The organism is Shewanella insulae (assembly GCF_009831655.1).
In the GTDB taxonomy this organism is placed as follows: domain Bacteria; phylum Pseudomonadota; class Gammaproteobacteria; order Enterobacterales; family Shewanellaceae; genus Shewanella; species Shewanella insulae.
In genome coordinates, this window is the sequence record NZ_WRPA01000001.1 from 403,701 (window position 1) to 634,386 (window position 230,686).

178 protein-coding genes, 12 tRNA genes, 1 pseudogene, 1 riboswitch and 1 other annotated feature (2 of these 193 only partly in view) are annotated in these 230,686 nt (G+C 53.0%); of the genes and pseudogenes, 103 read left to right on the forward strand and 88 right to left on the reverse strand.

From position 1 onward, the window contains the following. A protein-coding gene (locus GNT65_RS01785) for a riboflavin synthase subunit alpha (RefSeq protein ID WP_160793402.1) crosses the window boundary here: on the reverse strand, nt 1-454 show its 5' portion. Its footprint begins 158 nt before the window's first position; 454 of the gene's 612 nt are visible here — the first part of the coding sequence; its start codon is at nt 452-454; its stop codon lies off the left edge, out of view. Nucleotides 455-482: 28 nt separating this feature from the next. On the opposite strand from GNT65_RS01785, the gene GNT65_RS01790 reads away from it, so the two are divergent. The 3 genes from GNT65_RS01790 to GNT65_RS01800 all read left to right on the forward strand — a co-directional run bounded on the left by GNT65_RS01790 (nt 483) and on the right by GNT65_RS01800 (nt 2,276). Further along, nucleotides 483-1,856: an MATE family efflux transporter gene (locus tag GNT65_RS01790; RefSeq protein WP_160793403.1), complete on the forward strand. Its 1,374-nt coding sequence runs from the start codon at nt 483-485 to the stop codon at nt 1,854-1,856. A gap of 246 nt (nt 1,857-2,102) precedes the next feature. Further along, nucleotides 2,103-2,179, forward strand: a tRNA-Val gene (locus GNT65_RS01795). A gap of 20 nt (nt 2,180-2,199) precedes the next feature. Next, nucleotides 2,200-2,276: transfer RNA gene (locus GNT65_RS01800), tRNA-Val, on the forward strand. A gap of 80 nt (nt 2,277-2,356) precedes the next feature. On the opposite strand, the gene GNT65_RS01805 is transcribed toward GNT65_RS01800, so the two are convergent. Then, nucleotides 2,357-2,770 (reverse strand): DUF3718 domain-containing protein, encoded by a 414-nt coding sequence (locus GNT65_RS01805; protein WP_160793404.1) that lies wholly within the window; start codon nt 2,768-2,770, stop codon nt 2,357-2,359. Between the two features lie 289 nt (nt 2,771-3,059). Between GNT65_RS01805 and GNT65_RS01810 the strand changes: the two genes are divergently transcribed. Next, nucleotides 3,060-5,762: a bifunctional acetate--CoA ligase family protein/GNAT family N-acetyltransferase gene (locus GNT65_RS01810; RefSeq protein WP_160793405.1), complete on the forward strand. Its 2,703-nt coding sequence runs from the start codon at nt 3,060-3,062 to the stop codon at nt 5,760-5,762. 18 nt (nt 5,763-5,780) lie between these two features. Here the strand turns inward: GNT65_RS01810 and GNT65_RS01815 are convergent, their stop codons facing one another. From GNT65_RS01815 to GNT65_RS01830, 4 genes are all read right to left on the reverse strand, one after another. Continuing rightward, on the reverse strand, nt 5,781-6,809 hold the full coding sequence (locus tag GNT65_RS01815; protein ID WP_160793406.1) for a GGDEF domain-containing protein: 1,029 nt from the start codon (nt 6,807-6,809) through the stop codon (nt 5,781-5,783). 149 nt (nt 6,810-6,958) lie between these two features. Then, nucleotides 6,959-8,587 carry a phosphoethanolamine--lipid A transferase gene (locus GNT65_RS01820; RefSeq protein WP_160793407.1) on the reverse strand — a complete coding sequence of 543 codons (1,629 nt, stop codon included), beginning with the start codon at nt 8,585-8,587 and terminating at the stop codon, nt 6,959-6,961. A 349-nt stretch (nt 8,588-8,936) separates the two neighbouring features. Further along, complete coding sequence (locus tag GNT65_RS01825; protein WP_181006108.1) at nt 8,937-9,350, reverse strand: MarR family winged helix-turn-helix transcriptional regulator; 414 nt, start codon at nt 9,348-9,350, stop codon at nt 8,937-8,939. Between the two features lie 41 nt (nt 9,351-9,391). Next, a complete protein-coding gene (locus tag GNT65_RS01830) occupies nt 9,392-10,462 on the reverse strand; it encodes a cation diffusion facilitator family transporter (protein WP_160793408.1) in 1,071 nt (356 codons plus the stop codon). A gap of 328 nt (nt 10,463-10,790) precedes the next feature. Here GNT65_RS01830 and eco point away from each other — a divergent pair, with 328 nt between their 5' ends. Further along, the gene (gene eco, locus GNT65_RS01835) at nt 10,791-11,342 is read left to right on the forward strand and encodes a serine protease inhibitor ecotin (protein WP_420853491.1); all 552 of its coding nucleotides are present in this window, start codon (nt 10,791-10,793) and stop codon (nt 11,340-11,342) included. Between the two features lie 114 nt (nt 11,343-11,456). On the opposite strand, the gene GNT65_RS01840 is transcribed toward eco, so the two are convergent. The 4 genes from GNT65_RS01840 to zwf are packed head-to-tail and all read right to left on the reverse strand — an operon-like array spanning nt 11,457 to nt 16,139. Beyond that, entirely contained in the window at nt 11,457-12,098 is a 642-nt protein-coding gene (locus tag GNT65_RS01840) for a bifunctional 4-hydroxy-2-oxoglutarate aldolase/2-dehydro-3-deoxy-phosphogluconate aldolase (RefSeq protein WP_160793410.1), read from the reverse strand. Between the two features lie 21 nt (nt 12,099-12,119). Then, on the reverse strand, nt 12,120-13,946 hold the full coding sequence (gene edd / locus GNT65_RS01845; RefSeq protein ID WP_160793411.1) for a phosphogluconate dehydratase: 1,827 nt from the start codon (nt 13,944-13,946) through the stop codon (nt 12,120-12,122). Nucleotides 13,947-13,955: 9 nt separating this feature from the next. Continuing rightward, complete coding sequence (gene pgl, locus GNT65_RS01850) at nt 13,956-14,654, reverse strand: 6-phosphogluconolactonase (RefSeq protein ID WP_160793412.1); 699 nt, start codon at nt 14,652-14,654, stop codon at nt 13,956-13,958. Nucleotides 14,655-14,666: 12 nt separating this feature from the next. Further along, nucleotides 14,667-16,139: a glucose-6-phosphate dehydrogenase gene (gene zwf, locus GNT65_RS01855; protein WP_160793413.1), complete on the reverse strand. Its 1,473-nt coding sequence runs from the start codon at nt 16,137-16,139 to the stop codon at nt 14,667-14,669. A gap of 308 nt (nt 16,140-16,447) precedes the next feature. On the opposite strand from zwf, the gene GNT65_RS01860 reads away from it, so the two are divergent. After that, the gene (locus tag GNT65_RS01860; RefSeq protein ID WP_011865847.1) at nt 16,448-17,302 is read left to right on the forward strand and encodes a MurR/RpiR family transcriptional regulator; all 855 of its coding nucleotides are present in this window, start codon (nt 16,448-16,450) and stop codon (nt 17,300-17,302) included. A gap of 183 nt (nt 17,303-17,485) precedes the next feature. Then, nucleotides 17,486-18,925, forward strand: a complete 1,440-nt coding sequence (gene pyk, locus GNT65_RS01865; protein ID WP_160793414.1) for a pyruvate kinase — start codon at nt 17,486-17,488, stop codon at nt 18,923-18,925. Between the two features lie 113 nt (nt 18,926-19,038). Here pyk and GNT65_RS01870 read toward each other — a convergent pair whose 3' ends face one another. Both GNT65_RS01870 and psrA read right to left on the reverse strand, forming a co-directional pair. After that, the gene (locus tag GNT65_RS01870) at nt 19,039-21,315 is read right to left on the reverse strand and encodes an acyl-CoA dehydrogenase (protein WP_160793415.1); all 2,277 of its coding nucleotides are present in this window, start codon (nt 21,313-21,315) and stop codon (nt 19,039-19,041) included. Between the two features lie 8 nt (nt 21,316-21,323). Next, nucleotides 21,324-21,962, reverse strand: coding sequence for a TetR family transcriptional repressor PsrA (gene psrA, locus GNT65_RS01875; RefSeq protein WP_160793416.1), 639 nt, complete (start codon nt 21,960-21,962; stop codon nt 21,324-21,326). A gap of 219 nt (nt 21,963-22,181) precedes the next feature. Between psrA and GNT65_RS01880 the strand changes: the two genes are divergently transcribed. After that, a complete protein-coding gene (locus tag GNT65_RS01880; protein WP_160793417.1) occupies nt 22,182-24,065 on the forward strand; it encodes a M2 family metallopeptidase in 1,884 nt (627 codons plus the stop codon). A gap of 172 nt (nt 24,066-24,237) precedes the next feature. Here GNT65_RS01880 and smrA read toward each other — a convergent pair whose 3' ends face one another. After that, nucleotides 24,238-24,828 carry a DNA endonuclease SmrA gene (smrA, locus tag GNT65_RS01885; RefSeq protein WP_160793418.1) on the reverse strand — a complete coding sequence of 197 codons (591 nt, stop codon included), beginning with the start codon at nt 24,826-24,828 and terminating at the stop codon, nt 24,238-24,240. A 375-nt stretch (nt 24,829-25,203) separates the two neighbouring features. Here smrA and GNT65_RS01890 point away from each other — a divergent pair, with 375 nt between their 5' ends. Together GNT65_RS01890 and GNT65_RS01895 are read left to right on the forward strand one after the other, a co-directional pair. Continuing rightward, complete coding sequence (locus GNT65_RS01890; RefSeq protein WP_160793419.1) at nt 25,204-25,767, forward strand: YybH family protein; 564 nt, start codon at nt 25,204-25,206, stop codon at nt 25,765-25,767. Next, on the forward strand, nt 25,760-26,239 hold the full coding sequence (locus GNT65_RS01895) for a YchJ family protein (protein ID WP_160793420.1): 480 nt from the start codon (nt 25,760-25,762) through the stop codon (nt 26,237-26,239). Before GNT65_RS01890 ends, GNT65_RS01895 begins: the two co-directional genes overlap by 8 nt. 85 nt (nt 26,240-26,324) lie before the next feature. Here the strand turns inward: GNT65_RS01895 and GNT65_RS01900 are convergent, their stop codons facing one another. The 3 genes from GNT65_RS01900 to GNT65_RS01910 all read right to left on the reverse strand — a co-directional run bounded on the left by GNT65_RS01900 (nt 26,325) and on the right by GNT65_RS01910 (nt 29,541). Further along, nucleotides 26,325-28,529: a sensor domain-containing phosphodiesterase gene (locus GNT65_RS01900; protein WP_160793421.1), complete on the reverse strand. Its 2,205-nt coding sequence runs from the start codon at nt 28,527-28,529 to the stop codon at nt 26,325-26,327. 162 nt (nt 28,530-28,691) lie between these two features. Further along, a complete protein-coding gene (locus GNT65_RS01905) occupies nt 28,692-28,979 on the reverse strand; it encodes a DUF406 family protein (RefSeq protein ID WP_160793422.1) in 288 nt (95 codons plus the stop codon). A 73-nt stretch (nt 28,980-29,052) separates the two neighbouring features. Then, the gene (locus GNT65_RS01910) at nt 29,053-29,541 is read right to left on the reverse strand and encodes a VC2046/SO_2500 family protein (protein ID WP_160793423.1); all 489 of its coding nucleotides are present in this window, start codon (nt 29,539-29,541) and stop codon (nt 29,053-29,055) included. Between the two features lie 125 nt (nt 29,542-29,666). Here GNT65_RS01910 and GNT65_RS01915 point away from each other — a divergent pair. The 4 genes from GNT65_RS01915 (at nt 29,667) to GNT65_RS01930 (ending at nt 31,389) form a co-directional block, all read left to right on the forward strand. Further along, nucleotides 29,667-29,751, forward strand: a tRNA-Tyr gene (locus GNT65_RS01915). 31 nt (nt 29,752-29,782) lie between these two features. Next, nucleotides 29,783-29,867 (forward strand) — tRNA-Tyr (locus GNT65_RS01920). Nucleotides 29,868-29,902: 35 nt separating this feature from the next. Further along, nucleotides 29,903-29,987 (forward strand) — tRNA-Tyr (locus tag GNT65_RS01925). 340 nt (nt 29,988-30,327) lie between these two features. Then, complete coding sequence (locus tag GNT65_RS01930; RefSeq protein WP_160793424.1) at nt 30,328-31,389, forward strand: PLP-dependent cysteine synthase family protein; 1,062 nt, start codon at nt 30,328-30,330, stop codon at nt 31,387-31,389. A 111-nt stretch (nt 31,390-31,500) separates the two neighbouring features. On the opposite strand, the gene queE is transcribed toward GNT65_RS01930, so the two are convergent. After that, nucleotides 31,501-32,169, reverse strand: coding sequence for a 7-carboxy-7-deazaguanine synthase QueE (gene queE / locus GNT65_RS01935; protein ID WP_160793640.1), 669 nt, complete (start codon nt 32,167-32,169; stop codon nt 31,501-31,503). Nucleotides 32,170-32,353: 184 nt separating this feature from the next. On the opposite strand from queE, the gene queC reads away from it, so the two are divergent. Together queC and rrtA are read left to right on the forward strand one after the other, a co-directional pair. Beyond that, complete coding sequence (gene queC / locus GNT65_RS01940; protein WP_160793425.1) at nt 32,354-33,037, forward strand: 7-cyano-7-deazaguanine synthase QueC; 684 nt, start codon at nt 32,354-32,356, stop codon at nt 33,035-33,037. Then, nucleotides 33,031-33,615 (forward strand): rhombosortase, encoded by a 585-nt coding sequence (gene rrtA / locus GNT65_RS01945; RefSeq protein ID WP_160793426.1) that lies wholly within the window; start codon nt 33,031-33,033, stop codon nt 33,613-33,615. The genes queC and rrtA overlap by 7 nt, the downstream gene beginning before the upstream one ends. 133 nt (nt 33,616-33,748) lie before the next feature. Here rrtA and uvrB read toward each other — a convergent pair whose 3' ends face one another. Beyond that, nucleotides 33,749-35,767, reverse strand: coding sequence for an excinuclease ABC subunit UvrB (uvrB, locus tag GNT65_RS01950; protein ID WP_160793427.1), 2,019 nt, complete (start codon nt 35,765-35,767; stop codon nt 33,749-33,751). A gap of 743 nt (nt 35,768-36,510) precedes the next feature. On the opposite strand from uvrB, the gene GNT65_RS01955 reads away from it, so the two are divergent. The 14 genes from GNT65_RS01955 (at nt 36,511) to gloA (ending at nt 46,759) form a co-directional block, all read left to right on the forward strand. Then, nucleotides 36,511-36,586, forward strand: a tRNA-Asn gene (locus GNT65_RS01955). A 42-nt stretch (nt 36,587-36,628) separates the two neighbouring features. Continuing rightward, nucleotides 36,629-36,704: transfer RNA gene (locus GNT65_RS01960), tRNA-Asn, on the forward strand. Nucleotides 36,705-36,733: 29 nt separating this feature from the next. Further along, nucleotides 36,734-36,809: transfer RNA gene (locus tag GNT65_RS01965), tRNA-Asn, on the forward strand. A 24-nt stretch (nt 36,810-36,833) separates the two neighbouring features. Continuing rightward, nucleotides 36,834-36,909, forward strand: a tRNA-Asn gene (locus tag GNT65_RS01970). 26 nt (nt 36,910-36,935) lie between these two features. Continuing rightward, a tRNA-Asn gene (locus GNT65_RS01975) sits at nt 36,936-37,011 on the forward strand. A gap of 113 nt (nt 37,012-37,124) precedes the next feature. Then, a complete protein-coding gene (locus GNT65_RS01980) occupies nt 37,125-39,053 on the forward strand; it encodes an EAL domain-containing protein (protein ID WP_160793428.1) in 1,929 nt (642 codons plus the stop codon). 83 nt (nt 39,054-39,136) lie between these two features. After that, nucleotides 39,137-39,715, forward strand: a complete 579-nt coding sequence (gene rsxA, locus GNT65_RS01985) for an electron transport complex subunit RsxA (RefSeq protein ID WP_160793429.1) — start codon at nt 39,137-39,139, stop codon at nt 39,713-39,715. A 2-nt stretch (nt 39,716-39,717) separates the two neighbouring features. Further along, nucleotides 39,718-40,287: an electron transport complex subunit RsxB gene (gene rsxB, locus GNT65_RS01990; RefSeq protein WP_144204256.1), complete on the forward strand. Its 570-nt coding sequence runs from the start codon at nt 39,718-39,720 to the stop codon at nt 40,285-40,287. After that, nucleotides 40,281-42,902 carry an electron transport complex subunit RsxC gene (rsxC, locus tag GNT65_RS01995; protein WP_160793430.1) on the forward strand — a complete coding sequence of 874 codons (2,622 nt, stop codon included), beginning with the start codon at nt 40,281-40,283 and terminating at the stop codon, nt 42,900-42,902. Before rsxB ends, rsxC begins: the two co-directional genes overlap by 7 nt. Before the next feature lie 2 nt (nt 42,903-42,904). Further along, complete coding sequence (rsxD, locus tag GNT65_RS02000) at nt 42,905-43,957, forward strand: electron transport complex subunit RsxD (protein WP_160793431.1); 1,053 nt, start codon at nt 42,905-42,907, stop codon at nt 43,955-43,957. 20 nt (nt 43,958-43,977) lie between these two features. Beyond that, nucleotides 43,978-44,616 (forward strand): electron transport complex subunit RsxG, encoded by a 639-nt coding sequence (gene rsxG / locus GNT65_RS02005; RefSeq protein WP_160793432.1) that lies wholly within the window; start codon nt 43,978-43,980, stop codon nt 44,614-44,616. Continuing rightward, the gene (locus GNT65_RS02010; protein WP_160793433.1) at nt 44,609-45,307 is read left to right on the forward strand and encodes an electron transport complex subunit E; all 699 of its coding nucleotides are present in this window, start codon (nt 44,609-44,611) and stop codon (nt 45,305-45,307) included. The genes rsxG and GNT65_RS02010 overlap by 8 nt, the downstream gene beginning before the upstream one ends. A 3-nt stretch (nt 45,308-45,310) precedes the next feature. Then, on the forward strand, nt 45,311-45,952 hold the full coding sequence (gene nth / locus GNT65_RS02015; RefSeq protein WP_160793434.1) for an endonuclease III: 642 nt from the start codon (nt 45,311-45,313) through the stop codon (nt 45,950-45,952). A gap of 396 nt (nt 45,953-46,348) precedes the next feature. Further along, nucleotides 46,349-46,759 (forward strand): lactoylglutathione lyase, encoded by a 411-nt coding sequence (gene gloA, locus GNT65_RS02020; RefSeq protein WP_160793435.1) that lies wholly within the window; start codon nt 46,349-46,351, stop codon nt 46,757-46,759. Between the two features lie 57 nt (nt 46,760-46,816). On the opposite strand, the gene GNT65_RS02025 is transcribed toward gloA, so the two are convergent. From GNT65_RS02025 to GNT65_RS02055, 7 genes are all read right to left on the reverse strand, one after another. Next, nucleotides 46,817-49,327 carry a TonB-dependent receptor plug domain-containing protein gene (locus GNT65_RS02025; protein WP_160793436.1) on the reverse strand — a complete coding sequence of 837 codons (2,511 nt, stop codon included), beginning with the start codon at nt 49,325-49,327 and terminating at the stop codon, nt 46,817-46,819. A gap of 1,080 nt (nt 49,328-50,407) precedes the next feature. Then, the gene (gene ruvB / locus GNT65_RS02030) at nt 50,408-51,421 is read right to left on the reverse strand and encodes a Holliday junction branch migration DNA helicase RuvB (RefSeq protein ID WP_160793437.1); all 1,014 of its coding nucleotides are present in this window, start codon (nt 51,419-51,421) and stop codon (nt 50,408-50,410) included. Nucleotides 51,422-51,439: 18 nt separating this feature from the next. After that, the gene (gene ruvA / locus GNT65_RS02035; RefSeq protein ID WP_160793438.1) at nt 51,440-52,057 is read right to left on the reverse strand and encodes a Holliday junction branch migration protein RuvA; all 618 of its coding nucleotides are present in this window, start codon (nt 52,055-52,057) and stop codon (nt 51,440-51,442) included. After that, nucleotides 52,054-52,575, reverse strand: a complete 522-nt coding sequence (gene ruvC, locus GNT65_RS02040; protein WP_160793439.1) for a crossover junction endodeoxyribonuclease RuvC — start codon at nt 52,573-52,575, stop codon at nt 52,054-52,056. Before ruvC ends, ruvA begins: the two co-directional genes overlap by 4 nt. 7 nt (nt 52,576-52,582) lie before the next feature. Then, complete coding sequence (locus GNT65_RS02045) at nt 52,583-53,329, reverse strand: YebC/PmpR family DNA-binding transcriptional regulator (protein ID WP_041511163.1); 747 nt, start codon at nt 53,327-53,329, stop codon at nt 52,583-52,585. Between the two features lie 70 nt (nt 53,330-53,399). Next, nucleotides 53,400-55,178, reverse strand: a complete 1,779-nt coding sequence (gene aspS, locus GNT65_RS02050) for an aspartate--tRNA ligase (RefSeq protein ID WP_160793440.1) — start codon at nt 55,176-55,178, stop codon at nt 53,400-53,402. Between the two features lie 169 nt (nt 55,179-55,347). Then, complete coding sequence (locus tag GNT65_RS02055) at nt 55,348-58,104, reverse strand: transporter substrate-binding domain-containing protein (protein WP_338091754.1); 2,757 nt, start codon at nt 58,102-58,104, stop codon at nt 55,348-55,350. 414 nt (nt 58,105-58,518) lie between these two features. Between GNT65_RS02055 and cmoA the strand changes: the two genes are divergently transcribed. From cmoA to GNT65_RS02095, 8 genes are read left to right on the forward strand one after another with little or no spacing between them, the layout of a single operon-like run. Then, complete coding sequence (gene cmoA, locus GNT65_RS02060) at nt 58,519-59,250, forward strand: carboxy-S-adenosyl-L-methionine synthase CmoA (protein WP_160793442.1); 732 nt, start codon at nt 58,519-58,521, stop codon at nt 59,248-59,250. Beyond that, a complete protein-coding gene (gene cmoB / locus GNT65_RS02065) occupies nt 59,247-60,239 on the forward strand; it encodes a tRNA 5-methoxyuridine(34)/uridine 5-oxyacetic acid(34) synthase CmoB (RefSeq protein WP_160793443.1) in 993 nt (330 codons plus the stop codon). Before cmoA ends, cmoB begins: the two co-directional genes overlap by 4 nt. Before the next feature lie 24 nt (nt 60,240-60,263). Then, the gene (locus tag GNT65_RS02070) at nt 60,264-61,001 is read left to right on the forward strand and encodes an ATP-dependent zinc protease family protein (RefSeq protein ID WP_160793444.1); all 738 of its coding nucleotides are present in this window, start codon (nt 60,264-60,266) and stop codon (nt 60,999-61,001) included. 15 nt (nt 61,002-61,016) lie between these two features. After that, nucleotides 61,017-62,522 (forward strand): UUP1 family membrane protein, encoded by a 1,506-nt coding sequence (locus GNT65_RS02075; RefSeq protein ID WP_160793445.1) that lies wholly within the window; start codon nt 61,017-61,019, stop codon nt 62,520-62,522. A 2-nt stretch (nt 62,523-62,524) separates the two neighbouring features. Further along, the gene (locus GNT65_RS02080; RefSeq protein ID WP_160793446.1) at nt 62,525-63,481 is read left to right on the forward strand and encodes an alpha-L-glutamate ligase-like protein; all 957 of its coding nucleotides are present in this window, start codon (nt 62,525-62,527) and stop codon (nt 63,479-63,481) included. After that, complete coding sequence (locus tag GNT65_RS02085) at nt 63,444-65,114, forward strand: hypothetical protein (protein WP_160793447.1); 1,671 nt, start codon at nt 63,444-63,446, stop codon at nt 65,112-65,114. The genes GNT65_RS02080 and GNT65_RS02085 overlap by 38 nt, the downstream gene beginning before the upstream one ends. Next, the gene (locus GNT65_RS02090) at nt 65,089-66,225 is read left to right on the forward strand and encodes a DUF3541 domain-containing protein (RefSeq protein ID WP_160793448.1); all 1,137 of its coding nucleotides are present in this window, start codon (nt 65,089-65,091) and stop codon (nt 66,223-66,225) included. The genes GNT65_RS02085 and GNT65_RS02090 overlap by 26 nt, the downstream gene beginning before the upstream one ends. A 15-nt stretch (nt 66,226-66,240) precedes the next feature. Then, on the forward strand, nt 66,241-67,146 hold the full coding sequence (locus GNT65_RS02095) for a LysR family transcriptional regulator (protein ID WP_160793449.1): 906 nt from the start codon (nt 66,241-66,243) through the stop codon (nt 67,144-67,146). Here the strand turns inward: GNT65_RS02095 and GNT65_RS20720 are convergent. From GNT65_RS20720 to GNT65_RS02140, 9 genes are all read right to left on the reverse strand, one after another. Further along, nucleotides 67,129-68,211 carry a putative metalloprotease CJM1_0395 family protein gene (locus GNT65_RS20720; RefSeq protein ID WP_420853487.1) on the reverse strand — a complete coding sequence of 361 codons (1,083 nt, stop codon included), beginning with the start codon at nt 68,209-68,211 and terminating at the stop codon, nt 67,129-67,131. The genes GNT65_RS02095 and GNT65_RS20720 overlap by 18 nt on opposite strands. 259 nt (nt 68,212-68,470) lie before the next feature. Beyond that, a complete protein-coding gene (locus GNT65_RS02105; RefSeq protein ID WP_160793451.1) occupies nt 68,471-68,740 on the reverse strand; it encodes a chemotaxis protein in 270 nt (89 codons plus the stop codon). A 102-nt stretch (nt 68,741-68,842) separates the two neighbouring features. Next, on the reverse strand, nt 68,843-69,961 hold the full coding sequence (thiH, locus tag GNT65_RS02110) for a 2-iminoacetate synthase ThiH (RefSeq protein ID WP_160793452.1): 1,119 nt from the start codon (nt 69,959-69,961) through the stop codon (nt 68,843-68,845). A 4-nt stretch (nt 69,962-69,965) separates the two neighbouring features. Continuing rightward, nucleotides 69,966-70,739: a thiazole synthase gene (locus GNT65_RS02115; RefSeq protein WP_160793453.1), complete on the reverse strand. Its 774-nt coding sequence runs from the start codon at nt 70,737-70,739 to the stop codon at nt 69,966-69,968. A gap of 1 nt (nt 70,740) precedes the next feature. Next, on the reverse strand, nt 70,741-70,950 hold the full coding sequence (thiS, locus tag GNT65_RS02120) for a sulfur carrier protein ThiS (protein ID WP_160793454.1): 210 nt from the start codon (nt 70,948-70,950) through the stop codon (nt 70,741-70,743). Beyond that, on the reverse strand, nt 70,943-71,791 hold the full coding sequence (locus GNT65_RS02125; RefSeq protein WP_160793455.1) for a HesA/MoeB/ThiF family protein: 849 nt from the start codon (nt 71,789-71,791) through the stop codon (nt 70,943-70,945). The genes thiS and GNT65_RS02125 overlap by 8 nt, the downstream gene beginning before the upstream one ends. Further along, a complete protein-coding gene (locus GNT65_RS02130; RefSeq protein WP_160793456.1) occupies nt 71,778-73,544 on the reverse strand; it encodes a bifunctional hydroxymethylpyrimidine kinase/phosphomethylpyrimidine kinase in 1,767 nt (588 codons plus the stop codon). The genes GNT65_RS02125 and GNT65_RS02130 overlap by 14 nt, the downstream gene beginning before the upstream one ends. Nucleotides 73,545-73,546: 2 nt before the next feature. Beyond that, nucleotides 73,547-75,583, reverse strand: coding sequence for a phosphomethylpyrimidine synthase ThiC (gene thiC, locus GNT65_RS02135; RefSeq protein ID WP_160793457.1), 2,037 nt, complete (start codon nt 75,581-75,583; stop codon nt 73,547-73,549). A 179-nt stretch (nt 75,584-75,762) separates the two neighbouring features. Further along, nucleotides 75,763-75,861: riboswitch (TPP riboswitch) on the reverse strand. Between the two features lie 146 nt (nt 75,862-76,007). Then, on the reverse strand, nt 76,008-77,171 hold the full coding sequence (locus GNT65_RS02140) for a hypothetical protein (protein ID WP_160793458.1): 1,164 nt from the start codon (nt 77,169-77,171) through the stop codon (nt 76,008-76,010). Between the two features lie 265 nt (nt 77,172-77,436). Between GNT65_RS02140 and trhA the strand changes: the two genes are divergently transcribed. Further along, entirely contained in the window at nt 77,437-78,117 is a 681-nt protein-coding gene (gene trhA, locus GNT65_RS02145; RefSeq protein ID WP_160793641.1) for a PAQR family membrane homeostasis protein TrhA, read from the forward strand. Here the strand turns inward: trhA and GNT65_RS02150 are convergent. The 5 genes from GNT65_RS02150 to def form a co-directional block, all read right to left on the reverse strand. Further along, nucleotides 78,103-78,630, reverse strand: a complete 528-nt coding sequence (locus GNT65_RS02150; RefSeq protein ID WP_160793459.1) for a DTW domain-containing protein — start codon at nt 78,628-78,630, stop codon at nt 78,103-78,105. The genes trhA and GNT65_RS02150 overlap by 15 nt on opposite strands. A 160-nt stretch (nt 78,631-78,790) precedes the next feature. Next, entirely contained in the window at nt 78,791-81,967 is a 3,177-nt protein-coding gene (locus GNT65_RS02155) for an error-prone DNA polymerase (RefSeq protein WP_160793460.1), read from the reverse strand. Further along, a complete protein-coding gene (locus GNT65_RS02160) occupies nt 81,967-83,763 on the reverse strand; it encodes a Y-family DNA polymerase (protein ID WP_160793461.1) in 1,797 nt (598 codons plus the stop codon). The genes GNT65_RS02155 and GNT65_RS02160 overlap by 1 nt, the downstream gene beginning before the upstream one ends. Further along, entirely contained in the window at nt 83,764-84,576 is an 813-nt protein-coding gene (gene imuA / locus GNT65_RS02165) for a translesion DNA synthesis-associated protein ImuA (RefSeq protein ID WP_160793462.1), read from the reverse strand. Nucleotides 84,577-84,957: 381 nt separating this feature from the next. Beyond that, the gene (gene def / locus GNT65_RS02170; RefSeq protein WP_160793463.1) at nt 84,958-85,449 is read right to left on the reverse strand and encodes a peptide deformylase; all 492 of its coding nucleotides are present in this window, start codon (nt 85,447-85,449) and stop codon (nt 84,958-84,960) included. A gap of 180 nt (nt 85,450-85,629) precedes the next feature. Here def and GNT65_RS02175 point away from each other — a divergent pair, with 180 nt between their 5' ends. The 3 genes from GNT65_RS02175 (at nt 85,630) to GNT65_RS02185 (ending at nt 88,756) form a co-directional block, all read left to right on the forward strand. Next, nucleotides 85,630-87,354: an MFS transporter gene (locus tag GNT65_RS02175; protein WP_160793464.1), complete on the forward strand. Its 1,725-nt coding sequence runs from the start codon at nt 85,630-85,632 to the stop codon at nt 87,352-87,354. 260 nt (nt 87,355-87,614) lie between these two features. Continuing rightward, a complete protein-coding gene (locus GNT65_RS02180; RefSeq protein WP_181006131.1) occupies nt 87,615-87,941 on the forward strand; it encodes an MGMT family protein in 327 nt (108 codons plus the stop codon). 47 nt (nt 87,942-87,988) lie between these two features. After that, nucleotides 87,989-88,756 (forward strand): DUF3108 domain-containing protein, encoded by a 768-nt coding sequence (locus GNT65_RS02185; RefSeq protein WP_244952077.1) that lies wholly within the window; start codon nt 87,989-87,991, stop codon nt 88,754-88,756. A 143-nt stretch (nt 88,757-88,899) separates the two neighbouring features. Here the strand turns inward: GNT65_RS02185 and GNT65_RS02190 are convergent, their stop codons facing one another. Further along, entirely contained in the window at nt 88,900-89,685 is a 786-nt protein-coding gene (locus GNT65_RS02190; protein WP_160793466.1) for a class II glutamine amidotransferase, read from the reverse strand. Between the two features lie 240 nt (nt 89,686-89,925). Between GNT65_RS02190 and fadE the strand changes: the two genes are divergently transcribed. After that, a complete protein-coding gene (gene fadE, locus GNT65_RS02195) occupies nt 89,926-92,373 on the forward strand; it encodes an acyl-CoA dehydrogenase FadE (RefSeq protein WP_160793467.1) in 2,448 nt (815 codons plus the stop codon). 119 nt (nt 92,374-92,492) lie between these two features. On the opposite strand, the gene GNT65_RS02200 is transcribed toward fadE, so the two are convergent. From GNT65_RS02200 to dnaQ, 5 genes are all read right to left on the reverse strand, one after another. Then, nucleotides 92,493-94,379: a cation:proton antiporter gene (locus GNT65_RS02200; RefSeq protein ID WP_160793468.1), complete on the reverse strand. Its 1,887-nt coding sequence runs from the start codon at nt 94,377-94,379 to the stop codon at nt 92,493-92,495. A 422-nt stretch (nt 94,380-94,801) separates the two neighbouring features. Continuing rightward, nucleotides 94,802-94,878, reverse strand: a tRNA-Asp gene (locus GNT65_RS02205). A gap of 49 nt (nt 94,879-94,927) precedes the next feature. Further along, nucleotides 94,928-95,004 (reverse strand) — tRNA-Asp (locus tag GNT65_RS02210). A gap of 117 nt (nt 95,005-95,121) precedes the next feature. Then, nucleotides 95,122-96,444, reverse strand: a complete 1,323-nt coding sequence (locus GNT65_RS02215; protein WP_160793469.1) for a TIGR03503 family protein — start codon at nt 96,442-96,444, stop codon at nt 95,122-95,124. 10 nt (nt 96,445-96,454) lie between these two features. Next, complete coding sequence (dnaQ, locus tag GNT65_RS02220) at nt 96,455-97,183, reverse strand: DNA polymerase III subunit epsilon (RefSeq protein WP_160793470.1); 729 nt, start codon at nt 97,181-97,183, stop codon at nt 96,455-96,457. A 68-nt stretch (nt 97,184-97,251) separates the two neighbouring features. On the opposite strand from dnaQ, the gene rnhA reads away from it, so the two are divergent. Further along, nucleotides 97,252-97,728 (forward strand): ribonuclease HI, encoded by a 477-nt coding sequence (gene rnhA / locus GNT65_RS02225; RefSeq protein WP_160793471.1) that lies wholly within the window; start codon nt 97,252-97,254, stop codon nt 97,726-97,728. A gap of 57 nt (nt 97,729-97,785) precedes the next feature. Here rnhA and GNT65_RS02230 read toward each other — a convergent pair whose 3' ends face one another. Then, a complete protein-coding gene (locus GNT65_RS02230; protein WP_160793472.1) occupies nt 97,786-98,493 on the reverse strand; it encodes a methyltransferase domain-containing protein in 708 nt (235 codons plus the stop codon). Between the two features lie 137 nt (nt 98,494-98,630). Here GNT65_RS02230 and gloB point away from each other — a divergent pair, with 137 nt between their 5' ends. Further along, nucleotides 98,631-99,410, forward strand: coding sequence for a hydroxyacylglutathione hydrolase (gloB, locus tag GNT65_RS02235; RefSeq protein ID WP_160793473.1), 780 nt, complete (start codon nt 98,631-98,633; stop codon nt 99,408-99,410). Nucleotides 99,411-99,509: 99 nt separating this feature from the next. Next, nucleotides 99,510-101,045, forward strand: a complete 1,536-nt coding sequence (locus tag GNT65_RS02240) for a LysM peptidoglycan-binding domain-containing protein (protein WP_160793474.1) — start codon at nt 99,510-99,512, stop codon at nt 101,043-101,045. Between the two features lie 172 nt (nt 101,046-101,217). Here GNT65_RS02240 and GNT65_RS02245 read toward each other — a convergent pair whose 3' ends face one another. Together GNT65_RS02245 and GNT65_RS02250 are read right to left on the reverse strand one after the other, a co-directional pair. Beyond that, on the reverse strand, nt 101,218-103,062 hold the full coding sequence (locus GNT65_RS02245; RefSeq protein WP_160793475.1) for an AsmA family protein: 1,845 nt from the start codon (nt 103,060-103,062) through the stop codon (nt 101,218-101,220). Between the two features lie 37 nt (nt 103,063-103,099). Further along, the gene (locus GNT65_RS02250) at nt 103,100-103,594 is read right to left on the reverse strand and encodes a putative 4-hydroxy-4-methyl-2-oxoglutarate aldolase (protein WP_160793476.1); all 495 of its coding nucleotides are present in this window, start codon (nt 103,592-103,594) and stop codon (nt 103,100-103,102) included. Between the two features lie 209 nt (nt 103,595-103,803). Between GNT65_RS02250 and GNT65_RS02255 the strand changes: the two genes are divergently transcribed. Next, nucleotides 103,804-104,118 (forward strand): hypothetical protein, encoded by a 315-nt coding sequence (locus GNT65_RS02255; protein WP_160793477.1) that lies wholly within the window; start codon nt 103,804-103,806, stop codon nt 104,116-104,118. 36 nt (nt 104,119-104,154) lie between these two features. Here GNT65_RS02255 and GNT65_RS02260 read toward each other — a convergent pair whose 3' ends face one another. Then, nucleotides 104,155-105,801: a methyl-accepting chemotaxis protein gene (locus GNT65_RS02260; protein ID WP_160793478.1), complete on the reverse strand. Its 1,647-nt coding sequence runs from the start codon at nt 105,799-105,801 to the stop codon at nt 104,155-104,157. Nucleotides 105,802-106,024: 223 nt separating this feature from the next. On the opposite strand from GNT65_RS02260, the gene GNT65_RS02265 reads away from it, so the two are divergent. Beyond that, nucleotides 106,025-107,005 carry an ABC transporter substrate-binding protein gene (locus tag GNT65_RS02265; protein WP_160793479.1) on the forward strand — a complete coding sequence of 327 codons (981 nt, stop codon included), beginning with the start codon at nt 106,025-106,027 and terminating at the stop codon, nt 107,003-107,005. Nucleotides 107,006-107,019: 14 nt separating this feature from the next. Beyond that, the gene (locus GNT65_RS02270; RefSeq protein WP_160793480.1) at nt 107,020-108,348 is read left to right on the forward strand and encodes a sensor domain-containing diguanylate cyclase; all 1,329 of its coding nucleotides are present in this window, start codon (nt 107,020-107,022) and stop codon (nt 108,346-108,348) included. 21 nt (nt 108,349-108,369) lie between these two features. Here GNT65_RS02270 and msrQ read toward each other — a convergent pair whose 3' ends face one another. Both msrQ and msrP read right to left on the reverse strand, forming a co-directional pair. After that, a complete protein-coding gene (msrQ, locus tag GNT65_RS02275; protein WP_160793481.1) occupies nt 108,370-108,987 on the reverse strand; it encodes a protein-methionine-sulfoxide reductase heme-binding subunit MsrQ in 618 nt (205 codons plus the stop codon). Between the two features lie 38 nt (nt 108,988-109,025). Then, nucleotides 109,026-110,039, reverse strand: coding sequence for a protein-methionine-sulfoxide reductase catalytic subunit MsrP (gene msrP, locus GNT65_RS02280; RefSeq protein WP_160793482.1), 1,014 nt, complete (start codon nt 110,037-110,039; stop codon nt 109,026-109,028). 190 nt (nt 110,040-110,229) lie between these two features. Here msrP and rmuC point away from each other — a divergent pair, with 190 nt between their 5' ends. From rmuC to GNT65_RS02335, 11 genes are all read left to right on the forward strand, one after another. Continuing rightward, complete coding sequence (gene rmuC / locus GNT65_RS02285) at nt 110,230-111,720, forward strand: DNA recombination protein RmuC (RefSeq protein ID WP_160793483.1); 1,491 nt, start codon at nt 110,230-110,232, stop codon at nt 111,718-111,720. An 88-nt stretch (nt 111,721-111,808) separates the two neighbouring features. Then, a complete protein-coding gene (locus GNT65_RS02290; protein ID WP_160793484.1) occupies nt 111,809-113,746 on the forward strand; it encodes a transglycosylase SLT domain-containing protein in 1,938 nt (645 codons plus the stop codon). Nucleotides 113,747-113,873: 127 nt separating this feature from the next. Further along, entirely contained in the window at nt 113,874-114,596 is a 723-nt protein-coding gene (locus tag GNT65_RS02295; protein WP_160793485.1) for an EAL domain-containing protein, read from the forward strand. A gap of 109 nt (nt 114,597-114,705) precedes the next feature. Next, nucleotides 114,706-115,617 carry an AAA family ATPase gene (locus GNT65_RS02300; protein WP_160793486.1) on the forward strand — a complete coding sequence of 304 codons (912 nt, stop codon included), beginning with the start codon at nt 114,706-114,708 and terminating at the stop codon, nt 115,615-115,617. 27 nt (nt 115,618-115,644) lie between these two features. Beyond that, on the forward strand, nt 115,645-116,625 hold the full coding sequence (locus GNT65_RS02305; RefSeq protein WP_338091756.1) for a DUF58 domain-containing protein: 981 nt from the start codon (nt 115,645-115,647) through the stop codon (nt 116,623-116,625). Continuing rightward, nucleotides 116,615-118,660, forward strand: a complete 2,046-nt coding sequence (locus tag GNT65_RS02310; protein WP_160793488.1) for a transglutaminase TgpA family protein — start codon at nt 116,615-116,617, stop codon at nt 118,658-118,660. Before GNT65_RS02305 ends, GNT65_RS02310 begins: the two co-directional genes overlap by 11 nt. A 216-nt stretch (nt 118,661-118,876) precedes the next feature. Beyond that, nucleotides 118,877-122,488 carry an exodeoxyribonuclease V subunit gamma gene (gene recC, locus GNT65_RS02315; RefSeq protein WP_160793489.1) on the forward strand — a complete coding sequence of 1,204 codons (3,612 nt, stop codon included), beginning with the start codon at nt 118,877-118,879 and terminating at the stop codon, nt 122,486-122,488. A 1-nt stretch (nt 122,489) separates the two neighbouring features. Next, nucleotides 122,490-126,137 carry an exodeoxyribonuclease V subunit beta gene (gene recB / locus GNT65_RS02320; RefSeq protein WP_160793490.1) on the forward strand — a complete coding sequence of 1,216 codons (3,648 nt, stop codon included), beginning with the start codon at nt 122,490-122,492 and terminating at the stop codon, nt 126,135-126,137. Further along, the gene (gene recD, locus GNT65_RS02325; RefSeq protein ID WP_160793491.1) at nt 126,134-128,152 is read left to right on the forward strand and encodes an exodeoxyribonuclease V subunit alpha; all 2,019 of its coding nucleotides are present in this window, start codon (nt 126,134-126,136) and stop codon (nt 128,150-128,152) included. The genes recB and recD overlap by 4 nt, the downstream gene beginning before the upstream one ends. Next, nucleotides 128,149-129,087, forward strand: a complete 939-nt coding sequence (locus GNT65_RS02330) for a hypothetical protein (protein WP_160793492.1) — start codon at nt 128,149-128,151, stop codon at nt 129,085-129,087. The genes recD and GNT65_RS02330 overlap by 4 nt, the downstream gene beginning before the upstream one ends. A gap of 141 nt (nt 129,088-129,228) precedes the next feature. After that, on the forward strand, nt 129,229-130,233 hold the full coding sequence (locus GNT65_RS02335; protein ID WP_160793493.1) for a D-alanine--D-alanine ligase: 1,005 nt from the start codon (nt 129,229-129,231) through the stop codon (nt 130,231-130,233). Nucleotides 130,234-130,323: 90 nt separating this feature from the next. Here the strand turns inward: GNT65_RS02335 and GNT65_RS02340 are convergent, their stop codons facing one another. The 3 genes from GNT65_RS02340 to GNT65_RS02350 all read right to left on the reverse strand — a co-directional run bounded on the left by GNT65_RS02340 (nt 130,324) and on the right by GNT65_RS02350 (nt 134,072). Continuing rightward, a complete protein-coding gene (locus GNT65_RS02340; RefSeq protein WP_160793494.1) occupies nt 130,324-130,761 on the reverse strand; it encodes an Hsp20 family protein in 438 nt (145 codons plus the stop codon). Between the two features lie 333 nt (nt 130,762-131,094). Beyond that, entirely contained in the window at nt 131,095-132,801 is a 1,707-nt protein-coding gene (gene ushA, locus GNT65_RS02345; RefSeq protein ID WP_160793495.1) for a bifunctional UDP-sugar hydrolase/5'-nucleotidase UshA, read from the reverse strand. 596 nt (nt 132,802-133,397) lie between these two features. Further along, a complete protein-coding gene (locus GNT65_RS02350) occupies nt 133,398-134,072 on the reverse strand; it encodes an alpha/beta hydrolase (RefSeq protein WP_160793496.1) in 675 nt (224 codons plus the stop codon). Nucleotides 134,073-134,252: 180 nt separating this feature from the next. Here GNT65_RS02350 and GNT65_RS02355 point away from each other — a divergent pair, with 180 nt between their 5' ends. Continuing rightward, nucleotides 134,253-135,260, forward strand: a complete 1,008-nt coding sequence (locus tag GNT65_RS02355) for a glutathione S-transferase family protein (protein WP_160793497.1) — start codon at nt 134,253-134,255, stop codon at nt 135,258-135,260. Between the two features lie 101 nt (nt 135,261-135,361). Here GNT65_RS02355 and GNT65_RS02360 read toward each other — a convergent pair whose 3' ends face one another. The 4 genes from GNT65_RS02360 to GNT65_RS02375 all read right to left on the reverse strand — a co-directional run bounded on the left by GNT65_RS02360 (nt 135,362) and on the right by GNT65_RS02375 (nt 138,558). Next, on the reverse strand, nt 135,362-135,586 hold the full coding sequence (locus GNT65_RS02360; RefSeq protein WP_160793498.1) for a DUF3389 family protein: 225 nt from the start codon (nt 135,584-135,586) through the stop codon (nt 135,362-135,364). Nucleotides 135,587-135,822: 236 nt separating this feature from the next. Further along, the gene (locus GNT65_RS02365; protein ID WP_160793499.1) at nt 135,823-136,305 is read right to left on the reverse strand and encodes an FKBP-type peptidyl-prolyl cis-trans isomerase; all 483 of its coding nucleotides are present in this window, start codon (nt 136,303-136,305) and stop codon (nt 135,823-135,825) included. A gap of 74 nt (nt 136,306-136,379) precedes the next feature. After that, nucleotides 136,380-137,252, reverse strand: coding sequence for a WYL domain-containing protein (locus GNT65_RS02370; RefSeq protein ID WP_160793500.1), 873 nt, complete (start codon nt 137,250-137,252; stop codon nt 136,380-136,382). Nucleotides 137,253-137,370: 118 nt separating this feature from the next. Further along, nucleotides 137,371-138,558, reverse strand: a complete 1,188-nt coding sequence (locus GNT65_RS02375; RefSeq protein ID WP_160793501.1) for a lytic murein transglycosylase — start codon at nt 138,556-138,558, stop codon at nt 137,371-137,373. Between the two features lie 255 nt (nt 138,559-138,813). Here GNT65_RS02375 and GNT65_RS02380 point away from each other — a divergent pair, with 255 nt between their 5' ends. Next, complete coding sequence (locus GNT65_RS02380; RefSeq protein WP_160793502.1) at nt 138,814-139,173, forward strand: DUF2750 domain-containing protein; 360 nt, start codon at nt 138,814-138,816, stop codon at nt 139,171-139,173. A 45-nt stretch (nt 139,174-139,218) separates the two neighbouring features. Beyond that, nucleotides 139,219-139,872, forward strand: a complete 654-nt coding sequence (locus tag GNT65_RS02385; RefSeq protein ID WP_160793503.1) for a hypothetical protein — start codon at nt 139,219-139,221, stop codon at nt 139,870-139,872. Between the two features lie 45 nt (nt 139,873-139,917). Here GNT65_RS02385 and GNT65_RS02390 read toward each other — a convergent pair whose 3' ends face one another. After that, nucleotides 139,918-140,871 carry a chemotaxis protein CheV gene (locus tag GNT65_RS02390; RefSeq protein ID WP_160793504.1) on the reverse strand — a complete coding sequence of 318 codons (954 nt, stop codon included), beginning with the start codon at nt 140,869-140,871 and terminating at the stop codon, nt 139,918-139,920. A gap of 110 nt (nt 140,872-140,981) precedes the next feature. Beyond that, a complete protein-coding gene (locus GNT65_RS02395) occupies nt 140,982-142,595 on the reverse strand; it encodes a mechanosensitive ion channel family protein (RefSeq protein ID WP_160793505.1) in 1,614 nt (537 codons plus the stop codon). A 492-nt stretch (nt 142,596-143,087) separates the two neighbouring features. Here GNT65_RS02395 and GNT65_RS20495 point away from each other — a divergent pair, with 492 nt between their 5' ends. Next, nucleotides 143,088-143,261, forward strand: a complete 174-nt coding sequence (locus tag GNT65_RS20495) for a hypothetical protein (RefSeq protein WP_011865944.1) — start codon at nt 143,088-143,090, stop codon at nt 143,259-143,261. Nucleotides 143,262-143,564: 303 nt separating this feature from the next. Here the strand turns inward: GNT65_RS20495 and GNT65_RS02400 are convergent, their stop codons facing one another. After that, nucleotides 143,565-144,506 (reverse strand): 1-aminocyclopropane-1-carboxylate deaminase/D-cysteine desulfhydrase, encoded by a 942-nt coding sequence (locus GNT65_RS02400; protein WP_160793506.1) that lies wholly within the window; start codon nt 144,504-144,506, stop codon nt 143,565-143,567. A 230-nt stretch (nt 144,507-144,736) separates the two neighbouring features. Here GNT65_RS02400 and GNT65_RS02405 point away from each other — a divergent pair, with 230 nt between their 5' ends. After that, the gene (locus tag GNT65_RS02405) at nt 144,737-145,144 is read left to right on the forward strand and encodes a YccF domain-containing protein (RefSeq protein WP_160793507.1); all 408 of its coding nucleotides are present in this window, start codon (nt 144,737-144,739) and stop codon (nt 145,142-145,144) included. Between the two features lie 64 nt (nt 145,145-145,208). On the opposite strand, the gene GNT65_RS02410 is transcribed toward GNT65_RS02405, so the two are convergent. Continuing rightward, on the reverse strand, nt 145,209-145,919 hold the full coding sequence (locus GNT65_RS02410) for a substrate-binding periplasmic protein (protein WP_160793642.1): 711 nt from the start codon (nt 145,917-145,919) through the stop codon (nt 145,209-145,211). Nucleotides 145,920-146,133: 214 nt separating this feature from the next. Here GNT65_RS02410 and GNT65_RS02415 point away from each other — a divergent pair, with 214 nt between their 5' ends. Then, entirely contained in the window at nt 146,134-146,361 is a 228-nt protein-coding gene (locus tag GNT65_RS02415; protein WP_160793508.1) for a PGPGW domain-containing protein, read from the forward strand. A 47-nt stretch (nt 146,362-146,408) separates the two neighbouring features. Here the strand turns inward: GNT65_RS02415 and GNT65_RS02420 are convergent, their stop codons facing one another. Next, a complete protein-coding gene (locus GNT65_RS02420) occupies nt 146,409-146,792 on the reverse strand; it encodes a DUF6508 domain-containing protein (protein ID WP_160793509.1) in 384 nt (127 codons plus the stop codon). 211 nt (nt 146,793-147,003) lie between these two features. Between GNT65_RS02420 and GNT65_RS02425 the strand changes: the two genes are divergently transcribed. Next, entirely contained in the window at nt 147,004-147,363 is a 360-nt protein-coding gene (locus GNT65_RS02425; protein ID WP_160793510.1) for a hypothetical protein, read from the forward strand. Between the two features lie 124 nt (nt 147,364-147,487). Here the strand turns inward: GNT65_RS02425 and GNT65_RS02430 are convergent, their stop codons facing one another. After that, entirely contained in the window at nt 147,488-148,393 is a 906-nt protein-coding gene (locus tag GNT65_RS02430; protein WP_160793511.1) for a LysR family transcriptional regulator, read from the reverse strand. A gap of 154 nt (nt 148,394-148,547) precedes the next feature. On the opposite strand from GNT65_RS02430, the gene GNT65_RS02435 reads away from it, so the two are divergent. The 3 genes from GNT65_RS02435 to GNT65_RS02445 all read left to right on the forward strand — a co-directional run bounded on the left by GNT65_RS02435 (nt 148,548) and on the right by GNT65_RS02445 (nt 151,582). After that, entirely contained in the window at nt 148,548-149,708 is a 1,161-nt protein-coding gene (locus GNT65_RS02435; protein ID WP_160793512.1) for a homogentisate 1,2-dioxygenase, read from the forward strand. 90 nt (nt 149,709-149,798) lie between these two features. After that, nucleotides 149,799-150,839: a 4-hydroxyphenylpyruvate dioxygenase gene (gene hppD / locus GNT65_RS02440; RefSeq protein WP_160793513.1), complete on the forward strand. Its 1,041-nt coding sequence runs from the start codon at nt 149,799-149,801 to the stop codon at nt 150,837-150,839. 125 nt (nt 150,840-150,964) lie between these two features. Further along, the gene (locus GNT65_RS02445; RefSeq protein ID WP_160793514.1) at nt 150,965-151,582 is read left to right on the forward strand and encodes a LysE family translocator; all 618 of its coding nucleotides are present in this window, start codon (nt 150,965-150,967) and stop codon (nt 151,580-151,582) included. Nucleotides 151,583-151,593: 11 nt separating this feature from the next. On the opposite strand, the gene GNT65_RS02450 is transcribed toward GNT65_RS02445, so the two are convergent. Then, entirely contained in the window at nt 151,594-152,937 is a 1,344-nt protein-coding gene (locus GNT65_RS02450; RefSeq protein ID WP_160793515.1) for a GNAT family N-acetyltransferase, read from the reverse strand. A 100-nt stretch (nt 152,938-153,037) separates the two neighbouring features. Between GNT65_RS02450 and ggt the strand changes: the two genes are divergently transcribed. Next, nucleotides 153,038-154,768: a gamma-glutamyltransferase gene (gene ggt / locus GNT65_RS02455; RefSeq protein WP_420853489.1), complete on the forward strand. Its 1,731-nt coding sequence runs from the start codon at nt 153,038-153,040 to the stop codon at nt 154,766-154,768. Nucleotides 154,769-154,865: 97 nt separating this feature from the next. On the opposite strand, the gene GNT65_RS02460 is transcribed toward ggt, so the two are convergent. Then, entirely contained in the window at nt 154,866-156,437 is a 1,572-nt protein-coding gene (locus tag GNT65_RS02460) for a methyl-accepting chemotaxis protein (RefSeq protein ID WP_160793516.1), read from the reverse strand. Nucleotides 156,438-156,557: 120 nt separating this feature from the next. Continuing rightward, entirely contained in the window at nt 156,558-158,243 is a 1,686-nt protein-coding gene (locus tag GNT65_RS02465; RefSeq protein WP_160793644.1) for a dipeptidase, read from the reverse strand. Nucleotides 158,244-158,506: 263 nt separating this feature from the next. On the opposite strand from GNT65_RS02465, the gene GNT65_RS02470 reads away from it, so the two are divergent. The 3 genes from GNT65_RS02470 to GNT65_RS02480 all read left to right on the forward strand — a co-directional run bounded on the left by GNT65_RS02470 (nt 158,507) and on the right by GNT65_RS02480 (nt 163,806). Then, complete coding sequence (locus tag GNT65_RS02470; RefSeq protein ID WP_160793517.1) at nt 158,507-160,687, forward strand: M3 family metallopeptidase; 2,181 nt, start codon at nt 158,507-158,509, stop codon at nt 160,685-160,687. Between the two features lie 314 nt (nt 160,688-161,001). Next, complete coding sequence (locus GNT65_RS02475; RefSeq protein ID WP_160793518.1) at nt 161,002-163,080, forward strand: bifunctional 2',3'-cyclic-nucleotide 2'-phosphodiesterase/3'-nucleotidase; 2,079 nt, start codon at nt 161,002-161,004, stop codon at nt 163,078-163,080. Nucleotides 163,081-163,203: 123 nt separating this feature from the next. Further along, on the forward strand, nt 163,204-163,806 hold the full coding sequence (locus tag GNT65_RS02480; RefSeq protein ID WP_160793519.1) for a DUF938 domain-containing protein: 603 nt from the start codon (nt 163,204-163,206) through the stop codon (nt 163,804-163,806). Between the two features lie 111 nt (nt 163,807-163,917). On the opposite strand, the gene GNT65_RS02485 is transcribed toward GNT65_RS02480, so the two are convergent. Further along, nucleotides 163,918-165,708: an acyl-CoA dehydrogenase C-terminal domain-containing protein gene (locus GNT65_RS02485; protein WP_160793520.1), complete on the reverse strand. Its 1,791-nt coding sequence runs from the start codon at nt 165,706-165,708 to the stop codon at nt 163,918-163,920. A 251-nt stretch (nt 165,709-165,959) separates the two neighbouring features. On the opposite strand from GNT65_RS02485, the gene GNT65_RS02490 reads away from it, so the two are divergent. From GNT65_RS02490 to GNT65_RS02505, 4 genes are all read left to right on the forward strand, one after another. Further along, entirely contained in the window at nt 165,960-166,814 is an 855-nt protein-coding gene (locus GNT65_RS02490) for a D-hexose-6-phosphate mutarotase (protein ID WP_160793521.1), read from the forward strand. A 186-nt stretch (nt 166,815-167,000) separates the two neighbouring features. After that, the gene (locus tag GNT65_RS02495; protein WP_160793522.1) at nt 167,001-170,894 is read left to right on the forward strand and encodes an intermembrane phospholipid transport YdbH family protein; all 3,894 of its coding nucleotides are present in this window, start codon (nt 167,001-167,003) and stop codon (nt 170,892-170,894) included. A gap of 144 nt (nt 170,895-171,038) precedes the next feature. Continuing rightward, a complete protein-coding gene (locus tag GNT65_RS02500) occupies nt 171,039-171,182 on the forward strand; it encodes a YnbE family lipoprotein (RefSeq protein WP_160290154.1) in 144 nt (47 codons plus the stop codon). A 23-nt stretch (nt 171,183-171,205) separates the two neighbouring features. Continuing rightward, nucleotides 171,206-171,526 carry a YdbL family probable chaperone protein gene (locus GNT65_RS02505; RefSeq protein WP_160793524.1) on the forward strand — a complete coding sequence of 107 codons (321 nt, stop codon included), beginning with the start codon at nt 171,206-171,208 and terminating at the stop codon, nt 171,524-171,526. 114 nt (nt 171,527-171,640) lie between these two features. Here GNT65_RS02505 and GNT65_RS02510 read toward each other — a convergent pair whose 3' ends face one another. From GNT65_RS02510 to GNT65_RS02520, 3 genes are all read right to left on the reverse strand, one after another. Next, nucleotides 171,641-172,570: a universal stress protein gene (locus GNT65_RS02510; RefSeq protein WP_160793525.1), complete on the reverse strand. Its 930-nt coding sequence runs from the start codon at nt 172,568-172,570 to the stop codon at nt 171,641-171,643. Nucleotides 172,571-172,852: 282 nt separating this feature from the next. Further along, the gene (locus GNT65_RS02515; protein ID WP_160793526.1) at nt 172,853-175,681 is read right to left on the reverse strand and encodes an ExeM/NucH family extracellular endonuclease; all 2,829 of its coding nucleotides are present in this window, start codon (nt 175,679-175,681) and stop codon (nt 172,853-172,855) included. Between the two features lie 378 nt (nt 175,682-176,059). After that, nucleotides 176,060-177,067: an isoaspartyl peptidase/L-asparaginase family protein gene (locus tag GNT65_RS02520; RefSeq protein ID WP_181006136.1), complete on the reverse strand. Its 1,008-nt coding sequence runs from the start codon at nt 177,065-177,067 to the stop codon at nt 176,060-176,062. Between the two features lie 229 nt (nt 177,068-177,296). Here GNT65_RS02520 and GNT65_RS02525 point away from each other — a divergent pair, with 229 nt between their 5' ends. Together GNT65_RS02525 and tamB are read left to right on the forward strand one after the other, a co-directional pair. Continuing rightward, nucleotides 177,297-179,087 (forward strand): autotransporter assembly complex protein TamA, encoded by a 1,791-nt coding sequence (locus tag GNT65_RS02525; RefSeq protein WP_244952078.1) that lies wholly within the window; start codon nt 177,297-177,299, stop codon nt 179,085-179,087. 17 nt (nt 179,088-179,104) lie between these two features. Beyond that, a complete protein-coding gene (gene tamB / locus GNT65_RS02530; RefSeq protein ID WP_244952068.1) occupies nt 179,105-182,968 on the forward strand; it encodes an autotransporter assembly complex protein TamB in 3,864 nt (1,287 codons plus the stop codon). 80 nt (nt 182,969-183,048) lie between these two features. Here the strand turns inward: tamB and fadR are convergent, their stop codons facing one another. Continuing rightward, entirely contained in the window at nt 183,049-183,810 is a 762-nt protein-coding gene (gene fadR, locus GNT65_RS02535; protein ID WP_160793529.1) for a fatty acid metabolism transcriptional regulator FadR, read from the reverse strand. Nucleotides 183,811-184,108: 298 nt separating this feature from the next. Between fadR and nhaB the strand changes: the two genes are divergently transcribed. Further along, nucleotides 184,109-185,704, forward strand: coding sequence for a sodium/proton antiporter NhaB (nhaB, locus tag GNT65_RS02540; RefSeq protein ID WP_160793530.1), 1,596 nt, complete (start codon nt 184,109-184,111; stop codon nt 185,702-185,704). 87 nt (nt 185,705-185,791) lie between these two features. Then, entirely contained in the window at nt 185,792-186,307 is a 516-nt protein-coding gene (gene dsbB, locus GNT65_RS02545) for a disulfide bond formation protein DsbB (RefSeq protein ID WP_160793531.1), read from the forward strand. 461 nt (nt 186,308-186,768) lie between these two features. Here dsbB and GNT65_RS02550 read toward each other — a convergent pair. From GNT65_RS02550 to GNT65_RS02585, 8 genes and pseudogenes are all read right to left on the reverse strand, one after another. Next, nucleotides 186,769-187,119 (reverse strand): annotated as a pseudogene (locus GNT65_RS02550) (transposase); the annotation flags it as partial. A gap of 41 nt (nt 187,120-187,160) precedes the next feature. Further along, the gene (locus tag GNT65_RS02555; RefSeq protein WP_160793532.1) at nt 187,161-189,344 is read right to left on the reverse strand and encodes an ATP-binding cassette domain-containing protein; all 2,184 of its coding nucleotides are present in this window, start codon (nt 189,342-189,344) and stop codon (nt 187,161-187,163) included. A gap of 8 nt (nt 189,345-189,352) precedes the next feature. Continuing rightward, nucleotides 189,353-190,444: a ThiF family adenylyltransferase gene (locus GNT65_RS02560; protein WP_160793533.1), complete on the reverse strand. Its 1,092-nt coding sequence runs from the start codon at nt 190,442-190,444 to the stop codon at nt 189,353-189,355. Then, nucleotides 190,437-191,588 (reverse strand): ThiF family adenylyltransferase, encoded by a 1,152-nt coding sequence (locus GNT65_RS02565; RefSeq protein ID WP_160793534.1) that lies wholly within the window; start codon nt 191,586-191,588, stop codon nt 190,437-190,439. Before GNT65_RS02565 ends, GNT65_RS02560 begins: the two co-directional genes overlap by 8 nt. Before the next feature lie 31 nt (nt 191,589-191,619). Continuing rightward, a complete protein-coding gene (locus tag GNT65_RS02570) occupies nt 191,620-191,814 on the reverse strand; it encodes a hypothetical protein (protein ID WP_160793535.1) in 195 nt (64 codons plus the stop codon). Between the two features lie 1,238 nt (nt 191,815-193,052). Continuing rightward, entirely contained in the window at nt 193,053-193,493 is a 441-nt protein-coding gene (locus GNT65_RS02575; protein WP_160793536.1) for a YcgN family cysteine cluster protein, read from the reverse strand. Between the two features lie 86 nt (nt 193,494-193,579). After that, nucleotides 193,580-194,533, reverse strand: a complete 954-nt coding sequence (locus GNT65_RS02580) for a lytic murein transglycosylase (protein ID WP_244952069.1) — start codon at nt 194,531-194,533, stop codon at nt 193,580-193,582. 53 nt (nt 194,534-194,586) lie between these two features. Then, complete coding sequence (locus tag GNT65_RS02585; RefSeq protein ID WP_160793538.1) at nt 194,587-194,868, reverse strand: YcgL domain-containing protein; 282 nt, start codon at nt 194,866-194,868, stop codon at nt 194,587-194,589. A gap of 126 nt (nt 194,869-194,994) precedes the next feature. On the opposite strand from GNT65_RS02585, the gene minC reads away from it, so the two are divergent. The 3 genes from minC to minE are packed head-to-tail and all read left to right on the forward strand — an operon-like array spanning nt 194,995 to nt 196,757. Then, complete coding sequence (gene minC / locus GNT65_RS02590) at nt 194,995-195,660, forward strand: septum site-determining protein MinC (protein ID WP_160793539.1); 666 nt, start codon at nt 194,995-194,997, stop codon at nt 195,658-195,660. 24 nt (nt 195,661-195,684) lie between these two features. Beyond that, on the forward strand, nt 195,685-196,494 hold the full coding sequence (minD, locus tag GNT65_RS02595) for a septum site-determining protein MinD (protein WP_160793540.1): 810 nt from the start codon (nt 195,685-195,687) through the stop codon (nt 196,492-196,494). A gap of 2 nt (nt 196,495-196,496) precedes the next feature. Next, nucleotides 196,497-196,757, forward strand: coding sequence for a cell division topological specificity factor MinE (gene minE / locus GNT65_RS02600; protein ID WP_160793541.1), 261 nt, complete (start codon nt 196,497-196,499; stop codon nt 196,755-196,757). A 112-nt stretch (nt 196,758-196,869) separates the two neighbouring features. Here minE and rnd read toward each other — a convergent pair whose 3' ends face one another. From rnd to tsaB, 7 genes are all read right to left on the reverse strand, one after another. Continuing rightward, on the reverse strand, nt 196,870-197,976 hold the full coding sequence (gene rnd, locus GNT65_RS02605; protein WP_160793542.1) for a ribonuclease D: 1,107 nt from the start codon (nt 197,974-197,976) through the stop codon (nt 196,870-196,872). A 90-nt stretch (nt 197,977-198,066) separates the two neighbouring features. Further along, nucleotides 198,067-199,740 (reverse strand): long-chain-fatty-acid--CoA ligase FadD, encoded by a 1,674-nt coding sequence (gene fadD / locus GNT65_RS02610; RefSeq protein WP_160793543.1) that lies wholly within the window; start codon nt 199,738-199,740, stop codon nt 198,067-198,069. Between the two features lie 199 nt (nt 199,741-199,939). Then, a complete protein-coding gene (locus tag GNT65_RS02615; protein ID WP_160793544.1) occupies nt 199,940-200,884 on the reverse strand; it encodes an alpha/beta fold hydrolase in 945 nt (314 codons plus the stop codon). Then, nucleotides 200,881-201,636 (reverse strand): class I SAM-dependent methyltransferase, encoded by a 756-nt coding sequence (locus GNT65_RS02620; RefSeq protein ID WP_420853492.1) that lies wholly within the window; start codon nt 201,634-201,636, stop codon nt 200,881-200,883. Before GNT65_RS02620 ends, GNT65_RS02615 begins: the two co-directional genes overlap by 4 nt. A 181-nt stretch (nt 201,637-201,817) precedes the next feature. Continuing rightward, nucleotides 201,818-202,519, reverse strand: coding sequence for a M50 family metallopeptidase (locus GNT65_RS02625; protein WP_160793546.1), 702 nt, complete (start codon nt 202,517-202,519; stop codon nt 201,818-201,820). 105 nt (nt 202,520-202,624) lie between these two features. Then, nucleotides 202,625-202,966, reverse strand: a complete 342-nt coding sequence (locus GNT65_RS20500; RefSeq protein WP_181006110.1) for a hypothetical protein — start codon at nt 202,964-202,966, stop codon at nt 202,625-202,627. Nucleotides 202,967-203,031: 65 nt separating this feature from the next. After that, nucleotides 203,032-203,745 (reverse strand): tRNA (adenosine(37)-N6)-threonylcarbamoyltransferase complex dimerization subunit type 1 TsaB, encoded by a 714-nt coding sequence (gene tsaB / locus GNT65_RS02630; protein WP_160793547.1) that lies wholly within the window; start codon nt 203,743-203,745, stop codon nt 203,032-203,034. Between the two features lie 512 nt (nt 203,746-204,257). Between tsaB and GNT65_RS02635 the strand changes: the two genes are divergently transcribed. Then, nucleotides 204,258-205,181, forward strand: coding sequence for a DMT family transporter (locus GNT65_RS02635; RefSeq protein WP_338091758.1), 924 nt, complete (start codon nt 204,258-204,260; stop codon nt 205,179-205,181). 12 nt (nt 205,182-205,193) lie between these two features. Then, the gene (locus GNT65_RS02640; RefSeq protein ID WP_160793548.1) at nt 205,194-206,495 is read left to right on the forward strand and encodes an NAD(P)/FAD-dependent oxidoreductase; all 1,302 of its coding nucleotides are present in this window, start codon (nt 205,194-205,196) and stop codon (nt 206,493-206,495) included. A 42-nt stretch (nt 206,496-206,537) separates the two neighbouring features. On the opposite strand, the gene GNT65_RS02645 is transcribed toward GNT65_RS02640, so the two are convergent. Beyond that, the gene (locus GNT65_RS02645; RefSeq protein ID WP_160793549.1) at nt 206,538-208,463 is read right to left on the reverse strand and encodes a DNA repair helicase YoaA; all 1,926 of its coding nucleotides are present in this window, start codon (nt 208,461-208,463) and stop codon (nt 206,538-206,540) included. A gap of 296 nt (nt 208,464-208,759) precedes the next feature. Further along, nucleotides 208,760-208,880 (forward strand) — a sequence feature (His leader region). 68 nt (nt 208,881-208,948) lie between these two features. Here GNT65_RS02645 and hisG point away from each other — a divergent pair. The 16 genes from hisG to GNT65_RS02725 form a co-directional block, all read left to right on the forward strand. After that, the gene (gene hisG / locus GNT65_RS02650) at nt 208,949-209,848 is read left to right on the forward strand and encodes an ATP phosphoribosyltransferase (protein ID WP_160793550.1); all 900 of its coding nucleotides are present in this window, start codon (nt 208,949-208,951) and stop codon (nt 209,846-209,848) included. A 34-nt stretch (nt 209,849-209,882) separates the two neighbouring features. Then, nucleotides 209,883-211,184, forward strand: coding sequence for a histidinol dehydrogenase (hisD, locus tag GNT65_RS02655; RefSeq protein ID WP_160793647.1), 1,302 nt, complete (start codon nt 209,883-209,885; stop codon nt 211,182-211,184). Nucleotide 211,185: 1 nt separating this feature from the next. After that, nucleotides 211,186-212,271, forward strand: coding sequence for a histidinol-phosphate transaminase (hisC, locus tag GNT65_RS02660; RefSeq protein WP_160793551.1), 1,086 nt, complete (start codon nt 211,186-211,188; stop codon nt 212,269-212,271). Between the two features lie 59 nt (nt 212,272-212,330). Beyond that, on the forward strand, nt 212,331-213,401 hold the full coding sequence (gene hisB, locus GNT65_RS02665) for a bifunctional histidinol-phosphatase/imidazoleglycerol-phosphate dehydratase HisB (RefSeq protein WP_181006111.1): 1,071 nt from the start codon (nt 212,331-212,333) through the stop codon (nt 213,399-213,401). Further along, nucleotides 213,398-214,057, forward strand: a complete 660-nt coding sequence (gene hisH / locus GNT65_RS02670) for an imidazole glycerol phosphate synthase subunit HisH (protein WP_160793552.1) — start codon at nt 213,398-213,400, stop codon at nt 214,055-214,057. The genes hisB and hisH overlap by 4 nt, the downstream gene beginning before the upstream one ends. Beyond that, on the forward strand, nt 214,054-214,791 hold the full coding sequence (hisA, locus tag GNT65_RS02675; RefSeq protein ID WP_160793553.1) for a 1-(5-phosphoribosyl)-5-[(5-phosphoribosylamino)methylideneamino]imidazole-4-carboxamide isomerase: 738 nt from the start codon (nt 214,054-214,056) through the stop codon (nt 214,789-214,791). The genes hisH and hisA overlap by 4 nt, the downstream gene beginning before the upstream one ends. After that, nucleotides 214,773-215,546: an imidazole glycerol phosphate synthase subunit HisF gene (gene hisF, locus GNT65_RS02680; RefSeq protein ID WP_160793554.1), complete on the forward strand. Its 774-nt coding sequence runs from the start codon at nt 214,773-214,775 to the stop codon at nt 215,544-215,546. The genes hisA and hisF overlap by 19 nt, the downstream gene beginning before the upstream one ends. A 28-nt stretch (nt 215,547-215,574) precedes the next feature. Next, nucleotides 215,575-216,195 (forward strand): bifunctional phosphoribosyl-AMP cyclohydrolase/phosphoribosyl-ATP diphosphatase HisIE, encoded by a 621-nt coding sequence (gene hisIE / locus GNT65_RS02685; protein WP_160793555.1) that lies wholly within the window; start codon nt 215,575-215,577, stop codon nt 216,193-216,195. Nucleotides 216,196-216,621: 426 nt separating this feature from the next. Further along, nucleotides 216,622-217,686: a GGDEF domain-containing protein gene (locus tag GNT65_RS02690; RefSeq protein WP_160793556.1), complete on the forward strand. Its 1,065-nt coding sequence runs from the start codon at nt 216,622-216,624 to the stop codon at nt 217,684-217,686. 348 nt (nt 217,687-218,034) lie between these two features. Beyond that, complete coding sequence (locus GNT65_RS20725; protein ID WP_160793557.1) at nt 218,035-218,775, forward strand: response regulator; 741 nt, start codon at nt 218,035-218,037, stop codon at nt 218,773-218,775. Nucleotides 218,776-218,781: 6 nt separating this feature from the next. Beyond that, complete coding sequence (locus tag GNT65_RS02700) at nt 218,782-221,040, forward strand: tetratricopeptide repeat protein (protein ID WP_160793558.1); 2,259 nt, start codon at nt 218,782-218,784, stop codon at nt 221,038-221,040. 349 nt (nt 221,041-221,389) lie between these two features. Next, a complete protein-coding gene (locus GNT65_RS02705) occupies nt 221,390-223,207 on the forward strand; it encodes a S8 family serine peptidase (protein ID WP_160793559.1) in 1,818 nt (605 codons plus the stop codon). Nucleotides 223,208-223,559: 352 nt separating this feature from the next. Continuing rightward, nucleotides 223,560-227,048 carry a S8 family serine peptidase gene (locus tag GNT65_RS02710; RefSeq protein ID WP_160793560.1) on the forward strand — a complete coding sequence of 1,163 codons (3,489 nt, stop codon included), beginning with the start codon at nt 223,560-223,562 and terminating at the stop codon, nt 227,046-227,048. A 115-nt stretch (nt 227,049-227,163) separates the two neighbouring features. Continuing rightward, nucleotides 227,164-228,168, forward strand: a complete 1,005-nt coding sequence (locus GNT65_RS20730; protein WP_160793561.1) for a proprotein convertase P-domain-containing protein — start codon at nt 227,164-227,166, stop codon at nt 228,166-228,168. A gap of 251 nt (nt 228,169-228,419) precedes the next feature. After that, the gene (locus GNT65_RS02720; RefSeq protein WP_160793562.1) at nt 228,420-229,526 is read left to right on the forward strand and encodes a phosphoribosylaminoimidazolesuccinocarboxamide synthase; all 1,107 of its coding nucleotides are present in this window, start codon (nt 228,420-228,422) and stop codon (nt 229,524-229,526) included. Between the two features lie 718 nt (nt 229,527-230,244). Beyond that, nucleotides 230,245-230,686, forward strand: the beginning of a protein-coding gene (locus GNT65_RS02725) for a M3 family metallopeptidase (protein ID WP_160793563.1). The gene runs 1,721 nt beyond the window's last position; the window shows 442 of its 2,163 coding nt (coding positions 1-442); its start codon is at nt 230,245-230,247; its stop codon lies beyond the right edge, outside the window.

Here is a 230,686-nt window from a genome sequence, read left to right on the forward strand (position 1 = left end):
TCACCTCCCCAACAGTCAGACTACAACCATTCACGCCAACAAAGCCCTTATAGAGAATGTAATTCATCCATCTAGGCTCAACTTCCAGGCGAATGTCGAAATGAGATGCCGTGTGACTGACTTCTGCCACAGCAGCCTGGGTATGCACATGACCAGAAAGCACATGTCCACCTATCTCGCTGCCATAGGTCAGAGAGCGCTCAATATTAACCTTGCTACCCGCTGACAGACCGGCCAGATTGGTGACCCTCAATGTCTCTTCCATTACATCGAAAAACACCCTATCATCTGCCATCTCGGTAACGGTTAGACAGACACCGTTATTGGCGACACTTGCACCTCGTTGCAAGTTTTCCTTCAGGTGTGACGGCATCGCAATTTCGATTGTATTGAGACCATCTTTTTTATGAATAGCCACCACTTCACATGTGGCTTGAACAATACCTGTGAACATTTTTTACTCTCTGTATTAAGGCGTTTTCATGAATCAATTCGGCTTTCAAGCCAAAAAGCTCGTCCATCTCGCGTTGCCAGTACTGATCGCTCAGGTCACCCAAACCATGATGGGCTTTATCGATACCGTCATGGCCGGTCGCGTCAGTGCACTCGATATGGCCGCGGTAGCCATTGGCGGTAGCTTATGGTTGCCCGCGCTACTTTTTGTACAGGGGTTGCTCGTCGCCTTTACCCCCGTATTTGCCAGTCATCATGGCGCAGATAATCAAGGTGCCATCAGGCCCATGGCCTATCAGGCTGCCTATATTGCCATAATCGGCGCGGCTTTAGTGATAACCTTTCTGCTTTTTGCGCCCCAGATCTTTAAATTGATGGAACTCTCCCCCGAATTGGCAGAGCTAAGCATAGGTTACCTGCACGGGTTTGCCTGGGGCGTCCCCGCCTTCGTGCTCTATCAGGTATTACGTGGCTGCAGCGAGGGCATTTCATACACACTACCGACTATGGTGATAGGTTTTGTCGGCCTCGCGGTCAACATTCCGGCCAACTATATCTTTATCTATGGTCATCTAGGCGCGCCAGCACTAGGTGGTGCGGGCTGTGGCATCGCGACGGCCTTGGTGTTTTGGGCCATGCTGATTTCGATGGCTATCTATATGCAGTTACATCGACGTTTCGCCGCCATGACCCCCTTTGGTGCCTTTCACCTGCCGGATCTGACTATCATGCTAAAGATGACCAAGCATGGTATGCCCATCGCCATGGCACTGTTTTTCGAGGTAAGCCTGTTTGCCATCATAGCGCTCTTGCTGGCCCCCTTAGGCGCCGACGTCGTGGCGGGCCATCAGATCGCACTAAACTTTTCATCCATCGTCTTTATGCTCCCCCTCTCGATAGGCATAGCAGTATCAATACGGGTAGGCTACTACCTAGGACAAGATAAGGCGGAAGTGGCAAAACTGGTGACCAAGGTCGGCCTGGTTATCGCCTTTAGCCTGGCGGCTTGCACAGCAATATTCACCGTGGTATTTCGCACTCAGATCGCGCTACTCTATAACCAAAATCCAGAAGTCGTCGCCTTGGCCAGCAGCCTGATGTTCCTTGCCGCCCTGTATCAGCTGTCTGATTCGGTTCAGGTCGTTACTGCCGGCGCCCTGCGTGGTTATCACGATACGCGAAGTGCCTTCTATATCACCCTGATATCCTATTGGGCGATCGGCATGGTGCTCGGTTATCTGCTTGCCGAAACCGATTTATTGCTACCCGCCATGGGCGCCCACGGCTTCTGGATAGGCCTCATTGCCGGCCTGACCAGCGCAGCTATGCTGTTCGCCCTGAGGCTCAGGCATATTCAGAAGCACCCAAAGGCCACGGCACTTCTGGCTAGAGCCGCCCATTAATCACACAATGCTAGTGCAGTAACATAATCTGACAAGGTGATGTTTAAACCAATAATCATCACCTTGCCTTAGCCTGTCATGAAAACTTTTGTCGAATATAACAGCGCTTTGACGTTAAAAAGTTCAAGTTGTGCAGCAAATCGCCGCTTAATTGAAAATTTAAGATTTTTTGCTTGCAACTCACCGTCCATCCCTCGTAATATAGCGCTCGTTCGATGGCCGACAGGTCATCAAGCGTAAAGCAGTACAACCGTAGCTCAGTTGGTTAGAGCACCACCTTGACATGGTGGGGGTCGGTGGTTCGAATCCACTCGGTTGTACCATTTTTACAAGCAATAGCAGTACAACCGTAGCTCAGTTGGTTAGAGCACCACCTTGACATGGTGGGGGTCGGTGGTTCGAATCCACTCGGTTGTACCATCTTGTAAAAACGATACTTAGGCCAGCGAAAGCTGGTTTTTTTGTGCCTGCTTTCTACCTAACTAGCCGTTACTATCGCGTCACTTCGCGCTTACCATCACTATAATGGGGGCGCCAGACTCACTCTTCTGGGCAAGATCGATAATGCTCACCTTGGTCTTCACTCGATTGGCGATTGAAGAGTGACGTTCGAGAAACTGAAAGCTTTGCAATGCCTGATACTGGTGGGCAAACTGCGCCAAACTCAGGCCATTACAGGAAATACTGTTGACCCCGAAACGCATGTTATGGTCATAGTTAACCAGTTTACGCTTTAACGCCGAACTGTTATCACTACCCGCCGCGATACAGATCTTGGTTTCCGCACTGCTATCCTTAGCGACAAACTGATAGCGAGTCTCCTTGGTTAGATCGCCTGCTATCGCTTGGGCACTCAGCACCAAACCTAAGGCCGTAACGGCCATACCGATAGAAAAAAACGCCCCTGTTTTCATGTTAAACTCCTTGAGCCGTTAAGGAACACGGCACTGTGACGTTAGGATGTTACTGATTAGGCGAGGCGACGCCTATATTGACGCAAAAAGAACAGCCTCTCCAAATCAGCCCATCTCAAGTAAAGCCTAAAAGTGTCAGCAAGGTTGTTAACCCCTGATGTCAAAATGTTGCAAGCTGTGTAGTGACCGAGAGCTAACGTTTGGATAGGGCTTATCCTACTAAAATCCTAGAGAAAAAAAGTGCAACTGAGTTACACTGTCCCTTGGCGAGTGACAACAGGAGCCGGGAATGAGCCAGCGTACATTACACACCCTATTTAAACCTAAGTCGGTAGCCATCATAGGCGCCTCCAATGGCGCCAAGCGTGCCGGCAATGTAGTAATGCGCAACCTGCTATCAAGCGGGTTTTCCGGGCCTATCATGCCAGTGACCCCTAAGTACGATGCCGTAATGGGAGTCCTAGCCTATCCCAATATCGAAGCCCTGCCACTAAAGCCGGATCTTGCCATCATCTGCACCGCGGCCAGCCGCGTTCCGGCCATCGTCGAGCGGCTGGCCCAATTTGGCTGCAAAGTAGCTATCATCAATGCGTCAGGCATGGCGAATCAGCTCGATGAAGAGGGGCAAAACCTACTTACGCTGACCCGCGCCCATGCTAAGCGTTACGGCATGCGAATACTCGGCCCCAACAGTTTGGGGATGATGCTGCCTAACCTTGGGCTCAATGCCAGCCTGGCACACACCAGCGCCCTGCCCGGCAAAATCGCCTTCGTGTCACAATCTGCCGCCATCTGCACCACAGTGCTCGATTGGGCCAACAACAAGGGAATAGGCTTCTCTTCCTTCATCTCCCTGGGGGATGCGACCGATATCGATTTCGACGAGCTGCTGGACTTTCTCGGACGAGATTCTCGCACCACCGCCATCATGCTCTACATAGACTCGGTCAACGAGAAACGCCATTTCCTCTCCGCCGCCCGCGCTGCCGCGCGCAATAAACCCATCTTAGTGATCAAATCCGGGCGCAGCCTGGAGGGCACCACAGCCGCTAAACTCCATACAGGCGGCGAAGTGGGTAACGATGCGGTCTACGAGGCAGCGTTCAGGCGTGCAGGTATGTTGAGGGTCAACGACCTGGTGGAGCTGTTTGCCGCGGTTGAAACCCTGGCTCACTCGGCGCCCCTGCAAGGCGAGCGTTTGGCTATTCTTAGTAATGGCGGCGGCCCTGCCGTACTGGGTTTAGATCAACTTATTCTGGGTGGTGGTAAGCCTGCCACCTTGGACGATGATACCTTCGATAAGCTCAATGCCCTGTTGCCCGATACCTGGTCTGGGCAAAACCCTGTTGATATCGGCGGCGACGCCGATGCCAAGCGTTACACCCAGAGCCTGGATATCCTGATGAATGCCGATGTGGCCGATGCCATCTTGGTGCTACACTCTCCCTCGGCGCTCGGTGACAGCATAGAGATCGCCGACAGCATAGTAGAGCTCGTCTCCAAACATCCAAGGCGCCACAAGGTCAATGTGCTCACCAACTGGAGCGGTGAAGACTCGGCCTACCAGGCCCGTAAACACTTTAACCGAGCCGGGGTGCCCACCTATCGCACCCCTGAGGGCGCCGTAGGCGCCTTCATGCATATGGTGGAATACAGGCGTAACCAAAAATTGCTGCAGGAAGTGCCGCAATCTATCCCTGACAACATTCCGACTGATGCGCAGCTCGCTCGCTCATTGCTGCAACGCGCTATCGCCGATAACAAGCAGGTGATCGAGACCCACGAGGCAAGTGCCATCCTTAAGGCCTATGGGCTTAACACCATAGAGACACACTTTGCCGCCAGCGCCGAGCGCGCCGCCGAAATCGCCGAGCATATAGGCTATCCCGTTGCCCTTAAGGTGCAGTCGCCGGATATTCATCACAAATCCGATGTCCACGGCGTCATGCTTAACCTCACCTCTCATCAGGAGGTGTTGCAGGCCGCCGATGCCATGGTCGGACGGGTACACTCGCTCAATCAGGATGCCGATATACAGGGGCTCATAGTGCAGAAGATGGCGCTTACCGCAGGCACTCAAGAGATCCGTGTCGCCGTTACCCATGATCCCGTGTTCGGCCCGGCTATTCTGCTCGGCGAAGGCGGCTCCGAGTGGCAACCCACCACAGATGCCGCGGTAGCCCTGCCGCCACTGAACATGACGCTGGCCCGCTACATGGTGATCCAGGCGCTGAAGACCCACAAGCTAAAAGACAGGCATCTTCCCCTTGGGTTAGACATGAACGCCCTGTGTGTCATGCTGACTCAGATCTCACATCTGATCATAGATTGCCCCGAGATTGCGGGGTTAGATCTTAATCCCGTGTTATGCGCCGGCGAGCAGATCACCCTGCTAGATGTCAATATACAGCTCAACCCTAATGCCCAGGACAACCCTAACCGTCTGGCCATCTGTCCCTATCCTAAGGAGCTTGAGGAGCACGCGGTATTGAAGAACGGCCTTGAGATCATGCTAAGACCGATACTGCCGGAAGATGAGCCCAAACACCTGGCCTTCGACAATTCCCTCTCCGACGAGGACAGATATAAACGTTACTTCGGAGTGCGCTCTAAGATGACCCATGAAGAGATGGCGGTGCTTACCCAGATTGATTACGCCAGAGAGATGGCCTTTATCGCCACGACTAAAGGCGAGGATGACGATGACATCACCCTGGGTGCCGTCAGAGCCTCCATCGATCCCGACAACACTGAGGCCGAGTTCGCCATGGCGGTGCGCAGCGATCATCAGGGGATCGGCATAGGTAAGCTGCTACTGGAGAAATTGATCGCCTATTACAAGGCCAATGACACTGAGCTGCTCACCGGCTTTACCATGTTTGAAAACCGCAACATGGCAAGCCTGGCGAAGAAATTGGGCTTCAGCGTCACCTTCGATATGGAAGAGCACCTGATCAAGATGGATATGCCACTCAAGCCGAAACAAGAGTAAATCCTATATTGTTAACATTTAGTCTTTAACGCAGTTTCGCCCGGCCGACTTGGCCCTGTATAAGGCCTCATCGGCGCGGATCAGATAAGATTCTCTATCGTCGTCATGGCGTAACGTCGCAACCCCTATGGAGACGGTGATCGCCCCCAGGGAAAGCTTATTATCTTTACCTATACTCAAATGGCGCTCGGCAATGCGGGCGCGCAGCTGCTCTGCCACCACCATGGCCCCCGAATGTTCGGTATCAGGAAGCAAGATCACAAACTCCTCACCGCCGTAGCGCGCTACGAAGTCATCGCCTCTCACCCCCTGTTTTAAGGCCAAGGCGATATAGGCAAGCACCTTATCACCCACTAGGTGCCCATGAGTGTCGTTAAACTGTTTGAAGTTATCGATATCAATCAGCAACAAACTGCTCTGGCGTTGGCTGCGCCTGAAGCCTTGTATGTGGCCGAGCACTTCCTCGTCGAAGGCGCGGCGGTTGCTCAGGGAGGTGAGCTGATCTGTCATCACGGCGATATTAAGCTCCTGCATCTCAGCCTTTAACGCCGCGACCTCCTGATTCATCGTTTTAAGATTCGCTTCCATATCGCGATTGCTGCTCACCACCTGAGACACCTCTTCTGCCAAGGTATCGATCAGCTGCTCTAGGGTTTGAGGGTCGGGTTCCCTGCTTAGGTCTTGCTGAAAGCTGGTGAGGCTTAGGTTAAATTGCGCCGTCCCCTCGGTGACCTCAGATAGGCGGGTCATGAAATTGTTGATCAGGATCTGCGTCTCTATCTGCACATTCTCGATCACCTCCGGTGACTGCTCGCGAATAAAGCTGTTGTAGAGACCCGCGTTAACCTCGGCGGTGAAGGCTGCGCGACTCGCCACTAGGCTATCAATGGCCCGTTTAAGATCCAGATTAACGCCCCGAAAGTACTCATACCAAACGGCATAATTGTCCGGAGTAACGGGAATATTGAGTTCAGACATGCGAGGAACGGCATGACGTAAAATTTTAGCGGAAAGTTCAGTTTCGGTAAGTTGTTTAGCCAAATTCATAGAGGTTTACGCCATTGTTATTATTAGAGAAACAGTAACGCGCAAAGCGCCTTCATCTGGCTAACTGCATGAATGAAGACGCAAATCCCTACAATAACGAAAATATTTGACCTTACCAGTTCTTTTTGTTGTTTTTATGTTAAAAATCACTATTTAATCCGGCAGGTGGCAAAAAGATCCATCTCCTTGCGATAAACCTGGGTAGAGACATTCATCAAGCCGAGCAGGCTTGAGAAGAGGTTGTCGTGAGAGAAGCCTCCCCCGGCAGCATGGTCACGCAGACACTGTTTGTCGATAGCATTCTCCTTAGCAAATTCATCGGAGAGCCAGGCTAGCATAGGGATCTTGATCTGCTCTTCTGGCGCGATGGCATAGGGCGCACCATGAAGGTACATGCCACTCTCTCCAAGCGATTCACCATGATCGGATAGGTAAAGCATGGCGGTATCGGCGTTAGCCCCTTGTGCTTGAAGACGCGAGATCACCTGGGCAACAATATAATCTGAATACAAGATGGTATTGTCATAGGTATTGATCAACTCTTCGTCGCTACAGTTTTGAATGTCGCTACGCTGGCAATCGGGCTCAAACTTGCGATGGGCCTCGGGATAACGTAAGTAGTATGTTGGTCCGTGGGAGCCTATGATATGCAGCACGATCAGGGTATCTTGGCTAACACCTTGGGCAAGGCGCTTATCTAACTCGTTCAGCAATACCTGATCGTAGCAGTAGTGACCATCGCAAAGCTCGGGATCGCTGTTGAGATCGATATTGATGTGCTTCACTCGATCGCACACCCCTTTACAGCCGCTATCGTTATCCAACCACTCAAGCGAGATACCAGCATGGGAGAGTACGTCCATGGCGGTGTCCTGGGCCTTTGCCCGACGTGCATCATACTCTTCCCTATCCATGCTAGAGAACATACAAGGTAGAGACACCGCGGTTGCCGTGCCGCAAGACTCTGTGTCTCGAAAGGCAATCATCTCATAGGCCTTGGTATGGGCGTTGGTCGGCTTGTTATAGCCATAGTATTCATAGTTCTGCGCCCTGGCGGTCTCCCCGACGACTAAGACCACTAGATTTGGCTTGCCGTTCTTATCCTGAGTGAGGTTCTTGGCGTCTTGACCCTGCACCTTATATACCAGCGGCTCCTGGAAATAGTTAACCTTGACGTATTTGATCATAGAGCCGATAGCGTAGGTCGGCACTATGTAACGCTTCATCTGATCGTTGTTGCGGCCAAAGGCGACGTAATTTTGGTAATAAAAGAAGCCGATCACGGCGATGCCTGCAAGCATAGTCCCCATGAAGGCGAGCTTATGGGCTAACTCTCTGACGAAGGGCTTATAGGCGATATCAGCCTTATAGATCAACCAAGCTGGTAGCAGCCCTGTCAGGGTAAAGTTGAGCACCGAAGACCAGTTTAGGTAGGTTAACGCCTCGGCACTGTTGGTCTGCACCGTATTTTCGATCATGCCGTAATCGAACACTACGCCATACTGCAGCGCAGCAAAGAATACGCTGGAAGAGATCAGGGTAACGACAATAAAAAAGGGCTTTAGCAGGTATTTAACCGAAAAGAGCGAAAAGATGAAGCTCAACGCCAAGATAAGAAACAGGGGTATGGTGGCAATGAAAAGGTAGTTAACCTCGGCCTGTTTCTCTATTCCCTGTCTTACTATGCCAAACAGCGGAATGTTAAATACGAAGACATAAAATAAGCTGGTGATCAAGGTGAACTGATTTACCGATAGGCTTTTAACGCGTGACTGCACTGAGTGATCTCTCTTTCTATAACCGATTATGGACTTTTGATGGAGAAATCTAGCCGCTATTGAAAACGCCTAGATTCTCATCAACCACTGTTTTTGAGGTCATAGCTCAGAACGCAGTGGCGCAAAAATGTTGCGGAAAGTTTACCAATCAACAAGCGGCGCCACAAATGAAACTGCAATCACCCTGCCTAACCCTAGCCAAGACACCCTTGTTAATAACTATGGGTTAACAATCGTAACTTAATAACAAATAGTTAAAACTTAAGACCAACAGCTATGGGTTAATCGCTACACCTTAATGCATCCAAGTTTACATACTTAAAGTGAAAAAAGTGTTGAAACAGGCGTGTTAAAACTCCTGGTTCATTCGCTGAAAAAAACTCAGCAAGAGCTCACGCTCGCTATCGGAGAACTTAGCCGTTAGTTGGTCGGATAAACCATGGTGCAGTTGATCGTGCTCCCGATAGACAGCCTGACCCTGTTCGGTTAACCCCACCAGAATCGAGCGCCTATCATGCTGGTGGGCCTTGCGCGCCACCAACCCCGCCTGCTCCATCTTATCTATCTGCACCGTCAATGTGCCTGTGGTGATCCCCATCTTCTCCGCCAGTTCCTTCATGCGCATGTCGCCATTGCCGCCAAGAATTTCAACCGCATGGATCTGCGGCAAGGAGTGGCCAGCATCCTTGACAACGGCCATCTCCCAGGAGGAGAGCTTTTCATAAAATTCGACTATGGTGTGGCTCAATAGATCATTACTCATCTTTATTGCACAATTCCTTTTAAAGAGTTCGAAAGCTAAGCTTATTCTGCCCCTTGGCAAGCTGTTTGACGGCAAGTGATGAGTTCGACCGTCAGATGGTCGATACGTTCAAATTTCGCTAGCTTCTGCTTGAAATAATCCAGCTCCTTCGGCGCATGGCTAACGATAGAAACCATAGCCGCATAGTGATCGGCACTGACCCGCCACACATGAATATCGCTCACCTGATGGTCTGGTTCCGCCTCTATCTGCTCAACCATCTGTTTAACATACTTAGTATCGATACTGGCATCGAGCAGTATAGGACCGGTCTGCTTCATCAGTCCCCAGGCCCAACTGGTAATGATCACAGCGCCAACGACACCCATCACTGGGTCTAACCAGGTAAGACCCAGGTACTTACCAAACAACAAGGCGCCGATGGCGAGCAGTGAGGTCAAGGCATCGGCCATCACATGGAAATAGGCCGCGCGCAGGTTATGATCATGATGGCCTTTATCACCATGGGCATGCTCCTGATGGTCATGCTCTTTATGACTGTATTGGTGGCTATGGTCATGGCTGTGCTCATGGCTGTGCATATGGTCGTGCTTGTGACTATGATGATGCCCGTGACTGTGCTCATGGCCATGGTGATGGTGGTGATGTCCATGATGATCTTTTAGCAAGAAGACAGAGATAACATTAACGGTTAGGCCTATTACAGCAACAAAAATAGCCTCGTTGAAATGGATCTGCTCAGGATTAAACAGGCGACTTACCGATTCAACCACCATCAGCAAGGCCACAAGTCCAAGGGCAACGGCGCTGGTAAAGCCACCCAACACGCTAACCTTGCCAGTACCGAAGGCAAAATCAGGGCTATCGGCATGTTTCTTAGCGTAGTGATAGGCAAACAGAGTGATCAAGAATGCGGCGGCATGTGTCCCCATATGCCATCCGTCCGCGAGCAGTGCCATCGAACCATACAAGGTACCGGCCACGATCTCGGCGATCATAGTAAAAAGGGTCAGATACAAAACATAACGGGTATTTCGTTCGCCATCACGGTTTAAATTGGCAAACTGATGAGAGTGCTGCCAAGGGGCAAGGTGATCCTTAACATTGGACATGAGGGTTTCTCTATTGTTTTAAATGATTGGTCGTTGTTCATTTCGAAAGACAGGCAATGACATTAGGCGACTGAAACTCTAGCGCTATAGTAACCTCAGCAAATTACTTTGGCTTTCAAACAATCCGAATATTAACTATTTTGACTTTCAAAGTAAACGAATATAGCGAGATCGACATCAAACTCTAGCCTTCTTGTGACAACTAGTCTTGAAAATTAACTAAAAACAATAGATTAAAAAATAATTCTTTGCTTTTAACCCTTTTGCTCTATGCTAGCGTTTATACCGAATATCTGAGTTCAATTTAACGCTAGGAGTCTTCATGAAATTGCCATTGAACACCTATTCACGTGCCTTATTAATGAGTCTGGGAATGTCGCTAACGACTTTCTGTGCGCAGGCGACCAGTCCAACCAAACCGGAAAAACTCACCTTGCCTACAGCAGTAAGCTATTCGGTGGCAGACTATCAAGCCGATGAAGCAACTAAAATGTTTCCCGCGCCAACTGAGGGCCTGGTGCAACATATACTCACGCTACCTAAGCTGACAAATGAAGAGGACTATCGTTTAGAGATTGCAATAGGCCGTAGCGAAGAGGTCGACTGCAACAAACATGGTCTCTCAGGGGAAATAACCCAGCACACGGTAAAGGGATGGGGATACAATTATTATCAGGTCGATACTATCCGTCAGGGGCCTAGCACCATGATGGCCTGTTTCGATAAGGCCAAGAAAACCGCTTTCCTGACCCTGCCTGAGAAACTCACCTTAGCCTATGACAGCCGCCTGCCGAAAGTATTTTACCTGCCAGCAGGCGCCCAGCTAAGATACCGCATCTGGCAAGCCAGTGGCGATTACCACTACAGCGAAGCCAAATAACAGCCACAAGGCTTAACGTCTGTAGCTCATAATAGCTAGATACAAAAAACCTCTGCCTAGGCAGAGGTTTTTTATAGACTATAGGTAATAACTCGGTGTGATCACAAGTGGCAATTACAGACCGTTGATGGCCTCTTTACACAATTGGGTGATTCGTGCCCAATCGCCCTGCTCCATGGCATCGGTTGGGGCAATCCAGCTGCCACCGATACAATCGACATTCTTCAGTGCCAGATAGTCCTTATAACTACTTGGGGTGATACCGCCGGTTGGGCAGAAACGAATATCGGCAAGCGGACCAGAGAAGGCCTTCAGTGCATTCACGCCGCCTGACGCTTCTGCGGGGAAGAACTTAAAGTTGGTGTAACCCAAGGCCATGCCCGCCATCACCTCGGAGATACTGGCAACTCCTGGGATCAATGGCACACTGCCTTTCATCGCCGCCTTCAGCAGTTCAGGCGTAGCACCAGGGGTAATGACAAACTGGGCGCCGGCATCGATCGCCTGCTGCAGTTGCTCTTCATTCAACACGGTACCGGCACCGACCAGCGCTTCCGGTACCTCTTTGGCAATCTTAGTGATCGCTTCCAGCGCACAAGGGGTTCGCAGCGTCACTTCGAGCACACTGATGCCTCCATCTACCAGGGCTCTGGCTAGGGGAACTGCATCCTCAATCTTATTAATCACCATAACGGGCACGATCGGGCTACGTTTAAAAATATCTTGGGGTTGAATTGACCAGTTATTCTCAGCCATTGCTAAAAGCTTCCTCAATGATTAATAGTTTTCGTCTATGGTCGTGGTGCAACGTGCACCCGTCTCAGGACTACTTAAGTTGGAACGTAGCGCCGCAAACAGCTCACGGCCCATACCGAAACTGGTACTGCGCAGGTCGACTTTTTGTGCAACGCGACTCGCCAACACAGCTTCATCCACTAACAGGCTAACCTCACCGCTATTGGCATCGACACGAATAAGATCGCCATCTTCAACCTTAGCGATCAGACCACCGTCTAACGCCTCAGGCGTCAGATGGATAGCCGCAGGTACCTTGCCAGAGGCCCCGGACATACGCCCGTCGGTGAGTAGCGCAACTTTGAAGCCTTTATCTTGCAGGGTGCCTAAGATAGGCGTCAGCTTGTGCAGTTCAGGCATGCCAATCGCCTTAGGTCCCTGGCCCTTGACGACAACGACGCAGTCTCTGTCGAGCTCACCTTCCTTAAACAAACCTTCGAGCTTATTCTGATCGTCGATCACCACGGCTGGCGCCTCGACCAATCTATGGGCCTCGGCAACGGCTGAGACCTTTATCACGGCCCGGCCCAGATTACCCTTGAGCAGCTTAAGTCCCCCGTTGGCCTGGAATGGCGACGCCACGGCTGTCAGCACCTCTTTATCCAGGGATTCACTTGGCCCTTCGACCCAGACCAATTCATTATCGATGAGGCGTGGCTCCTGGGTGTAACGACGCAAGCCAGGACCGGCGACCGTCATGACGTCTTCATGGAGCAGTCCCGCATCGAGCAGCTCCTTGATCAGGAAGGCCATGCCGCCCGCTGCGTGGAAGTGGTTAATATCGGCGTGCCCGTTTGGATAGACACGTGCCAGCAGTGGCACAGCATCTGACAGCTCGGAGAAGTCATCCCAGTTCACGATAATGCCGGCAGCTCGCGCCGCGGCGACGATATGCATGGTCAGGTTGGTCGAGCCGCCGGTAGCCAGCAAGGCCACTATGCCGTTGACCACAGACTTCTCGTTAACCACCTCACCGATAGGCGTGAATTGAGTACCCATCTCGGTGAGACGACACACCTGCTTGGCGGCCGTCTTATTGAGGGCTTCGCGCAGCGGATCGTCTGGATTAACGAATGAGGAACCTGGCAGTTGCAGACCCATCACCTCCAGCATCAACTGGTTACTGTTGGCGGTACCGTAAAAGGTACAGGTACCCGCGCTGTGATAGGACTTAGATTCCGCTTCAAGCAGCGCATTGCGATCCACCTGCCCCTGGGCAAACTTCTGACGAACCCGCGCCTTTTCCTTGTTCGGAATGCCCGACTTCATCGGGCCCGCAGGCACAAACAGCATAGGCAGGTGACCGAAGCTCAGGGCACCGATCAACAGGCCTGGAACGATTTTATCGCAAATCCCAAGTAGCAAGGCGCCGTCGAACATGTTGTGAGACAGGCCTACGGCCGTTGACATGGCGATCACCTCACGGCTTAGCAGGCTAAGCTCCATGCCTGGCTGCCCCTGAGTCACACCGTCACACATGGCGGGTACGCCTGCGGCCACCTGAGCCACACTACCCACCTCATGACAGGCATCTTTCAACAACTGAGGATAATGTTCATAAGGCTGGTGCGCCGACAACATGTCGTTAAAGGCGGTGACAATACCTATATTGGCCTTGTTAAATGCCTTGATCGTATTCTTATCCGCCGGACTACAGGCGGCGAAACCATGGGCCAGGTTACCGCAGCTTAGGCTGCTACGATGCACGCCATTAGCTTTTGCTTCGTCCAGCGCCGCGAGGTACTTGGCTCGGGTCGCCTGGCTTCTGGCAATGATCCTGTCGGTAACTGACTGTACTACTGAATGCATAATCGCTCCTTAAGCGCTCCAATAAACATCGACGGGTGTCTTATGCTGGGCGAGTACCGCACGTATCGGCATCGCCTTGGCATCGTCATCCTCGAGCGCCTGTCGGTAAACGGCGAGTTTCTGTTCACCGACTATGTGTAAATAAATTTGGCGTGACGCTAAGATCCCCTGCTTAGAGATGGTCATGCGACCATGGGGCGCCTCACCTGGATTCACCGCCAGACAAAGCGCCTGAGTGCTTAGTGCCTGTTCGATCTCTTTAGCGCAAGGGAACCAGGAGCAGGTATGGCCATCGTTGCCCATGCCAAGCACTACCACATCGAAGGGTTGAGGGAAGTTGGCGAGCTGCTCTGTCGCCATATCCACGCCGGCTTCTGGCGTTGAAAACATATTTTTCAGGCCGCGAAACTTGGCGCCCGCCGCGCGGTTTTGCAGCAGGTGGTGTCTCACCAGGCGCTCGTTGGAGTCACTGTGCTCACTATCGACCCAGCGCTCATCTGCCAGGGTGATATAGACATCGTTCCATTCTATCGCCTTCTGACTCAGCAACTTGAACAGCGCCAGCGGTGTCGAGCCGCCTGAGACCACCAGGCTCGCCTTGCCACGGGCATCGATAGCCGCCTGCAGCTGCTCGGCGATGCGCTCGGCAAGCTGAGCCTCCAGGCTGGTTTTGCTATCAAAAGATTTGAATACGGATTCTTTAATCATCCTAAAATCTCCTTATTCGTCCCAAGAACGGCCGTCTTTCGCGATCAAAGCAACTGATGCCACAGGCCCCCAACTACCTGCTGGGTATGGCTTAGGCTTCTCGTTGCTCTCTTCCCACGCCTGGATAATGCCATCGACCCAGGTCCAGGCCTGCTCGACTTCGTCGCGGCGTACGAACAGCGCTTGATTGCCCAACATTGCTTCGAGCAGCAGACGCTCATAGGCGTCGGCGATACGGTCGTTCTTGAAGGTATCGGAGAAACTCAGATCTAGCTTAGTGGTTTGCAGTCGCTGCTTCTGCTCAAGCCCTGGCACCTTGTTCATCATCTGGATCTCAACCCCTTCGTGAGGCTGCAGACGAATAGTGAGCTTGTTCGGCGGCAGGTTACGGTAACTAGAACGATACAGGTTATGTGGTGGGTTCTTGAAATAGACCACGATCTCAGAACTCTTAGTCGGCATACGCTTACCGCTGCGCAGATAGAAAGGCACGCCGGCCCAGCGCCAGTTGTCGATATCGACGCGCAGAGCGACGAAGGTTTCAGCGTGAGACTGGGTGTTAGCCCCCTCTTCCTCGAGGTAGCCAGGTACCGGTGCCCCTTGGAGGAAACCGGCTGAGTACTGGCCGCGCACCGTGTTTTCATAGATGTTATCGGCATCTATCTTACGCAGCGACTTAAGCACTTTTACCTTCTCATCGCGAATGCTGTCTGCATCCAGGTTAACCGGTGGGTCCATGGCGACTAAGGTGAGCACCTGTAGCAGATGATTTTGGATCATGTCACGCATCTGACCGGCCTTGTCGAAATAGCCCCAACGACCTTCGATACCCACCTCTTCGGCGACGGTGATCTGCACATGATCGATCGTACGGTTATCCCACTTAGAGGCAAACAGCGAGTTGGCGAATCGCAATGCGATCAGGTTCTGTACCGTCTCTTTACCCAGGTAGTGGTCGATACGATAAACCTGATTCTCATTAAAGTAGGCGCTGACTTGATCGTTAATGACTTTAGAGGAGGCTAGATCGGAACCGATGGGCTTTTCGAGGACGACACGGGTATCGGGATAGATAAGGTTTTGTTCGTGCAAACAGCGACAGATATCGCCAAAGATGGCTGGTGGCGTGGCGAAGTAGTTCACCATGACACGCTTATTGGGCTCGAGGATGTCATGGAAGGCACTGTAACCTTCAGCCTCGGTAAAGTTAGTCCCAATGTAGACACAGCGTTTTAGGAATCGCTCGAGGGTTTCATCACACAAGGTTTCTTTAACGAAGCTCTTGAGGGCCGTGACGACCAGCTCCTGATACTCGTCATGGCTGAAGGCGTCTTTCGCTACCCCCACTATCTTAGTCTCCTCGTTGAGCAGACCTGCCTTATCCAGTTGATAAAGAGAAGGGAGTAACTTACGTCTGGCGAGATCGCCTTTGGTGCCGAACAATACAAAATCACAAGCTTTGGCTTCTGGTGATGTCATGCCCATAGCTTAAAAATCTCCTATGTACTGTGTCCCATCGTTTCGATGAGAAGCTCACATGTTTGTTGTAATATAACAACAGAATTTGTTAATTGCATCTAAATTTTGCAAAAAATGACCTATTAGTAAACTAGCAACGAGACACCAAAATCTGATATGCTTTTTGTGATTAAATTACTATATATAGTAGAAAGTTTGCTCTGTAGTTAGATCATAATTCGTCATATAAACCAAACTGTAGCACTTTTTGTTTGCTTCTATCATGACATAAAAGAATAAATATAATTACATTACTATCCAGTGGATGTACGCATATGAATACCCTAGAAAAGGTTCAGAAAAACCTAACACATTTCAGTAAATCGGAACGTAAAGTGGCTGAGGTGATCTTGGCGTCACCACAAACCGCGATTCACTCCAGCATCGCCACCCTGGCCAAGATGGCCGACGTGAGCGAGCCCACAGTCAACCGCTTCTGCCGCCGTCTTGATACCAAAGGCTTCCCCGATTTTAAGCTGCACCTGGCCCAGAGCCTGGCCAACGGCACCCCTTATGTTAGCCGTCATGTCGAAGAAGATGACAGCCCAGACTCATACACCACTAAGATCTTCGAGTCTTCCATGGCGGCGCTGGATACGGCAAGACAGAGCATGGACACGGCCGCCATCAATAAGGCGGTGGACATACTTACCCAGGCAAAGAAGATCTCCTTCTTCGGGCTAGGTGCGTCGGCTTCTGTGGCCCATGACGCACAAAACAAATTTTTCCGCTTTAACGTACCAGTGATCTGTTTCGACGACGTATTGATGCAACGCATGAGCTGCATCAACAGCAGCGAAGGCGATGTAGTGGTGCTGATCAGCCATACCGGCCGCACAAAGTCACTCATTGATATCGCCCGCCTGGCCCGTGAGAACGGCGCCGCTGTGATCGCCATCACCTCACGTAACTCACCGCTGAGCGCCGAATGTACCCTACCGGTAACCATGGAAGTGCCAGAAGATACCGACATGTATCTACCCATGGCATCTCGCCTGGCTCAGCTGGTCATTGTCGACGTGTTAGCGACAGGTTTTACCCTGCGCCGTGGCCCACGTTTCAGAGAAAGTTTGAAGCGGGTAAAAGAGGTGCTCAAAGAGTCTCGCATCGACAAAGAAGCGACACTATAGTCCAGTTTTGTAAGGATATTAGGCGGCCCTTGTTCAAGGGGCCGCCTTTTTTTTCACTTTTAATCGCAGGAGTTCACAAAATTAATAATTTGAGATAGATCATTTTGTTTGTAATTTTCCTACAAAACTCCATTTTGTCTGTTAATATAGAGTAAGATTATTTAAAACTTAACGGAGTATCTCATGTTCCGCAGAACCAAAATTGTAACGACTCTGGGTCCAGCAACCGATCGTGACGACAATCTACGTCGTATCATCAAAGCTGGTGCAAACGTTGTTCGCCTCAACTTCTCTCATGGTTCACCTGAAGACCACCTCAAGCGTGCCACCGATGTGCGAAATATCGCCAAAGAACTCGGTGTGCACGTTGCCGTACTGGGTGATCTACAAGGCCCTAAGATCCGTGTATCGACCTTCAAAGATAACAAGAAGGTACAACTGGATCTGGGTAAGGCATTCATCTTAGATGCCGACCTGGAAAAAGGCCAAGGTGATGAACACCAAGTGGGTATCGACTATAAGGAGTTGCCACAAGATGTCAGCATCGGCGACATCCTGATGCTCGACGATGGTCGCGTTCAGCTTAAGGTTGAGAAAGTTGAAGGTAATAAGGTTCACACCACAGTGACTGTTGCCGGTCCCCTGTCTAACAACAAGGGCATCAACAAGAAAGGTGGTGGTTTGTCTGCCGCGGCCCTGACCGAGAAAGACAAGCAAGACATTATCACCGCAGCAGCCATCAAGGTAGATTACCTGGCAGTTTCTTTCCCACGCAGTGGCGCAGACCTTAACTATGCCCGTGAACTGGCACAGAAGGCTGGCAGCAATGCCTTGATCGTCTCTAAAGTTGAGCGTGCCGAAGCTGTAGCTTCAGACGAAGCGATGGACGACGTGATCTTGGCCTCTGACGCCGTCATGGTTGCCCGTGGCGACCTTGGTGTTGAGATAGGTGATGCGGCCCTAGTGGCGGTTCAAAAGAAACTAATCAGCCGTTCTCGTCAGCTGAACAAGAGCGTGATCACCGCGACTCAGATGATGGAGTCGATGATCACCAGCCCTATGCCGACTCGTGCAGAGGTAATGGACGTCGCTAACGCCGTGCTTGATGGCACAGATGCCGTGATGCTGTCGGCCGAAACGGCTGCCGGTGACTTCCCTGAGGAAACCGTTAAGGCGATGGCAAACGTCTGTCTGGGCGCAGAGTCACACCCAAGCGTTCAGGTATCTAAGCACCGTATGGACGAACGTTTCACCTCTGTTGAAGAGACAATCGCACTATCGACCATGTATGCGGCTAACCACCTGGAAGGCGTTAAGGCGATCGTTGCCCTAACCGAATCTGGTGCAACACCACAGCTTATGTCTCGCATCAGCTCTGCCCTGCCTATCCTGGCGCTGTCACGTCACGATGTGACCCTGGCTAAGATGGCGCTTTACCGTGGCGTACAACCTGTCTACTTCGACTCAACTGCCTACGGTGCTGATGAGCTGGCCAAGAAGGCGCTTGAGGCCCTGACCGAAGCGGGTTATCTCACTTCCGGTGACATGGTATTGATGACCAAGGGTGACGCGATGGAAACCATCGGTGGCACCAACACCTGTAAAGTACTGATCGTCGCTTAAGACGGTGAGCAAATGCCAGCCACTCCCGTTTAGGAAGGTTATTGGCCGATAAAGAAAAAGGTACGCAATGCGTACCTTTTTTTATGCGCTAAGTTATTGCAGAAGACACATCTTTAGAGAGTCTCAAACTCATCTATCGCAATCGCTATCTTACGCAACCTGTCAGCCTCAAGCAGTATATCGCGCTCGGCCTCGGTAATGATCTTAAGCTCATAGGCCTGAGCATAAAGCGCATCGTTAGCCTGTTTGCGATCAAGCTTGCCTTCCTTCTGGGCATTGCGTAGCGTCTTATACAGGTGTTTCGCCTTGTACTGAGCAATAAAGGCATGTTCCACTTCGGCGATCCCCCCCTTATCCCCTTCGAAATCCGGGCAAAGATGAGTCAATCTATCACGCGCCGGACCGGGTCTGAGCATACTCTGACACACCGCAATGGTGAGCTTATCGTCGGGACCGTTAAAGTGATTACCTAGCGGGAACACCAAGGCGCGCATCGCATAGGCAAGCGGACGATTAGGGAAGTTACGCAGCGCACCATAGAGGGCCTTGGCCGCCCGCTGCAACCTAAGCTGCATCACATAGTGTACTGTTGGCAGATCTTCTTGCTGACGACCATTGTCTTCAAACAACTTAAGAGTCGCCGAACCAAGATAGAGTTCGCTGAGCACATCACCCAAGCGCGCCGACAACATCTCCTTACGCTTGAGATCGCCGCCCATCACTAACATGGCGAGATCCGTCACGAAGGCCAGTGCCGCCGACAGACGGGTCATGTCCTTATAGTACTGTTTAGTCTCACCAGATACGGGGGCAGAATTGAATCGGCTGGCTGTCAATGCACTCCACAGTGAGCTCAGGGCATTACGGGCGCCATAGCCCATATGGCCCAGCAGCAGGTTATCGAAACGCTCAAGCGCCTCGCTTGAATCCTCCATCGCCGCCGCTTCCATCTCCGCCAGTACATAGGGGTGACAACGCGTCGCGCCTTGGCCGAAGATCATCAGGCTACGGGTGAGGATGTTAGCCCCCTCTACCGTGATGGAAATCGGCGTGGCCATATAGCCATGGCCCAGGTAATTCTTAGGTCCAAGCTGTATCCCCTTGCCCGATTGAATATCCATGGCGTCGTTGAGCACGTCGCGGCCCATCTCAGTCATGTGATACTTGGCAATCGCGGTAACGACCGAAGGCTTGACCTTAAGGTCGATCCCTGTGGTGGTCAGACGGCGGGCCGCCTCTAGCTGGTAGGTGTTAGCGATAATACGCGCCAACGCCTCTTGCACGCCTTCAAACTGACCAATCGACAAGCCAAATTGATGACGGACATAACTATAGGCCGTAGTTGTCTTAGTGGTGACATGACCCGAGGCCGTTGCCAGAGCCGGCAGCGAGATGCCACGCCCCGCAGAGAGACACTCGACCAACATACGCCAGCCACGACCAGCATATTGCGGCCCACCGATAATCCAATCCAGCGGAATGAAGACATCCTCGCCGCGAGTGGTACCATTCATGAAGCCCATGTTGAGCGGGTTATGACGATTACCTATCTCCACACCTGGGTGCTCCGTTGGGATCAGGGCGCAGGTGATGCCAATCTCCTCTCTGTCACCAAGCAGACCGTCAGGATCGCGCATCTGAAACGCGAGTCCCAATACGGTAGCCACAGGCGCCAGGGTAATATAGCGCTTATCCCAGTTTAGCTTGAGGCCAAGCACCTCTTCGCCCTGGAATTCGCCGCGACAGACGATGCCGGTATCGGGAATGGCACCCGCATCTGACCCAGCCTCAGGCCCGGTCAGGGCAAAACAAGGCACTGCATCGCCGCTAGCCAGCTTTGGCAGCCAGTGATCGCGCTGCTCCTTGGTACCATAGTGGGTAAGCAACTCGCCAGGGCCTAGGGAGTTTGGCACCATGACACTCACCGCCGCGCTGACGCTGCGACTGGCAAGCTTACTAACGATAGTAGAGTTGGCATAGGCAGAGAAGGCCCTGCCGCCATACTCTTTGGGAATGATCAGGGCAAAGAAGCCTTCTTTCTTGAAGTAGTCCCACAGCTCGGGCGGTAGATCTTTACGCTCCTGCACTATGTTGAAATCATCTATCATAGTCAGAGCTGTCATCACCTGCTCATCGATAAAGGCTTTCTCCTCTTCGGTGAGTTGTGGACGACCATAGCTATGCAGCGTATCCCAGTTTGGCTTACCGCGAAACAGCTCGGCCTCCCACCACACATCACCGGCTTCCATCGCTTCCTTTTCGGTATCGGAAAGCGGCGGCAGCACTCGTTTGAAGAAGGAGAATACGGGTCGCGTGATGCACTGCATACGGATATTTTTAACGCCAAGAAGCACTATTATGACCAATAGTACCAAGATAAAGAGTGTCATGTTGCCCCCTACTGCGTTGTCACAGGCACTGCCACGCCGGCAGCCAAATATGGAATCACCTTACGGATAACGGCTTCAATATCATTGTGTTCGTTGAAATCGGCCTCGGCAATTTCGGTCAAGGCATCGGCGGATGCCATGGTGAAGACCACAGTGCCTAAGGTAAAGTGTAATCGCCAAAACATCTCTGCGGGGGGAATATGTGGCGCGCTTTCGGCGACCGCCTTCACAAACTCACTCAGATGCTCACCATAGTGAGTGGTGATAAACCATCTCAGATGTCCCTGACTCTCGATGTAGCCACGGCCCAATAGCTGTAAGAAGGTACGAGTGCCATCGGCCTTAAACTTGTTAAGCTCGAGGAGCGGTTTTACCAATGACGAGAAGATCTCATTTAGGCTAGGTTCGCTGCCCTGTTTTAATTGCACTACAGCATTGGAAGCTTCTGGCATAAAACGGTCCAGATAGCGGGCCAATACGGCGCGGATCAGCTCTTTCTTAGAGCCAAAATGATAGTTTACCGAGGCGAGGTTAACCTCCGCCTTGCTGGTGATCAACCGTAAGGAGGTTTCCGAAAAGCCGCGCTCTGCGAATAGCTTTTCTGCCGCATCCAGTATTCTTGTTTTCGTGTCGGATCGATTTGCCATTCCGTGACCTACAACTCTGATTTAAACGTGCGTTTAAATTAAACACTGGTTCACATATTGTCAAATGGAAATCGACAAGCTTTGCGCAGCATTGCACAAGCATCTTGCCCTTTAATATCTGCACAAGACAAGGAAAAGCGTGATCAACTGTAAAATTTGGTGAAATTGAGTAAACTATGGCCCACAAAAAGCCACACAAAAATAACAAAGGAAGCACTCATGAAACCAATTTGTGCCAAGTTGACCCCGGTTGCCGTGGTCATCGCACTCTCTTTAGGGATCAGCGGCTGTAACGACGATAGCGATGCCAAGGTAGAAAGCAAGGCCCAACAGACGGCTAACCAAGATAGTCTAAAACAAGAAGCCTCTAAAGATAAACTGGCCGAGGCCAAACAGTTTATCAGCCAGGCTGAGAGCCAACTCGCCAATCTGTCTATCGAACAAAACCGCGCCGAGTGGCTCTACAGCAACTTCATCACCGAAGACACGGCTGCCCTCGCCGCCTCTGTCGGCGAACGTCAAACCGCGCTATCGGTACAGCTAGCCACGAAGGCCGCCAATTATAGCCAACTACCACTGGATGAAGTTAACGCACGTAAACTCAACATATTACGTAGCGCATTGGTGTTACCTGCCCCCCTAGATCCTAAGAAGAATGCCGAGCTTGCCAATATCAGCGCCGAACTAAACGGCCTATACGGCAAGGGCAAGTACTGCATGGCTGACGGCCGCTGTCTGACCCAACCTGAACTGTCGGGTCTTATGGCCAGCTCACGGGATCCCAAAGAACTTGAGGAGATCTGGAAAGGCTGGCGTGAGATCGCCAAACCTATGCGTCCGCTGTTTGAGCGCGAGGTCGAATTAGCCAATGAAGGGGCCAAAGACCTTGGTTACGCCAACCTGTCTGAACTCTGGCGCAGCCAATATGACATGCAGCCCGATGCCTTCTCAGCCGAACTCGACAGACTCTGGGGTCAGGTTGAACCCCTTTATGAATCGCTGCACTGCTATGTCAGAGGTGAGCTGAATGAAAAATATGGCGACGAGGTCGCCCCTAAGCAGGGTGCGATACCAGCCCACCTACTGGGTAACATGTGGGCCCAGCAATGGGGTAATGTCTATGACATGGTAGCACCACAAGATGCCGACCCAGGTTACGATGTCACCGAGCTACTGGCCAAACAGGGCTATGATGAGCACAAGATGGTAAAGCAGGCCGAGAGCTTCTTCACTTCATTGGGCTTTGAGCCGCTACCAGAAACCTTCTGGAGCCGTTCGCTCTTCATCCAACCGCAAGATCGTGATGTAGTCTGTCACGCATCGGCGTGGGATCTGGACAACCTGGATGATATTCGTATCAAGATGTGTATCCAGAAGACGGCGGAAGATTTCACCGTGATCCACCATGAACTGGGGCACAACTTCTATCAACGCGCCTATAAGGAACAGCCCTTTATCTTTAAGAACAGCGCTAACGATGGCTTCCACGAGGCGATCGGTGACACTGTCGCCCTGTCGATCACCCCAAACTATCTAAAACAGATAGGTCTACTCGAACAAGTGCCTGACGCCTCAAAGGATATCGGTCTTCTGCTGAAGCAGGCGCTCGATAAAGTCGCCTTTCTTCCCTTCGGCCTCATGATAGATCAATGGCGCTGGAAGGTCTTTAGCGGCGAGATCACCCCGGCCCAGTACAACCAGGCCTGGTGGGAGCTGCGTGAGAAGTATCAGGGCGTCAAGGCACCAATTGCCCGCAGCGAAGCCGACTTCGACCCGGGTGCCAAATACCATGTACCCGGCAACGTGCCCTATACCCGCTACTTCCTGGCGCATATCCTCCAGTTCCAATTCCACAAGGCGCTGTGTGATATCGCCGGCGATAAGGGCCCAGTTCACCGTTGCAGCATTTACGGTAACAAGGACGCGGGTGCTAAGCTAAACGCCATGCTAGAGATGGGTCAGAGCAAACCTTGGCCAGAAGCCCTGGAAGTGGTAACTGGCTCGCAAAACATGGATGCCTCTGCGGTACTCGACTACTTTGCGCCCCTGAAAGTCTGGCTGGATGAGCAGAACAAACAGGCTAACCGTCAGTGTGGTTGGTAGGTAGCAAACTCATCGAACAGGCCTCATAGCCCTGCACATGGGCCTGTTTTGAGCTAGTAGAAACAGAAAATCACCTCCTAGGAGGTGATTTTTTATTAACTAATCCCTATTAAGTCGACTAGCGGCGCTCGCACTAATTAAGCGACTTTCTCCGTTAAGCCCCTCAACTCCGTTAGGCCCATCTATGGGTCCCCTTGTGGTGCTTTTCAGCAGTATCTAACTTCTCTTGGGCCGATTTTGCCAGCATGACCATCATAGCGCCTGCGCCCCCCCAAGCTGGAGGCGCGCTATGGTACGCCTGTACGCCATCGATCTGCGCCAACCAGCCAGTAACATAGGACTTGAGCTTGGCTGGGATCGGCTGACTATTCAATCCTGTGCCATGGATGACGATAAGGTTTCTAAGGCCCGCCGCCTGAGCATTGGTGATAAAATCATAGAGCAGTTCTCTGGCACGAGATAGACCCAAGCCCGTCAAATCCAGATCCGCCTGCACCTCATACTTCCCCTGACGAAACAGCCTAAACACCTGCCCCTGTACCCCCTGATGTTTAACACTCACCACGGCTTGGGGATCGACGGGCGTGATGTCGCCCAGTTCCAGCGACAATTTTTCCAGCGCCAGGCGCCGCTGCGCCTCATGGTGGCGTCTTTGCCCGTCTGAGCTTGTGCCGCCCTTACCTGGAACCACAGCATTTTCGTCCTTTAACGGCTTAACGCCTTGCATAGAAGCGAGAAATAAAGCGCTATCATCTTCACACATGGCTACCTCCTTCACTTCTGCCCGTTATTTGCGCGAGAAACTCTGACTATCGATGCGTAAATCCTAGTCTACCAGTCAGATAAAAGTATCCGTTCAGGGAAGATAAAACTCAAGCTCGGGATGCGTAGTGCAGTGATAGGCGGCTCAAAATTCATCAATCACTCTGTATCGACTAACTGATGGGGCGCCGTTCCGATCATCTAGTTAACCATGGTTAGCGACTCTCTTTCATCTAAGATAAAGCGCCATTAAGGGCCTATTTGCAGAAAAAAGCATCGTATGAGGCCATAGACACAATTTGTTAATAACTAAATCTTTCGCATCAATAGGCCTTAGATTATATTGACCCTAGTATTAGCAGCAGCGTATAGCTAAATGAAACTCTTCAAATATGTCCTTGTCATGCTCCTCTGTGCACTCAATTTTCAAGCATTTGCCCAGAAAAATGATAATGACGCGTTAAATCAGTTCTATAAGCAGTTCAGCGTCGCGTTTGAACAACTCGATGCTGCCCTTATACAAGATATCTATGCCGAAAATGCCTGTTATATACCGGAGCAACAAAACAAAGAGATCACCATGGGGCGAGACAATATTGTCGCGCTCTACAAACGATTCTTTGGCAAGATAAAACATAAGAATGCACATATCGAAGTGGATTTTCGCGTCGTCGAACGTCAGCTTGACGAACAACGCGCCACCGACGTGGGTTATTATCTGATCCGTTTCTACCCGCCTAAGGAGACCGAAGAACCTGTGAGCGAATTTGCCGGCAAGTTCGTCACCGTCTCCAAGAAAAAAGATGATGGCAAATGGTACTTAACGGTAGATACCAACAACCGCTCCGATCCTTCGTTTTACTATAATGCCAAGCCGCTCCCTAACCTTTATTACGGCCACCAATTTACGACGTTAAGCCAGCACAACGACCATGATTGACCCCTCTCTGCCCTGTCCTTGTGGCAAGTCGACAAACGAACGACGACTAAACTACGCTCAGTGTTGCCAACCCTACCATCTTGGAGAAGTGGCGCCCGATCCAGAATCTCTGATGCGCAGCCGTTATTCGGCATTCGTGCTCAAATGCCACCAATATCTGATCGATACTCATCACCCAGAGTTTCTGAACGGACTGAGTGTACAGCTTCTCGATCAGGAGAATCATACCAAGTGGCTAGGGCTGAGTGTCGATAAGACCAGCAGCACACAAAATGCGGGAGTGGTGGAATTTCACGCCTGGTTTCAAGACATGGACGAACTGGACGCCATCCACGAGATCTCAGACTTCGTGAAACAGGATGGCCGCTGGTACTATACCCAAGGAAAACAGTTGACGCCTAAATACCCCAAACGCAACGATCCCTGTGTCTGTCAAAGCAGTAAGAAATTTAAGCAGTGCTGCCTTAAATAGGCTTGGAGCGGCGCTGAAACTAAAGCACCGACGCCTAGAGCTTAAATTTCCCATTCCTTGAATCGATCATTTTCTGAATATGGGGCTAGTGTAGCGGCGTCTCGGCATTAGCCCGTAGGAACTGGCTGAATTCTGCTTCACGCAGCGCCGGACTATAAAGGAAACCCTGGGCCTGATGACAGCTTAACGCAGAAAGGAAAGACTCCTGCTCTGCAGTTTCTACCCCTTCAGCCGTCAGCGATAGGTTCAATGCTTTAGCCATGGCGATGATGGCACTGACGATCTCACGGCTCTCACGGCTGACATTGAGATCTGAGATGAAGGATCTATCTATCTTCAGCTTAGAGATAGGGAACTGCTTCAGATAGCGCATAGAGCTGTACCCGGTGCCAAAATCGTCGATAGCCAGACCTACCCCCAACTCGGCCAACTCCTTACAGAGATGAGTCGCGTAGACCACGTCTTCCATCAACTCAGTTTCTGTGATCTCGAGGATCAGGGTGTTAGGACGTATGCGATAGCGGGTCACCAACTGCCACACCTGGTCATAGAGCTGAGTGCTGAAAAACTGCCGCGCCGACACATTCACATGCATTGAGATATTGATGTTGTGATGCTGCCAAAGGTTGAGCTGACGACAGGCGGCTTCCAACACCCACTCGCCGATGGACGCTATCATACCTGTCTGCTCGGCGATATCGATAAAGGCGCCGGGATACAATACCCCTTTTTTCGGGTGATGCCAGCGAATGAGCGCCTCGGCGCCTATATAGGCCTGGCGGCCAAGATCTTTCAGCGGCTGATAATAGAGTTCGAACTCACGGTTCTTCAGCGCCGCTTGTAGATCCCGCTCAATCAGCGCATCCTCTTTAAAGGTATTTAACAGCGCATGATTGAAGATTTGTATCGCACTTCCCTGTTTTTTCTTAGCATATTGCACCGCGATATCGGCGCAGGTTAGCGCAGAAAACTCAGCCTCCAAGGCATCTATCTCGACGACAGATAAGGCCGGCTTCGCCTCGAAAGACTCGGCGCCCACCTGCACCGGAAGGCTCAGCTGATGATAGAGGCGCTTGATGGCATAATCCAGACTCTGCTCATCTTCGATCCCCTCGAGCACCAGGGCAAATTCGTCACTACCCACGCGGGCTACCAGCTCTGCCTTCTTGACGCTGGCAAAATGTTTGATACGACGGGCCACCTCGATCAGCAGGCTATCTCCCTTCTCATGGCCATAGGTATCGTTGAAGCGCTTAAAGCCCCTGAGATCGATCAGCATCAGATGACCGTTACGTAATTTCTCCAATGCGCGGTTAAAATAGCTGCGATTATAGAGGCCGGTCAAGGAGCAGCGCCAGGCGAGGCGCTCGAGTTCATTTTGCTGTTGCAGCTCTTCCGAACAATCTTCGGCGGTCACCAGGGCGTAATGGTTGCCTCTGGGGGTGGTAAAGGGGCGCACCCTATAGCGTAGCCAATAGCTTTCACCACCTTCACGAGTCAGCTGGGTATTGCCCTTGGCGATCTTGCCTTGCTTCACCTGAGCGAGTACGGCTTCGGCCTGGGCCGGCGACTGCTTGAAAAAATCCAGGCAGGCTAAAGGTTTCCCCAAGATCTGCTGCTTAGGCACACCTGAAATAGCATGATGTGCGCCATTCACATATTCAACCCTGTCTGTCACTAGGTTGACCACCATGCTGATCTGTTCAGACTGCTCGATGGCCTTTAAAAACAGGCTAAGACGCTCGTCTGTGTCGTAGGCACGCTGTGTCGCTAGCGTCAGCGCCAGTTGATCGGCCACCTGGGAGACGATATGGATCTCACTCTCGGACCATTCACGGGGCTGGTGAGACTCGAGATAGAGCACTCCTTCCAGGTGTCCGTTGATACGAATCGCCACATCGAGGTTAGAGACCACGGCATTTGCACTCAGATGCCCACTTATCTCGGCGACGCGGTAATCCTGCTTTACGTCGAGCACATCTATGATACGACCGCGTTTGAGTTGTTCCACATAGTTGGGACAAAGACGCTGGGGGGGGCGCGAAGCTTGATTTAACAAATCATGGCTTAACGGCGCCTTGTTTAATGAAGAGTGGCTTTGTGAACCAGTTTGAGCGATGAGCTCACTGGTCTCACAACCGGAAAACAGGCAAACACCTATGTTGTCGACCTCGAGGGACTGACTGAGCAAATCGCAGGCAAGCTCGGCCGTCTCTTTGAACTGGCCTTCCTGTTTTTGCGTCGAATTGACTATGGTTTCAAGCAGATGCTGAAATTGTCGCTTGGTCATAAAATCCTACTACCGATAACCCTTCTGCCAATAAAAAGGTTACCGAGGTAAAAACCGCCAAGGGCGGTAACAACATAGATGTTATTGTTATTATTTAATGTTCAAATTGTGCACATTACACGAATAACTAGCTAATAAGCAAGCAAATATCTTTATGCCCTATCAGAGGCCATGTTCCAGCTGAAATATCATCTTCTCGGCGCTGTAACCGAAAGTCAATCTCAGCTCCTGTCCACCTTCAATGGCCTTTAGCTCACTCTTCACGCCCTCAAAGCGCTGCTTAGCGGCTTCCGCCATGGCTTGCAACTCACTCTGGGCATTGTCACCTTCACGTGCCAGAGTCAGTACGGTATCAAACTCATCGATCACCGCGCCGATATCGGCATAGCTTCCACAATCGGTGCAGGTATCGTTGACTAACTCTGATTGACCCTCTTGAATCTTTTTCATTTTGACACTTAACCTTTTAACAGAAAATCCTTACTAGCTATATATAGCAAAAGCCCAGACCCTGCACTTAAAACTAAGCCAAAATGTCTCCTAACGCACGTTGCCTGACAATCTGCTCGGTAAAATGTGGCAATTCTATCACCTGTGCATCTGTGTCGAGTTCATTGTGAAAACGCGCAGCACTAACGGGATCACAGTTAGCCAACACCTCTTGCATCGCCAACGGATCTCTTCCTCTGTGTACCAGTGGCTCGGGATTTAAATATTGCTGCAGATGAAAACCACAGAGGCCAGATTGATGAAACTGCTCACTATTATCTTTATCTTCACCCAGATGGAGTGCGCTGGTCAGGGCCTGAGCCTCGGGCAATTCAAATTGACGCTTAAGTTTCGCCTCGATATCCCCTGCTTGATCGTCGAGATGAAACTGCGCCATATCGCGGGCATCGTTTGACAACATGGCCAGCAGCAGACCAAATTCTCCCCGGCGATGATCCACTATCGCCTGGTTGAGTCGGGTCCCCAATTGATTTTCGTTGATGATCAACTGACTAGTTCGCATAAAAAAACATCAATAAAACAGCTCGTTGCTATTTAATCGACCGCTCGCACCATAACTTTAGTAATTATTTTAAATTGGGGCTTTACAGCTGGGGCGATTCTGACTACTATGGCCGCCGCAATTGAGGAGGGGTTCCCGAGTGGCCAAAGGGATCAGACTGTAAATCTGACGGCTCAGCCTTCGAAGGTTCGAATCCTTCTCCCTCCACCATTTGCCTACAATGTAATAAAGAGATACTCGTGGAGGGGTTCCCGAGTGGCCAAAGGGATCAGACTGTAAATCTGACGGCTCAGCCTTCGAAGGTTCGAATCCTTCTCCCTCCACCATCTTTATCTTGTTATTGTGTTGTTATGAAAAATATGGAGGGGTTCCCGAGTGGCCAAAGGGATCAGACTGTAAATCTGACGGCTCAGCCTTCGAAGGTTCGAATCCTTCTCCCTCCACCATTTTTCCCGCTTTATCTCATCGCCCTGCTTATCCTAGTTTCAAATACCTTAGTTTCAAATACCTTAGTTTCAGATGCATTAGTTTCATTGCTTGTCTTATCTGTTGTTGTACCCTTTGTTTTCCTCTGGTGTTGAAGCGCAAAAAATTGTGATCCGTATACTCACCGCACAGATTTAAACGGTATTGCGCTACCCAGCAACTCAGCACTTTTAACCTTGATTCATTCATCAAAGCATGAGCCCTCCGCTTCTGGTCGCATTTCTTTTCGATTTTCCTTTTCGTTATAATTTATTTCGTTAAGCTATATCGACTATTTGCGCAATAATCTCAGGAGCCACAATGGATCAATCTTGGGTCAACCAGGCCATCGCTAAGATCGAGGCAGACTATCAACGCAGTGCAGACACCCATCTGATCAAGCTGGAACTGCCCATGCTGCCCGGCATAGATATCTATCTCAAAGATGAAAGCACTCACCCCACAGGTAGTCTCAAGCATCGCCTGGCGAGATCCTTGTTCCTCTACGCCTTGTGTAATGGATGGATCACCCAAGATACGCCCATTATCGAATCCTCATCCGGCAGTACCGCCGTGTCCGAGGCCTATTTTGCGCGACTGCTTGGTCTACCCTTTATTGCTGTTATGCCAGCCTCTACCGCTAAGAAGAAGATCCAACAGATAGAGTTCTATGGTGGACGCTGCCACTTCGTCGAACATTCGAGCCAGATCTACGCCGAATCGCAACGACTGGCCGACGAGCTATCGGGCCACTACATGGATCAGTTTACCTACGCAGAGCGAGCCACCGACTGGCGCGGTAACAATAATATCGCCAACTCCATCTTCGAGCAGATGCAGCGAGAGCCACATCCCGTTCCCAGCTGGATCGTGATGAGCCCAGGCACAGGCGGCACATCGGCCACCATAGGCCGCTACATTCATTACCAGTGCGCCAAGACCAAACTCTGTGTGGTCGACCCGGAGAATTCGGTGTTCTATGACTATTATCATAGCGGCGATGCCAGCATCAGCTGCGCCGGCGCCAGTCGCATCGAGGGCATAGGACGTCCCAGAGCAGAACCCTCCTTTATCCCCGGCGTTGTCGATCACATGGTTAAGATAGACGACAGCGCATCCATCGCCACCATCTATTGGTTAGAGACCCTAATAGGCCGCAAGGCAGGTCCCTCTACGGGCACTAATCTCTACGGCGCCCTGCAACTGGCCAGCGAGATGCAATCAAATGGTCAAACCGGCTCCATCGTTACCCTGCTTTGCGACTCGGGCGAGCGTTATCTGGATACCTACTACGACAGCCAGTGGGTAGATGAACATATAGGTGATATCAGCCTGTATCAGGCCAAGCTAGCGGCCTTCAATCAGACGGGACACTTGGAATAACGCATAGCACTGCTAATCCAAGCTTAGGGATGAATAGGCTCGACGTGAGCTAAACAAAAAACGGCGCTATGGCGCCGTCTTTTTATTATCGTAACGAAAACTCTCTAGGACTCAGTCGATATTAAGATATTTGTGAGTCTGAATAGAGAGACGCCAGTTACGCTCGATACAGACTTTCATCGCCAGCTCGGTGGCGCGAGGCTTCTGGCTAATGGGTTGCAGGCAGATGGTCTTGCCCAGCGTATCTATGCCTTTCAATAGCTCATCAAGTTCCTCGATATGAGAGACCTTGGCAACCGGATGTTTGATCTCGTCTGCCCGTTCCAGTGCCTGTTCTAACACCTTATAACCGCCCTTCATGTTGATCTTGGGCGATACAGTTACCCAGGCACGGGGGTCGACTAACACATCGAAGGTACCACTGGTCTCTATCTGACACTGCAATCCCGCATCGGAAAAGGCTTGAGTCAAGGCGATGAGATCATAGATGCAGGGTTCGCCACCAGTGATCACCACATGTTTGGCACTAAAGCCCTGCACCTTGAAGTGCATCAAGAGTTCGCGAGCGTCCAGCTCGGCCCAGCGGCCTATGGTGCCGTCCACCTGGATCACTTGCTCGGGGGAGACGCGGTTCTCGGCTAATGTTTCCCAAGTATGCTTAGTATCACACCAGGAGCACCCGACTGGACACCCCTGCAGGCGCACGAAGATCGCCGGGACCCCAGTGTAGACCCCTTCGCCTTGGATGGTTTCAAATACTTCATTAACCGGATACTTCATCTTTAACCTCATCATCTTGGGGCGGCTTTTATAGAAGATTTTGCCCCTACAAGCAAGTATAACTCCATTAATTCACCGAGGTTTCGCCAATTTATCGCCCGGACAAACCGATAGTGACAAGAAAATTTGCAAGGCCATGCGGGTCAGTTAAACTATCGACAAATTTTCTATTCGGACAGACAAAATGTCTAAAGCTGTTGTGGTATTTAGTGGAGGGCAGGACTCCACTACCTGTTTAATTCAAGCCCTGAATCAATATGATGAAGTACATGCCGTCACCTTCGACTACGGCCAGCGCCACAGTGAGGAGATTGCCACCGCAGAGAAGCTCGCCAAACAGCTCAAGGTTGCCAGCCACAAAATATTGGATGTAACCGTGCTAAACGAACTGGCCATCTCTGCCCTCACCCGGGATGCCATTCCTGTGTCGAACGAATTGATGGACAACGGCCTGCCTAACACCTTCGTGCCAGGGCGCAACATACTGTTTCTCACACTGGCCGGGATCTACGCCTATCAGTTGGGCGCCGAGAGTGTGATCACAGGGGTGTGCGAGACTGACTTCTCTGGCTATCCCGATTGTCGTGACTCCTTCATCAAGGCGATGCAGTCGGCGCTGGAACAGGGAATGGATCGAGAACTTAAGCTTGTTACCCCCTTGATGTGGCTCAACAAGGCACAGACCTGGGCACTGGCAGACAAGTACTATAGCCTGGAGTTGGTCAGAGACCAGACCCTTACCTGCTACAACGGTATCGTCGGCAGTGGCTGCGGCACCTGCCCCGCCTGCCTGCTGAGAGCCAAGGGTCTGAATGACTATCTGGATGATAAAGCAGGCGTCATGGCCGAGCTGGACGCAAAATGTTAGGTCGGCTAACGTCACGCGCCACCCCCTATGGCGTGGTGCTGGGGATCAGCATACTCTGCAGTCTACTCTTTATTCTCCATCTGGATGGTACCCTTGCCTTTCGGCGCAGCGCCATTGCTCATGGGGAATGGTGGCGCCTTGTCAGTGGTAATCTGCTTCACACCAACCATTGGCACCTGCTAATGAACCTGGCCGGACTCTGGGTGATCAGTTTTCTGCACGAGAACCATTACCGAGCCGGAAATTTCAGCCTGCTGTTTGTCATCCTCTGCCTGCTTCAAGGGCTGGGACTCTACTGGTTCTTCCCCACCTTAGGCGGATATGTCGGCCTCAGCGGCATGCTGCATGGCCTGTTTGCCTACGGGGCCCTAAAGGATATCCAGATCAAGGTCCGCTCCGGCTACCTGCTATTTGGCGGTGTCTGTTTTAAGGTGGGCTATGAGCAGTATTACGGCGCCACGGATCAGATCACTAAGTTGATCGATGCCAGGGTTGCCACCGAGGCACATCTGGTAGGCGTGATCAGCGGCGTGTTGGTCTTTCTGCTCTACCGCCTCATCAGGCGCCTGGCTCGCTAATAAACCAGCTCTGATGACCAAGCGCTTATGACCTGGTTAACGGCATTGTTTGAATGATTGCCACGGAATGCGTAAAAAAAGGGCTCACCTAGGTGAGCCCTTTCTTTTTAAGTCGCTTAAGCACGATTAGACCCTAAGCCTTGATCAGCGCCTCTCGTAGTGCCAGCACCTCATCACGCAGTGCGGCAGCCTGTTCGAACTCCAGGTCCCTGGCGTGTTGATGCATGCGCTTCTCTAATTCGTCGATCTGATGGCTGAGGCTGGTTGCATCTTGCTTGGCATAAGTCGTTCTGGACTCGGCTACCTTCTGATATTTCGGCAACACCTTGGCCGTGTGCTCGTTCTGCTCACCCAGATCCATCACATCGGCAATCTTCTTCGACACCCCCTTTGGAGTGATGCCGTTAGCCAGGTTAAACTCATGCTGTTTCTCTCTGCGCCTCTCAGTTTCACCTATCGCCTTGGCCATCGACTTAGTCACAGTATCGGCGTAGAGGATCACCTTGCCATTCACGTTACGGGCCGCTCGGCCTATGGTCTGAATAAGCGAGCGTTCGGAGCGCAGGAAACCTTCCTTATCGGCATCCAAGATACACACCAGCGACACCTCAGGCATATCTAACCCCTCTCTGAGCAGGTTGATGCCGATCAGCACGTCAAATACCCCGAGGCGCAAGTCGCGAATGATCTCCACCCGCTCGACCGTTTCGATATCCGAGTGTAGATATCGCACCTTCACCCCATGTTCGTCCAGGTATTCGGTGAGATCCTCCGCCATACGTTTGGTCAAAGTCGTCACCAACACTCTCTCATTCACGGCCACACGTTTATTAGCCTCAGACAGAAGATCATCCACCTGAATCGCCACAGGGCGCACCTCGATCTCTGGATCAAGCAGCCCGGTTGGACGCACCACCTGCTCGGCAATCTCGCCATCACTCTTGTCCAACTCATACTGGGCCGGTGTCGCCGACACGAAGATGGTCTGTGGCATCAAGGACTCGAACTCTTCGAACTTGAGCGGACGGTTGTCCAGCGCCGAGGGCAGACGGAAGCCGTACTCCACCAGATTCATCTTGCGTGACCGGTCTCCCTTATACATGGCCCCAATTTGAGGCACTGTCACATGGGACTCATCGAGGATCAGTAGGCCATCTGCGGGCAGATAATCCAGCAGGGTCGGCGGCCCCTCTCCCGGGCGTCTACCTGAGAGGTAGCGGGAGTAGTTCTCGATGCCGGAGCAATAACCCAGCTCTGTCATCATCTCGATATCATATTGCACCCGCTCGGAGATGCGCTGGGCCTCGATCAGCTTATTATTGTCCAGCAGATACTGTCTGCGCTCCCTCAGTTCCTCTTTGATATCTTCTGTGGCCGCTAGGATCTTCTCCCTGGGAGTCACATAGTGGGTCTTAGGATAGACGGTAGTTCGCGCGATACGCTGCAGAATGTGGCCGGTTAAGGGGTCGAACAGGCTGAGGCGGTCGATCTCATCGTCGAACAGCTCGACGCGGATCGCCTGCTTGTCAGATTCGGCGGGGAAGATATCGATCACCTCGCCGCGCACCCTGAAGGTACCGCGTTCGAGCTCAATATCGTTACGGGTATATTGTAGCTCGCTCAAACGCTGCAGTATCTCCCTCTGCCCCATGAAGTCCCCTTGACGAAGATGCAGCAACATCTTCATGTAGGACTCTGGGTCACCCAGACCATAGATGGCCGAAACCGAGGCGATTAACACTACATCACGGCGCTCTAGCAACGCCTTGGTGGCCGAGAGGCGCATCTGTTCGATATGAGCGTTTACCGAGGCATCCTTCTCGATAAAGGTGTTTGTCGAAGGCACATAAGCTTCGGGCTGATAGTAATCATAATAAGAGACGAAATACTCCACGGCGTTATGAGGGAAAAACTCCTTCATCTCGCCGTAGAGCTGGGCCGCTAGTGTCTTATTAGGCGCCATGATGATGGTAGGGCGCTGCATCTTTTTAATAACGTTGGCGATGGTAAAGGTCTTACCGGATCCCGTTACCCCAAGTAGGGTCTGACTCGCAAGGCCCGCATCCAGGCCATCGACGAGTTGCTTTATCGCCCCGGGCTGGTCACCGGCGGGCTTATACTGCGAGACGAGATCGAATGCTGATTCACTCAATGGTGCACTCCTTTATAGCTGTGCACCTATCTTAAAGTACCCACAGCTATTAGCCAATTGGGATAAGCCTTTTTCTCCCCCCTGAGACTTCACCTAAATACCCCATAAATGTCATCAGGCTGTAATGTAAGTTTGATACATAAGACAAAATAGCTCTCATGCTCAAAAAACAGGCTAAAACTCACGTCTGTAGCCAATTTAATACACAAGTAAAGGGCTAAATCCGATTACATATCTGTAACGTCGATGCGATTCTTAGCAAAAGAGACTTGATTTTTATAAGTGTCTGATATTCGGTAGCAATATTATGATGCGCTAATTCTTGTCATTTTAAGCTCAACCCGCAAGCCAGCTGCGTTTGACCGGGGGTTTTGTGGCTAACCCACAGGCTTATCCACAGATTTAGTGGATAACTCCCGCAACCTCAGGATAATCGCGGCTTTAGCCCCTTTTAGGAGAATCCCCTCTTTCGCGACAAGAGATGAAATTTTACTACATTTGAAATGCTTCCTCGGCTGCGCGCAACCCATGACTGTCACATTCATCGGTATAAATCCCTAATTGCCGATAATTTTCAGCCAGATATGACCGTTAAAGCAGCAAAATGCACACTTAGCGATCACTGTGCACATTAGATGAGCACTTAACAGCATAATTACACTTTTTTTGCTAAGTCGAGTTGACTCATGTGTAAGAGCGATTTAATATGCGCTCCGTCTTCAACGACGAGTCGCTTACACGATTCCCCAGTAGTTCAGTCGGTAGAACGGCGGACTGTTAATCCGTATGTCACTGGTTCAAGTCCAGTCTGGGGAGCCAAAGCGTCGAAGCGCTAGAAGATGAGTTAGCTATAAATGATGTTCCCCTGTAGTTCAGTTGGTAGAACGGCGGACTGTTAATCCGTATGTCACTGGTTCGAGTCCAGTCTGGGGAGCCAATTATAGTTAACATTATATAAGTATCGATTCCCCTGTAGTTCAGTTGGTAGAACGGCGGACTGTTAATCCGTATGTCACTGGTTCGAGTCCAGTCTGGGGAGCCACTTATACAATAGCGAAGTTTCTACTCCCCTGTAGTTCAGTCGGTAGAACGGCGGACTGTTAATCCGTATGTCACTGGTTCAAGTCCAGTCTGGGGAGCCACTTCACTATTTTATTTCTCTTACGATTCCCCTGTAGTTCAGTTGGTAGAACGGCGGACTGTTAATCCGTATGTCACTGGTTCGAGTCCAGTCTGGGGAGCCACCTTATCGTTACACCCTCTTCTATCCCCCTAAAAATCCATCTGCCATAAAGCGTTAGACTATCCGTTTCAAATTTAGCTAGAATGGGAAGTCGATCAATTTAGGTTACTTTTTATGGGCGTTGGTAAATCAATTCATCTATTGCTGTTAACGGCTTGTCTTGCCTTGACGGCGCTGGCATATCTTGACCAGAAACAGGAAACCGCCGCGTTAGCCGACTTACAGTTAAAAGAGTATCAATCCGATCCCCTATGGCAGCAGCCCTTACCCCAAGAGGGCAAAGCACTCTTTAACACCCTAAGTAAAAAGTATGAGTTTCAGTTCTTTCAATATATTCATCAGCTAGATGGCAGCCTTAATTACACCCAAGGCCAATTGATCGCCCAAGATACAGATCTCGCGACAGTGCTTTTCCATCAAGCCAGAGAAAACACTCGCCCCTTAGCCCAGGGGCGTTTACAGGTCAAATTAACCAGCAGCACCCTGGCCACCGATGCCTTAAACCATTTTCTATTTCTCCTCTATTGGATTCTTGGCGGTTATCTGACTCTGACTGTGCTGTTTAGCCTGTTGATGGCAAGGCAGAAGCGAGCCATCGGCTATGCCGTCGATGCGCTAGATTCCCTCGCAGAGCTTAAGTTTGATGCCATCGCGCTGTCGCGTTTTCGAGGGGAACTAAAACCCTTAGGCAAGGCTATCGAACACTGTCGCAATGGCCTGCACGATAAGTTCAATCAGATGCAGCAACATAACGAGAAACTGAATCGTGAGGCCTACCAAGATCCAGTGACCCTGTTTGGCACCCGACCGAAATTTACCGAGAAGCTCGATGCCATCGCCAAGCCAGGCAAGTCTCGTATAGGCCTCATGGCGATGATTAAGGCGACAGAGCTGGGGCATGTCAATCAGACTCAGGGAAGAGCGGCCGGTGACGATTACCTTGCCAGCGTCGCCACCTGCATCCGCAAGGCCCTTCAGGGGATACCCAACATAGAGGCGTTTCGGATAAGTAGTGCCGATTTCGCCGTTTTTATACCGGATCTGGTACTAAAAGATGCCCAACAGCCGCTAGAAAAGTTAAAAGCCCAATTCGATGAATACCAGCAAGGCAGCGATCTCGAATCCGTCGCCTATATCGGCATGGTACCCTATGAGCAAGGCGGCGATGCCTTATCCTTGGTCTACATAGCCGACGCCGCCGTCAGCATCGCCCAGACACTTGGGCCCAACAGCTTTCATGTACAGGAGAAACTCAGCGATGATGAACTGGTTGGCGACTCCCACTGGAAGTTAGCTATCGAAGATGTCATCAAGCGCCGAGCCATCAAGTTTCACGCCCAGGATATTCAACCCTGCCGCGGCGCCGACAACGTCTATCGTGAGATGCTGTCGCGCTTCTATAGCAGTGAGGGCAAGTTTCTACCCACGGGTACAGTAATTGCCATGGCCGAGCGACACGGTCTGAGTGTCGAGCTAGACAAGATCATCATATTGAGTACCCTGCGCCTGCTGCTCGATACCCCAACCTTCACGGGTGCCTTAGGGATCAATATCAGCACGGCCTCGGTCAACCAACCCACCTTTACCGCCTGGCTAAAGGATATCTTCGCGCGCCAACGGCAGATCGCCTCTCGCCTGATCTTAGAGGTCAATGAGGCCGGCATGCAGGCCAACATCCGCCAAGCCCACAAGTTTGTGCGGGACATGCACAGCGTCGGCGCGCGGGTGGCGGTAGAACACTTCGGCATGGGCTTTACCTCATTCAGGTTCTTCAAGGAAGTCAGGCCGGACTTTATTAAACTCGATGGCAGCTATTCTCAAGGGATAGACACAGATGCCAACAACCGTTTCTTTGTGAAGATGATCGTCGATGTCGCTCGTAAGCAGTCGGTAAGGGTGATCGCTTCCAGTATCGAGCGTCAGGAAGAGAAGTTTGCCCTGGAGCAACTTTTGGTCGATGGGCTTCAAGGATATTACATCGCTAAGCCTAAACCATTCACCGTAAAGGATGAACAATCTGCGCGCAGTCAGACGGCGGGATAAATAATCCCTTCATTCTTTGTGTTGTTTATCCTGGCCGAAAGGCCGATAATAGCCCGTAAATTAGATATAGATAACCCATTGAGATGAGCGAATATCTCCTCCTATTGGTCGGCACTGTGCTGGTCAACAATTTTGTATTAGTTAAATTTCTCGGCCTCTGCCCCTTCATGGGCGTCTCGAGCAAGTTGGAATCAGCCATCGGCATGTCGATGGCGACCACCTTCGTGCTCACCCTTGCCTCCATCTTAAGCTATCTGGTTGACACCTATCTGCTCACCCCATTCGATCTCAGCTATCTGCGTACCATGGCCTTTATCTTAGTTATCGCCGTCGTGGTGCAATTTACCGAGATGCTGGTACAGAAAACCAGCGCCGCCCTACACAGAGCCCTGGGTATCTATCTGCCGCTGATCACCACCAACTGCGCCGTACTGGGTGTTGCCCTGCTCAACGTCAATGAGAAGCATGACTTTATCGAGTCGGCCATCTATGGTTTCGGTGCGGCAGCTGGCTTCTCTATCGTCTTGATCCTCTTCTCAGCCATGCGTGAGCGTCTCGCCGCCGCCGACGTGCCTGCTCCCTTCAAGGGCGGCGCCATCGCGATGATCACCGCAGGTCTGATGTCTCTGGCCTTCATGGGCTTCACAGGTTTGGTTAATTAAGCATGAGCCAAGTTATTATTGCCATCATCCTTTTAGGATTACTCGCCCTCGCCTTCGGCGCGCTACTGGGTTACGCCGCCGAGAAATTTAAGGTCGAAGGCGACCCCATTATCGATCAAGCCGAGGCGTTGCTGCCTCAGACCCAGTGCGGACAATGCGGTTATCCGGGGTGTCGCCCCTATGCCGAGGCGATTGCCAACGGCGAAAAGATTAACAAGTGTCCACCCGGCGGAACAGCCACCATGGAGAAGCTTGCCGAGCTCATGGGGGTCGACCCAGAGCCGCTCACCGCAAGCGCCGAGACCCAAGTAAAGAAGGTTGCCTTTATTCGCGAGGCCGAATGTATCGGCTGCACCAAGTGTATTCAGGCCTGCCCGGTCGATGCCATCCTGGGCACAGGTAAGCAAATGCATACGGTGATCACAGATTACTGCACCGGCTGTGACCTGTGTGTCGAGCCCTGCCCGGTGGATTGCATCGACATGATCCCCGTGGCCGAAACGCTACAAAACTGGAGCTGGCAGCTCAATGCCATACCCGTGGTCAATATTAGCGAGGAATCTAAGTGTTAACCTTGTTAGAACAGATAGATAAAGGCACACTCTGGCGTATCCCCGGCGGTATTCACCCACCCGAGCATAAATCGCTTTCTAACCAGAGTGAGATAGCCAGGCTGCCCTTAGCGGATCACTACCTCATCCCAGTTCCGGGTGTAGGAGAAAACTGCACCTTAGCGGTGAAAGTCGGCGACGCTGTGACCAAAGGCCAGGCCTTGACCATGGGCGAAGGTTTTCGCCATCTGCCTGTGCATGCTCCCGTCTCAGGTAAAGTGATTGCCATCGAAGAGCGCGCCAGCAACCACGCATCGGCGCTGCCGGTGCTGACCTGCGTGATCGAAAACGATCATCAGGAGCAGTGGACAGATAGCGTTCACGGCCCCCTGAGCCCGGAACAGGTCGCCGAGATGGACAGTGATACCATCATCAGGCGTATTCAGGCGGCAGGCATCGCCGGTCTTGGCGGCGCAGCCTTCCCTACCCATATCAAGCTTAAGCCGGTAAGCGATATCGAGCTGCTGATCATCAACGGCGTCGAGTGTGAGCCCTATATCAGCTCTGACGATAGACTAATGCAGGAAGCGTGTGACGAAATTGTCCGCGGCATAGCCATCATCCATCAGTTGCTCAACCCCAAGCGGATCATTGTCGCCATCGAAGACAATAAGCCCAAGGCGATAGAGCAGATGGAACATGCCCTCAATCGTAGCCAGCTGCCGAATCACTGTGCGCGAGTGAATAAGATCCCTACTCTCTACCCGTCGGGTGGCGAGAAGCAACTGATCCAGATTTTAACCGGGCAGGAGGTGCCATCGGGCGCCATCCCGGCAAACCTGGGTATTCTGGTGCAGAACGTCGGTACCGCCTACAGCATTGCCCAAGCTGTCTATCGCAACATGCCGCTGATCGAGCGCGTGGTGACCCTTACTGGGCAGAATGTCGCCAAGCCGGGCAACTACTGGGTACCTATCGGTACCCCAGTCGAGCACCTGCTAGAGGTGGCGCAGTTTAGGGGCGATACAAACGCGCCGGTGATCATCGGCGGCCCCATGATGGGTTACATGTTGCCCGATGTTGCCGCGCCCATTACCAAAGGCACCAACTGTGTCTTGATGCCAAGCGAGCAAGAGGTCGCGCCGCCGAGTCCAGAGCAGCCCTGCATCCGCTGCGGTGAATGCGCCCAGGCCTGTCCGGCGCAGTTGCTGCCCCAGCAGCTGTTTTGGCATGCCAAGGCCCAGGAGTATGACAAGGCCGCCAGCTACAACCTGCGGGACTGCATCGAATGCGGCTGCTGCAGCTATGTGTGCCCCAGCGACATTCCTTTAGTGGAATACTATCGCGTCGCTAAATCGGCTTTGCGGCAAGAGGCGGAAGAGAAGAAACAGGCAGAGCTTGCCAAACAGAGATTCGACTCCCGCACCCTGCGTCTCGAGCAGGAGAAACGGGCCCGTGAAGAGAAAGCCAAGCAGGCTGCCGAGCGTCGCAAGGCCCAGATGACCGGCTCAGATAAAGACGCGGTTGCCGCCGCTATGGCGAGGATCAAAGCCAAGAAGGCCGCAGATGAGCAAAGCTCAACTGGCAGCACCACAGATAAACCACAAGACAAGGTGGCCGCCGCTATCGCAAGGGCTAAGGCTAAGAAGGCGGCCCAGAAAGGCGATGCCACAACCGCAACAGAGACGGCTGAGCAGCAAACATCTACGCCACGAGCCACGAGTGCCGACAATGGCGATTCAGCCACTCTGAGTCAGAAAGAAAAAGTCGCGGCAGCAATTGCCCGCGCCAAGGCGAAGAAGGCGGCGCAAAACGCGCCTGAGTCCGGCGATACAAGCCAAACGCCCGCTCAGGAAACCGAAGCCAATGCGCCCCTAAGCCAAAAAGAGAAGGTCGCGGCGGCAATTGCACGCGCTAAGGCCAAAAAAGCCGCTCAGGCGAGCGCAAGTGATGAACAAGTCACACCCAGCGAAAGCCAGACCAATATACAAAACGGAGCCCGAGACGGTGCCAAGGCCAGCAGCCCTGAAACCATCAAGAAGGCTAAGATAGCCGCCGCTGTCGCCAAGGCCAAGGCGAATAAGGCCGCTCAGGCAAGCGCAGGTGATGAACAAGTCGCGCCCAGTGAAAGCCAGACCAATATACAAAACGGAGCCCAAGACGGTTCCCAAGACGGTGACAAGACCAGTACCCCTGAAGCCATCAAGAAGGCTAAGATAGCCGCCGCTGTCGCCAAGGCCAAGGCGAAGAAGGCCGCTCAGGTGAGCGCGAGCGATGAACAAGCCGCGCCCAGTGAAAGCCAGACCAATATACAAAACGGAGCCCAAGACAGAGCCCAAGACGATGGCAACGCCAGCAGCCCAGAGGCCATCAAGAAGGCTAAGATAGCCGCCGCTGTCGCTAAGGCCAAGGCGAAGAAGGCCGCTCAGGCAAGCGCGAGCGATGAACAAGTCGCGCCCAGTGAAAGCCAGACCAATAACCAAGACGGTGCCCTAGACGGTGCCCAAGACGGCGACAAGACCAGCCCCCCTGAAGCCATCAAGAAGGCTAAGATAGCCGCCGCTGTCGCTAAGGCCAAGGCGAAGAAACTGGCCAAGGCCCAGGCAGAGACCCCAAACAATGAGCACAAGGATTAATCATGGCATTTAAGTTGGCCTCATCGCCACACCTATCCACCAAGGCACAAACCCGCGGCCTGATGTTTAAGGTCATGCTGTGCGCCCTACCTGGCGTGCTAGCCCAGTGCTACTTCTTCGGTTGGGGAACCCTGATCCAGATAGCCTTGGCTATTGCCATCGCAGTGGCCACAGAGGCGGCGGTGTTAAAGTTGCGTGCGCGTCCCGTGGGCAAGACCATTAGCGACAATAGCGCGGCCCTCACAGGTCTGCTCATAGGTGTGGCCATTCCGGCCCTGGCACCGTGGTGGATTGCGGCCATCGGCGTTGTATTTGCCATATTAGTCGTCAAGCAACTGTATGGTGGCCTAGGCAATAACATCTTCAACCCGGCCATGGCGGCCTATGTGATGCTGCTGATCTCCTTCCCGGTGCAGATGACCACCTGGGTCGCCCCTAGCGGCGCCGCCCTGAATGACATAGGACTAATGCAGAGCCTGAGCATCATCTTCCAGGGTGCCGATGCCGAGCAGATCCTCGCCTATCGGGCCGGCATCGATGGGGTTACCATGGCCACCCCACTGGATGCGGTAAAGACCGGTCTCTCCACAGGCCTGACCCTGGATGAGATTCTAACCAAGGCCAGCTTTAGCGACGGCTTTGGCATCGGCTGGGCGGCTATCAACCTCGCCTACCTGGCTGGCGGCCTGGTGATGCTCAAGCTTAAGCTGATCCGTTGGCAGATAAGCACCGCCATCTTGGCCAGCCTGTTTGTCTGCGCCAGCATAGGTTATCTGCTGAGCCCTGATACTCACATGGGCCCTCTAATGCATCTGTTTTCCGGCGCCACCATGTTAGCGGCCTTCTTCATCGCCACTGACCCCGTGACCGCGGCGACCAGCACCCGCGGGCGGCTGATCTTCGGCGCCCTGATCGGCCTGCTGGTCTATCTGATCCGCAGCTTCGGCGGCTATCCCGATGCCTTTGCCTTTGCCGTGCTGCTGGCAAACCTGTGTGCGCCCTTTATCGATTATTATGTCAAACCCCGAGCCTACGGCCACAGAGCAAGCCGCTAAGCCCACGGCAGGAGTATGAAGTGAAACGTTCTATCGTCAAAAATGCTAGCTTACTGGGGTTATTCGCCCTCCTGTGTACCGCCTTGGTCGCCCTGGTGAACCAGTTCACCTTCGAGCGGATCAAGCAGCAGCAAGATCTCGAGCTGATGCGCACCCTGCATCAGATCATCCCAGATGAGATACATGACAACGCGCTGATCGAGCACTGCATCCTGATCCAGGACGCCGACGTGCTGGGCATAGATGAGCCCCTACCCGCCTACATCGCCAGCCAAGGCGGCGAACCTGTGGCCATCGCCATGGAAACCGTCGCACCAGATGGCTATAACGGCCAAATTAAGCTGATCGTCGCCATCGATGCCAAGGGCGAGGTTCTCGGCGTGCGTACCCTCAACCATAACGAGACGCCTGGCCTTGGAGACAAGATAGATCTGCGTAAGTCTACCTGGGTACTGGGCTTTAAGGGCCAGAGTATTCAGGGCGAGCAAGATAAACGCTGGGCGGTGAAGAAAGATGGCGGTCAGTTCGATCAGTTTACCGGCGCTACCATCACCCCAAGGGCCTATGTCGGCGCCGTTAAGCGCACCCTGGCCTACTTTAACGCCAACAAGCAGACCCTGTTAAACCGCCCTGCCAACTGTGAGGTCCAGTATGAGTAACTATCGCGATATCGCCTGGCAAGGACTGTGGAAGAATAACCCGGGCCTAGTACAGCTCCTGGGCCTGTGCCCGCTGCTTGCGGTCACCGCCACCCTGACCAATGCCATCGGGCTGGGGCTAGCGACACTGGTAGTCTTGGTCGGCTCCAACGTGCTCGTCTCTCTGGTGCGAGAGTTTGTGCCCAAGGAGATCCGCATCCCGGTGTTTGTGATGATCATCGCGGCCTTGGTGACCTGTGTGCAGCTGCTGATCAACGCCTATGCCTATGGCCTCTACCTGTCACTGGGGATCTTCTTGCCGCTTATCGTCACCAACTGCGTTATCATTGGCCGCGCCGAAGCCTTCGCCTCACGCAACAGCGTTGTTAAGGCGGCGTTCGATGGCCTGATGATGGGACTGGGCTTCACCCTAGTGCTCATGCTGTTAGGCGCTTGTCGCGAGGTTTTGGGCCAGGGCACTCTGTTTGACGGCGCCGATCTGCTCCTTGGCGACTGGGCCAAGGGGCTAACGGTTCACCTCTGGCAGGTGGATACCAACTTTCTGCTGGCCATGCTACCGCCTGGCGCCTTTATCGCCATGGGGTTTCTCATCGCCGTCAAGAACATGATCGACAAACAGCTCGAGGCGCGTAAACCTGCCCCAGAGGCTGCCCCAGCCGTCACCCGCGCACGTATTACCAAGGTGAGTTAAGTTATGAATACCGAGAAGCGTCGTAGGATTCTAGAGATCTTTCGCGATAACAACCCTAAGCCAGAGACCGAGCTTAACTTCTCTTCTCCCTTCGAGCTGCTAGTTGCCGTTACCCTATCGGCCCAGGCCACGGACGTGAGCGTCAACAAGGCCACAGATAAGCTGTTTCCGGTCGCCAATACCGCCCAGGCTATCTATGACTTAGGCGTAGAGGGACTCAAAGAATATATCAAGACCATAGGCCTCTATAACAACAAGGCGATCAACGTCATCAAGGCCTGCGAGATCTTGCTTGAGAAGCATGGTGGCGAGGTACCCGAAGACAGAGAAGCCCTCGAGGCCCTGCCCGGTGTGGGTCGTAAGACCGCCAACGTGGTATTAAACACCGCCTTCGGCTGGCCGACCATTGCCGTCGACACCCATATCTTTCGCGTCGCCAACCGCACTAAATTTGCCATGGGCAAGAACGTGGATCAGGTCGAGCAGAAGATGTTGAAGGTGGTACCGGCCGAGTTTAAGGTAGATGTGCACCACTGGTTTATTCTTCACGGGCGTTATACCTGTGTCGCCCGCAAGCCAAGATGCGGCAGCTGTTTGATTGAAAATTTGTGTGAGTTCAAAGAGAAGGTCTATCCAGACGAATAGGCGTTCACGCTTACGCTAGCTCTTAAGTTAAAACACTTGAATATCAAAGATAAAAAAGCCGCAGATGCGGCTTTTTTCAGTTTCAATAGCGAGGGTTCGCTGCTGAATTAAAACATACAGACAAAAAACACAGATAGAAACACTGCTATGGTGACCGTTAATCCCAGGGCCATTTTCAATTCGGTTGGCATCGACATCTCCTCTAATAACCAGATCTCATTATCTCAGTCATCGGGTTGAACGCTAGTGAGATAGCCGCATTTTGTGAGCCGGATCATGTCAAGTTAAGCCTGTTTTACTCGGCCTATCCTTGAGCAAGCAAACCGATAGAGCTGATTTAAATAGCGGATAAATAAGGTATACTTGAGCCTAGCATTTCCCTAAAAAGAGGTCCTTATGGCACAACTTTTACACACCATGCTGAGAGTCGGCGATCTCGATCGTAGTATACATTTTTACACCGAGATCCTGGGCATGAAGCTACTGCGCAAGTCTGAGAATCCTGAATACCGCTATACCCTGGCCTTCGTTGGCTTCGACGAAGAGGCGACTGGCGCCGCCGTGGTCGAGCTCACCTACAACTGGGATACAGACGAGTATGATCTCGGCACCGGCTTTGGCCATCTGGCCATTGGTGAAGAGGATATCTACAGCCGCTGCGCCGCTATCGAAGCCGCCGGTGGTAAGGTGACACGTCAGCCAGGCCCTGTGGCCGGTGGCACGACTGAGATCGCTTTTGTGGAAGACCCTGATGGCTACAAGATAGAGTTTATTCAGATGAAATCTGCCCAACATGGCTTAGGTTGATCGTTAAACTTGCATAAAAAAAGCGCCCTAGGGCGCTTTTTTATTTCCAACGACTCGTTAGAACTTAACGGTTACACCGCCGTAGATCTGGCGACCGATAGTGTCGTAAACCTCAGGCACTGTGCCCGCCTCATTACCACTTGCCACCATCACAGGCTTCTCGTCGGTGAAGTTCTTCACACCCAGGCTTGCCGTGATGCTGTCGTTGATGTGGTACATACCCGAGATGTTGTGGTATAGCACCGAATCAACCGTGTCACCATAGTTGATGTCGTCCATCTCACCAATATAACGGTTAGAGTACATCAGGCTCCAGTCACCCTGACCCGCCTTAACGCTGAAGTTATTCTTCACCTTAGCATAGCCACCGAACATACCGCCGATGGTGCCAGTGTAGTCGATGCCATCCTGTTCAAACTCGAGCAGGTAAGTCAGATCGTTGCTGATGCTCCAATCCAGCCCCAGGCCTTCGAAACGGTAAGCCAGGTTAAAGTCGACACCACTGGTGTCTTGGTAGCCCACGTTGGTCAGCGGGTTAGTCAGGTTCTCCAGGTTACCGTCGGGCGTGATGCCGAAGGTTTCACAGGCTGTAGCATCACCGGCGTGACAGGCATTCAGACCTGCCTGAACGTCCAGACGCGAGATAGCGTCGGTGATCTTGAAGCGCCAGTAGTCCAGGGTCAGCGACATGCCATCGATATAGCTTGGCGAGTAGACCAGACCAGCAGTGTAAGACTCTGAAGACTCCGCCTTAAGATCGGGATCTGAGGTGTAGTTCACCAGGATCTGTGGGTCTTGCTCGTTGCCCCAAGGATCGTCCAGGTAGTCGTATGAACCTACGTTACCCCCGAACAGCTCGCTCACGTTTGGCGCACGGAAACCGGTAGCCGCCACGGCGCGAAGCATAAGGTCGTCGGTCGCCTCATAGGTCAAACCTATCTTCCAGGTCGATGCGTTACCAAAAGTAGAGTAATCATCGAAACGCAGCGCAAATTCACCGGTTAGCTTATCGGTGAAAGGTACGCTCACCTCTTGATAGACAGACACCACGCTGTAGCTTCCATCGGTAGGATCTTGCTGGGCTGCAGTGCCTTCACCGGCGACAATCACTGGATCTGGATTGTAGTAGCCGCTGTCATGGCGATACTCGGCGCCAATCGCATAAGCCACTGGGCCCGCTTCCAGGTCGAAGGCTTCGCCGCTGATCACGCCAGAGACGATATGCTGCTCGTTACCACCTGTCGTGCTTTCCAGGTAGCTGATATCGTCGACAATACCTTGGGACAGTGGGTCGCCGCTAAACCAGGCATCCTGGTTGTCATAGACAGACTGCTCCATATTCTTGGCATTGATTGAGTTGTGCACCCAGGTCTCGGCCTTGTTCTTGCCATAGGTGTAAGAGAGATCCCAGGCGATGCCGGTGTGCACGTCGAACTCACCGGCTAGACCGGCTGATACACGTAGTGTGTCAGTGTCTTGCTCGTAGATACGATTACCCGCATCTGTGGTTCTTCTGCGGTATTCCACGCGGCCTTGATCGTCAGGCGAGATACCACCGGCAATCATCTCGTCGGTTAGTGTGATACAGTTGCCTGTCGAGCTTGGTGTGCACACATCCAACATCACAGAGGCTGGCTGCGCCGCCATCATCTGCTCAGACTGCCGCTTGGTATAAAGCAGGTCGCCGGTAAAGACGATATCGTTGGCAAACTCTTGGGTTGCATTGGCAAAGAAGCTGTAACGCTCGTTTGGCGTCTGTAGCCAGCTGTCCTGGGTATAGTCATAACCTTCGGTGCGATCGACCCAGTTGCCGTCCTCGTCTTGCACCTTGCCGCCTAACGATCCGGTTGGGATGAAGCTACTGGCGCCCTTCTCTACCCAGTCGCGATCCTTTTGCATCACGCCGCCGCGGTCTGAGTAAGCCAGACCAAAGGTGTAGTTACCACCGTCGGTGTTGAAACCGTAAAGCGCGCTGATCTCAACGTTCTCACCATCTCCCTTGTCGGTCGCGCCGCCATTGATATCCAGCTGGAAACCTTCGAAATCTTTCTTGGTGATGATGTTAACCACACCGGCAATGGCGTCAGAACCATAAACCGCCGAGGCACCGTCCTTTAAGATCTCCACACGGGCGATCATCGCCACTGGGATAGTGTTTAAATCCACTGCACTGTCGGCGCCCGAACCTGAGTTCACCATGCGGCGACCATTTAACAGCACCAGGGTACGGCTTGCGCCCATACCACGCAGATCCACCTGGGCGACACCGTCGGCACCATTGTTAGTGGTAGAACCCACTGCCATACCGGCCATGGCAGGTTGCGCCTGTAGGATCTCATCGACTGAGTTGTAACCCTCGGCGCGAATGGCACTGGCGTCGATAACGGTAACCGGTGAAGCCGTTTCCATGTCCTGACGTTGAATGCGTGAACCCGTTACCGCGATACGTTCAAAAGAGGCACTTTCTTCGGCAGCAACGGCATTGTTGGCAACAAAAACTCCGCTGGTCGACACTGTCGCAATTAAACTTAATTTAACTGCCGCAGCTAATCTGCTTGTTTTAATCATGTAGGTCTACTCCCTAATTCAATTTTTATTCGGCGCCGTTCTTTTATTTATTCAACGCTCAATTCGATACTCTCCTTTCGCCCCAGAGGCGTCAACCCACCAATTTATTAACCAATGAAAAATAAAAGTTAATACCAGGTATTATTTAAGTAACATTGCAAGTTTAATATTTCATCCCGATGAGTGAATAAGCATTCAGCTGGTTTAATTAACTAGAAAATTTGATCCGAGCCAGTGTTTTACTCGGTAAGAGCCGCAACACAATCACAACGCACACAAAAGACAAAAGTGTGATCACCGTCACAAACAAACGGTCTAAACACATGTTTCAATCCGGCATTTTTACCCTGCAGGTACATAAAGACGCCACCATTAACAAATCCGCCGAGTTAATCCTTAAATGAATAAGGATGCTAAGAAGCAATTAGGCTCACTTGTTACAATATTTTACAAATGCGGAGAAAAACAGCGTTAGTTAACTTATCTCACCACCGCGCTTCCATCCCACAGCATTAAATCAGTTACAGGCTTAACGTATTTAAATTTAACGATTAAGCACATACAAAATTAATAAAGCGGATATAAATCAGACTTTCATTTAAATACACCCAAGCTTTCCCGCGAATTAACAAAATCACTAACAATTAGGCTTATTAAATAATATAGATGTGACGTTTTGTATCTTTTATTCCCTTAACAGGAACTCTCTTAGCTTAAATTTTGAACTAATGGACTCAGGAATAAGATTCAGGGATAGGGAGAAAGCAACCGACTCGAATCATCGGCCTGATTGAATAGAAATTCGAAAGCCCCCAGCAACGACAAAGCGACACAGCCGCTAGGTTATCGCGCTCACGGAACACTCTTAAAGGTGTTCATTGAACGCCTCAGATTACAAGCGTTGATTATTTGTTCATACCCGGAGACGCTGGGTAAACAGCAATGGAATAGATTCTAGAGACATCAGGTGCAGATAGCCTAATGAACAGCCACTAAACACAAAAAAGCGCGGCCTCTCGACCACGCTTCTTACCATTCGTACTCACCAATGTGATAGGTGAAAGGCATTCGCCTCGACAATTATTCCGGCTGGATCAGGTTGAAATGTTGATAGGCTCTGGCGGTAGCGATACGCCCTCTTGGGGTGCGCTGAATGAAGCCTTGTTGGATCAGAAAGGGTTCGAGCACATCTTCTATGGTTTCCCGCTCCTCGCCGATGGCCGCGGCCAGGTTATCCAAGCCTACCGGGCCACCCATAAACTTATCTATGATGGCCAGCAGCAGTTTACGATCCATATAGTCGAAACCTTCGACATCCACATCCAGCATATCCAGGGCACTCTCGGCGACGGCCTTGTTGATCTCGCCGTCATGTTTCACCTCGGCGTAGTCTCGCACCCGTCTAAGCAAACGATTGGCTATACGCGGCGTACCGCGTGAACGTCTGGCCACTTCCACCGCGCCCTCATTATCGATTGGCAGCTCAAGTACCTTGGCGGAGCGCGTAACGATACTGCTGAGATCTTTGACATTGTAAAACTCGAGGCGCAGGGGTATGCCGAAACGAGCCCGTAGCGGTGATGTCAGCGCGCCGGCGCGGGTGGTGGCGCCAATCAGGGTAAAAGGCGGTAACTCTAACTTAATGGAGCGGGCGGCTGGTCCCTCGCCAATCATGATATCCAGCTGATAATCTTCCATCGCCGGGTAGAGGATCTCCTCCACCACGGGGCTTAACCTGTGGATCTCATCGATAAAGAGTACATCACCGGCCTCTAGGTTAGTGAGCAGGGCCGCGAGATCCCCCGCCTTCTCCAGCACAGGGCCCGAGGTCGACTTGATGTTAACCCCCATCTCGTTGGCGACGATCATGGCCAGCGTGGTCTTACCCAAGCCGGGTGGTCCGTAGATCAACATATGATCCAGGGCCTCTCCACGCTTCTGGGCCGCCTCGATGAACACCTTAAGCTGAGCACGGGTATCGTCCTGGCCCGTGTATTCATCCAACAGCTTAGGACGCATCGCTCTGTCTATCTGTTCGTCCCGCTCCTCTGTGCCTTGGGGCTGGGCGTGAACTAACCTATCGGCTTCAATCATCTATTTCTCACTCTAGCGCTAGAGCATCGATTTCAGCGATGCCTTGATCAAGGTTTCCGAATCCATGCCCTCTTCGAAGACACTGGATACCGCCTTACTGGCCTGTGCCGGCTTATATCCTAACGCCAAAAGCGCCGAGATGGCATCTTCTTCGGCGCTGTTCACCTCGGGTGCCGGGGTATAGTTTGACTGCAGCACGAACTCGCGCTCGTTACCGTGGGACGCTTCCATCAGGCTCTTGAGCTTGTCACGCATCTCGACCAGCAAGCGCTCGGCGGTCTTCTTGCCGACACCCGGCAGCTTCACCAGAGTGGCGATGTCGTCGTGTTCGACACACTTAACGAACTCGGCCGCCGTCATGCCTGAGAGTATGGTCAGCGCCAGCTTTGGGCCGACGCCATTAGTCTTGATAAGCAGCCTGAACAGCGCCCTTTCCTGCTTGCTCATAAAACCATAAAGCAGCTGAGCATCTTCTCGCACCACGAAATGGGTGTAGATCACCGCCTCCTGGTTTAGCTCGGGTAGCTCGTAAAAACTGGTCAGCGGCATCTGCACCTCATAGCCGACGCCAGCGGTTTCGATTAGCACCTCGGGCGCCTGTTTCTCCACCAGTAATCCCCGTAAACGACCTATCATCTATATCTTCCGTAAGTTCTCGCGCTCGCCTTACCGCCCATTGCGATCAGGCTCTGATATGTGTGGAAGTGGCACAGGGCAACCCCCAGGGCATCGGCCGCATCGGCCTGTGGCGCCGAAGGCAATTTGAGGATCTGTTGCACCATGTGCTGCACCTGGCTCTTCTGCGCCCGCCCCGTACCGACTACGGCATTCTTGATCTGGGTGGCCGAGTATTCGGCCACCGGCAGATCGGCATTGGTGGCGGCGACTATGGCTGCCCCACGCGCCTGACCAAGCTTTAATGCCGAATCGGCGTTCTTGGCCAGAAACACCCGCTCGATGGCAAATTCATCCGGCTGGTATTGGCGAATGATCTCGCTGATCCCATCGAATATCACCTTGAGGCGGGAGGGCAGATCATCCGATTGGGTGCGAATACAGCCGCTGCCAAGGTATATCTGTTGCCGCCCCTGGCACTGGATCACCCCATAACCTGTGATCCGCGAGCCGGGATCCACCCCCAAGATTATCGGCATGGCTTGCCTATTCTAGGCTGGCTAAGATCTCGTCAGAGATCTCGGCGTTATGATAGACCTCTTGCACATCGTCATGATCTTCAAGGTTATCGATAAGACGCAGGAACTTAGGGGCAGTAGCCGCGTCCAGTTCCGCCTTAGTCGAAGGCACCATAGTCACCTCGGCGTTGACTGCCTCAAGACCGGCGGCGTCCAGCGCATCCTTTACGGCACCGAAGGCTTCTGGCGTGGTGTAGACATCGATAGAGGTATCATCATTGGTGACTACATCTTCTGCGCCGGCGTCGAGCGCCGCATCCATGATGGTGTCTTCATCACTGCCTTCGGCGTAGGAGATCACGCCACGCTTCTCGAACAGATAAGCCACAGAGCCATCTGTGCCCAGGTTGCCACCTGACTTACTAAAGGCGTTACGCACGCCTGAAACGGTGCGGTTACGATTATCAGTCATGGTCTCGACCATCACGGCGGTGCCGCCCGGCCCGTAACCTTCATACATGATGGTTTCCAGCACCTGACCGTCGAGCTCACCGGCGCCACGCTTGATAGCACGCTCGACCGTGTCACGTGTCATGTTATTTGACAGGGCCTTATCGATCGCCGCCCTGAGTCTCGGGTTGGAATCGGGATCCGAGCCGCCTTCTCTGGCCGCTACCGTGAGTTCGCGTATGAATTTGGTGAAAAGTTTACCGCGTTTGGCATCTTGTGCCGCCTTGCGATGCTTGATGTTGGCCCATTTACTGTGACCGGCCATAGGGACTCCTTATTCGAGTTTTCCTCGAAAAAGCCGAGCAAGATGCTCGGCTTATTGATTCAATCTTGATTTATTCCTGCTCTTTTTTCGCTTCCACGACACTCACCCCGAGCTCCTCGAGCTGTACAGGATTAGCTAAGCCAGGCGCGTTAGTGAGCGGACAGGCTGCCGTAGTGGTCTTAGGGAAGGCCATCACGTCACGAATCGAGCTGGCACCTGTCATCAGCATGACCATACGGTCGAGGCCGAACGCCAAACCTGCGTGTGGTGGCGTACCATACTTGAGCGCCTCGAGCAGGAAGCCAAACTTCTCTTGCGCTTCCTCATCTTCGATGCCCAGGATCCTGAACACGGCCGACTGCATCTCACCATCGTGGATACGCACCGAACCACCACCCAGTTCACAACCATTGAGCACCATGTCATAAGCATCAGAGATGGCCGCGGTTGGATTGGCTTCCAGTTCGGCAGGGGTAATACCACTCGGCGCGGTAAACGGGTGATGCATGGCATGCAAGCCGCCATCGGATGTGCGCTCGAACATTGGGAAATCAACCACCCAAAGCGGCTTCCAGTCACCTTCGAGCAGTTCGAAATCTTCACCTACTTTCAGACGCAACGCGCCCATGGCTTCTGCCACTATGTTTGCTTTATCGGCACCGAACAGGATTAGGTCACCGTTGGTCGCAGCGGTGCGATCCAGAATCCCCTTAACCACCTCTTCGCTGAGGAACTTAAGCACTGGCGACTGAATGCCTTCCAGGCCTTTCTCCAGCTCGTTCACCTTCATCCATGCCAAGCCTTTGGCGCCATAGATGTTGACATACTTGCCATACTCATCGAGCTGCTTGCGAGACAGGCTAGCACCGCCCGGGACACACAGCACGGCGACGCGGCCTTCGCTGTCGTTAGCCGGCTCCTGGAACACCTTGAAGTCGACATCTTTAACTAAATCGGCAACATCGACCAACTCCAGCGGGTTACGAAGGTCTGGCTTGTCTGAGCCATAACGACGCATCGCCTCGGCGAAGCTCATCTTAGGAAACTCGCCCAGGTCGACATCAAGCAGCTCTTTAAACAGGCTGCGAACCATCTCTTCTGTCTTATCCATCACCTCGGCAGAGGTCATGAATGAAGTTTCGATATCGATCTGGGTAAATTCAGGCTGACGGTCGGCGCGCAGATCTTCATCACGGAAACATTTAACGATCTGATAGTAGCGATCGAAACCAGACATCATCAGCAGCTGCTTAAACAGCTGTGGCGATTGTGGCAGCGCGAAGAACTGGCCCTTGTAGGTACGGCTAGGTACCAGGTAGTCCCTTGCCCCTTCCGGTGTCGCCTTGGTCAGGATAGGTGTTTCGATATCGAGGAAGCCGTTGCTGTCGAGGAAACGACGCACGGCACTGGTGACCTTAGAGCGGAAGATGATGCGCTCGGCCATCTCTGGGCGACGCAGATCCAGGTAGCGATACTTAAGACGCTGCTCTTCGGTGTTGTGTTGATTTTTGTCCATGTTGATCGGCAATGCCGGTGCGCTGTTGAGGATAGTCAGCGCCTTACCCAGCACCTCTATCTCACCGGTACGCATCTGATCGTTGATCTGGCTGTCGGGACGGGCACGTACCAGGCCTTTCACCTGAACACAGAACTCACTGCGCAGTGTGCTGGCGACATCGAATACCTCTGGCAGATCAGGGTCATACACCACCTGAATCACGCCTTCACGGTCACGCAAATCCAGAAAAACCACGCCGCCGAGATCGCGACTACGATTCACCCAACCTACGAGAGTAACTTCTTCCCCAACATGAGACCGATTAACGTCTCCACAATAATGACTGCGCATCTAACACTTTCCTTTCATCCATCAAGGCCGTGCTTGAGGATATTCTATACATGACAAAAGCGGCATTATAGTGAAATATTGCCGATTTCAAAACAACTTCATCCGCTTAAAATGAAGTAAACCTTTGGGTTGGATAAATATCCATCAAATCCTGAACTGGGGTCACTATTCAGGCGCTGTGATAGCAACGCCCCCCCTGTTTCGCCGCCCGAGACATCAACTTATCGGCGGTCTTCAGCAGTTCCACCACAGTGTCGCCATCGTTTGGGAACATGGCCACCCCAATGCTGACCGATAGTGCCACATCCAGGCCATTGATGGCAAAGGGGGCGCTAAATCCTCCCACTATACCGTCGGCCACCTGACACACGGTATCGAGATCTTTGCTGCGATTAAGTAGCATCACAAATTCGTTACCGCCGAAACGCGCCAGGGTGTCCGACTTACGCACCGCCGACTTGAGCCGCGAAGCTCCCTTGGCCAGCACGCTGTCACCTATCTGATGACCATAGGTCTGGTTGATCTCGCGCATATTATCGAAGCTGATAAAGAGTACGGCAAAAGGTTGCATCTCCCGCCGGTGAAGCAGCATAGACTGGTGAAGTCTGTCATCGAGCAGGCTGCGATTGGGCAGACCCGTTAAGGCATCGAACTGGCCCGCACGCGTCAACTCATGCGCCATCTCTCTGGCGGTCGTTAGGCGGGCACGCCGGCCTCGCCACACAAGATACACGATCAAGACGAAGCTCAGCAGAGCCAACAGGTAGAAGGCACTGCGGTAATTTAACATCGCCTTCCAGCCCGGCGCCTCATCCTTCACCCAATGCTGATAGATAGCCTCTTGGCGTTCAGGGGTTAACTGACCGATGGCCTGATCCCACAGCGGAACTAACTCGCTATGTTTAGGATGCATAGCGAAATGGCTCTGCTGCTGAGAAAAATCGGCCAATACAGACATCTTAAGGGTCTTATAATCTGACTCTTTTAGCACCATGGCCATATTGATCACCTTCTCGATGAAGGCGTCGGCCTTGCCCTGAGCCACGGCATCGACGCCGGCGCGGCTATTGGGCACGATCACCAATTCGATCCCCAGCGCCTTGTTCATCAGATTGGCAATCAGATGATAGCCCTCGACGATGGCCAGGCGTTTACCACTCATCTGGCTCAAGTTAAATACGGTGACCTGGCTTAGGTTGGTTACCAGGCCCCAGGGCGACGGCCAATAAGGGCTGGTAAAGGCCAGTTCACGCTCGCGCTCCGGTGTATGGGCCACGCTACCCACTATGTCTACCTCACCCAGCTTAAGTGCCTCGAGCAGACTGCTCCAACGTTCGAACGCCACACCCTCAAGCTTTAGGCCAAGCTGCTCGGCGACCCAATGACTTATCTCGCTGTTGATCCCCATAAATTCACCACCCTGGCCCTGATACTCCATGGGTGCCCAGGCGGAAAGATAGCCGACTCTTAAGGTGCCTAAGCTGTCCAGGTAACGTCTCTGACTCGAGGTGATAATGAGCGGATTCATCAGCGACTGGACGCTTCTGTCGTCTCTATCCAAGATCCACTTATTCTCTATGGCGGCCAACTCCGCCGTACTGATCAGACGAAAGCCAGCGGCGATGCGCTGAGCCAGCCCCTTATCTTCATTTCGGGTCAAGGCATAGATGTCTGTGGTAAAGGCCAACTTGCGGTATTGATGAAAGTCGGTCCAGGAATCGGCCCGGAGTAGATAATGCTGAGTCCAGGCCGAAGATGCGACGAAGGCGGCGATATGCCCCTGCTGGGCGGCTTCGATCATCTTGGTCACATCGGTATAGAGTTTAAGCTCTGAATCCGGCAACGCCTGCTGTAGCTTATCCAGATAGGGGGCCGTCGGCACGGTTCCGACACGTTTACCCTTTAATTCATCTAGACTGCCAAGGGGCCTGCCATAACTGAAGAGTCGGCTCTTCACCTGATAGGTCCGCCAGGCACGGGTAAGATTACTCTTCATGGTATCGCTTTCGGGATAGCCCACATGAATATCGGCACGATGAAACCTCAGCTCATCCAGGCCGTCTTCCATCGCGGCGGGGCGAAACTCCACCTCTATTCCCGTCTTCTTAGACCAGAGTTTCCAGATATCGATGTAAAGTCCATGTGGTTCCCCATCGCCGCCGGTATCGACAAAGGGTTGAATACCAGTGGTGGTGGCGATAACCAAGGTATTGGCATCATGACTAAACCCCAACCAACGCTTGTCTATCTCTGCCCGGCTAAGATGACTCAAACGCTCGAAGCCACGGTTGATCTCAGTGATCAGATTGAGCCGCCCCTTGCTGACTGCGGGCACCAGGGCCGTCTTCTTGATCAGCAGGCGATTATCCAGGGGAAACTCTTCCAACACGGCGCGGCTGACGGCGTTATCCTTTAAATAACCTTCCATGCCGGCAAAGACATCGACCTCACCCGCCACAACCCCGCGCAGCAGATCGGCGCGACTATTATAGTAACGGTAACTCAGCCCATTAACCTGCTGATTGAGAATGGATTCATGGGAAGAACCCGCCACTATGCCGATACGATAAGGCTGGAGATCGCTAAAACTCTTCTTGCCTTTTAGCGTATTGCGCATGTAGAGATAGGTACTGACATGGGCTATCGGCGCCGCAAAATCGAAATTCTGTGCCCGCTCCTTGGTGATCCCAAGGCCGATATGGATATCGGCATCGCCCTGAGCCAGCTGTTTCAGGGAGTCATGCCAATGACGGGCAACGAAGACCACAGGCACTTGAGTCTGGGACGACCATTCACGCCACAGGTCTACCAAGACACCTTTCGCATCACCGTTTTCATCGACAAACTGATAAGGATAACTGTCTTCCCCCATCACTAATACCAGTGGGGCTTGCTGCTCTTCGGCCGCCACTTGACTACTCAACACTAGGCATAGCACCAAGGCGGCAGTGCCCAAAACAAAATGAGCCATCATAAGCCGCACAAAGGCCATGTGCGCCCAAAGCAAGCGCCGCGCGACGATGCAGGCCGAAGCAAAAGTGTGTAGTGGTGTCAAAGGTCGGTCCCAGTTTTCTATTATCATTTTTATATCAAGGCAAGCCATCACTTGTTCTAAAAACAGCCCCTTATAAAAAAGGCTTTTAAAAGGCAGCTTATATCACAAGCCGGCTACATAAATAACCTCGGCGCCCTCGCTCGGTTCACTAAGTCACCGCGCTGTAAAATATATGTTGTTATTAGGATATTAGACAGAATTTTATTCCTAATTACCAGTACCAGTCTTGCTGCGAACTGTTATCATTAGCTAGAATGAAATATTGAATTTACTCAAAAAACTCTGATGAACTCAACTCAAGATACAATTTACGCACAGGCCTGTGAAAATATCAGTGATTTTCAATTCGACGATAGAGTCGCGGGCGTCTTTGGCGACATGATCCGTCGCTCTGTCCCAGGATATGGACAGATCATCAATACCTTAGGCGATTTTGCCGACAAATGCGTCACCCCCAATAGTAAAATTTACGATTTAGGTTGCTCCCTGGGCGCCGCAACCCTTAGCGTGCGTCGTCGTATCGAAGGCAGAGGCTGTGAGATCATCGCCGTCGACAATAGCGAATCTATGGTCGAACGCTGCAAGCAAAACCTCAGCGCCTATGTGAGCGAGACCCCGGTGGACCTCATCTGCGCCGATATACGCGACATAGAGATCCAAGATGCCTCCATGGTGATCCTCAACTTTACTATGCAGTTTTTGGCTCCCGAAGACAGGCAAACACTGATCGCCAATATCTATCAGGGACTCAAGCCAGGCGGTATTCTGGTGTTGTCAGAGAAGCTGGTCTTCGAAGATGAGCCGGTACAGCATCTACTGGACGAGCTGCACCTGGATTTCAAGCGTGCCAACGGCTACAGCGAACTCGAGATCAGTCAAAAGCGCAGCTCACTCGAGCATGTGATGAAACCAGATACCCTGCCCCAGCATCAGCAACGCCTTCAGGCTCAGGGCTTTAGTCATTTTAGCGTCTGGTTTCAATGTTTTAACTTCGCATCTATGGTGGCCATCAAGTGATCAGCTTCAGCTCCTTTTATCAGCAAATCGCCGATTCCAATCTACAACATTGGTTAGAAGAACTGCCGGCTATTCTCGGCCAGTGGCAGCGGGAACATAAGCACGGCAACCTACCCAAATGGGAGAAGGTGCTTAATAAGCTGCACTATCCCGCCCCCGACAGAGTCGATTTCACCACTAAGGTAGAGGTCGGCAGTGGAGATCAACTCAGCAAGGGACAGCAGGAGAAACTCAAGAACCTGCTAAAACTCTTCAGTCCCTGGCGCAAGGGCCCCTTCGATCTGCACGGCATCCATATCGATACCGAATGGCGCTCAGATTGGAAGTGGGAGCGAGTTCAACCCCATATCTCCCCCCTGAAAAACCGAACCGTACTAGATGTAGGTTGCGGTAGCGGCTACCACATGTGGCGCATGCTGGGTGACGGTGCCAAGCGCGTGGTGGGTATCGACCCTTCTCCCCTATTTCTCTGCCAATTTGAGGCGGTAAAACGCCTGGCGGGAAACCAGCACCCAGTGCATCTGCTGCCTCTGGGCATAGAGCAGCTGCCACCACTCGATGCCTTCGATACTGTATTCTCCATGGGCGTGCTCTATCATAGACGCTCGCCCATAGATCACCTGCTACAACTGAGGGATCAGCTGAGAACCGGTGGCGAACTCGTCCTTGAGACCTTAGTGGTCGATGGCGATGAGAACACAGTGCTGGTTCCCGGAGAACGCTATGGCAAGATGAACAACGTCTGGTTCCTGCCATCGGCCAAGGCACTAGAGGCCTGGCTGAAGAAGGCGGATTTTGTCGATGTTCGTTGCGTTGATATTGATGTAACCTCATTGGCCGAACAGCGAAGCACAGAATGGATGCCTAACGAGTCTTTAGTGGACTACCTAAATCCTAACGATATCAGTCTGACAGTCGAAGGCTATCCTGCACCCAAGCGAGCCACTTTTATCGCGGTGAAGAATCAGCCCAACAAAGATTTGATTTAAACAAAATAGTAAACGGGAAGCACTATGTTAAAACAGATGACCACACTCGCCCTGGTAACCAGCCTGGTCGGCTGCGCGACGACCCAGGAACCTAAGCAGCCCACGCCGGTCGATGTCGACACCTTTAATGCCAGCCTGAGCGAGCAAAAGAGCGAGCTTGTCACCCTGATCAACGCCAATCAAAGCGAGCAGCAGGCGACATTAACTTCCCTGTCTACCCAGCTTGACCAACTGTCTAAACAGGTGGCAGCGGTCAAGATTCAGCCTGAGAAGCAAGTGGTTCAGGTACCTATGCAATGTGACCCTTCGCCCATAGGGGACAAATTTATTCTGGGTGCGGTAGAGCATGTCTATATCGATGAGGTCAAAGCCGGCTTCGAGACCCGCATCGATACAGGTGCCGAATCCTCATCGCTGGATGCCCATAACATCATACTGTTCGAACGTAATAGTAAGCAGTGGGTACGCTTCGATGTGTTTACCCAGGGCGCCGACAAGCCCTCTCAGACCTTCGAGTCTAAAGTCGAGCGTTTCGTGCGCATCAAACAAGATGCCGATGAGAAGAATGATAGACGCCCAGTGATCCATGCCCATCTACAAATTGGCGATTACAAGGCGGAAACAGATCTCAACCTGGTAGATCGTAGTCACCTCGACTATCAACTACTGCTGGGACGTAAGTTTATGCAAGATATTGCCGTCGTCGATGTGGGACAGACTTTTGTGCACGGTAAGAAAAATCCCTCAAAGACAGCAAAATAATAGGATGCCAACTCGATGCACTCTAAAAAACCTTTTTATATATTAGTCGCCCTGCTGTTTATTGCAGGGATAGCCGCTAGCGTCTATCGCGGCATCGAACACAATGTGCCCTTCCTTCCTGGCGAACAGGTACAGAGCTGGGCCGTAGATGCCAAGGTCAGTTTCCAGGGCACTGGCAACCCAGCCGAAGTGACATTTTCACTGCCTAAGGATCCCGCCTTCGAGATCTTAGTCGAGAATGCTACCTCTCCAGGCTATGGAATGTCGGTCACCGACGGTGATGTCGGCCGACAGGTCACCTGGTCGACCCGCGAGGCCATTGGTCAACAAGATCTCTACTACAAGGTCACCCTGGTACCTACGGGCAAGAACGAGATCCTAGCAGATAGTGAACCAGACGCGCCACAGGCCTACAACTGGCCTGCCACCGAGTTGGCCGCCGCCGAGCAGGTGATGAGCGAGATATGGTCGCGCAGCGCCACCAACCTGTCGTTTGCCCAGCAGCTCAACAAGAGTTTTAATGCCACCGAACGCAGCCAAAACCTGGAACTTCTGCTCACCAGCAACTCTCGCGCCGACCTCTTTATCCGTATGCTTAACAGCAAGGGGATCCCAGCAAAGAAGGTTAGCGGATTGTTTTTGGAAGATCAGCGCCGCCGCCAACAGTTGACCACCTATGTCGAGGTTTATCACCAGGGGCAGTGGATCATCTTCAATCCTAACGATGGTAGCCAGGGACGCCCAGACAATCTGCTGATCTGGGACAGAACCGCCAAGTCGACCCTGGACGTGGTCGGCGGGGTAAACTCTCAGGTTAACTTCTCCATGTTGCAAGACACCCGCTCTGCACTGGCGACCTCTATCGACATGCTGAAGAACAAGGACGCACTGGACTTCTCCCTCTATCAACTGCCACTGGAAGAACAGAGCCTGTTTAAGGGCATCTTGCTTATACCTATCGGCGTGCTCATGGTGGTATTCTTGCGGGTGATCATAGGCATCAAGACCTCTGGTACCTTCATGCCGGTACTGATCGCCCTTGCCTTTATTCAGACAACCTTGCTAACAGGACTTGTTGGCTTCTTGCTGATCGTCGCCTTCGGCCTGATGATCCGCTCCTATCTGTCGGATCTCAACCTCTTGCTGATATCTAGGATCTCGGCGGTGATCATAGTGGTCATCGGCATCATAGGCCTGTTTACCCTGCTCTCTTATAAGTTCGGTTTGAGTGAAGGCCTCACCATCACCTTCTTCCCTATGATCATCCTGGCGTGGACCATCGAGCGTATGTCTATCCTCTGGGAAGAGGAAGGTGCCAAGGAAGTCATGGTACAGGGCGGTGGCAGCCTGTTTGTCGCCACCTTGGCCTACCTGGCCATGAGCGCTCACTGGGTACAACACTGGGTATTCAACTTCCTCGGTATCCACCTGGTTATTCTGGCAGTAGTGCTCTTGATGGGCCAATACACAGGCTACAAGTTATTGGAACTTAGACGCTTTAGACCTCTAGCGGGAGAGTAAGTATGCTATTTGCGAAACCTCGAAGGCTAACGGAAAACGGCGTGCTTGGCATGAACAAGCGTAATATCGACTACATAGGTCGTTATAACCAGCGCAAGTTCTACAAACGGGTGGACGATAAGCTCACCACCAAACAACTGGCACTGGCGAACGACATCGCCGTGCCGGCACTTATCGGCACCGTCTGTCAGCAACATGAGATCATGCACATTCCCGAGATGGTCAATAACCGCGACGGCTTTGTGATCAAGCCCTCCCAGGGATCAGGCGGTAAAGGGATCTTGGTGATCACTAAGGTGGAGAATGGTCACTATTTCAAGCCCAATGGACACGAGGTGACTCCAAGCGAGATCGATCGTCATATCTCCAACATTCTCAGTGGCCTCTTCTCTCTGGGTGGCAAGCCTGATGTGGCCATTGTTGAGGGGCTTATCGAGTTCGATCCTGTGTTTGACGGCTACTCCTTCGAAGGGGTGCCCGACATTCGCTTGATCGTATTCAAGGGCTTTCCCGTGATGGGCATGTTGAGGCTGTCGACGGCCGCCTCAGATGGTAAGGCTAACCTACACCAGGGCGCCGTAGGTGTCGGCCTAGACATAGGCACGGGCCAAGGCCTGCATGCGGTGCAGTTCGACCGACCGCTAGATCTTCACCCGGATACCGACAAGAAGCTTACCGAGATCCTAGTCCCCCACTGGGATACCCTGTTGCATACGGCCTCTAAGGCCTATGAGATGAGCGAGCTGGGTTACTTGGGCACCGACATGGTGCTGGATCAAAAGCTTGGCCCCTTGCTGCTTGAGCTCAACGCCCGTCCCGGCCTGGCGATTCAGATAGCCAATGGTCAGGGCCTGCTGCCAAGGCTCAAACATGTCGAGCAGATGAAGAATAAGTCTATGTCAGTGGAAGAGCGCGTCGCCTATGCTAAAACGCATTTTAGCAGTCTCCCTAGCGCTTAACTTCAGTGTGGCGGCCCAGGCCGCCTCTCCTATTACACTGCTCAGCGAGCAGTGTATCGATTACCGGGTCTCCCTGTCTCAGGCCAAGGCCAGCGATACTCAGCTCGATGCCAGCGTGCGACTCGAACGTGAGCTGATCGGCCTGTTTAACCTCAAAGACAGCGTACGCTTCTATCGGCACTATCCGCTAAATCGCCAAGACAGAGAATCCCTGTTGCAGTGCCAGTTACATCTGGCCGATGAATTCGACCGCCTGGCTCAGGACGCCTGGCTCAAGGCGCAGAGCCAGCAATGGGCCGCCAGTGAATCCCCAGGTCTTCATCATCTTGGCCAGCTCCTCACCCTGCAGATAGCAGAGCAAATCAGCCAAGAGCAGAAGGCTAAGCTCCATACCGCACAGGCCAGCATAGCTCATGGGTTAAAGCAGAAAGATCTGTCACTCATCATAGGCCAAGATCAGTGCCGCCTTCCCGATGAGCGAGTCGATACACAGGCCCAAACCAGATTCGATAACTCGATCGCCAGTTATCTCATCCATCAACAAGATGAGACCTGTAAGCGCCTGGTTTGGCAGGCCTATCAAGTAAGGGCCAAGCAGAAGAACCAGGCAGCCCTGTCGCTTATCCTAGAGACCAGGCAGGCGATAGCACTCGAGCATGGATTCAGAGATTATGCCAACTGGTCGCTGAGCCACCGACAACTCGCCCATCCGGCGCAGGTTAAACATTATCTGGACAGTCAAACCCAACGAGGCCCTTCCCCCTGGGCATTGGGCGCAGTGCTCGCCGAGCTTCCCAAAGTCGAGATTAACGCCCTGACGGGACAAGCGCTGTTAGAGGCAATTCAAAGCTCGCTGGAACCCTTTGGGCTTAAGTTTGAAACCGTTAACGACAAGATGCTGCGCCTGTGGCACCAGGGGCGTTTGCTCGGCGAGCTCTTCCTCGCCGAAGGAGCTAGGCTTCAAAAAAACAATGCCCGGTTAAGTCCCCTAAGGCAGGCAGTAGTAGGTCAACAATTTGGCCAGCTCACCCTTAGCCTGCCCGATGAGCTAGATGACTATCGCAGTCAGGAGTTGCTGATCTCAGCCGTGGCCGAGATGGTATCGCGCATGATCATTGGCGGACGATACTACCTGAACAATACCTTAGGCGATGACCAAGCCATAGCCAGGTACTGGCTCAGTCAGTACCTGACCGACAGCTTGCTCCCCAGTCTACCAAGCAATAGCCGTGAGGCTCAGCTCAAGGCCTTCTCCACCCAGCTTAAGGTTTTTCGCAGCAAGCTTGCGCTGTCGGCCTATCAGGCGCCCGAAAACCGTCTCTACAGCGACATGAGCCATGAGTTTGCCTTAAGTTTCGGCAAACCCTGGCCACAAGCAAAAGATGCGATTTACAGCTTTACCGGAGCGGCAACCCAAGGACCGCTCTATTATCTTCCTCTATGGCATCAAAGCCTTGCAAGGGAGATCCATGCTCGTGCCAGACTCGACACCCGCGCACTGTTTGAACTCTTATTGATCAACGAGCAACAACTGACCCTCGATGAACGACTCACTATAATTTTTGGCAGTGCGCCATCTGTCGCCACCATCCTAGAAAGGAGCCAACATGATCAACCTAAGCCCATACACTAGCATCTTTGGGGCTCTCGCACTCACCTCTGCCCTACTATTCCCAAGCCTGCCCGTCTCGGCAAAGGCATCGCCTTCACCGGAAGCACTGCATGTCAAACAGGCTATCCAGCAGAACCTTGAAGATCATCTCTACCAGTTACCCCCAAGGGTTCAGGGCCACTATGGCATTCGTCTCTATCGCATGACCGGCGATGACAAATATGCCAATGCCGCCCTGGTCGATCTATATGCCGTCACAGAATCCCAGGCGTTTTACGCCTGTCAGCTGGATAAGGCGGGCTTTATCACCCAGGAGGCCCAGGCGGCCATAGATGTGCTGGGTAAGGGACCAAGAGCCAAGGCCCGTAAGAAGGCGCTGGCCCCCTTCCCCGAGTTTCTTTTCTACACCGATGTATTGTTGAGGTTCTCGAGTCGCATCGATGAGTTTGGCCTGCAAGGCCCTTGTCATGACAAGTTAGTCACGGCCCTTAAGGGAACCGATCTGAAACGCGGCCTCACCGATAAGGCAATGATCGAGGCTTGGGCGGCGCAGCTGGTTAACTATGTGTACTGGGCCAAGCAGCTTGGCGTGGGCGACTATGTACAAGCGTACAAGGCCGCCTTCAATCGCGTCTACCCTCAGAGTAGGGACGCAGAGCTCGACAAGAAGCAGTTTCGCAATAAGATCTACGGCATGACCCACTTCATCTTCGCCGCCAGTGAGTATTATCAGCATCCGGTCGATAAAGCGGAGTTTGCCTGGATCTTGAATTATTTCGAGACCAATATCGACCGGATCCTCAAAGATGCAACAGACGATATCATCGCCGAGGTAGGCATCAGCTTCCACCTGGCAGGAATGTCAGATAACCCTGTGGTAAAGCAGACCCAGAGACACATCATGGCCGCTTTCGATCCTAAGGTGCAGACCATCCCCTCGCCTCGAGGCAATCCCGATCTCGCCTTGGGCGAGCACCGCAACGTGCTTGCCATGATGCTGTTAGATTGGCCCAAGACACTGCATCAAGGCCCCTATTTCCATCGGCTAAAGGCGACAAAAAAATACTTGCCCAAGCTGGTCGACGTAAAACATGAGCCCAGCGGCAAGCAAACTCAAGCCGGGAAGCAATAGGAGCCAAGAATCAAGATGAGTCAGGCAAAATCAACCTTCGAGCAATGGCGCATCCTCCAGGCGGTTGTCGATTACGGCGGATACGCCCAGGCGGCAGAGAAGCTCAATAAGAGCCAGTCATCCCTTAACCATGCGGTGGCCAAGCTGCAAGCCCAGTTAGGCGTCGCCCTTTTGGAAGTCAGGGGCCGCAAGGCCTACCTTACCGAGAGTGGCGAGGTGCTGCTCAGGCGCTCTCGCCACATTACCCGTTCGGTGACGGAACTCGAGCAGCTAGCCAGTAACCTGGAGAAAGGCTGGGAGCCTAGTCTGTTGATCTCCCGCGAGATGATCTATCCCATGGAACATCTCATCGACGCCCTGGCCGAGTTTGAGCCTCAAGGACGTGGCACCCGGATCACCATCTTAGATTCGGTGATCAGTGGCAGTGCCGAACTGGTAGAGTCTGAGACCGTAGATATCGCCATCATAGGCGGCGCGCCGCCTAAGGGCCATCTGGCCCAACCCCTTTGCAATGTAGATTTTCACCTGGTCTGCCACCCCTCACACCCGCTAGCGAGTATGGAGATGCCCCTAGATGATCAGACCCTGGCGGAGCAGCTGCAAATAGTGATCAAAGATACCGGCCAGATAGCCCGCGGCGAACTGGGTTGGCTCAAGGCCGAACGACGCTGGACAGTAGCCAATTTCCATGAAGCCTTAGTGGTGCTCTCCAAGGGGCTGGGCTTCTGCTGGATCCCGAGTCACCTGATCTGCGATGCCATCAAGGAGGGTCGCCTCAGCCGTTTGACCCTGAAAGGCTCTAGTCATCGTCAGGTGCCGCTCAGCCTGGTTATCCCCAATCGTGACAAACAGGGGCCCGCCTCGCAGCTGCTGGAGCAGCTAATCCTCAAGAATCATTCGGTTTTAGAGGAAGAAGGCTAAGGATGAGGGCGAGGATTCACCCTCGCCCACTTGGTAACGCATCGACAGCGCCTTAGGGGTAAACACTAGTCCTTCGGCCACCAGGAGCTGACGGCTTATTTGCTCTATCGATCGTGAAGGACTCCTATCATTATCCAGCGCCGAGGGGGAATCGATTCTGGCCGCAGAGATTCTCCCCTGATCATCCACACTACCGCTCACCCTAGGGGACACGGTCTCAGGTAACCGGCGCTGCTGGTCACTCTTACCTGCATCGATAAGTGGCTGCATCTGCTCAGGGGTGATGGCACTCTGTTGGCGCACCTTCGCCAATTCGGCCTTCGCCGTGTTCATCTTACGCAAGGCTTCGCTAGCCACCCGGATATCCGCCATCGAAGGGGTAACAGGCGCCATCGCCGCCGCATAAACCTGCTTCATCTTGTTCAGGGTTGCCAGCGGATCCCCTGGCACGGTGGAGATATCGATCGCCACTTCGCCATCCACCGCATAACGCCTGCCATCGCTGCCCTGCTCATACTTAAAACTTGGGCTGCGTGCAAAAGTACCGCCAACGCTGGCATGGGCCTGTTCATGGGCTCTCACCTCGGCGTCGCGCCTAGACAGTTCCTTTAACTCAGCCTCTTGACGGGCAAGGTCAGGATCCTGTGAGCGACGCTCATCACCTGGTGCGGCTTTTCCCTCTTGCTTATCCGCAAAGGGGTTATATGCCTCGCCGCGGATTTCCTCCGCCCCACCAAAAATATCGGCTACGGGCTGTTCCCCTCCAGTCACAATGCCCCGACTAACGTCAGCCTCACCGGTTTGTGCGCCTGAAGTAATCGCATTTGATACTCCATCGCTAGCTCCCGAACCAGGGGCTAAATCTGAGCCTGTTAACCCAGCTCCCACACCAGGAAGTGCTGTATCGGCAACACCGTCCTTGCCTAACCCAGTAACCGCCACCCGATTAAGTAGGCCGCCTATCCCAAGAGGCCCGCTGGAGAGGCTATATCCCCCTTGGACAGATGAACTGCCATTGAAGATAGGCCTGCTCGCACCGCTTTCTGTTGAAAGGTCGGAAGCCACCTTGTTGGAACTGAATACCCCGGTTACCGCCGGGGGAGTCGGCAGTGAAGCAGCCGAGTTGGCCTTAAGACTAGTGTTTGCCGGCAGATGAGAGACAGCGGGCGTGGAAGCGGCACCGACGGAACTCGAAGCCCTATTTGAAGAAGGTAAAGAAGCTGACGAGGATGAAGAAGATGTAGAAATAGAAGCAGAAGAAAACGGCAACGCACTGTAGCGCATTGCCGCAAGAGATGGCGTAGTCATGGCGCCGGCCATGGCGTTACACCTTGATGTCTATCACTGTACCTAGGGTTTCGTTTGCAGTCTCTAATACTTCAACCGCGGCTTCCCCTTGGTTTTTCGATTCTAACGCCGAGACCAGGGCCTCGGTTTTATCAGTGGCGTTAACCGGATTGCTCGTCTCAGTGCCACCTGCTTCGCTCACCGGCGTCTGGCTAGGTTTGGCAACATCTACCGTGGCCTGGGTCAGACCCGACTGAGCACTTTGCAAACCGGCTAGACCGGATGAAAAACTTGATGGAATGTCCATAAATGATGGCCCTTCTTAGCGTGTAACACTTACGGCTAATTATTAATCAAAAGCCATCTAAAGTACAGCGTGCTAACACCCTCTTCTATCTCCTTGAATTAGTTAGTTTGTACCTATCCAGCCCGCCTCCCAGTCTTTCCACACTGGGGTAAAGCCGCGACTTCGAAGGACACTGGCGACCTCGGCGGCGCTGCGCTCATCACTGATCTCAAACTGATCCAGCTGAGCGGCCGGATTGACATAGCCGCCCGGTTCGGTGCGACTACCCGCACTCATCTGAGTGATGCCTAGCCCTAGCAGATTGTCCCTCAAGCTAGGCGTCTCCCGGGTCGAGAGGCTGATCTCAAGTTGCTCGTTAAAGAGGCGAAAGGCGCAGATAAGTTGTACTAAACCTTTGTCGGTCAACTGCACCTTGGGCGTGATACCGCCGACGCAGGGTCTGAGCCTAGGCAGGGATATGCTGTAACGACTGCGCCAGAAGCGGCGCTCGAGATAATCCAGGTGATAGCCCATCAAGAGCGCGTCCATGCGCCAATCATCGAGACCCAGTAACACACCTAGGCCTATCTTATCCACGCCCGCCGGGGCGATCCGCTCCGGCGATTCGAGACGATAGCCATAGTCCTGCTTATTGCCCCTCAGGTGATGTCTGCGATAGGTCTCAGGATCGTAGGTTTCCTGATAGAGCATCACGGCATCCAGCCCCTTCTCCACTAAAATCCCATAGTGTTCACTGCTCAGCGGCTGCACCTCCATGGCCACATGGCTAAATTCCGCCTTCACCAAGGGTAAGATATCGGCAAAGTAATCTATGCCGACCTTGGTTTCATGCTCGCCGGAGACCAACAAGATGGAATCAAATCCCTGAGGCTTAATCACCGCCATCTCCGCCGCCAGTTCATCATGGCTAAGCACCTTGCGCTTAAGCTTGTTGCTCATGGTGAAACCACAGTAGTCACACTCGTTGGCGCAGAGATTTGAGAGATAGAGCGGCAGATAGAGGCCGATGTTGTGACCAAATCGCTGCCGGGTTAAGGCGGCAGCACGTTGCGCCATCGGCTCTAGGTACTCCTCAGCGGCCGGCGACAGCATGGCTAACAGATGATCCAAGTTGCCCTGCTCACCCTCGATCGCCGCTTCTACCTGGGCCGCCGTGGTGGAATAGAGCGCCATACGCAACTGCTCGCGAGAGAGTCCACTCAAGGTATCGAAGAAACTCATTGGGTTACTCCGATAAGAAGGCGGTGAGCGCCTGCTGGGGACTGGTGCCAATCGCCCTCTGGTGAACCTGGGCCAGGCCCGCCTCATAGGCCTTACGCCCCGTGGAGACGGCATCGGCAAAGCAGAGCGCCATCTTCACCGGATCGCGGCTGGCGGCAATTGCCGTGTTCACTAGTACGGCGCTCGCGCCCATCTCCATGGCCGCCATCGCCTGAGAGGGTGAGCCTATTCCGGCATCGACCACCACAGGCACATTGGCCTGCTCTATGATCATCTTCAAAAATGCCGCCGTCTCCAGCCCGCGATTGGAGCCTATTGGGCTACCCAGCGGCATCACGGCCGCACAGCCTACAGATTCCAAATTACGGCAGAGCACAGGATCGGCATGCACATAGGGCAATACGGTAAAGCCGCGTTCACACAGCACCTTGGCTGCGTTAAAGGTCTCTATGGGATCTGGCATCAGATATTTAGGATCTGGGTGGATCTCAAGCTTTACCCAGGAGGTACCCAGCACCTCTCGGGCCAGCTCGGCGACGAAGATCGCCTCCTTGGCATTGCGCGCTCCAGAGGTGTTGGGCAGCAGCTTAACGCCGCTTTGGCGTATGGGCGCCAGAATATCATCGAAACCCGCCTTGAGATCGAGCCGCTTCATCGCCAGCGTCACTAATTGCGAACCGCTTGCTGCCAAAGCCGCCAACATCTGATCGGCGCTGGCAAACTTGCCCGTGCCGGTAAAAAGGCGTGAAGAGAACTGACTATCGCCTATCGTTAACATATTAACCTCCTGCCACTACGCCAAAGAGTTCAATCACATCGCCCGCCTCACACAGGGTTAATGCCCACAGAGACTTTGGAACCACCTCACCTGCCCGCACCAGCGCCACGCTATCCAGGGTGATCTGCTGGTCCTCCAGCATAGACAGCAGACTCGCATTGGCTGGCACCTGTATTAACTGACCATTTAAACTTAAGCTGATCTCACTCATCTATCTCTCCTAAGGCCGATAAACAGGCTGTCTCACCACGTGCCGCATAAGCCTTTTCATTCGATTCTTTAATTTCCGCGCAGACCGCGCATTTGGGATCCCGCCGCAGCGCGAATTTCTGGATTTCGCCGGTTAAACCATCGAATCTGTGCAACCAGCCCAGGCCCGGTAACCCCAGCAATAGCTTTATCGCCAGCAGCGCCTGCATCGAGGCCAAGGTGCCCACCATGGGCCCAAGTATGCCTATGGTGCTGCAGCTCTCACTCACCCTTAGTTCGGCCGGAAACAGACAGTGATAGCAGCCATTGTCCGGGGATTTGCTCAGATCGAACGCCATCAACTGACCGGCAAAGTGGGCCGCAGCCGCCACCACGTTAGGCGTGCTCAGCGCCACACAGGCGGCATTGATATGCTGGCGCGTGGCGAAGTTGTCGCTGCAATCGAGCACCAGACCCACATCCGAGAGCAGAGACTCGGCGTTATCGCCATCCAGACGCACAACCTTGGCCGATATCTGACCAAAAGCCGATACCTGGCTGTTGTCACCTGTGCCTTTTCCTACCAGCCTGTCTCTGGCGACTTCCGCCTTGTACTGGCCGCAATCGCCATGGGAGAACAGTAGCTGCCGGGGCAGGTTACTCAGCTCCACCTTGTCATCATCGATCAGGATCAGGCGGCCGATCCCCGCCGCGCTCAGATACTGGGCGCAGAGCTGGCCCAAGCCGCCAAGCCCCACTATGGCGACGCTTGCATTCATCAGCCTTTGCTGACCCAGTTCGCCGACCTCGGGCAACATGATCTGCCGCGAATATCGGATAAACGCCCTATCATTGAGTGACATAGGCTTTCTCCCACGTCCTGGCCAGCTGTTTATAGGCCTCGCCCGGCGAGTCTGCCTGGGTCACTGCGCGCACAACGGCCACCGCCTCTACGTTTGTTGCTTTAACCCGCTCTATACGCGAAGCGTCTATACCGCCGATGGCCACTCTGGGACAATCAGGCTTCCAAAGCGCGACCATACGAGCGAGCATACTCAGCCCCTGAGGATTAGAAGGCATAGATTTCGTCGGTGTGGGGAAGATATGCCCCAGCGCCAGATAGGATGGATTGAGCTGACTGGCCAGCGCCAACTCGAACACGCCATGACTGGAGACACCCAGGGCGATCCCCGCCTCGGCGATCCTATTGAGATCCGCCTCAAAAAGATCTTCCTGCCCCAGATGGATGCCGAAGGCGCCATGCTTTAACGCCAGCTGCCAGTGATCGTTGATAAACACCTGAGCATCGTACTTGCGCCCCAGCGCGATAGCCCCTTGGATCTGCGCTTCTAACGCGGCAGCGCCTTGGCCCTCTTCTTGCTTGCCCTCCCCTTGTTTGCTCTCTTCTCCTTTGCGACCTGCATGGCCATCATCCTCAAGCTTGATCCTCAGCTGGGCCGTACTTGCGCCGGCGGCCAGTACCAGCTCCAAAGTATTCAGATTATCCACCACGGGATACACCCCGATGGGACGCTTAAGCCTTGGAAAGCTAAGCCTTGGAAAGCTATGCCTTGGAAAGCTATACCTTGAAAAATTAGCTGCCGAAGAACTTAGTGAAGAACCTAGTAAAGAAAAACCACTAGCGCTATCTGAAGAGCTTAACTGAGTCCCGCCGGTCAACTCTGTGATACGGGGAAGCGATATGAGGCCCGAAGGCCAGCCGCAGCGGGTCAATGGCCCGGCGCCGGCGCCCAAGGCTTTGGCCGACGCTATGCCTTGGCCCACATAGGTTTTAGCGAGCAGAACAGCATCGTGTAGCACTAGCCCCTGGGCAAGAAAACTGGCGATCGCCGATGACAAGGTGCAGCCGCTACCGTGATGATTGGGGTTATCCACTCGCTCACCGCTGAGGCGAAAGCTGGTGTGCTGATGTAGCGGCGAGGTATGCGCCACCGCGTTGCAGATAAAGAGATCTTCCGCCTTATCGCTGTGCCAGAGTGAGCCCTTATCACCGCCGGTGATCAGCAGATTGCAGGCTAAGTGCCTTGAGAGTGCGCTTGCCTGACCTAGCATCTCATCACTTGATGCCGTTTCTTTCCCCACCAACTTGCCAAACTCGCTGGCGTTCGGCGTCATCAGGGTAAGCAGCTTAGCGAAGGGAGTGAAATCTAATCCGTCAAGGTGCTTGGGCTTGCTCTTGCGCTGGGCGGAGGCTTGAACAGCAGATTCGCCAGTCAAGGCATCGCCGCAGGAGGCCACCATCACGGGATCCAGAATAATCGAGATAGGCAGGCCATCACCCGTTTTCAGTGGCGCAATATGGGTCGCCAGCCAATCGGCGACAAGATTAATCTGACGCTGATTGGCAAGCAGGCCTATCTTGATCGCCCTTGGCGGCAGATCTGCCAGCAAGGTATCGAGCTGAGCGAGCAAGATAGCCTCACTCACAGGCTCGACACCGTTAACCGCCACCGAGTTTTGCGCGGTGACGCAGGTGATCACGCTGCAACCATGGCAGTCCAGGTCCGCCATGGTCGCAAGATCTGCCTGAATGCCCGCACCGCCCCCGCTGTCTGAACCGGCAATGGTCCAGACGATAGGTTTTTCAGCGGACATGGCTACACCTCTTCTGCTTTTTCGAGAACCGTACTTTCAAGAGCTGTACTTTCAAGAGCGGTACGTTCGAGAGAGGCGCTTTCAACGCCAGGGCTTTGCTTCACCGCGCTGTGATAGAGCTCGCTACCACTTTGCTTAAACTGCGCCGACATCTGCGCCAGCCCTTGTTGAATATCTACCTTCGGCGCGCTAGCAGTAACGTCAATCTGCTCAACCTCAATCTCCCTCACCTCGATCGCTTGGGCCGCGGCGTATTCGCGCACCTCCTGGGTGATCTTCATCGAGCAGAACTTGGGGCCGCACATGGAGCAGAAATGGGCTACCTTGGCCGACTCCTGAGGAAGTGATTCGTCGTGATTCGCCCTGGCGGTGTTGGGATCCAGTCCCAGGTTGTATTGATCTTCCCAGCGGAACTCGAATCTCGCCTTAGACAAGGCGTTGTCGCGGATCTGCGCGCCGGGATGCCCCTTGGCCACATCGCCAGCATGGGCCGCGATCTTATAGGCGATCAGCCCCTGCTTCACATCTTCCTTGTTTGGCAGACCAAGATGCTCCTTGGGTGTCACGTAACAGAGCATGGCGCAACCATACCAGGCGATCATCGCCGCGCCTATGCCTGAGGTGAAGTGATCATAGCCTGGGGCAATGTCGATAGTCTGAGGGCCTAGGGTGTAAAACGGCGCTTCGTCACATAGCTCGAGCTGCTTATCCATGTTCTCCTTGATAAGCTGCATCGGGATATGGCCCGGCCCTTCGATGATGGTCTGCACGTCATACTGCCAGGCCTTCTTAACCAGCTCGCCTAAGGTTTCCAGCTCGGCAAACTGTGCCTCGTCGTTGGCATCGGCGATCGAGCCTGGTCGCATGCCATCCCCCAGCGAGAGGGAGACATCGTAGGCGGCGCACAGCTGGCAGATCTCATCGAAATGCTCATAGAGGAAGTTTTCCTTGTGATGAGAGAGGCACCACTTGGCCATGATGGAGCCGCCGCGAGAGACTATACCTGTGAGGCGCTTAGCCGTCATAGGCACATAACGCAGGAGCACGCCGGCGTGAATGGTAAAGTAATCCACCCCCTGCTCTGCCTGCTCGATCAGGGTATCTCTGAAGATCTCCCAGGTGAGATCTTCGGCGACGCCATTGACCTTCTCCAGCGCCTGATAGATGGGCACAGTCCCTATGGGCACCGGCGAGTTACGGATGATCCACTCGCGGGTCTCATGGATATAGCGACCGGTAGAAAGGTCCATCACGGTATCCGCGCCCCAACGGGTGGCCCACACCAGCTTCTCCACCTCCTCTTCGATAGAGGAGGTAACCGCCGAGTTACCTATGTTGGCGTTGACCTTCACCAGGAAATTACGGCCGATGATCATAGGTTCGGCCTCAGGGTGGTTGATGTTAAGCGGTAAGATTGCCCGGCCCGCCGCCAGCTCCTGAAGCACAAACTCTGGCGTGATCGGCTCACCTAGCTTGGCGCCGAAACTCTCACCCGGCGCGCGCTGATTGAGCACCTCGTCGGTCACTGTCTCTCGAGCCATGTTCTCACGCAGGGCCACATACTCCATCTCTGGGGTAATGATGCCACTTCTGGCGTAGTGCATCTGAGTCACCACCTTACCTTCAAGGGCGCGTCTTGGCTTGGGCAGCTGCTCAAACCTCAGATGATCCAGCCCCTCATCGGCTAGACGCTGCTGGGTAAAACCTGAGCTGACCTGCTCGAGTTCCTGGGTATCGCCGCGCTCGGCAATCCACTCGCTGCGCAGCTTAGGGAGACCATGGCGTACGTCGATATCGGCCTTGGGATCTGAATAGGGCCCGGCGCAGTCATAGACGGTAATGGGAGGATTTTTTTCAAAGACTGGCGCCTCAGCCGTGCCGCCGACCAGAGTGTCAGACTGAAAGATCTGCCGCATGGCGACCTTGAGATCTGGCCTGCTGCCGCCTAGGTAAAATTTTTGCGAATTAGGGTGTTGTAAGGGTTTGAGGTTATCGATAAAGGCCTGGGCCTCTGCTCGCATTTCGCGACGTGTTGACATAAGCAATCTCACTATAGGGTTAGATGAAGTTGCTTGTCTGGAGAAGTTGGCGTTGAGGGCATTGAACCAGGCCAAGGTATCGCCTGATTCAAAAATATGCTGGGTGTCACCAGGGTTTAGCCCCCCAAAATTGAGGCGGTTTCAATCCTTTGCCCGATAAAAATCGGCGGCGACACTATGGTCATATCATGCTTGTTTCCTTCGCAGGGACTAACCTGATCAGGTTCAACGGATCCCGAATAAACGGTCTCAGCCTAATGGCACTCCGACAAGAGGGCCTCAGTATAGACCTAAGAGATTGAAGGTGGCAAGCCCCTTCCAATACATTGTGACATCAAATTAGACGATACGTATAAAAGAATAAAAACAGAAAGTTAAAGCAAACCAAAATGGCAAACCCAAATTTAAGTGAAAATATATCACACTAATTTTTATCTTTAACCTTAACGCCCATCATACTCAGATGCTTATCGAGGGAGTCTTTGATCGCCTGTTTCACCTTGTCGCCACCGCACTTAAAGGGGAAGCCTAAGTTTTCCCCATGGGGGTTAATTGGCGTCGCCACACTCACCACGCGATAACAGGTATCTCCTATCTTGACGATACGATTAGGATCCAACTTGCTGTCTAAGGTGATTGCCGCCTCATATTCATTCTCCTTAGGCAGAACTAATCCCCTCATCTCGCCATCCATCTCACTCATCGACTTCTTTTGGGTGGCATTGCTGGCGGCGCGCTCTACTAACTCATCCAGCCGTGACTGCCTATATCTCACCATATAATCGCCAGCCACAGCGCTTGCCGCCCCCGAGTCTGCTGCTGGCTCGGCCGCCAAGTTGAGACCTGTCGCCCCCTCGAACGAGAATGCGCCACTCTCTTTCTGAATGTCATCCGATGGCTTAGTCTCAGGCACAATCCTAGACTCAGAGGTATTAGACGCTGAGGTATCAGTCGCCGGGGCATTGGTGGTCTGAGTCGCATTGGCATGGGTAACAGTGGGTTGAGTTACTTTGTCTTGAGTTACTTTGTCTTGAGTTAATTTGTCTTGAGTTACTTTGCCCTGGCTATCGGTGGCTCTAATAGCTGGTGCCAGCTTTTCAGGACTCGGTTCACTCGGCACCTGATTTTCCTGAGTCACGCCAGCCTCTTGATTAAGCGCATCTTGACTTGACTCATTTTGAACCAACTTCGTCAGAGGCAGTTTTACTGTCGCCTCGGCAGGGCGATACTTGGCCCTCATGGCGTCAAACTCTGCCTGAGTGAGCATATAGGCGCTGATGGCCTTCTTGTCTCCCTTAGTTGAATCTTGAGCCAGATATGGCCCATCAAACTGCCAACTCAGCAGGGCCAGCAACACGAGATGTACCAGCAAGACGGCCAGGAAGATATGCAGCTCTTGCCAGCCTATCCTCGCACTTAGACCGAAAGAAGATGGGCCCTTAGCAAGCGGGACGCTAGCAGCATCAGAGCCCTGCTCGGCGCGCTCATTCTGCTCGGGCTCATTGACTGGTTCACAGAAGGCTAACTGCCCGAGATCTATATCAAGATTATGGTGGGGCCAGGAAGATTGACTATCCTTAGGGAGCACTCGCAATACCAACTCATCCTTTCCTTAGGAGACTTAGCGAGTTAGAGGTGATGAGGCGCGATAAGTTCAACCAAGGATAAACAGTGGACATAGGTAAATATAAAATACAATAAAATCAAACACTAAATCTTACAGCAATGGTTTAAGCTTACATATGTACGCTTAACTATTTCTTTTGTGTAAGCTTGCTGATAGACTCCCCATTAATCAGGTCTAACCAGTTTTAGAGAGTCTTATGCCGCCACAGCCCTTGCCGCCACAAACCATGCGGCACCAAGAGATCAGCCTGAGCGACCAGTCCAGCTTAGTTACGTCGGTCGCTCCCTATAGCCGCTCGGAAGAGCTGGCAAACGCCCTCAGCCATGGCCTGGGGGTCGTCGCAGGTATTCTGGCACTGGTGTTTTCGCTGCTCAAGGGGTGGGACAGGCTAACCGATCTACAACTTGGCGGATTGGCGCTCTACTGTTTAAGCATCATACTCCTGTTTCTCTGCTCGACTCTCTATCACAGCGTCTCGGCGCCTGAATTAAAACATAGGCTCAAGATAGCCGATCACTGCGCCATCTACCTGTTGATTGCCGGCACCTACACCCCTCTGATGCAGATCCTGCTCGACAGTGTCGAGGCCGATGCTATTCTCATCGCCATCTGGTGTCTGGCTCTCGGCGGGATCCTGTTCAAGACGCTGTTTATTCATCGCTTCAAGATCTTTAGCCTGGTGCTCTATCTGGTAATGGGCTGGTTGTGTGTCATAGTGATGAAGCAGCTGCTTGCGGCCATGAGTCCTCTGGGGTTTCAGCTACTCCTGGCAGGCGGGATCTTCTACAGTGTCGGGGTGATCTTCTATGTGGGTAAACGCATCCCCTATAATCATGCCATCTGGCACCTGTTTGTCCTTGCCGGTGCCCTCAGCCACTTCTTATGCGTCTATCTAACGGTGATCTAGCATAAAGGCATCAAATGCCTCGTCGAGCTGCAGCGCCTCCTGGCTCATATCCAAACTCTTCATCAGGCTAATGATGCACTCTATGGTGCAAAGCCCCTGAGATAGCTGATTTCGCCTCAGACGATAACGTGACGGTTCGCTCTCCTGCAACGTAAGCCTCCTCGCTGCTTGCAAATAAGGACTCTGGCGCACCATCTTTCTGGCCTCCTGCCAGGTGCCATCGAGAATGATCACCTGAGGCGCGCCCCGCTCCCCCACTTTTTGGGCTAGAAGTTGTTCGGTCGTGATAGTCTCATACACGCCCGCCCCATTGTCCCGTTCACCCGCCTCATTCTCCTTGGGAAAGAGCAACAGGGCGTCACCCGATTCACAGGCCTGTTTTATTGCCTCGTCGGGCGCAACCCGCGACCAAGGCACACGGCGGCACAGCTCAGGGAAAGCGGCTAACGCCAACTGACCTGTGTTGCTAGGACGCTCATATTCCCGCTCGTGTGTTAGTAAGACAAACTTCACTCATCTCTCCCTGCCGTTTCGCTGGTATTTGGCACAAAAACTCACGCCTAGTTAAGCCAAAGGCGATGAGTATACCTCAAAGGGCCAGGACGAGAACAATGGCAGGGGCAACACCGAGATGACTGTACTCACCCTGGGTAAAATGATTAACACACGGCCACTAACGAAAGTCCCTCGAGCTCGATTCAAAATCATTCACCATAGCAGATAGATCCTCCAGCCTGCCCGCGATAATGTGCGACACGCCAGAGTGAGTCTCTAGCACTCCGGTTACCTTTAAAATTTTTGATGTCAAAAATGGCTGACGCTGCTCTCTGGCCGTGGCGCTCCAGACGATCACATTGATGTTGCCTGTCTCATCTTCTAACGTCACAAAGGTGACTCCTGAGGCGGTCCCGGGACGCTGACGCCCCACCACAACGCCCGCCACACGCACAAGCTGCCCGTGACGGCACTTGACTAACTCGCAGGCGCGGCGACAACCCTCAAATGGCGCCAGCCCTCTGAGCTGAGCCATCACATGACGCCCCAGGCTGAGCCCCAGGTGACGATAGTCACTCTGCATGGCCGCCATCTCACTGGGTGGCGCCAAGGCCACCTGACTGGCGACGGGCGGCAGGTCATCGAAAAGCGGAAGACTCGGCTGATAGGCGCTGAGTTGCCAACGCGCCTGATACCTATGCCCGGCCAGCGTCAACAGGGCATCGGCGCTAGCCAGCAAGGTCAGACAGCCCTGAGACAAGCCTAGCTCATAGAGCTGCTCGCCCCGGGTAAAGCCGTTTTCGGGGCGCGCCGCGATAAGGGCTTTTACCTCCTCCCGCCTCAGCCCCTTAACCTGTCGAAAGCCCAGGCGTATCGCGGGCTGCTCGGCTTCCGGCAAGATCACCAGGCTATTATCCCAGTCACTGTGATTGACACACACCGGCAGCACCATGACGTCGTGGCGCTGCACATCCTGAATAAGCTGTGACGGGCTATAGAAGCCCATGGGTTGACTGTTAAGCAAGGCGCAGCAGAAGGCCGCCGGATAATGATGTTTAAGATAGGCCGACACATAGGCCAGCAGGGCAAAGCTGGCGGAGTGGGACTCGGGAAAACCATACTCACCGAAGCCTTTGATCTGCCTGTAGATCTGCTCGGCGAATGTCTGGCTGTAACCCCGCGCCGCCATCCCCTGGAGCAGTTTGGCCTCAAACTTATCCAGCTCACCGGTGCGCTTCCAGCTCGCCATCGCCCGGCGCAGCTGATCCGCCTCGCCGCCACTGAAACCTGCGGCCACCATGGCCAGCTCAATCACCTGCTCCTGAAAGATAGGCACTCCCATGGTGCGGGATAGCACGGATTCGACTGCCGGGCTGGGATATTCCACCGCCTCCAGGCCATCCCGCCGTCTCAGGTAGGGATGCACCATATCCCCCTGAATTGGCCCGGGCCTGACGATGGCGATCTGCACTACAAGGTCGTAGTAACAGGCTGGCTTAAGCCTTGGTAGCATGGCGCTCTGCGCCCGTGACTCGACCTGAAACACCCCTATGCTGTCGCCCGCCTGCAACATGCGATAGACCTCGGCCTCCTCCCATGTCACATCGGCCATGGAAAAGGCTTTCTCTGGGCGACTCAACAAGGCGAAGGTCTTACGGATCGCCGTCAGCATTCCCAGAGCCAGGATATCCACCTTCAACAGACCCAGGCTCTCCAGGTCATCCTTATCCCACTGGATCACTGTACGATCCGCCATGGCCGCATTTTCAATGGGCACCAGCTCAGACAAAGGCCCTGCGGAGATGATGAAACCTCCCACGTGCTGGGACAGGTGACGGGGAAAGCCTATCAATGTCTGCACCAAGGGCAATAACATGCGCCCGCGGCCAGCTTCTGGCAACATGGTGGCTAGCTGAGCCGTCCAGTGATGCTTGGGATCCCGGCGATCGATATTCTTTACCATCAGGGCGACCTGCTCGGCATCTATCCCCAGCGCCTTGCCCACATCGCCCATGGCACTCTTGAAGCGGTAGCAGATCACAGCGGCGGCCAGTGCCGTACGCTCACGACCATATTTACGGTAGATATACTGGATCACCTCCTCGCGCCGCTCATGCTCGAAGTCCACGTCGATATCCGGTGGCTCGTTACGCTCCTTGGAGATGAAGCGTTCGAACAACATGTTGATCTTGGTGGGATCCACCTCTGTGATCCCGAGGCAATAACAGACCACTGAGTTGGCGGCAGAGCCCCGGCCCTGATAGAGGATCTGCTGGGACTTGGCGAAGCAGACAATGTCATAGATGGTCAGAAAGAAATACTCATAGGCCATCGCCGCGATCAGCTCTAACTCCTTCTCATACTGCGCTCTCACCTTCTCTGGCACCCCATTGGGGAAGCGTCGCCTGGCGCCTTCACGCACCGCCTGCGCCAGATAGTCGCGGGCCTGCATGCTGGCGGGCACCACCTCGGCCGGATACTCATACTTGAGCTCATCCAAGGAGAAATGGCAGCGACGAGCCAAGGCCAGGCCGTTGTCGATCCACTCTTGCGGATAACGTTTACGCTGCGCCGCAATCGGCTTGAGGCTAGCCTCGGCGTTGATGGAACACAGTGCCGCGCCACTATCGAGATCCCGCCCATGGGCGATACAGGTCAAAATATCCAGCAGCGGCTGACGCTCAGCCTCGTGCATACGCACCCCGCCAGCCGCCACGCAGGGAATGTTCTGGGCCTGACTCAGCCATTGCCACTGCTGCAGGTTAAGCGCCTCCCCCGGCAGCAAGAGCCGCTCCATCAAGAAATGCAGACGATCCGAAAAGGCTAAAACCAGCCGCGAGGCTAGGCTCGCTATGTGCTCACGGTAGCGGGACAACAAACTAGGCTCATCGCTTTGTGCCGTATCGCCCCCTGCCAAGTCACTCCTAACCTCGTCACTCTTTGCGACGTCAGCCTGCCTAAACTGCGCCAGCGTGGGTGGGCGCCACAGTAGCAGGCTGTGCTGCTGAGCCAAGATAGCCTCTAGGCTCACCCTGTACTCGCCCTTGCCCTGGCTTCGCCTGGCTTTGGTGATCAGGGCGCTGATCTCGCCATAGGCCAGACGGCAAGGCGCCAGCAGCACAAACAGTCCCTGGTCGAGATGAAACTCGGCGCCCAGGATCAGCTTAAGATCGCAGCGTTTGGCCGCCTCATGGGCCTTGACCACACCGGCAAAGGAGCATTCGTCGGTCAGCGCCAATGCCTGATAGCCAAGACGCTTGGCCTGCTCCACCAGCTCATGGGGATGAGAGGCACCGCGCAGAAAGCTGTAGTTTGAGAGGGCGTGTAATTCGGCATACTGTAATTCGGTGTACATTAGCCAAACCATCCCTGCAGGAATAACCCCTCAGGCGAGCGAAACACCCAGCAGAGTCCCCCCTGATGCATGCGGGCAAGGTAATAATCCCGCGGCGAACTCGCCGACCAGGGGCTATGCAGCCGCTCCGGCCCCTTGAGCAGACTCACCAACTCCGGCTCCAACGGCTCTGGTTGGCGCAGTAACCAAGTGGGCCGGATGCGGCCATCACACAGGCCGTGAAACAGATCTGTAAACAAGCTAGCCTCCTCGCTCAGCGCACGGGTCTTGCCCTGATAGCTGGCCCTCGGCTCGGCGCACCGGTTGAGCATTTGATTCTCAAGCTTTTGACTAGCAACATCCTGAGCCGAGCACTTTCGCCTCCGGGCATCCGAACGACTTTGAGAAACTGACCCGCTCAGGGAAAGCGAGCGAGTCTGCCAGCTCAGCTCCGGCAGGTGGTGACTGCAGCTCTCCAGTCCCTTGACCTTATCTGCACCTAGACGCGCCTCCAGCAGTGAGATCAGGCGCATGCAGACATCACTCTTACCTTCGCCTTGCCACCAATTGGGTGTCTGCACCGATAACGCCACCAGGGTATCGGCCTGGATCGCCAGACTGATCACCGGCGCTGCCAGGGTGAGGCTTTCTAGCTGCACACGGCAGAGTTTCAGCAAGGCATCAGCCCTATGCTCGGCGAAGGGATAACGGATCTCGCAGCACAGTGGCGCCAGACTCAGATCGCGAAACACTAAGGTTAGTGACAGCGCCAGCACCGCCTGCTGGCGCTGCACCAGGTAGGCCGATAGGGTCCCTAGCATGCGTCCGAGGGGAAAGGCCAGGCCCTCTAGGTGGCTCACCTCATAGAGCAATTCAAGCTTATGGCGATACGACTCTGGCATCTGGTAAAACTCATGCACCTGGGGTAGCTGTCCCTTAAGCTGAGCCAGCAGGGTCAAGACACTCTCGCCAAAGCGCTCACCAAGCTCCTTGAGGGGCAAGGCGAGCAGCGCCTCAACCTGGGTCAGCCCCATATTCTCGCAGGCCTGCAGCACATGCCCCGGCAGTGGCAAGATAGGGAGCGGCAGGGGCGCGACCTGTTTGAGCTCGATCTGCTTAAGGTCGAGCTGAGGTAAATTCACCTGAGACGCCCCCACTTGATCATCTATCGATTGCGCTTTGGTTTCTTCTCCTTGGGCTTCCTCTTCTTTTGCTGATTCTCTACCTTCTCGTTTGGCGAGACATGCGGATACTCTGGCAGCTCTTTCTGGCTCAGGGTGCCCCTTGTCATAACACACTGCATCTGCAGGCCAGGTAAACGGCAGATACCTGGCTCCCAGCTGAGCCAGTAAGGCATTCTCCCCCAGGGCAAACTGACACTCGAGCCCATAGCCCTCAGCGGCCTGTTGATACTGACTGATGAGTCTGTCCAGACCGCCGAAGATCTTCGCCATGGACCCCACCTCCAGCAGCAGTGTGTCTGTCACACTCGGCCTATTCGGCTGTGTCTGTTCGAACGGACAGACAGGCGGCACGACCCTGGCACTGTAGCCATAGCTCCACTGACACAGCCAATGGCTGGCCTCCTGACTCAAGTAGGGCTCAAAGGCCAGCAGGTGCAGCGATGAACAGAGCGCCTGAGCAGTAGCCAGACTCTGCCCCGCCTCCACGCCCAGCTTAGCCGCGGCCCTCGATGCGATCAGGATCTGACCCGACTGACGCTCGAAAAGGGCCAACTCGCAGCCTTGGGGCAAGCCTTGATGATAGCTTTGATACTGAAGTAACCAGTGGGGAAAATAGACCGCCAGCCACAACATCTAAACGCTCCAGGGGCCTTGTAAGATCTGACCGCTCTGCTGCTTATCCAGCTCCTGCTGTTTAGCCATATCGAGCATCAGACTCTGGGCCAGCAGCTCAGGCAGCAGGGATAAGGAGAAGCGCGGCGCCGGCCAACCACCACGGCGCTTTAGAATATCCACCTGGGTCTCGAGAAGCCTATCGTTGCCTTTTTTTGTGCTGGCTTCTGTGCTGGCTTCTATGTTAGTTCCTATGTTGATTGCTGTGCTGGGTTGCAAGGCGATCCGCAGTGGCACGGGATGAGCCTGCTCCTTGACCTTGCTTGGTAGATAACAGAGACACAGACTCTCGCCCTTCTCGCAGGCAAGCTGTAAACGTCTGGCCTGACCGACGCTGAGATCCTCGAGCCAACATAAGACCAGAGGCGAGACCCCGCTGGTTAAGATCTGCTCGAGGGCCCATAGCAGCTCCTTCGACGTCTGAGTATCGACCCACAAGAGACGGCTGATATCTATTCCCTGCATCGCCAGCGACTGTGGGTAAGGCACATGTGGCGGCGCCACCAGACTCACCAACCCGGCAGGACTTCCCTCCCTCGACTGCCTGGGGATCAGGCGGCGCATCAGAGGCAGTGCCAGACTCAGCTCGCCAATCCCCTCACAGGCATAGAAGATCTCACACAGCCCCTGACTGGGCCAGCCTCCCTGACCCAGATGGCGATTAAGCTCGGGATAACCGCTATCTTGCCCCTCTTGTTCGGGATGATAGGCGTCGCCGCGCCAGAGATCGCTGCGCTGGAGTAAACGTTCAAGTTGAAGATCTGCCAAGGCCATGATGCACCCGCTCTCATTCGATTCGGTTCGGTTGAGCCCACTCGGCAATCGGACTATAGCTAAGGCCTCATCAAGACTAGTGCCTAAACCAAGTCCTAAACTAGGGCCTAAACCAGGGCTTAGACCAGGGCTTAGACCTGACTTAAGCTGTCGCCATGCCTGACGTCCGAGCAACACTCAACAGAAATATCGCACAAATACTGTATATAAACACAGTATATTTATAAATTGGCAGATCGCAAGCAGAGAAACCTAAGATTGGAGTGGAAAATCATGTCAAAGCATCGAGCCAGCAAGCTACAGACAGGCACAAAAAAACCACCCTAGGGTGGTTTCATCGGATACCGGTTATGGGTTATCTCTATTGATTAGCGGTATCAATTAGCGGTATTTCTTTACCTTCTTGAGCGCGATCTGCTGCTTGAGGGGCGAGAGATGCTCGATAAAGACCTTGCCATCGAGATGATCCATCTCATGCTGCAGGACGATAGCCAGGAAGTCATCGCTCTCGATCTCAAAGGCCTCTCCCTGACGATTAAGCGCCTTGACCTTCACTTTCTCGAAGCGTGTCACCTTGGCGCGGTAGCCAGGAATAGAGAGACAACCCTCCTCGCCGACGATCTCGCCCGAACGCTCGACGAATTCTGGGTTGATCACCACCATGGGCTGATCGCGCTCCTCTGACAGATCGATCACTAAGATGGCGTGTTCGCTGCCCACCTGGGTAGCGGCGAGCCCTATGCCGTCGTCTGTGTGGTACATGGTTTCGATAAGATCATCGATAAAACCTTGCACGGCGGCAATGTCTTCTACGGGCTTGGCCTTACGTTTTAGGCGCTCATCGGGAATGGTCAATATATCGAGTACAGGCATAGTCTCAGGTTCTGGTTAATCAAATTAGGCATATAAAGTGGCGCCATTATGACCTAAATCACATTAAAGGCAACCGCAATCGGGTTTTCCCTTTAGGCTAAAGCCTGCCGCCGACTTGTATTTTATCGCCCAAGCCGATAGCATGACCAGACAAAATGTATACAATATACGAGCATAATAATGACGAACCCCATACGTACCCCCTTGCCCAGTACCTTCTATGTGGCCAATACCATGGAGATCTTCGAGCGTCTCGCCTGGTATGGCTTCTTTACCCTCTCCTCCCTCTACATGACCTCTCCCGCCCACCAAGGCGGTTTAGGTTTTAGCGAGCAGGAGCGTGGCCTGCTCCAAGGGATGATCCCCTTCTTTCTCTATCTGTTTCCCGTGCTCACAGGTGCCCTTGCCGACCGCTACGGCTACCGTAAGATGTTTCTAATCGCCTACGCCATTATGTGCCCCAGTTATTTCCTCTTAGGCCAGGTGACTAGCTTTAGCGGTTTCTTCGTCGCCTTCATGGGAGTCGCCATAGGCGCGGCCTGCTTTAAACCTGTGGTGACAGGCACGGTGGCGCGCACCACAGATCATACCAACCGCGGCCTGGGTTTTGGCATCTTCTATATGATGGTCAATGTGGGCGGCTTCCTCGGCCCCTTCATCGCAGGTTATGTCCGCGCCATCAGCTGGGACTGGGTCTTCATCATGTCGGCTATCTGGATAGGCATTAACTTCATACCGGCAACCTTCTTCTATCGCGAGCCGACGGATCCCCACCAGCAGCGGGGCAAGCCGCTATCTCAGGTAGTGAGAGACATCCAGGAGGTGCTGGGCAACGCCCGTTTCGCCCTGCTGTTTTTCGGCACCTTAGTGATCCTGCTCTCCTACGGCGCCAAATGGATCAGCGGCGAGCAGTGCCTGACCATCTACCTGGTATGGTTTAGCCTGCATCTAATCTGGAACGCGCTGGCCAAGTCCGATAAGCAACTGCCCTGGTATAAACAGAAGATAGCTCTGGGCAACAAGCCCTTCGTCATCTACCTGCTTATCCTCTCCGGCTTCTGGATGGTCTATCAGCAGATCTTCATCACACTGCCTATCTATATCCGTGACTTTGTGGATACCTCAGACCTGGTCGCCATGCTCGCCCCCTGGCCCGGGCTGCTCGACTTCTTCGCCCCCGTGGATATGACACTGCTCAGCGATGAGCTTCTAGGCGCCGCAAAAAGCTACGTCGCCGGTAGCCTGAGCCTTTCCGAGGCCTATTTCGACTTAGTTCATGCCAAGGTGATGATCCCAAGAAAGGAGCTAGCCACGGCCCTCGGCGCCATCGCCCAAAGCCCAGAGCTGGCCAGCCAATATAGTCAGCAGTTTGCCCTGCTGTATCGTCAGGTGAACCCCGAGTACCTTATCGGCTTGAACTTCCTCTCCATCGTACTGATGCAGGTGATGGTGAGCCGCATCGCCGAGCGCTTCAGTCCGCTACCTGTACTGGTGGCCGGCACTCTCATCCTGGCAATGGGCACGGCGCTGGGTGGACTGGCCCACGGCATACTCATGGGCGGCGCCATGGTGCTCACCTCTATCTTAGTCTTCTCCATCGGCGAGATGGTGGCATCCCCCAAGAGCCAGGAATATGTGGCCAGCTTTGCCCCCCAAGATAAGAAGGCGATGTTTATGGGCTACTATTTTGTCTCATCGGCCATCGGCTTCCTGCTGGCGGGGCCGCTATCTGGCTATCTCTACGCCGAAGTCGCCAAGGGCGCCGGGGAGCCTGCCCTCATGTGGTACATCATAGGCGGCTTCGGTCTGCTGGCGGCCATAGGCCTGGTGCTATTTCACCGCTTGGGCGCACGGCAACAGGCTCTATCGCCGGCGCAGCCCACCACAGTGAGCGCACAAGGCTAGTCGTAAACGGGCTAACAACAGGCACAAGTTAACCCCTGCCAAATGAATAGGCAGGTCTTCTATATGCGGACCTGCCTATCGCCTCTCCCCACCTTAAACCTTAGATATTACGCAAAAACTGGTTTACTATCAGAAAAGAGCCAGTGACGATGGAATCTGGCTCAAGGCCGTCTTAAGCATGCTCTTGGCTATGCATGACTTCAAACCGTCACCCTTGAAATAGAGATGGAGTAAATGTGAATCAGACACAACTATCGCCCATGGCCAAGATATGGCATGTGGTTGCCCTGATCCCCGAGGGGCATGTCAGCTCCTATGGCAAGATAGCGGATCTCGCGGGGCTTCCCGGGCGGGCACGTTATGTTTCCCGTGCTCTGAAAATGGCGCCCGATGCATTGCAGCTCCCCTGGCATAGGGTGATCAACAGCCAAGGCAAAATAGCCTTTCCCGAGACCAGTCCCCATTTTATCGAGCAGATGCAGAAATTAAGAAGTGAAGCAATAGAAGTGAACCGAGGTAGAGTTAAGCTGTCCAAGTATGAGTGGCAGCCGGATCTGGCGACCCTAGTGTTTGCATTACCCTTTTAACCTACTGTTACCGGGAGAAGGCCTTGTCGATATTCAAATCTGCATTCATGATTTCATCTTTATGTGCAGTCGCCCTCACCGCGCAGGCCGATGAATACCCCTTGACCCCCCACACCGCCGAGTATCAGGTGAACTACGGCAGTATAGAGCTGGGGAAGGCGCGCTATCAACTGCCGGCGCCTCAGGGCAACTTATACCAATACCGTTTCGATAGTGATGTCAGCCTCTTGATGCTATGGGACAAACGCACCGTCACCAGCACCTTCAGCAGAGAGGGAGAGCAGCTGATCCCCATGCGCTATAATCACAACCGTAGCGGTACCGGCTCTGACTATCAGGAGCAATCCGCCTATGTACTGGATCAGGAGCTGGTGCACAGCCGCTACAAGGATGAGCGGGCTAAATTTCCTTACACCACAGATCTCTTCGATCCCCTGATGGTTCAGCTACAGTTTAGGCTCGATATCATGAAGGGTAGCGATAAACTGCACTACAAGATGCTCAAGAGTGGCGAGATAGATGAATATGACTTTAAGGTCGTTAGCAAGGAGCGCATGGTGATCTCGAGCGGCACCTATGAGACGGTCAAGATAGAGGTGGTAAGAGACAATGATAAACGCCAAACCTTTTTCTGGATGTCACCCGAACTCGGTTATCTGCCAGTCAGGCTCACCCACTTCGAGAAGGGCAGCAAGCAACTGGATATCACCCTGCTGAACTATCATTACAGCGCGCCAGCCATGGCGCAGAACAATGGACAAGCCACAGAGCAACCGAAAGTCTCTGCCGACAAACAAGCCCAGATTCAGCCCTAGTGATACCACTGACTTCCTGAACTTCACGTCACCAACAATCTCAATATTGCATCTGAATATCAGAATCAATAAAGGGGCCAAAGGCCCCTTCTCTTTATTAAGGTTTACAACGAGTCGCCTGCTTAGCTTAACGCCTATTAACATTAGCCCTCTTGACCTAAAAGGATCTCACCCCGGGCAAACAGCTTCCACTCACCGGGCTGTAAGATGTGCCAGTTTTCATTATCGGTCAGCGGCCTAGTCGCGATGACGGTGACGATATCGTTAGGCGTGGTCTCCTTATCGAAATCGATCACCACATCGGTATCGATAAGCTTGGCCTTGCCGAAGGGGGCGCGGCGGGTAATATGGCAAAGATTATTGCTGCAATAGCTCATCAGATGCTCACCATCACTTAAGATCATGTTAAACACGCCCAGGGCACGGATCTCATCGGCCAGGGTGGCGATAAACTGATACACGGGCAAGAGATCCGCTGGCGCCTGGTCGCCGAAGCGTTCCACCACCTTCTCAAGAATCCAGCAAAACGCCAGTTCGCTATCGGTATCACCCACCGGCTGATAACGCCGCACCACAAATTTTTGCTGATAATCGCTGAGCTGACCATTATGGGCATAGGTCCAGTAACGTCCCCACAGCTCACGGGTAAAGGGATGGGTGTTTTCCAGCGACACACAGCCACGATTGGCCTGGCGGATATGGCTCACCACCACCTCACTCTTGATGGGATAAGATTTGATCAACTGCGCCACATGGGACTGACTGCTGGGGCAGGCATCCTTAAAGGTGCGGCTCCCCTTGCCCTCATAGAAGGTGATCCCCCAACCATCGACATGAGGCCCGGTGACGCCACCACGTTCTGCCAGCCCGGTAAAACTAAATACGATATCCGTGGGCACATTGGCACTCATGGCCAGCAACTCACACATAAACAGACACCTTCACTCTAAATTGCTTATCTTCATTAATTCTAACGACTTGACCTGATTTGTGGAATCCTCACCGAAACAAAAAAGTTAAACAATTGTTTGAAAAAGGCTTGTATAAAACCCGACATGGGGTTAGATTTTATGCGACACAGGTCTGACCAGCATCTATAATTGTGAGAACGGTCATATAAAAAATGCTGACATAGAGCAGCTTTCGGTCGCTATTGAAGGAGAATTATCGTGACTAGCTTACTTTGGATTTTTGTGATGCTCTTTGCGTTAGGCGCCTTAGCCTACCTAAGAGTATCCCTGCTGACCTCAACCATCGTCGCGGCTATCGTGATGGCATTGGGTACGGCAACCGCGAGCATTTCCCCCCTTGCCTGGCTGGTCTTCCTGGCCATCGCCCTGCCGATTAACATAGGCGCCTTCAGAAAAAGCGTGATCACCCGTCCGCTGCTGAAACTCTACAAAGGGATCATGCCGGAGATGTCTTCTACCGAAAGAGAAGCGATCGAAGCCGGTACCACCTGGTGGGAAGCGGATCTCTTTGCCGGCAAGCCCAACTGGAAGAAGCTACATAACTATCCGGTCGCCCGCCTAACCGCCGAAGAGCAGGCCTTCATCGATGGCCCGGTTGAGGAAGTGTGTAAGATGCTCAACCAGCATCAGGTTTCTCACCAACTCGGCGATCTGCCGGAGTCTATCTGGCAATACCTCAAAGACAACGGCTTCTTCGCCATGATCATCAAGAAGAAATATGGCGGTCTGGAATTCTCAGCCTATGCCCAGTCTCGCGTACTGCAGAAGCTGGCAGGCGTTAGCAGCGAGCTGGCCTCCACCGTTGGCGTGCCTAACTCTTTAGGCCCTGGTGAGCTGCTACAGCACTATGGCACCCCGGCGCAGCAAGATCATTATCTGCCCCGCCTGGCCAAGGGCCTGGAAGTGCCCTGTTTCGCCCTCACCAGTCCGGAGGCAGGTTCGGATGCCGGCGCTATCCCTGACTTTGGTATCGTCTGTAAGGGCCAGTGGCAAGGCGAAGAAGTACTGGGGATGAAGCTGACCTGGAACAAGCGCTATATCACCCTGGCCCCGGTTGCTACCGTACTGGGTCTGGCATTTAAGCTGCAAGATCCCGACAAGCTCTTGGGCGACAAGGAAGATCTAGGCATCACCTGCGCCCTGATCCCAACGGATGTGCCAGGCGTAGAAACCGGTCGTCGTCACTTCCCGCTTAACTGTATGTTCCAAAACGGCCCGACACGCGGTAACGAAGTGTTCGTTCCCCTGGACTTCATCATAGGTGGCCCTGAGATGGCTGGTCAGGGCTGGCGCATGCTGGTCGAGTGTCTCTCGGTTGGTCGCGGCATCACCCTGCCCTCTAACTCTGCTGGCGGCATCAAAACCGCGGCCGTGGCTACAGGGGCCTACGCCCGCATTCGTCGTCAATTCAAGCTGCCTATCGGTAAGCTGGAAGGCATCGAAGAGCCGATGGCCCGCATCGGCGGCAACGCCTACCTGATGGATGCGGTCACAACCCTGACGACCACAGGTATCGATCTGGGCGAGAAGCCTTCGGTGATCTCAGCCATCGTCAAATATCACCTGACCGACAGAATGCAGAAGTGTGTCATCGACGCCATGGACATTCACGGTGGTAAAGGGGTATGTCTTGGTGAAAATAACTACCTGGGCCGCGGCTATCAGGCGGCACCTATCGCCATTACCGTCGAAGGCGCCAACATCCTCACCCGCTCGATGATCATCTATGGACAAGGCGCGATCCGTTGTCACCCTTACGTACTGGCAGAGATGGAGGCGGCATTCGATCCTGATCCAAATAAGGCGCTAAACGATTTTGACTCTGCCCTGTTTGGCCATATTGGCTTCACCACCAGCAACCTGGTGCGCAGCTTCTGGCTGGGATTGACCTCGAGCTACTTCTCGAACAGTCCACACAAGGATAAGACCAAGCGTTACTACCAACACATGAACCGTTTCAGCGCCAACCTGGCTCTGCTGTCAGACCTGGCCATGGCAACCCTGGGGGGTAGCCTCAAGCGCAAGGAGCGTGTCTCGGCGCGCCTGGGCGATCTCTTGAGTCAGCTCTACCTGGCCTCGGCCACCCTGAAGCGTTATCAGGACGAAGGCCGTCAAACTGAAGATCTTGCGCTGGTACAATGGGCCGTAGAAGACGCCCTCTACAAGCTGCAAGACTCACTGGACGATCTGCTCAACAACTTCCCCATGGGACTGGGCCGCGTGCTGAGAGTCATCCTCTTCCCATTTGGTCGTCCACTGAAGCGTCCTAGCGATATTCTGGACCATAAGGTGGCTAAGATCATGCAAACCCCTTGTGCCAGCCGTGATCGTCTGGGTAAAGGCCAATTCTGGACGCCGTCGCCGTTCAATGCCGTCGGTATCCAGGAGCAAACCTTCAAAGATATTCTGGCCTGTGAACCGCTGCACGATAAGATCTGCAAGGCAACGGGTAAGCGTCACCCCTTCATGTGGCTGGATAAACTAGCCGCCGAAGGCAAGGCCCTGGGGATCTTGAGTGAAGAGGAAGTCGCACTGCTTGAGCGCGCTGAAGTAGGCCGCATGAAGTCGATTAACGTCGATGACTTCGACCCTGCTGAGCTCAGGGCGCAAACCTTAAGTGATGAGACCCAGCATCAAGCTGCCTAAGCAATTGGCGCAAGCTTAACATCAACTAAAAGGAGGCTATCGCCTCCTTTTTTATCTCCTCAAGCTGCCCACTCTAATATTCAACCGGTAATATTCAACCGGTAAGAGCCGAAACCTAGTCAGCCTGCCGCTTTATCGTTAGCCGTTAATCCAGAAGCTTCACACTCACCAGCTTCGACAGGTTCTGTCGATGACTTCTTCTCATCGGCTAGCTGCGCCTCAGTTAAGGCTTCTTCTGACAAGAGACTAATAAGCTCAATGCCCACGGGCAAGTCGTCGACCGCCTGTGTGATAAGCTTCACCTTGCCCTCTTGTAGATAGATAAGCGGCAAGGCACCTTCGCCATAACGCTGCTTGAAATCGGCGAAGGTAAAGCTTTCCGTCAGATTGGTGCTCTTTATCTTGCCGCCTTTGGCCATGGTACTGGCGAGCCTTGCATAGGTGACATTATCACCAAACAGGCAGAGACGTTCGAGATAGGACTCAGATAGCTGATGACGGGCGCTGTTGCCTTCACCGCTTCCCAGGCCAAACACCTTATTTTTGCCGAGAATATCCTGAAAATGAAAAGTCACCAGTGGATTGAGCTGACGATAGGGAGACAAGACCAGGAGACGACCCACACCAGTCATATCCAGCGCATTGTCGGCATGCTCAGAGGCGGGATTACCAAAATACACAGGAATATTGTCCATACGCGACAGGCGTATATTATCCCAGTTGTTGTCGGCCAAAACGACAGGCACGCTCTTTTTAATCAGTACCTTAGCCAGTTCCCTGGCAAAGGCGGATGCGCCGAAAATAAGCAGCCCCTGAGCCGAGCCCGCCTTTACACCTAAAAACCTTGCCCAGGCACCGGCCGTGAGGCTCTGGGTCACTACCGTCCCTATGATGATAAGAAATACCAGAGGCACTATCTTATCGGCGCCGGCCACCCCGAGGCGCTCAAGCTTGATGGCAAACAGCGAAGATACCGCCGCAGCGACTATCCCCCGAGGCGCCACCCAACTTAGAAACCACTTATCCGCCCTAGGCAGAGAAGTACCCACGGCGCAGCACCAGACACTCAAAGGTCTGGCGATGAACATCACCACGAGCAAAAGCACCAGCCCCTGCCAGCCCAGTTGCATCAAGGCCGTTGAATCTAACCTGGCCGCCAGCAGAATAAACAGGCCTGAGATAAAGAGTACGGTTAACGTCTCTTTAAACTCGATGATCTCGCCAATATCCACGCCGCGCATATTCGCCAGCCAGATCCCCATCACAGTCACGGTAAGCAGGCCTGATTCTTCCTGCAGCAGGTTAGAGGCGACAAAGGCGCCCAACATGATGGTGAGTACCGCCGTATTTTTAAGATAGTGTGGTACCCAGGCGCGGCGCAGCATCACCCCTATGCCGTAACCAAACAGGGCGCCAAGCCCTAGGCCAACACCTAACATGGAGAAAAGAGAGAGCAGCACATGACTGGCGGGCTCGGCGGCCACCGTGAGGTATTCAAACACTAGTACAGCCAATAAGGCGCCTATGGGGTCGATCACTATCCCTTCCCAGCGTAATATGCTGGCCAGTTGTAACTTAGGCTTGATACTGCGCAGCATGGGCACGATCACCGTCGGGCCCGTAACCACCACCAGCGCGCCAAACAACATGGCCAGCTGCCAGGAGAAATCCATGATGAAGTGGGTCGCAATGCCAATACACAGCCAGGTGATCAAGGTGCCGAGCGACACCAGATGGCTTACCATGCGCCCATGTTCACGGATCTCGGAAAAATTGAGCGTCAGCGCGCCTTCGAACAGGATCACCGCCACACCGAGAGAGATTACAGGAAACAGGAGATCGCCAAATATCGCATCGGGATCCAATAGATTAAACACTGGCCCCACAAGCAGACCACAGATCAACAGAGGGAGTATCGCCGGTAATCGCAGCCGCCAGCCGAGCCACTGGCACACAATTGACAAGATCCCCACTAACCCCAACATGGCCGTGATCTCTTCTACCATCTTTTTATCCTTATCAGACCTAAAACAACTTAGCCTTGGTAAACTCGCCGAAATGAGTAACATGAGTATAGCCAAGACCCACGACTAACTAGCGCGCCGTTCTCCCTTTGCTTGCAAGATAACACCATCAGCTCAAATGTATAGCTCGGCGTAGGCAACGCACAGGATGAAGGGTAAGCGAAGAGATGAGTCCATTGAACACAAAAAAGCCCCATCATAACTGACGAGGCTTCAATGTAGTTGGCGGAGCGGACGGGACTTAAGCCCTCGTCACCGGCATGACAGGCCGCCATGCTTTCAAGAGCGCTAACCAACTGAACTACCGCGCTTACCCAAAGTTTCTTCCGACCTGCGACTAATACTTCGCAAAGGATAACAGATACAAAAAAGCCCCGTCATTGCTGACGAGGCTTCAATGTAGTTGGCGGAGCGGACGGGACTCGAACCCGCGACCCCCGGCGTGACAGGCCGGTATTCTAACCAACTGAACTACCGCTCCTAAACTCGGATAAAACGCCTTGGCATTCCATCAAAATTAGGCACTTGACTGGCGGAGCGGACGGGACTCGAACCCGCGACCCCCGGCGTGACAGGCCGGTATTCTAACCAACTGAACTACCGCTCCACATCAAGTTGCGAAGGATAATACTTAGGCGACCTAGTCCCGTCAATAACTTTTTTCCTGAAACAAACTAATCAGTTAAAAATTCGCCAAACAAGCCTGGTTAATCAATAAAAGCGACTAGCTTTTATCCGGTGCGGGCGCATTTAGCTCGCCCTCTTCCGGCATAGTCAGATCGATCTCATCCAGGGTCGGCCCAACCTCCTTGGCCCTCTCCTCTTCTAATCGAGCCGCGGTCACCGCCAGCGCCTGCTTGAGGTTTTGCCGTTTGCGCCACACCAGCAGCGCTATAGTTCCCAGTATCAATAGACTCAGATTAATGGTGATGATCCAGAACATGGCATCATCCTTGGCTTTGGCCTCCGCAATAGCCGCCTTCTTGGCCGCGATTGCCGCTAACTCTTCCGCCGTTGGCGGCGGCTCTGGCGGTGGTACTAGGTTAAAGAACTTCTCAGGCAAGGTGAGTAGCACTTCCCTACCTGAGACTGTGGTAGCCGCAGCAATCCCCTTGATACGGTAGCTACCAAACTCAGACACCTGTGGCAAGGTTAACAGCATGCGCTTATCGCTAATGCTCTGCACGGGTAAATTTAACTGCAGGCCGGCGGGACCGACTAACTCAAATTCGAAGTGGGTGTTGTCTATCTCTAGCTGTTCATCGTCGACAAGCACCTCCACCTGCCAGCGCCCTTTTAAGTGGTCCTCTGGGGCGATGACAGACAGGGAAACCGGCATAGGCAAGAGCACTATGTCACCGCCGACCTCACGGCTAAAGACGCTATTTTTCGCGGTCACCAGGAAACGATAATGGCCCCAAGGCTGGTTGAGATTGATATCCGCGGTAAAGATGCCATCGTCGGGTGCGCCGTCTAAACCTTCGCCGTTGTCCTTATAACTGCCGACAATCAAGGTACCGGCGGCAAAGTTCTCATCACCGGGCCTGTGCTCACTGATAAATTTTGCCGTCCAATCCACCAGATAATCCAGCCCCGGCATACGCATGCGCTGCTCGTCACCCAGTAGTTTGGCGGTGATCTTAATTCTCTCCCCCTGATACAAAGGCTGTGGCATGGGGTCGACCTCAATGCCCAGCTTAGAGATCTTATCGATTTTAGATCCCTCGGCGACCTTTCCCAGCAGCTGCCAAGGCCCTGGCATGGGCGACTTTATGGTGATGATGTCGCCGCTCAGGCCATCTACCCACTGCACCGACTCTGGATGGCGGGAGACGTACCACTTACTCCCATCTGGGCGTACTATGATGACAGGCGCGCTGCCAAATTCGCGCTGTACAAACAGGGTCAGCTCATCGACCATATGATCGATTCGGAAACGATTTTTAAGCTCGCTCGCCTGAGAAGAAGGCACAACCTGGGCCGTGGCATTCCAAGAAAGCAGCAATAATCCTGAGGTGAAAATCGCGCGCAGCAGCCAATTTTTCATAGGATGACGTTTATCCTCGCCAAATACATTGTCCTGATTTTTCGACTAAATCTAATCTTTGCTCGTGCATATTCAGTTCATCGGCCGATGCGCCGATCACTTTAAGATTTGGACGATTATTTGCAAGACGTATGATGCCGCCACTCTCCTGCCCCGGCTTCTCGTTCGAGAGTTCAAACTTGGTTTGCCCACCCGTCATGATGAGATAAACATCGGCCAGGATCTCGGCATCCAACAATGCGCCGTGGAGTTCTCGGCGCGAGTTATCTATGCCATAACGCTTACACAGGGCATCCAGGTTGTTCTTCTGGCCTGGATGGAGAAACTTAGCAATCTCCAGCGAGTCCAGCACCTGACAGATATCTGTGGTCTTGGGGCCCTTAGGCGTGAGCAGGGAAAACTCGTGATCCATGAAGCTCACGTCGAAGTTCGCGTTATGTGCCACAATCTCGGCGCCGTCGATAAATTCGAGGAAGGCCGGGGCTATCTGGGCAAAGACAGGCTTATCGGCCACAAATTCATTGGTGATGCCGTGTACTGTGATCGCCTCTTCGTCGATCGCCTGCATCGGATTGATATATTCGTGAAAATGGCGGCCGGTTAGCTTACGGTTAACCACCTCGACACAGCCTATCTCGATAATACGATGGCCAAAATAGACGGCACCGGCCCCCTGGTTCATACCCGTGGTTTCGGTATCGAGAATCACTTGGCGCTTAGCATTGGAGATAATATTCATATAATTACACGCTTTTACAAAAAAATATTGGGTATACTGCAGTCCTATTTGGCTATGGTAGCAACTTGATGCACGGACTGAAACAACTCTTAATCTTTACCGATGGTTCTTGCCTGGGCAATCCTGGACCCGGCGGCTATGGCGTGGTGATGAAATATAAGGCCCACGTAAAGGAACTCAGCGGCGGCTTTGCCCTGACCACCAACAACCGTATGGAACTCTTGGCTCCCATCATGGCACTGGAGGCGCTCAAGGAGCCCTGTCAGATCGTTCTCACCAGCGACAGCCAATATATGCGTCAGGGGATCACCCAATGGATCCATGGCTGGAAGAAGCGCGGCTGGCTCACAGCCGCCAAGGAACCGGTTAAAAATGTCGACCTCTGGCAGCGCCTGGATGCTGCAACCAATCAGCACAAGATAGACTGGCGTTGGGTGAAGGGCCATGCGGGGCATATAGAGAATGAGCGCTGCGATACCCTGGCGCGAGAGGCCGCCGAGGCCAGTCCGAGCGCGGTCGATACCGGTTATCAACCCAAGGACTAACAGTTGACGGCTAATTACTTAGACCCAATTACTTAGGCCTAATTACTTAGACCTGAACTACTTGACCCGCCCTGCCGTCGGCGCAGTCGACCACTTAGGCTGACGCACCTTCTGCCTATCCATGATAGGCGTCAAGGGCGAATCTAGCTTACGGGCCACCAAGATATAGACGCTGCCACTACCGGGCAGCCAGGCCTGCAGCGCATGCTGCCAGATAGAATCGCCATGGATCTCACTAAGCAGGTGATGATAAACCAGGCGCTCATCCCCCACCACCTGATACCCCAACAGCCCCAGCCAATCCTTTACCCTCGCTGGGGTAAAGAAACGGCCACTCCAGGGAAGTTTCTCCTGACGGCTGGGAAGCATCTTACCTAAGAAGGCTGGGCTCAAGGGGTTAAAACCTATGATAAACAGATAGCCACCTGAGATAAGCACCCTGTCGGTTTCCCGTAGCACGCTATAGGGGTTGGCTTCGAAATCGAGCAACATAGAGCAGACCACAGCATCGATCACCCCATTCTGTATGGGTAGGCGTGAATACTCTCCCTGCAGGCAACACAGGGCGGTCTCGCACAGGGAGAACTCTCGACCTATCGGCAAATTGGGCTTCTCCAGGGCGTGACTGAGTGGCCCCATGCTCAGCATATGGTAGCCAAAGACCTTGGGCCACCAGGGCATCAGCTTATCCTCGATGGCCTCTTGCAGCCATAAGCCGTTGGGTAAATCCTGCCAAGCCTGGGGTTTGATCACATTCAGGGACACTGGGCACTCCGCGATTCAAATTTTCCTATTTGCCAAGGGTTTGACTATTTTAGTATTAAATCCCTAAAGCGCTATACACGCAACCGCTTTGGTCAGTAAACTAATCCTGTGTCACCCAATTCCGATGAGAAACAAGTATGCATTCTGTTACCCCTATTCCCGCCTTTGACGACAATTACATCTGGTTGATCCAAGCAGAAGAGAACCATGGCCTTTATGTGGTCGATCCAGGCGACGCCCAGGCGGTACTCGACTATCTCAAGCAACATCAGATAGTGCTGGACGGGATCCTGATCACCCATCATCACGGCGATCACACGGGCGGTATCGAGCAGTTACAGGCGATGCATGACCATAAGCTCACCGTGTATGGACCGGACAACGAGAATATCAAAGGGATCAATCACCCCATCTCGGGGCAGACTGTATCGGTTAAGCCAGAAAAGCTAGATGGTGAGGCCAAGATTTTTCACCTCCCCGGCCACACGCTTGGGCATATCGCCTACCTGATTGACGATCATCTGTTCTGTGGCGATACCCTGTTTAGCGCAGGCTGTGGTCGACTGTTTGAGGGCACGCCCGCCCAGATGCGCCATTCCCTACAGATCTTAGCGCAGCTCGACGACACCACCCTAGTCTACCCCGCCCATGAATATACCCAGGCGAATCTGGCATTTGCCCTAACAGTAGAGGAACACAACGAGGCGCTTGTCAGCCACGCCGCCATGGTCAAACAGCTTCGTGACCAGAATCTTCCGAGTCTGCCCTCCAGCATTGGACTGGAGAAACAGATCAACCCCTTCCTGCGCGTCGACCAAGACGCCATCAGGCAGAAACTGGGCCATCATTTCGCTCAGCATGTGACAGATAACGACACCAGTTTCACGCTTCTGCGTCAATGGAAGGACAACTTCTGATTATTCCTATACAATGGCGCGCTAATTAAGTCCCCGCCGAGCCAGCCTTAAGCTTGCCGCTTCGCCGAGAGGGACCCAAAAAGTAAGGAATAATTGTCGATGCGCTTACCCATTGTCCTGGTCGCAGGGGGACTCTCCCTGCTTGCAGGCTGTCAAACCTTTACCCAGCCGGAACCGGCTGCGCCGACGATCACCACAGCGCCGGTGGTTGTCGAGCCTCAAGTTACCGCTCCCGTTGAGCCTGAGCCGATCAAGATCACAGATGTGTGGCAACGTATTCGCCTGAGCCTAAGCCTGCCGGTACCGGATCAGAAACTGGTCAATCAGTATCGTAACTGGTATCTCAAGCATCCACAGCATCTGGCCAGGGTATCGGAACGCGCCGAACCCTTCATGTACCTGATCGTCGAGGAGATAGAGAAGCGCAACCTGCCTATAGAGTTGGCGCTGCTGCCTATCGTTGAGAGCGCCTTCGATCCTTTCGCCTACTCCCATGGCGCCGCCTCGGGCCTGTGGCAGTTTACCAGCCCTATGGCCAAACACTTTGGCCTTGAGATGAACTGGTGGTACGACGGTCGCCGCGATGTGCCCGCCGCCACCGTTGCCGCGCTGGATATGATGGAGTACCTATACCGAAAGACAAACAACAACTGGCTGTACGCCATCGCCGCCTATAACACAGGCGAAGGCCGGGTACTCAATGCCGTAAAGCGCAATCAGGCTAAAGGGCTGGCAACCGACTTCTGGGCGCTGGATCTGCCACGAGAAACCGAGCGTTACGTGCCTCAGCTACTGGCACTGGCCGATGTAATAGCCAACGCCGATGATTATGGCATCTCCCTCTATCCCATCCCCAATCAGCCACAGCTAAAGGTTGTCGACGTGGGCAGTCAGATCGATCTGGCTCTGGCCGCCGACATGGCAGGAATGAAGCTCAACGAGCTACACTCGCTCAACCCAGGCTTTAATCAATGGGCCACGGCGCCCGAGGGGCCACACCGTCTGGTGGTGCCGCTGGAACATGCCGAGCTTTTTGAAACTAAGTTGGCCGCCAGCGACAAAGACCAGCGTCTCAAGTGGCAGCGTTACAAGATCAAGTCAGGCGATAGCCTGGGGCTAATTGCCAAACGCTTTAACACCACACCCTCGGCTCTTCGCGCGGTAAACGACATCAAGGGCAACCGTATCATCGCCGGTAAGCATCTGTTGATCCCGGTTTCCTCCAAGGATCCGGCGAAATATCTGCTATCGGCCGATCAACGCCTGCAGAAGCGTCAGTCAGGCGGCAGCGGCTATAAGATGACCTACAAGGTGAAATCCGGTGATTCACTCTGGTTGATCGCCAAACATCACAAGGTAAGCGTATCAAAACTCGCCAAGTGGAACGGCATGGCGCCTAAAGATACCCTTTCTATCGGTCAGAAACTGGTGATCTGGCAAAAGGGCGACAGCAAAGCCGTGACCCGTACGGTGAACTACACGGTGCGTTCGGGAGACTCCCTGGCGAAGATTGCCAGTAAGTTCAATGTCAGCGTAAGTCAGTTAGTGAAGTGGAACAGCCTGTCGACCAAGAAATACTTGCAGCCAGGACAGAAACTGAAGCTCTACGTGGATGTGACCAAGTCTCGGGTTTAATAATACGGTTTTAATCTTACCGATTTATAGATGATCGCCTTTAGGGGCGATGAGTGAAAACAAAAAAGCGATGCCTAGGCATCGCTTTTTTGTTGTTAGGCCAATCCTATCGTTAAGCCAATCCGTGCTGACTTGGTAATGACCTTTTGGCTCAGCCAATCACAGCCGCGCATTACAAGCCACCTAGCTTCTTAAACAGCTTGTCTTTCAGCTCGTCGGTGGCCTTCTCGGTTTCCTTCTTGAGCTTGGCATCAAACAGAGCCGCCGTATCCAGAGAGAACTTAGGCTCACTGATGCTGCCACCGATAGCAAAGGGGATATCGACACCATAGAGCACATCTTTCTCCGCGCCGCCCTGGCCCTCCAACGAGCCTACAACCGAAGTCTTAAGGGCGTAATCGATTGCCTCAGACAGCAAGTTTACATTGCCCTTGCCTTGCAGGCGGATCAATGGCGAGGCCATGTTAAGATCCGGGTTATTCACTATTCCCTTGGCCATGGTAAAACTGCCAGTCAGGCTGGTGAAGTCGGTCTTCTTTTCACCGCTAGAGGCCGCATTCAGGTTACCGGCGAGTTTTGCCTTGGCGTCACGCAACATCTGGGGAATGTTCACCCCGTACAGAGCGCCGTCGGCCACTTCAAATTGTCCCTTAGCATTAAGGTTACGCTTGATGTTGTCCGGAATAAGGCTAAAACCGCTACCCGCCACCTCGAAGTTGGTGGTGCCGGCCAACATGTCGACCTCGGCTGCATCGGTCAGCAAGGGACGCACCTTGATGCCGGAGATCTTCTTGTTAAAGCGATAGCTGGCCACAGGTTTACGGCCATCGAGCTGAGCGCTGGCTAGCAACTTACCCTGATAGAGATCGGCGCTTAGCTCGCTGACATTGAGCACACCGTTTTTCAGCGTTAGCTTCATCAGCCAGTTTTCAGTCTTTATCTTATCGGCAATGACAGACTTAGCATCGAGATCCAGCTTGAGATTAACCGCCTTCATGCCGGTAAGATCAGGCTCTTTGGCCGCAGCAGCGCCCTCACCTTTTGCCGCCTTATCTTCGCCCTTGGCACCGTCCTCTTTTGCCATAAAGGGCGTCACATCGATATCGCCAAAGCTCATAGAGGCTACCACATCCGGCACCTTAGCCCCATAATTAACCGACAGCTTACCCTGGGCCTTAATCTGCTCGATATTCAGACTAGAGAGCACCAGCGCCATAGTCTTAGCGTTATTGTCCAGCTCGAGCTGGGTGGTGAGGTTGATGTTCATACGCTTATTGGGAATGGTATCCCCTTCGAGGCTGTTCTCAATCTCAAAATCCTTGATGGCTATCTTCGCCAGGCTCGGGTCGACCTTGATCTGCCCCTTACCTTCACTGGCAAGCTTCATCTCAGGCTGGGTCATAGAAAACTTGTAACCCAGATCGGCAAACTGCCCCAGAGAGAACTCACCTAGCGTTAATGACGCTAGTGCCAGCGCCTGGGTTTTCCCCGTCGCCTCATCGTAGAGGTTCACCTGAGTGTTGGTGATAGCTATGCCACCGATATTCAGGCTGCTCAGCTGCACGCTGCCCTGGGCAGATTCATCCCTAGCCGTTTTATCGCTAGCCTTATCGGCCTTCTCGCCACCGGACGTCAAACCATCCATGCTGCTACGGCCATTCTTATAGCTGTCGAAGTTTAGGGTAAGGCCATCTAAATTTAGCTGGGCGATCTCCACCTCTTTGCTAAGCAGCGGCAGCAATGCGACCTCAGCCACTATGCCGTCGACCTTGAGCATAGTGTCATGCTTGAAGCCATTAGGATTTGAGAGACTGATATCGCCAAGAGTGATACCTATGCTGGGGAAGAAGGTCCAGCTGAGATCTTGATTAATCACCAGCTCTCGTCCGGTTTGCTTTTTAACCGCCTCGACAATTTGCGGTTTAAAGTCGTTGGGATCAAAAATAAGCGTGAGATAGGCGATCAATAATAGAAAAAGAGAGGCAAATACTATGAATAGCCATTTAACAAATTTCATAACAGGTTCCGTCTGGTAAGAGTGAGCAACAGGCCCGTTAGGCCAGTTGCGAGAGATCCAACTGCTCTGACGATACAGCAACGCCATTATCGTCGGCATAAAGCATCATACCTGGCTTAATTATAACGCGATCTATCTCTAGCGTAACGTTTACATCGCCGAAATCCCGCTTTTCCGTCTTGATTGGATTCGCCCCAAGTGCTTGAATACCAATGGGCATCTGCGCCAGGGCGCCGACGTCACGCACATAGCCGTTGATCACTATGCCACTCCAGCCATTGTCTACCGCACTCTGGGCTATCATGTCACCAAGCAGCGCACGCCGATTAGAGCCGCCGCCGTCTACCACCAAGACTCTACCCTCACCGGGCTGAGCCAGTAGTTGTTTCACCTTGGAGTTATCTTCGAAACATTTAACCGTGACCACCTCTCCCCAGAAAATACGCTTCTGGCCAAATTGTCGATAATGTGGCGTTAACAAGGACAATTCTGTTGCATATTGATCGAAGAGATCGGGCAGTAGATCCAGCATTGCAGCCTCCCTGCAGAACTAAGAAAAGTTAAGTTACTATAACAAGGCGAATATAAAATGAAAATTAGATGAATTTAAATTCGATCGGTTTTAGAATGTGCCTTCGCTAATATGGGTTGGCGATTTAATCATCAAGATAATAACACTAAGTTTCTGGCAAACTCACGGATCTAGCTTCGCGACTATCGGTCAGGACACAATGGAATAAAATGACAGATCATCTCAATTTACATGATGCAATGGCTGCCCTCGATGAATATGGTTACGAGCAAAAGCGTAGCAGCGAACTGAGCCAGGCCCGTACCCATGCGCAGATGGAGAAATATCTTAGATCATTAGACTTTAATCTGCGTAGACTACTGATCTTACAAGAGGTCGTTGGCAAGCTCGTTGATGAAGAACAGGCCAACCTCGCACGCCAGGAAAATATTCAGACTTATAAGACTAAGGTCATTAACCTGTCACGCGAGTATGGTATCTCCTACGATCGCGTATTGGAGATCATGCAACAACAGGCAAAGTAACCCCTATAACCTGCCACCCGGCAGGTTATTTTGCCCTTAAAGTTTAAAGGTTGAAATAAGGGATTCAAGATCCGCCGAGCCCGCCTTAATCCTTTCGCTGGTCGTGCCTATCTCTTCACTCTTTTGCTGATTCTCCAGTGAAATATCGTTAATGCGGGTCACATTCATATTCAACTCGGCAATCACCGCACTCTGCTCTTCCGTAGCGGTAGCGATCTGAATATTCATGTCTGAGATCTGTCTGATAGAAGACTTGATGGTTTGCAGCGCCTCTACCACCTGACTCGTCTCACCAACCGTCTGTTCCGACTGGGTCTTGGCCCGGGCCACCGAGGCGTTAACACTGTCAACCGAGGTGCGAATCGCCTCTATGATACCGTTAATCTCCTGAGTCGACTCCTGAGTCCGACTGGCCAGAGTCCGTACCTCATCGGCCACCACAGCAAAACCGCGTCCAGCCTCGCCGGCCCGCGCCGCCTCGATGGCCGCATTGAGCGCCAGCAGATTGGTCTGTTCTGCAATGCCGACGATGACATCGAGAATTTGGCCAATCTGACCTGAGCTTATCTGCAGCGCCTGGGCCTCATCAGCGGTGACCTCTAACTCTTTTGATAAGCCCTGAATCTTGAGGACGGCACCATCGACAACGGCCACAGTATCATCGGCTTCTCCGTCGGCACTACCGGCGCTATCGGCAGCAAGCTGCGCATTTGAGGCCACCTCGGAGGAGGCCATAGACATCTCGTTGATGGCGGTGGCAACGCTCTGGGTCTCCGCCTGCATATTAGTGGTCACCGCATTTGCCTGCGCAGAGATATCCGCCAGCCCTTCGGCCAACTCACGGCTGTGAGTCACGGAGGCACTTACCGAATTCACCAGCGCCTGGATCTTGGCCACAAACTCATTAAAACTCGCCGCTACCTGTTTCAGCTCATCCCGGCCAGACTCTTTCAATCTCAGGGTAAGATCCCCCTCGCCGCGCGCAATATTTTCGAAGGCAGCAATGGTTTCAGCCATTGGCGCCGAAATGCTGCGGGAGATGACCCCCAAGATCAGAATCACGGGCAACCAGACGGCAATACAGATCAGCAGGTATTTGCCAATGAAGGCTTGCATCTCCTCTTGGATATCATCCACATAGGTTCCCGTACCGACAATCCATCCCCAGGGCTGGAACCGTTTGACCACGCTCATCTTAGGACTGGGTTCAGAGGCATTGGGTCGGTTCCACATATATTCGATCAAGGCATAGTCGCTATTTGCCGTACCTGTGACCATCTTCTCGAACAATCTCACGCCATTGGGATCTTTCATCCCCAGTACATTGGTGCCCACCAGCTTCTTGGCAAAGGCATGCTGCACCATGATCCCCTGCCTATCTATGGTCCAGAAATACTCATTCCCTTCATACCTCAGGGCATTTAGGGCAGCAATGGCACTACGCTTAGCCTCTTGTGTGGTCATGCTACCCGCCTGGGAAGCCTCATAGAACTGGCTGATCACCTTCTCACCCACATCGGACAAGGCAGATAACTTGGCCTGTTTCTCCTTCACCAATACCTCTTCGATATTAGCCAATGCAAACACAAACATGATGACTGTCGCCACAACGGCGAGCAGCAACATAAACAGTAATCGGTGGGCAATTTTGAACTTGCGAAACAGGGCGTAGATGGCGTCCATAGTGATCACCTCAAGGCAGTGACAGGAATAAAGCGCGACCCTATAAATCTCGCCTATTCAACAGTTTTTGTCAAAGCGACTATCCCGCTATAAATGCATACTTTAGTGGAATAAAAAGGCGTGACCAGCTAGATATAATACCTATTAGTGAATAATTCATCTGTGCCGGCCAATAGCAACTAAACTAAAGTGTCAGTACTTTTTATAAGGGTAATATTGCACGATGAAAACTAAGGGAATAGTGCTTCTGGTCATTGTCGTTACAGGACTCTTATCGATCTTTTGGTGGGGCGGCAAAGCGCCCGCTACCGAGCCCCCCATTAAGTTAAGGATTGCCACCTCCACCACCCCCTTAAGTGCGCCGCTTATTATCGCCCGGGAGTTGGAGCTGTTTAAGCCCTATAATCTGGATATAGAGCTGCTTCCCCTTCGCGGTGGTCATCTCTGTTTTCAGGCCATGATCCAGGGCGTCGCCGATCTCGCCACCAGCTCTGAAACCGTGATCATGTTTAACGGCTTTCAGCGCAAAGACTTTCGCCTGTTGGCGAGCTTCGTCGAATCCGATAACGATCTCAAATTGCTGGCGCTTAACGAAAATTCGCCCAAAAGCCTTACTCAGCTCAACCACAAAAAAATTGGCATGGTCAAGGCCAGTGCCAGCGAGTTCTTTGCCGATGCTTTTCTAATCATCGGCGGTCATCAACAGCAGGATTTTGAGAAGGTATTCATGTCCCCCCAGGCGTTAGGGCCAGCGCTGCTGGCCGGTGAGGTCGATGCCATCTCGGTATGGGAGCCCTTCGGCTATAAGCTGATCCAAGAGTATGGCGATACCATCTACCAATACCCAGGAAAAGGGATCTATAACCTCTCTTTCAATCTGGTCACCACAGAGTTAAATGCCAAACTGCATGAGAAACAGCATGCCGACATTCTAAGGGCCTTAAAGAGTGCACAAACCTATATTAATCAACACCCTCAAAGTGCCAAACAGATTATTAGCGATTATCTAAATATCTCACTATCAGAGCTGGAATGGGCATGGAATGATTACCTATTTCGGCTAACTTTAAATAACTCACTTCTCTCGAATTTACATGCTCAGGCACGCTGGGCGATCGCCAGTGGCGCCGTCGATGCGCAGAACGCCCCGGATTTTAGGCTGCTTCTGGATGAATTAGCGCTCAAGCAGGCACTGGATAACTAGGATCTCACCAACAAATGATGATCAATACCCGATTGAAATTGTTGCTCTTTGTCAGCCTGTTTCTGACAACAACCATCCTATTGAGTTTCGCCGGCTTAAAGCATATACAAAAAGAAAACCTGCAGGAGTTGTCACAGAGCATGCAACTGGAGAGTGCCATAGATGTACTCAGGAGCCGACTCTGGGCCCTACAGGAGTTTCAAGATAAGGAGGTATTGACCCAAACCTTAGCGGCTCATCAGCAACTCAAACAGAAGCTAGCTGAGGCACCGTTTCTGGCACCGACGGCTAAGATATTGACCACCAACTTGAATCGTCAGGCAGACAGCCTATCGGCCCTGCTCGACCTCACCCGGCAACAGATCAATACCTCTCCCCAAAGGGGCATCATCTCGGCCCGGGGCATGTTGACGACCCGCTTTAATATTACCATTCAGTCGATGAGCGAAGATCTCACCAGTCTGCAACACCTGGTTATCGACAGCCTTGCCGAGCAACAGTCGCAGATCCTCTCTACCACCATACTGTTTCTGCTGGCAGGCTCAATCGTAGTGTTATTGGTCACCATCTCAACCCTTAAGGCCTTCAGAGAGAGTCTGCACCATATGACCATAGGGATCGGCAGAGTAAGCCAAGGTGATCTCGAAAACCCTATCGAGATTGTCCACAGCAATGAGTTGGCCCAACTGGCACAGAAATTCAATGCCATGACCCGCAAACTTAAAGAAACCACCATCAAGAAGGAAGCACTGCAGGGAGAAGTGGCTGCACAGACCAAACAACTCAAACGGCAAACCCAGAAGCTTAAGTATGTGGCCGAACACGATGACCTCACGGGGCTCTATTCCCGCAGCGCCTTCGAACGACAAATAGATACCGCCATTGCCCGCTGTCAACGTACCCAGATGCATGCGGCCATGTTATTTATCGATCTGGACAAGTTTAAACAGGTTAACGACAACTTAGGTCATGAAAATGGTGACAAGGTCCTCTTAACGGCGGCGAGACGCATACAAAATTCGGTGCGCAGCTCGGATATCTGTGGTCGATTGGGAGGAGATGAATTCGTTGTCTGGCTAGAACCCATCAACGACATCGAGGAGGTGAGCCTAGTGATCGATAAGATCATTCGTCAGGTATCACCGCCTATCATCTGCGATCGCAACTCAGTCTCTCTCACCGTCAGTATCGGAGTCGCCATGTATCCTGGCGATGAAGTCAGCCGCCTAAGCCTGATCAAGATCGCCGACGACAACATGTATCAGGCCAAACAGGTCAATGGTAACAGCTATCGCTTCACCGAACAGGCAGCTCAACAGGTAGACAAGAGTGAAACGGGCTGACAGCTAAAATCGTCGGCTAATTTAACCCGTTCGAAAAGAGAAGCGACGCTGCAACAGCCTCAGATTAACTCTTATCATTAACAAGATGACAAATCCGCCTAGATAGAGACTTGGCTCGATCACCTCTGACTTCACCGACCAATAAAAGTGTATGGGAGCAAGTAGCGCGACCAGATAGACCCAATTATGCAGCTGTTGCCAGCGCCGGCCCATGGCTCTTTTTACCTTGGCAAATGAGGTGATTGCCAGCAGTAGCAAGATGAGATAAGCCGTCGCACCCACCAGGATATAGGGACGCTTAACGATCTCACTCAGCAGTAGCTGCCAGGCAAACAGCAGGTCCAGGCTCAAGAAGGCCAAGATATGTAAGCTGGCATAGGCAAACACATACAAGCCCACTAAACGACGAGTCTGCATCAATAGTCCTAGCTTGAAATGTTTCGCCAGAGGCGAGATAAGCAACACGGCAACCAGGGCATTGAGTGCCCCCATCCCGGTATAGTGGATGATGTACTGAACCGGATCGCCCCCAAGCTGATCGTTAAGCACACGCCACACCAGCACCGCCAAGGGCACCAAGGCGACAAGATGAAACGCTATCTTTATGGGCAACAGGTGCCTGGCTTGCAATCGAAACAAAGATTTCTCCTTAGTGGGTCTCTTTGACATATGAAGGCTTAATAGTACTGACGCAGGTTCATCCCTTTGTAGAGATGGGCCACCTGCTCGCCGTAGCCATTAAAGGGCTGGGTCGCGATTCGCTGCGCTGAGAAGATGCCACCCTCACCGATGCGTCGCTCTGTCGCCTGGGACCATCTCGGGTGATCCACCTTAGGGTTCACATTGGCATAGAAGCCATATTCATGGGGCGCCAGCTGATTCCAGCTAGTGGGCGGCTGCTTATCCATTACCCGGATCCTGACGATAGACTTGATGCTCTTGAAGCCATATTTCCAGGGCACCACCAAACGGATCGGTGCGCCGTTTTGCGGCGGCAGCGTCTTGCCATAGAGACCCACAGCCATAAAGGCCAGATCGTTTGTAGCCTCATCCAGCCTCAGTCCTTCCACATAAGGGTAATGGATCCCGCCCCCCATCAGGCGGCTCTTCTGCCCTGGCATCTGATCGGGATCGAACAGTGTCTCAAACGCCACATGGGTGGCACCAGCCTTGATCCCCGCCTTGGCCAACAAGGCCTTTAAGGGAAAACCCACCCAAGGGATCACCATTGACCAGGCCTCGACACAGCGAAGGCGATAGATACGCTCCTCCAGCGGCAACAGCTTGGTCAGGTCGTCCAGATCCAGTGTCAGCGGCTTATCCACCAATCCTTCGACCTTAAGTGTCCAGGGATCCACCTTAAAACCCTGGGCATTGTCGACGGGATCTGTCTTGCTGGTACCAAACTCGTAAAAATTGTTGTGGGTGATGACCTTCTTCTCGGGCGTGAGGATCTCCTCAAGTCCAAAGCCCTTATTCTTGCTGAACGCCAGCGGATGGGTCACAAATGGGGTCTGCGGCTCTGACTTACCAAAAAGATCAAACAGTCCCGCCTGCACCTGACCAGGAATACTCGCCCCCAAGGCCCCCAAACCAAGGGCCTTGATGATGTTGCGTCTATCGTTAAATACCGCCTCTGGCGTAATATGTGCGCTCTTCTCCTGCCAAGTTTTGCTTCCCCTTCCTATCATGCCTTTCGCCATATGCTTACACCTTTATTCGTTGCGTTTCAGCCCATGCTTAATTAGATAGCCAAATGCCTTAAAAAATTTCACCTAAATAATATTTAACGTACAAGTGTTCGTCATTTGCCCTATCGCCCCTTGAACCGACTCTAACCACATGAGAGGCTTAACGCCAAGCTTATAACGGGTATCGACTATGTTGACAGAACTTCCTTTATCTCTCCCACAAATCATCGTCTTAGGCGCCGTAGCCATGCTGGCACTACTGATTGGCGCCCTACTCAACCAGCGTCTTACCCGCAGTAAATGGCAGGGAGTTAAAGAGGAACTCATCCAGGAGCACGCCACGGCAATGGCTCAACTGGAAGCAGCACTGGAAGAGAAACGCGGCGACGTCGCTCAGCTCAGTCAAAAACTCGAGCATCAGATCAATCTGCTGGGCATGAGCCAGGCCCAGGCCCAACGTGCCGACGAACTCGAACAGCAACTTCAGCAGAGTCAGCGCAAACAGATGGAGACGCAACTTGCCCTATCCAAGTCAAACGCCATTCAACAAACGCTAACGGTAAAGTTTGAGACAGAGCAGCAGGCACTGGAAGATAAGATTCAGCATCTGCACGAATCTGAAACACGTCTAACCCAGCAATTTGAAAACCTCGCCAACAAAATTTTTGATGCAAAGGCGCAGAGGTTACAAAATGAGAGCGAACAGCAGCTCTCAAATGTACTATCGCCCTTCAAACAGCAGCTTGAAGGATTTAGAAAGCAGGTTCAGGAATCCTACACGGTCGAGCAGAATGAGCGCAGCGCACTCAAGCACCAGCTGGAGTCACTCAAGGCGCTAAACCTGCAGATGAGCCAGGATGCCATCAACCTCACCAAGGCGCTCAAGGGTGACAACAAGCAGCAAGGCAACTGGGGCGAAGTCATTCTCGAGCGTGTGTTGCAAGAGAGTGGCCTCAGAGAGGGACACGAATATGAGACGCAGCAAGATCTCAAACACGACAACGGCAAACGTTTTAAGCCGGATGTGATCGTGCATCTCCCCGAAAATAAGGATGTGGTGATCGACGCCAAGATGTCACTGGTAGCCTATGAGCGTTACTTCAACAGCGAAGATGAAACCATCAAGGCAGCCGCCATCAAGGAACATTGCCAGTCGATACGTAATCATATCAAGGGCCTCAGTCAAAAGGATTATCAGGCGCTCCACGGCTTAACAAGCCTGGATTATGTGCTAATGTTTATTCCGTTGGAACCCGCGTTCCTACTGGCACTCGAGCATGAGCCAAACCTGATCAACTATGCATTGGAAAACAATATCATGCTGGTCAGCCCCACCAACTTACTGGTGGCGCTACGCACCATTAACAACATTTGGCGCTATGAATATCAAAACCAGAATGCCCAGCGCATCGCTAAACAGGCGGGTAAAATTTACGACAAGTTATGTGGTTACCTGGAAGACATGGAAAAAGTAGGACGCGCTGTGGAGTCACTGGACAAGCACTATCATGCGGCAATGGGTAAGCTGAGCACGGGTAAAGGCAACTTGATCCGCCAGGCCCATCAGATGCAACAGATGGGGGTTACCACTAACAAGCAGCTGGACAATCAGTTGCTCGACAAGGCGCTCGGAGACCATCTGGATCATGACCTGATGGAGCATGACATAAAACTGAATTGATCCTAGGCTACACTCTGAACCAGAGCTTAAGCATTAGCCCAAAAGCTCAGCAAGACGCGCCAAGCAGCACAACAAGGACAGAAAGATAATGCCAAAGCAGTCAGGCACACTTTTTCAGGCAAAACGCTATCTATTGATAGGTTTAGGCGCACTCATCCCCATGGCGCTGTCGGCAGCGAGCTTAACCCCTGCCCAGCAGCAATACCTGGATGCCAGAGAAGCTTTGGATAAAGGCAAATTGAATAGCTATCAATCGCTAAGAAAACAACTCGATGGCTATCCCCTTACGCCTTACCTCGACTATCACGCCGAGATAGACAGCATCCTTAAGGCGCCGGGCCTTGAGGCCTCAAAGGCGATATCCCGCTTCGACGGCACTCCCCTGTACAACAGTGCCCGCCACCGCTACCTGGAAAACGCCGGTAAACAGCGGCATTGGCAAGACTTTCTCGCCTTGAGCCCTGAATCACCCCGTAGCATTGACCTACAATGTTATTACTACCGTGCCAAATTAAGCCAGGGCGACAAGGCGTCGGCCTTTAAAGGGGCCCAAACACTCTGGCTCCACGGACGTTCACGCCCCAAGGCGTGCGATCCCCTGTTTAAGGCCTGGGAGAAAGCCGGTCACCGCAGCCAATCCCTGCTCTGGTCACGCATGTTGCTGGCCTTCAACGCCGGCGAGTACGGCCTGCTTAAATATCTGACCAGTAAGGTCACGGCCCATAAAAAAGAAGCCAAACACCTCCTGGCCGTCTATCAAGATCCCCGCAGCCTGAGATACACCAAACGCTTTAGGGTTAAGGCTCCCATCTACGGCGATATCGTCGATGCAGGCCTCAGACGTCTGGCGCGAAAAGATCTTATCAAGGCAGTTAATCTGTTTCAGAAGTATGAGAAGGCTCATCGTTTCGGCGACTATCAGGGGCAGAAGCTGGCCCGCTACCTGATGAAACGAGCCTTGATCGCACAGGAGCCTAAACTTAAGACCTTTATCGATCGCCGACTCCCCAAGACTGACAACGACGATCTTAAGGTGCTGCGCCTGCGATGGGCGATCCGCGAGGCCGATGATCAGAGCCTGGACAGATACCTGCCCCTGCTGAGCGAATCTAAGGCCCAGAAGGCGCGCTGGCAATATTGGACGGCGAGACGCCAGATGGAAACCGGTGCAAAGCTAACCGAGACCTCCCTGCTAAGCTTAAGTAAACAGCGTAACTTCTACGGTTTTACCGCGGCTGAACTGGCCTCGACGCCGATAAACCTGGCGCAGATCGACACCAAGCTCGATGAGAGCCTGACACCTCAGTTAGATCAAGACCCAGGGCTTGCCCGCGTCACGGAGCTGTTGGCGCTGGATAAAAGAATCGATGCCCGCGCCGAATGGGTATTGCTGCTTGGTCGCCATCCACGCAGCAAACAGGCGCAGTATGCCCTATTGGCACAGCGCAACCAATGGCACGATCTGATGGTACAGGCTAGCATACAGGGCCGGCTTTGGAACGACATGACGCTGCGCTTTCCCTACGCCGCCGACGAAGCCTTCAAAGACGCCAGCAAGAGTGCCAAGGTCGACATCGATGAGATCCGTGCCATCGCCCGCCGAGAATCAGCCTTCTATCCTTACGCCACCTCAGGCGTGGGTGCCCGCGGCCTGATGCAGCTGATGCCGGCTACGGCAAAGGAAACTGCCCGCAAGCATGGCATGAAATACCGCGGCAGAAAGAGCCTGTACGACATCTCTATCAATACCACCCTGGGGAGTCGCTACTACAAGTCACTGCTGGACAGATTCGATGGTAATCGGGTACTGGCCACCGCTGCCTATAACGCCGGCCCCCACAGGGTGAAACGCTGGCTGGAGAAAAGCCAGGGCAAGCTGGATGTCTTTGCCTTTATCGAATCTATCCCCTTTACCGAGACCCGTGAATATGTGCAGGCGGTGCTAAGCTACCGCGCCATCTACCAGGCTAAGCAGCAGAAACCTGTAGCACTGTTCTCTCCTAAGGAGCTGGCCTTCAAATACTAAAGCTTGTCGCCGATGTAACAGCATTGGCGATAAAAGCCGCAGTTCGTCACGACTTATCGCGCTAAACATGGACACGCCACACTTAATGTGAATAATTATCATTTACAACATTCTTCAAAGTGAATCCATGAAGCTCAGCCAACTCACTATGGGCTGCGAATATCAGCCTTTTATCGCCCTCAACAGCGGGCAGATCACTGGTTACGAGGCCCTTGCACGATTTTTCACCCCAAAGGGGCAACCGACGCCTCCTAATCAGGTATTTGAGCAACTGCATGATACGCCTGACTTGCTTGGCCGAGTCGAATATGCGGCCAAACACTTGCAACTTAGCCGAGCCCCAAAAGATAAGGCCCTGTTTCTGAACCTAGATCCCCATGGATTATCGACCGCATTGATCACCGACCTGATCAAACAGATACATAGGCGCCCCAACACCACAATAGAGCTCATCGAAAACACCTGTGCCAGCGATGCCAGGCAGGCACTCTCCCTGGCCAGCCAACTTCGAGCGGCGGGCATTGATATCGCGCTAGATGATATCGGCGCTCCCCATGCCATGCTCTCTCTGGCATTGACCACTCAGGTTGACTGCCTTAAGTTCGATAAAATCTGGCTCAAACAGCTTCACCAGCCCCACACACAAGGGCTTCTGAAGGCCCTGATCAATTTTGCCCGCACCGCAGGCAAACTCACGATACTCGAGGGCGTCGAAACCCGGGAGGAACTCACCATCGCCCAGGAATTTCAGTTCGATTGGGTACAAGGTTTTCATTATCGCGATGCCTTTATCCAGGCAGAGATCAAGCTGCCGCTAGCGGGGTTACTCGAGGCAGATACGCTCGGCTAATCCTTGATAAACGACCAAAAAAGCTAGCCAATCATAGGCTTCTGCCTCATAGTTAAAGGTCATCATCACGATTGTTTCTGACCATTGAGTGCTCACCATAAGGAGTATCATGTCTCATTCAAGCATCACGGCAATCTTAAACCAGCTTCAGCGTGTATTGCTGGGCAAGCCACATCAGATCAAGCTGGCCCTCACCTGTATCCTCGCCAAGGGACACCTGTTGATCGAAGATCTGCCCGGCATGGGGAAGACCAGCCTCTCCCAGGGAATGGCGCAGAGTCTGGGGCTGAGCCATCAACGCATTCAATTTACCAGCGATATGCTGCCGGCAGATATTCTCGGGGTTTCTATCTTCGACAAGGAACAGTCTCAGTTTGTATTTCACCCAGGTCCCATCTTTAAGCAGATGATTCTCGCCGATGAGATCAACCGCGCCAGCCCCAAGACTCAGAGCGCCCTGCTCGAGGCCATGGCAGAACAGCAGATCTCGGTAGATGGCATCACCCATGCCCTGCCCAGCCCCTTCTTCGTCATCGCCACCCAGAACCCCAGCGAGCAATCTGGCACTTTTCCCCTGCCTGAATCCCAGCTCGACCGTTTCATGATGCGGATCTCCATCGGCTATCCCGACGAGACCGCCGAGATGGCCATGCTGAAGGGGGAAGATGTCTCGCCGGCGCAGCAGCACCTACCCGCCTGTATCGACCCGCTCACCCTGATTGAGCTGCAGTCTCAGGTGAGCAAGGTCAAGGCCTCGGAGGCGCTGCTCAACTATATTCTCGCCCTGGTAAAAGGCTCACGGCAGCTCAACGAGGGCTATGGGCTATCACCCAGGGCCAGCAAGGCGCTGCTCAACGCCGCTAAGGCCTGGGCCTTCATTCAGGGACGGAACTATCTAGTGCCCGATGATGTGCAGGCGGTATTTGCCGCCGTGGCCGAACACAGGCTGAGACATACCAGTCAGCAACAGGGCGAGGCGCTCTCACAGCGACTGCTCGCCAGCACTAACCCCATATTGTAAAACCACATTATTAAACCTATGGCCAGGATGACGACGAGACGAGGTAGATTAAGTGCATGGTGGCAGGCCTGGATTGCCAGGCGTTTACCCGCCAACAAAAGAGTAACCCTGGCCCATAGGAGCATCTTTATCCTGCCCACGGGTTTTGGTCTCTTCTGGCTACTATTTGTGGTCTTGCTATTCCTCTTTGGCACCAACTATCAGAATAATTTGGTGATCGGGCTTTCTATCTTGCTACTGAGCCTGTTCCACACCTGCATCATCTATAGCTATCGTAATCTAGCAGGCATGACATTAGAGGCAAAAACCGGACCAGAGGTCTATGCCGGCGAGACCTTGCTCTATGGCGTATCCCTCCACGCTAAACAGGTGCAGCATCAGGTAGAACTCAGCTATGAAAAGACCCAGGTGCAGACCATAGCCCGAGTAGCCGATAAGGCCCAGGAGGCGCTGATCCCCCTGAGTAATAGCCGACGAGGCTGGATCCATCCCGGCCGCCTTAGGGTTGAGAGCCGCTATCCATTGGGGCTTTGCCGCGCCTGGTCCCATGTAGATCTCGCCAACGCTCAAATAGCCTTCGCACGGCCCAAGGCGGGCCAATATGAACTGAGTGCCGAGCAGCAAGGCGACGATCATCTGGCTAAAGATCAAGGTAAGCAGGTAGTCGGGGTCGAGGAGTTTCAGGGCCTTAAGCCCTTCGTCACCGGCGAGTCACTCAATCAGATCGCCTGGAAACAGCTGGCTCAGGGACGCGGCATGCTCACCAAAACCTTTGAGCAGCCGCAGAGTGCTCCCCAATGGCTGACCTTAGACAGTCACGCCCCGCTTGAAGAACAGCTCAGCCTGCTGACCTGGGCGGCAGACAGGCTCTCGGCCAAGGGGCAGATCTTCGGCCTCAAGCTACCGGGCAAGACGCTAGCGCCCTCCAGCGGCGAAAAACATAGGCATTTGGTGCTCGCCACCCTCGCCGTCTATCCTGAGCATCTGGAGAGTCCCCATGGCCGATAGCAAGAGCGAAAACATCGGCCGTCAGAGTCTGCTCTGGTTATTGCTGGTTAACCTCAGCGTGCTGGCACCGCTATACGATAAGATGACCCCCTGGAGCATGGCCATCTGCGCCATCTGCCTGCTGTGGCGGGTAGGCATCTTTTCCGGCAAGGTCGCCAAACCGCCAAGATACCTGGTCACCACACTGGCAATCGCCTCCGCCGTCACCCTGGCCTTAGTCACGGCGCAGATAGGCCTGTTAAACGGCTTTATCAACCTGCTGATCCTGGGTTATGCCCTTAAATATATCGAGATGCGCGACAGACGCGACGTGCGAGCCGTGGTGCTGGTGGGCTTCTTCCTCATCGCCGTCACCCTCATCGAGAAGCAGAGTCTGTGGTTTACCCTGCAACTGACCCTAGTCGCGACCATCAACATATGCGTTCTGGTCTGCCTCTATCTTAACGCCAGCTCAATTCGGCGCACCGCCAAGCTTGGGGCCAAGCTCATGCTACAGAGTCTGCCGCTGGCCATCGTCCTGTTCATGGTGTTGCCTAGACTACCGCCCCTCTGGTTGGTGCCCAACCCCAAGAATGCCACCACAGGGCTCAGCGATGAGCTCTCCTTCGGCGATATCGGCAAGCTGACCCGCTCCAGCGCCCTGGCCTATCGGGTCACGTTCGATAGCAGCCGGCCGACCAACAGTCAGCTCTACTGGCGCGCCCTGGTGCTGGATCATTATGACGGCAAGACCTGGACCCAAGATCCGGGGATCAAGACGCTACAACGACAACGAAAAGCAACCAACGCACGGCCCAGCCCCGAAGGCGAGCCGATAGACTATGAGGTGATTGCCGAACCGAGTTATCAAAACTGGCTCTTTGGACTGGATCTCGCCTATACCAACACCCGAGAGATCCTTGAGCTGCCCGACGGCCGCCTCTATGCCAAGGCGCCCCTGAGCCAAAAGTATCAGTATCGGGTCTCCTCCTATCCAGAGGCAAGACTCGATCGCCAACTAACGCCTGACCTTAGGCGCCGCAACCTGCAATTACCGAGCGAGAGTAATCCAAGAGCATCGGCCCTGGGTCAAAAGTTAAGAACTAACTATCCGGATAACGAGCGGCGCCTTAACGCCATCATGACACTGTTTAACCAGGCACCATTCTTCTACACCCTGGAGCCCCCACGTGTCGGCCCACAGCAGATCGATGATTTTCTGTTTGAGAATCGCGCCGGTTTCTGCGCCCACTACGCCAGTGCCATGGTGTTCCTCGCCCGCCAATCAGGCTTGCCCGCACGCATGGTCACGGGCTATCAGGGCGGCGAGTGGAATCAGGCAGGTGGTTACCTCAGCGTCTATCAATATATGGCCCACGCCTGGGTCGAGGTCTGGCTCGAAGGCAAGGGCTGGACCCGCTACGACCCCACCGCCATGATCGCCCCCGAACGGGTCGAGGCCGGTTTCGATGCCATGTTCTCACCGGAGCAGAGCTATTTAATCAACAACCCCTTCAGCAGTTTAAGACTACGTCAGTATCCCCTGCTCAATAATTTGCGCATGTCCCTGGCCAGCATAGATTATTACTGGAGCAAGTGGGTACTGGGCTTCGATGAAGACAGACAAAGCCAACTCCTCAAGGAACTGCTAGGTGAGATCAACGCCACCAAGCTGGCTATCTTCATCATCGCCTCTTTCGGCGTCATCGCCCTCTTTATCGCCTATAGCGTCGGCCTGTTACACTTCAGTCGCCACCCAGACCCTGTCGTCGCAGGATTTGAGCAGATCGGTGCCATGCTGACCAAACGCGGCCTGCCCCGTGCCCTGGGAGAGTCGATGGATGCCTATCAAATGCGGGTACTAGCCGCGGTGCCCGAGCTGAGCGAGCCGATGACGCGCTACACCACAAGCTATATGACCCTTAAATATCGCGCCCCCTCGCCAAAGGCCTGCAAACAGCTTAAGCGTCAGCTGAAACAGGATCAACGTCGCCTGCGCCTCGCTATCCTCAGGCTCAAAGGCAGCTTAGCCATCAGCGAAGGCGCAAATGAGTAGCCACGCAGCAACACAGTTTAGGCCGGAAGCATAAGGGGCATAATCAGACACTTTTGATGTTGGTCTATCCTCAAGCAAAGCCATTGAAAATGTGTGAAAAACAAGCATAAACTAGGCGAGAATATCGAATTATGCCGATAATGTACGCCGAGCATTGGCCCAATACCCCAGATGCCCTAGAATGGCCACAGAACAACGAAATGGATAAGTGATCTCATGCTGTATTTGGTGCAATCGAATCGAATGGAGGCTTTGGCGGAGCTGCTCGCCAACGAGCTGCAGACGCCCCTTCCGGGTCAGTCGCCCCTAAGCAATGAGCAGATCTTGGTCCAGAGTCCCGGCATGTCCACCTGGCTAAGGCTCGCCATCGCCGAGCAAAACCAGGTCGCGGCGGCACTAGAGTTCCCGCTGCCATCGAGCTTCATCTGGCAGCTCTGCCATCAACTGCTGCCCGATGTTCCCAAGGAGAACGCCTTCACCAAACCGGCCATGACCTGGAAGCTGATGGAGCTGCTGCCAGCTCTCTTGTCTCAGGAGGTGTACGCCCCCCTGGCTAACTATCTTAAGGACGATGCCATACTCACAGACAGTGCGGCGCCGCACTCGTTAAAACTGTTTCAGCTATGCTGCCAGATCGCCGACATCTTCGACCAATACCTGGTCTATCGCCCCGACTGGATCTTGGCCTGGGAACAGGGCGAGGATCGCCTGCCCCCCAAGGAGCGTCCGCTAGCGGCCAACCAGCAGTGGCAAAGTCTGCTGTGGCGCGAGCTTATCCACTACAATCATCACACGCTGAACCAGAGCCGCTACCATAGGGCGAACCTGCATCAGGCGCTGTTTGATGCCTTAAGCGATCCCCAGTGCGATCTTAGCAGGTTGCCGCCACGCCTGTTTGTCTTCGGTATCTCCTCCATGGCGCCGCAGACGCTAGAGGTGCTTTACTTTTTGGCCAAGCGAATCGATGTGGTGATGCTCAACTTAAGTCCCTGCCAACACTATTGGGGCGACATAGTGGATCCTAAGCTCAGGGCACGAATGGCGCTGCAATATGGCGACAAGCAGCAACTCACCATCGATTGGGAGAGTAAGCTCGAGGTGGGAAATCCCCTGCTGGCCAACAACGGTAAGATGGGCCGCGAGCTGTTAGATCTTATCCTGGAACTGCCGGAAAACGACACCAACTTCAACTTCGAGTGCTATCAAGACCCGGGCGCTGATACTTTGCTGCACGGCGTACAACAAGATATCCTCGAGCTCAGCACCCGCGGCGAGACCTTGGGGCCAGACGCCGGACTCTATCTCACCACCAAAGGCAGACGGCTACTCAACAATAATGATGATTCCCTGACGCTCAGGAGCTGTCACAGCCCGCTACGGGAGCTTGAGACACTACATGATCATCTGCTCGAATGTCTGTCGCAATCGGATGGTCTTGCCCCCAAAGATATCGTGGTGATGATGCCGGATGTGGCGGCCTACGCCCCCTACATAGATGCGGTATTCGCCTCGAAGCGCGGCGTTCATTTTATCCCCTACGCCATTGCCGATCGCGGCGCCGCCCAGGAATCACCGCTGATCAACAGCTTCCTGCACCTGCTGGGCCTTAACAAGAGCCGCTTCGCGCTGACGGACATCCTAGGCATACTCGAGGTGCCCGCCGTAATGCGTCGCTTCGACCTGGACGATGATGATCTCCTGCTCATCCGCCGCTGGCTGGAGCAGGCAGGCGTGCGCTGGGGACGGGATCAGCATAGCCGTCAGGCCCAGCAGCTGCCCGCCTTCGAACACAACTCCTGGGCCTTTGGCATCAAACGACTGATCTTAGGCTATAGCTTCAGCGATGAGGCGCCTATCTATCATGACAGCCTGGCGCTCCCAGGCGTCGAGGGGCAATCGGCTCAGGCACTGGGTAAACTGCTTAACTTTATCGAGGCGATCGACGAGTTTAATCAGGCGCTCGAAGAACATTGTGCCTTAAGTGTACGCATCACTCAGCTGCAGACCCTGGTGGAGACATTCTACGAATGCGTCGATGAGGAGCTAAACCAGAAACAGGAACTACTGCAGGCGATCACCCGCCTGAGCGAGGAGCTCACAGCTACACAGTATCAAAGCGAACTCGAACTCGAGGTGATGCAGAACTGGTTTACCCGCCACCTCACCGAGTCCCGGGTGGGGCAACGTTATCTGGCCGGTAGCGTCAACTTCTGTACCCTGATGCCGATGCGATCCATCCCCTTCAAACTGGTCTGTCTGCTGGGCATGAACGATGGCGTCTATCCCAGGGTGCAGCACCCGGTCGGCTTCGACCTGGTAGCCCAGGAAGGGCCGCGCAAGGGTGACCGCTCCCGCAGGCTGGATGACAGATACCTGTTCCTCGAGGCGCTACTCTCTGCCAGGGAGCAGCTCTACATCAGCTATATCGGCCATAGCGAGCGGGATAACAGCGAGCGCATCCCCTCCATGCTAGTATCAGAACTTATCGAATACTGCCAGCTCTGCTACCTGCCAGAATCCTGCGCTCACCTGCTTAATGGGGCTAATGCAGACGATACCAGCACGGCAGATATTACAAAGATCGAGCAGGCCATCTTAGATCAGCTAATCATCACCATGCCGCTGCAGCCTTTCGATGAGCGCCTCTATCTGGTAGACGAGTCTGAAGGCGCAGAGTGTGAGCCCAAACGCCCTCGCCAGAGCTTTAGCGAGCAGTGGTGTCCTAGCACCCATACTGAGCTGGATAAGCAGCGTAATGAGGAGCGCGATGATGAGCAGGATGTCAAGGCGGCGAGTGCTGGTCACTTCATCGAGACGCCACTGAGTCTGGTTGCCGATGAGGATAAGGGCGAACCGCTTGAGCTCTCGGCGCTGATCCGTTTCTACCGAAATCCGGCGCAGTATTTCTTCAATCGTACCCTCAAGCTTGATCTTAATCTCAGCATACAGGCGGATGAAAACGATGAGCCCTTTGCTCTCGACCCCCTGTCTCGCTATCAGCTGCAATCAACCCTGATAGAGGATGCGGTCAAGTCTGGCGATGAGCGGCCATCGAGTGAGCTGCTTGAGCGCCTGCGGCTCTCGGGCCAGTTGCCCCTTGCGCCCTTTGATGATCTCCTGCTCAAGCAGTATCAGCACGATATTCGCGCCCTGGTCGGTCGCACCCTCTATCTGCAAGGGGAGACCTGCCATACCCAGGATATCAATCTTCTGCTGAACGATAGCGCCGCCACGGCCTTAGCGGGGCGAATCGACGGCGTCAGCGCCAAGGGACTGGTCAACTACCGGCCGGGGACGGCAAACGCCCGAGATCTGATCCGCGTCTATCTGCGTCACCTCTGTCTTAACGCTAGTCTTAATGCTAGCCTTAACGCCAGCGTCAATGCCAACCATAGTGACAATACCAACATGGAAAGCCATGAGGCGACGCCCTGGCAGCGTCACAGTTATCTGCTTGATATCGGCCATTTCCACGCCTTCGCGCCGATCACGCCCGAACAGGCGCTCAATCAGCTCTCGCAGTGGGCCGAGCATTATCATAATGGGCAAAACCAACCCCTGCCCTTCATGCCAAGAACCGCCTTTGCCTACGTCGAGGCCGAGGGAGAACATAGAGATAAGCTGCTGGCCGCCCAGCCACAGTGGCTGGATGAACAATCTAATCTGGGCGAAGGCCAGGAGGCCCACTATCAGCGGTTGTTTACTTTCCCCGATGACTTTAGCGAGGCAGGCTTTGGCGCCATCGCCAGCACACTGCTCTCTCCCATGCTGAGTCTCTATCACAAGGCACCACTGAGCGAGTTGGCCGATTTCGTGGAGGGCCAATAGGATGGCGACACAGACACTGGATCCCCTAAGCCTGCCACTGTTGGGCACTCGCCTCATCGAGGCCAGCGCAGGTACTGGCAAGACCTACACCATCGCCGGGCTCTATGTGCGCCTGCTGCTGGGCGATGCCCAGCGTGCACCGTTAAGCTGTGAACAGATCCTGGTGGTGACCTTTACCAACGCCGCCACCCAGGAGCTTAGGGACCGTATCCGCAAGAAGATCCAGCTGGCCTACCGTGCCTTTCTCGGCATGGAAGTGGACGATCCGCTGATCAACACCCTATATTCAAAGGCCGCGCCCGAGGCGCGCAGTCAGGCGCTGAAACGCCTTGATCTCGCGCTCAAGTCGCTGGATGAGGCGGCCATTTTTACCATACATGGTTTCTGTCAGCGCATCCTGTCGGACATGGCGTTCGAGTCATCATTGCTGTTTGAATCCGAATTTACTCTGGATGACAGCGAATATCTGCACCATGCGGTGCGCGATTTCTGGCGTGAGGCCTGCTATCCGCTGCCCGCTTATCTGGCGCAGATCATCAGCAACAAGTTTAGCGATCCCGATGGCCTGACCAAGCAGTTAAGGCCGCTGCTCGGTGCCAACCAGGCCAGCGTCTCGCCGACACCCGACGCCTTTAGCCAGGTATCGGAGCGCCTGAGTCAGAGCCTTTCGAGACTCAGGCTTATCTGGCCACGCGAGCGCGATGCCACCCTTGAACTACTCAAGGCGCTGCCGCTCAACGGCACCCGCTTTGGCAAAAAAGATCAGGGCTATCCCAAGCTAGAGACCCTATTCGCCGCCATGGATAACTGGGCGGCTCATCCGCTCTCCCTGCCCGACAACAAGGTACTGGGCTCACTGGCCTTAAGTGGCCTCAAGCTCAACAAGGGCGGCGAGATCCCAACATCGGAGCAGGCGCCGCTACTTGCCCATATCGAGCGCGTCACAGAGACAATAGACACCCTAGTGCCTAGCTTCCTCTATGGCGCCCGCGATGGAATAAAGGCCCGTTTTGCGGCGCAGAAACAGCTTAAGAATCTGCGCACGCCGGACGATCTGCTGATCGCCTTGGCCGATGCCCTGAGCGAGGAAACAGATCAAGAGCAGGCCCTGGCCCGTGCCATCGCCAAGCGCTTCCCCATCGCGTTAATCGATGAGTTTCAGGATACTGACCCGCTGCAATATCAGATCTTCAGCAGTATCTATCAAGGCCAGCAGATCTCAACCGACAGCGACCTCGGCCTCTTGATGATTGGCGACCCCAAACAGGCGATCTACGCCTTTCGCGGCGCCGATATTCACACCTATATTCATGCCAGGGGCCAAACAGAAAACCACTACAGCCTGGACACCAACTACCGCTCCAGCCGGGCCATGGTCGAGGCGGTCAATCAGTTATTCTCGAGAAGTGATGATCCCTTCATCAGCCAGGCGATCCCCTTTGAGTTAGTCAAGCCCTCACCCATGGCGGCGGACAAACGCCTGATCGAGAAAGTATCCCAGACGAGCGCGCTGCGGCTTAAGCTACTCAGTGAAGACCCCAGCGCCGGACTCAATAAGGCCAGCGCCCGTAGCCAGTTGGCGGAAGATGCCGCCAACGAGATAGCCAGGCTACTCAACGAGGCGCAACGCGGCGAGTGTCTGAAACAAGATAAGCCGCTCAAGGCAAAAGATATCGCCGTGCTTGTTCGTGATCGCAACGAGGCCGCCTATATCAAGTCGGCGCTGAGTAGCCGGGGGATAGGCGCCGTCTTTCTCAGCCGCGACAGCGTATTCGATACCCTGGTGGCCAAGGAACTCGCCCTGGTGCTGCTGGCCATCGCCAATCCCAAGGATGAGCGGGCGCTGCGTAGCGCCATGGCTACCGCCCTGCTTGGCTATGATGCCCAGGCGATCCATGCCTTTAACCTGGATGAAGATGTGCGTCAGCAGCAGCTCGAGGCCTTCGACAACCTGCATCAAACCTGGCTCAAGCGCGGGATCATGCCCTGCATGATGGCATTGGCGGCCGATACCCGCCTCATAGAACGCCTGTTGGCTAATGATGAGGGACAACGCCGCCTGACCGATTTCAGACACCTGGGCGAACTGCTGCAACAAAAAGCGATGGAGCTCGACGGCATCAGCGCCCTGCTCAACTGGTATCAACAGACGCTGATCGAAGTGAGCAGCACGGAAGAGGCCCAGCTCAGGCTGGAGAGCGAGCAGAATCTGGTACAAATCGTCACCATACACAAGAGTAAGGGTCTGGAATATCCCATCTGTTTCCTGCCCTTCGTCAGCCTGGCCAGGGACAATCGCCGCAAGCCGGCACCTATGCTCTATCACGAGCAAGATGACCTGGTGTGGGATATCGACCAGAGCGACGAGGGCTGGGCCAAATACAAGGCGGAGAATCTCGCCGAAGATCTACGTCTGCTTTATGTGGCACTTACCCGCCCCGTGCTGGCCTGCTACTGCTATATCGCCAACCATTCGCGCTTCACCAAGCGTGACGGAATCAACAGCCAGTTATGTGAGACCGCCATAGGTTACCTGCTTGGCATAGAAACCAAGGCCTGCGAGTTTGCCGACATTCAGGCCGCCGCCCGGGCGCTGGTGAGCGAGGCGATCTCGGTCGACTTGGTGGACGGCGACGCGCCCAAGCTAGACTTTGATCCTATCGACACTGCAGTTGCCGTCAGGCTGGCGCCGAGGCCACTTAGCCGCAGGCCCGAGATCCCTTGGCGGGTGGGCAGCTACTCAGGCCTGGTGAAACACTCGGCTCACGAGCAGGTCAGCCCAGGCATGGGCGATGAGGCCTTTCCCGAACTTGAACAGTTAGTCACACAAAGCGAGCAGCTGTCACGATTTAGCTTCGAGCGCGGCGCCAACGCGGGGAGTTTCCTCCACTGGGTGCTGGAGCAGATAGACTTTACCCAGGCCGATACCAGCCTACACAATGAACTGCCCAAGGCGATGGAGCGCTTCGGTATCGATAGCGAGTGGCAAGCGATGCTGCATGCCTGGTATCTGGATCTGCTGCATACCCCCCTCGATGGTGAGGCGCTGCGTCTGGCGAGCCTCAGCCAGGCGCAAAAGCTGGTGGAGATGGAGTTTTATATGCCCATAGGCCAGTTAGGCGCCACAGAGCTTAATCAGCTGCTCAGTGATTATGGTTATAGCGCCGCACTGAACTTCGAGACCCTACAGGGGATGCTCAAGGGCTTTATCGACTTAACCTTCGAATACCAGGGCAAGTTCTATATCGCCGACTATAAATCCAACCATCTGGGGGATCACCTGAGTCACTATGAAAAGACCGCCATGCAGCGGGCCATCGCCGGTCACCACTATGACCTGCAATACATCATCTATAGCCTGGCGCTGCATCGCTACCTCAAGCTGCGTCTGCCCGGCTACCAGTATGAGCAACATGTGGGGGGCTGTTACTACCTCTTCCTTAGGGGCATGTCGGCCCAGTCGCCAGATACCGGCGTCTTTTACGACAAGCCACCCTTTGCGCTGATCCAGGCCCTGGATACCCTGCTCAGCGTGGCTGACGCCAGTGAGTCTCAAGCTAAGTCACTAGCAAAGGCTCAACCCAGCTCGCAAACAGACAGTCAAACTAACTCGCACTCAGGCCCAGCACAAGGAGAGCTAGACCTATGATCCAGCTAGCACAGCCACTTAGCCAGCTCCTTAAACTCTGGCAGCAGGAGGGGCTGCTAACCCCACTGGATCGCCACTTTGCCCTGCAGATGCGCTCCCTACACAGCGATGGCGACGATCTCTTTACCCTGATCTGCGCCCTGCTCAGCCGTCAGCTATCTCAGCAACACACCTGTCTGCCCCTGACTCAGATAGACAGTGACAACCCGCTGCATGAACAGCACCCTCAGTGTCAGCTTGAGCTGTCCCCACAGGCGCTGGCCGAGCAGCTGACTCAATATCAAGCCGTTAGCCCGGCCGATGGTGAGCTAAACACCCCCTTGATCCTCGATGGCGACAGACTCTACCTACAACGTTACTACCAGTTTGAAACTCAGGTAGCCGAGCGTCTCACGCGCCTCAATCAGCCTCTCACAGTTGCGGCGCCAGACAAGGTGGCCAGCATACTGAATATATTGTTTGCCGGTCAGGCCGAGAAGCCCGATTGGCAGAAGATAGCCACCGCCACCGCCTTTAGCCAGAAGCTGGCGGTGATCACAGGCGGACCAGGCACGGGCAAGACCACCACAGTGACCAAGCTGTTGCTGCTACTCTGTTTAGAGCAGCAACTCACCATCAAGCTGGTGGCGCCAACGGGTAAGGCCGCCGCTCGCCTGAGCGAGTCGATCAAGGCATCCAAGGCGAGACTAGCCCAGGAGCTGGCCTCTTATGGCGATGAGTTGGATCTAGAGCAGCTTAAGCAGGTGCCAGAAGAGGCGGCTACCCTGCACCGTCTGCTGGGGGTGATCCCAGGCTCCCACAGATTCAGGCACCATAAGGACAACCCCCTCAGGTTGGATCTCTTGATCCTCGACGAGGCCTCCATGGTGGACCTGCCCATGATGCACAAGTTGTTAGAGGCGCTGCCGGAACACGCCAGGCTTATTCTACTTGGCGATCAGGACCAGCTCGCCTCGGTCGAGGCCGGCGCCGTACTGGCGGATATCTGCGCCGGGCTCAAGCAAACACAAGCCCAGAACCTTGATAGTCAACAGGCCAGTGGCTGGCGTATGCGCTACTCACAAGCTAAGGCCGCACTGCTCAGTCAACTGACCAATGAAGATCTCGGCGCCTATATCGATGCACGCCCAGCACTTGGGGATAGCCTGGCCATGCTGATGCACAGCCACAGGTTTAAGGGTGACGCCGGCATCGGTCAGCTGGCTGGCGCCGTCAACCGCCGTGATCTGGCGGGCATATTAAGTGTCTGGCAGAGAGGTTATGGCGAGCTTAGCTGGCTGGAGCATCAAGTCACAACCCAGGGCAACCCAGGGCTCACGGCCTTAATGGCTCAGAGCGTCGACAAATATCGTCCCTATTTGAACTTGGTCAATCACCTAGCCAACAAAGAACAGGCTGGTGAGCTAGATGAAGAGCTGGCTGCAGAAGTAGATCAACAGCTGGATCTGGACGAAATGGCCAACCAGATCATCGCTTGCTTCAACGACTACCGCATCCTGTGCGCTATGCGCGCCGGCGAGTATGGCGTCGAGGGAATTAACGCGGCGGTCACCCAGGCACTGAAGGATGCCCATCTCATTCAGCCCTCCAGCGAGTTTTACGCCGGACGCCCCATCATCATTCAGAGCAACGACTATAACCTTGGGCTGTTTAACGGTGATATCGGGGTGATCCTCCCGGGTCACGGTCCCACCCGCCGCCTGATGGCCTATTTCGTTCAGGCCGACGGCAGCCTGCTCAAGGTGCTGCCCGCACGCCTGCCCAGCCACGAAACCTGTTACGCCATGACGGTACATAAGAGTCAGGGCAGTGAGTTTCAGCAGGTCGCCTTCGTCCTGCCACCAAGGCCCAGCGTGGCCCAGCGCCAATTGCTTACCAAGGAGCTGGTTTACACCGCCATCACCCGCGCCAAGGGACACTTTAGCTGCCTTGGCAGTCAGGCGGTGTTTGAAGCGGCCTGCAGTCAGGCAACCCTCAGAGCCTCGGGTCTGGCACAGAGGTTGTGGCCAGCGTGAGTCAAACCCTATCCCAGCTGCTCAACAAGAGCCCAAGCGCCCACCCGAGGGCATTAGTGGTTGGCAACGGCATCAATCGCTATCGCCCTAAGGATCAGCGCCCCAAAAACCTGCATGCCGAGCAGGCCAATGGCATTAACGCCTGGGATGAGATGCTGGTTCACCTTTGGCGTGCCCATCGGGGTGATGAGGTAGCCAGCATCCCTGTAGGCATTGCCCTCACAGAGTTTTATGACGCACTGGACCTCATCAGTAATAAGCCCAACAAGCAGCTGCAGAAAGAATTTTGTAACCTGATGGCCAGCTGGCAACCCCAATGTCAGCACCAACGACTGATAGCCTGGGCCGAGTTGAACAACACGCCTGTGCTTACCACCAACTTCGAACAGACCCTCGCGAAAAGTCACCAACTTAGGCTACATCACCTGCAGGCCAAACACTTTACCGACTTCTATCCCTGGTCCAGTTACTTTGCGAAGGCGCCCATCGTCTCACCCACAGAGGAGTTTGCCATCTGGCATATCAACGGCATGCAGAGATATGCCCGCAGCGTGCGTTTGGGGCTTAGCCATTACATGGGGGCAGTAGACAGGGCCAGGGATATTCTGCATCAGGGCCACCTAGGCGGCGGCTTTAAAAAGGCGTTAAAGGAACATTGGCGCGGCAACAGCACCTGGCTCAACATCTTACTGCACAACGAACTGGTATTTATCGGACTTGGCCTGGAAAGCAACGAGATATTTCTGCGTTGGCTGCTTATCGAGCGCGCCAAGCTCTATAAGGCCTTTCCCGAGCGCAGGCGCGAGGCCTATTATGTCTACGCCGGTGAGCCTATCTCTCAGGGGCATAAGTTGTTTCTCGAGGCGGTAGGTGTGACTGTGCTCCACCAGTCCGATTACGAGGCGATCTATGAGGCGCCCTGGGCCGAGCATTAGGCGGCGACAGGTCATGATTTCGGCCACAAAATGCCCGGTCAGACATTAAGCTTTCTTTAAGCTGCAACCAAGGCTTGCATAAAAAAATCAGCACGTCATAGTGAGCATGGAAAACGATACTGAGTCGAAAACGGAGACCCGATGAATCCGATCAATCTTTTACTTTTATGTGGTGGTGGCGGTGATGAACACGCCATCTCCCTACTGTCGGCCAACTACTTCGAGACCTCGCTGGCAAAACTTCCCCACCTGAATGTGCTGCGGGTCGAACTCGATGCCGAGGGGCAATATCAGACCAAGTCAGGTGAGCGCTGTGAGCTGACCAACCGCCGAGAGATCCGTTTCGAAGATGAGAGCCAGGCGCCCTGGCCGGTGGATTATGTGATCCCCTGTATTCACGGCTACCCTGGCGAGACAGGCGACATTCAGTCCTATTTCGAACTCATAAACCTGCCCTATTTCGGCTGCGACGACGAAGGTTCGCGCAACTGTTTCAACAAGATCACCGCCAAGATGTGGTTTAGCGCCCTGGGGATCCCCAACACGCCATACCTATTCCTAAATCAACTGGACGAGCAGGCGATTGCCCAGACCACAGAGGCGCTGGCCAAGTGGGGCTCAGTTTTCGTTAAGGCCGCCTCCCAAGGCTCCTCGGTGGGCTGCTATCGGGTCGATGATTCAGAGCAGATCCCCGCCATTTTGGCCGATGCCTTTCAATATTCGCCCTATGTGGTGGTGGAGAAAACCATTCAGGCGCGGGAACTGGAAGTCGCCGTCTATCAATATCGCGGCGAAACGGTCGCCACCCTGCCGGGCGAGGTGATCTGCGCAGGCGATACCTTCTACACCTATGACGAGAAGTATGCCGCCGACAGCAAGGCCACCACTCGAGTCGTGGCCGAGGTCAGCGATGAGATAGCCCAGCAGATCCGCAACTATGCGGTGAAGGTATTCGATGGAATGAAACTCAGACACCTGTCGCGTATCGATTTCTTTCTCACGCCAGAAGGCGAGATCTTACTCAACGAGATCAATACCTTCCCGGGCCTTACGCCAATTTCTATGTTCCCTAAGATGTTAGCCAATAATGGCGATGACTTCAGCGAATACCTAAACGAAGCCATTCTGACAGGGCTTAATCGCTAAACTTAGATTTAGCCATCAAAAAAGGGAGCCTAGGCTCCCTTTTTTATTCGGTGCAGCGCGTTAACGCGCTGCTTTTAGACACAGATTCAATTAGGCGTCTAACAGCTTTGAGCTTGAGATCTCAATCTTGCGGGGCTTTAGGGCCTCGGGGATCTCACGCTGCAGATCGATATTGAGCAGGCCGTTTTCGAGGTCGGCTCCAATCACGGTCACATAATCGGCCAGCTGGAAGGTGCGCTCGAAACCGCGCTCAGCAATACCCTGATACAGGTATTTGCGTTCGCTGTCCTGCTCCGCCTTGGTGCCTTTCACCACTAACTTATCGCCTTCACTGGTGATATCTAACTCTTCCATCGCAAAGCCGGCCACCGCCATGGTGATACGATAGCGATTCTCGCTCAGCAGCTCGATGTTGTATGGGGGATAACCCGAGTTACCCTTGTTCGATGCAGCATGCTCGGCAAGCTGGGCTAAACGATCGAATCCAATGGCACTACGGTATAGAGGGGTCAAATCATAATTACGCATAGGTATATCCTTGTATTAAGCAATATAGTGGTTAGTGGCCGACCAAAGTTCACACGATATGTTTCGAATGAGTTGCGCCGCGCCTTGTCGTGATATCACCGAGCAGCCCAAAGGCACTGCCATAACAAGATCAACATCTTGGGTAACATCAGGGGCCTCGATGAGCGCCCCATACTCACTATATGTGGATAGGCATTTCAGATTTCAAGGAAGAAAATAAAAAATTTTTGATGACCAGGGACAATGCGCTGATACTGCAATGAGACAAGCTTAATGCATAAAAAAAGCAGCCAAATGGCTGCTTTTTTAAAGTTTAGCTTAACGCTATTTAGATTAACGTTGACAAGCCAATGGACTGTTGCTGTTCAAGAACTGAATATCACCGGCAACGGGTGCATAGTCAGCGGCCTTGATGGCACCTACACTCTCGATGTAAGTCGCCAGTACTTCTGCATCGACATAACCTGTCATAACAGGTGTCAATGCTGGGTAACCGTCACCGCCAGCGGCGTTATAGCTAGGTACGGTAAAGGTGTATGTCGCGTCGGCCGCGTAACCCTTACCATTGATGTCGCTGATCGCTACTGTCTTAGCTTCACAATCTACGTCCATCTTGATACCAGCAAGCTGAGGATAAGCACCAGAACCTTCTGCACCAATATCAACAGTCGCCACAGCATTCAGGTATTCTGTGATCTCGGCACCAGTCATGGTGCTCAGAGTGATAGAGTTACCGAAAGGTTGAACGGTCAGCACGTCTTTGTAGGTAATTTCGCCCGCTTCGATAGAAGCACGCACACCACCTGAGTTCATCACCGCGAAATCAGCACCGACTTTAGTGCGTTGTGCTTCGGCGATCAGACGACCCATGTTGGTCTGCTGAGTACGAACCACACCACGGTCACCTTCAAGCTTATCATCGGTAGAACCGATCACTTTAAGCAGCTCTTCCTGACCCTTGTCTTGATACTGTTGCAGTACTTCCAATACGGTTGCATCAGGCGTAATTGCTTCGCCGATCAGAACGCGCTCGCCTTCTTCGTTCTTCTCCTTCAAGTTAACAGGAATCAACTTGTAGCTTGCCAGGTGTAGTTCACCGTTGAAGTATTCGAAGTTAGCTTGACCCACATACTTGCCCCACTCGTGAGCCTGCATGATGTAGGTACCATTTTGTTCGTCTGGCTTACAATCGGCACCCGGCTTGAAGTTTGGATCGTAGGCGTTGCCTTCCATACAAACTGGGTTCTGAGAGTGACCACCGATCACGGCGGCCAGATCGCCAGCTTCCATTGCACGTGCTAGTGCAACATCGCCTGGGGCATTGTTACCATTAGCACCATCTGCATAGTGACCCATGTGAGTGGTTGCAAAGATCAAGTCGGCTTCATTAGCTGCCTTGATATCTTTAATCACTTTCTTCAACTCTTCTTTAGGATCGGTAAACTCAAGACCGCTGATAAACTCAGGGTTACCAATCTTAGCCGTGTCTTCGGTTGTCAGACCAACCACTGCGATACGCAGACCATTTACGTCAAATACCTTATAAGCATCGAAGTAACGCTTACCTGACGCCTTGTCATAGATGTTCGCCGCTAGCATTGGGAACTCTGCCAGTTCACGCTGCATGTCAACAACAGAGAGTGGGTTATCAAATTCGTGGTTACCAACGGCCATTGCATCGTAACCAATCAGGTTCATACCAACAAAGTCAGGACGCGCATCTTGCAGATCTGACTCAGGTACACCTGTGTTAATATCACCACCAGAAAGCAGCAGTGTCTCGCCGCCATTGGCTTCAACCTCTGCGCGGATCTGATCGATCAGCGTCTTACGAGCCGCCATGCCATACTCACCATATTTGTTTTCGAAGAAACGACCATGGTTGTCGTTAGTATGAAGTACGGTAAATACAGTACATGCATCGCCAGCTTCGGCACATGTTGTTGGTACCTTAGTGGTATCATCGTCACTGCCGTTACAGCCAGCAAGTGCAGCCACAACAGCCGTAGCGACTAATCCTTTTAATAGCTTATTTGTCATTACATCAACCCCTAGATTATCTTTTTTATTAACCATCATAATTTTTGACAGCGAACGTCATAATCTCGCCGCGAAATATAATAGCAAACAATATCTAGAAAATGTGGCATTTTTATGAACAAACATAGGGCAAATGTTTATTTTAAAAGCGTTTTACGCCCCTCATTGTTCAGGTGTCAGAACAAGCTAAATTAAGCCGCTTGACCAAAGTGATTAATTAAAACGAACGCCTAAGGTTATTTTGTTGCAATTTTATTAACTTGCAGAAGTAATCTAAAAAATAGAGATACTCCCTATATACAAACAAGCCCTTGCGTACCTAGATCACAAAATCGGTAAATATTTCACACTAGATCAACCTTATCTAAAGCAGTAAAACTTAATGCAGCTTGATTTGATGATTTTTCAAACAAAAAAGTGGCTATTTACGTGCACTTGTTAAGATCTGGTTACGACGTAACTGAGCTAAAAACATTCGCCAATTGATTGACGTGATCTCAAGCACACTCCTTAATCCAATAAAAAAGGGGCGCCAACTGGTGCCCCTAGCTCGTTTCGATAACCTTACTTCAAATCAAGCCAATAAAATAAACGCCTTATTCACTCAGACGCGCCTTAAGCCACTGCCCAATCTCCTGAAGTTGATTCGGCAGTACGCTGTGCCCCATGGGATAGGTCTGCCACTGCGTCTGATAACCTGCCTTTGAAATCAATTCAAATGCCGAGTGGCCCAAGGCCAGCGGAACCACCTCATCTTGCTCACCGTGTTGCTGTAGCAGCGGCGTGTCCCGGTTCGCATCACTCAAGTTATCGGGCAATGCATTGCCCGTGGGCAGGTAACATGAAAGCGCCATAATACCCGCCAGCCGCTTGGAGAAGCGCAGCCCAGTAAACAGGCTCATGACGCCACCTTGACTAAAGCCGGCCAAGACTATCTTGTCGCTGGGCACGCCTGAGGCTATCTGCTCCTCAATCAGCGCGGTGATCGCTAGCTCGGACGCTAGCACGCCGGCCATATCTGCGCGGTTGTCTACCTCCATCCCCTTGATGTCGTACCAGGCAGGCATTACATAACCTTGGTTGATCGTCACAGGCATGCTTGGCGCATGGGGAAAAATGAAGCGTACGCCGAGCTCATCGGGCAAGCCCAGTAGCGGCACCACAGGGGCAAAACCTGCGCCTGAATCACCTAGACCGTGTAACCAGACCACGCAGGCGCGGCACTGGGATTGAGGTTCTATTGTGATCCGCTCTAACGGCAGTTGAGACATAGGGTTTCCTTTATTACTCATTTCATTATGTGTTCATGTGCGGCCGATCATATCAGGAAGCCTTAATACCCCCAACTATTCGATAAAGTCGAATAAAAAACCCCAGTTTTCGCGCTTTTTTATCCGGTTCTGCGACTGTTACACTGAACTCAAGGATGCATTCAGCTGAGGCAGAAACAGATGGGACTACTACAAGCAGGCCAATGGGTCGATAAATGGTATGACACAAACAAGAGCAAGGGCGCGTTTGTACGGGAAGATGCTGCTTTTCGCCGCTGGATCAAGGCACCAACCGCTGATGAGCCTGCGCCCGAATTTAAAGCCGAGTCGGGGCGCTACCATCTCTATGTGTCGCTTGCCTGTCCTTGGGCGCACAGAACCCTTATCTTTCGCGAGCTGAAGTCTTTGCAGGCCCATATCGGTGTCACCGTCGTCGAGCCCCACATGCTAGGCAATGGCTGGGAGTTTAGCGGGCCGAAACAAAGCGAACTTGCCCAGCATATCGAAGGCAGCGAAATCGACCGACTTAACGGTAAAGATTATCTCTACCAGATCTACCAGCTAGCGAAACCCGACTACAGCGGCAGGGTGACTGTGCCTGTGCTGTGGGACAAGCAGACTCATACCATAGTCAGTAACGAGTCGGCGGAGATCATCCGCATGTTTAACAGCGCATTTAATGAGATAACAGACAATGGACTCGACTTCTATCCCACCTCACTCAGGGAGGAGATCGATGAGATCAATCACTGGATTTATCATAAGATCAATAATGGCGTATACCGTGCGGGTTTTGCCACTAGCCAGACGGCCTATGAGCATGCCTATGATGAACTGTTTGAAGCGCTAGATACCTTAGAGACACGCCTTAGCCGGCAGCGCTATCTGGTAGGCAACCAAATTACCGAAGCCGACTGGCGCCTGTTCACCACACTAATACGTTTCGACGCCGTCTACGTAGGCCACTTCAAGACCAATCGCAATCGCATCGGCGACATGCCGTCGATTCAAGCTTATCTGAAGGAGTTATACCAACACCCAGGTGTTGCTAAGACAGTTAATTTTGAGCATATCAAGCAGCACTACTATTTCAGCCATGGGCAGATCAATCCGACTCGTGTTGTGCCCAAGGGCCCCAGGTTAGATCTCGACTCGCCCCATGGCCGTGACGAGCTTGGCCACAACTAACGCTGCGGAGGTTGACTTGTCCACGACGAACTTATCCACGGCAAGCATCGCCGTTATCGGGCTGCATAAACAGTAATAAATGCGGGGTAACCCAACCTCAATTAGTCGATATCAATACCGAGACACTCGGCGATATCGGCTAGCTGGTTTGCATCGTCTAAGGCAAGGTGCCAGCGCACCGCGCCCCCATCCGCCACCATTATGTTGCCCGCACTGAGCATACGCAGATCATCGACCATGGCATAGAGGCTGACACCAGAGGACAACTTTACCAGCACCTCTTGGGGTGAGACGATCACCCTTCCCCCAGAGAATTCAATTACCATAAGCTCTTACTTCAATAGACATAATACCAATCCTAGTATTAAAACGTCCGATAACGGCGTTATTATTTTTGATTGTAAAATAACTACTTATCGAAAAATCATGCCTTGTTCTCGAATTTTTTTCCTACGCAACTTCTGATCACTTACTTACCATGATTGGTATAAAAAGACCCAGGAAAACCCGGGCCTCTATGGTTATTCAGGTGTTCACCACTATTCGAGTGGTGGTGACCATTCTAGTGGTGATGACCACCGACGCCGTGGGCGTGTCCATGGGCGATCTCTTCGGCAGTCGCCTCGCGAGCATCGACAACCTCAAGATCGAAGGTCAGTTCGCGACCCGCCAGCGGATGGTTGATATCCACGGTGGCCATAAATTTACCCACTTTGAGTACAGTCACCTGGCGCTGGCCCTGCTCGGTATTTATGATGGCGCGCATGCCTGGCTTCCACGCTTTCGCGCCTTGCAGATGCTTGATCGACACGCGCTGCTCACCGTTTTCGTTACGCACGCCATAGGTTTCTTCTGGTGGCAGGGTGACGGAAAACTTCTCGCCCACAGCCTTACCTTCCATCGCCTTCTCGACGCCAGGCATCATGTTGTCATGCCCATGTAGGTAGGCAATAGGATCTAATCCTTCATTGGTTTCGAGCACTTCACCCGCTTCATCGCGTAAGGTGTAGTTAAACTGCACGACCATATCGTCTTTAATGCTCATCAAGCGTCCTTAGTTAGTCTCTTTTCTTCAAGTGGGCGAAGCTTAGCAAAACTTCCCCCGAGGCGCTACGCCTGTTAAGTCTTGCCACCCGGCACTATGGCCAGATGCTCTATCTCGCTTAAGATGGTGTGATTCTTAAGGGCCAGCTGACACACGCCGCTGCGGATCTGATGCTGGGCCGAGCAGTCAACGCTCCATTGCCGCAGCAGATAACCGGCCAGGGCGGCGCGGCAGCTTAGTACCAGCTCACCCTCGCTCATCTGATAATCCAGCGCAATCGCCTCGGGGTGCGTCAGGCTGGGATGGGGAATCAATACAAGGCTCACCAGCTTCTGCCAGTAGCTATCTTTGTCTTGCAACTCATGGTCGAAGGGCTCGGTGGCGCTCTGAGTCACCGCCTTGAAACGGGTCACCACAAAGTCGGTAAACACCTGATGGGTGCGGTCGAAACAGCGCACATGCCAGCGCTGACCATTATTCACCAGCGTGTGGGGCACTAGCTCTCTCTGGGTCTCGCCCGATGACACAGATACATAGGTCACGGCAATCGCCTGCTTATGGGCGATGGCGCGCATTACGGCGGCGATGATATTGGTGTCTGGATGAATAAGCTGCACCGCATCCAAACAAACTGTGCTTGGCATTATCGGATGAGATAGCCCATCGCCAAAGCCATTGGCCAACCCATGAAGGATCGCCTCTGGATCATGGTCAAACAGGGGGCTAAACTCGGCGCGCCTATGGTAGCGCTTGGTCTGATGCACCAGCTCCATGTTGTGGGGCGCCAGATCGCGGTAACTGGCGAAATCCCGGGTCGCTGCCGCCAGACCTGTGGCAAATTTAGCGATCAAGTCCTGACGCGATACCTGACCAAAATACTGCAAACTAAAGTCGATAAACGCCAGACGTTGCCGCTGGGCAAAGGACAAACTCTCCATCGCATCCATAAAGCTACCTTTATTGCCACTCGTTAAATGCTGTCATTAAGAAATGGCCGGGCATTTTGCCCGGCCAAGGTCTTAAGCTAATGTAAATTTTATCGAGATGCAATCATAATGGTTAGCACTATTTGATGCCCAGGGCACTGAAGGTCTCATCGCTTGGAAATCCGTCGGCCACCAGACCAATACTGCGCTGAAAGGCCTGCAGGCCGGCGCGGGAGTTGACCCCGAGCACACCATCAGGCTTGCCCACCTCATAACCCTTCTCGTTGAGTTTGGCCTGCAGCAACTTAAGCTTGGCGCGACTGATGTTATCGTGTTTCGGTGGCGCCACATGCAGGTGCGCACCGCCATTGATGCGATCGGCCAGATGCCCTACCGCGATGGCGTAAAACTCTGAGCGGTTCCAGCGCATGATCACATCGAAATTGCCATAGCCTAAGAATGCGGGGCCCGTATGCCCTGCCGGTAGATAGAGCGCGGCTTGCATGTCCGGCGTAGACAGAGCTCGACCATTAGCCTGAGTCAGCCCTAAACCGGCCCAGGTAGTTAAACTTTGTTTATCTTTACGCCCCAGATGACGAAAATCGTAATCCTTAGGCAGGGAGACCTCACGCCCCCAGCGCTCATTGCGCACCCAACCCAGATTATTCAGGAAGTTGGCCGCCGACGACAAGGCGTCCTCAGTGCTATTGAATAGATCGGCCTTGCCATCACCGTCCGCGTCCACCGCATACTTGGCATAGGCCGAGGGCATAAACTGGGTGTGTCCCATGGCACCGGCCCAAGAGCCCTGCATCTGCTTATTGTCAAATTGGTAGGCCTCTTTAAGCTTCAACGCCTGAATCAATTCACCGGTAAAATAGCTGCTGCGTCTCGGGTCGCAGGCAAGGGTTGTCAGGGAATCGATAACCGGCATCTTGCCCTTATAGGAGCCGAAATTGGTCTCCAGTCCCCAGAAGGCCATTAGATACTGAGGCGGAATGCCATATTCTTGCTGCAGCTTATGTAGCAATGGGCCGTGCTTCTTCAGCAGACGACGCCCCTCCTTGACCCGCCAGTCGGTGACACGCTTGGAGAAATAGTTATCAAAGGTCTGACTAAATTCCGGCTGCTTCTTATCCAGCTCTATCACCCGCGAAACATACTTCACCTGGCCCAAGCCCTCTTCCACCGTCTTATTCGACACCCCGGCGGCGATTGCCTTCTGCTTGAGGCCACTCACACAGGTATCGAAATCTTGGGCGAGCGCGCTAAGGCTTGGCAAGCCGGTTGCCAGTATCAGGGATGCAAAGGTGAACAATTTTTTCAAAATAAAGACTCCAAGAGAAAGCGGCTAAAAAAATAAGAAACTTAATGATCTGCAGCCGGTGAGAAACCAGACCTTCCTCAGACATGATAACGACTCGAGGCACTTATACTAAATGATTTATGATTAATTATTCGAACTTAGACCAGTTTGCCCCATGGGCGTATAAATAGTGGGCTGGTCGGTTGATCTAACCCTTGGCTCATTAGCCACATCGCGTATAATGGGCTCGATTTTACCCTTTCTAAGAGAACTCACATGACAGACAGCAATCCCGTTTTAGCAAGCTTTATCGACAACGTAAAAGAGCAGCAAGCCGTTTGGGGCCTTCAGGATGAGACAGGCGAAGGTTGGGTCGTGTGTGACTCCTCAGAATATGAAGAGACGGACGTGATGCCGTTGTGGTCAAGCGAAGCACAAGCCAAGGTACACTGCACAGAAGAGTGGCAGGGCTATCAGCCGGCTCCCATCCCACTAGAAGAGCTGCTGGAATACTGGATTCAAGATCTGCACGATGACGGAGTGTTAGTGGGTATCGACTGGGTTGCCGAGCAAGAGTGCCTAGAACTAGATCCTATTACCCTAGCCAAGAGCCTGGTCGACATAGAGCAAGAGTAAGGCTTGATCCAACTCGCTCGCCAACTTGTAGACAGGGGCTAACCCTTGTCTACAAGCCTGCCCTTAGTCGACATTCCTTTCGACAGACGCCACACCTGTTGGTTCTGCGACGAGCCCTGTGCTCACCAATTTGACTATCACGCCTTAGGGCACTGCCCTCACCCCTCTTTGGCGGTTCCCGCCTGTAAAGAATGCCTGCAGATCGCCGAGAAGGCACCGCTCAGCTCCATCTGGGACTGTCACAGCGCGGTAAAAGACGAGTTGATGCGCCGCTATGCCAAACACCTGGCCATAGGCGAAAACTGGACCCAAGAGGAGCTCGAAGAGTCAGACTTTAGCTGTAAGGTGTTCGAAGGCTTTAAGAAGAGCGCCTGGTTCATGTACCAGGTTGCCAAGGCGCGGGTGAGCGTTGCGCCCTGGCCCCTCAGCCTCAAGGGGATCCCCCTAGAGACCGCTGGCTACGGCGGCGGGTTTGAGTTCGACGGCGTGCTATTTTCCTCCGTCGCTAAGGCAGTTGAACATTACGCCAAGATGTTGGGGCTGGATAAGGCCTTTCTGCATCAGCTTATCGCCGCAGTGGGCCGCGAGCGCTTTGGCTACGCCGTTCGCATCGCCAGGATCAATATCGTCTCTACCCCAGCCGTCAAACGTCAGGTATTAAGGGACATCCTTGATGAGCAGGCCCAGGACGCTGAATAGCTTGACGGTGACCAGCTAATCGTCAACTAAAGATAAGCAATGTAACTAATTTGTCCGTTCGGGCAACTGCGCCCGCAAGCGCTCCTGCACCACATCCACCAACAGATCCGGCTGAAACTTAGAGATAAAACGGTCGCACCCCACCTTCTCCACCATGGCGTTGTTAAAACTGCCACTCAGAGAGGTGTTAAGGGTTATAAAGAGATTCGCCATCCGCTTGTCATTGCGTACCTCATAGGTGAGGCGATAACCGTCCATCTCGGGCATCTCGGCATCGGTGATCAGCATGAGTATCTCTTGATTAATATCACGCCCCTCATCGCACCAGCGCTTCAATAGCTTAAGCGCCTGCAGGCCATCCGAGGTCTCTATCACCTCGATACCCAGCGGGGCGAGCGTGTCTTTCACCTGACGGCGAGCCGTGGCCGAATCATCGGCGATTAAGATCTTGCGACCTATCATCTTATCCACCAAGGCCTGATCCAGAACACCTTCCGAAATGGCGATATCATAGTGCACTATCTCGGCCAGCACCTTCTCGACATCTATGATGGAGACCAGACGTGTCGCGCCATCCACCTCCACCTTGGTAATAGCAGTCAGATAGTTGTGGCTACCGGTACTCTTAGGCGGCGGCATGATGTCGCTCCAGGTCATGTTGATGATATGGTCAACCTTGCCCACCATGAAGCCCTGCACACTGCGGTTATATTCTGTGATGATTAGGTTGGCTTCCTGGTCGGCATTCATGGGCTGAAAACCGATGGCGGCGCGCAGATCGATGACGGGAATCGAGGTACCACGAATATTGGCAACTCCCTTTATGCTAGGATGGCTACCGGGCAAGGCACTCAGTTTAGGCAGCTTAACGACCTCTTTGACCTTAAACACATTGATCGCAAACAGCTGCGTCGCATTGATACGAAACAGCAGAAGCTCGAGACGGTTTTCACCAACCAACTGAGTTCGTTGATCGACACTCTCTAGCACTTTAGCCATACAATTCTCACTACGTCTTGATGTGACTGACGCGATACGCCATTAATTATAGCCATGATCCCCGGATTTCGACGCGACATCAAGACCCAGAGATCACAGCTTTAACATGTTTATCCATTATTGAGCGCAACCGGTGCTACCGGCACGATACGAGAGCCATTCTTCACCACTATATCCATGATTTTTAAATGTAACTCTTCCGATGCCAACTGAAAGGTGGGAAAGCTCTTGGTGCCGATATAGGCCAGCACATTGACCTGTAGCCCGTGTAGACCGAAGCCCTTGAAGGTGACCCTGAGGGGCTCTTTGAGCACCAGCTCGTGCTCCTCTAGCATGGCTTTGATCTCGGCGACAATCGCCTTGAGCTGCTCCGAGGTAGTCACCGCATAGTCGAGACGAATATCTGCCTTGAAGCGGATCTTCTCTCGCTGGGAGATATTCTCGATCTCCATCTCCACCAATTTGGCATTGGGCACATGAATCAGTGTCCTGTCCAGGGTGCGGATCTGGGTGCAGCGCAGGCCAATCTCCTCGACTGTGCCACTAATGCTACCGAATTTACACAGGTTACCCACCTTGATAGGCGCCGCCGAATAGAGGGTAATGGTACCGATAAAGTTTTCGATGGACTGCTTGGAGGCGAGTGCGATGGCGATGCCGCCAATCCCCATACCGGCAATGATGGCACTGGCATTAAAGCCTAAATGCTCGAGCCAGAGCAGCACAGCCATGATCACGAAGATCACTCGCAGGAAATTGGTCAGTGGCCGCAACAAAGAGGCCGCCTGATCTTTACCCTGAGCTTTCCAGCGTTTCTTCAGGCCCTGCTGGAATATCCCCATGGCACTCCAGCCAAACCAGATGATGGCCGACACCAACAGAAAACCGGTATCTATCATCTCGATCGCCGCCGGGGAGATGCTGCTATGGGCCACCCAGGCTCTTACCAATAGCACGGCCGCCAGCAAACGTAATGGCCCGGCGACGATATAGGCAAGCTCCTCTTTAAGCTCATATTGGGTCAGCAGGATCAGCTGCTTAATGATCCAGGTAACGGGCACCATCACCACAAATGCGGTGATCAGATAGGCCAGTAACAGGGTCCATTCCCAGAGGTTAACGTTAAACCAACGCCCCTCGGGAACATGATTGACGAACCACTCGGCCACAGGCCCATACCCCAGGTTTTCATATAGTTGAGGCACCTTAGCCACGGTAGCATTTGACACCTTCCAGATGCTGCTGCCGTTATTGGGTACCCGCTGCAGATAGAGGGCTATCTGATCGCTTTGCAACCTTACCCGACCGAAGAGATCCCGATAGGCAGGCAGCTGATCGTTGTCCAGTCCCTGAGGCGTGTCGTTAAGCTGGCCTAAATCGAGCCAGAGATTACGCTCTATGATGACCTGCAATTGCTTGGCATATTCGGCGCCGCGTTTGGCCGACATCCCCTCGGGCAGGTAACGCAGATCGAGATACTCTGCCGCCTTCTCATAGTCCTGCTCATAAACGGCCGCCATAAAGCCTTCCACCGAGCCCCTTGGCGTGTCACGTTGCAGGCTATCTTTGTATTCATAATGTTCAACCGAGCGTACAAACTGGCTCTGACCAGTGTCTGCGGCGGCGTCATTTAACGCTCCCACCAGGCTATTTGGCGCCGCACTCCAAGCCGTGCCAACAAAAAAGCTCACCACCAAGCTCAACGAGCAAACAAATAAGCGCATCCCAATCCCCTTAATTGTTAACAAGCGCCTAGAAATATTAGCATTTATTCCCGACAGGCACTGTCGAAACGAAACACAAGCACAGGGCTTTCATCCCGATGACACAGGCAAAGCAACAGGATTGATTAAATATTGACAACTTGGCTACCAGGACTATAATGCGTGAGTCCTGCAGTACCCTGCTTTATTAGTTTTTCTGCCTTTCGTTTTGCATCGCTAGACTCTAAGTCATTGCATAGTCATCGCATCTAACAACTCGCAGCTAGCTCGTCACACTATTGTCATTTATTGATGATTTACTGTGTCCAATCCGGTGAATAGTCCTCGTATAGGACCTAAGCAAAGGTTTTAGCGAGGTAGATCACTTGATTATTAAAATTAAGCTGGGTAGTCTCAGAAAGGATTTAATTCATCTTTCGCAACAGCTAAGGATCTATTATTTGCTAAATTTTTACTGCCACATGGCAGTCTCAGTAATAAGGAGTATGACCTATGTCGTACAAAGTAAACGGTCATGAGATCACGGTAAACTTTCCGGTGGACTCAATTTCAGTCAACAAATCCTCTATCGCATTTACCGATAGCCTAGGAAAAAACAAACAAACTTTTGCTAAGCGTACCGACGCCCTGCAATTTATGAAATGGTTGCTCTCAAGCAACAAATAACCCCCACGCTATTCGATACACCTCCTCTCACACGTATCGAAGGTTGCTAAGGCAACAAGTAGGATTGACCTCATTCGTCAACGACTCAGCAGGTAACATTTGGCTCAGGTTGTCCCCCTTTCACAGGTACCGACCTGGCCAAATGACATATATCACTCTCCCTTATACCAATCCTAGTAAATAACTACTCATGCTAGCTTGTTAAAACGCCCGGTAACCTCGTTAGCATTTTTGATTCTAGAATGACTACTTATCAAAAAATTCAGCCTTGTTCTCAAACGTTTTTCCTGGGCCTTTTTCTGATCACTCACTTACTGTGATTGGTATTAGCTCACCAAACTTACGCCTATACCTGGGCAGCATAGATTCATTACCCAGCAAGCCCCCTTGGTGCAGATAGAGTACGGGCGCGTCTAGCCCTTGTTGCCAGAGATGTTTGAGGCAGAGCCAGCCCAGGGGATCATAGAGCAGCTCAAACTCTATCCCCGTCGACTTAAGTTCATGCCAGATCTGGTAAAAATCATGGTACAGCTTACCAAAATGATAACGCTTGGCGGCAGGAACGATATGAGGGTGCAGACTCTCATCTTGCTCGAGCTCGAAAAATTGCTTGGTGAGATAATCATCCCCCCCCACCACGGCGCAGGTCATGACGCTGATGCTGGGGTCTATGGTTTGAAACTGTTTCTGCAGATAGAGCGCCGTGGTGCCTGTCCCCGAGGGCAGAAACACCACCAGCTCACTCAGCTGCTCTGCCACCTTCCAGCCAGCTATCTCATTGGCGAGCCGGGATACACCCGGCTCGGCAAAGGCGCAGCGGCCCCCTTCCGGAACAAACAACTGCTCGTCGCTGCCCGTTAGCACACGTTGCCTTATATAGCCTTCACAATCCAGGCCATCTCTGTCGACGACATTGCTTAGATCTATGATGTTGGCGCCATTAGCTAACGCTGCGCGGTAATTACCGCTAGGATGCCCCGTTAGATAACTCGGCAGATGATCTACGTAGTAATCCAGCTGCCACCCCTTAAGCTTGGCCAGGGCCGATAGCGAATAGAGAGAATTTGCCTGGGGCGAGCCATAGCCAATCAGCCGCCTCACAGAAGGAAAGTCATTCTCGAGAAAATAGGCGAACTTGCGCGCCTTATTTCCGGAAAACTCGGGATGCAGAAGATCGTCGCGCTTCACATAGACCTTGTGCAGCCAGATATGAATCGTCTCTACGGGCGTGTGGCTAAGCTTCATGTTATCGAGCCTGAATCAAATGACGGGCCAGAGTGTACACCCTTTAACGGCAAATGCGTAATTTGACCGACTTTTGGCATAATATGTCAACAAGCCAATACCGCATCTAAAGAAAATCATTTAAAAACATACAAATATAAAATGGCATGGTTTTCGCTTATACCTTGATAGATCCAATTTAAGGCCGATGCCTTAACAAAGATAAAAAGCATTACAACAAGGAGCACTTCATGGCACTACTGCGCTTAATCTTTAATATTGCCTGGTTTATTTTAGGCGGCTTCGTGATGGGACTGGCCTGGTGGCTGGCCGGCTTACTCTGCTTCATCAGCATCATAGGCATCCCCTTTGGCCGCGCCTGTTTCGTGATTGGCGAGATGGCCTTCTGGCCCTTCGGTCAACAAAACGTGAGTCGTCGTGCGCTGCAAGGGGTCGATGATATAGGCACAGGGCCCCTCGGCATGGTGGGAAATATCATCTGGTTCCTGCTATTCGGGATCTGGCTCGCCATAGGACATATCACCCATGCACTGGCCTGTTTTGTCACCATCATAGGGATCCCATTTGGTATTCAGCACCTGAAATTGGCGCTGCTGAGTCTGACTCCCATAGGGCAGACAATCACGGCCAAGGCTTAACAGCCTAATTTCTTGAGGCATTAGTTACTTCGAAAGTAGCAGCGAAATGAGCGCCTACTGCGGGCTATAGGCTTTGCAGATAGGCCTCCAAGATCTGTTCAACTTGGATGCGGGCCAGTCCCGCATTGTATATCGCCCGCCACCTTTGCCCCTCAGGAGTATTTCTAAAGGCGACATAGAGCTGCTTCGATTCCAATAGCTGCTTATTAAACTGTAACTTGGCCTTAAGCCCCTTCAGATGAGGCTGCTCTATAAGGTATTGATAGACATAGAAATCCATTACGGCTCCCTGCACACGCCCCGTGGCCACCTTACGTATATTGTGCTCGTCCGAGCTGACCAGCTCCACCGGCTGAGCGCCGATGGCAATCATCTCATCGAGCTCCTGGGTATTCACATAGTCTCTGACCACACCTAAGGTATAGGCATTAAGATCCTGCACTCGCGACCAAGTGATCGGATGCAGGCTATGTTCCAGGATCCCTAATGGACTCTGGCCCATGGCGTCGGAGAAGATAAATTTATCGGTAGGATGATGGTACTCGGGGAAGTAGCCATGATAGCCAGAATCGTCTCGAGTCACCACGCGAATGGTGCGACTCCAAGGAAAATAGTCCACATGGAGGTCATGGCCCATTGCCGCTAACGCCGCTCTGGCCACCACCACACAGGCACCGCCATCCTTGAGGGTCGGCCCCGAATAGGGAGGCCAATTCAATGAGGAGAGTTTAAGCGTATCGGCCTTGGTTACAGACGAAGCAAATGCCGCAAACATCAATAACAAAATACCAGGTAACAAGGCCAGCCCTATTCGCCTTGCGATGCGCACGTAAAAATAACTATTTCTCTCCAACACCCTCCCCCCAAATCACGAGCTTGCCACGCTCCTTAGCAGGCTAATATCCTTTTGTTACACATTTTCACTGGCATAGATAAACAAGATGATGCAAAACAAGTATAGGAGAGACGGTCAAACTATTGAGGTGTTTATGCTGAGAAAATCTTTAATCACTGTCATTGGCGGTTCACTTTGTTTACTAGGATTGGCACTGGTGATCCTCCCCGGCCCAGCCTGGTTACTGCTGCCCATAGGGCTTGCCGTCTTGAGTCTGGAATACCACTGGGCCAGAGGCTGGCTAAAGAAGAGCCAGAAACAGATGAGCCGCAGCGCCGCCTGGCTAGATGTTAAGCTGCGTGACTGGCGTTACAGCCGCTAAGGCTCATCGAATTCGATAGGTGCCAGCCTACGCTGGCTAAACTAGCGTCAGGCCAGATCAAGCTTGCCGGAGCCTCCCTCATAACCGCTACGGGCCAGCACATTGAGCCGCTCTAAGATCGCCAACAGCACACCTTGCCGGCGCATGTTTTCCATAACCCCACGGCTGAACTGCTCTAGGCGACTCATAGCCGTCAAGAGTAGCTTGCACTGATAAAAGCTCGCCTCGCGAATATAATCTGGCTTATCGACCAGATGAACATGCCGATACCACTCCTGCCAACTAAGGTTATCGAATAACAACCCCCGCTCGGCAAGCTGCTTCATAAAGCCCTGCATCGTCATCTGATCACTCTTAGGCTCGCCAAGTGCAAACTGCTTGGCATATTGAGAATAGAGATCTGCTATCTGCATGGATATTGTGCGTTTCATATCATCTCCCCTTTGGCCTAACTAAACCTCCAAGTCGCCGACGCTTTGAAGAAGCATAGTGGCCATACCATGATAAATTCAGTGGCTTAGCTTTACGTTACTCAAGCAATGCTGAATATAAGCTGAATACCCTAAAAGCAGGTTGGCTAGACAATAGGTAAGCGAACCCATATGCTACGGGAATTCGCAATGATTGCGCTGGAGAGAACAAATGAAGAAATACAGCACAGGAGTTGGCCTGGTTCTACTCGGGTTATCTATCGGTTTTTCGCCGTTGACCCTGGCCAAAAACGATAAGCATGAGCACGGCGCTAAAGCCCATGTCAGTAAGGGCCATAATGAGAAGAGTCTGCCACCAGGACTGCAGAAGAAGCTTGCCCGCGGCGAGCCGTTGCCACCGGGTTGGCAGAAGAAGCTGCACAAGGGCGACTACCTGTCTGATGACTATTATGATCGCGGCAAGATCCATGTGCCTATCGACCGTGACGGCAACATCACCATAGATATCGATGGCACCTTTATTAAGCTGCACGACAAGACACGTCGTATCCTAGATATAATCAACGACTAGATATCATTAACGACTAGCTTTCACCTAAGACCTGCTTTCACCTAAAACTTAGGTTCACTAAAGCCAGTCACACAAAAAAGCGAGCCTAATGGCTCGCTTTTTAGATCAATAAGAATCACCGGCTTTAACGAGCCGCCTGTGCTTGATAAAGCTCAAACTCCTCCAGGATCAGGCTGGTAAATAGCCGGCCGGCACGCCCCAAGGGGCGCTCCATGGTCGACACCAGCTGAGGCGTAAAGCTGTAACGACTGCCGCCAAGAAAATCCAGCTCCTGTAACTCGCCGCTTGCCAGCTCCTCTTTAATCAAAAAATCAGGCATCCAACCAAAGCCTAAGCCCATCAGCAGGGCGTTCTTCTTCATGATAAAGCCAGACAGATAAAACACCTTGTCGCCACCAAATTGCAGCTCGTCGCTGTGGATCTTGCCAGGGGAAGAATCTTCTATGGTCAGCTCCACATGTTGCAGCAGCTCAAACAGGCTAAGCTCCTTAGCCTTGGCCAAGGGGTGGGAGTGGCTCACTACCAGTATGCTATTGATGTCGGGCAGCGGCTGCGGCCGATAGTTAGGCCCGGTGCGATAGTCTTTCACCAACATGAGATCGGCATTATCCCGCTCGAACCTGTGTTGTACCCCGCCGAGGAATTCCATGTTGAGCTGGATCTTGGTGGGGATCTTATGCTCAGACACCCGCTTCAGCGCCCGCATGATGGGCTCCATGGGCAGGGAACCGTCCACCACTAGCTCGAGTTTCGGCTCCCAGCCTTCACTGAAACGGCTGGCTAAATGTTCAATGTTGCCAAGGTATTGCAGCAAGCGTTTGCCTTCGGCAAGGATCACCTTGCCCTCGGGGGTTAATTCGGCGCGATACTGATCCCGACAAAATAGCTTTACACCCAGGTGTTGTTCCAGCTTCTTCACCTGATAACTCACCGCCGACTGCGCCTTATGCAATCGCTCGGCAGCCTTGGAAAAGCTGCCCTCTTCCACCAGAATCGACAACACCCTAAAGGCTTCCACATCGATCTTCATCTCACTTCCTCGGCGTAAACAAAAGACAACCATCTAAATTTTAGATTAAGTTAAGCTATTTATTATTCTTTTTTTTGTTCATGCCAGCAACTAAATTGTTACTTAGATCACATAAACATAAGTGTGCCCGCTAAAGCACCCAAGGAAAGAAGCCATGCCATTTTATGTAAGACAGGGGGAGATCCCCCATAAACGCCACATCACCTTCAAGAAAGAAAATGGTGAACTCTACCGGGAAGAACTCTTTTCTACTCATGGCTTCTCCAACATCTATTCCAACAAGTATCACCACAACATGCCGACCAAGGCATTAGAGGTGAGCCCGTTCGAGGTCAATCATGGCCACACCTGGCAAGACACCTTGATTCAGAACTATAAGTTGGACGCCAAGCAGGCAGACCGCGAGGGTAACTTCTACTCGGCGCGCAACAAGATCTTCTTTAACAACGACGTGGCCATGTACAGCGCCAAGGTCACCGAGGCCACCGAAGAGTTTTACCGTAACGCCTACGCCGACGAGGTGATCTTCGTCCACGAGGGCCAAGGCAAGCTCTACAGCGAATATGGTGTGCTAGAGGTGAAAAAATGGGACTACCTGGTTATCCCGCGCGGCACCACCTACCAGCTTAATTTTGACGACTACAGCCAGGTGCGCCTGTTTGTGATCGAAGCCTTCTCCATGGTAGAGGTGCCTAAGCACTTCAGAAACGAGTACGGACAGCTTTTAGAATCCGCCCCCTATTGTGAGCGCGACATACGCGTCCCTAGCCTGCAGGAAGCAGTGGTCGAGAAAGGCGCCTTCCCCTTAGTGTGTAAATTTGGCGACAAGTATCAGCTGACACAACTCGAGTGGCACCCCTTCGATCTCGTGGGCTGGGACGGCTGCGTCTACCCCTGGGCATTTAACATTCAGGATTACGCCCCTAAGGTAGGTCAGATCCACCTACCGCCGTCGGATCACCTGGTGTTTACCGCCCACAACTTCGTGATCTGTAACTTCGTGCCGCGCCCTTACGACTTCCATCCCCAGTCGATACCAGCGCCTTACTATCACAACAATATCGACAGTGACGAAGTGCTCTACTATGTCGACGGTGACTTCATGAGCCGCACCGGCATCGAGACCGGCTACATGACATTGCATCAGAAAGGTGTGCCACACGGCCCACAACCAGGCCGAACCGAGGCCTCGGTCGGCAAGAAAGAAACCTACGAATACGCGGTGATGGTCGATACCTTCGCCCCACTGCAGCTAACCCAACATGTACAAGGTTGCATGAGTAAGGACTACAACCGCTCTTGGTTAGAAGACTAATACCGTCGGTACACACCGAATCACAATGAATAGCCAGACAAGTCACCAAAGAGTGACTGTGGTTGTAACAAATTGAACGAGGATACTCACATGGCAAGCGAACAAAATCCACTGGGATTACTGGGCATCGAATTTACCGAGTTTTGCACCCCGGATCTCGACTTTATGCACAAGGTCTTCATCGACTTTGGTTTTTCTAAGCTGAAGAAACATAAGCAAAAAGATATCGTTTACTACAAGCAAAACGACATCAACTTCCTGCTAAACAATGAGAAAAGCGGCTTCTCTGCCGAGTTTGCCAAGAAGCATGGCGCAGCCATCAGCTCTATGGGCTGGCGCGTAGAAGATGCCAAATTCGCCTTCGAGGGTGCGGTTGCCCGTGGCGCCAAGCCTGCCGGTGACGAGGTGAAAGATCTGCCTTATCCTGCTATCTACGGCATCGGCGATAGCCTGATCTACTTTATCGACACCTTCGGTGCTGACAACAACATCTACGCCACCGACTTTGTCGATCTGGACAAGCCAGAAATCGTACAAGAAAAAGGCTTTATCGAAGTCGACCACCTGACCAACAACGTCTACAAGGGCACCATGGAACATTGGTCAAACTTCTACAAAGATATTTTCGGCTTTACCGAGGTACGTTACTTCGACATCAAGGGCTCGCAGACGGCACTGATCTCCTATGCCCTACGCTCACCCGATGGCAGCTTCTGTATCCCAATCAACGAAGGTAAAGGCGATGACAGAAACCAGATCGATGAGTACCTGAGAGAATACGACGGCCCAGGCGTACAACACCTGGCGTTCCGTAGCCGTGACATCGTTGCCTCGCTGGATGCGATGGAAGGCAGCTCGATTCAGACCCTGGATATCATTCCTGAATACTACGACACCATCTTCGAGAAGCTGCCTCAGGTAACCGAAGACAGAGAGCGCATCAAGCATCACCAGATCCTGGTGGACGGCGACGAGAACGGCTATCTGCTACAGATCTTCACCAAGAACCTGTTCGGTCCTATCTTCATCGAGATCATCCAGCGCAAGAACAACCTTGGCTTTGGCGAAGGCAACTTCAAGGCGCTGTTCGAATCGATCGAGCGCGATCAGGTCCGTCGCGGCGTACTCTAATCACCCGCTCATACAGAGCCCTGTGACAACAGAAAACCAGCCTTATCGGCTGGTTTTTTTGCTTTGCAGCCGGCTAATAAATCACTACACTAGCCTGCCCAGTCACTCATTCATCACACCACAAGATGTCAGATCATATTCTTATTGCCGTTTTTCTGCCCACCTTCTTCTTCGTCTCCATCACACCTGGGATGTGTATGACGCTGGCGATGACCCTCGGCATGAGCATAGGGGTGCGCCGCACCCTGTGGATGATGATAGGCGAGCTAGTCGGCGTGGCCCTGGTGGCGGTGGCCGCCGTGATGGGAGTCGCCGCCATGATGCTAAACTATCCGCAGATCTTCGAGGTGCTCAAATGGGTCGGCGGCGCGTATCTTGGCTATATTGGCATTCAGATGTGGCGTGCCAAGGGCAAGATGGCAAGCCTGGACAATCAAAGTACACAGATCAGCAACCAGGCCTTGATCTCACAAGGCTTCGTCACCGCCATCGCCAACCCCAAGGGCTGGGCATTCATGATCTCTCTGCTGCCGCCATTCATCGATGTAGAGCGCGCGGTGGCGCCGCAGCTGAGTCTGCTACTGATGATCATCATGATGACAGAGTTTGTCAGCATGTTGGCCTACGCCAGCGGCGGCAAGTCGCTTAAACTGTTTCTGGCCAAGGGTGATAATATCAAGTGGCTCAATCGCATCGCGGGATCCTTGATGATAGGGGTCGGGTTCTGGCTAGCGCTAGGCTAGGCTTAACTTAGCTAGTCTCCCTCACGCTTAAAGGGCAAGATGGCCTCGAGCTCTGTCATATAAGTCTTCACCGCCTGCGCTTCCTGCTCGATGAAATCGGCAATGGCCCGGCGAAAATCACTGTGTAAGACCTCATGCACCGAATAGGTTCGGATAGGTTCAAATCCCCTGAGCACCTTGTGCTCCCCCTGAGCGCCGGCATCAAACTTCCTAAGCCCCTGCTCTATGGCATATTCTATCCCCTGATAGTAACAGGTCTCAAAATGCAGCCCTTCTATCTCCTCGAGGGCGCCCCAATAGCGACCATAGAGACAGTCGCCACCTACAAAATAGAGCGCCGCCGCGACAGGCTCACTTTTTGCCTCACCCTCAACCTCCCCCTCAAGCGTGCTAGTTTCAGGACGCTCTACCATCAAGAGACGCACGCAATCGGCCATGTTTTTAACAATCGACTCGAAGAAGGCGGCGTTTAAATACCCCTGATGGCCCGAGCGCTTGTAATAGGTTCGCCGATAGCAGCGCACGAAATGCTCGAGTTCGACCCCAGTGATATCGGCCCCTTGGATGAAACGAAACCTAAGCCCTGCGTTTGCAATGGCGCGGCGCTCCTTGAGGATAGACTTGCGCCTGCGGCTGGTCAGTCGCGAAAGAAAATCATCGAAGTTAAGATAACCTTGATTAAACCAGTGAAACTGAGTTCCTAGCCGCTCAAGATGCCCCTGACTCGCCAAAGGCTGTCGCTCACTATCGAGTAGAAACAGGCTGTGCCAACTCGACGCCGAACAGGCCTTGGTGCGCCGATCCAGATGCTCACCTATAGCGAGGATAAGGGCCTTTTTTTGCGCCTCAGACAGATCGGACCTTAAGCCGATACGCGTGCCCGTCACCGGGGTAAAGGGGATGGCATTGACCAGCTTAGGGTAATACTCGATACCGTGACGCTCATAGGCCTGAGCCCAGGCCCAGTCGAACACATACTCGCCATAGGAGTGCCCCTTGAGATAGAGGGGCATCACGGCTAGCACCCTAGTGGGGTCAATCAGACTCTCGTCGCCTTGGTTACTTTCCGCTGCCTGCCCTACTTCGCTGACCACAAGATGCATGGGGCGCCAACCTGTCTGCTCCCCCACGCAGCCGCTCTGCTCAAGGGCATGTAGATATTCATAACGACAAAAGGGGCTAGTCTCTACCGTCATAGCCTCCATGTTAGCGTCTAGGTCAGTGCCCCCCATAAGGGCATTCCACAGGGGCGCCCCCAGGTTAGCAATCTGACTAACACATTGAATCGAATATGATGCAGCCAAGGCGCGCTCCTTAAAAAGATGGCTTGATTTCAGCTGTAATAATCGGCACATTGAAAACAAAACTACTGACTCAGTAGCTTAACACGCTTATTATTCTTATCACTCCGCTTACGCTTAACACTCTTATTACTTTAACCATTAGGGAATCCGTGTGCGTCCAATAAAAACCTTAATCTTCGCCATCAGCCTCAGCCTACCACTCATTGCGGGTCAGTTTGCCCAGGCTACCGAAACTTCCATCTATAGCCATAGCGCCACGGTGCAGCCCATCTGGGCCAAGCACGGCATGGTGGCCACTCAAGAGGCCGTGGCCACACAAGTGGGCGTCGATATTCTGAAGCAAGGCGGTAACGCGGTCGATGCGGCGGTCGCTGTCGGTTTTGCCCTGGCGGTCACCCTGCCAAGGGCTGGCAACATAGGCGGTGGCGGCTTCATGCTGGTCCACTTGGCCGAAGATAATAAGACGGTCGCCATCGATTATCGAGAGGTCGCCCCCAAACGCGCCCATAAGGATATCTTCCTCAACGAGCAGGGCGATGCGGTCGCCAAGCTCAGCCGCGAACATGGCCTGGCCGTCGGTGTGCCCGGCACCGTCATGGGCATGGAACTGGCCCTTAAGAAATATGGCACCATGTCCATGGCCCAGGTGATCGAGCCCGCCATCAAGCTCGCCGAGCAAGGCATTAGCGTCACGCCAGATCTCGCCTCCTCCCTTGCCGGGCTAAAACGCCGTATTTCCCAGTGGCCGAGCTCCAAGGCGATCTTCTATCGCCCCGATGGCAGCAACTTCGAGATAGGCGACACTCTTAGCCAGAAGGCGCTGGCCCACTCACTCAAGCTCATAAAAAAGCAAGGCAGCAAGGGCTTCTATGAGGGTGAAACCGCCGAGAAGATAGTCGCCAGCGTCACACAGGCCGGCGGCATCATGACCCTGGACGACCTAAAAGAGTATCGTGTGGTCGAGCGTCAGCCCGTAGAGGGCGAATATCGCGGCTACAAGGTGGTCTCCATGCCGCCCCCCTCTTCCGGCGGCATACATATCATCGAGATGCTGAACATGCTCGAGCCTTACCCCATTGCCAAGTTAGGCCACAACACCGCCGATACTCTGCACCTGATGGCCGAAGTGATGAAACGCGCCTATGCCGATCGTAGCGAATATTTGGGGGATCCCGACTATGTCCAGGTGCCGGTGAAGACGCTCATCAGTAAAGACTATGCCCAATCCCGCGCCAAGGGGATCGCCATCAACCGCGTCACCCCAAGCAGTGAAATTAGCCCGGGTAAGGTCACAGGTTACGAGAGCCCACAGACTACCCACTACTCAGTGGTCGACAAGTGGGGCAACGCGGTCGCCAACACCTATACCCTGAACTTCAGCTATGGCTCAGGCCTGGTGGCCGAGGGCACCGGCATTCTGCTCAACAACGAGATGGATGACTTCTCCGCCAAGCCTGGCGTGCCTAACGGCTATGGCCTGATCGGCGGAGATGCCAATGCGGTAGAAGGCGGCAAGCGCCCCCTCAGCTCCATGAGCCCCACCATAGTGATGAAAGACGGTAAACCCTTCATCGTCACCGGCAGCCCAGGCGGCTCACGCATCATCAACACCACGCTTCAGATCATCATGAATGTGATCGATCATGGGCTCAATATCGCCGAGGCCAGCTATTCCAGCCGTGTGCATCACCAGTGGCTGCCCGACGAGCTACGGGTGGAGAAGAGCCTCAATCGCGATACCATCTCACTACTGGAAGCCAGGGGCCACAAGGTCAGCGTCAAAGATGCCATGGGCTCGACTCAGTCGATCATGATCACCGACGAGGGAATGTTCGGCGCCTCAGATCCTCGCCGCGCAGGTAGTGCAGCGGCAGGTTACTAGCGCTAGGCGAGACAGGGGCAGATGTCCAACAAAAAAGGGAAGCTCGGCTTCCCTTTTTAATTTGTCGTCACTGAGTGTTTTTACACTCAGCTTTCTATCACTCGGTTCTCAGGCTCTGACGCCAGAACTGCTGGGACAGATGGTGGGTCTTGGCCGACAAACGCGCCACCTGCTCACCGCGCTCCTCTGCAGCCTGAGTCTGACTCAGGCTAGCCAGCGCCAACTCGTTGATCAGCTGAATCGACTGGCTGATCTCGCTGGCCACCGCCGTCTGCTGACTCATGGCCGCGGCGTTGGCATCACTCATCTGATTGATCTTATCGATAGAGGCGCGCAGTTCCTCGAAGGAGGCATCCACCTGCTGGGCCAAGCCTACCGAGTGCTGGGCCTGTCGCTGGCCCGCCTGCATGGTCTGACTCGCTTTTAGTGTACTGTCTCTGAATTTGCTGACAATCGCCTCAATATGACTGGTCGACTCGCTGGTGCGACTGGAAAGCTGACGCACCTCATCGGCCACCACGGCAAAGCCCCGACCCGATTCACCGGCACGGGCCGCCTCGATGGCCGCATTAAGCGCCAAGAGGTTGGTCTGCTCGGCGATACCCCGTATCACCTCCAACACCTCGTTGATCTCCTGGCTGTCTTGTTCGATAGAAGCCACCACGGCAGAGAAATTACTCACCTCCTGATGCAGCCCCCTGATGGCCTGGATCACTTCGACCAGCAATTCGTGCCCCTTCTCGGCCGCCTCATGGCTCATGGACATCTCTTCGGCGGCCTGCTGAATATTCTGGCTTACCTCGTTGAAACTGGCACTCATCTCCTCCACCGCGGTGGCCGCCTGACTGGTCTGCTGGCTCTGACTATCGGCACGCTCCCGGGTATGGCTGATGGTCTCATTCAGGCTAACGCTAAGCTCCTGAATCGACTCGGCCGAGTCCGCCATACGTCCCACGGCCCCGCCAGTCTCCGTCTGCAAATATTGCAGGGCGAAGCCGAGTTTACCCAGCTCATCCTGTCGGCCACAATAAACCGCAGTCGCCAAAGGATCTTCTATGACACCGCTCGCCTGCGCCACCAGGGCATTAAAGGGCTTAAGCGTCAGATAGAGCCCTGCAAACCCCAAACCCGCCGACAGCAGCAATGCCAACAGGGGCGAATAGCCGGCGAAACCGACGGCAACGCCGAGACTCGATAGCAAGAGCAATCCCAAGCGTTTGGTAAAGCCCAGGCGCGACGCCTTAAGTGCGCGGGGCTGTTTACCGGCATTGAGTTCACCGTAGATTGCCTGAGCGTTATCTATCTGCGCCTGGGTCGGTTTTCTACGCACCGACTGATACTCATGTACCTCGCCACCTTCCCACACTGGAGCCACATAGGCGTTGACCCAGTAGTGATCCCCCGACTTGGCACGGTTTTTCACTACACCTATCCAAGGTTTGCCCTGTTTAAGGCGGGACCACATGGATTCAAAGGCCGCCGGTGGCATGTCCGGATGGCGCACGATATTGTGGGGCTGGCGGTAGAGTTCACCCTGGGTAAACTCAGACACCTGAGTAAAACCAGCATTGGCGTATTTGATCTTGCCCTTAAGGTCCGTGGTCGACAACAAGATAGTGTCGGCGGCAAACACCTTCTCTTTCTGCGTGACGGGTTGGTTATTTTTCATATTATTGTTCTTCTGGGTACAAAGACGTTAACTATACTTATCTAATGTTATGAAAAACTCATTGATAATTATCAATAAAGATTATATTCCCTTAGAAATAATCAGGTTATCTAGCAAACCTTAATCGCTGGCGCGCTGCGCTCCACTCTTAGTCTCTTGCTTAGCCGACTCAGATAGCTGGTCTGTTGAGACTGCGAGCTCGACGAAGGCAGCGGTATACATCTGTAGATTGAGCATAAACTGCGCCTTGGTAATGAACTCATGCTCGCTATGGCCCGTATATTCTACGCCAGGCATGGCGGGGCCGAAGCTGAGTGCGTTAGGAAACAGCTTGCTGTTGGTGGAGCCGCCGATAGCCACCGGCTTGGGCGATGGCGTATCGGTAAAGTGACCAAATACCGACAGCAGGGTCTGCAGATGGGGCGCCTTATCCATCAGCTTTGGCTCGCCCCAATAGGTCTCAACGCCTCCGAAACTAACGGTGTGCTGCACCTGCCAGCTCTCCAGCGCCTCATACGTTTCTTTGTCCAGCTGCTCAGGCGTCTTGCCCACAGGGCGTCTCAGGTTAAGCACTATCTCTGTGCCCTGCTCATTTGGCTTCACCAGGGTCGCCGCCAGGGTCATTGGCCCCATGAAATCATCTTCATAGGCAATGGCGCCAAACTGCTCGCCGTACAAGCCTAACCCCACCATCTGTTGGATAAACTGCGCCGTCAGTGCCGCCTCGCTGCGCGAAAAATGAATGCCCCTTAACAGCTCGGCCAGATGAGTCACGGCGTTTACACCCGCTTCAGGCGTCGAAGAGTGGGTCGACTTACCCTCAGCGATGATGGTGAGCAGCTCCCGGGCCTGGCCCTCCAATGATGTCAGCTGAAATTGATACTTCATCCCCCGCTGGGCGCTGGCCTTCTCCTTTAACGCAACAATCATCTTCTTATCTAACCCAGAGATCTTGGCCACCGCCTGCTGGGGCACCTGACTGGCAAAGGCACCGCCAGAAAAACCATCTAAGCTAGGCGACGTGCCAGAGGATTCTTTACCATTCTTGGGCATCTTAGGAATAGTCAGGCGGATCTCACTCCAGCCCTTCTCTGCGGTCACGACCGGGTACTCGGCGTCTATGGTGATATTGATATCGGCGGGGGTAAACTCGGTCAGAAAGGCCTTTAGGGGCGCCCAATCCGACTCTTCGGCCAGATAGACCAAAAGCTCGATACGTCTGTTGAGGGCTAGCCCCTTGTCTTTAATCGCCTTCATGGCGTACATGGCAGTGACGATTGGCCCCTTGTCATCTTCGGTGCCACGGCCAATCAGATATCCGGGCTGTGACTGACTGTCCAGGATAAAGGGATCTTGCTGCCAGAAACTGGCATCGGCTGGCTGCACATCGCCGTGGGTGATCACCCCAAGCTTGCGCTCGCCTTCGCCCAGACCGATCAGCACCACATAACCTTGGTCACTATAATCCAGCCCCAGGCGCTGACTCAGGGACTTTAACTGCGCCTTAAAACCGATAAATTCGGGGTGAGTCAAGGGGGTCATCCCCTCGGTATCCACCGTCTTATAGGGGATCAGCGTAGAGAGCGCAGTTATGGTCTCATCGCCATAGGTATCCAGGGCATATTGAGCCACTCGGTCGGCCTGGGCCGAGATCTTAGGCGTGGCTTGCAGAGGGGTTTTAGCATTAACATGTGAATCGGCTTGAGCACTAGGATGTGAATCTGCTTGAACCGAGGCAACAGCCAGGCCGCTACTCAGCAATAAACTAAGGGCGCCGACGGCCTTAAGGGAGAGTTTAAGGGTCATCTTGTTATTATCATTTTTAACGTCGAATTGACGCATTTTGCCACATTTATGTGCATCCAGGGTGCAAAAACAGCCATTTCAAAACATTTGTTACAAACAAAACACAAAATCGATAGATTTAACCGTCAGAGTAATGATAATGGGCAGTTTAATGTCGTCGCTTAAGGCATTTAAGCGTAGATATTTGCGGTCATCTAGGCCGCTTAACGAGTCGCAACACTAGATCGCGGCCTAAAACAAGCCAATCATCGGGGAATTTAACTATGAAGGGATTGACCCTCAAGCCAATCGTGTCGGCCATGGCTCTCGCCATCGCCTTAGGCGGCTGTAGCGCCCAGCAAGGTAGCAGCCAAGAAGCGGAAGTCGCACCCAACGTGGTCGCGCAGCGCATCATAGACAACAACGCCAACAACCCCTTCTTCAAGCCCTACGATACCTTCCTAGGTATGCCAGATTTCGACAAGATCAAGCCAGAGCACTACCTGCCAGCCTTCAAGGCGGGTATCGCCCAGCACAAGGCCGAGATCCAGGCCATTATCGATAACCCGGCGGCCCCAACCTTCGCCAACACCATCGAAGCCATGGAATTTTCTGGCGATCTCACCACTAAGGTGGCCAGCGTCTTCTATAACCTCACCAGTGCCGACACCAACGAGCAGCTACAGGCGATCTCTAAAGAGGTCTCACCTATGCTATCTGCCGCCGGTGACGACATCCTGCTCAACGACAAGCTGTTCAAGCGCGTCAAGGCCGTCTATGACCAGCGCGATAGCCTGACACTCAATACCGCCCAGCAGAAGCTACTGGAAGACACCTACAAGTCATTCACCCGCGGCGGCGCTAACCTGAGCGATGCCGACAAGGTTAAACTCAGAGCCCTGAACGAGAAGATCGGCAAGCTGAGCCTGGAGTTTGGCGACAACCTACTGGCCGAAACCAACGCCTTCGAGCTGGTGATCGACAACGCCGCCGACCTCAAAGGTCTACCCCAGGATGTGATCAACACCGCCGCGCAAACCGCAGAGAAGAAGGGACATTCTGGCAAATGGGTATTCACCACTCAGCGTCCGTCTATCACCCCATTCCTCACCTATGCCGACAACCGCGAGTTGCGTGAGAAGATCTACAAGGGTTACATCGAGCGTGGCAACAATGACAATGCCAACGACAACAAGAAGATCCTGGCTCAGATGGCGGCCCTGCGCGCCGAGCGTGCTCAACTGATGGGTTATAAGAGCCATGCCCACTTCGTGCTGGAAGAGCGCACCGCCAAGACGCCCGAAAACGTCTACGGCCTGCTAGACAAGGTATGGCCTGCAGCACTTGGCCAGGCCAAGGCTGAGGTTGCCGTGATGCAGAAGCTGATCGACGAAGAAGGCGGAAACTTCAAGCTAGCCGCGTGGGACTGGTGGTACTATGCCGACAAGATCCGTGTGGCCAAATACAGCTTCAACGAGCAGGAAACCCGTCCCTACTTCTCGCTGGAAAACACTTTGAAGGGTGTGTTCTACACCGCCAACCGTCTCTACGGCATCACGGTCAAGGAGCGCACCGACCTGCCTAAGTACAACGACGAGGTACGTACCTGGGAAGTGTATGACAAAGACGGCTCCCTGATGGCGATCTTCCTGGGCGACTACTATGTACGCGACAGCAAGCGTGGTGGTGCCTGGGCTAACTCCTACCGCCAACAATATAGAATGCACGGCGTCGAGTCTAAGCCGATTATCGTCAACGTACTCAACTACCCACGTCCAGTGGGCGACGAGCCGGCGCTGCTGACCTTCGATGAGGCAAGCACCCTGTTCCACGAGTTTGGTCACGCCCTGCACGCCATGTTGTCCGATGTTGAGTATCGCTCACAGGCAGGTACCTCTGTGCCACGCGACTATGTAGAGTTCCCGTCACAGGTGATGGAAAACTGGATGACCCAGCCTGAAGTGCTGGCGCAATTTGCCAAACACTACAAGACCGGCGAGGTGATCCCTCAGTCTCTGGTTGAGAAGATCCAGGCAGCCAGCAAGTTCAACCAGGGCTTTGCCACGGTAGAATATATGGCGGCCACCAAGCTGGATCTCGACTGGCACACCCTGAGTGACGTCGAGCCTAAGGATGCGGCCAAGTTTGAAGCCGACTCCCTGAGCAAGATGGGCCTGATCGAAGAGATCGCACCGCGCTACCGCAGCACCTACTTCTCACACATCTTCTCTGGCGGTTACTCCGCCGGTTACTACAGCTACCTCTGGTCTGATATCCTGGGTGCAGATGCCTTCGAGGCCTTCAAAGAAAACGGTATCTTCGACAAGGCAACCGCCGACGCCTTTAGAAACAATGTGCTGTCTCAAGGCGGCAGCGAAGATCCTATGCTGCTCTACAAACAGTTCCGCGGCAAGGAAGCGGGTATCGAGCCACTGCTTCGCAGTCGTGGCCTGCTAGCCAAGTAAGCGACAAGCCCCCATCAATAGACAAAAAGCACGCTCCGGCGTGCTTTTTTATTCCATCAAACCGCGAGGTTGTGCAATTTATCTACAACCTGCACAAGGGTTCACCAACCTATAGCAAGTCGATACAAACTGTCACATAAACAGTGGCTTACTGTCACAGTTTTTACATTTCATCTCTCTATAATTCGCCAAGTGGCACTCCTGCTTGGGCTGGCGAAAAACCCGTCTTACCAAGGTATTGCCGCACTGATGAAGCCCATCTGAAATCAACAGTGGCTTCGGGGTCAAACAATAAATAATAGAGATTGATGGATATGTTTAATAAAAAACTATTAGCCGTGGTTATCGCATCGAGTATCGGACTCACCGCCTGTAGCTGGAACGACGATGATGAAGATACGATCACCTCAGCAAACGTGAAGCTCAGGGTACTGGAAACCACAGATCTGCACACCAACATCATGGACTATGACTACTACCAGTCTAAGGTCGATCCCACCATAGGCCTGGCGCGCACCGCCAGCCTGATCCACGCCGCCCGTAAAGAGGCGAGCAACTTCGTTTTGGTAGATAACGGTGACCTGCTGCAGGGCAGCCCTATGGGCGACTACATGGCCAAGATCGGCCTGCAGGAGGGCGATGTTCATCCCGCCTACAAGGCGATGAACACCTTAGACTATGAGGTGGCCAACATAGGTAACCATGAGTTTAACTATGGCCTGGATTTCCTCGAGAAGGCCCTGAGCGGTGCCGAATTCCCCTATATCAACGCCAACGTCTACTGCGCGGCCGATGACTGCTGGAATGACATTAAGAAAGGCGACAACCTGTTTACCCCTTACCTGATCAAGGAGAAAGTGGTTGTCGATACCCAGGGGCGTGAACACACCATCAAGATAGGTTACATAGGCTTCGTGCCACCACAGATCATGTTGTGGGACAAGCAGCACCTGACCGGTAAGGTAGAAGCCAAAGATATCATAGAAACTGCCAAGCTATTCGTGCCTAAGATGAAGGCCGAAGGCGCCGATGTGATCATCGCCATCCCACACTCGGGCATAGGCTCGACGGAAAACCCAGGCGATGCCATGGCCGAGAATGCCACCTTCGCCCTGACTAATGTCGAAGGCATTGACGCCATCATGTTTGGCCATAGCCACTCTATCTTCCCACACGCCAACTATGCCGATCTGCCCAATACCGATGTAGAGAAGGGTCTGCTCAACGGCGTGGCCGCCGTCATGCCGGGCCGCTGGGGCGACAACTTAGGGGTGGTTGATCTTAAGTTGACCCTTAAAGATGGCACCTGGTCGGTAACCGATGCCCAGACTGAGGCGCGTCCTATCTATGATGGCGCCAACAAGGTCGCCCTGGTAGACGCCGACAAGGATATTCACGATGCGGTCGAACTTGAGCATCAAGGCACCCTCGCCTTCGTGGATCAGCCCATAGGTGTCGCCGCGGCCAACATGTATAGCTTCCTGACGCTGGTACAGGATGACCCTACGGTGCAAATCGTCTCGGATGCTCAGATAGCCCAGGTCAGCGCCAAGCTGCCAGACTCGCTGCAGGGGATCCCAGTACTCTCGGCAGCCGCCCCCTTCAAGGCAGGTGGTCGTCACGCCACCGAGGCCGATGCCTCGCAGTTCGTGCAGGTGGATGCCGGCAATCTTACCTTTAAGAACGCTGCCGACCTCTATCTCTACCCGAATACCATGGTGGCGGTGAAGATCACAGGCGTCGAGCTGAAAGACTGGCTCGAGTGCAGCGCCAACCAGTTCAATCAAATAGACCCAAGCTCAAGCGAGCCTCAGTCTCTGATCAACTGGAACGGCCATCCGACCTACAATTTCGATGTAATAGACGGCGTTACCTATAAGATAGATGTCACTCAGCCAAGCAAGTTTGACCGTGACTGCGCCGTTATTGCAGGCAATGAAAACGCCCAGCGTATCGTCGATCTGGCCTACACCACGCCAACCGGCGAGGTGCTAACCGGTGAGGCGTTAAGCACCCAGGAGTTTATCGTAGCCTCTAACAACTACCGCGCCTTCGGCGGCAAGTTTGCTGGCACGGGTGCTGAGTATGTGGTGATGGAGCTACCAGACACCAACCGTGAGGCCCTGGCCGCCTATATCACGGCGCAATCTAAGCCAAACGATCAGGGTGGCTATGATGGCATGGTGGATCCAAGAGCCGACTACAACTGGGACTTCAAGACCATAGACACTCAGGTGGCGCTGGATATCCGCTTCGAGACCCAGAACAGCGACAAGGCCGACAAGTTCATCAGCGACAACCAGCTGCGCAAGATGGAAAAGCTGGCCGAGCCTGATGCGCTGGGCTTTGCCATCTACCGCATCGATCTGACCAATGAGCCCGCTGCGAAATGATCGCGCTGTAAAGAGCGTCATAGCTAAATAGCCAAAAGCGCCTGCGGGCGCTTTTTTATTGGCTTGCGGACTGCCGCTGAAATAGCGTAGATTGACACTCACAGCCCACAATTAACATGCATCATGTCTCTCAGCCAACTGCCCTTTTCACAATCCTGCGAAAACAACAAGACGCCTATCCTGGCGATACTTAAACAGAGCTTTAAGACCACGCGGCGGGTGCTTGAAGTCGGCAGTGGCACAGGCCAGCACGCTGTATTCTTCGCCGCGCACCTGCCCCATCTCACCTGGTGCCCCAGCGATCAGCCTCAATTTATTGCGCCGCTTGAGAAGCGCATCGCCCTACAGGGCGGCGATAATATCGCGCCGCCCGTCAGCCTGGATGTCACCGCCCCTTGGCCCCTGGCCCAGGGAGAGGTTGATGGCATCTTCAGCGCCAATACGCTGCACATCATGAGTGAGGCCATGGTCACCGATTTCTTCAGGGGCGTTGAGCACCACCTCAGCGATAATGGCAGCCTCTGCGTCTACGGCCCCTTCAACTACAACAACCAATATACCAGCGAGAGCAATCGCCAGTTCGATATCTGGCTCAAGCATCGCAACATTCACAGCGGCATCCGCGATATCGAATGGATAATGGATCGGGCAGACACGGCGGGCCTTAGCCTACAGGCCGACCATGCCATGCCCGCCAACAATCGGCTGCTGCATTTTTCACGTTAACGCATTCCCCTGGTGCTAGGCATTAAGAAAGGGCCTTTCGGCCCTTCTTAGTCAATCCAATCTGACTCAATCCTAACTTGCTCATGCAAATCTGGCCGAGTCGAATCTTGCTTAGTCGAAATCGCTGTCTTGTAACTGAGTCAGCAGCTCGCAGCTGCGCTCCATCTGGTAGCGAATACTCCTGGTCTGAGGCGCCCAATAACTCATGTAGAATTTCGCCGTCACTAACTTGTTGGCGTAGAAGGCCTCATCTTCGCCCGCCGCCTTGGCCTGTTGAGCCTTAACCGCCATCCGGGCCCACATCCAGCCCAGGGCCACTATGCCCAGGATCTGCAGATAGCCCATGGAAGCGGCGCCTATGATGTCGGGATTCTTCATCCCGTTGGCGACGATATACTGGGTCGCCTTCTCGAGATCGACCGTGGCCTCCATCAGCGGCATCAGATAAGGTTTCAGCGCCTCATCCTCGAGGTGGTTAGCCACAAACGGCTTAACCAGCTCAGACCAGAGTCCCAGCGCCTCGCCCTTATCACCAAGCAGTTTACGACCCACTAAGTCCAGCGCCTGCACCCCGTTGGTGCCTTCGTAGATCATGGCGATGCGGCTATCGCGCACAAACTGCTCCATGCCCCACTCGTGAATATACCCATGGCCACCATAGACCTGCTGGGCATCGACACAGGCCTTAAAGCCTTGATCTGTCACGAAGCCTTTCACCACTGGGGTAAAGAGCGCGGCTAACTTGGCCGCAATAGTGGCTTTGGCCTTATCCTGATGACGGTGGGACTCGTCGAGCCAGAGTGCCTGCTGGCCCATCAGGGCCCTGGCACCCTGGTTAAAGGCCTTCTGGGCCATCAACATGCGTCTGACATCGCCGTGAACCAGAATAGGATCGGCCGGCGACTCACTCGCCTTGACGCCACTTAAGGCCCGCCCCTGCAGGCGCTCTCTGGCGTAGCTCAGGGCATTTTGATAGGCGATCTCAGAGACCCCAAGCCCCTGCACACCCACGCCGAGTCTGGCCTCGTTCATCATGGTAAACATCGCCCTCAGCCCCTGATGGGGTTCACCCACCAGCTCGCCGATAGCGCCGTCGAACACCATGACGCAGGTAGAGTTACCGTGGATCCCCATCTTATGCTCCAGGGCACTGGCCTCGACACCGTTGCGACAACCTAGGGTGCCATCGTCATTCACTAGGTATTTTGGTACGGCAAACAGGGAGATCCCCTTCACCCCGGCGGGCGCATCGGGCAGACGCGCCAACACTAGGTGTACTATGTTGTCGGCCAGGTCGTGATCGCCTGATGAGATAAAGATCTTCTCGCCGCTAATGGCATAGGTATCTTCGCCCACAGGTTTAGCCTTGGTACGCAGCAGCGCCAGATCCGTGCCCGCATGTGCCTCTGTCAGGTTCATGGTGCCTGTCCATTCACCGGACACCAGCTTCTCGAGGTACTTGGCCTTGAGCGCATCGCTGCCATGGGAATGGATCGCCGCATAGGCGCCGTGGGTCAACCCTGGGTACATGGCAAAGGCCATGTTGGTCGCCGTCTTCATCTCGGTGGCAAATACGCCGATGCACTCGGGAAGTCCCTGGCCGCCATATTCTGGGTCGCTGGTGAGTGTCGCCCAGCCGTTATCTACGTATTGTTGATAGGCGTCTTTAAAGCCTTCGGGGGTACGCACCTGACCGTCCACCAGCCGGCAACCCTGGGTATCCCCCGGACTGTTGAGCGGCAACATGATCTCTGTGGTGAAGTCGGCGACACCTTGAAGAATGGCATCACTCAGTTCGGCGTCGATCTCATCGAATCCCTGAAGGTCGTCGCGCTCATAGATGTTGAGTAGCTCGGCGAGAATAAACTGATAGTCGCGCAGTGGAGCTTGATAGATTGGCATTCCTTATTCCTTCTATTGTCGAAACCCAAAACGAACAGGCGCTAGCCGGGACATTAGCGCTCGCTCAACTATAGTGCTCCGACCACTTTACCCAAATCTGCTCAAAAATACAGCCCTTAGCCTCGGCTGTTTTCTTTTGAGCAGTGGAAAGCCCAAAAACAATCAAGGTCATACTACAGCTTACCGATAAAACTCTGTAAGCTAGGTCATCAGCTAAATGACCAGCCCGGCTTAACTCGTGAGGAGCATTTATGGGTTCTGTAACCGTAAAGAAACATCCCCAAGGACTCGAATATGTCGAGGTCGATACCGATCTCTGTCAGGCGCGCATCTTCATGCAAGGTGCCCAGATAGACAGGTTTCAGCCTAAGGGTCAAGCCCCGCTGCTTTGGGTATCGAGCGCAGACGACTATCAGCCGGGTAACGGCATTCGTGGCGGCATTCCTGTCTGCTGGCCCTGGTTTGGCATGCACGAAAACCCTCAATGGCCGCAGCATGGCTTTGCCAGAACCCGTCTGTGGAACCTGGATTCGGTGCAGATGCAGGATCAGGTGGTGGAACTCAAATTTAGCCTGACGGTGAGCGATGACGACAGGCAGTACTGGGCGCATCCAAGCCGGGTCGAGCTTATCTTTACCCTCAGCGATAGCCTCAGTGTCAGCCTGGTCAACACCAACCTGGGTGATACCCCGTTTAATCTCACCCAGGCGCTGCACACCTACTTTCCTATCGAAGATATTCATCAGCTTAAGGCCAGCGGCTTTAGCGGCGCCCGCTATATCGAATTTGGCGAAGGCCCCTTCGAGCAAGAAGGAGATGAGGTACAATTTGATCGGGAAACCGACCGGGTCTACACCCAGCTTGGCGACTGCCAGCAACTGCATACCCCACAGGGGATCATTGAGGTTCGCCGCGATAACAGCCACTCGGCTGTGCTCTGGAATCCCTGGATAGAAAAATCTAAGCGTCTGTCACGCTTCAACGACCAGGATTATCTCACCATGGTCTGCCTTGAGGCCGCCAATGTGTTAGAAGATAGGGTCGAGCTGGCACCGGGTGAGTCCCATACCTTGAGCACACATATTCGCTGGAAACCTCAGGGCTAGACTCGAGGTTCCGGGCACTAGGTTAATAAGGTGCCCTCCTTAAGCCCTGTAAGCTAACAACTCATCGAAGCGCTCTCTCCTGCTGGCATAGGTTTAGAGCGCTAAAATAGAAAGGTTAGTTTCAGTGATTAAGAACTCAGCATGCAGCGCTTATAACTAGCGCTAAATAATCAGAGACAGGGACAGATGTCGCGACGCTTTTTTACCTCCCGCAGCACCAAATGGATAGCAGGCGCCATGGCGCTGTCCCTGCTGCTATTGCTGCTGCTCTTCGTGCTAGTGGCCAGTCAGCTGGAATACCTGGTTAAACGCCTCGCCAATCCCTATCTGGCCGGTGCCGGCATCCGCATAGAAGCACTTCGCCTTAGCACCAACGACCTCATGCATCTCAAGCTGCCCATGGTGCTGCTTAAGGTCGATAATAACCAGGTGAGACTCGAAGATCTTCGGCTTACCCTAGCCAAAGACTGGCTATCGACACCTATTGGTCTGGCGCAGATAGACTCCCTCTCTGTGCGCCGCGCCGAGGTGTCACTGAGCCAAGACTACTTCAACCATTTAGGTCGCGAGCAAGCATCCGGTCCCAGCGGCGCCCTGAACCTGAGCGCACTGCCGCAAATCGCCCTCGGTGAAGTCAATTTCAACCTGCTAGGCAAACAAGCTAGCTCATCAAAGAAGCAACCGCTGGGCCTCAAGCTGGATTACCTTAACCTGGATGATCGCGGGCAGCTCACCGGCTCGCTCAGCTTCTATCTGGCTCCCCTGCTGAGTCTGTCTGCGACTCTCGAGAAGACCCGCTGGCAACTCTCGAGCAGGCTTGAATTTGAGTCCCTTGGCCGCCTAATCGGTGAGCTTAGCATGCTCACATCTCACGCCTCCCAAGACACATCGAATACTGAATCGTCGCCCAAGCCACAGGCATCTGACGCTTCAGAGCTGTCAGCCATGGCCCTTTCGAAGGCGCCTGCTTTAGTCACGGCCCTGCATGATGTCAACGAGCGTTTAACTCAAGACTTTTCCCTAAGCGGCAGTCTCAACTCCCGTGGTGAGCTGGATCTTTTCAAGGGCGAACTTCACTCCAGCCATGAGTTTGATGGGCTCAAGGTTAAGCTGAAACAACTGGGCGGCCAGTCACTCTCGCCAGAGATAGCCATCGCCTTGACAGGCCAGACGCAAACAAAACAAGAGCGCCCCAATCAAGCTCAGTCCGGTCATTCTAAATCTAGCCAAAGCATGATGCTTGGGCTGAACGGCCCACTTAACGATCTGCATCTCACACTATCGCCGACCTTGGTCACCACCAGCATGTCGCTCAAGCAGCTTGGACAGTTGGCAGGCAAGTCTGAGTCCATCGGTGCCCTGCTAGCGGCGCTTGAGGCCCAGTCTAAAAATAAGCAAGAACTAGGCAAGCAAGCGCCGAATAAGGAAACGAAAGAACAAATCGCCAAACTTTCCCTGGAACTTGGCCAAGCATCGAGTGGTGAAGATGCGCTAGATCTTGCCCTCAAAGATTTAAGCCTAGAGCTAGATGCTATTACCGCCAAGCTCGAAGCCCAAGACCTAGCCCTCACGGCCAGGCTCGAAAAGTCTGTGCTCACAAAGCACAAGCGAGAAGAGACAGAGCCAGCCGAAGAACTAGATGCTAAGCCTTCGCCTGTCTGGCAGCTCGCTGGCAACTGGCAGTTTGATGCAGCGCTTAAAAAGCCACTATGCCTAATCCTGCCCCCCTATCCACAAAAGATTGTCGGCTGCGAAACAGTGGCGGATGATGATACTGAATCAGGTAATGAAACAAACAGAGACAATCGCCTCAATCTTGCCAAAGCGAACCTAAATCTCGAAGGCGAGCTCGATATCAGGCATGCGGAAGCATCGACAAATGATTCGCAAAGAAATAGCACTCTCAATCTCACTCTGGCGGGCGAGCTGAACCTGACTCGGCCCGAATTTAGCCACCAGGGCCTTAGGGTGGGCGCGCACAAAATCACCACGGAGATCCCGGCGCCAATCAACCTCAGCCTCAAAACCGGGCCAGAGCTAGTGTTAAACCTTGACTGGCAAGGGCTAAATGTCGCCATCGACGGGCATCATCTGAGCTGGCCTGCAATGCAGGAGATGGCCAACAAGGAACTAAAAGCGCAGCAAAGACAAGCCAAGGCGCGGCTTACCAGCGAGCAGACCCGCACCACTCTTGGCGCAGGTCATTTTTTCCTAACTCGAGGCGAGCCGATACAGGCCGAGCTAGAAAGCGTTAAGAGCGTCACTCACTCCCCGCACCTGACACTAGCAGATGCCAAGGTTTCTGATACAAGTAACACTCAGCTACAAAGCGAACTATTAGCAGAGGAACTGATGCTTGAAGCGGCGCAGCCACTGCGCCTTAATGGGCAAGCACTGGTGATCCCGCCCCTTGGGTTAAAGGTTATTTCGCTAGATGCCAGCAAGCAGAGAGCCGTTAAGGCAAAGGCCCAAGCCCAAACAAATCAGGTGCAGGCCAATGCTCAGGTTACAGAACAGGCTCAAGTAAAAGAACAGGCTCAAGTTAAAGCACAGGCTCAAGTTAAAGCACAGGCTCAAGGCCAACTTAAAACTACTCGAGTCAATCTAGATGAATTGAGTCTTGCCACCCAGACCATAGCGCTAACGCCAAGCACCACAAAGGCAGACACAGATGCGGAAAATACTGCTACAACACTATCACTGTCACCAGAAGCCCTGTTAGCCTCCCCCTGGCAGAGCGAGGTCGACTACCGGCTGACCAATCTCAAGGTGAGCGAGGAGAGTGTTCGCCTCAATAAATTGCGCCGCAAGACGCTGATTAAGCTGCCCAGCGCCGGCCTGAGCCAGTCGCTGCATTGGCAAGGTTCCCAACAAACCGCAGGCGGCTCAGGCACTCAGTCTGCAGCAACTTATGAATCTGAGCCTGGCTCTGAGTCATCAAAAAATTTGATCCAGGCTGAGCACTATGGCTTGAAAAAGGATTCATCGCCAGGCTATCAGCTCGCAACCGAAGAGCGTTGGAGTCTAGACGGCCTGCCGTTTTACAGCGAGCATCATCTTGTGCTGACTCATTCGCTTAAGCCTAGTCTGCTTACCGGTGAATTCACGCTAGAAAGCGATGCCAACGAGTTGATGAAGCGCTTAACCCGAATACAGGGTGCAAGCCTGGAAAATCCGTTAATCGGCGATATCTATCTCACCAGCAAGCATCGCCTCAACTGGCAGCACGATAAGATTGACTTTGCCTTTGCCTTAACCCCAGAGGTCGAGCTCAGCGAGGGGAGCCTTAACGCCCTACCGTTCGAGCAGGCCGAGTTTAACGGTCAATGCCGGCTAGAAGGCAGCAAGGGCGATCAAGCCTTAACGGCAAGGCTTGCCTGTGAGCCTTTATTGCTCAATGTCGCCGCCTTCAACCCTGGCGTGCTGCTGACCGACATTAACGCCCAGGCCAAGCTCAAGTTGGCTCTCTCCCAGGGCACTAGCGATGAAAAACTAAATGGAAAAACAGATGCTGAACTCATACTGAGCGGCGCCGATGTGAAGCTCAATGCCCGGGCCGATACCTTAGGCGGCGAGATCTTACTACCCGTGTTTGATCTTAACCTAGATGCCCCCTCCTCCGCCTACCTGGTGCTACAGGGGCTGGATCTGCAGCAGCTACTGGCGGCGCAACCACAGACCGGCATCTATGCCGACGGTATCTTCGATGGCGTACTGCCGGTAAGACTGGAACATGGTCAGGTCAGCGTTACTGACGGCCGCCTGGCCGCCCGTGCGCCCGGCGGTCTCATCAAGGTAGATGATAATCCAGCGGTGCTACAGATGCGCCTATCACAACCCTATCTCGATTTTGCCTTCTCCGCCCTGGAAGAACTGCACTATACCCAGCTGTCGAGTAGCTTCGACATGGACCCCAAGGGCGACGCCCTGTTGAAGGTTCAGGTGAAGGGGCGGGCCAAAGATATTGAACGCCCTATCCATTTGAACTACGCTCAGGAAGAAAATATGTTGCAGTTACTCAAGAGTTTACAAATTGGTGATAGACTGCAGACTGAAATCGAACGGGCCATGGCCAACTAGTTCAGCGCCAAACGTTCAGCCTATGGTCATCTTAGGGATCTACACTAGGACCATAGCCAATATTTTTAACCAGATTAAGGAAGCACTGTGAAGAAATTGCTAACCTTGCCGACACTATCCCTGAGCCTGGTAGCCCTGCTGCTCATGGGCGGTTGCACGCCAACGGTCAAGATAGAGCCACCAGAGAAGCCAATCGTTATCAACCTTAACGTTAAGATTGAGCATGAGATCAAGATTAAGGTGGATAAGGAACTCGATGAGCTAATCAACAACGATGAACTCTTCTAATCAAGGTATATAAGGTGATCCCAATGAAAAGCAAAATACTCGTCCTCATGGCCGGACTTCTTCTCAGCCTCAATGCCTTCGCCATCTCCTTGCAAGACGCCAAGGCGCAAGGGTTAGTGGGCGAACAGACCAACGGCTATCTCGGTGTTGTCGTCAAGAGTGGCGAAGCCAGTGCCCTGGCTAAATCGGTCAACGCCAAGCGCAAGGCCCACTACGAAAAGATTGCCCGTAAGAACCAGATCAGCGTGAATGATGTGGCCAAGCTCGCCGCCGAGAAGGCGATAGCAGCCGCGGCCAAGGGCCATTACATTCAGACGCCCCAGGGTAAGTGGGTCAAGAAATAACAAGCCTAACCTAAAGCTGCGCAACAAATAAGCGACGCCCGAAGCGTCGCTTATTTGTCATCACAACTCTAATCCCTTTCGCCTGATAGGCTCCCTCCTAGGCGCGCTAAAGGTTCACATGGCCCGAGCGCTCTGGGGCTTTACCACTAAGAGATCACACTGGATCCTGTCGATCACCTGCTCCCCCACATGTCCACACATGTTGGAAAAGAGATTGCCATTGCCGGTATCGCCGACGATTACCAACTCAGAGTCCACCTCCTTGGCGATAGATTCTATGGCATCTTCCGGCAACGACTTGGCAAGATGAAGATGCTGCTTATTCACCGCCTCCCCCTGTGGCTGAAGATGATAGCGACTGGAATAATTAGACATCTGCTGTAGGTGGAAATGCTCATCGTTGGCGGGGGTCAACACCTGATGAAAGGAGATGCTGGGGGTATCGCCATAATAGCAGTCGATCAGGTGACAATCCCCCGCCAGCAGCTGGGAGAAATGCTCCGAGGTCTGTAGCACGGCATCGTTGAGCGCCTTATGGGTGACATCATCGGCGCAGGGCTCCACCAGGGAAAGAATATGTCCTCCTGGCTGCCACAGATGATCTTTGACCACCACCACTGGGCGTGAAGATTCACGGATCAGGCGAACATCCAGCGGCTTGATCGTCAGCCAGTTCCATAACTTATGACGAGAGGCGGCCAAGATCACCGCATCCACCTTAAAATCTTCGCAAAACTGCAACACATCGTCGCTGCTGTGACAGACGATAGAGGCCTGAGAAATTGCGAGCCCAGACTGGGCGGCCTGGTTAATGAAGCTATTGAGGCAACTGAGCTTAGCTTCTTTGGTTTGAGGTTGAGTCTGTCTCTGATTAGCCTCAGGCTCGAAGGTGTCCACCAGACGATTAACAAAATGGCTGTGCTCTAACATCATCACTATGATGGCCGCGTGGGTCTTACTGGCCAAATACACGGCGCGGGAAACGGCCTTTAAACTGAAATCGTGTTCGTCTACAACCACTAGTAGTCTTTGATAGCTGTCCATAACTTTGACCTCACCTAGAATTCGCTCCTAATTGTAGCTCAAGAGATAGTCCGCAAAATGGCGCAAGCCCTTTATTGGCGTGGGTTTACGGCAACCACATGATAATAGAAATGATTATTGTTAAGAACATTTTTAGCTAACCCAGCCCCAAAGGAAACCTTTAGCTATTAGCCCTATGTCGGCTCTATTTTTACCCATTAAAATCAGTAAATTGCTACTATTTCGGTATAAATTAAGCATAAAAAAGGCCACCCTATGGCGGCCTTTTCAATAGGCTAAGTACTAGAAGGTCAACTTCGCCTTACCCTTGAGGCCATCGTTGTCCTCAACGGTCAACTTCACCTTGCTGGCACGGCGCCCAAAGCTGATGGCCACAGGACCTGTCTGCTTGCTGCCGTTGTTAAATTTCCAAGACTGCGACACTATCTCACCATCTGTGTCATAGCTTAGCGAAACGAACAGATCCATAAACCAGAGATCCAGATGCTCGATAACGGCTACAGGCTTTTGCTGCTTCACCTGCACCTTAACCACCTGGGTCACGCTGTGGCTCAGACCATCGTTATCGGTAACCGTCAGGGTCACAGGATATTCACCTGCCTTGGCGTAACGATAGCTTAGCTGCTCGCCGCTGGCGGTCTCTCCGTTACCAAGATCCCATTGATAATCGACAATCTCGCCATCTTCATCCGTGGCGCTGCTCATCAGGCTCAGAGTACGGCCCTGCAGCTCATAGGTGTAGCTGGCAACCGGCGCTATGGTCTCACGCTCGAGCAGCAAGGAGATCACCACAGGATCATGATCCGAAGAGCGGTAGGCATCGCCGCTATAGAGCGACTCAAGCTGACCGGCAGACTTAAACTCTTCGTTATAGTCCAGCAATCTTGGCTCGTCGGTATTGATATGCCACTCGGTTACATCGACGACTTTGTCGGCCAACTGGGTATTGGCCAGTGCATGATCCAACTGACCCGTCTCACCGGAGTAGACATAGGAGTATGCACCCGACTTACCTAGATGCTCGAACAGCTCGAGGTAACCGGCGCCGCGCAGCGCATCGATCGGATCTTCCTTGGCATAGGCATTCATATCACCGATAACCAGAGTCGGCAGCTCACCATACTCGTTTGCTAACCAGGCCCCCAGGGCGGTAGCCGCACGGGTACGGGTCAGGTTACAGTTACCCTGGCCGTCATTGAGATCGGGATCCCCCAGGCTGACACAATCGCTGCCCTTAGACTTAAGATGGTTCACCGCCACCACGAGTTGCTGCGCCTCACCCTGAACCTCGAAGGCCTGGGTCAGACTCGGACGGTTCTTGCCATCGTTAAACAGCACCTCACCCAGCTCATCCAGTGGCGAGTTGGCGCTAGACAGCACCTTGGCCGCGCCCACAGGGGTAACACGATCGCTGCGGTACAGCATACCCACGGTAATGGCGTCTGTGCCTATGGTTGGCGTTGGTGCCGAAATATACTGGTACCTTGCCTCACCCAATGCCTGGTTCAGACCGCTCACCAGGTCATTGATAGCTGATTCACTACCAAAGCCGTCATTCTCTATCTCCATCAGGCCGAAGATATCGGCATCTATGCTCACCATGGCGCTGATGATCTTGGCGCGCTGACGGGCAAATTCACTTGGCGTATCGGCGCCGCGAGCGGTTGGGAAGCCGCCGCCCAAGCCATCGCCATTGAAGTAGTTCAGCACGTTGAAGCTGGCGACCTTGAGGTTACCGCCGGCGGCCAGGGCTGGCTCGCTGCTTCTTGGGTTGGTGGCCACAAAGTTAACGGTATCGATAGGCATCAGACGATACTTGCCAAATCCATAGTGCATCACGGCGTTAAGTTCTGTAATAGTGTCGCCCACGCGCACAGTATTGTCGGCGCTTAGGCCGGGTGCTGGGTAACGCACAGGATCTGGGTTTTGCGAGGTTAATCCATCGTCGAGCACCACTGAGTCTAAGGCGTTAGCCTGACTTACCGCCAGCGCCTCACTGCCAGGCTCAGCCACCTGAGTCCCAATGAAGTGGCGTTTGCTGCCGAGCAGGATCTCACCGTAGCGACCAAGGTTATAGACCTCGTTCACGACCAGGTTCTGGGTAAAGTGTACACGCATGCCTTCGACCGCTTCCAGATCGCCGCTCTGGGCAAGGGGAAGGCTCACCTCGGCAGCGCTCGGCAGCGCCTGGGCGCTGTCACACAAGGCGTGTTCGCTGACATTAGTCAGCTCGGTCAGGCCGTTATACTCCTTCACCGTGGCGGTCAGACGCACACGATCGCCAGCTTGATAATCCAGCGAGCCGCCGGTATAGACGAAGACACCCTCAGAGGTATTGAGGTCGGCATCAATCTCGGCATCGGCCATCTGCAGGAACAGCCCCTTAAGGCCGGGTTCCTGGTTGATGGTCACGATAGCCTCTACCGTCACGCTCTGGCCATTGAGCGGGCTGGTATCGCCGCTGCCCTGCAGTTCTGAGATCTTGGTGGCCGGATCATGACAAACCAGGCTAACCGGAGGCTCGGTTGGATCTGTCGGGTCGGTCGGTTCCTGATCGGCAAACTGCCCGAGATCGCTAAAATCATCCTGAGCATGGCCTGTCCAGGTGGCCAGGGTCACGGCATCATCGAGCTGAGTATCGGCGATCAGTTGGTTAGGATCCCGGCGCAGGGTGTTATTCTGCGTCGACAGATCGCCGCTTCCCCACTGTGAACCCGGGTCTGTACCCAGCTGACCTAGGCTATCGATCACCTCGCCCTGCTTGCGCAGCACTAAGGTATCGTCACCGTTGAAGAAGCTGGCTGTGCTTAGCTGATTAGCGACCGCCAGGATCTCCCCGCCGGCATCGTTGTCGGCCAGTACATAGGTCTTGCCGGCGGCCAGGCTACCCGCGAGGGCGATGGTAGAGCCGGCACTGGTGCTGCCGTTAAAATAGAACTCGAGTTGATACTGACTTAAATTGATGGCGGCGCCGGTGGGATTGTAGAATTCGACTGCCTTATTGTTGCTGCTGCCTTCTACATACTCTGAGATGATCAGATCGTCTGCGGCCTGGGCAAAGGCGGAGACACCACCTATCGCCAAGGCAAGCGCGCTTGCTTTGGTAAACATATTAACCCCTAAAATTATCCATTAACCTAGTGTTTAACTAGTGCTTGTTTTGACAGTATCCGAGTCTTATCGCTCAAATTACTGCGGTGCTGATCCTGCGACCAGCGCACACTATAAATCAGCTTAGTGACAAAGAGGTTACAAATTTTACATAAAGTTAAAACCAAGAGTGTTCAGCAGAATTGACAGCTAAGGCGTGGTTTTGCAGCACAATCCTCTTTGGAGAACCGCGCAAAGAAGCCATTCGAAGATTGCCTGCGAAGCCGAGTAAATCGAGAGAGACCTGATAGGGAGAAAAGGTAAGGGATAAATACTAAAGCCAGGCCTGGGCGCATTGTCCAGACCCGACTTCAAAACAATCCGATACTTTGGGATTACTTAGTTGTCCTGCCAGATCATCACCTTGGCCTGCTCGCCACCCTTACGGGTCGCACGGTACATGCCTTCGGTATTAAATGGCGTGGCGATGTTGCCGCGCTGATCTAAGGCTATCACCCCGCCGGTACCACCCGCAGTGATCAGGCGCTGATTGATCACCTCATCCGCCGCCTGCAGAATCGATTTTTGCTGATACTTCACCTTGGCGCAGATATCCCCCGCCACGTGGTAGCGAATAAAATACTCGCCATGGCCTGTGGCGGACACGGCGCACACCTGATTTTCCGCATAGGTGCCAGCGCCTATCACAGGCGAATCACCGATGCGACCGAAACGCTTGACCGTCATGCCGCCGGTTGAGGTACCTGCCGCCAGGTTGCCCTGCTTATCCAGCGCCACGGCGCCAACCGTGCCAAACTTATAATCCAGATCCAGATAGTTGACCGAGGCCTGATAGTCGGGCTTACCCGCCTCCTTGCTCTCGGCCGCCTTCAGCTTGGCCTTAGCGTCGATGAGCTGCTGGTAACGGCTGTCGGTATCAAAATAGGTCACAGGAACCAGGCTAAAGTCCTGACTCAGGGCAAATTCTTCAGCCCCCTGGCCCGAGAGCATCACGTGGGGAGACTTATCCATCACGGCGCGCGCCAGGTTGATGGGGTTCTTGATGTGTTTCACCCCGGCCACGGCGCCAGCATTAAGGGTACGACCGTCCATGATGGAGGCGTCCATCTCATGGGTGCCATCATAGGTATAAACCGCACCTTTACCGGCATTGAACAGCGGGCTGTCTTCGAGAATATTGATGGCAGTGGTCACCGCCGTCAGGCTATCGCCCCCCTTCTCCAGCACCTTGTATCCGGCGTCCACCGCTTCTTTCAACTTATCACGGTAGGCTTGTTGCTGCGCCTCGGTCAGTTTGGCCTTAGAGATGGTGCCGGCACCGCCATGAATGGCGATGGAGAATGGCTGGGTCTCGGCCAAGGCGCTAGTGCTGATCAACAGGCCCATCAGGCCGGCGAGTAGGGAGGGGGTAATAGAGCTTCTCACGGTAGGTTTCCTCATTATTGTTTGCCTTCTTTGTACCGATTTTCATCATTAATTACAATCTCCATCTTGCTTGGCCTCTATAATCTGCGACAATAAACAGCAACAAACTTTTCAACTAGATAGAGCCATTTTCTTGCGGATTTTTGCGACCTTATCCCGGCTGTCGATACTCGCCCTACTCTACTTAAGCATGGGCTCGCTTCCTGTCTGGGCAAACGACTGGTTAAAGGTCGAGATCCAGGGCGCCGACGGCGCGCTTAAACGCAACATCACGGCTCACCTAGGTAGCCTGCCTGGCTCAGAGGTGCAACGCCGCGCCTTTATCTTCAACGCCGAGGAGAACATAGCAACGGCGCTGCACTCCCTTGGCTATTACAAGGGCAAGGTAGACCAACAGCTGGAGAGTCCTGAATCCGGTCCCTGGAGGCTGCGCTTAACTATCACCCCGGGTGAACCCACAGTGATCCAGTGGATCGATATTCGGCTGTCGGGCGAGATCCTCGATGATGAGGTGATTAATAGCTGGCTCAGACAGCTCAAGCTAAAGCCGGGTGACATTCTCAATCATGGCGAATATGAGACGATCAAGTCCCAACTACTCACCTATGCCCTGGCCAGGGGCTATTTCGAAGGGAAATACCTAACCAATCAGATAGTGGTCAATCGGGATCTCGACAGCGCGCAGATCAGCCTGCATTACGACTCGGGTCCCCGCTACCGCATCGGCGAGGTCAGCTTTAACGGCCACGACCTGCTACCAGGCTTTCTCGACCGTCTGATCCCCTTCGAGCCGCAATCCCATTACAGCACGGGTAAGTTGGGTGCCCTCAACCGTGAACTGGTCGATACCGGCTACTTCACTAACATCAAGGTGCTGCCTCAACTGGACAGGATGCAGGATGACAGGGTCCCCATACGGGTGGAGGTCACACCTAGGCCCAGCCACTCCATCGAGCTGGGTCTGGGCGCCGACATAGGCAACTCCACAGACAATACCATAGAGCCCAGAGTCAGGGTGACCTGGCGTACGCCGCAGATCAACCGCCATGGCCACTCCCAGGAGACCAGCATCGAATGGTCACCGGACAGGCCCAAGTTTCTGACCACCTACACCATCCCCCTGACGCACCCGCTGGACGATCAGCTCAAGGTGCGTCTCGGTCTGTTGAGGGACAAATATGGCGTCACCCAAGTTTACGATGCCGATAAGCGCGACTTTCGCAATACCGGCGAGCTGGAATCGGTCAAGAGACTTATTGGAGTCGTCAGGCAGAAACGTCTGAACAATCAATGGCTCTTTACCTATTCATTGGATGCCATTAACGAAAAGTATACTCAGTCGGATATCGATTATAATCCCGACGTTTTGCTGCTCGGCACCAGCCTGTCTAAGACCACCAGGGGCGACAAGAGCCTGGATCCTAAATCAGGCTTCTTTCAATACTACAGCCTGGAGCATGCCGACCCTACTCTGGGCTCAGACCTGCGTCTGACTCGGTTACAGGCCAAGTTTAAGTGGATAGACACCTTCTTCGACAAACACAGATTCGTCTCCCGCCTGGATCTGGGCGCCAATCTGGTGAGCGATGAAGAACTGCCCTTCGTGCCTCCCTCGCTGCGCTACTTTGCCGGGGGCGATCAGAGCATACGTGGTTATAGCTATCAGGAGCTGGGCCCCTACATCGAATACACCAATAGCCAAGATCAGCTGGCACGCATGGTGGTGGGTGGCCGCTACCTTTTGGTCGGTAGCCTGGAATATCAATACTATCTCACCCCAACCTGGCGGGTGGCCACCTTCGTCGATGCAGGTAATGCCTTCGACATCCAGCAGTTCGAGCCCATAGTCTCTGTGGGTGGTGGTGTCCACTGGATCTCCCCTATCGGCCCAATCAAGCTCGACCTAGGTGTGGGCCTTAAGGAGACTGAAACCGTGGACCGTAGCTGGCGAATCCATTTCACCATGGGGGCCGAGCTATGATAGAGGACTCCAAGGAAATGACCCAGGTGCAAACGGCGCAACAGGCGATGGCGACGCCAAGGCGATCGTTACTGTATCGCCTGCTGTGCTGGCTGCGTAACCTGACGCGAGTACTACTCTACCTGCCGCTGGCCCTGCTGATCCTGATCGCCATCTTAATAGGCACCCCCTTTGGCAGCCGCGTCGCGGTCAACTTAGCCGATCTGTTAGTGCCAGATTTAAGCCTCAGCTATGGCGGCGGCACACTCAATGGTCGGCTGCAGCTGGAGCATGCCAAGTGGCAGATGACAGGCATTGAGGTGGAGACACAAGGACTTAGCCTAAACTGGCGCCCCCTGTGTCTGCTGCAGCGCCAGCTATGCGTCGACTCATTGGGCGCCGATGGGGTACGTGTCGATATCGACACGGATAAACTCACGGCATCGAACCCACAACTAGCAGATCCTATCGAGGAGACTGCTGCTATTGACAACACAAGGGAAAATGGCCCGCTCACCCTGCCCTTTGGCATCATACTCAATCAGAGCCAGCTGCATCAGATTAGAGTGCAGGTCAATGAGATGCAGTTTAATGCCGAGGAGCTCGCGGTTAAGGCCAGCTGGCTCGAGACAGGGCTGAGAGTCAATCAACTGGACAGCAGCGACCTTATGGTAGCCATTCCACTGGAACAAGCCCAAAAGCAGCCAGAACAGCCTCCCATACAGTCGCCCCAGCAAGAGGAGCCGAGCTGGCCTCTTAGCCAGTTGCCCGAGGTTGAGATCCCCATGCCTATCTTTGTCGACGGCGCACATCTGGTCGACAGCGAGCTCAGGCTCGGCGAGCGCATTGACAAGTTTGCCACTATCGATCTTGCCGGCAGCTACCTCGGCTACAAGATCAGCCTCGACAGCCTGGCCGTCCAACATGACTACGGCAAGGCGCAGCTAGATGGCGAAATAAGCCTGACTCAAGACTACCCCATGGCCCTGAATCTTGAGGCGGATCTCACCGCCAACAGTGTCAGCGAGCTGCCGGAACTCAGGCGCCAGCGCCTTAACGCCGAAGTCAAAGGCGGTTTCTCATCCCTTGCCGTCAAGCTTAAGGGTGAGGGACACCTTGAGCTGGACCTAAAGGCCAAGGCGAACCTGAGCACCCCAGCCCTGCCATACGAGATGACGCTTTCCAGCCCGCACCTGCTGTGGCCCCTCGGCCAGCCCCAATATGAAGCCAAGGCCTTAGACCTTGAAACCAAGGGAAGCGCTAAATCCCAAGGCCTCACGCTTACGGGTGAGCTTAAGACCCCTTATCATCCCTGGTTGGTCCTGCAAACTCAGTTGACCCATCAGGCTCAAAGAATCGAGGTAGCCTCCCTTGCCGTTGACAGCGAGATGGGAAGCGTCGGGCTCACGGGAGAGCTAGGCTATGGCCAGACCATTAGCTGGGATCTGGCGGCCGACACTCAAGGGTTAGATCTTGCCCAGCTGAATGTGATGCCAGAAAAGCCCCTACCCGAGACCCGAATCGATGGCAGCCTACATAGCCAGGGACGCTTCGGTGAGAAACAATGGTCAATTGGTATCAGCCAGGCGGATCTTCAAGGCCAGGTGGATCAATACCCCTTAAGGCTTCAGGGGGATATTTCCCTCAATGACAAGTTCCAACTTAACGCCGAGCACCTGCGACTCGACGCCCTGGAGTCACAGCTTACCCTCTCTGGGCGGGTGGACGACACCTGGGCCCTGGATGGTCAACTGAGCGTCCCCGCCCTGAGCCTGTGGGATCCAAGCGCCAGCGGCGCCATCAAGGCGATCATCAATGTCTCGGGCGATGACGAGCATCCCGAGATCGCCATTAACGCCGATACCATAGAATTTAAATATGCCAACATCGCGGTGGATAAGGCTAAACTTATCGCCTTCTACCGGCCCCAAGATAAGCATCAGTTTGCCCTGTCGCTAAAATCCTCCGATATCAAGGGGCAAGGCATAGAGCTGAGCAACCTCACCTTAGGCTTCAAGGGGGATATCGCCAAACAGAAACTCGGCCTGCAAACCTATGGCGATCTCCAGCTCCAAACCTCTATCGCCTCGACCTTCGATGAAAAGGCCCAGCGCTTCGATGCCAAGATAAAACGCGTTAACCTCAATTCACGCCTGGGGGCCATGGCGCTGGAGCAGCCTATCGACCTCTATTGGGATAACAAGCGCGCTCAGGGTGAGGTATCCCCCTTCTGTTGGCGCCATGAAGCCGCGAGCCTGTGCCTGACCGACACCGCCGAGCTGGGCGACAAGGGCGATACCCGATTGCAATTTGCTGGCGATCTCGGCGCCCTGCTTGCCCCCGTGCTGCCACAAAACCTCAAATGGCAGGGGCCGACGCGACTCGATGGCGAGTTCCAATGGGCCAAGGACGCCAAGCCCACGGGCCAGCTGACACTGGCCATGGCCCCGGGACAGTTTGAGCTCACCACCACCAAGCGCCATATTCAGGCACAATATCGTTACCTGAATCTCAAGGCGCTTCTGGATGCCCAGCATCTGGCCATCGACACTCAACTGGAGTCTGACCGTTTCGCCAAGATAGATAGCCAACTGACCATAAGTACCGATCCCGAACACAGACTCAGCGGTAAGATAAACCTTAAAGATATCGACCTGCATGCCCTGGCCGACTTTACCCCACAGCTGGAGGTGCTCGACGGTCAGGTGTCCAGCGCCATCACACTCGGCGGCACCCTAAGTAAGCCGGATCTCAGCGGTACGGTCGATCTCGTCAACGGCCAACTGGCGGCGGCCGCTAACCCAACCCTGCTGGACAACATAGGCCTCAGACTCACCCTGCAAGGCCAGAAGGGACTCATCAAGGGCCAATGGACCATGGGGGATGGCAAGGCTGGCCTAGATGGCGTGATCGGCTGGGAACAGGGGCTAAAGGGGGAGCTTAACTTTAGCGGCGACAAGCTGGCCATCATTCAGCCGCCGCTGGCAATCCTCGACGTGTCACCGAACCTCGACATCAATTTCAGCGACAAGCACCTGGATATTCGCGGCAAGCTAGACGTGCCATCGGGTCATATCAGGATCGTTCAGCTTCCCGAGGGCGGCGTGGCCGAATCCAGCGATGTGGTCTTCAACGACAGCCTGGCGAGTAAGACCCAGGTTAAGGACCCTATCTCCGTCACCAGCCAGATAGCCATTAAGGTCGGCGACAGGCTCAATATCGACGGCATGGGCCTGAGAGGCCTGTTGGTGGGCACACTGGAGCTTCGCCAGGCGGCCTTTAAGCCGCCCCTACTCTATGGCGACATCAAGGTGGTTAACGGCAGCTATAAGTTTATGGGACAGACACTGTCGATCAAGGCGGGCGAGGTGCAGTTTGTCGGCCCTATGGCGGTGCCGAACCTGAATATCGAGGCGATCCGCGAGATTAAAGATGAGGATGTCGTCGCCGGTGTGCGCATTACCGGCACCCCACGAAAGCCTGTGGTCACCCTCTTCTCTAACCCGGCCAAGGAGCAGGCGGAGATCCTCTCCTACATCATCAAGGGCACAGGACTCAACAATTCAGATTCGGATCAGAACAGTGCCCTCATGATGGGCGCCGCCCTCACCCTGGGCAATCAGCTGGGGGATAACGCCCTCTCTAACCTGGGCAACTCGGCCACCGGCATCATAGAAAAAATGGGCATCTCCAACGTTCAGCTCGACGCCAACGACGACGGCAAGGTCGCCATCAGCGGCTTTATCGGCGAAGACCTGATGGTCAAATATGGTGTGGGGGTGTTTAACCCTGGCTATGAGATGACGGTGCGCTACTACCTGATGTCCCAGCTCTATCTAGAGAGCGTCTCGGGCACCATCTCCAAGACGCTGGACATCTATTACAACTTCGATATCGATTGATGCGAAATATCGGTATTAAAAAAGCCGCTCATCTGGAGCGGCTTTTTTGTCTTCAAACGGGTTTACCTTAGGCTTACCGGCTAGTCCTTGTTGGTCTCGGCCGATTGCATCAGATTGGCCTTGTAGCGCTGCCACACCTTACCACTATTGATGCCGTAGCTGCGCATCAGCACAGGCACATCGTTGTGGTTATGGGCCTTTGCCAATGCCTCGAGTGCCTGATAGAAGTCCAGCGCCAGCTCGCGGGCCTTCTCTATGGCAAAGTACTCTTCACCCACACGGCTGTAGAGCCCCTTGAAACCGTTGAGGATCAACACATACAACGGATTGCCCGAATGGTAGGCCAAGGTGTGATGCAGCTGATAATCGAACTCGATAAAGGCCTTGGCATCATCTTTCAGGGTCGCCAGTGGCGCCAGCGCCTCCAGCACCTTGTCTGGGTTGTAACGCACCGCGCCCTTAAAATAGATGGCGCTGATGTTGGTGCGAGCAGACAACAGCTGCTCAAGCAGCACAGGTTCACCGGCAGGATTAAGCTCGGCGATGGTCTCCAGCACGTTCAGGCCCGAGGTTTCCCAGATGTCGTTTACCCGGGTCGGCTTACCGTGTTGAATGGTCAGCCAGCCATCGCGGGCGAGGCGCTGCAATACTTCACGCAGCGTCGTACGTGTCACACCGATCAGTTCAGACAATTCACGTTCGGCAGGCAGAATGGTACCGGGTGGAAACTTTCCCTCCCAAATCGAACGAACAATATACTTTTCGGCAAAGCTCGCAGGACCTTTCGCTTCAATAATATCTTTGTCTTTAGGCGTTACAGGTACTTGGGGGACAGTTGTCATCAGGCCACTATTCCAATTTATTCAAAGTTATCTTGGGCACTGATCATACCAGAGCGGTAAAAAATGGAAACCTAATCCGTAACATTACTGGATAAGATCAAGGACTCAGATCTCATTAATGGGCAAAATACACACCACATCAACAAGCTTGTGATATAGATTGCAGTTAATGTCTGTTTTTGGGCAATGGGTGCCATAAAAGTATTAAATTCTACATATCATTAGGATACACTGAATTGAACAGCGGACTGTTCGTTAACTTTCTGTCAAAAAAAAATTATATAGTTGAGAGGATGCCATGCCTGTGACCATGAGTCAGGCGTTTATTGACAATTTCTTAGGAAATTCTCCTAAGTGGTTCAAAATCGCAATTTTATCATTCTTAGTGATCAACCCTATCGTCTTCTACCTCAACCCATTCGTCGCCGGATGGTTACTGGTAGTCGAGTTCATCTTCACGCTGGCAATGGCGCTGAAATGTTATCCCCTTCAACCCGGTGGTCTGCTGGCCATCGAAGCCGTCCTCATAGGCATGACCTCCCCCAGTCAGGTACTGCATGAGATCGAAGCCAACCTGGAAGTGCTGCTGCTATTGATCTTCATGGTGGCCGGCATCTACTTCATGAAGCAGTTGCTGCTGTTCGTGTTCACCAAGATGATCACCAAGATCCGCTCCAAGGTAGTGGTTTCCTTGATGTTCTGTGTGGCATCGGCCTTCCTGTCGGCCTTCCTCGATGCACTCACGGTAATCGCCGTGATCATCGCCGTGGCAGTAGGCTTCTACTCCATCTACCACAAGGTGGCTTCAGGCAAGAGTTTTACCGACGATCACGACCATACCTCAGACCATCACGGCGAAGGTCATCCCCTGTGTGAAGATGAACTGGAGGCGTTTCGTGGCTTCCTGCGTAACCTGCTGATGCACGCCGGTGTCGGTACTGCATTAGGTGGCGTCTGCACCATGGTGGGCGAACCGCAAAACCTGATCATCGCCGCCCAGGCCAACTGGCAGTTTGCCGAGTTTGCCCTGCGCATGGGCCCAGTTACCGTGCCTGTGTTTATCGCCGGTATCGCCACCTGTTTCTTTGTAGAGAAGTTTAAGTGGTTTGGCTACGGTCAACAGCTCCCGGAGGCGGTACATAAGATCCTGTCCGATTACGCCTCTTATGAAGATTCCCACCGCACCAACCACGATAAGATCAAGCTGGTTATCCAGGCGTTCGTGGGTGTCTGGCTGATCGTCGGCCTGGCCTTCCACCTGGCCTCTGTGGGGCTTATCGGTCTGTCGGTGATCATCCTGACCACAGCCTTTAACGGCGTCACCAACGAACATGCCCTGGGTAAGGCGTTCGAAGAGGCACTGCCCTTCACGGCCCTGCTAGCGGTGTTCTTCGCCATCGTGGGTGTGATCATCGACCAGCAGCTGTTTGCCCCAGTGATCCATTGGGCACTGAGCTACGAGGGCAACACTCAGCTGGTGATCTTCTACATCGCCAACGGCCTGCTCTCCATGGTGAGTGACAACGTGTTCGTCGGTACCGTCTATATCAACGAGGTGAAGGCCGCGCTACTGGATGGACAGATCACCCGAGATCAATTCGACCTGCTGGCGGTTGCCATCAACACGGGCACCAACTTGCCATCTGTGGCGACCCCTAACGGTCAGGCTGCCTTCCTGTTCCTGCTGACCTCGGCGATTGCCCCCTTGATCAGACTCTCCTATGGTCGCATGGTGTGGATGGCGCTGCCCTACACTATCGTCTTGTCTATCGTGGGGATCCTGGCCATCGAGACCGGTTTCCTGAGCGACATGACCCAATACTTCTACGATTCGCACATGCTGATCCACCACTCGGTGGCGGAAGCGGCCAAGGGCGCAGTCAGCGGGCACTAATTTGTTGATTGACTGAACTTATCTAGTTTCGTAAAGTCTTAAAAACGCCTCTAGCAGTTAGAGGCGTTTTTTTATAGGAGAATATCGTTGAGCGCCCTGACCCGATTTGCACAGTCTCGTTTAGCCTGGACCATACTGCTACTCACAGCCATTGGCCTGGAAGCTTGTGCCCTCTTCTTTCAACACGTGATGAAACTCGACCCCTGCGTCATGTGCATCTATCAGCGTGTCGCGGTACTCGGCGTACTCACCGCCGGCCTCATCGGCGTAGTTGGCCATAAACTTCGTCTGCTGCGATTCCTCGGGGTACTGGTATGGGGCGTTAGCGCGGCCTGGGGCCTTAAGCTGGCACTGGAGCTGGTGGAGATGCAGACCAACCCGTCGCCTTTCTCCACCTGTTCCTTCCTACCGGAATTTCCCGAGTGGATGCCGCTACACGAGTGGTTCCCCTCTGTCTTCCTGCCCACCGGCATGTGCACCGACATCCCATGGGAGATGTTTGGCATCACTATGTCACAGTGGATGGTGGTCGCCTTCAGCACCTACCTGATTGCCCTGGTGGTGTTTATCATTCCGGCATTAATGCCAACGAAGAAGGCTTAATCGCGACTAATTTAGCCGATAGCGCAATCGGCCATTGCTTAGATTAAACCCCCTAACGGGCGTTTTTTATTGCCCCCTACAATGGGCTCTTTGGTTTACTTGAGGAACGACAACCAGCAAAGTCATTTATTAAGGGGGTCTTGAAGCGTTCCTTCACTGCAACCTAACGCCTGCCCGGCGGGGGTTGTGCAAACACTAATTCGGCACGCTATGAATATGTATATGGACACCTCGGATAGATCAAACATTTTGTGAGTAACAGCAAGTAATACTGCGTACGTATATCCGACCTGTTTGTGGGCATCTTCGTGCTCTGACCTTAATGAGAACCGCGCCTTCGCTGCTTACCGTCCCTTCGGTGTTACAACACCTTATATTCTCTCAGCATTTTCGAAGGGCGGTATTACCTGTTACTTCATTAACTGTGTTCGGTTTTTGGGGTATGTATTTGTTCTTGTTGTTTAGCCAGGTCTGTACTCGGCTTTATAGTAAAGCATCACCCAAATTATCCTGGCGAGTTTGTTGGCCACAGCTACCGCCGCTTTCTGTTTGCCTCTTCGTTCGATGGCCTTTCTTGCCCAGACAGATAACCTGTCGTCGTTATTATTGGCGCAGCGTATGACAGACCAAGCACCTTGAATCAGTTGTCGCCTTAGATAGCTGTTTCCCCACTTGGTAATTGCCCCCAGCTTTTGTTTTCCACCACTTGAGAACTCTTTCGGCACTAGCCCCAAGTTTGCGGAAAAATGTCGACCATTTTGATACCCAGAACCATCACCTACAAAGGAGACTACGGCTATTACCGTAATATCTCAATATTAAAAGAATAATTTATTATTCTTTAACAAGAAGCTTAAATTAAATCAACATAACCTAAGTATTTTTCTTTATAATAATTACTTGGAGTTCCTTCAAATACAATCTTTCCACCATAAACACCAGAGCCTGGACCTATTTCAATTACATAATCTGACTTTAAGAACGCGACCTTTTTATGTTCAATCAAAACTATCGAATAATATTCTTCAGCATAACTTCTTATAAAACTAATCACATCTCCAGCCGTTTTGTTATCAAGCCCTGAAGCTGGCTCATCGACAATCAGTATTTTATTTTTTGTATTTCTTTGCGGCAAGTTAATTAATAATTTAATCCGCTTTAACTCACCTCCGGATAGTGATTTTGTTTTTCTATTTAAAGAGAGATGTCCCAAACCAAGGCTTATGGCGTCAGAGCAAATTCTATCGATGGAAGGTATACCTAGCAATGACAATTCGGTTAATGTCATTGTATATATAGCTCGAATTGAATAGCCATTAATATCAAAACTTTCCGCTTCTGATGAGAATAGTGTTCCATCACAATCTGGACAACCAATTTCTATATCACTATCAAAACTTCTGCTAATTTTAATTACACCTTTACCCGAACACTGCTTGCACACTATTGGGCCAGGCTCATTTAGGATAAAATAACTACTTTCTAGATTGTATTTTTGACTAAACTTAGAAGCTATTTTTTTATTCAAACCAGTTAAAGATGCTACCGTAGACCTAATATTCCCTTTAATTAGCTCTTGAGAAACATATGATACATTATTACAGTTCTCGCTAATAAATTTTGCCAAACTTGACTTTCCAGAACCAGATTTACCAACTATAGTGGACATACAATTAATTGGTAGTTTCAATGTCAAGTCTTTTATGTTATTTATATTAATTCCTGAAATTTCGAAAAACTCCATATTTTTCTCTACATTATTCAGGCTTATATTGTACTCTTCATTGTTTTTATTTTCGATTATGTAACCACCTGTTTGACCTGCACTTGGACCAATAGTTATAACGTTATCAGATCTTGAAATAAAATAATCATTATGCTCAACCAACAAAACTGTATTACCGCTCTCCTGAATAGTTCTAATCCTATCAAACAACATTTTGTGATCACTTACGTGAACTTGTGATGACAATTCATCAATGACAATTAAAATCCCTGTAATCTCTGAACTACAAAGTTTAGAAAAGTTGACCTTCTGAAGTTCACCTCCAGATAAGGATGGAATAGTTCGATTAAAAGACAGATATGATAAATCTGAGTGACACAATTGCTCCAAAAGAGTAACTATAGGTTTGTTATTTGTTTTTTTTGACTTTATCAAATCTAGTATTTGACCGATATCTTTTGTTAGAAAATCAACAAATTCTAGCCCATATACTCTAAAATCTTTATACTTATCAATTGCTATACCTGAGCCAAAACATTCTTCACACTCTTGTTTCTTTGAAAATTTAATTGCCAAATCATATTCGGATTTTTTATTACTTTTCAAAAGTTGATTCAACTCATTTAAAATTCCGACATATATTAACTTTCTAGAACGCCTTTTCCCTTGATGAATAAAGTTTATAGGAAAGTTTTGTTTTGATATATCATACAATAATTTTTCTTTATGAGAACTCGGTAACTTTCCGAATGGTGTCACAGTAGATATCCCATTAGCTTCGCAATAAGCGACCAATAATTTATGCTTTCTATTGCTTCCACTTTTCACCCAAGGCTTAAAGGGGTTCTCGCTCACTGTCTTTTCTTCATCTATTACTAATCCATCATCTATATAATATGACAACTTTCTGCCATTACACGCTGAGCACTGATTTTCAGGTTTATTTATTTTCAAAAGAGTGTGATTATAATCAAAATTATCATTAGATATCAACGAGGTTAATAATGATGGAATATTTAAATATGTATATAAAGAAGATCTTGGGTTAATATTGGAGTTTTTTTGTTTAAGAGCGACAGAAGGTACTATGTTTTTATATGAGTCCAAAATAAAACATGGTGATTCATAATATCCACTTTCTAAAGACTTAAATTCATTTTTGCATAGTTCATATAATGTATTATAAGCCAGTGATGACTTGCCTCCACCACTAATGCCAATCAACGATGTTATTTCACCTTTGGCTAATTTAAAATCAATATTTTTTAAGTTATTAGTTTTAATACCGACCAATTCAATATTATCACTCATAAAATCACCTATTTATATAGACCATTGTTTCCACACCATTCACAATCGTCATTTTTTTCCACGAGGTGCTTATCGATATCTCTTTCTCTTACATTAAACTCGATTCTAGCATTACAGTTTGATATACGATCGTATTTTCCAGAAACTATTTTTAAAGCATCTATTGTCGCTAGTGATGCAGCAATAGTACTTAAAGGAGAAAAGCTCCCAATCCTACGATTTTTTCGAGTTAACTTTTTTACACCGTTCAAATCAGCATCGTTTATCTTCTGTAAATGCTTCTCAAAGCACATTACACAAGCTGTCCGATTAGGAATTACCGTTTGTCCGATTAGGGTCAGATGTAAATTATAACCACCACCAACAATATGTGGAATTTTATTTTTCATACAAAACTTTGCTATTATCCTTGTCGTTTCATCTACACTTGGCTTATCAGCACAGTTAATAATCAAATCATATGTGTCATTGTATTTGCTAAAAAATTCAGAAGTTAACTTATCTTTAATTTTATTTATTTTTACATCAGGAAAAACACTACATAGATTTTCAGATAAAACATCCACTTTAAATTTATCGATATCTTCTTCAAAAAACATACCTTGTCTATGTAGGTTTGAAAATTCTACAGTATCATCATCTACTAGCGTAATATTCTTTAATCCAGATCTTATCAGTGATTCTGAAATCCAAGTTCCTACCGCTCCTAAACCAACAATCATGACATTACTAGTGCTAATCAACTTTAATGATGCAATAACATCACTTGTGGAAGAGCAATAATCCTCAAAAAAGTTGACTAGTCTGTATTGCTCTGATAAAAAACTTTCAGGATATTCACAATCGACCTTGATCAGTACGTTCTTTTTTATTAAAAATGAAATAAGATCAAATAAATCATCACCATCTATATTTCTATAAACTTTTAATACGTCATTAACTGTCTTTTCACCATCAAATGAAAATAATAAATCTAAAATTTCTTCGTACTCGACCCTAATCTTAAATTGCTCTCTTAGGTTAGAAAGAAAAACATCTAGAATATTATCATCATAAACCAGTGCAATAGAAGATTTTAATCTATAAATATCATCAACCACAAATACTACATCCTTTTTGTTTTTTCATTTCAAACCATGTTTGTTCACAACGTTCTGTCAGAAACTCACCTCTTTTATTTACCTTATTATTTCCATTTAAATTACCTAGCAAAAAATCAATAATATTCATACACGCAAGGCTACTACTATATAACGTTTGAGCAAACGTACCACCAGCACCTCCTATCAATACATCAGTTCGAGCTGTTAACGATGAACTCTTTATACCAGAATTATAATTATATTTAGGTTTCCAATCTTTTAAAGCATAACGAAAAGTATTTGAACAGCAGTCAATACAGGGGGTTATTCCTTTGTAGATTAACTCTCCAGAACTCATTAAGTGAGCATCAAAGCCCCCTGCCACATAAAGACCGATGCTCTTATCCCACAAATACCTACCTAGTTTTACGCTAATGTGTCCAATATAGGGTTCATCTGCCGTGTTGACAACAAGATCTACTGAGTCATTTACTAATTCATCTAAATTACTGCTTGGTGTTATTTTGGATTTGATTTCGGTTATGTTAGCCTTAACGTTGATTTTTTTTAAATGTTCACTTAACGCATCAACCTTATATGTGTTTATGTTATTTTTATTAGCATATATATGCCTAACCAAATTACTTTCATTAATATGTTTATGGTCAACTAGAGTTATATTTAAAACTCCAGCCCTAACCAATTGAGACGCAATCGTACCACCAACAGAGCCACAACCTATAATAACTATTTTTTTTTGCATTAATTTATATTGAGACAACTCTCCCTCTTGTTCTGGGATAAGATCATCAAAATAACTAATCTGTCTAGAGTATCTATTTATTTCCGAACAACAAATATAAGTTGGTGAATTAATAATTTTAATTACGTCTTTACCCAACAAATAGTCTATTAGATTTCCCACTTCGGTTATGTCTACTAAAATCTCGTTTTTAATCAATATTTCTTGTAGTGAAAGCGAACCATCTAATGAAGAAAGAATGTTTAAAAAGCTAGAATCGATCTCTATCGTTAACTTTTCTCTGGTGTTTATTTTATAAAATTGTACCCTAGTACAATCAACACTATCTGTAGAAAATGTGTAGACATCAACACTGTCTTTAACTTTATATTTATTATTTAGCATAAAAAAGGCTAGCACTTGCTAGCCATCTCCTACTTAGTTCAATAGATTAATATTGAAGGACACCTGCATTTACTTCTAAATACTCATCCCAAGCCTCTACGCTGTCATCTGTTGACTTAACATCGTTACGTGTACAAACTCGTGTACAACAATCGCTTCGACTACCAGAACAACCATCAGAATAAGTAGCGTTTGCTTCTACATCATTAATTTCTTTAAACTTTAAACTCACTTTCTTCATTTTTATTCCTTCAGGATAAGTTTAGTAATCGAGAGTCTTACAATTAGCAACATCATTAAAAGATCTCACAATTTCGATTATTCGTTATACAACAACACAGATTTACATATTGTGACACTAGTCACAAAACCCTTTCCAATTCGGCTTAAGAGTCTAAAAATGAACGTAAAAGTAGCGCCACAGATCTTAGATAAAAACTACATCCATTTGCAGCAAATAACACCTTACTTTTAAGTTTTAAGTTTTAAGTTGATGATTGTCTATCATCTAAACTTTACCATTAACTATCAACATAGTGACCCTCATCGCTCATTTGCAAGGCCTTTTAACGCCTGACTTTTGGGAATACCAAGATAACTCCTTTTACAATCAATTAGTAGACACATATGGTGCTGTTTGATTGGTGATACTTTAATCCATCTTGTAGTTAGTATTCAACAAGCAATAGATAAAGCTAAATGGAAGAGGTGATAGATACGGGAGTAAGCACTCTTTTGGCTCTCGGCGGCATGGACGCCGCCGTGAAGCCTCCAGGGACGACTCTCTTTGACAAAAAGTCAGCGTGCCAAAAGAGTGCTTGCACATATGTCGTTCCTTCACATCCATGTGATCACGACATTGGTACTTCCGTGTACAGCACCCGCCGGGCAGGCGTTAGGTTGCCATGAAGGTATGGCCTTCAAAGTCCCATCAAATGCCCAAACTGGTAGACGCTACAACCACATTTCCCTCTCCGGGCAGGCGTTAGATAACAATGGAGCTATGGATTTGAAAATACTGGCAAATAACCAAGCGCGACAGACACCGCTGCGACCCCCTCTTTCCAGCGTATCTGCACACAAGCCTGCCGCAGGCAGTTGATCCATCATGAAGTGATGATTCTAGGTACCCTTCCAATTAGAAAACGTCGCTAGACGCTCCAGCCCAAACATCAACTAGTAATCAGAAAGGCTAAATCGAAGAAACGTTAGATACCGAGTGTAGATGCATCTGCTGACGTCGATGGCAGGGCCGAAAATGTTCCCTACATTTTTCGGCATTCCCTACATTCATGTAGGTCAGATGATCTCGCAGAGCATACAGGGAGCGTGCTTGCGGCGTGCCAAAAGAGTGCTTGCACAACCCTCGCCGGGCAGGCGTTAGGTTGCCATGAAGGTATGACCTTCAAAATCCCGTCAAATGCCCAAACTGGTAGACGCTACAACCACATTTTCCTCACTTTAATGAGAAAGTGAAAATTAGTCACAATCTTTGAGCGGCCAAAGCACGATATGGTCCTCAAGGTACCTGACCTTGTTCTCATTCACTATCTTGTTACGGGTCGACATCCCCAGCTCATGCATCTTGGTCTTATCACCGGTTAACAGCGGGTGCCAGCTGGGCAGATCCCGCCCCTGATACAGGCGCCGGTAGGCGCAGCTGTCTGGCAGCCAGGTGAGCTCGGCGATATTATCCACCGTCACCTTAGTGCAGCTGGGGACGAAGTTAAAACGTTGCTCATAGTGCATGCAGTGACACGCCTTTGCATCGAGCAGCTTACAGGCGGCGTTGGTGTAGTAGAGCTCATCGGTTTCATCGTCGATGATCTTATTGAGGCAACACTTACCGCAGCCATCGCATAGCGATTCCCATTCCTGGGCGCTCAACTGTGCGAGGGTTTTCTCTTTCCAAAACGACATCTTTACAATTCTTTCAAGGGCGAAACTTTTAATCGCCAAAAGCTTAGCGCCGAACCTGTATTAACAGGCCCGGCGTCTCGTGCAGCCTACTTTATCGCAGGATACTTAATTCTTTCTGACAGGTAGGTCACGGCAAGGGTAAGGTGATCCGACCCTTGGGTCTTTCTCAGCGTCCGATAGTTGTCATACACCAGATAGCTGCGACCACCTCTGCCATCAGGCATGATGAGCGACACCTGCATATCCTTGCGTGACGGCAGATCTGAACCATTAAAGCGTCTGACGCCCAGCGCCTGCCACTGATCGAAGCCCTTATGCACCTCTAGCCCCACTAAATCCTGCGGCAGTTCCTTGGGCGCCTTAACCTGGCGACCCCAGGTGCCGTGATAATTCCAGCCAAGCTGCTTAAGATAATTTGCCGTGGTGGCAAAGGCATCGGCGAGATCATGCCAGATATCCACCTTGCCGTCACCGTTACCATCTTTGCCATACTTAGCCAGCTGAGACGGGCTAAAGTGGGGATAGCCCATCAGGCCGGTAGAATCACTCTTGAGGCTGTCGAAGCTCAGCTGGTCGCGCTCCATCAGCTTAAGCGCCGCCAGAAACGCCCCATTCGCCTTAGTGTCACTGGGAGCGCCTTGGTCGCCATGATAGGCGTTAGAGGCGATCACCGTCAGCGCCGGGTAATCGCTGGCATCAAAGGCCGAGGCGATGCCCCAGTAGGCCAGCACAAACCTTGGCTGAACCCCATACTCCTTGCCGAGTCGATCAAACAGCGCCTTGTTATCGCGATACAGGCTTCTGGCCTGCTCCACCAGGGGTTCGCTTACCCGCTTCGGCAGATAGGTATCTAGATTGTTGGGACCATTGGCGGCGGGTTCGTTAACCACCGCCTTCTTAAACAGCTTTATCTGGTTGAAAACCGAGTCTATGGTTCCCTGGGCGATCCCCTGCTCGACGGCTTGCTGCTTTAAGCCAGAAAGATATTGATCATAACTGAGCGCTGACTCTTGGGCTTGCGCAGAACTGGCCAAAACCATCCCATTTGCAAGTAGAACACCTAGCAAAACATTCTTTAAAAACATGCACTTTCCTAGTCTCTGCTATAACCTATCTCTTTCTTGTACTCATCGAGTAGGTTAACCGGCGGTGGTGGTAGTTGAAGATAGTATCCCTTCTCCGCGAGTTCAACTTTTACTTTTTCGATATCCGCAAGTGCCAAGTGTTCACGTTTGTTAAGCGGCAACAACATCACCAGCTCGGGCGTACCAAACATCTTCATCAGAGGCTCGGGCACACGCTCAAATTCGTTGCGTTTCTCCACAAAAAGATAACTATCGGGTTTTAAGCGACTCTTATATACAGCACAGATCATATAGGGTGAAATTTCCAGTCTATTCAACTTGCCAGCAAATTGCGCACACTATAACATGGAGCGCAAGGATTATAATAATATCTAACCGGCGCCTGCCGGTTAATTTTATCAAGAGCAAGTTTAGGAATGCAGAAACCTAGCCTCGAATTAAAAGGCTCTTCATTTACGCTTTCGGTGCTGCATATTAATGATGCAGATCTCGACGGGGTCGCCCGCGAACTCGACGACAAACTAGCCATCGCGCCACAGTTTTTTCTTGGTGCGCCCCTGGTCATCAACTTAAGCGCCATCTCAAATCCCGACTACAACCTTGCCGGCCTTAAAGATCTCTTGATCTCCAGGCAGTTGGTGATCGTGGGGATCACAGGCGCGCCGAGTGCCATCGCCAATCAGGCCAAGGCCTTAGGGCTTGCGCTGATTAAGTCGGGCAAGCAGAGCCAGACCCAGCCGCAGCTACCCAAGACCACCAAGATAGTGAAGCAGAATATTCGTTCGGGGCAGCAGATTTACGCAAAGAATGGCGATCTCATCATCATTGGCGCCGTGGGCAACGGCGCGGAAGTGATTGCAGATGGCAGCATACACATATACGGTAGTCTTAGAGGCAAGGCCATGGCGGGTGCCAGTGGCGATAAGAATGCCGTGATCATCGCCCAGAATATCGATGCCGAGCTGGTCTCCGTCGCCGGGCAATATTGGTTAACCGAGAATCTACAGGCACATGCCTCGATCAAGAGCGGTTGCATCAGGCTTGACGGCGATAGCCTTACCGTCGAAGCACTATCGCTATAGAAATTGAAAAGGACAGAAACAAACATGGCACAAATTATTGTTGTCACCTCAGGTAAGGGTGGAGTGGGCAAGACCACTTCGAGTGCGGCCATCGCCACCGGCCTGGCATTGAAAGGACATAAAACCGTGGTGGTCGATTTCGATATCGGCCTGCGTAACCTGGACCTCATCATGGGCTGCGAGCGCCGCGTGGTATACGATTTTGTCAATGTGATTAACGGCGAAGCCAACCTGAATCAGGCGCTGATCAAAGATAAGCGTACCAGCAACCTGTTTGTGCTGCCCGCCTCACAGACCCGTGACAAAGATGCCCTGACCAAAGAGGGAGTTGGCCGCGTACTGGAGGAACTTAAGCAGGAGTTCGAGTACATCGTCTGTGACTCCCCCGCAGGGATCGAGACCGGCGCCATGATGGCACTGTACTACGCCGATACGGCTATCGTGACCACCAACCCAGAGGTCAGCTCGGTACGCGACTCGGACCGCATCCTGGGCATGCTACAGAGCAAGTCAAAGCGCGCCGAAGAGGGACTGGAGCCGGTCAAGGAGCTTCTGCTGCTGACCCGTTACTCCCCTACCCGCGTGGCTACAGGCGAGATGCTCAGCGTGGCCGACGTGGAAGAGATCCTGGCGATTCCGCTGCTTGGGGTAATACCCGAATCACAGGCCGTGCTCAAGGCCTCTAACTCGGGCGTGCCTGTGATCATAGACCAGGAGAGCGATGCCGGTAAGGCCTACAGCGACGCCGTTGCGCGACTAACGGGTGAGAGCATTGAGATGCGTTTCGTCACCGAAGAGAAAAAAGGATTCTTGAAAAGGATATTTGGTAGCTAATTATGTCTTTACTCGATTACTTCAGAGCGAAAAAAGAGCCTACGACCGCAGTCACCGCCAAGGAGAGATTGCAGATCATCGTCGCCCATCAGCGCGGCGAGCGTGATGCGCCTGACTACTTTCCGGCGATGAAGCAGGAGATCATCGAGGTGATCCGCAAGTATGTGCAGATAGACAGCGATCAGGTATCGGTGCAGCTGGATCAGAACGACGACAAGCTGTCGGTACTGGAACTGAATGTGACCCTGCCAGAAAAGCCTTAAGCGCCTAGGCAGCAAAGAAAGCCGCACTAACGTGTATTAACGCAGCACAAAAAAGCCCTCTGATGAGGGCTTTTTAATGGGTGTCGATTAGCAGCGCAGAATCCCGCTGGAATTAACAGCTGATCTCCGCCAGAGCGTTTTGACTCAGCTCACCGCGCCAGCCCTGTAACACCAAGGGCGTGTCCCCCTGGCCATCATTCCAGCGCCACTGCAGGTATTCGTGAATATGACGCTTTGAGCCCAGCAGTTCCATGGGCACCTGGTGGGTCTCGGCTACCTGGGTCAGCGCCTGCTTAATCGCCTTGAAGGCCGACTTGTAGCCAGGCTTTAAGGCGATCACATCGATAGCCTCGGGCAAATTATCCAGATCCGCCTTGGCCATCTCGGCGATGATCGCCTTGGCATGCATCCGCTTCTCCTGTTCGGTCAGCTCTGTCATTCTGAAGATCTCGCCCGTGCTCTTAGGCTGCTTCTTGGCCAGCGCCAACAGCGCGTGATCTTTGATGACGAAGCCCAGGGCCAGATCTCTGTCCAGCGCCTTGTGCAAACGCCACTTGGCCAGCACCTTCAGATAGGCCAGTTGCTTAGGGCTTAGCTGAAAGGCGTTCTTCACCCTAAGATAGGCACTGTCGCCATCCGGGCTTTGCAGACGGCCCTGAGTCATGCGCTCGCCCTCTTCGAGCAGCCAAGGCAATCTGCCGCTCTCCTCTAGCTTGGCTAACAACTGAGGGTAGAGACGATAGAGATAGTCCACATCGTTGGCGGCATATTGCAGCTGAGCATCGGTGAGCGGGCGCTTCATCCAGTCGGTGCGGGACTCGCCCTTATCCAGCGCCACCCCCAGGCAGTGCTCCACCAGCTTGGCGTAACCCATGCCATGGCCCCAGCCACAGAGTGCGGCGGCTATCTGACTGTCGAACAGTACCTTAGGCTGGCAGCGACCGTAACGGGCCAAGACTTCGAGATCTTCGCTGCAAGAATGCAGTACAGTGATCATGTCGTCACGTTCCAGCAGCGCCCAAAATGCAGAGAGGTCGCTCACCGCCACAGGATCGATCAGCGCCAGAGTCTGTCCGTCATAGACCTGGATCAACCCCAGCTTGGCGTAATAGGTGCGGGTGCGAACAAATTCGGTATCTAACATCAGGACCTTCGCCTGACGATACTTGTCCACCAGCGCGCTCAGGCTGGCGTCATCCTCTACATATTGAAAGGTCAAATCTCATCTCCAAATACTGTGGCTCGGTGAACGCAAAAGCCGGCATTATGCCGGCTTTGAGTCACCTAAAACAGGTGGTTCCCTATGCAACTAGGCCGATTTGGCTTCGTCGCGCAGCTCGCGGCGTAAGATCTTACCCACGTTGCTCTTAGGTAGCTCATCCCTGAATTCTACCAGCTTAGGAATTTTATATCCCGTCAAATGATGACGACAGTGCTTGATCACCTGCTCTTCGGTCAAAGATTTATCTTTCGGTACCACAAACACCTTCACCAGCTCGCCGCTCACCTCGTGAGGAACGCCCACGGCGGCCACTTCCAACACCTTAGAATGCAGGGCCACTACCTCTTCCACCTCGTTGGGGAAGACGTTAAAGCCAGAGACCAAGATCATATCTTTCTTACGGTCAACGATATAGAAGAAACCCTTGTCGTCCATGTAGCCGATATCACCCGTAGCCAGGTAACCGTCCTTATCGATCACCTTGGCCGTCTCTTCCGGGCGCTGCCAGTAGCCCTTCATCACCTGAGGCCCCTTGGCGTAGAGCTCGCCCGTCTCACCCTGAGGCAGCACATTGCCCTCTTCGTCACGCACCTGCATGTCGGTATTGGCGACCGGGAAACCGATAGAGCCGTTGTAGCCCTCTAGGTTATATGGACAACAGGTCAGCAGCGGCGACGCCTCGGTCAGGCCGTAACCTTCAAGCAGGCGGGTCTTAGTGATCCCCTGCCACTTATCGGCCACCGCGCGCTGCACCGCCATGCCGCCACCGATAGAGAGCTTAAGGTTAGCGAAATCCAGGGTCTTAAATTCTTCTGAGCTGACCAGGGCGTTAAATAGGGTGTTCACCCCGGTAAGGGCGGTAAAGGGATGCTTCTTTAGCTCAGACACGAAGGCCGGGATGTCCCTCGGGTTAGTGATCAGCAAATTGTTGGCCCCCTTATGGAGGAACAGCAAACAGTTCACCGTCAGCGCGAAGATATGGTAGAGCGGCAGCGCCGTGACCACAAACTCCTTTCCATCGGCCAGCAGCGGCGAATAGGCGGCGTCGGCCTGCAGCAGGTTGCTGACGATATTGCCATGAGTCAGCATGGCGCCCTTAGAAACCCCAGTGGTACCGCCGGTGTATTGCAAGAAGGCGATATCGTCCCCCTTGATGGTCGGCTTCACATACTGCAGGCGACGTCCCTTAGAGAGCGACTGACGCATGGAGATGGCATGGGGCAGATGATACTTAGGCACCATCTTCTTGATGTACTTCACCACAAAGTTCACCAGGGTGCGCTTAGGCGCGCTGAGCAAGTCACCAAGACCTGTGAGGATAACGCTCTTCACCGGCGTCTGATCCACCACCTGCTCCAGGGTGTTGGCAAAGTTAGACACCACGACGATCGCCTTGGCGCCCGAGTCGTTGAGCTGATGCTTAAGCTCTCTCGGGGTATAGAGCGGATTCACGTTGACCACCACCATGCCGGCACGCAGGATACCAAACAGGGCGATAGGATATTGCAGCAGGTTAGGCATCATGATCGCCACGCGATCGCCCTTCTCCAGCTTGAGTTCATTTTGCAGATAGGCGGCAAAGGCACGGCTGCGCTCTTCGAGTTTACGATAGGTCAGCGTCGCGCCCATGTTGACGAAGGCGGGCTGATCGGCATACTTGGCCACCGAGCTTTCAAACAGGTCGATGAGCGAGCTGTACTGCTGCGCATCGATGATAGATGGCACATCATGGGGTAAATTTTTCGTCCAAAGCTGTTCCACGAGTCTCTCCTAAATCCCCAGGCAGAGTTAGGGTGAATGAAATCATTCACCTAAGGTTTCAAATATAGAAACTAAACACTGACTTATAAATATTGTAGGTAACACCCAAAAAATCATACGGGCGTTTTAATTTTGAACATCATCACACAATTAGAGTAAAAATCCTAGTGTAATTTTACCATCTCTTCCCGAGGGGCTGTCACGCTAAAAATGCCTTAATTGCCGCGGCCACCTCAAGGTGATTGCCCATATGGAGATGATGGTCACCCTCGAGCCTTACCTGAGTGAGATCTTGATACCAGGCGGCGACCGAATCGGCCAAACTATCGCCAGTCCTATGTTCAGTACTATTTCCAGAACCTGCGCGGGTTGCTGACACATTCCCCATCAAGGGATAACCAGTTGTGGCGTGGATCGCCAGCACCTTGCCGGCGTGGCCCTGCATCAGGCCACTGACATGATCAAAGTTGAGCCGCATGGGCGAATCTAACTTGAGCCTGGGGTCACTGCGCCAATAACAGTGACCCTCCATTTGCTGCAAGTTGCGCTCGAGGATCAATCGGCACCAGGGCATATCCAGCCCGGTCAGTTTGTGCCTCGCCCTGACGGCAGCATCTAGCACCACAGGTTTGGGCGCCATCTGACTCGTCGCCGCTCGCTGATGGGCGTCGAAGCTGCGCCTGAGCCTCAGTTTGCTCTTATCCGGCGACTCAAACAGGGGCGCGAGCGCCTCGATTAAGATCCAGCGCTCGGCCTTCTCGGCAAAGGCGGCGCTGTAGGCCGAGGCCACTATGCCCCCCAGCGAGTGGCCTATCACCCCATGTAGCGGCTGATGACGCACTATGGCATCGATCAGCAGCTCAAGATCATAGAGGTAATCTATCCAGTGCAGCGGATAACCGCCGGGCCTGTGCTGTGACGCGCCGTGGCCCGGCCAATCGATTGCCAGCAGCCGATAGTCATCAAGGTGCTGGGCGAGCGGCGCGAAGCTATTGGCGTTATCCAGCCAGCCATGGAGCGCCAGCAGTAGCGGCTTACCCGCCTCGCCCCATAGACGGCCACCGAGGCGAATATGGGGCAGCGTGATAGTGACCTCGTCACTCTCCTGGCTTAGTGTACACAGCGACGCTAATGGATCATTCATGCTTTAGGTTTTTTAATAAATTTCAGCGTCATACGATCGCTCTCACCGATGGCAAGGTACTTGGCCTTATCCTGCTCCCCAAGACGCAGGCTCGGCGGCAGGGTCCAGACGCCCTTAGGATGATCTTTGCTGTCCTTTGGATTGGCATTGACTTCACTGCTAGCCACCAGGGTAAAACCCGCCTTCTCGGCAAGGGCGATCATCTCATCCTGCACCATGTAGCCAGTGCTCAGATCCATGCCAGGGTTGGCCCTGTGTTCGACCACTCCAAAGGTACCGCCAGGCTTAAGCACCTCATAGACGGATGCGAATACCTCCTCAAGCGCACCGGCCTTGGCCCAGTTATGCAGGTTTCTAAAGGTCAGCACGGCATCGGCGCTGTTGGGGGCGCCGAGACTGACGAGTCTTGGCGGATCGAATGGTATGCTAGAGGCTTGTCCCAGCTTATCGGAATGGCTCTGCAGCCAACTATCCAGCGCCTTGCCCAGGCGGATACGATAGCCTGGCACCTCTAGGCCCTCAGGCGGGTTGGCATCGAAGTTGGCGGCGATATAGTGCCCCTCCTTGGCCAGATAGGGCGCTAGGATCTCGGCGTACCAGCCGCCGCCGGGCCACAACTCCACCAGGGTATCGCTCGGCTTAATCTCGAAAAAACTGAGAGTCTCGCCTGGATGACGATACTGGTCTCGCTCAACATTTGCCGCTTTGCGCAATGGATTGCTTAACGCATCTGTGACCTGTTGATTGACCATAGCCGGCTCGCTGGCCTGGGCATAGTTTGGGCTGACCAGGCTAGGCGCCGCCACGCCTATGGCTAATGCCAGTGAGGCCGCTAAAGTTAAGGATTTCATCGATTCTCTCCCTGAAATAAGGCTATTGGAAAGGCCTAAGCTAGCAGGCTAATTGATAAAATAAAACCTGATATACAGTCGGTTACACTTTTTGCGGGCCGACTTGATTGGCACTGTCGACCCTGCGCCAGCAGAGCCAGAGCATGGTCAGGCTGGTCAGTAACCAGACGCCTACCCAGATCCAGGCCGGGATCCAGGTCTGCTCGGCCAACATGGCGGCATCTCCTCGTCCCGGCATGCCCAGCAACACGGTCGGGCTAGCGAGCGCGTTTAACATCACCATCAGCGCCATCACCCGCAGGGCAAAGGTGAGCAGCGGGCTGTGACTAAGTTTTAACGGCAGCAGAAACAGCAGGGCCAGCATCAACAAGATGGCGACCGTCAAGAGATCCCGCCCCCAGAGTACGATACTTGCCAACACCACCAATCCTAGACAACTAAAACTGACGCGGATCCCCTTGGCCCAGGTAGCCAGATGAAAGATCAGCAATCCCCAGAGCGCCGCGCCAAAATAACCGGCAAAGCCGATCAGCACGGGCCAGCCCCCTTGGCTGACACACAGGCCAGCGCCGTTGGGATAAAGTTCGATATGACTGACTATGCCGCCGCTAAACAGGGTCGCCAGGGCGTGAGATACCTCATGAAAATAACTCTCAAGCCACTTGAAGGGCACGCTCAGATAGGGAATGCGTGTCAGCACCAGCGCCAGCAATAGCTCTACCATGAAGAGGCTGCGAGTCGGCATACCGGCGCGAGAAGAGGGGGAATCGATAGAAAAAGCCATACTGGAGAACCCATCCTTTAGGTTGTTGATGCCTTAAGAGCCGGCGCTTTAGACACGCTGGCGCTACGCCGAAACATCTTCCTTTATTGAAGACTAAACATGAACCTAGACATAGGTGTCTATGCCCACCATCTGGGAGATGGCATCGCGCTGGGCGGCGTGTTGGTGCAGCAGATATTGGCCTATGGCGCCGCGACTGCCACCGGTTTGTTGATCGTATTCAAGCTTGGCGCTGAGTCTGTCTTCGAGCGAACTCATATTCTGCTCGGCGAGCTGTGTGGAGATCGATGCGCTGGCATCAAGCTCAGCCCGCCCTGCTGCGGCAGGCCCAACGGGCGTCACATCGATGACGTTGGCTTGCACCCCTTGCTGGGGCGCGATGGCATCGCTAATCGCCGATGCGCTCGAAGAGAGTCCAGGCATCAGGTTAGATGACGAAACTTGCATCAAAGTGATTCCCCCTTCTCTCCTGACAGTCTGGTTACGGGATTATGCTTCAAGCCTACACTAAATTACTCGCGACCGGGCAGTTTTTTCCAGGTCACGGTATCGCGCAGATAGACAGGCTGTAGCTGATCGACCTCGGTCGCCAGACCCGCCTTCACCGCCGCCTCGGCCAGCGGCAGCATAAAGCGTGCGAGTGGGAACTTAGCCTCTTCAACCAGGCTCATCTGCTCGGTCAATAGCGCCGGATAGGCATCGAAGCCTGTGCCACAGGCGGCAAGCGGCGTGTCAAAAGCCAGCTGGCTCGACAACTCCTCTGGCGCGCAGACTCGCTCTTCCCCAACCAGGCTGGCTAGGCCATCGACGGCGCGATACTCCCCCCAGTAGATCTCACCCATGCGGGCATCGATGGCGGTGGCGACCTGCGCGGCTCCCTTGAGCGTTATGGCGGCCTGCGCCATGGCGGCAAGGGTTGAGATCCCCACCACGGGCAGATCTTGCCCTAAGGCCAGCCCTTGTGTCATCGAGGTACAGATACGAATGCCGGTGAAACTGCCGGGGCCACGGCCATAGGCGATCACGTCTACCTGACTGAGGGAGATCCCCGCCTCTTGCAACACCTCTTGTACCATGGGCAGCAAGCGCTGACTGTGTTCCCGCGGCGCATCGGCCTCACGGGCAAACACCTGTCCCTGATATTGCAGGGCAACCGAACAGAACTCGGTGCAGGTATCGAGCGCAAGTAAACTTAAAGGGGCAGAGAAATCTTTATTTTCCGGCATGTAAAACGAACCAAATCTGTTGCGATACCATGGCGCTGCGCTGCTTATTCAACGGCGCTCGCCCCTCATCGCCAAAACCATAAGATGAATGGCGCCGATTATAACGTAAAAGCCGCCCAGGTATAGCCCTAATTCCGCCAGGTAGAATCCGGGAACCTCGGCAAAACAGGCCGTGTTAAGCTCACTGCACCTCACAAAATGATGATTGATAGACGTCCAGGCTTTCTTCCTCTTTGATGTAAATATCGATTTTCAGCCGAGGATAAACCCGATAACATAAGACGCTAAATTAGGTCGATAAATTAGAGCGATAGCAAGATGCGCGTAAAGTATGGCCGCACAAAACCAGCCGCACTAGGCTAGCCGCATGAGACTAGCCACATTAGTCTGGCCACAATAAGCCTGACCACATTAGCCTGGCTGCTTTGAACGTGACCGCTTTAGGCATTCAGCCAAAGATGCCGTTCGCAGGCAGAATATCGATAAGCCTTCTCTTACTCGAGGGTATAGCTGTGCAGAGTCAAAACATAGCCCTGACTGCGAGTCAGTCACATTCACAGGCCATCATCATGGCTCTGGGCTCGGCCGTCTTGATGGGCACTATAGGCGCCCTTGCCCGCACCGCCAACCTCGATGCCAGCATCATCACCTTCTATCGCCTGCTGATAGGCGCCGCCTGCCTCATCACCTACATGCTGCTCACGGGCAAAACGCAGCAGATATTACATCGCCCCAGTAAGCTGCACCTGGTTAACGGTGCCATGCTGGCCGGTTTCATGGTGTTCTATGTACAAGCCATCGGCTACATCAACATGGCCAACGCCGTCATGGTGATCTACCTCGCCCCCCTGGTCAGCGCGGTAGGCGCCCACTTTTTGTTTCAAGAGCGGCTCAAGCGCCAGGATCTGCTCGCCATCGGCATCGCCCTTGTCGGGGTGGTCGCCATCTTACCCAGCCTAGAGAGCCTCACGGGCAGTACGGCCGAACTCAAGGGCTATGGTTTTGCCCTGCTGGCCCTGGCAAGTTACAGCGGCTTCATGTTGATCAATCGCCGGCCCGCCAGTGCCAGCCCCTATCAGAGCACACTGATCCAGTTGAGTTTCGGCGCCCTCTGCCTGCTTCCCTTTGCCATTCATCAAGCCGTGATACCGAGCTTAACCCAATGGTTCTGGTTGGCGCTCATCGGCGTATTTCCAGGCTTTCTGGCCATCTTATTAGCGGTTAAGGCGCTCAGGGTGTTGCCTGCGGCGACCTTCGGCACCTTGGCCTATATCGAACCTGTGACCGTGGTGATCATCGGCTGGAGCCTGTTTTCCGAGCACCTCACCCCGAGTCAGTTAATGGGCTGTAGCCTGATCATCTGCGCCGGAATGATACAGACGCGCAAGCTACGCCGGAATGATACAGACACGCAAGCTACGCCGGGCCCCCAATAGAAGGAGTTGTCAATGAGTGCAAAGATCCCAAGAATCGTCATTGTGGGCGGCGGTGCCGGTGGACTCGGCCTGGCCACCCAACTGGGACACAAGTTAGGCAAGAAACAGCAAGCCGAGATCCTGCTGATAGACAAGAACCGCACTCATATCTGGAAGCCCTTGCTGCACGAGGTGGCCACAGGCTCCCTCGATGCCGATCTCGACGGCGTGGTCTACTCGGCCCACGCGGTGAAACACGGCTATCAGTTTCAGCTGGGCGAACTTACCGGGCTGGATCTTAAGGGCAAACGGCTGCAGCTTGGCGCCATCAGCAACGATAAGGGCGAGGCCCTGCTGCCGGCCAGAGAGCTCGAATATGACACCTTAGTGCTGGCCGTTGGCAGCATCAGTAACGACTTTGGCACGCCAGGGGTGAAGGAACACTGCTTCTTCCTCGACTCTCACCATCAGGCGAACCGTTTTCATAACGCCCTGCTCGACAGCTTCACCCGCATGCATCAATCCGACGAACAGCAAAAGCTCAACATCGCCATCGTCGGCGGCGGTGCGACCGGCGTGGAGCTCTCGGCCGAGCTGTATCATGTGACCGATCTGCTCAAGAGCTATGGTCTAAGCAAGATGACCGCCGACAGACTGGCGATCACCCTCATCGAGGCGGGCCCAAGAATTCTACCCGCCCTGCCCGAGCGCATCGCCGCCTCTGCCACCCGCGAGCTGACCAAGCTCGGCGTGTCGGTGCGGCAAAATACCCGCATCGAAGAGGCCAGTTCCAAGGGCTTTGTCACGGCGGAAAATGAGCTGTTCGCCGCCAATCTGATGTTGTGGGCCGCCGGTGTCAAAGCGCCGGACTTTATCAAGCAAATTGAGGGACTTAATTTAAATCGTGCCAACCAGATTTTGGTACGTCCCACCTTGCAGGCCCAGGGCCATGACGATCTCTATGTGATTGGCGATTGCTGCGCCTGCGAGCAGCCAGACGGCAGTTTCGTGCCGCCAAGGGCGCAGTCGGCGCACCAGATGGCTCAGTGTGTCGAGCGCAACATTCTCAATGATCTCAAGGGACTCAGCCTAACCGAATATGAATATGTGGACCATGGCTCACTGGTGAATCTGTCGCGCTTTAGCACCGTTGGCAGCCTGATGGGCAACCTCACCAAAGACAGCATGTTTGTCGAGGGTAAAATCGCCCGCTTCATGTATATCTCCCTCTATCGCATGCACCAGAAGGCGATTCATGGCGTCGCCAAGACCTTCGCCCTCTGGTTGGTAGAGAAGATGATGCGTGTGGTGCGCCCAAGGATGAAGCTGCATTAGCGAGGCTTAAGCCAGGGACAACTCGGCTCGCCTTGGCAGTCCCTAGTCGATCTGTTGCAGGAAGCTCACCGCCCTGTCGAGATCCCGAGTGCGATGCATGGGCGGTAGCGAGTTGATAAAGGCCTGACCATAGGGGCGATTGACGATGCGATTGTCGCAGAGGATCAACACGCCCCTGTCTTTCTCATCCCTAATCAGACGGCCGACGCCCTGGTTAAGCGCTATCACCGCCTGGGGCAGCGACAGGGTCATGAAGGGATCTTTGCCCTCTCGCTGCACCCCGTCGGCCCTGGCCTTGTAGAGGTTATCGTCCGGCGAGACGAAGGGGAGCTTATCGATAATCACACAGCTCAGCAGCTTACCGCGCACGTCCACCCCTTCCCAGAAGGCGCCCGTACCCAGCAGCACGGCGTTACCCAGCTGTCGGTATTTCTTCAAAAGGGTCTGCTTGCCCGCCTGCCCCTGCACCAAGAGCGGATAGTCGACCCGCCCCTGTAACATCACCGCCACCAGATTGAGCATGCGATGGCTGGTGAACAGCATGAAGGTGCGGCCCTTGGCGGCGTTTATCGCCTTCACGGCCACCTCCACCAGCTGCCTGGCTGCCCGCTCCTGGCTGGTGACCGAAGCCAGATGGCGCGGAACACAAAACAGGGATTGGCGCCGATAGTCGAAGGGGCTGTCCAATATGCTTGTGCTAGCCTTCTCCAGCCCCATCGCCTTGGTAAACAGCGACAGGTCTCGATTGATCTGCAAGGTGGCCGAGGTAAAGATCCAACTAACATCCGGGCTAAACAACGACTGACACTCCTTGGCCACCTTGATGGGCGAGATCCTCAAAGTCAGGTGCTGATAACCATAGTCTATGCTGTAAGCGCTATCTGGGTTATCACATTGAATAAACACGGTTAACTTGCTGAGCAGCCCATCGAATTTTTCGACGCCATCGTCGAACGCCTCGTTTCGACCAAGATAGCCCAGCAACATGGTGCGATAGGCGGTCAGCTCAGAGACCAGTGCCCAGGCCGCCTCCATCAAGGCCTTGTCACCGATAAGCCGGCGCCAGTCGCGCTCTTCGCCGGCAAACAACAGTCCCTGCCAGTGAAGCAGCTGAGTATGGCAGCGAGCCGTCATGGCACCAATTTGCGGCGAATCGGCCATCTGAGTGCGATAGAGTTCGTTAAAACGTTCCAGCAGACGAATGAGGCTCTTGATGCTGAGCTGCTGACCGAAATAGGTCACGGCGATATCCGGCAGCAGATGCGCCTCATCGAAGATCACCACGTCGCTGTCAGGCAACAGCTCGGCAAATCCTGTCTCTTTTAGGATGCGATCGGCGAAAAACAGGTGATGGTTGACCACAATGATCTTGGCATCCAGCGCCTTGGCGCGGGCCTTGCGGGTGAAGCAGGCCTCATAGTGATCGCAGGCCTTACCTATGCAGGACTCTTTACTGCTCACCACCAGCGGGATCGCCGGTGAGTTTTCCGGCACGGCGTAGAGGCTGCCGATATCGCCATCCACCGTCTGACTGGCCCACTGATCGATACGCAGCAGGTCATCGAGGATCTTGCCATCGTTCACCTCGACGCCACTCAGTTGCTTCTCCATCAGGTATTGGCACAGGTAGTTGCTGCGCCCCTTGAGCAGGGCCACTTTTGGCCTTATTCCCAGTATGTTGAGCAGCGCGGGCAGATCTTTGAAAAACAACTGCTCTTGCAGGTTTTTACTGCCGGTACTGACGATGATCTGCTTACCGCTGAGCAGCGCCGGCACCAGATAGGCGTAGGTCTTGCCCACGCCCGTGCCCGCCTCGACCACCAGGTTGTCGCCCTTTTGCAAGGTCTCGCTCACCTGAGTCGCCATCGTCTGCTGCTGAACGCGACAGCTGTAGCCCTTAATATGACGGCTTAAGCTGCCACCTGGGGCGAATACCTGCTGTACATCCTGGGTCAGTCGTTTATTCAATGAATGGCTGATGATAGTTAATGTTTAAAATGACATGCTGGCATTATGCGGATTTTCTTACCCAGTACAAGCCACAAAGCATCAGCGATAAATAAACGGGAATTCATTGGGATCCAATGGGGATACTGCGGCGTTAGTTGAATAATTTTCAATCGGCCCAAATTAGCGCTTGCATACGCCGAAAAACTTGATTAGTTTAAATACAACTTAGGGCAAAACACCCAGCCCCCGCGAATTCACAAAGCAAGTAAAGACAGCGAGAGAAGACAGAACATGACACAGCGTTTGAATACTATCCATCATCACCATCATATGCGGTAGCCTTCGGATGCTTACTGCCGGAGGACTATTTCCTTCTGGCGGTTGATTCAAAAGCGATCTAAGACCCCTGGAAGGAATTCCGGGGGTTTTTAGTTTTTAGCTTAAGATTTTGTTTTAAAACGATTTAAACAATTTTATTGAATCAACAAATGAGGAAACATCCTATGTCAGAGTCAAATCGATTACGCATCGCCATTCAAAAGTCCGGCCGCCTGTCTAAAGAATCACAGAAGCTACTCAAGAGCTGTGGCGTCAAGTTTAACGTCAACGAACAGCGTCTCATCGCCCACTCTGACAACATGCCTATCGACCTATTGCGGGTTCGCGACGATGACATTCCTGGCCTGGTGATGGACGGTGTGGTCGACCTTGGCATCATAGGTGAGAACGTCCTCGAAGAGGAGCAGATCGAGCGCCAGACTCTGGACAAGCCGAGCGAATGCATCAAGCTTCGCCAGCTCGACTTTGGTGCCTGTCGCCTGTCACTGGCGGTGCCGACCGAGTTTCCCTATCAGGACGCCGGCTCACTGGAAGGGCTGCGTATCGCCACCTCCTACCCTAACCTGCTACGCCGCTACATGCAGGAGAAAGGCATCAACTACCGCGACTGTATGCTCAAGGGCTCGGTAGAGGTGGCCCCCCGCGCTGGCCTCGCCGACGGCATCTGCGATCTGGTTTCCACCGGCGCCACGTTAGAAGCCAACGGCCTGTATGAGACCGAGGTGATCTACCGCTCCATGGCCTGCATCATCCAATCGACCCATGAGCAGAGCGATGCCAAACAGGCGCTGATCGACAAGCTCCTCTCCCGCATCAACGGTGTGGTGCGCGCCAAGGAGAGCAAATATATCCTGCTGCACGCCCCCACCGAGACACTGGATCAGATCGTCGCCCTACTCCCAGGTGCCGAGAACCCGACCGTATTGCCGCTCAACGATGACACCAATCGCGTGGCGATCCACGCGGTCAGCAGCGAAGATCTCTTCTGGGATACCATGGAGGCCCTGACCCAGCTAGGTGCCAGCTCCATCCTGGTGATGCCAATCGAAAAGATGATGGGATAACGCCATGACGACAAACACCATGACATCCACACAGATGCAGCGCCTCGATTGGCAGGCCCTCGATGACCAGGCAAGACGAGAGGCCCTGTCACGCTCGCCGCTGATTGGCGACGCCAACCTTGAGCAGCAGGTCAAAGATATTATCGACACAGTCGCCAGCCAGGGGGATGCCGCGCTAAGAGCCTTCTCTCGTCAATTCGACAGGGTCGAGCTCGATGCCCTGCGTCTGAGTGACCAGGCCGTCGAGGCCGCCAGCGCGCGAGTCGATGGCCAAATAAAGGCCGCCATCGAGCAGGCTAAGGCCAACATAGAGACCTTTCACCAGGCGCAGGCCTTCAAGGGGATCGATCTTGAGACCCAAGCCGGGGTGCGCTGCGAACTGCGAAGCGAGCCTATCGAAAAGGTCGGCCTCTATATTCCAGGCGGCAGCGCGCCGCTGATCTCCACCGTACTCATGCTGGCCCAGCCCGCCAAGATAGCCGGTTGTCAGCAGCGAGTGTTGGTCAGTCCCCCGCCAATTAATGATGCCATCGTCTACGCCGCCAAGGCCTGTGGCATCACAGACATCTATCAGATAGGCGGCGCCCAGGCGATTGCCGCCCTGGCACTGGGCACTGAGTCAGTACCTGCGGTAGATAAGATCTTCGGCCCTGGCAATCGCTATGTCACCGAGGCCAAACGCTTAGTTGCTCAGGACAGCCGCTGCGTGGTGAGCATAGACATGCCCGCCGGCCCTTCTGAGGTATTGGTGATCGCTGATAATAAGGCTAACCCCGATTTCATCGCCGCCGATCTCCTCTCCCAGGCAGAGCACGGGCCCGACTCTCAGGTGATGCTGGTCACCGACAGCCAAACCCTAGCAGACGCCGTTAATTTAAGCCTCGCCGAGCAGCTGGCAAAGCTGCCCAGAGCCGAGATAGCCACTCAGGCGCTGAGCGCCAGTCGCACCCTGATGGTCGCCGATATGGATCAGGCCGCCGAGGTGTCTAACCGTTATGGCCCTGAGCACCTGATCATACAGACCCGCGCCCCCCGTGAAGTGCTGAGTAAAATTCGCGCCACCGGCTCGGTCTTTCTCGGCGCCTATACGCCAGAGTCGGTAGGCGACTACGCCAGCGGCACCAACCACGTGCTGCCCACCTATGGCTATAGCCGCGCCGTCTCCAGCCTGTCGCTGGCAGACTTTAGCCGCCGCTTTACCGTGCAGGAACTCAGCGCAGAAGGGCTACAGGGACTGGGCGATTGTGTCATGACCTTGGCCAGCGCCGAACAGCTCGATGCCCACAGAAATGCCGTCGCCGTGCGACTTGCCACGCTAACGGGCGAGGAGAAATAAGATGAGTGTAGAAGCCAAGATGAGTGTTAACGCAGCATCGCTCGCCGAGCGTCTCGCTAGGCCCGAGCTCCTGACGCTTGAGCCCTATCAGTCGGCGCGCCGCATCGGCGGCGAGGGGCAGATTTGGATCAATGCCAACGAGTCGCCCTTTAACAACAGTGAGTTAGAAGGGTTAAACCGCTATCCTGAGTGTCAGCCACCCGAGCTTATCCAGCGCTATGCCGACTATGCCGGGCTGTCGAGCCGACAGGTACTCACCAGCCGCGGCGCCGATGAGGCCATCGAGTTATTGATCCGCACCTTCTGTATCCCGGGCCGCGATAGCATCGCCTGCTTCGGCCCAACCTACGGCATGTACGCCATCAGTGCTAAGACCTTCAATGTGGGCGTCAAGGCGCTGCGTTTAAACAGTGAGTATCAGCTGCCACAAGAACTTTGCAGTCAGGTGGGTAATGCCAAGCTGGTGTTTATCTGCAACCCCAACAACCCGACCGGCACAGTGATCGCCCCGGACGCCATCGAGGCGGTGATCCGCAGCCTGCCCGATACCTTGGTAGTAGTGGATGAAGCCTATATCGAATTTTGCCCTGACTACAGCGTGGCAAGCCTGCTGGACAAGTACGACAACCTGGTGGTGCTACGTACCCTGTCCAAGGCCTTCGCCCTGGCTGGTGCCCGCTGTGGTTTCATGCTGGCAAACCCTGGGATAATAGAGATGGTGATGCGGGTGATCGCCCCCTATCCCGTGCCGCTGCCAGTGGCTAAGCTGGCTATAGAAGCCTTAAGTGCAGAGGGAATTGAGCGGATGCAGACCCAGGTTACCCAGCTCAAGGCCAATGGCCAACGACTCGCAGATGCCTTAAGGGCTTTGGGTGCCAGGGTACTGCCCGCCTATGGCAACTTCGTGCTGGCCTACTTTGGTAAAGCTAATGAAATCCCGGTAAGCGAGATGCAAGCTAAATTAAAGCAGGCTGGTGTGGTCGCCAGGGCCTACAAAGATCCTACCCTTGCCGATGCCATACGTTTCAGCTTTACCTGTGATGAGCAGACAGATGCCCTACTCTCGCTGTTCAGCCAAAGAGCCTAACCAGACATACGACTCAATTAAAACAAAATTCAAGATAGAAACAGATTTAAGGTAGAAGCATGATGAAACAGAAAATCCTCTTTATCGACCGCGATGGCACACTGATCGAGGAGCCCGTCACCGACAAGCAGGTCGATAGCCTGGCCAAGCTGGTGTTCGAACCTCAAGTGATCCCGGCGCTGCTCAAACTGCAGGGCGCCGGCTACCGCCTGGTGATGGTCAGTAACCAAGATGGCCTGGGCACTCCCTCCTTCCCCAAGGATGACTTCGATGCGCCGCAAGATATGATGATGCAGATCTTCAACAGCCAGGGCGTCAAGTTTGATGAGGTGCTTATCTGCCCTCACTTTGACGATGAAAACTGTAGCTGCCGCAAGCCTAAGCTCGGCCTGGTTAAGGCCTATCTCACCGAGGGGCGAGTGGACTTTACCCAGTCGGCGGTGATTGGCGACAGGGCAACCGATCTGGGCCTGGCCGAAACCATGGGCATTGCGGGTATACAGTACAATCGCGATAGCATGAACTGGGACGCCATCGCCGAGCAGCTCCTTGGGGGGAATCGCGTGGCGACCGTGGTGCGCACCACCAAGGAAACCGACATCAAGGTCACTGTCGATCTCGACTGTCAGCAGAAGAGCAGTATCGATACCGGCATCGGTTTCTTCGACCACATGCTGGACCAGATCGCCACCCACGGTAATTTCAGGCTGGATGTGAACGTCGATGGCGATCTTGAGATCGACGATCACCACAGCGTCGAAGACACGGCGCTGGCCATAGGTGATGCCCTTAGACAGGCTCTTGGGGATAAACGTGGCATCGCCCGTTTCGGCTTTAGCATCCCCATGGATGAAGCCAGTGCCAGCTGCCTGCTGGACCTGTCCGGGCGTCCCTTTATCAAGTTTGAGGGGCAGTTCGAGCGTGAGATGGTGGGCGAGATGGCCACCGAGATGGTGCCCCACTTCTTCCGCTCTCTCGCCGATGGCCTGCGCTGCACCCTGCACCTCTCTACCCAGGGCGATAACGATCATCACAAGGTCGAGAGCCTGTTTAAGGTCTTCGGCCGCACCCTGCGCCAGGCGGTGAAGGTTGAGGGTGACGCCCTACCATCGAGCAAGGGGGTGCTATGAGCCAATCCGATACCATCATCATAGATACCGGCTGCGCCAACTTAAGCTCTGTGCGTTATGCCTTCGAGCGGATCGGCGCCGACGTCGAGGTGAGCGACGATATCGACAAGATAAAAGCGGCCACCCGCGTAGTGCTCCCGGGCGTCGGTACCGCCAGGGCCGCCATGCAGGCGCTTAAGGATAAGGCCCTTATCGACACCATATCTAGCCTGACCCAGCCAGTGCTCGGCGTGTGTCTGGGCATGCAGATGCTAACCAGGGCCTCACAGGAGCGCGGTGATAAGCAGCGTGACTGTGAGTGTCTGGGGCTGATCGACACCAATATCGAGCGGCTCGATTCAAAGGGGCTTCCCCTGCCCCATATGGGCTGGAATCAGATAAGCCCAGGCGATCACCCACTGTTCGCCGGGGTTGCCGAGGGTAGCTATGTCTATTTCGTTCACAGCTACCGGGCGCCGCTGGGCGACTTCACCATCGCCAAGTGCGAATATGGCGAGGGCTTTAGCGCCGCCATCGCCAAAGATAATTTCATGGGGGTGCAGTTCCACCCGGAAAAAAGCGCCGCGGTGGGCGCCACAATATTAAGAAACTTTATGAAAATGAATGCCGGTAGCTTTACAGGTAACCACAAATCCATGAAGGAGAACACCCTATGATCATCCCAGCGATCGATCTCATCGAGGGACAAGTGGTGCGTCTCTATCAGGGCGATTATGCCCAACAGACCACCTTCGACTTGAGCCCTCTCGAGCAGCTTAAGGCCTATCAGGCACAGGGCGCCACCTGGCTGCATATCGTGGATCTCACCGGCGCCAAGGACCCAGACAGACGCCAGACCCGACTCATAGGCACATTGGTAGAGAACCTCCAGGCCAATATTCAGGTCGGCGGCGGCATTCGCAGCGAGGCCCAGGTCAAGGAGCTGTTAGACCTCGGCGTTAAGCGGGTGGTGATAGGCTCCCTCGCCGTCAAACAGCCGCAACTGGTGCAATCCTGGCTCGAGACCTACGGCAGCGACACCATCTGCCTGGCGCTGGATGTGAACATCAATGAGGCGGGCGAGAAAATAGTCGCCGTGTCGGGCTGGCAGAGTGGCGGCGGCAAGACGCTGGAATCTCTGGTCGCCACCTTTGCCCCCTATGGGCTCAAGCACGCCCTGGTCACAGACATCAGCCGCGACGGCACACTGCAAGGCAGTAATACCCAACTTTATCAGGAGATTGCAGAGCATTATCCCGATATTCAGTGGCAGGCCTCGGGCGGCATCGCCACCCTGGAAGATGTGAGCGCCGTGCGTGATAGTGGCGCCAGCGGCATCATCATAGGCAAGGCCCTGCTCATCAATAACTTTAACGTGAAGGAGGCTATCGCATGCTGGCCAAACGCATAGTCCCTTGTCTGGATGTCCGCGACGGTAAGGTGGTCAAGGGGGTTCAGTTTCGTAACCATGAGATCGTCGGTGACATAGTGCCCCTTGCCGCCCGTTACGCCTTGGATGGCGCCGACGAGCTAGTATTTTACGACATCACCGCCAGCGCCCACGACAGAGTGGTGGACAAGAGCTGGGTTAGCCGAGTCGCAGAGCAGATAGACATCCCCTTCTGCGTCGCCGGCGGCATCAAGAGTATCGACCAGGCACGGGAAAAACTGGCCTTTGGCGCCGATAAGATCTCGATAAACTCGCCGGCCCTTAGCGATCCCAGCCTGATCGACCGCCTGCAGGATGAATTCGGCCGCCAGTGTATCGCGATAGGTATCGACTCCTATTATGACGCAGACACCAACAGCTATAAGGTGAAGCAATTTACCGGTGACGAGGCCGCCACCAAGGATACCCAGTGGTACACCCAAGACTGGGTAGAAGAAGTGCAGAGACGAGGTTGCGGCGAGATAGTGCTGAACGTGATGAACCAAGATGGCGTTCGCCAAGGCTATGACATCAAGCAACTGGCCATGGTACGTGCCATCTGCGACGTGCCGCTGATCGCCTCCGGCGGCGCCGGCACCATGGAACACTTCCTCGAGGTGTTTACCCAGGCGGGTGTAGATGCAGCCCTCGCCGCCAGCGTCTTTCACAAAGGGATCATAGAGATTGAGGCGCTTAAGCGATACCTGCTCGACAACGGCGTACAGATGCGCCTGTAACCGGCCCAAATATGTTCAAGGAATAAAGATGAAAAACCTAGAAGATTTTAACAACTTAGATTGGGACAAACAGCAGGGATTGCTACCCGCCGTGGTCCAGAACCACCTCACGGGTAAGGTGTTGATGCTGGGCTATATGAACCAAGAGGCGCTGGCCCAGACCCTGGCAAGCGGCAAGGTCACCTTCTTCAGTCGCAGCAAGCAACGCCTGTGGACCAAGGGCGAAACCTCGGGCAACACCCTAGATCTTATTGCCATCGACAGCGACTGTGACAACGACAGCCTGCTGGTGCAGGTGATCCCCAATGGTCCCACCTGCCACCTGGAACGAGAAAGCTGCTGGCCCGACGGCGAGGCGCATCCCTTTATCGACAACCTGGCCAATCTTATCGCCTCGCGTAAGGGACAAGATGCCAAGAGCAGCTACACGGCGCACCTGTTCGAGCGCGGCACCAAACGGATCGCCCAGAAGGTGGGCGAAGAAGGACTGGAAACCGCCCTGGCGGCCGCCACCCATGACAAGGAGGAGCTGATCAACGAGGCCTCAGATCTCATCTATCACCTACTGGTACTACTTGAAGATCAAGACCTTAGCCTAGAGGATGTCACCGCCAACCTGTTAGCGCGTCACAGCGCTGCCAGTAAATAGGCCAGGGCTAAAGTTAGCCCTACCATTAAGGGCGTCCGGGAAAAGCGGGCGCCCTGTTTCATCTTTCCATGTCGGTACATGGCCTTACCCCTCTAACCTCCCCTGCTTTTGACCTTCTAGGCGACTAAATCCACGCCACTATTGCAAAATCAAACTTTGCCACATAATATACATTCATATACATATGAATACACAATGTAACAGATAGCCGCAAAACAAGCATATTCGCTACAAGACCACAGATGAAATACCCGTTGGTGAAAGCGTTTAAATAAGAGGTATCCGGTTATGGTTAGGCGTTCTCGACAGCTTACACTCAATACAGCTAAATGCGTTGCCTGTAGCTTAATGCTACTCCTCTCTAGCCAAGTCGCGGCGAGTACTAGCCTGGCTCAGCCTCAATCTATGCTTATGCCTCACGCACTCATGCCTAATGCATTCATAGCTAGTGCGTTGGCCGCCCCCTATAGCATGGTCGCCACCGCAAGCCCCAAACTTGAGCTGAATGGCAGACAATTCCAGTTTGCCCCGGCGCAATCGAGTATGGCTTCCGCAGGCCACTCCCCCAATTCCCGAGCCGCAGCATCACCTCTGCACGTCCCTAGCCGCCCACCCGGCATTGCCTCCTCATGGCTAGTTGAGCTTAAAGCCCATTATCCGAATCTGCTACTTCACTATCTCGCGCCGCTAATTGCCATCGCCTTCGTGATGCAGCGGGTCTACAGACAGGCCAGTACCCTGTCCAGGACACGACTTGAGCAAGCGATCGATGAACGCACTCAGGCGCTGCAACTTGAAAACCTGCGCCTACAGGAGATGAGTCACAGAGATCCCCTGACTGGCCTGAAGAATCGCCGCTTCGTCGAAGAGATGATCGCCCAGGACTTGAATCGGGTCGACCGCTGCTACGACGGCTTGCTGCTAAGAAACGAACAGGCGCCGAGCAAAGCCGATCTGTTGGCGCTCATCATAGATATCGATCACTTTAAGCCCATTAATGACACCTATGGCCATCTGGCCGGCGATCGTGTGCTGAGCCAAGTGGGTCAGCAACTGACTACACTGTTTCGCAACTATGATTATGTGGTGAGGTGGGGCGGTGAAGAATTTCTTGTGGTGGCGCGCTTTGTCGATCGCCAAGAGATAAACCAGCTCGCGGAAAAAGTCCGCCACGCCATCGAATCGATGGAGATCGAGCTAGACGCTAAGCGCACCATAAAGATCACCGCCTCGGTCGGCGCCGCCCCCTACCCCTTCTCGACCGCACAGGCGGATATGATTAGCTGGGAGCAGGTGGTTCATCTTGCCGACATGGCGCTGTACCAGGCTAAGACGAGTTCGCGCAATACCTGGTTTAGCTATATGGGGAGTGACCAGCTGCCTATCCCGGATGATCCACAGTTGGATCACACCGAGATCCATCGAATCGCTAAGGTTTCCTCAAAGCCTTTGTCCAGGCAGAGTCTTGATCTCAGGAGGGCCTCTCTCTAAGTAAATCTACTAGCAAAGGCTTACCAAGCCGATTTCGCTAGTGCTAGGTGCTAGGTTCCAGGTTTAAGGCAGGGAAGCCTTAACTTTTTTATAGCCCCCATAGATGAAAATCCGTCTAAATACGTCGCTAACTTATGCCGCTGGCGAGGTTTCTGGCTAATTTTCGAAAATAAGCTTCTAAAATAAGCTTCTAAAATAGGCTCATTGGCCTCTTGGTGTGCCAGAATTTGTGCTAACTGTTGCTTTCACAACAAGTTTTATATACATAAACATACATTAGAATACAAAAGTGTTATATAATATCTCGCAATAAAGCTTTTACAGTATTGCAACTTCCAGAGGGATATCGTGAAGGATAATAATTGGATACTCATTGTCGATGATGATGCCGATCTGGCAAACCTGGTCGCCGATTTTCTCGAGATGAATGGCTACAAGACCAAGATAGAACATAACGGTGCCAAGGCGGTCGAGTGCATCATTAGCGAGCAACCCATGCTGGTTATCTTAGATGTGATGCTGCCCGATATGGATGGTTTATCCATCTGCCGCGCGGTCCGTCATGGCCATCCCGGGATCGAGGGGACCTACAACGGCCCTATCCTCATGCTGACCGCCCTCAATAACGATATCGACGAGGTGGCTGGCCTGGAGACTGGCGCCGACGATTATCTGGCAAAACCTGTGCGCTCCCGGGTGTTGCTCGCCAGAGTCAGGGCCCTCCTGAGACGTAAGCCCGAACCCCTGGTTGATGAGAAACTCAGTAAGCTGCATACTAAAAATGAGGGCGTCATAGAGTTTGACGGCCTCAGCATAGATAAGAAATATCAGCGAATCCAACAGCATGGGCAGGATATCGAACTAACCACCGCCGAATTTGAACTGCTTTGGTTGCTGGCCAGCAGGCCTGGAGAGATCTGCGACAGGGACTCCATCTCAGACTATTTCAGCGACTTAGGCTATGAGAGTTCTCACAGAACCATAGATCTCAGGGTGTCACGCATTCGCCGCAAGTTGGGCGACGATCCCAACCACGCCACGCGTATCAAGACGATTCACGGTAAAGGCTACCTGTTTGTCGGAGACTGACGCTAGATGCGATTAAAGCCCATTGCCTTATTACTGCTCACCATACTGATCAGCCTCACCCTGGTCGGTATCGCCGCACGTATCGCTCCTCCCGAGGCAAGGGCCGACATCAGGGAACAAGAGACGCAGCTGACAAGTCTGCCGGAAATTCAGCAGGGAGAGCTGCTCACCGCTCTGGTCAAACACTATCGCGACAACGATCCCCTCAAGAGTCTGGCCTATGGTGAACAGGCGCTGGCCATCTTCGCCCGTTGGCCAGACGATGTCCGTAAAGTGGCCGTGCTGAACAACATGGCCTGGGTATATGTCTCGCTGAGCCAGTATGAGAAGGCCCAGCAGCGAACCGACGAAAGCAAACAACTGGCCAAGACCGGTGGAGATCTTCGCGGATTGTTTACTGCGCACACCATGCAGGGGATCATCTATTGGCGCAAGGCCGACTATCAGACAGCGCTTAAAACCTTCGAACAGGCCCAGGAGATCGCCAGGCAAGAAAATGATCTTAGAGGCATCGCCAACACGACCAACTATATGGCGATCATCTATCAGACCCTGGGGCAACCTGAGAAGGCACTCGACTATTTCATGCGTGCCTTCAACATACAGAAAGAGTTGGGGGATGAGAAAAGCATCGCCGTCTCCCTCAATAATATTGCCAACATGTATGGCACCAGCGGCAACTACAGCCTGGCGTTAGATTATCAACTGCAATCGAGGAAGATTCGCGAGGAGCTCAACGATCTTCCCGGTCTGGCACAGATCCTGGGCAATATCGGCCTCACCTATTTCTATCTAAAAGACAGCGAACAGGCACTCTCATACCTGCAACGTTCTCTGGGTTATTACGAATCCCTCAAGGATCAACAGGGCATCGCCGAGATCCACGGAAACCTCGGCATGGTCCATCTACATGAACATCAACTGGAATCGGCGCTGCTGCAGTATCAAGAGGCCCTATCTCTGGCAAAGGCGATCCCGGATACGGCGCTTGAGGCCAGGATCAACATAGATCTCGCCAATGCCTATATCGAACTCGATGACCCTGAGCAGGCCTTTAAGCAGATCACCACGGGCTTAGAGCAGGCTAACAGACTCGGCATCGTCTCCATAGGTGCCTACGGCCTACTGACACTCGCCAAGGTAGAGAAGCTGAGGGGCAATAGTCAGCGAGCCCTCGCCTTAAGTGCGAAGGCATTAGACAGCTCCAGGCAGCTACAAGATAAACGCATCATTCGCGATGCTCACGAGTTCCGCTACCTGCTCTACAAGAGCCAGGGGCAAGCCGCTCAGGCACTCGAAAGCCTGGAGGCCTTTAAGCAGGTCAATGATGAGATGTTTAACTCCGAGAGTGACCAAAGGTTGGCCTTTCTCCTCAGTCACTTCGAGGCCGAACAGCAAGAGCAGCAGATCAAGCTGCTCCAAGCCGACCAGGCACTGCAGAAGACCCAGCTGGCACAACATACTTATCAACGTAACGTATGGCTAGGCGGCCTGAGCGTGTTGTTTATCATCATTCTTCTGCTGGTCAATCGCCATCATCAGCGCAAGATCAACGCCTCGCTCAATCAGAATATTCAATCTCAACGTGAATTAATTCAAGCGGTCGCCCACGAGTTTAGATCGCCCCTCGCCCGGGTTCAGCTAGCCTTCGACATGCTGGAAGAACAATTTAGCCAAAGCAAGCCCACGCGACTCATCGACACCATCAACAATGGTCTCGGGGAGCTAGAGAAGCTGATCAAAGAGGCACTCGACTTTATCCAGATGGAGAACAAGTCCAGGCCCTTACACCTCTCTCAGGTCAACTTAAATAAGTTGCTCGGTGAGCTAATTGAGGCCAACACCGCCCTCTATCCAGACAAGGCATTTAGACTCGAAGCCAACCATGACGACAATTACTCGCTCAAGGCTGATAGCACCCAAATTACGCGCGCGTTTTCCAATATCATACGTAATGCGGCGCGCTTTGCCCGCTCCCAGGTGCTCATCACCCTCAGCCAGGAAAAATCCGCTTTCCTGGTTATCATCGAAGATGATGGCCCAGGGATCCCCATGGCCCAGAGAGACAGGGTCTTCGAACCCTTTGTCAGGCTCGATCAGAGCCGTTGCCGCGACTCAGGCGGCATAGGCCTAGGCCTTGCCCTGGCTAAGAAGATCTGCGAAGCCCATGGTGGTACCCTGACCATCTCCTCATCTCACTTAGGGGGCGCCAAGTTATCCCTCACCTGTCCGGTTAGTTGTAAGGCCTTAGAAAATAAGCAATAAAGCCTCTTCTTACATCGAATTGACTTCCCCATCACCCATAAGCTCCACAGTTTTTGCCCCCAAAGATCACCTCCTTCACCCCACAGGCACTCCAAAAATGTTTTATATTTGTTAAATGGCATTTGATCATTTGAATAGATTTGTATATAAATGTATATGCTGTGGCAGTTATTCACGGGTCGGCTTCATGCCAAACCCAGATAACCATGCCATGAGCTTAGCCCAATCCTACATACATTAAACAGCGACGGGACACCTGGGTCAGCAGAGGTTTATCGAATAAGGCAGGATAAAGGCCATTTCGTCATAAACAACAGGCTGTGCCATAGCGTCTCGTGGAGCATATAATATGAAAATCAGTAAATTAGCTAGCATGATATCTCTTCTCGCGCTAGGCATTGCCACCTCGAGTCAGGCAGCAGACAACCGCTATGTTATTCAGGTCGACAACCAGCATAAGGGCATAGTGAAAGCCCTGGCGGTCAAATCCGGCGCGACCATCAAGCTCGACGGCGATGGCTTCTTCGCCGCCACCTTTGACAACCAAGATCTGGCTCAGGTAAAGGGCCTGCTCAACAACCCTCATGTACGGTTAGTCGAGGAAGATCAGCGCCGCACGCTACAATCTCTCTACCAGGATGACGCCGGGGATCCTATGCAGGCTCAGGTAACCCCCTATGCTGTCTATCAGTCTCAGGCAGATCAGGTAGATTTTGTGCCGGGCACAGCGACTAAGGTGTGTGTGATCGACTCAGGGCTGGATAGAAGCAACCCAGATTTTAACTGGGGGGCCATCACAGGCGACAACGACTCAGGCACAGGCGATTGGGATGTCAACGGTGGCCCTCACGGCACTCATGTTGCCGGGACGATAGGCGCCGCCGACAATGGGATAGGTGTGGTTGGTATGGCACCTGGTGTCGAGATGCACATCATCAAGGTCTTCACCGCAAGCGGCTGGGCCTACTCCTCCGATCTGGCCCATGCCACAGACCTGTGTAGCCAGGCAGGCGCCAACATCATCAGCATGAGCCTAGGTGGCGGCGGAGCCAACAGCGTCGAGTCAAATGCCTTCGAAGCCTTTACCCAGGCAGGTGGTCTGGTGGTTGCCGCCGCGGGCAACGACGGCAACAATAGCCGTTCATACCCAGCGGGATACCCTTCTGTGATGATGATCGGAGCAAATGATGCCGATAACAATATCGCCAGTTTCTCGCAATTCCCAAGTTGCAGCAGCGGCCGGGGAAAGCGTGCGACCATGGATGAAAATATCTGCGTAGAAGTCACCGCTGGGGGCGTACAGACGCTGTCGACCTATCCGGCTGGCATGTCGACCATGGCGTCAATGAGTGCCGATGGCGTTTATTACGATTCTGCCGCGATGGAGAATGCCGGTTCGGCCTCAGGTAGCACCTACTTTATGGGCACCGCCGAAGCTATAGACAGCGGCGCCAACGGTAAGGTCTGTATGATCGACCGCGGTAACATATCATTCCACGACAAGGTCGCTAACTGTGAGGCGTCCGGCGGCATTGGTGCCATTATCATCAATAATGTCGAGGGTATGCTGTATGGCACATTAGGGGATGCCAACACCACCCATATCCCGACCGTAGGTGCAGCCCTTGCCGACCGCACGCCGCTCTTGTCTGCAACCATGGCAACAGTGAATATTAGCGCATCGGATTACGGCTACATGAGCGGTACCTCGATGGCGACGCCAGCCGTATCGGGCGTGGCGGCACTGGTTTGGTCAAACTTCCCTGAATGTACTGGTAGCGAGATCCGCCAGGCATTGAAGGCGACGGCCGAAGATCAAGGGGCACCGGGACATGATGAGTATTTTGGCTACGGTATCGTCAAGGCCAAGGCCGCTTACGACTACCTGCTAAGCGGTGGCTGTGATGGTCAAGATAGCCAACCTGGCACATTTAGCCTCACGGCTGAATATGAATATGCGAAAGGCAAACACAGAGTCAATCTGGCCACGGTAGCGGCACCTACCCCTATGGTGGATCTCTACCGCAACGAGCAAATCATTGCCACTGTACCGGCCGATACCTTCTATACAGATAGCTTTGGTCGCAAGGAAAGCGGTACCTTCAGCTACAAGGCCTGTGAGGAAAATACCCAGAACTGTACTCAGGCTCAAAGCATCAGCTTCTAAGCTTGGCTTAGCTACTTAAGTGGGCAGAGATCAGGCATTTGATCTCTGCCCTTTTTCCGACAGGGAATATTTAAGGCTAAACAGCCTGCCCGCGCGACTATCTTTCTTTTCCCCAATCAGATCAAGCTGCTACAAGCACGACCTCCCCCACGATGTATACAACAATTAACATTTAAGATAAAAGTGTGACAATTTCGATAAACAAATGTTGATCAAAATCAAACCAGGGTATATAAATGTATACATATGGCATACAAATGTATGTGATATCGCCCTATTGAAGACCTCATCAAGTAACTGGGTGCGACAACACTGAGTACTTATAAATTTTATAACAACAGGAGAACAGTTGATGACTACACCCAAGAAATCATCTTCCAAGCTGCTCACAACACTATTAGGTGCCTCGCTCTTAACCGGTTTGAGCCCTGTAGCACTGGCCGTATCAAAAGCGCCGCTCAAGGCGATGCCTAAATACGATCAACAATCTGTCATCGTTAAGTTCAAACAAAAAGTAGCGAAAAAAGATCGTAAAGAGCTTATTCGTAATCTTGGCGTATCTTTCAAAGATAAGAATAACGACGGCGTGGATGACCGCCTGCGTAACATAGCTAATGGTCGTCTCGCGGTACTAGAGCTTGGTCAAGGCCGTAAAGTCGATGCGGTATTAGCAGGCCTTAAAAATCATCCTCTGGTTGAATATGCAGAGCCAAACTACATAGTACACACCACTGCGGTGCCTAACGATACCTCATACACAAGTCTTTACGGCATGCAGAAGATCCAAGCGGAAACAGCCTGGGACTATGTGATAGGTGATTCTTCTGTCGTTGTAGGTGTGATTGATACAGGTTTCGACTTTAACCACCCTGATCTGGCTGACAACATCTGGACCAACCCAAATGAGATTGCTGGCAACGGTATCGATGACGACGGTAACGGTTATATCGATGATATCCACGGCATCTCAGCCATCCTGGATAACGGTAACCCCTCTGACACAGGTGCTCACGGTACTCACGTATCTGGCACTATCGGTGCCAAAGGTAACAACGCCCTAGGCGTTGCCGGTGTAAACTGGCAAACCAACATGGTCGGCTGTAGCTTCCTCGGCACAGGCGGCGGCACCCTAGCCGATGGCGTTCAGTGTATCGACTATATGATTGGTCTTAAAAATGCTGGTAACAACGTCCGCGTCCTTAACAACAGCTGGGGAGGCGGTGGCTTCACCCAAACCCTGAAGGATGCCATTTCGGCGGCTAACAATGCCGACATCCTCTTCGTAGCTGCGGCGGGTAATGACTCGGCCGACATCGACAACGGCGGTTTCTATCCTGCCGGTTACGATGTACCTAACGTAGTAGCAGTAGCTTCTACCGACAACGCCGACAACCTGTCTGGTTTCTCTAACTACGGCGACCAACTGGTTCACCTGGCTGCACCGGGTTCATTTATCCTGTCAACGACGCCTAACAACAGCTACGACACTTTCAGCGGTACTTCAATGGCCACACCTCACGTAGCCGGCGCTGCCGCCCTGATCCTTGCAGGTAACCCGAACCTGACCACGTCACAGCTAAAAAGTGTACTAATGAATACGGGTGATACGCTTGCGGCTCTGGAAGGCAAAACCATCTCAGGTAAGCGTCTGAACCTTGCCAACGCCCTGATCGATTCAGGCGGAGCGGGCCCTTCTTTCTTCATGGAAGCAACGCCAACTAAATCAACCATCAACCAAGGCGACAGCCAGGCTTACGCTATCGATCTGGTTGCTGCGGGCGGTTTCAACGGCACAGCGACTATGAGCCTGACCAGCGTACCTGAGCTCAACGCAGATGTCCTGTTCGCACAAAACCCGGTTGCGGGCGACACGACTAACACCATGACGATCAATACGACAGAGCAAACTGCACCTGGTACGTACAACATGACTGTCAACGCTACCGACGGCAGCGTTTCTAAGAACATCAACCTAGAGCTGAAAGTATGGCCTCAGGGTACTGTCTCTACTATGCTGACCAGCAACCAAGTCGTGCCTATCAGCGATAACGATCCTTCATTCCCTGCTATCAGCACCATCGATGTTCCTTACGACATGACGCTGACGCAGGTGGAAGTGTTTGTCGACATCACACACGCCTGGGCATCTGACATGCTTGTGTCTGTCATTTCACCATCTGGCGAAGAAGTTATTCTGCATGACCGTGCGGGTGGTAACGGCACAGGCCTGGTTGGCAACTTTATTCCTACCGAATACGAGTTGGACAACGCACTTGGCGAGTGGACACTGAAAGTCGTAGATGAAGTTGCAGGCGATACGGGTGCTATCAACAACTGGTCACTAAAACTGACTGGCGCACCTTCTGCCGGTACAGATTTCGTACCAAACGTACAGATCGTGACACCTGCTAACCAGGGTGCCTACCTGACCGGTGAAACCGTCAGCTTCAGCGCAAGCTCAAACGACACCGAAGACGGCGACCTGACTGCCGGCATCGTTTGGACGTCAAGCATCGACGGCGAGATCGGTAACGGCGCGACCTTCACCAAGTCTAACCTGTCTGTAGGCGACCACGTGATCACTGCGACGTCTACTGATTCGGCGGGCCAGGCAAGCACAGAAACGGTTAAGCTGTCTGTTGCTGATGCCAACACTACGGTTAGTGGTGTAAACAACACGGCAATCGCTATGCCTGAGATGGGCGGTAAGGTATTCACTGAAATTGACCTGCCTACCGGCGTTGCTATCGATGCTATCGAAGTCAATGTTGATATCTCGTTCAACTCAGTTCAATACCTGAACGTATGGCTACAGTCTCCGACAGGCACCATGGTTAAACTGGTTACCTGGCGTCAATTCTGGAACAAAGACCTGGTTCATACCTTCACGCCAGTAGAATTTGCCGGCGAATCAAGCATGGGTACATGGCGCCTGTTTGTTGAAGATACGTCAAGCTACACAATGGAAGGCGTACTGAACAACTGGAGCATCTCGGTATCAAACGGCGACGCGGTACTTCCGCCTCCGGCTGAAAACCAGGCCCCAGTGATGACTATCAATGCCCCCATGGGTGGCTCTAGCTTCAACCTGGGCGATAGCATCACTTTCGACGGCAGCGCAATTGATGCCGAAGACGGTGACCTGAGCGCAGGCATCAAGTGGTACTCAAACTTCAACGGCCTAATCGGTGAAGGTGCCCTGTTCAGCACCAACACACTGAGCGCCGGTGACCACATAGTGACTGCTGTGGCGACTGACTCGCAAGATGCGTTCGACCAGGCACAAGTTAGCTTCACCGTTGTAGATGCACCAGCTAACGAAGCCCCCGTGGCCAACTTCAGCTTCACCGCTACCGACCTTGACGTCCAGTTCAGTGACCTTTCTGGTGACAGTGACGGTGCGGTAAGCAGCTGGTCATGGGACTTCGGTGACGGCGCAAGCTCTAGCCTGGCGAACCCTAGCCACAGCTACGCAGCTGCCGGTACTTACACGGTAACACTGACCGTAAGCGATGATGATGGTGCCCAGCACTCAGTCACTCAAGAGGTCACTGTAACTGAGCCTGTACCAGAGCCAACTCTCTCTCTACAAGGTACTGCAAGCACTGACGGCAAGCGTGTCGTTACAAGCTTGGCTTGGACTTCACCAACGAAAGTGACTGTTGATGTATACCGCGATGGTGCGCTAGTTAGCTCAGGTGTAAAAAAAGACAGCTACACAGATCGCTTTAGCTCTACAGCTACTAGCTTCACTTATCAGGTATGTGAAACTGGCACCAGCGAGTGTTCATACGAACTCAACATAGTGCCGACAATCAAGGTAAAAGGTAAGAAAAACTAAGACCGACTCGGAGGGCGCTGTAAGGCGCCCTCCTCTATCCACTCAAATCGACATGAATTTACACAAAAGTTGGGGCAACTCGCGCCCGACCAAACCAAGAACCGAGGCACAAGAGGTGAAAAAAACCTTACTAGTGTTATCCATACTCTCCACGCTATCTCCCCTCGCTCAGGGCTCAAGCGAATTTCACATCTACCAGGCTAGGTATGACGACCCTCTACTCAATATGGTTGACCAAGACAGCACGACACTCGACCAGTTTTACACTCAACCTAAAACCAGACAGGCTTTAGAGGAGATTAAGCAAAGCCTGAACCACTCTAACGGTAAGCAAAACAACAAAGAGGAAAACCCGACACCTAGCCTCAATAATCACTCAAGCATCACGGCGAGAGCCAAATCGCAAAATAAGAGCACACGAAGTTTTAGCCTCTCTGTAGCAGACCAAACCCAGAGTATGCCGGCGGGCAAAACAGCCACCTATCACTTCTTAGCCCAGGGCAACGACCAGTGGCAAGGCAACATCTGCCTCAGCCTAGCCTCTTCCCTGCCTGGCGCCAGACTCTCCAAGCAAGAAATTCGAGCAGGTGAAACCTTCCGTCTGTCGATCCCATCCAATAACGACACCCGGTGGGGTGACTACATGTTCACTATCACTGCGTCGGCCGATAACGGCAGCCTGGTTCAACAGCAGAGGGTCAACCTAAACTTGCTCCCAAACAACATTCGTCAAGTTACTCAGGCCAACCTTAGCAGGATGCCGATCGACGACAATAACCCTGAGGGTATACAGAGCACCATCTTGATGGAAGATGCGATAGCCGCCTTCGCCGTGCGGGTATTGGTCAAGATAAGCCACCCCTGGCACAGAGATCTAAAATTAACCCTTAGCTCCCCAATGGGTACCCACTACAATCTTGAGAACCAAAACTTGGTCTACCAGAATAGTCAATATCAGGAATACTCCACTGATGCATTCAATAATGAAGCTATTCAGGGACATTGGACCCTGAAGGTAGCCGACCTGGCCGCAGGCGACAGGGGGATATTGCGCGGCTGGCAGCTGATGATATCCGGCTATTCCCCCGCTCAGTCAGAACAGGCAGGCGACCCTCCTTAAAGCTATCGCCTTATTGAAGCTAAATACCCCACTAGTCAATTACTCGTCCTTGCTTGAGGAAAAGCGCCTACAAGTACTTTTTCGCCTACAAATAAGCCAAACAGACAGGTAATAAGGCAGCCATCTTCCCCCTATAAGAACACACTGTTTTCACAAAATAATTAAGCGGAAAAGGCTGTTGTCCATTGGCAGTTCTGCTACAATTTCGCCGTAATTTCCTCCTCTAACATTACATATAAAAATAGTACCCTATGAATCAATCTAATAAAGTTCTAGCCGTCAACGATGATCTGCCTATCCGCACCGACAAACCGGTACATTCAGGTAAAGTGCGCAGTGTTTATTGGTTAACCGCCGAAGACAGCGCGCGTCTGATAGAACAGAAAGGTTATGACGTTCCCGCCGAGACACCGCTGGCGATCATGGTGATCAGTGACCGCATCTCTGCCTTCGACTGCATCTGGCAAGGCGAAAACGGCCTCAACGGCGTCCCTGGTAAAGGGGCGGCACTCAATGCCATCTCTAACCATTGGTTCAAGCTATTTAAAGAAAAAGGCTTAGCAGACAGCCATATTCTGGATGTGCCACATCCTTTCGTCTGGATCGTGCAGAAGGCACAGCCCGTGATGGTCGAGGCAATCGCTAGACAATACATCACAGGCTCAATGTGGCGAGCCTACAGCAAGGGCGAGCGAGACTTCTGTGGTATCACCCTACCAGAGGGACTGGAGAAGGATCAGAAACTGGAAGAGGTACTGATCACTCCATCGACCAAAGGTGTACTGACAGGTCTTGAAGGTGTTCCAGAAGCCGATGACGTCAACGTCTCACGTGCAGATCTAGAGCGTCACCTGGAAGGCTTTAACTTCCACAGCAAGGACGATATCGATCTATACGAGAAACTGCTTAAAGAGGGCTTTGGGGTGATCAGCGATGCCTTGGCGGCGCAGGATCAGATCTTCGTCGACACCAAGTTTGAGTTTGGTTATGTAAAAGATGCCAGCGGCCAGGAAAAACTGATCTACATGGATGAAGTAGGCACCCCTGACTCATCACGTATCTGGGACGGTGAAGCCCGTCGTAACGGCAAGATCGTCGAGAAGTCCAAGGAAGGCTTCAGACAATGGCTACTAAACCACTTCCCCGATCCCGATATCCTGCTCAACAAGGAACGTATGCCTGAGCGTTTTGCCCTGGCGCGCGACAACAAGCTACCGACCGAGGTGATGATGGACATCTCTAACACCTACGTAGGCATCGCCGAGACCATCATAGGTGAGAAGCTGCACCTGAGTGAGAACCCTCGCCAGGAGATCATCGATATCCTGCGCGATGAATACCAGCTGATCCAAGCATAATGACGACTCAACCAGGCTAGTTGTGCCGGGTTAATTCGACAAACACAAGGCCAGTACCTACACAGGCGCTGGCCTTTTCATTCTCGAGCTTGTTCCTATACAGCTTCGTTCCCCCAGCAAGCGTTACACTAGCAGTCATTCTCACGCAGATATTTCAGCCCCTACAAACAAGCACCATCAAGATGAAAGAAAATTAATCTCCTGACTAAGACCGACGCTCGTGCCTGCATGCACCCGGACTAGCGCCTACAACAGGCAGGGCGAATATGATTAAATGAGAAAGTCCTGGCGAGATCGCCACTTGAGGTGCGACTAAGCTAGGAGCCTAACTCTAGGGGAGGCAGGCAGCGAAAACAAAAATAATAGTCGTTATATATCAGCATCATAAAGGCAATTATTAGCACTATCATCAGCTAACTAGCTAGCGCAGGCCCGACAATGTCTTCATCACACAGCTCTTAGCATAGCCTGAAAACCACAGGACTCACCATGCCAACCCCATCACAGGAAGTTTAAGATAAGTGGCCAGACACCTCATATAACAGCCAAATAACAGAGTAGCCTTAATATTTTCTCACAACTTTATTAATCCAATCTTAAGCATTTGATTTGCCGCCCCCTTCCCCCCTTGATATGGTATGGCGGCAATCACATCTTTAGCGCCCCCATGCCTGTTAGGCAGATAAAAACTATTGGGCGCCAGCAATAGGGAGAACCCATGCGTAAGTCTATCCTCACCACGGCTGTCTTAGCCGGTCTATATCTCACAGGCTGCTCACAAGCGGATCAAGCTGCGACCAATGTCGACGCAGCAAATACCCAAGCGGCGGAACCTGCCACCCAGGCAAGTGAAACTCAGGTCAATGCCAGCAACGTACTGCTCAACAAGAGCAGCCTACAATATCAGGCACCAGAATTTGACCAGATCACCTTCGATAATTACGCGCCGGCATTTACCCAAGGGATCGTAGAACACGATAAAGAGATCCAGGCGATCATCGACAACAAGACCGCCGCCGATTTCGACAACTCTATTATCGCCATGGAGAAATCCGGTAGCCTACTCACCCGGGTGGCTAAGACCTTCTTTAACCTGGCCAGCGTCAACTCCAACAGCCAGGTGCAAGCCCTTGAAGCCGAGCTGGCGCCCAAGCTGTCCG

What these genes read in the sequence shown, in the direction of transcription:
- GNT65_RS01790 (WP_160793403.1), top strand. Translation starts at nt 483, where the DNA reads ATGAATCAATTCGGCTTTCAAGCCAAAAAGCTCGTCCATCTCGCGTTG.
- GNT65_RS01805 (WP_160793404.1), bottom strand. Translation starts at nt 2,770, where the DNA reads ATGAAAACAGGGGCGTTTTTTTCTATCGGTATGGCCGTTACGGCCTTA.
- GNT65_RS01810 (WP_160793405.1), top strand. Translation starts at nt 3,060, where the DNA reads ATGAGCCAGCGTACATTACACACCCTATTTAAACCTAAGTCGGTAGCC.
- GNT65_RS01815 (WP_160793406.1), bottom strand. Translation starts at nt 6,809, where the DNA reads ATGAATTTGGCTAAACAACTTACCGAAACTGAACTTTCCGCTAAAATT.
- GNT65_RS01825 (WP_181006108.1), bottom strand. Translation starts at nt 9,350, where the DNA reads ATGAGTAATGATCTATTGAGCCACACCATAGTCGAATTTTATGAAAAG.
- GNT65_RS01830 (WP_160793408.1), bottom strand. Translation starts at nt 10,462, where the DNA reads ATGTCCAATGTTAAGGATCACCTTGCCCCTTGGCAGCACTCTCATCAG.
- GNT65_RS01840 (WP_160793410.1), bottom strand. Translation starts at nt 12,098, where the DNA reads ATGGCTGAGAATAACTGGTCAATTCAACCCCAAGATATTTTTAAACGT.
- edd (WP_160793411.1), bottom strand. Translation starts at nt 13,946, where the DNA reads ATGCATTCAGTAGTACAGTCAGTTACCGACAGGATCATTGCCAGAAGC.
- pgl (WP_160793412.1), bottom strand. Translation starts at nt 14,654, where the DNA reads ATGATTAAAGAATCCGTATTCAAATCTTTTGATAGCAAAACCAGCCTG.
- zwf (WP_160793413.1), bottom strand. Translation starts at nt 16,139, where the DNA reads ATGGGCATGACATCACCAGAAGCCAAAGCTTGTGATTTTGTATTGTTC.
- GNT65_RS01860 (WP_011865847.1), top strand. Translation starts at nt 16,448, where the DNA reads ATGAATACCCTAGAAAAGGTTCAGAAAAACCTAACACATTTCAGTAAA.
- pyk (WP_160793414.1), top strand. Translation starts at nt 17,486, where the DNA reads ATGTTCCGCAGAACCAAAATTGTAACGACTCTGGGTCCAGCAACCGAT.
- GNT65_RS01870 (WP_160793415.1), bottom strand. Translation starts at nt 21,315, where the DNA reads ATGACACTCTTTATCTTGGTACTATTGGTCATAATAGTGCTTCTTGGC.
- psrA (WP_160793416.1), bottom strand. Translation starts at nt 21,962, where the DNA reads ATGGCAAATCGATCCGACACGAAAACAAGAATACTGGATGCGGCAGAA.
- GNT65_RS01880 (WP_160793417.1), top strand. Translation starts at nt 22,182, where the DNA reads ATGAAACCAATTTGTGCCAAGTTGACCCCGGTTGCCGTGGTCATCGCA.
- smrA (WP_160793418.1), bottom strand. Translation starts at nt 24,828, where the DNA reads ATGTGTGAAGATGATAGCGCTTTATTTCTCGCTTCTATGCAAGGCGTT.
- GNT65_RS01890 (WP_160793419.1), top strand. Translation starts at nt 25,204, where the DNA reads ATGAAACTCTTCAAATATGTCCTTGTCATGCTCCTCTGTGCACTCAAT.
- GNT65_RS01895 (WP_160793420.1), top strand. Translation starts at nt 25,760, where the DNA reads ATGATTGACCCCTCTCTGCCCTGTCCTTGTGGCAAGTCGACAAACGAA.
- GNT65_RS01900 (WP_160793421.1), bottom strand. Translation starts at nt 28,529, where the DNA reads ATGACCAAGCGACAATTTCAGCATCTGCTTGAAACCATAGTCAATTCG.
- GNT65_RS01905 (WP_160793422.1), bottom strand. Translation starts at nt 28,979, where the DNA reads ATGAAAAAGATTCAAGAGGGTCAATCAGAGTTAGTCAACGATACCTGC.
- GNT65_RS01910 (WP_160793423.1), bottom strand. Translation starts at nt 29,541, where the DNA reads ATGCGAACTAGTCAGTTGATCATCAACGAAAATCAATTGGGGACCCGA.
- GNT65_RS01930 (WP_160793424.1), top strand. Translation starts at nt 30,328, where the DNA reads ATGGATCAATCTTGGGTCAACCAGGCCATCGCTAAGATCGAGGCAGAC.
- queE (WP_160793640.1), bottom strand. Translation starts at nt 32,169, where the DNA reads ATGAAGTATCCGGTTAATGAAGTATTTGAAACCATCCAAGGCGAAGGG.
- queC (WP_160793425.1), top strand. Translation starts at nt 32,354, where the DNA reads ATGTCTAAAGCTGTTGTGGTATTTAGTGGAGGGCAGGACTCCACTACC.
- rrtA (WP_160793426.1), top strand. Translation starts at nt 33,031, where the DNA reads ATGTTAGGTCGGCTAACGTCACGCGCCACCCCCTATGGCGTGGTGCTG.
- GNT65_RS01980 (WP_160793428.1), top strand. Translation starts at nt 37,125, where the DNA reads ATGGGCGTTGGTAAATCAATTCATCTATTGCTGTTAACGGCTTGTCTT.
- rsxA (WP_160793429.1), top strand. Translation starts at nt 39,137, where the DNA reads ATGAGCGAATATCTCCTCCTATTGGTCGGCACTGTGCTGGTCAACAAT.
- rsxB (WP_144204256.1), top strand. Translation starts at nt 39,718, where the DNA reads ATGAGCCAAGTTATTATTGCCATCATCCTTTTAGGATTACTCGCCCTC.
- rsxD (WP_160793431.1), top strand. Translation starts at nt 42,905, where the DNA reads ATGGCATTTAAGTTGGCCTCATCGCCACACCTATCCACCAAGGCACAA.
- GNT65_RS02010 (WP_160793433.1), top strand. Translation starts at nt 44,609, where the DNA reads ATGAGTAACTATCGCGATATCGCCTGGCAAGGACTGTGGAAGAATAAC.
- nth (WP_160793434.1), top strand. Translation starts at nt 45,311, where the DNA reads ATGAATACCGAGAAGCGTCGTAGGATTCTAGAGATCTTTCGCGATAAC.
- gloA (WP_160793435.1), top strand. Translation starts at nt 46,349, where the DNA reads ATGGCACAACTTTTACACACCATGCTGAGAGTCGGCGATCTCGATCGT.
- GNT65_RS02025 (WP_160793436.1), bottom strand. Translation starts at nt 49,327, where the DNA reads ATGATTAAAACAAGCAGATTAGCTGCGGCAGTTAAATTAAGTTTAATT.
- ruvB (WP_160793437.1), bottom strand. Translation starts at nt 51,421, where the DNA reads ATGATTGAAGCCGATAGGTTAGTTCACGCCCAGCCCCAAGGCACAGAG.
- ruvA (WP_160793438.1), bottom strand. Translation starts at nt 52,057, where the DNA reads ATGATAGGTCGTTTACGGGGATTACTGGTGGAGAAACAGGCGCCCGAG.
- ruvC (WP_160793439.1), bottom strand. Translation starts at nt 52,575, where the DNA reads ATGCCGATAATCTTGGGGGTGGATCCCGGCTCGCGGATCACAGGTTAT.
- GNT65_RS02045 (WP_041511163.1), bottom strand. Translation starts at nt 53,329, where the DNA reads ATGGCCGGTCACAGTAAATGGGCCAACATCAAGCATCGCAAGGCGGCA.
- aspS (WP_160793440.1), bottom strand. Translation starts at nt 55,178, where the DNA reads ATGCGCAGTCATTATTGTGGAGACGTTAATCGGTCTCATGTTGGGGAA.
- cmoA (WP_160793442.1), top strand. Translation starts at nt 58,519, where the DNA reads ATGAACTCAACTCAAGATACAATTTACGCACAGGCCTGTGAAAATATC.
- GNT65_RS02070 (WP_160793444.1), top strand. Translation starts at nt 60,264, where the DNA reads ATGTTAAAACAGATGACCACACTCGCCCTGGTAACCAGCCTGGTCGGC.
- GNT65_RS02075 (WP_160793445.1), top strand. Translation starts at nt 61,017, where the DNA reads ATGCACTCTAAAAAACCTTTTTATATATTAGTCGCCCTGCTGTTTATT.
- GNT65_RS02080 (WP_160793446.1), top strand. Translation starts at nt 62,525, where the DNA reads ATGCTATTTGCGAAACCTCGAAGGCTAACGGAAAACGGCGTGCTTGGC.
- GNT65_RS02085 (WP_160793447.1), top strand. Translation starts at nt 63,444, where the DNA reads ATGCTAAAACGCATTTTAGCAGTCTCCCTAGCGCTTAACTTCAGTGTG.
- GNT65_RS02090 (WP_160793448.1), top strand. Translation starts at nt 65,089, where the DNA reads ATGATCAACCTAAGCCCATACACTAGCATCTTTGGGGCTCTCGCACTC.
- GNT65_RS02095 (WP_160793449.1), top strand. Translation starts at nt 66,241, where the DNA reads ATGAGTCAGGCAAAATCAACCTTCGAGCAATGGCGCATCCTCCAGGCG.
- GNT65_RS02105 (WP_160793451.1), bottom strand. Translation starts at nt 68,740, where the DNA reads ATGGACATTCCATCAAGTTTTTCATCCGGTCTAGCCGGTTTGCAAAGT.
- thiH (WP_160793452.1), bottom strand. Translation starts at nt 69,961, where the DNA reads ATGAGTTTCTTCGATACCTTGAGTGGACTCTCTCGCGAGCAGTTGCGT.
- GNT65_RS02115 (WP_160793453.1), bottom strand. Translation starts at nt 70,739, where the DNA reads ATGTTAACGATAGGCGATAGTCAGTTCTCTTCACGCCTTTTTACCGGC.
- thiS (WP_160793454.1), bottom strand. Translation starts at nt 70,950, where the DNA reads ATGAGTGAGATCAGCTTAAGTTTAAATGGTCAGTTAATACAGGTGCCA.
- GNT65_RS02125 (WP_160793455.1), bottom strand. Translation starts at nt 71,791, where the DNA reads ATGTCACTCAATGATAGGGCGTTTATCCGATATTCGCGGCAGATCATG.
- GNT65_RS02130 (WP_160793456.1), bottom strand. Translation starts at nt 73,544, where the DNA reads ATGTCCGCTGAAAAACCTATCGTCTGGACCATTGCCGGTTCAGACAGC.
- thiC (WP_160793457.1), bottom strand. Translation starts at nt 75,583, where the DNA reads ATGTCAACACGTCGCGAAATGCGAGCAGAGGCCCAGGCCTTTATCGAT.
- trhA (WP_160793641.1), top strand. Translation starts at nt 77,437, where the DNA reads ATGCGGCACCAAGAGATCAGCCTGAGCGACCAGTCCAGCTTAGTTACG.
- GNT65_RS02155 (WP_160793460.1), bottom strand. Translation starts at nt 81,967, where the DNA reads ATGTACACCGAATTACAGTATGCCGAATTACACGCCCTCTCAAACTAC.
- GNT65_RS02160 (WP_160793461.1), bottom strand. Translation starts at nt 83,763, where the DNA reads ATGTTGTGGCTGGCGGTCTATTTTCCCCACTGGTTACTTCAGTATCAA.
- imuA (WP_160793462.1), bottom strand. Translation starts at nt 84,576, where the DNA reads ATGGCCTTGGCAGATCTTCAACTTGAACGTTTACTCCAGCGCAGCGAT.
- def (WP_160793463.1), bottom strand. Translation starts at nt 85,449, where the DNA reads ATGCCTGTACTCGATATATTGACCATTCCCGATGAGCGCCTAAAACGT.
- GNT65_RS02175 (WP_160793464.1), top strand. Translation starts at nt 85,630, where the DNA reads ATGACGAACCCCATACGTACCCCCTTGCCCAGTACCTTCTATGTGGCC.
- GNT65_RS02180 (WP_181006131.1), top strand. Translation starts at nt 87,615, where the DNA reads ATGGCCAAGATATGGCATGTGGTTGCCCTGATCCCCGAGGGGCATGTC.
- GNT65_RS02185 (WP_244952077.1), top strand. Translation starts at nt 87,989, where the DNA reads ATGATTTCATCTTTATGTGCAGTCGCCCTCACCGCGCAGGCCGATGAA.
- GNT65_RS02190 (WP_160793466.1), bottom strand. Translation starts at nt 89,685, where the DNA reads ATGTGTGAGTTGCTGGCCATGAGTGCCAATGTGCCCACGGATATCGTA.
- GNT65_RS02200 (WP_160793468.1), bottom strand. Translation starts at nt 94,379, where the DNA reads ATGGTAGAAGAGATCACGGCCATGTTGGGGTTAGTGGGGATCTTGTCA.
- GNT65_RS02215 (WP_160793469.1), bottom strand. Translation starts at nt 96,444, where the DNA reads ATGAAAAATTGGCTGCTGCGCGCGATTTTCACCTCAGGATTATTGCTG.
- dnaQ (WP_160793470.1), bottom strand. Translation starts at nt 97,183, where the DNA reads ATGAATATTATCTCCAATGCTAAGCGCCAAGTGATTCTCGATACCGAA.
- rnhA (WP_160793471.1), top strand. Translation starts at nt 97,252, where the DNA reads ATGCACGGACTGAAACAACTCTTAATCTTTACCGATGGTTCTTGCCTG.
- gloB (WP_160793473.1), top strand. Translation starts at nt 98,631, where the DNA reads ATGCATTCTGTTACCCCTATTCCCGCCTTTGACGACAATTACATCTGG.
- GNT65_RS02240 (WP_160793474.1), top strand. Translation starts at nt 99,510, where the DNA reads ATGCGCTTACCCATTGTCCTGGTCGCAGGGGGACTCTCCCTGCTTGCA.
- GNT65_RS02245 (WP_160793475.1), bottom strand. Translation starts at nt 103,062, where the DNA reads ATGAAATTTGTTAAATGGCTATTCATAGTATTTGCCTCTCTTTTTCTA.
- GNT65_RS02250 (WP_160793476.1), bottom strand. Translation starts at nt 103,594, where the DNA reads ATGCTGGATCTACTGCCCGATCTCTTCGATCAATATGCAACAGAATTG.
- GNT65_RS02255 (WP_160793477.1), top strand. Translation starts at nt 103,804, where the DNA reads ATGACAGATCATCTCAATTTACATGATGCAATGGCTGCCCTCGATGAA.
- GNT65_RS02260 (WP_160793478.1), bottom strand. Translation starts at nt 105,801, where the DNA reads ATGGACGCCATCTACGCCCTGTTTCGCAAGTTCAAAATTGCCCACCGA.
- GNT65_RS02265 (WP_160793479.1), top strand. Translation starts at nt 106,025, where the DNA reads ATGAAAACTAAGGGAATAGTGCTTCTGGTCATTGTCGTTACAGGACTC.
- GNT65_RS02270 (WP_160793480.1), top strand. Translation starts at nt 107,020, where the DNA reads ATGATGATCAATACCCGATTGAAATTGTTGCTCTTTGTCAGCCTGTTT.
- msrP (WP_160793482.1), bottom strand. Translation starts at nt 110,039, where the DNA reads ATGATAGGAAGGGGAAGCAAAACTTGGCAGGAGAAGAGCGCACATATT.
- rmuC (WP_160793483.1), top strand. Translation starts at nt 110,230, where the DNA reads ATGTTGACAGAACTTCCTTTATCTCTCCCACAAATCATCGTCTTAGGC.
- GNT65_RS02290 (WP_160793484.1), top strand. Translation starts at nt 111,809, where the DNA reads ATGCCAAAGCAGTCAGGCACACTTTTTCAGGCAAAACGCTATCTATTG.
- GNT65_RS02295 (WP_160793485.1), top strand. Translation starts at nt 113,874, where the DNA reads ATGAAGCTCAGCCAACTCACTATGGGCTGCGAATATCAGCCTTTTATC.
- GNT65_RS02300 (WP_160793486.1), top strand. Translation starts at nt 114,706, where the DNA reads ATGTCTCATTCAAGCATCACGGCAATCTTAAACCAGCTTCAGCGTGTA.
- GNT65_RS02305 (WP_338091756.1), top strand. Translation starts at nt 115,645, where the DNA reads ATGACGACGAGACGAGGTAGATTAAGTGCATGGTGGCAGGCCTGGATT.
- GNT65_RS02310 (WP_160793488.1), top strand. Translation starts at nt 116,615, where the DNA reads ATGGCCGATAGCAAGAGCGAAAACATCGGCCGTCAGAGTCTGCTCTGG.
- recC (WP_160793489.1), top strand. Translation starts at nt 118,877, where the DNA reads ATGCTGTATTTGGTGCAATCGAATCGAATGGAGGCTTTGGCGGAGCTG.
- recB (WP_160793490.1), top strand. Translation starts at nt 122,490, where the DNA reads ATGGCGACACAGACACTGGATCCCCTAAGCCTGCCACTGTTGGGCACT.
- recD (WP_160793491.1), top strand. Translation starts at nt 126,134, where the DNA reads ATGATCCAGCTAGCACAGCCACTTAGCCAGCTCCTTAAACTCTGGCAG.
- GNT65_RS02335 (WP_160793493.1), top strand. Translation starts at nt 129,229, where the DNA reads ATGAATCCGATCAATCTTTTACTTTTATGTGGTGGTGGCGGTGATGAA.
- GNT65_RS02340 (WP_160793494.1), bottom strand. Translation starts at nt 130,761, where the DNA reads ATGCGTAATTATGATTTGACCCCTCTATACCGTAGTGCCATTGGATTC.
- ushA (WP_160793495.1), bottom strand. Translation starts at nt 132,801, where the DNA reads ATGACAAATAAGCTATTAAAAGGATTAGTCGCTACGGCTGTTGTGGCT.
- GNT65_RS02350 (WP_160793496.1), bottom strand. Translation starts at nt 134,072, where the DNA reads ATGTCTCAACTGCCGTTAGAGCGGATCACAATAGAACCTCAATCCCAG.
- GNT65_RS02355 (WP_160793497.1), top strand. Translation starts at nt 134,253, where the DNA reads ATGGGACTACTACAAGCAGGCCAATGGGTCGATAAATGGTATGACACA.
- GNT65_RS02360 (WP_160793498.1), bottom strand. Translation starts at nt 135,586, where the DNA reads ATGGTAATTGAATTCTCTGGGGGAAGGGTGATCGTCTCACCCCAAGAG.
- GNT65_RS02365 (WP_160793499.1), bottom strand. Translation starts at nt 136,305, where the DNA reads ATGAGCATTAAAGACGATATGGTCGTGCAGTTTAACTACACCTTACGC.
- GNT65_RS02370 (WP_160793500.1), bottom strand. Translation starts at nt 137,252, where the DNA reads ATGGATGCGATGGAGAGTTTGTCCTTTGCCCAGCGGCAACGTCTGGCG.
- GNT65_RS02380 (WP_160793502.1), top strand. Translation starts at nt 138,814, where the DNA reads ATGACAGACAGCAATCCCGTTTTAGCAAGCTTTATCGACAACGTAAAA.
- GNT65_RS02390 (WP_160793504.1), bottom strand. Translation starts at nt 140,871, where the DNA reads ATGGCTAAAGTGCTAGAGAGTGTCGATCAACGAACTCAGTTGGTTGGT.
- GNT65_RS02395 (WP_160793505.1), bottom strand. Translation starts at nt 142,595, where the DNA reads ATGCGCTTATTTGTTTGCTCGTTGAGCTTGGTGGTGAGCTTTTTTGTT.
- GNT65_RS20495 (WP_011865944.1), top strand. Translation starts at nt 143,088, where the DNA reads ATGTCGTACAAAGTAAACGGTCATGAGATCACGGTAAACTTTCCGGTG.
- GNT65_RS02400 (WP_160793506.1), bottom strand. Translation starts at nt 144,506, where the DNA reads ATGAAGCTTAGCCACACGCCCGTAGAGACGATTCATATCTGGCTGCAC.
- GNT65_RS02405 (WP_160793507.1), top strand. Translation starts at nt 144,737, where the DNA reads ATGGCACTACTGCGCTTAATCTTTAATATTGCCTGGTTTATTTTAGGC.
- GNT65_RS02410 (WP_160793642.1), bottom strand. Translation starts at nt 145,919, where the DNA reads ATGTTTGCGGCATTTGCTTCGTCTGTAACCAAGGCCGATACGCTTAAA.
- GNT65_RS02415 (WP_160793508.1), top strand. Translation starts at nt 146,134, where the DNA reads ATGCTGAGAAAATCTTTAATCACTGTCATTGGCGGTTCACTTTGTTTA.
- GNT65_RS02420 (WP_160793509.1), bottom strand. Translation starts at nt 146,792, where the DNA reads ATGAAACGCACAATATCCATGCAGATAGCAGATCTCTATTCTCAATAT.
- GNT65_RS02425 (WP_160793510.1), top strand. Translation starts at nt 147,004, where the DNA reads ATGAAGAAATACAGCACAGGAGTTGGCCTGGTTCTACTCGGGTTATCT.
- GNT65_RS02430 (WP_160793511.1), bottom strand. Translation starts at nt 148,393, where the DNA reads ATGAAGATCGATGTGGAAGCCTTTAGGGTGTTGTCGATTCTGGTGGAA.
- GNT65_RS02435 (WP_160793512.1), top strand. Translation starts at nt 148,548, where the DNA reads ATGCCATTTTATGTAAGACAGGGGGAGATCCCCCATAAACGCCACATC.
- hppD (WP_160793513.1), top strand. Translation starts at nt 149,799, where the DNA reads ATGGCAAGCGAACAAAATCCACTGGGATTACTGGGCATCGAATTTACC.
- GNT65_RS02445 (WP_160793514.1), top strand. Translation starts at nt 150,965, where the DNA reads ATGTCAGATCATATTCTTATTGCCGTTTTTCTGCCCACCTTCTTCTTC.
- GNT65_RS02450 (WP_160793515.1), bottom strand. Translation starts at nt 152,937, where the DNA reads ATGTGCCGATTATTACAGCTGAAATCAAGCCATCTTTTTAAGGAGCGC.
- GNT65_RS02460 (WP_160793516.1), bottom strand. Translation starts at nt 156,437, where the DNA reads ATGAAAAATAACCAACCCGTCACGCAGAAAGAGAAGGTGTTTGCCGCC.
- GNT65_RS02465 (WP_160793644.1), bottom strand. Translation starts at nt 158,243, where the DNA reads ATGACCCTTAAACTCTCCCTTAAGGCCGTCGGCGCCCTTAGTTTATTG.
- GNT65_RS02470 (WP_160793517.1), top strand. Translation starts at nt 158,507, where the DNA reads ATGAAGGGATTGACCCTCAAGCCAATCGTGTCGGCCATGGCTCTCGCC.
- GNT65_RS02475 (WP_160793518.1), top strand. Translation starts at nt 161,002, where the DNA reads ATGTTTAATAAAAAACTATTAGCCGTGGTTATCGCATCGAGTATCGGA.
- GNT65_RS02480 (WP_160793519.1), top strand. Translation starts at nt 163,204, where the DNA reads ATGTCTCTCAGCCAACTGCCCTTTTCACAATCCTGCGAAAACAACAAG.
- GNT65_RS02485 (WP_160793520.1), bottom strand. Translation starts at nt 165,708, where the DNA reads ATGCCAATCTATCAAGCTCCACTGCGCGACTATCAGTTTATTCTCGCC.
- GNT65_RS02490 (WP_160793521.1), top strand. Translation starts at nt 165,960, where the DNA reads ATGGGTTCTGTAACCGTAAAGAAACATCCCCAAGGACTCGAATATGTC.
- GNT65_RS02495 (WP_160793522.1), top strand. Translation starts at nt 167,001, where the DNA reads ATGTCGCGACGCTTTTTTACCTCCCGCAGCACCAAATGGATAGCAGGC.
- GNT65_RS02500 (WP_160290154.1), top strand. Translation starts at nt 171,039, where the DNA reads ATGGGCGGTTGCACGCCAACGGTCAAGATAGAGCCACCAGAGAAGCCA.
- GNT65_RS02505 (WP_160793524.1), top strand. Translation starts at nt 171,206, where the DNA reads ATGAAAAGCAAAATACTCGTCCTCATGGCCGGACTTCTTCTCAGCCTC.
- GNT65_RS02510 (WP_160793525.1), bottom strand. Translation starts at nt 172,570, where the DNA reads ATGGACAGCTATCAAAGACTACTAGTGGTTGTAGACGAACACGATTTC.
- GNT65_RS02515 (WP_160793526.1), bottom strand. Translation starts at nt 175,681, where the DNA reads ATGTTTACCAAAGCAAGCGCGCTTGCCTTGGCGATAGGTGGTGTCTCC.
- GNT65_RS02520 (WP_181006136.1), bottom strand. Translation starts at nt 177,067, where the DNA reads ATGGGCCTGTTGATCAGCACTAGCGCCTTGGCCGAGACCCAGCCATTC.
- GNT65_RS02525 (WP_244952078.1), top strand. Translation starts at nt 177,297, where the DNA reads ATGGGCTCGCTTCCTGTCTGGGCAAACGACTGGTTAAAGGTCGAGATC.
- tamB (WP_244952068.1), top strand. Translation starts at nt 179,105, where the DNA reads ATGACCCAGGTGCAAACGGCGCAACAGGCGATGGCGACGCCAAGGCGA.
- fadR (WP_160793529.1), bottom strand. Translation starts at nt 183,810, where the DNA reads ATGACAACTGTCCCCCAAGTACCTGTAACGCCTAAAGACAAAGATATT.
- nhaB (WP_160793530.1), top strand. Translation starts at nt 184,109, where the DNA reads ATGCCTGTGACCATGAGTCAGGCGTTTATTGACAATTTCTTAGGAAAT.
- GNT65_RS02555 (WP_160793532.1), bottom strand. Translation starts at nt 189,344, where the DNA reads ATGAGTGATAATATTGAATTGGTCGGTATTAAAACTAATAACTTAAAA.
- GNT65_RS02570 (WP_160793535.1), bottom strand. Translation starts at nt 191,814, where the DNA reads ATGAAGAAAGTGAGTTTAAAGTTTAAAGAAATTAATGATGTAGAAGCA.
- GNT65_RS02575 (WP_160793536.1), bottom strand. Translation starts at nt 193,493, where the DNA reads ATGTCGTTTTGGAAAGAGAAAACCCTCGCACAGTTGAGCGCCCAGGAA.
- GNT65_RS02580 (WP_244952069.1), bottom strand. Translation starts at nt 194,533, where the DNA reads ATGGTTTTGGCCAGTTCTGCGCAAGCCCAAGAGTCAGCGCTCAGTTAT.
- GNT65_RS02585 (WP_160793538.1), bottom strand. Translation starts at nt 194,868, where the DNA reads ATGATCTGTGCTGTATATAAGAGTCGCTTAAAACCCGATAGTTATCTT.
- minC (WP_160793539.1), top strand. Translation starts at nt 194,995, where the DNA reads ATGCAGAAACCTAGCCTCGAATTAAAAGGCTCTTCATTTACGCTTTCG.
- minD (WP_160793540.1), top strand. Translation starts at nt 195,685, where the DNA reads ATGGCACAAATTATTGTTGTCACCTCAGGTAAGGGTGGAGTGGGCAAG.
- minE (WP_160793541.1), top strand. Translation starts at nt 196,497, where the DNA reads ATGTCTTTACTCGATTACTTCAGAGCGAAAAAAGAGCCTACGACCGCA.
- GNT65_RS02615 (WP_160793544.1), bottom strand. Translation starts at nt 200,884, where the DNA reads ATGAATGATCCATTAGCGTCGCTGTGTACACTAAGCCAGGAGAGTGAC.
- GNT65_RS02620 (WP_420853492.1), bottom strand. Translation starts at nt 201,636, where the DNA reads ATGGTCAATCAACAGGTCACAGATGCGTTAAGCAATCCATTGCGCAAA.
- GNT65_RS02625 (WP_160793546.1), bottom strand. Translation starts at nt 202,519, where the DNA reads ATGGCTTTTTCTATCGATTCCCCCTCTTCTCGCGCCGGTATGCCGACT.
- GNT65_RS20500 (WP_181006110.1), bottom strand. Translation starts at nt 202,966, where the DNA reads ATGCAAGTTTCGTCATCTAACCTGATGCCTGGACTCTCTTCGAGCGCA.
- tsaB (WP_160793547.1), bottom strand. Translation starts at nt 203,745, where the DNA reads ATGCCGGAAAATAAAGATTTCTCTGCCCCTTTAAGTTTACTTGCGCTC.
- GNT65_RS02640 (WP_160793548.1), top strand. Translation starts at nt 205,194, where the DNA reads ATGAGTGCAAAGATCCCAAGAATCGTCATTGTGGGCGGCGGTGCCGGT.
- hisG (WP_160793550.1), top strand. Translation starts at nt 208,949, where the DNA reads ATGTCAGAGTCAAATCGATTACGCATCGCCATTCAAAAGTCCGGCCGC.
- hisD (WP_160793647.1), top strand. Translation starts at nt 209,883, where the DNA reads ATGCAGCGCCTCGATTGGCAGGCCCTCGATGACCAGGCAAGACGAGAG.
- hisC (WP_160793551.1), top strand. Translation starts at nt 211,186, where the DNA reads ATGAGTGTAGAAGCCAAGATGAGTGTTAACGCAGCATCGCTCGCCGAG.
- hisB (WP_181006111.1), top strand. Translation starts at nt 212,331, where the DNA reads ATGATGAAACAGAAAATCCTCTTTATCGACCGCGATGGCACACTGATC.
- hisH (WP_160793552.1), top strand. Translation starts at nt 213,398, where the DNA reads ATGAGCCAATCCGATACCATCATCATAGATACCGGCTGCGCCAACTTA.
- hisA (WP_160793553.1), top strand. Translation starts at nt 214,054, where the DNA reads ATGATCATCCCAGCGATCGATCTCATCGAGGGACAAGTGGTGCGTCTC.
- hisF (WP_160793554.1), top strand. Translation starts at nt 214,773, where the DNA reads ATGCTGGCCAAACGCATAGTCCCTTGTCTGGATGTCCGCGACGGTAAG.
- hisIE (WP_160793555.1), top strand. Translation starts at nt 215,575, where the DNA reads ATGAAAAACCTAGAAGATTTTAACAACTTAGATTGGGACAAACAGCAG.
- GNT65_RS02690 (WP_160793556.1), top strand. Translation starts at nt 216,622, where the DNA reads ATGCCTAATGCATTCATAGCTAGTGCGTTGGCCGCCCCCTATAGCATG.
- GNT65_RS02700 (WP_160793558.1), top strand. Translation starts at nt 218,782, where the DNA reads ATGCGATTAAAGCCCATTGCCTTATTACTGCTCACCATACTGATCAGC.
- GNT65_RS02705 (WP_160793559.1), top strand. Translation starts at nt 221,390, where the DNA reads ATGAAAATCAGTAAATTAGCTAGCATGATATCTCTTCTCGCGCTAGGC.
- GNT65_RS02710 (WP_160793560.1), top strand. Translation starts at nt 223,560, where the DNA reads ATGACTACACCCAAGAAATCATCTTCCAAGCTGCTCACAACACTATTA.
- GNT65_RS02720 (WP_160793562.1), top strand. Translation starts at nt 228,420, where the DNA reads ATGAATCAATCTAATAAAGTTCTAGCCGTCAACGATGATCTGCCTATC.